212 protein-coding genes and 2 pseudogenes (2 of these 214 only partly in view) are annotated in these 230686 nt (G+C 59.1%); 123 read left to right on the forward strand and 91 right to left on the reverse strand.

The annotated features are described in order from the left end of the window. The 5 genes in view from MWU53_RS01905 to MWU53_RS01925 are tightly spaced (at most 11 nt apart) and all read right to left on the reverse strand, a layout consistent with a single transcriptional unit that may run on beyond the window. Positions 1–699: the 5' portion of an ABC transporter permease gene (locus MWU53_RS01905; RefSeq protein WP_247089862.1), read on the reverse strand. The gene continues 87 nt to the left of window position 1, outside the view; the window shows 699 of its 786 coding nt (coding positions 1–699); the start codon lies at positions 697–699; its stop codon lies beyond the left edge, outside the window. Further along, complete coding sequence (locus tag MWU53_RS01910; protein ID WP_247089864.1) at positions 696–1406, reverse strand: ATP-binding cassette domain-containing protein; 711 nt, start codon at positions 1404–1406, stop codon at positions 696–698. Before MWU53_RS01910 ends, MWU53_RS01905 begins: the two co-directional genes overlap by 4 nt. Next, the gene (locus tag MWU53_RS01915; protein WP_247089866.1) at positions 1403–1840 is read right to left on the reverse strand and encodes a hypothetical protein; all 438 of its coding nucleotides are present in this window, start codon (positions 1838–1840) and stop codon (positions 1403–1405) included. Before MWU53_RS01915 ends, MWU53_RS01910 begins: the two co-directional genes overlap by 4 nt. Positions 1841–1851: 11 nt before the next feature. After that, positions 1852–2820, reverse strand: a complete 969-nt coding sequence (locus MWU53_RS01920; RefSeq protein ID WP_247089868.1) for a YVTN family beta-propeller repeat protein — start codon at positions 2818–2820, stop codon at positions 1852–1854. Positions 2821–2824: 4 nt separating this feature from the next. Beyond that, positions 2825–4000 (reverse strand): ABC transporter substrate-binding protein, encoded by a 1176-nt coding sequence (locus MWU53_RS01925; RefSeq protein ID WP_247089870.1) that lies wholly within the window; start codon positions 3998–4000, stop codon positions 2825–2827. A gap of 118 nt (positions 4001–4118) precedes the next feature. Between MWU53_RS01925 and pedF the strand changes: the two genes are divergently transcribed. Both pedF and MWU53_RS01935 read left to right on the forward strand, forming a co-directional pair. After that, positions 4119–4826 (forward strand): cytochrome c-550 PedF, encoded by a 708-nt coding sequence (gene pedF, locus MWU53_RS01930; protein WP_247089872.1) that lies wholly within the window; start codon positions 4119–4121, stop codon positions 4824–4826. After that, complete coding sequence (locus MWU53_RS01935; RefSeq protein WP_247089874.1) at positions 4823–5743, forward strand: transporter substrate-binding domain-containing protein; 921 nt, start codon at positions 4823–4825, stop codon at positions 5741–5743. The genes pedF and MWU53_RS01935 overlap by 4 nt, the downstream gene beginning before the upstream one ends. Here MWU53_RS01935 and MWU53_RS01940 read toward each other — a convergent pair. Beyond that, positions 5740–6621 carry an FAD:protein FMN transferase gene (locus MWU53_RS01940; RefSeq protein ID WP_247089883.1) on the reverse strand — a complete coding sequence of 294 codons (882 nt, stop codon included), beginning with the start codon at positions 6619–6621 and terminating at the stop codon, positions 5740–5742. The genes MWU53_RS01935 and MWU53_RS01940 overlap by 4 nt on opposite strands. A 59-nt stretch (positions 6622–6680) precedes the next feature. Between MWU53_RS01940 and MWU53_RS01945 the strand changes: the two are divergent. Both MWU53_RS01945 and MWU53_RS01950 read left to right on the forward strand, forming a co-directional pair. Next, a pseudogene (locus MWU53_RS01945) lies at positions 6681–8450 on the forward strand (transketolase); the annotation flags it as partial. A 179-nt stretch (positions 8451–8629) separates the two neighbouring features. Then, positions 8630–8809 (forward strand): annotated as a pseudogene (locus tag MWU53_RS01950) (DDE-type integrase/transposase/recombinase); the annotation flags it as partial. Between the two features lie 73 nt (positions 8810–8882). Here MWU53_RS01950 and MWU53_RS01955 read toward each other — a convergent pair. Genes MWU53_RS01955 through MWU53_RS01965 form a run of 3 tightly spaced genes read right to left on the reverse strand, consistent with a single transcriptional unit; the run spans position 8883 to position 11088 of the window. Beyond that, positions 8883–9677, reverse strand: a complete 795-nt coding sequence (locus MWU53_RS01955) for a substrate-binding domain-containing protein (RefSeq protein ID WP_247089885.1) — start codon at positions 9675–9677, stop codon at positions 8883–8885. Next, positions 9674–10387 carry an ATP-binding cassette domain-containing protein gene (locus MWU53_RS01960; RefSeq protein ID WP_247089894.1) on the reverse strand — a complete coding sequence of 238 codons (714 nt, stop codon included), beginning with the start codon at positions 10385–10387 and terminating at the stop codon, positions 9674–9676. Before MWU53_RS01960 ends, MWU53_RS01955 begins: the two co-directional genes overlap by 4 nt. Continuing rightward, on the reverse strand, positions 10384–11088 hold the full coding sequence (locus tag MWU53_RS01965) for an ABC transporter permease (protein ID WP_247090511.1): 705 nt from the start codon (positions 11086–11088) through the stop codon (positions 10384–10386). The genes MWU53_RS01960 and MWU53_RS01965 overlap by 4 nt, the downstream gene beginning before the upstream one ends. 37 nt (positions 11089–11125) lie before the next feature. Here MWU53_RS01965 and MWU53_RS01970 point away from each other — a divergent pair, with 37 nt between their 5' ends. Beyond that, a complete protein-coding gene (locus tag MWU53_RS01970; RefSeq protein WP_247089896.1) occupies positions 11126–11440 on the forward strand; it encodes a hypothetical protein in 315 nt (104 codons plus the stop codon). 211 nt (positions 11441–11651) lie between these two features. Here the strand turns inward: MWU53_RS01970 and MWU53_RS01975 are convergent, their stop codons facing one another. The 5 genes from MWU53_RS01975 to eutB form a co-directional block, all read right to left on the reverse strand. Then, entirely contained in the window at positions 11652–13025 is a 1374-nt protein-coding gene (locus MWU53_RS01975) for an aspartate aminotransferase family protein (RefSeq protein ID WP_247089905.1), read from the reverse strand. Between the two features lie 27 nt (positions 13026–13052). Further along, on the reverse strand, positions 13053–14528 hold the full coding sequence (locus MWU53_RS01980; RefSeq protein WP_247089907.1) for an NAD-dependent succinate-semialdehyde dehydrogenase: 1476 nt from the start codon (positions 14526–14528) through the stop codon (positions 13053–13055). An 82-nt stretch (positions 14529–14610) separates the two neighbouring features. Beyond that, positions 14611–15099 (reverse strand): Lrp/AsnC family transcriptional regulator, encoded by a 489-nt coding sequence (locus tag MWU53_RS01985; RefSeq protein ID WP_247089909.1) that lies wholly within the window; start codon positions 15097–15099, stop codon positions 14611–14613. A 4-nt stretch (positions 15100–15103) separates the two neighbouring features. After that, positions 15104–16090, reverse strand: a complete 987-nt coding sequence (locus tag MWU53_RS01990; protein ID WP_247089911.1) for a cyclodeaminase — start codon at positions 16088–16090, stop codon at positions 15104–15106. Continuing rightward, positions 16080–17087, reverse strand: coding sequence for a hydroxyectoine utilization dehydratase EutB (eutB, locus tag MWU53_RS01995; protein ID WP_247089913.1), 1008 nt, complete (start codon positions 17085–17087; stop codon positions 16080–16082). Before eutB ends, MWU53_RS01990 begins: the two co-directional genes overlap by 11 nt. A 275-nt stretch (positions 17088–17362) precedes the next feature. Here eutB and MWU53_RS02000 point away from each other — a divergent pair, with 275 nt between their 5' ends. From MWU53_RS02000 to MWU53_RS02015, 4 genes are all read left to right on the forward strand, one after another. Next, positions 17363–18547 carry a M24 family metallopeptidase gene (locus MWU53_RS02000; RefSeq protein ID WP_247089915.1) on the forward strand — a complete coding sequence of 395 codons (1185 nt, stop codon included), beginning with the start codon at positions 17363–17365 and terminating at the stop codon, positions 18545–18547. Then, a complete protein-coding gene (argE, locus tag MWU53_RS02005) occupies positions 18547–19707 on the forward strand; it encodes an acetylornithine deacetylase (RefSeq protein WP_247090512.1) in 1161 nt (386 codons plus the stop codon). The genes MWU53_RS02000 and argE overlap by 1 nt, the downstream gene beginning before the upstream one ends. 105 nt (positions 19708–19812) lie before the next feature. Then, entirely contained in the window at positions 19813–20487 is a 675-nt protein-coding gene (locus MWU53_RS02010; protein WP_247089917.1) for a GntR family transcriptional regulator, read from the forward strand. 324 nt (positions 20488–20811) lie between these two features. After that, positions 20812–23322, forward strand: a complete 2511-nt coding sequence (locus MWU53_RS02015) for a sulfatase-like hydrolase/transferase (protein WP_247089919.1) — start codon at positions 20812–20814, stop codon at positions 23320–23322. A 49-nt stretch (positions 23323–23371) separates the two neighbouring features. Here the strand turns inward: MWU53_RS02015 and MWU53_RS02020 are convergent, their stop codons facing one another. Then, positions 23372–24820: a HAMP domain-containing sensor histidine kinase gene (locus MWU53_RS02020; RefSeq protein ID WP_247089921.1), complete on the reverse strand. Its 1449-nt coding sequence runs from the start codon at positions 24818–24820 to the stop codon at positions 23372–23374. Continuing rightward, positions 24817–25560: a response regulator transcription factor gene (locus MWU53_RS02025; protein ID WP_247089923.1), complete on the reverse strand. Its 744-nt coding sequence runs from the start codon at positions 25558–25560 to the stop codon at positions 24817–24819. The genes MWU53_RS02020 and MWU53_RS02025 overlap by 4 nt, the downstream gene beginning before the upstream one ends. 220 nt (positions 25561–25780) lie before the next feature. Between MWU53_RS02025 and MWU53_RS02030 the strand changes: the two genes are divergently transcribed. The 5 genes from MWU53_RS02030 to MWU53_RS02050 all read left to right on the forward strand — a co-directional run bounded on the left by MWU53_RS02030 (position 25781) and on the right by MWU53_RS02050 (position 30869). Next, positions 25781–27025 (forward strand): ABC transporter substrate-binding protein, encoded by a 1245-nt coding sequence (locus tag MWU53_RS02030; protein WP_247089925.1) that lies wholly within the window; start codon positions 25781–25783, stop codon positions 27023–27025. Between the two features lie 63 nt (positions 27026–27088). Beyond that, a complete protein-coding gene (locus tag MWU53_RS02035; protein WP_247089927.1) occupies positions 27089–27961 on the forward strand; it encodes a sugar ABC transporter permease in 873 nt (290 codons plus the stop codon). Then, positions 27954–28850 carry a carbohydrate ABC transporter permease gene (locus MWU53_RS02040; RefSeq protein ID WP_247089929.1) on the forward strand — a complete coding sequence of 299 codons (897 nt, stop codon included), beginning with the start codon at positions 27954–27956 and terminating at the stop codon, positions 28848–28850. The genes MWU53_RS02035 and MWU53_RS02040 overlap by 8 nt, the downstream gene beginning before the upstream one ends. Positions 28851–28854: 4 nt before the next feature. Beyond that, positions 28855–29952: a sn-glycerol-3-phosphate ABC transporter ATP-binding protein UgpC gene (ugpC, locus tag MWU53_RS02045; RefSeq protein WP_247089931.1), complete on the forward strand. Its 1098-nt coding sequence runs from the start codon at positions 28855–28857 to the stop codon at positions 29950–29952. Beyond that, positions 29949–30869, forward strand: coding sequence for a glucokinase (locus tag MWU53_RS02050; protein WP_247089932.1), 921 nt, complete (start codon positions 29949–29951; stop codon positions 30867–30869). Before ugpC ends, MWU53_RS02050 begins: the two co-directional genes overlap by 4 nt. A gap of 20 nt (positions 30870–30889) precedes the next feature. Here the strand turns inward: MWU53_RS02050 and MWU53_RS02055 are convergent, their stop codons facing one another. After that, on the reverse strand, positions 30890–31588 hold the full coding sequence (locus MWU53_RS02055) for a helix-turn-helix domain-containing protein (protein WP_247089934.1): 699 nt from the start codon (positions 31586–31588) through the stop codon (positions 30890–30892). Between the two features lie 275 nt (positions 31589–31863). Between MWU53_RS02055 and MWU53_RS02060 the strand changes: the two genes are divergently transcribed. The 8 genes from MWU53_RS02060 (at position 31864) to MWU53_RS02095 (ending at position 43063) form a co-directional block, all read left to right on the forward strand. Beyond that, positions 31864–33276: an MFS transporter gene (locus MWU53_RS02060; RefSeq protein WP_247089936.1), complete on the forward strand. Its 1413-nt coding sequence runs from the start codon at positions 31864–31866 to the stop codon at positions 33274–33276. A 66-nt stretch (positions 33277–33342) separates the two neighbouring features. After that, a complete protein-coding gene (locus MWU53_RS02065; protein WP_247089938.1) occupies positions 33343–34959 on the forward strand; it encodes an antiporter in 1617 nt (538 codons plus the stop codon). Positions 34960–35020: 61 nt separating this feature from the next. Further along, positions 35021–38758: a nitrate reductase subunit alpha gene (locus tag MWU53_RS02070; protein WP_247089940.1), complete on the forward strand. Its 3738-nt coding sequence runs from the start codon at positions 35021–35023 to the stop codon at positions 38756–38758. Next, the gene (gene narH / locus MWU53_RS02075) at positions 38755–40278 is read left to right on the forward strand and encodes a nitrate reductase subunit beta (RefSeq protein ID WP_108857110.1); all 1524 of its coding nucleotides are present in this window, start codon (positions 38755–38757) and stop codon (positions 40276–40278) included. Before MWU53_RS02070 ends, narH begins: the two co-directional genes overlap by 4 nt. Continuing rightward, positions 40278–40994: a nitrate reductase molybdenum cofactor assembly chaperone gene (gene narJ, locus MWU53_RS02080; protein ID WP_247089942.1), complete on the forward strand. Its 717-nt coding sequence runs from the start codon at positions 40278–40280 to the stop codon at positions 40992–40994. Before narH ends, narJ begins: the two co-directional genes overlap by 1 nt. An 11-nt stretch (positions 40995–41005) precedes the next feature. After that, the gene (gene narI, locus MWU53_RS02085) at positions 41006–41704 is read left to right on the forward strand and encodes a respiratory nitrate reductase subunit gamma (RefSeq protein WP_247089944.1); all 699 of its coding nucleotides are present in this window, start codon (positions 41006–41008) and stop codon (positions 41702–41704) included. A gap of 5 nt (positions 41705–41709) precedes the next feature. Then, the gene (locus MWU53_RS02090; protein ID WP_247089946.1) at positions 41710–42510 is read left to right on the forward strand and encodes a peptidylprolyl isomerase; all 801 of its coding nucleotides are present in this window, start codon (positions 41710–41712) and stop codon (positions 42508–42510) included. Between the two features lie 34 nt (positions 42511–42544). Next, positions 42545–43063, forward strand: coding sequence for a DUF2478 domain-containing protein (locus tag MWU53_RS02095; protein ID WP_247089948.1), 519 nt, complete (start codon positions 42545–42547; stop codon positions 43061–43063). A gap of 12 nt (positions 43064–43075) precedes the next feature. Here the strand turns inward: MWU53_RS02095 and MWU53_RS02100 are convergent, their stop codons facing one another. Then, a complete protein-coding gene (locus MWU53_RS02100) occupies positions 43076–44062 on the reverse strand; it encodes an AraC family transcriptional regulator (protein ID WP_247089950.1) in 987 nt (328 codons plus the stop codon). Positions 44063–44228: 166 nt separating this feature from the next. On the opposite strand from MWU53_RS02100, the gene MWU53_RS02105 reads away from it, so the two are divergent. Together MWU53_RS02105 and MWU53_RS02110 are read left to right on the forward strand one after the other, a co-directional pair. Next, the gene (locus MWU53_RS02105; RefSeq protein ID WP_247089952.1) at positions 44229–45374 is read left to right on the forward strand and encodes an acyl-CoA dehydrogenase family protein; all 1146 of its coding nucleotides are present in this window, start codon (positions 44229–44231) and stop codon (positions 45372–45374) included. A gap of 272 nt (positions 45375–45646) precedes the next feature. Next, positions 45647–46480 (forward strand): bifunctional allantoicase/(S)-ureidoglycine aminohydrolase, encoded by an 834-nt coding sequence (locus tag MWU53_RS02110; protein ID WP_247089954.1) that lies wholly within the window; start codon positions 45647–45649, stop codon positions 46478–46480. Here the strand turns inward: MWU53_RS02110 and bhcR are convergent. Beyond that, positions 46477–47322 (reverse strand): HTH-type transcriptional regulator BhcR, encoded by an 846-nt coding sequence (bhcR, locus tag MWU53_RS02115; RefSeq protein ID WP_247089956.1) that lies wholly within the window; start codon positions 47320–47322, stop codon positions 46477–46479. The two genes, MWU53_RS02110 and bhcR, sit on opposite strands and share 4 nt — an antisense overlap. 166 nt (positions 47323–47488) lie before the next feature. On the opposite strand from bhcR, the gene bhcA reads away from it, so the two are divergent. From bhcA to bhcD, 4 genes are all read left to right on the forward strand, one after another. Then, positions 47489–48682 (forward strand): L-aspartate--glyoxylate aminotransferase BhcA, encoded by a 1194-nt coding sequence (gene bhcA / locus MWU53_RS02120; protein ID WP_247089958.1) that lies wholly within the window; start codon positions 47489–47491, stop codon positions 48680–48682. Further along, positions 48679–49644 carry a beta-hydroxyaspartate dehydratase BhcB gene (gene bhcB / locus MWU53_RS02125; protein ID WP_247089960.1) on the forward strand — a complete coding sequence of 322 codons (966 nt, stop codon included), beginning with the start codon at positions 48679–48681 and terminating at the stop codon, positions 49642–49644. The genes bhcA and bhcB overlap by 4 nt, the downstream gene beginning before the upstream one ends. Before the next feature lie 12 nt (positions 49645–49656). After that, entirely contained in the window at positions 49657–50820 is a 1164-nt protein-coding gene (bhcC, locus tag MWU53_RS02130) for a 3-hydroxy-D-aspartate aldolase BhcC (RefSeq protein ID WP_247089962.1), read from the forward strand. 90 nt (positions 50821–50910) lie between these two features. Continuing rightward, positions 50911–51876: an iminosuccinate reductase BhcD gene (gene bhcD, locus MWU53_RS02135; protein ID WP_247089964.1), complete on the forward strand. Its 966-nt coding sequence runs from the start codon at positions 50911–50913 to the stop codon at positions 51874–51876. A gap of 51 nt (positions 51877–51927) precedes the next feature. On the opposite strand, the gene MWU53_RS02140 is transcribed toward bhcD, so the two are convergent. Next, positions 51928–52848 (reverse strand): LysR family transcriptional regulator, encoded by a 921-nt coding sequence (locus tag MWU53_RS02140; RefSeq protein ID WP_247089966.1) that lies wholly within the window; start codon positions 52846–52848, stop codon positions 51928–51930. Between the two features lie 167 nt (positions 52849–53015). Here MWU53_RS02140 and xdhA point away from each other — a divergent pair, with 167 nt between their 5' ends. From xdhA to guaD, 5 genes are all read left to right on the forward strand, one after another. Further along, the gene (gene xdhA / locus MWU53_RS02145) at positions 53016–54479 is read left to right on the forward strand and encodes a xanthine dehydrogenase small subunit (RefSeq protein WP_247089968.1); all 1464 of its coding nucleotides are present in this window, start codon (positions 53016–53018) and stop codon (positions 54477–54479) included. A gap of 12 nt (positions 54480–54491) precedes the next feature. Next, complete coding sequence (gene xdhB / locus MWU53_RS02150; RefSeq protein ID WP_247089970.1) at positions 54492–56816, forward strand: xanthine dehydrogenase molybdopterin binding subunit; 2325 nt, start codon at positions 54492–54494, stop codon at positions 56814–56816. A gap of 4 nt (positions 56817–56820) precedes the next feature. Then, the gene (gene xdhC, locus MWU53_RS02155; protein ID WP_247089973.1) at positions 56821–57672 is read left to right on the forward strand and encodes a xanthine dehydrogenase accessory protein XdhC; all 852 of its coding nucleotides are present in this window, start codon (positions 56821–56823) and stop codon (positions 57670–57672) included. Between the two features lie 68 nt (positions 57673–57740). After that, positions 57741–59324 (forward strand): xanthine/uracil/vitamin C permease, encoded by a 1584-nt coding sequence (locus MWU53_RS02160; protein WP_247089975.1) that lies wholly within the window; start codon positions 57741–57743, stop codon positions 59322–59324. 87 nt (positions 59325–59411) lie between these two features. Next, entirely contained in the window at positions 59412–60764 is a 1353-nt protein-coding gene (gene guaD, locus MWU53_RS02165) for a guanine deaminase (protein ID WP_247089977.1), read from the forward strand. Between the two features lie 78 nt (positions 60765–60842). On the opposite strand, the gene MWU53_RS02170 is transcribed toward guaD, so the two are convergent. The 3 genes from MWU53_RS02170 to puuE are packed head-to-tail and all read right to left on the reverse strand — an operon-like array spanning position 60843 to position 64207. Continuing rightward, positions 60843–62261, reverse strand: coding sequence for a nucleobase:cation symporter-2 family protein (locus tag MWU53_RS02170; RefSeq protein WP_247089979.1), 1419 nt, complete (start codon positions 62259–62261; stop codon positions 60843–60845). Between the two features lie 48 nt (positions 62262–62309). Next, positions 62310–62798 carry an ureidoglycolate lyase gene (locus tag MWU53_RS02175; RefSeq protein ID WP_247089982.1) on the reverse strand — a complete coding sequence of 163 codons (489 nt, stop codon included), beginning with the start codon at positions 62796–62798 and terminating at the stop codon, positions 62310–62312. Continuing rightward, positions 62795–64207: an allantoinase PuuE gene (gene puuE / locus MWU53_RS02180; RefSeq protein WP_247089984.1), complete on the reverse strand. Its 1413-nt coding sequence runs from the start codon at positions 64205–64207 to the stop codon at positions 62795–62797. Before puuE ends, MWU53_RS02175 begins: the two co-directional genes overlap by 4 nt. 163 nt (positions 64208–64370) lie before the next feature. On the opposite strand from puuE, the gene uraH reads away from it, so the two are divergent. After that, positions 64371–64724 carry a hydroxyisourate hydrolase gene (uraH, locus tag MWU53_RS02185; RefSeq protein WP_247089986.1) on the forward strand — a complete coding sequence of 118 codons (354 nt, stop codon included), beginning with the start codon at positions 64371–64373 and terminating at the stop codon, positions 64722–64724. Between the two features lie 2 nt (positions 64725–64726). Here uraH and MWU53_RS02190 read toward each other — a convergent pair whose 3' ends face one another. Further along, on the reverse strand, positions 64727–65644 hold the full coding sequence (locus MWU53_RS02190) for a LysR family transcriptional regulator (RefSeq protein WP_247089988.1): 918 nt from the start codon (positions 65642–65644) through the stop codon (positions 64727–64729). A 98-nt stretch (positions 65645–65742) separates the two neighbouring features. On the opposite strand from MWU53_RS02190, the gene MWU53_RS02195 reads away from it, so the two are divergent. Then, the gene (locus MWU53_RS02195) at positions 65743–66975 is read left to right on the forward strand and encodes a urate hydroxylase PuuD (protein WP_247089997.1); all 1233 of its coding nucleotides are present in this window, start codon (positions 65743–65745) and stop codon (positions 66973–66975) included. A gap of 29 nt (positions 66976–67004) precedes the next feature. Here MWU53_RS02195 and MWU53_RS02200 read toward each other — a convergent pair whose 3' ends face one another. Next, positions 67005–68339: an 8-oxoguanine deaminase gene (locus tag MWU53_RS02200; RefSeq protein ID WP_247089999.1), complete on the reverse strand. Its 1335-nt coding sequence runs from the start codon at positions 68337–68339 to the stop codon at positions 67005–67007. Positions 68340–68668: 329 nt separating this feature from the next. Between MWU53_RS02200 and MWU53_RS02205 the strand changes: the two genes are divergently transcribed. Beyond that, positions 68669–69826 carry a cation:proton antiporter gene (locus MWU53_RS02205; RefSeq protein WP_247090001.1) on the forward strand — a complete coding sequence of 386 codons (1158 nt, stop codon included), beginning with the start codon at positions 68669–68671 and terminating at the stop codon, positions 69824–69826. A gap of 54 nt (positions 69827–69880) precedes the next feature. Here the strand turns inward: MWU53_RS02205 and MWU53_RS02210 are convergent, their stop codons facing one another. Together MWU53_RS02210 and MWU53_RS02215 are read right to left on the reverse strand one after the other, a co-directional pair. Beyond that, complete coding sequence (locus MWU53_RS02210) at positions 69881–70243, reverse strand: DUF5368 domain-containing protein (protein WP_247090004.1); 363 nt, start codon at positions 70241–70243, stop codon at positions 69881–69883. 14 nt (positions 70244–70257) lie between these two features. Then, a complete protein-coding gene (locus tag MWU53_RS02215; RefSeq protein WP_247090006.1) occupies positions 70258–71571 on the reverse strand; it encodes an FAD/NAD(P)-binding oxidoreductase in 1314 nt (437 codons plus the stop codon). A gap of 299 nt (positions 71572–71870) precedes the next feature. Between MWU53_RS02215 and MWU53_RS02220 the strand changes: the two genes are divergently transcribed. Next, on the forward strand, positions 71871–74660 hold the full coding sequence (locus MWU53_RS02220) for a bifunctional aconitate hydratase 2/2-methylisocitrate dehydratase (protein WP_247090008.1): 2790 nt from the start codon (positions 71871–71873) through the stop codon (positions 74658–74660). Positions 74661–74793: 133 nt separating this feature from the next. Further along, on the forward strand, positions 74794–75156 hold the full coding sequence (locus MWU53_RS02225) for a YrdB family protein (protein WP_247090010.1): 363 nt from the start codon (positions 74794–74796) through the stop codon (positions 75154–75156). A 105-nt stretch (positions 75157–75261) separates the two neighbouring features. Here the strand turns inward: MWU53_RS02225 and MWU53_RS02230 are convergent, their stop codons facing one another. Beyond that, positions 75262–76638: a glutamine synthetase family protein gene (locus tag MWU53_RS02230; RefSeq protein WP_247090012.1), complete on the reverse strand. Its 1377-nt coding sequence runs from the start codon at positions 76636–76638 to the stop codon at positions 75262–75264. Positions 76639–76820: 182 nt separating this feature from the next. On the opposite strand from MWU53_RS02230, the gene MWU53_RS02235 reads away from it, so the two are divergent. From MWU53_RS02235 to MWU53_RS02245, 3 genes are read left to right on the forward strand one after another with little or no spacing between them, the layout of a single operon-like run. After that, positions 76821–77636 carry an ABC transporter substrate-binding protein gene (locus MWU53_RS02235; RefSeq protein ID WP_247090014.1) on the forward strand — a complete coding sequence of 272 codons (816 nt, stop codon included), beginning with the start codon at positions 76821–76823 and terminating at the stop codon, positions 77634–77636. A gap of 17 nt (positions 77637–77653) precedes the next feature. Continuing rightward, a complete protein-coding gene (locus tag MWU53_RS02240) occupies positions 77654–78493 on the forward strand; it encodes an amino acid ABC transporter permease (RefSeq protein ID WP_247090016.1) in 840 nt (279 codons plus the stop codon). Between the two features lie 4 nt (positions 78494–78497). Further along, on the forward strand, positions 78498–79220 hold the full coding sequence (locus MWU53_RS02245) for an amino acid ABC transporter ATP-binding protein (RefSeq protein ID WP_247090018.1): 723 nt from the start codon (positions 78498–78500) through the stop codon (positions 79218–79220). A 12-nt stretch (positions 79221–79232) separates the two neighbouring features. On the opposite strand, the gene MWU53_RS02250 is transcribed toward MWU53_RS02245, so the two are convergent. The 3 genes from MWU53_RS02250 to gap form a co-directional block, all read right to left on the reverse strand. Next, the gene (locus MWU53_RS02250) at positions 79233–79376 is read right to left on the reverse strand and encodes a hypothetical protein (RefSeq protein WP_247090020.1); all 144 of its coding nucleotides are present in this window, start codon (positions 79374–79376) and stop codon (positions 79233–79235) included. A 113-nt stretch (positions 79377–79489) separates the two neighbouring features. After that, positions 79490–79942: a DUF6389 family protein gene (locus MWU53_RS02255; RefSeq protein WP_247090029.1), complete on the reverse strand. Its 453-nt coding sequence runs from the start codon at positions 79940–79942 to the stop codon at positions 79490–79492. A 138-nt stretch (positions 79943–80080) separates the two neighbouring features. Further along, positions 80081–81079 (reverse strand): type I glyceraldehyde-3-phosphate dehydrogenase, encoded by a 999-nt coding sequence (gene gap, locus MWU53_RS02260; protein ID WP_247090032.1) that lies wholly within the window; start codon positions 81077–81079, stop codon positions 80081–80083. 280 nt (positions 81080–81359) lie between these two features. On the opposite strand from gap, the gene MWU53_RS02265 reads away from it, so the two are divergent. Then, positions 81360–82322 (forward strand): DUF808 domain-containing protein, encoded by a 963-nt coding sequence (locus tag MWU53_RS02265; protein ID WP_247090034.1) that lies wholly within the window; start codon positions 81360–81362, stop codon positions 82320–82322. On the opposite strand, the gene MWU53_RS02270 is transcribed toward MWU53_RS02265, so the two are convergent. Then, positions 82319–83191, reverse strand: coding sequence for a DMT family transporter (locus MWU53_RS02270; RefSeq protein WP_348647018.1), 873 nt, complete (start codon positions 83189–83191; stop codon positions 82319–82321). The genes MWU53_RS02265 and MWU53_RS02270 overlap by 4 nt on opposite strands. A gap of 155 nt (positions 83192–83346) precedes the next feature. After that, a complete protein-coding gene (gene tkt / locus MWU53_RS02275; protein WP_247090036.1) occupies positions 83347–85371 on the reverse strand; it encodes a transketolase in 2025 nt (674 codons plus the stop codon). Between the two features lie 262 nt (positions 85372–85633). Between tkt and MWU53_RS02280 the strand changes: the two genes are divergently transcribed. Both MWU53_RS02280 and MWU53_RS02285 read left to right on the forward strand, forming a co-directional pair. Next, complete coding sequence (locus MWU53_RS02280) at positions 85634–86137, forward strand: hypothetical protein (RefSeq protein ID WP_247090038.1); 504 nt, start codon at positions 85634–85636, stop codon at positions 86135–86137. Next, positions 86130–86519, forward strand: a complete 390-nt coding sequence (locus tag MWU53_RS02285) for a cell division protein ZapA (RefSeq protein ID WP_247090040.1) — start codon at positions 86130–86132, stop codon at positions 86517–86519. Before MWU53_RS02280 ends, MWU53_RS02285 begins: the two co-directional genes overlap by 8 nt. Before the next feature lie 120 nt (positions 86520–86639). Here the strand turns inward: MWU53_RS02285 and grxD are convergent, their stop codons facing one another. From grxD to MWU53_RS02315, 6 genes are all read right to left on the reverse strand, one after another. Then, a complete protein-coding gene (gene grxD / locus MWU53_RS02290) occupies positions 86640–87002 on the reverse strand; it encodes a Grx4 family monothiol glutaredoxin (RefSeq protein WP_247090042.1) in 363 nt (120 codons plus the stop codon). Positions 87003–87040: 38 nt separating this feature from the next. Continuing rightward, positions 87041–87280: a hypothetical protein gene (locus tag MWU53_RS02295; RefSeq protein ID WP_247090044.1), complete on the reverse strand. Its 240-nt coding sequence runs from the start codon at positions 87278–87280 to the stop codon at positions 87041–87043. Then, complete coding sequence (locus MWU53_RS02300) at positions 87277–87513, reverse strand: BolA/IbaG family iron-sulfur metabolism protein (protein ID WP_247090046.1); 237 nt, start codon at positions 87511–87513, stop codon at positions 87277–87279. Before MWU53_RS02300 ends, MWU53_RS02295 begins: the two co-directional genes overlap by 4 nt. 59 nt (positions 87514–87572) lie before the next feature. After that, positions 87573–88112 carry a hypothetical protein gene (locus MWU53_RS02305; RefSeq protein ID WP_247090048.1) on the reverse strand — a complete coding sequence of 180 codons (540 nt, stop codon included), beginning with the start codon at positions 88110–88112 and terminating at the stop codon, positions 87573–87575. Continuing rightward, a complete protein-coding gene (gene purL, locus MWU53_RS02310; RefSeq protein WP_247090050.1) occupies positions 88113–90272 on the reverse strand; it encodes a phosphoribosylformylglycinamidine synthase subunit PurL in 2160 nt (719 codons plus the stop codon). A gap of 465 nt (positions 90273–90737) precedes the next feature. Next, complete coding sequence (locus MWU53_RS02315) at positions 90738–91631, reverse strand: LysR family transcriptional regulator (RefSeq protein ID WP_247090052.1); 894 nt, start codon at positions 91629–91631, stop codon at positions 90738–90740. 166 nt (positions 91632–91797) lie between these two features. Here MWU53_RS02315 and MWU53_RS02320 point away from each other — a divergent pair, with 166 nt between their 5' ends. From MWU53_RS02320 to MWU53_RS02375, 12 genes are all read left to right on the forward strand, one after another. Beyond that, the gene (locus tag MWU53_RS02320) at positions 91798–95214 is read left to right on the forward strand and encodes an indolepyruvate ferredoxin oxidoreductase family protein (protein WP_247090054.1); all 3417 of its coding nucleotides are present in this window, start codon (positions 91798–91800) and stop codon (positions 95212–95214) included. Between the two features lie 69 nt (positions 95215–95283). Beyond that, on the forward strand, positions 95284–96156 hold the full coding sequence (locus MWU53_RS02325; protein ID WP_247090056.1) for a lysophospholipid acyltransferase family protein: 873 nt from the start codon (positions 95284–95286) through the stop codon (positions 96154–96156). A 4-nt stretch (positions 96157–96160) separates the two neighbouring features. Then, on the forward strand, positions 96161–96973 hold the full coding sequence (murI, locus tag MWU53_RS02330; RefSeq protein WP_247090058.1) for a glutamate racemase: 813 nt from the start codon (positions 96161–96163) through the stop codon (positions 96971–96973). A 54-nt stretch (positions 96974–97027) separates the two neighbouring features. After that, a complete protein-coding gene (argC, locus tag MWU53_RS02335) occupies positions 97028–98056 on the forward strand; it encodes an N-acetyl-gamma-glutamyl-phosphate reductase (RefSeq protein ID WP_247090060.1) in 1029 nt (342 codons plus the stop codon). 27 nt (positions 98057–98083) lie between these two features. Continuing rightward, positions 98084–98536 carry a cytochrome c maturation protein CcmE gene (gene ccmE, locus MWU53_RS02340; RefSeq protein WP_247090062.1) on the forward strand — a complete coding sequence of 151 codons (453 nt, stop codon included), beginning with the start codon at positions 98084–98086 and terminating at the stop codon, positions 98534–98536. A gap of 65 nt (positions 98537–98601) precedes the next feature. Next, entirely contained in the window at positions 98602–99213 is a 612-nt protein-coding gene (locus MWU53_RS02345) for a holin-associated N-acetylmuramidase (RefSeq protein ID WP_247090064.1), read from the forward strand. Further along, positions 99204–99788: a holin family protein gene (locus tag MWU53_RS02350; RefSeq protein ID WP_247090066.1), complete on the forward strand. Its 585-nt coding sequence runs from the start codon at positions 99204–99206 to the stop codon at positions 99786–99788. Before MWU53_RS02345 ends, MWU53_RS02350 begins: the two co-directional genes overlap by 10 nt. Next, a complete protein-coding gene (locus MWU53_RS02355) occupies positions 99778–99966 on the forward strand; it encodes a hypothetical protein (protein WP_133487870.1) in 189 nt (62 codons plus the stop codon). The genes MWU53_RS02350 and MWU53_RS02355 overlap by 11 nt, the downstream gene beginning before the upstream one ends. Before the next feature lie 136 nt (positions 99967–100102). Then, positions 100103–100528, forward strand: a complete 426-nt coding sequence (locus MWU53_RS02360) for a hypothetical protein (RefSeq protein WP_247090068.1) — start codon at positions 100103–100105, stop codon at positions 100526–100528. A gap of 88 nt (positions 100529–100616) precedes the next feature. Continuing rightward, positions 100617–102587 carry a heme lyase CcmF/NrfE family subunit gene (locus MWU53_RS02365; protein WP_247090070.1) on the forward strand — a complete coding sequence of 657 codons (1971 nt, stop codon included), beginning with the start codon at positions 100617–100619 and terminating at the stop codon, positions 102585–102587. Continuing rightward, entirely contained in the window at positions 102584–103042 is a 459-nt protein-coding gene (locus MWU53_RS02370) for a cytochrome c-type biogenesis protein (RefSeq protein ID WP_247090072.1), read from the forward strand. Before MWU53_RS02365 ends, MWU53_RS02370 begins: the two co-directional genes overlap by 4 nt. Before the next feature lie 94 nt (positions 103043–103136). Next, the gene (locus MWU53_RS02375; protein WP_247090074.1) at positions 103137–103913 is read left to right on the forward strand and encodes an enoyl-CoA hydratase-related protein; all 777 of its coding nucleotides are present in this window, start codon (positions 103137–103139) and stop codon (positions 103911–103913) included. Between the two features lie 132 nt (positions 103914–104045). Here MWU53_RS02375 and gltA read toward each other — a convergent pair whose 3' ends face one another. Together gltA and gltX are read right to left on the reverse strand one after the other, a co-directional pair. Further along, positions 104046–105341, reverse strand: coding sequence for a citrate synthase (gltA, locus tag MWU53_RS02380; RefSeq protein WP_247090077.1), 1296 nt, complete (start codon positions 105339–105341; stop codon positions 104046–104048). A gap of 55 nt (positions 105342–105396) precedes the next feature. Further along, positions 105397–106803 (reverse strand): glutamate--tRNA ligase, encoded by a 1407-nt coding sequence (gltX, locus tag MWU53_RS02385; protein WP_247090079.1) that lies wholly within the window; start codon positions 106801–106803, stop codon positions 105397–105399. A gap of 126 nt (positions 106804–106929) precedes the next feature. Between gltX and MWU53_RS02390 the strand changes: the two genes are divergently transcribed. Together MWU53_RS02390 and MWU53_RS02395 are read left to right on the forward strand one after the other, a co-directional pair. After that, positions 106930–108972: a ComEC/Rec2 family competence protein gene (locus tag MWU53_RS02390; protein ID WP_247090080.1), complete on the forward strand. Its 2043-nt coding sequence runs from the start codon at positions 106930–106932 to the stop codon at positions 108970–108972. A 61-nt stretch (positions 108973–109033) separates the two neighbouring features. Next, on the forward strand, positions 109034–109996 hold the full coding sequence (locus tag MWU53_RS02395) for a LysR family transcriptional regulator (protein WP_247090082.1): 963 nt from the start codon (positions 109034–109036) through the stop codon (positions 109994–109996). A 76-nt stretch (positions 109997–110072) separates the two neighbouring features. On the opposite strand, the gene MWU53_RS02400 is transcribed toward MWU53_RS02395, so the two are convergent. The 11 genes from MWU53_RS02400 to secG all read right to left on the reverse strand — a co-directional run bounded on the left by MWU53_RS02400 (position 110073) and on the right by secG (position 119730). Further along, complete coding sequence (locus tag MWU53_RS02400; RefSeq protein ID WP_247090084.1) at positions 110073–111311, reverse strand: aminotransferase class I/II-fold pyridoxal phosphate-dependent enzyme; 1239 nt, start codon at positions 111309–111311, stop codon at positions 110073–110075. Positions 111312–111534: 223 nt separating this feature from the next. Further along, positions 111535–112206 (reverse strand): type 1 glutamine amidotransferase, encoded by a 672-nt coding sequence (locus MWU53_RS02405; RefSeq protein WP_247090086.1) that lies wholly within the window; start codon positions 112204–112206, stop codon positions 111535–111537. Between the two features lie 90 nt (positions 112207–112296). Then, complete coding sequence (locus MWU53_RS02410; protein ID WP_247090088.1) at positions 112297–113103, reverse strand: ABC transporter permease subunit; 807 nt, start codon at positions 113101–113103, stop codon at positions 112297–112299. After that, complete coding sequence (locus MWU53_RS02415) at positions 113100–113984, reverse strand: ABC transporter permease subunit (RefSeq protein WP_247090514.1); 885 nt, start codon at positions 113982–113984, stop codon at positions 113100–113102. The genes MWU53_RS02410 and MWU53_RS02415 overlap by 4 nt, the downstream gene beginning before the upstream one ends. 70 nt (positions 113985–114054) lie before the next feature. Further along, entirely contained in the window at positions 114055–114768 is a 714-nt protein-coding gene (locus tag MWU53_RS02420; RefSeq protein WP_247090090.1) for a transporter substrate-binding domain-containing protein, read from the reverse strand. A gap of 40 nt (positions 114769–114808) precedes the next feature. Beyond that, positions 114809–115612 carry an amino acid ABC transporter ATP-binding protein gene (locus MWU53_RS02425; protein ID WP_281501265.1) on the reverse strand — a complete coding sequence of 268 codons (804 nt, stop codon included), beginning with the start codon at positions 115610–115612 and terminating at the stop codon, positions 114809–114811. Between the two features lie 228 nt (positions 115613–115840). After that, entirely contained in the window at positions 115841–116281 is a 441-nt protein-coding gene (locus MWU53_RS02430) for a TerB family tellurite resistance protein (protein WP_247090093.1), read from the reverse strand. 50 nt (positions 116282–116331) lie between these two features. After that, positions 116332–116625 (reverse strand): DUF1330 domain-containing protein, encoded by a 294-nt coding sequence (locus tag MWU53_RS02435; protein WP_247090095.1) that lies wholly within the window; start codon positions 116623–116625, stop codon positions 116332–116334. 16 nt (positions 116626–116641) lie between these two features. After that, positions 116642–117352: a hypothetical protein gene (locus MWU53_RS02440; RefSeq protein ID WP_247090098.1), complete on the reverse strand. Its 711-nt coding sequence runs from the start codon at positions 117350–117352 to the stop codon at positions 116642–116644. A gap of 95 nt (positions 117353–117447) precedes the next feature. After that, the gene (locus MWU53_RS02445; RefSeq protein WP_247090100.1) at positions 117448–119091 is read right to left on the reverse strand and encodes a CTP synthase; all 1644 of its coding nucleotides are present in this window, start codon (positions 119089–119091) and stop codon (positions 117448–117450) included. Positions 119092–119361: 270 nt separating this feature from the next. Next, a complete protein-coding gene (secG, locus tag MWU53_RS02450; protein ID WP_247090102.1) occupies positions 119362–119730 on the reverse strand; it encodes a preprotein translocase subunit SecG in 369 nt (122 codons plus the stop codon). A 183-nt stretch (positions 119731–119913) separates the two neighbouring features. On the opposite strand from secG, the gene MWU53_RS02455 reads away from it, so the two are divergent. After that, positions 119914–121209, forward strand: coding sequence for an adenylosuccinate synthase (locus MWU53_RS02455; protein ID WP_247090104.1), 1296 nt, complete (start codon positions 119914–119916; stop codon positions 121207–121209). A gap of 4 nt (positions 121210–121213) precedes the next feature. Further along, positions 121214–121495, forward strand: coding sequence for a DUF2842 domain-containing protein (locus tag MWU53_RS02460; RefSeq protein ID WP_247090106.1), 282 nt, complete (start codon positions 121214–121216; stop codon positions 121493–121495). 48 nt (positions 121496–121543) lie between these two features. Here MWU53_RS02460 and MWU53_RS02465 read toward each other — a convergent pair whose 3' ends face one another. Next, a complete protein-coding gene (locus MWU53_RS02465; protein WP_247090108.1) occupies positions 121544–123577 on the reverse strand; it encodes a hypothetical protein in 2034 nt (677 codons plus the stop codon). A gap of 144 nt (positions 123578–123721) precedes the next feature. On the opposite strand from MWU53_RS02465, the gene MWU53_RS02470 reads away from it, so the two are divergent. After that, positions 123722–124405, forward strand: a complete 684-nt coding sequence (locus tag MWU53_RS02470; RefSeq protein WP_247090110.1) for a thiamine diphosphokinase — start codon at positions 123722–123724, stop codon at positions 124403–124405. An 18-nt stretch (positions 124406–124423) separates the two neighbouring features. Here MWU53_RS02470 and MWU53_RS02475 read toward each other — a convergent pair whose 3' ends face one another. The 3 genes from MWU53_RS02475 to MWU53_RS02485 form a co-directional block, all read right to left on the reverse strand. Further along, complete coding sequence (locus MWU53_RS02475) at positions 124424–125803, reverse strand: L-serine ammonia-lyase (RefSeq protein ID WP_247090119.1); 1380 nt, start codon at positions 125801–125803, stop codon at positions 124424–124426. A gap of 94 nt (positions 125804–125897) precedes the next feature. After that, positions 125898–126251 carry a YbaN family protein gene (locus MWU53_RS02480; RefSeq protein WP_247090121.1) on the reverse strand — a complete coding sequence of 118 codons (354 nt, stop codon included), beginning with the start codon at positions 126249–126251 and terminating at the stop codon, positions 125898–125900. A gap of 64 nt (positions 126252–126315) precedes the next feature. Beyond that, on the reverse strand, positions 126316–126999 hold the full coding sequence (locus MWU53_RS02485) for a glutathione S-transferase family protein (RefSeq protein ID WP_247090123.1): 684 nt from the start codon (positions 126997–126999) through the stop codon (positions 126316–126318). 129 nt (positions 127000–127128) lie between these two features. Between MWU53_RS02485 and rpiA the strand changes: the two genes are divergently transcribed. The 6 genes from rpiA to MWU53_RS02515 all read left to right on the forward strand — a co-directional run bounded on the left by rpiA (position 127129) and on the right by MWU53_RS02515 (position 133405). Beyond that, a complete protein-coding gene (gene rpiA / locus MWU53_RS02490) occupies positions 127129–127911 on the forward strand; it encodes a ribose-5-phosphate isomerase RpiA (RefSeq protein ID WP_247090125.1) in 783 nt (260 codons plus the stop codon). Between the two features lie 137 nt (positions 127912–128048). Further along, complete coding sequence (gene gor, locus MWU53_RS02495; RefSeq protein ID WP_247090127.1) at positions 128049–129416, forward strand: glutathione-disulfide reductase; 1368 nt, start codon at positions 128049–128051, stop codon at positions 129414–129416. 129 nt (positions 129417–129545) lie between these two features. Beyond that, positions 129546–130703: an FtsH protease activity modulator HflK gene (gene hflK / locus MWU53_RS02500; RefSeq protein ID WP_247090130.1), complete on the forward strand. Its 1158-nt coding sequence runs from the start codon at positions 129546–129548 to the stop codon at positions 130701–130703. After that, complete coding sequence (locus MWU53_RS02505; RefSeq protein ID WP_247090132.1) at positions 130703–131575, forward strand: protease modulator HflC; 873 nt, start codon at positions 130703–130705, stop codon at positions 131573–131575. The genes hflK and MWU53_RS02505 overlap by 1 nt, the downstream gene beginning before the upstream one ends. Further along, on the forward strand, positions 131572–131763 hold the full coding sequence (locus MWU53_RS02510) for a DUF2065 family protein (RefSeq protein ID WP_247090134.1): 192 nt from the start codon (positions 131572–131574) through the stop codon (positions 131761–131763). The genes MWU53_RS02505 and MWU53_RS02510 overlap by 4 nt, the downstream gene beginning before the upstream one ends. Before the next feature lie 112 nt (positions 131764–131875). Next, positions 131876–133405 (forward strand): Do family serine endopeptidase, encoded by a 1530-nt coding sequence (locus MWU53_RS02515; protein WP_247090136.1) that lies wholly within the window; start codon positions 131876–131878, stop codon positions 133403–133405. Between the two features lie 137 nt (positions 133406–133542). Here the strand turns inward: MWU53_RS02515 and MWU53_RS02520 are convergent, their stop codons facing one another. Continuing rightward, positions 133543–133737 carry a DUF1127 domain-containing protein gene (locus MWU53_RS02520; RefSeq protein WP_247090138.1) on the reverse strand — a complete coding sequence of 65 codons (195 nt, stop codon included), beginning with the start codon at positions 133735–133737 and terminating at the stop codon, positions 133543–133545. Between the two features lie 356 nt (positions 133738–134093). Here MWU53_RS02520 and ruvC point away from each other — a divergent pair, with 356 nt between their 5' ends. The 20 genes from ruvC to MWU53_RS02620 all read left to right on the forward strand — a co-directional run bounded on the left by ruvC (position 134094) and on the right by MWU53_RS02620 (position 152758). Continuing rightward, positions 134094–134600 carry a crossover junction endodeoxyribonuclease RuvC gene (gene ruvC, locus MWU53_RS02525; protein WP_247090140.1) on the forward strand — a complete coding sequence of 169 codons (507 nt, stop codon included), beginning with the start codon at positions 134094–134096 and terminating at the stop codon, positions 134598–134600. Further along, the gene (ruvA, locus tag MWU53_RS02530; protein ID WP_247090141.1) at positions 134597–135283 is read left to right on the forward strand and encodes a Holliday junction branch migration protein RuvA; all 687 of its coding nucleotides are present in this window, start codon (positions 134597–134599) and stop codon (positions 135281–135283) included. The genes ruvC and ruvA overlap by 4 nt, the downstream gene beginning before the upstream one ends. An 18-nt stretch (positions 135284–135301) precedes the next feature. Beyond that, a complete protein-coding gene (ruvB, locus tag MWU53_RS02535; RefSeq protein WP_247090144.1) occupies positions 135302–136363 on the forward strand; it encodes a Holliday junction branch migration DNA helicase RuvB in 1062 nt (353 codons plus the stop codon). A 56-nt stretch (positions 136364–136419) separates the two neighbouring features. Next, complete coding sequence (locus tag MWU53_RS02540) at positions 136420–137094, forward strand: hypothetical protein (protein WP_247090146.1); 675 nt, start codon at positions 136420–136422, stop codon at positions 137092–137094. Continuing rightward, positions 137094–137630 (forward strand): RNA 2',3'-cyclic phosphodiesterase, encoded by a 537-nt coding sequence (gene thpR / locus MWU53_RS02545; protein WP_247090148.1) that lies wholly within the window; start codon positions 137094–137096, stop codon positions 137628–137630. The genes MWU53_RS02540 and thpR overlap by 1 nt, the downstream gene beginning before the upstream one ends. Positions 137631–137655: 25 nt before the next feature. Then, positions 137656–138039 carry a tol-pal system-associated acyl-CoA thioesterase gene (gene ybgC / locus MWU53_RS02550; RefSeq protein ID WP_247090150.1) on the forward strand — a complete coding sequence of 128 codons (384 nt, stop codon included), beginning with the start codon at positions 137656–137658 and terminating at the stop codon, positions 138037–138039. A 111-nt stretch (positions 138040–138150) separates the two neighbouring features. Continuing rightward, a complete protein-coding gene (gene tolQ / locus MWU53_RS02555; RefSeq protein ID WP_247090152.1) occupies positions 138151–138846 on the forward strand; it encodes a protein TolQ in 696 nt (231 codons plus the stop codon). Between the two features lies 1 nt (position 138847). Continuing rightward, entirely contained in the window at positions 138848–139330 is a 483-nt protein-coding gene (locus MWU53_RS02560) for an ExbD/TolR family protein (RefSeq protein ID WP_247090154.1), read from the forward strand. Between the two features lie 7 nt (positions 139331–139337). Further along, a complete protein-coding gene (locus tag MWU53_RS02565; RefSeq protein ID WP_247090156.1) occupies positions 139338–140381 on the forward strand; it encodes a hypothetical protein in 1044 nt (347 codons plus the stop codon). A 28-nt stretch (positions 140382–140409) separates the two neighbouring features. Next, on the forward strand, positions 140410–141138 hold the full coding sequence (locus tag MWU53_RS02570) for a copper homeostasis protein CutC (RefSeq protein WP_247090158.1): 729 nt from the start codon (positions 140410–140412) through the stop codon (positions 141136–141138). Positions 141139–141155: 17 nt separating this feature from the next. Next, positions 141156–142499 (forward strand): Tol-Pal system beta propeller repeat protein TolB, encoded by a 1344-nt coding sequence (tolB, locus tag MWU53_RS02575; protein WP_247090516.1) that lies wholly within the window; start codon positions 141156–141158, stop codon positions 142497–142499. 112 nt (positions 142500–142611) lie between these two features. Then, positions 142612–143115, forward strand: a complete 504-nt coding sequence (pal, locus tag MWU53_RS02580; RefSeq protein ID WP_247090160.1) for a peptidoglycan-associated lipoprotein Pal — start codon at positions 142612–142614, stop codon at positions 143113–143115. Between the two features lie 27 nt (positions 143116–143142). After that, on the forward strand, positions 143143–143976 hold the full coding sequence (gene ybgF / locus MWU53_RS02585; RefSeq protein WP_247090162.1) for a tol-pal system protein YbgF: 834 nt from the start codon (positions 143143–143145) through the stop codon (positions 143974–143976). Next, positions 143973–145211 (forward strand): tRNA lysidine(34) synthetase TilS, encoded by a 1239-nt coding sequence (tilS, locus tag MWU53_RS02590; RefSeq protein WP_247090164.1) that lies wholly within the window; start codon positions 143973–143975, stop codon positions 145209–145211. Before ybgF ends, tilS begins: the two co-directional genes overlap by 4 nt. Positions 145212–145299: 88 nt before the next feature. Next, on the forward strand, positions 145300–147216 hold the full coding sequence (gene ftsH, locus MWU53_RS02595) for an ATP-dependent zinc metalloprotease FtsH (RefSeq protein ID WP_247090166.1): 1917 nt from the start codon (positions 145300–145302) through the stop codon (positions 147214–147216). Positions 147217–147330: 114 nt separating this feature from the next. Beyond that, entirely contained in the window at positions 147331–147918 is a 588-nt protein-coding gene (locus MWU53_RS02600; protein WP_247090168.1) for an MOSC domain-containing protein, read from the forward strand. A 213-nt stretch (positions 147919–148131) separates the two neighbouring features. Further along, on the forward strand, positions 148132–149808 hold the full coding sequence (locus MWU53_RS02605) for a formate--tetrahydrofolate ligase (RefSeq protein WP_247090170.1): 1677 nt from the start codon (positions 148132–148134) through the stop codon (positions 149806–149808). 77 nt (positions 149809–149885) lie between these two features. Next, positions 149886–150779: a bifunctional 5,10-methylenetetrahydrofolate dehydrogenase/5,10-methenyltetrahydrofolate cyclohydrolase gene (locus MWU53_RS02610; protein WP_281501266.1), complete on the forward strand. Its 894-nt coding sequence runs from the start codon at positions 149886–149888 to the stop codon at positions 150777–150779. 17 nt (positions 150780–150796) lie between these two features. Beyond that, entirely contained in the window at positions 150797–151687 is an 891-nt protein-coding gene (gene folD / locus MWU53_RS02615) for a bifunctional methylenetetrahydrofolate dehydrogenase/methenyltetrahydrofolate cyclohydrolase FolD (RefSeq protein ID WP_247090172.1), read from the forward strand. A gap of 381 nt (positions 151688–152068) precedes the next feature. Beyond that, positions 152069–152758 (forward strand): c-type cytochrome, encoded by a 690-nt coding sequence (locus MWU53_RS02620; protein ID WP_247090173.1) that lies wholly within the window; start codon positions 152069–152071, stop codon positions 152756–152758. A 159-nt stretch (positions 152759–152917) separates the two neighbouring features. On the opposite strand, the gene MWU53_RS02625 is transcribed toward MWU53_RS02620, so the two are convergent. The 5 genes from MWU53_RS02625 to MWU53_RS02645 form a co-directional block, all read right to left on the reverse strand. Next, the gene (locus tag MWU53_RS02625; protein ID WP_247090174.1) at positions 152918–153325 is read right to left on the reverse strand and encodes a hypothetical protein; all 408 of its coding nucleotides are present in this window, start codon (positions 153323–153325) and stop codon (positions 152918–152920) included. 29 nt (positions 153326–153354) lie between these two features. After that, positions 153355–154149 (reverse strand): crotonase/enoyl-CoA hydratase family protein, encoded by a 795-nt coding sequence (locus MWU53_RS02630; RefSeq protein WP_247090176.1) that lies wholly within the window; start codon positions 154147–154149, stop codon positions 153355–153357. Positions 154150–154206: 57 nt separating this feature from the next. Then, complete coding sequence (locus MWU53_RS02635; RefSeq protein WP_247090178.1) at positions 154207–154650, reverse strand: PaaI family thioesterase; 444 nt, start codon at positions 154648–154650, stop codon at positions 154207–154209. A 67-nt stretch (positions 154651–154717) separates the two neighbouring features. After that, entirely contained in the window at positions 154718–155383 is a 666-nt protein-coding gene (gene pdeM / locus MWU53_RS02640) for a ligase-associated DNA damage response endonuclease PdeM (protein ID WP_281501267.1), read from the reverse strand. Beyond that, positions 155380–157845 carry a ligase-associated DNA damage response DEXH box helicase gene (locus MWU53_RS02645; protein ID WP_247090180.1) on the reverse strand — a complete coding sequence of 822 codons (2466 nt, stop codon included), beginning with the start codon at positions 157843–157845 and terminating at the stop codon, positions 155380–155382. The genes pdeM and MWU53_RS02645 overlap by 4 nt, the downstream gene beginning before the upstream one ends. Positions 157846–157950: 105 nt before the next feature. On the opposite strand from MWU53_RS02645, the gene MWU53_RS02650 reads away from it, so the two are divergent. Next, positions 157951–158445: a DUF4405 domain-containing protein gene (locus MWU53_RS02650; protein ID WP_247090181.1), complete on the forward strand. Its 495-nt coding sequence runs from the start codon at positions 157951–157953 to the stop codon at positions 158443–158445. Between the two features lie 88 nt (positions 158446–158533). Here MWU53_RS02650 and MWU53_RS02655 read toward each other — a convergent pair whose 3' ends face one another. Then, complete coding sequence (locus MWU53_RS02655) at positions 158534–159847, reverse strand: ATPase (RefSeq protein ID WP_247090183.1); 1314 nt, start codon at positions 159845–159847, stop codon at positions 158534–158536. 126 nt (positions 159848–159973) lie between these two features. Here MWU53_RS02655 and MWU53_RS02660 point away from each other — a divergent pair, with 126 nt between their 5' ends. After that, positions 159974–161662 (forward strand): hypothetical protein, encoded by a 1689-nt coding sequence (locus MWU53_RS02660; RefSeq protein ID WP_247090185.1) that lies wholly within the window; start codon positions 159974–159976, stop codon positions 161660–161662. Positions 161663–161740: 78 nt separating this feature from the next. Here the strand turns inward: MWU53_RS02660 and MWU53_RS02665 are convergent, their stop codons facing one another. The 11 genes from MWU53_RS02665 to MWU53_RS02715 form a co-directional block, all read right to left on the reverse strand. Beyond that, positions 161741–162241 carry a prepilin peptidase gene (locus tag MWU53_RS02665; protein WP_247090187.1) on the reverse strand — a complete coding sequence of 167 codons (501 nt, stop codon included), beginning with the start codon at positions 162239–162241 and terminating at the stop codon, positions 161741–161743. Positions 162242–162246: 5 nt separating this feature from the next. Next, complete coding sequence (locus tag MWU53_RS02670; RefSeq protein ID WP_247090189.1) at positions 162247–163113, reverse strand: tetratricopeptide repeat protein; 867 nt, start codon at positions 163111–163113, stop codon at positions 162247–162249. A 30-nt stretch (positions 163114–163143) separates the two neighbouring features. Continuing rightward, the gene (locus MWU53_RS02675; RefSeq protein WP_247090191.1) at positions 163144–163752 is read right to left on the reverse strand and encodes a tetratricopeptide repeat protein; all 609 of its coding nucleotides are present in this window, start codon (positions 163750–163752) and stop codon (positions 163144–163146) included. A 30-nt stretch (positions 163753–163782) separates the two neighbouring features. Then, the gene (locus MWU53_RS02680; protein ID WP_247090193.1) at positions 163783–164757 is read right to left on the reverse strand and encodes a type II secretion system F family protein; all 975 of its coding nucleotides are present in this window, start codon (positions 164755–164757) and stop codon (positions 163783–163785) included. A 12-nt stretch (positions 164758–164769) separates the two neighbouring features. After that, positions 164770–165738 carry a type II secretion system F family protein gene (locus MWU53_RS02685; protein WP_247090195.1) on the reverse strand — a complete coding sequence of 323 codons (969 nt, stop codon included), beginning with the start codon at positions 165736–165738 and terminating at the stop codon, positions 164770–164772. Between the two features lie 2 nt (positions 165739–165740). Beyond that, entirely contained in the window at positions 165741–167210 is a 1470-nt protein-coding gene (locus MWU53_RS02690) for a CpaF family protein (RefSeq protein WP_247090197.1), read from the reverse strand. 15 nt (positions 167211–167225) lie between these two features. Then, a complete protein-coding gene (locus MWU53_RS02695; RefSeq protein WP_247090200.1) occupies positions 167226–168473 on the reverse strand; it encodes an AAA family ATPase in 1248 nt (415 codons plus the stop codon). A gap of 411 nt (positions 168474–168884) precedes the next feature. Beyond that, positions 168885–169547 carry an OmpA family protein gene (locus tag MWU53_RS02700; protein ID WP_247090202.1) on the reverse strand — a complete coding sequence of 221 codons (663 nt, stop codon included), beginning with the start codon at positions 169545–169547 and terminating at the stop codon, positions 168885–168887. Positions 169548–169557: 10 nt separating this feature from the next. Then, entirely contained in the window at positions 169558–170973 is a 1416-nt protein-coding gene (locus tag MWU53_RS02705; protein ID WP_247090204.1) for a type II and III secretion system protein family protein, read from the reverse strand. A gap of 234 nt (positions 170974–171207) precedes the next feature. Then, positions 171208–172044: a Flp pilus assembly protein CpaB gene (cpaB, locus tag MWU53_RS02710; RefSeq protein WP_247090206.1), complete on the reverse strand. Its 837-nt coding sequence runs from the start codon at positions 172042–172044 to the stop codon at positions 171208–171210. A gap of 532 nt (positions 172045–172576) precedes the next feature. Continuing rightward, on the reverse strand, positions 172577–172768 hold the full coding sequence (locus MWU53_RS02715; protein WP_247090208.1) for a hypothetical protein: 192 nt from the start codon (positions 172766–172768) through the stop codon (positions 172577–172579). 328 nt (positions 172769–173096) lie between these two features. Between MWU53_RS02715 and MWU53_RS02720 the strand changes: the two genes are divergently transcribed. The 3 genes from MWU53_RS02720 to MWU53_RS02730 all read left to right on the forward strand — a co-directional run bounded on the left by MWU53_RS02720 (position 173097) and on the right by MWU53_RS02730 (position 175769). Beyond that, the gene (locus MWU53_RS02720) at positions 173097–173936 is read left to right on the forward strand and encodes a lytic transglycosylase domain-containing protein (protein ID WP_247090210.1); all 840 of its coding nucleotides are present in this window, start codon (positions 173097–173099) and stop codon (positions 173934–173936) included. Then, positions 173929–175377 (forward strand): UbiA family prenyltransferase, encoded by a 1449-nt coding sequence (locus tag MWU53_RS02725; protein WP_247090212.1) that lies wholly within the window; start codon positions 173929–173931, stop codon positions 175375–175377. Before MWU53_RS02720 ends, MWU53_RS02725 begins: the two co-directional genes overlap by 8 nt. A 122-nt stretch (positions 175378–175499) precedes the next feature. Further along, positions 175500–175769, forward strand: coding sequence for a hypothetical protein (locus tag MWU53_RS02730; RefSeq protein ID WP_247090214.1), 270 nt, complete (start codon positions 175500–175502; stop codon positions 175767–175769). A gap of 43 nt (positions 175770–175812) precedes the next feature. Here MWU53_RS02730 and MWU53_RS02735 read toward each other — a convergent pair whose 3' ends face one another. The 6 genes from MWU53_RS02735 to MWU53_RS02760 all read right to left on the reverse strand — a co-directional run bounded on the left by MWU53_RS02735 (position 175813) and on the right by MWU53_RS02760 (position 181566). Then, entirely contained in the window at positions 175813–176550 is a 738-nt protein-coding gene (locus tag MWU53_RS02735; RefSeq protein WP_247090216.1) for an SDR family NAD(P)-dependent oxidoreductase, read from the reverse strand. Beyond that, positions 176547–177869, reverse strand: coding sequence for an FAD-binding oxidoreductase (locus MWU53_RS02740; RefSeq protein WP_247090218.1), 1323 nt, complete (start codon positions 177867–177869; stop codon positions 176547–176549). Before MWU53_RS02740 ends, MWU53_RS02735 begins: the two co-directional genes overlap by 4 nt. Then, a complete protein-coding gene (locus MWU53_RS02745; protein ID WP_348647019.1) occupies positions 177850–178875 on the reverse strand; it encodes a lysylphosphatidylglycerol synthase transmembrane domain-containing protein in 1026 nt (341 codons plus the stop codon). Before MWU53_RS02745 ends, MWU53_RS02740 begins: the two co-directional genes overlap by 20 nt. A gap of 96 nt (positions 178876–178971) precedes the next feature. After that, positions 178972–180108, reverse strand: coding sequence for a PQQ-dependent sugar dehydrogenase (locus MWU53_RS02750; RefSeq protein ID WP_247090220.1), 1137 nt, complete (start codon positions 180106–180108; stop codon positions 178972–178974). Positions 180109–180237: 129 nt separating this feature from the next. Continuing rightward, positions 180238–180867: a 3-oxoacid CoA-transferase subunit B gene (locus tag MWU53_RS02755; RefSeq protein ID WP_133489537.1), complete on the reverse strand. Its 630-nt coding sequence runs from the start codon at positions 180865–180867 to the stop codon at positions 180238–180240. Positions 180868–180870: 3 nt separating this feature from the next. Then, a complete protein-coding gene (locus MWU53_RS02760) occupies positions 180871–181566 on the reverse strand; it encodes a CoA transferase subunit A (protein ID WP_108855963.1) in 696 nt (231 codons plus the stop codon). Positions 181567–181750: 184 nt separating this feature from the next. On the opposite strand from MWU53_RS02760, the gene MWU53_RS02765 reads away from it, so the two are divergent. Continuing rightward, on the forward strand, positions 181751–183634 hold the full coding sequence (locus tag MWU53_RS02765) for an SLC13 family permease (RefSeq protein ID WP_247090221.1): 1884 nt from the start codon (positions 181751–181753) through the stop codon (positions 183632–183634). 83 nt (positions 183635–183717) lie between these two features. On the opposite strand, the gene MWU53_RS02770 is transcribed toward MWU53_RS02765, so the two are convergent. Together MWU53_RS02770 and topA are read right to left on the reverse strand one after the other, a co-directional pair. Then, positions 183718–184179, reverse strand: coding sequence for an MAPEG family protein (locus MWU53_RS02770; RefSeq protein WP_247090222.1), 462 nt, complete (start codon positions 184177–184179; stop codon positions 183718–183720). A 129-nt stretch (positions 184180–184308) separates the two neighbouring features. Further along, positions 184309–186870, reverse strand: coding sequence for a type I DNA topoisomerase (gene topA / locus MWU53_RS02775; protein ID WP_247090223.1), 2562 nt, complete (start codon positions 186868–186870; stop codon positions 184309–184311). A gap of 309 nt (positions 186871–187179) precedes the next feature. Here topA and MWU53_RS02780 point away from each other — a divergent pair, with 309 nt between their 5' ends. After that, positions 187180–189579 carry a UvrD-helicase domain-containing protein gene (locus tag MWU53_RS02780; protein ID WP_247090529.1) on the forward strand — a complete coding sequence of 800 codons (2400 nt, stop codon included), beginning with the start codon at positions 187180–187182 and terminating at the stop codon, positions 189577–189579. A 351-nt stretch (positions 189580–189930) separates the two neighbouring features. On the opposite strand, the gene MWU53_RS02785 is transcribed toward MWU53_RS02780, so the two are convergent. Beyond that, on the reverse strand, positions 189931–190146 hold the full coding sequence (locus MWU53_RS02785) for a DUF1127 domain-containing protein (RefSeq protein ID WP_247090224.1): 216 nt from the start codon (positions 190144–190146) through the stop codon (positions 189931–189933). Between the two features lie 450 nt (positions 190147–190596). Between MWU53_RS02785 and MWU53_RS02790 the strand changes: the two genes are divergently transcribed. The 10 genes from MWU53_RS02790 to MWU53_RS02835 all read left to right on the forward strand — a co-directional run bounded on the left by MWU53_RS02790 (position 190597) and on the right by MWU53_RS02835 (position 202910). Beyond that, entirely contained in the window at positions 190597–191670 is a 1074-nt protein-coding gene (locus MWU53_RS02790) for an Mrp/NBP35 family ATP-binding protein (protein WP_247090225.1), read from the forward strand. 657 nt (positions 191671–192327) lie between these two features. Beyond that, positions 192328–192831 (forward strand): division/cell wall cluster transcriptional repressor MraZ, encoded by a 504-nt coding sequence (gene mraZ / locus MWU53_RS02795; protein ID WP_247090226.1) that lies wholly within the window; start codon positions 192328–192330, stop codon positions 192829–192831. Between the two features lies 1 nt (position 192832). After that, positions 192833–193843, forward strand: a complete 1011-nt coding sequence (rsmH, locus tag MWU53_RS02800; protein WP_247090531.1) for a 16S rRNA (cytosine(1402)-N(4))-methyltransferase RsmH — start codon at positions 192833–192835, stop codon at positions 193841–193843. After that, a complete protein-coding gene (locus tag MWU53_RS02805; RefSeq protein WP_247090227.1) occupies positions 193843–194184 on the forward strand; it encodes a cell division protein FtsL in 342 nt (113 codons plus the stop codon). Before rsmH ends, MWU53_RS02805 begins: the two co-directional genes overlap by 1 nt. Beyond that, positions 194181–195986, forward strand: a complete 1806-nt coding sequence (locus MWU53_RS02810; RefSeq protein ID WP_247090229.1) for a penicillin-binding protein 2 — start codon at positions 194181–194183, stop codon at positions 195984–195986. Before MWU53_RS02805 ends, MWU53_RS02810 begins: the two co-directional genes overlap by 4 nt. A gap of 16 nt (positions 195987–196002) precedes the next feature. Next, positions 196003–197493 carry a UDP-N-acetylmuramoyl-L-alanyl-D-glutamate--2,6-diaminopimelate ligase gene (locus MWU53_RS02815; RefSeq protein WP_247090231.1) on the forward strand — a complete coding sequence of 497 codons (1491 nt, stop codon included), beginning with the start codon at positions 196003–196005 and terminating at the stop codon, positions 197491–197493. After that, the gene (murF, locus tag MWU53_RS02820) at positions 197490–198905 is read left to right on the forward strand and encodes a UDP-N-acetylmuramoyl-tripeptide--D-alanyl-D-alanine ligase (RefSeq protein WP_247090233.1); all 1416 of its coding nucleotides are present in this window, start codon (positions 197490–197492) and stop codon (positions 198903–198905) included. Before MWU53_RS02815 ends, murF begins: the two co-directional genes overlap by 4 nt. Positions 198906–198925: 20 nt before the next feature. After that, a complete protein-coding gene (gene mraY, locus MWU53_RS02825) occupies positions 198926–200008 on the forward strand; it encodes a phospho-N-acetylmuramoyl-pentapeptide-transferase (protein WP_247090235.1) in 1083 nt (360 codons plus the stop codon). 100 nt (positions 200009–200108) lie between these two features. Further along, positions 200109–201515 (forward strand): UDP-N-acetylmuramoyl-L-alanine--D-glutamate ligase, encoded by a 1407-nt coding sequence (gene murD / locus MWU53_RS02830; protein WP_247090237.1) that lies wholly within the window; start codon positions 200109–200111, stop codon positions 201513–201515. Positions 201516–201623: 108 nt separating this feature from the next. After that, positions 201624–202910 (forward strand): DUF3422 domain-containing protein, encoded by a 1287-nt coding sequence (locus MWU53_RS02835; protein ID WP_247090240.1) that lies wholly within the window; start codon positions 201624–201626, stop codon positions 202908–202910. Here the strand turns inward: MWU53_RS02835 and MWU53_RS02840 are convergent. From MWU53_RS02840 to MWU53_RS02855, 4 genes are all read right to left on the reverse strand, one after another. After that, the gene (locus MWU53_RS02840; RefSeq protein ID WP_247090242.1) at positions 202843–203907 is read right to left on the reverse strand and encodes a YeeE/YedE family protein; all 1065 of its coding nucleotides are present in this window, start codon (positions 203905–203907) and stop codon (positions 202843–202845) included. The two genes, MWU53_RS02835 and MWU53_RS02840, sit on opposite strands and share 68 nt — an antisense overlap. A gap of 195 nt (positions 203908–204102) precedes the next feature. After that, on the reverse strand, positions 204103–205002 hold the full coding sequence (locus MWU53_RS02845; RefSeq protein ID WP_247090243.1) for an ABC transporter permease: 900 nt from the start codon (positions 205000–205002) through the stop codon (positions 204103–204105). Then, positions 204995–206005, reverse strand: a complete 1011-nt coding sequence (locus MWU53_RS02850) for an ABC transporter permease (protein WP_247090251.1) — start codon at positions 206003–206005, stop codon at positions 204995–204997. The genes MWU53_RS02845 and MWU53_RS02850 overlap by 8 nt, the downstream gene beginning before the upstream one ends. Positions 206006–206072: 67 nt before the next feature. After that, a complete protein-coding gene (locus MWU53_RS02855) occupies positions 206073–207782 on the reverse strand; it encodes a peptide ABC transporter substrate-binding protein (RefSeq protein WP_247090253.1) in 1710 nt (569 codons plus the stop codon). Positions 207783–208157: 375 nt separating this feature from the next. Between MWU53_RS02855 and MWU53_RS02860 the strand changes: the two genes are divergently transcribed. Beyond that, a complete protein-coding gene (locus tag MWU53_RS02860) occupies positions 208158–209321 on the forward strand; it encodes a M20 aminoacylase family protein (RefSeq protein WP_247090255.1) in 1164 nt (387 codons plus the stop codon). Between the two features lie 80 nt (positions 209322–209401). Here the strand turns inward: MWU53_RS02860 and moaA are convergent, their stop codons facing one another. Next, positions 209402–210409 carry a GTP 3',8-cyclase MoaA gene (gene moaA / locus MWU53_RS02865; RefSeq protein ID WP_247090257.1) on the reverse strand — a complete coding sequence of 336 codons (1008 nt, stop codon included), beginning with the start codon at positions 210407–210409 and terminating at the stop codon, positions 209402–209404. Between the two features lie 94 nt (positions 210410–210503). Here moaA and MWU53_RS02870 point away from each other — a divergent pair, with 94 nt between their 5' ends. Both MWU53_RS02870 and MWU53_RS02875 read left to right on the forward strand, forming a co-directional pair. After that, complete coding sequence (locus tag MWU53_RS02870) at positions 210504–210968, forward strand: D-galactarate dehydratase (RefSeq protein ID WP_247090258.1); 465 nt, start codon at positions 210504–210506, stop codon at positions 210966–210968. After that, on the forward strand, positions 210965–212626 hold the full coding sequence (locus MWU53_RS02875) for an AMP-binding protein (RefSeq protein ID WP_247090260.1): 1662 nt from the start codon (positions 210965–210967) through the stop codon (positions 212624–212626). The genes MWU53_RS02870 and MWU53_RS02875 overlap by 4 nt, the downstream gene beginning before the upstream one ends. A 96-nt stretch (positions 212627–212722) precedes the next feature. On the opposite strand, the gene MWU53_RS02880 is transcribed toward MWU53_RS02875, so the two are convergent. The 3 genes from MWU53_RS02880 to glmU are packed head-to-tail and all read right to left on the reverse strand — an operon-like array spanning position 212723 to position 216686. Continuing rightward, a complete protein-coding gene (locus tag MWU53_RS02880; protein ID WP_247090263.1) occupies positions 212723–213511 on the reverse strand; it encodes a DNA alkylation repair protein in 789 nt (262 codons plus the stop codon). Next, complete coding sequence (glmS, locus tag MWU53_RS02885) at positions 213508–215328, reverse strand: glutamine--fructose-6-phosphate transaminase (isomerizing) (RefSeq protein WP_247090265.1); 1821 nt, start codon at positions 215326–215328, stop codon at positions 213508–213510. The genes MWU53_RS02880 and glmS overlap by 4 nt, the downstream gene beginning before the upstream one ends. A 2-nt stretch (positions 215329–215330) precedes the next feature. After that, positions 215331–216686, reverse strand: a complete 1356-nt coding sequence (gene glmU / locus MWU53_RS02890) for a bifunctional UDP-N-acetylglucosamine diphosphorylase/glucosamine-1-phosphate N-acetyltransferase GlmU (protein ID WP_247090267.1) — start codon at positions 216684–216686, stop codon at positions 215331–215333. A 131-nt stretch (positions 216687–216817) separates the two neighbouring features. Here glmU and MWU53_RS02895 point away from each other — a divergent pair, with 131 nt between their 5' ends. The 16 genes from MWU53_RS02895 to MWU53_RS02970 form a co-directional block, all read left to right on the forward strand. Next, positions 216818–217501, forward strand: a complete 684-nt coding sequence (locus MWU53_RS02895; RefSeq protein WP_247090269.1) for an HAD-IA family hydrolase — start codon at positions 216818–216820, stop codon at positions 217499–217501. Positions 217502–217545: 44 nt separating this feature from the next. Then, complete coding sequence (locus tag MWU53_RS02900; RefSeq protein WP_247090271.1) at positions 217546–218748, forward strand: aminotransferase class I/II-fold pyridoxal phosphate-dependent enzyme; 1203 nt, start codon at positions 217546–217548, stop codon at positions 218746–218748. Between the two features lie 152 nt (positions 218749–218900). Then, positions 218901–220061, forward strand: coding sequence for an isovaleryl-CoA dehydrogenase (locus MWU53_RS02905; RefSeq protein WP_247090273.1), 1161 nt, complete (start codon positions 218901–218903; stop codon positions 220059–220061). Continuing rightward, the gene (locus tag MWU53_RS02910; RefSeq protein WP_247090275.1) at positions 220061–220597 is read left to right on the forward strand and encodes a lysozyme inhibitor LprI family protein; all 537 of its coding nucleotides are present in this window, start codon (positions 220061–220063) and stop codon (positions 220595–220597) included. Before MWU53_RS02905 ends, MWU53_RS02910 begins: the two co-directional genes overlap by 1 nt. 1 nt (position 220598) lies before the next feature. Further along, positions 220599–222203: a carboxyl transferase domain-containing protein gene (locus tag MWU53_RS02915; protein ID WP_247090284.1), complete on the forward strand. Its 1605-nt coding sequence runs from the start codon at positions 220599–220601 to the stop codon at positions 222201–222203. Positions 222204–222206: 3 nt separating this feature from the next. Next, the gene (locus MWU53_RS02920) at positions 222207–222647 is read left to right on the forward strand and encodes a thermonuclease family protein (RefSeq protein ID WP_247090286.1); all 441 of its coding nucleotides are present in this window, start codon (positions 222207–222209) and stop codon (positions 222645–222647) included. A gap of 70 nt (positions 222648–222717) precedes the next feature. Further along, positions 222718–224658, forward strand: a complete 1941-nt coding sequence (locus MWU53_RS02925; RefSeq protein ID WP_247090288.1) for an acetyl/propionyl/methylcrotonyl-CoA carboxylase subunit alpha — start codon at positions 222718–222720, stop codon at positions 224656–224658. Continuing rightward, positions 224655–225332 (forward strand): glutathione S-transferase family protein, encoded by a 678-nt coding sequence (locus MWU53_RS02930; protein WP_247090290.1) that lies wholly within the window; start codon positions 224655–224657, stop codon positions 225330–225332. The genes MWU53_RS02925 and MWU53_RS02930 overlap by 4 nt, the downstream gene beginning before the upstream one ends. 4 nt (positions 225333–225336) lie before the next feature. Beyond that, positions 225337–226191, forward strand: a complete 855-nt coding sequence (locus MWU53_RS02935) for a hydroxymethylglutaryl-CoA lyase (RefSeq protein ID WP_247090292.1) — start codon at positions 225337–225339, stop codon at positions 226189–226191. A gap of 46 nt (positions 226192–226237) precedes the next feature. Beyond that, positions 226238–227017: a crotonase/enoyl-CoA hydratase family protein gene (locus MWU53_RS02940; RefSeq protein ID WP_247090294.1), complete on the forward strand. Its 780-nt coding sequence runs from the start codon at positions 226238–226240 to the stop codon at positions 227015–227017. Between the two features lie 17 nt (positions 227018–227034). Further along, on the forward strand, positions 227035–227355 hold the full coding sequence (locus MWU53_RS02945) for a hypothetical protein (RefSeq protein WP_247090296.1): 321 nt from the start codon (positions 227035–227037) through the stop codon (positions 227353–227355). A 355-nt stretch (positions 227356–227710) separates the two neighbouring features. Next, the gene (locus tag MWU53_RS02950; protein WP_133489503.1) at positions 227711–228076 is read left to right on the forward strand and encodes an NADH-quinone oxidoreductase subunit A; all 366 of its coding nucleotides are present in this window, start codon (positions 227711–227713) and stop codon (positions 228074–228076) included. Further along, positions 228067–228600 carry an NADH-quinone oxidoreductase subunit B gene (locus MWU53_RS02955; RefSeq protein WP_108855999.1) on the forward strand — a complete coding sequence of 178 codons (534 nt, stop codon included), beginning with the start codon at positions 228067–228069 and terminating at the stop codon, positions 228598–228600. Before MWU53_RS02950 ends, MWU53_RS02955 begins: the two co-directional genes overlap by 10 nt. A gap of 3 nt (positions 228601–228603) precedes the next feature. After that, positions 228604–229215 carry an NADH-quinone oxidoreductase subunit C gene (locus MWU53_RS02960; protein WP_247090298.1) on the forward strand — a complete coding sequence of 204 codons (612 nt, stop codon included), beginning with the start codon at positions 228604–228606 and terminating at the stop codon, positions 229213–229215. Positions 229216–229220: 5 nt separating this feature from the next. Further along, positions 229221–230078 carry a sulfotransferase gene (locus MWU53_RS02965; RefSeq protein WP_247090301.1) on the forward strand — a complete coding sequence of 286 codons (858 nt, stop codon included), beginning with the start codon at positions 229221–229223 and terminating at the stop codon, positions 230076–230078. Beyond that, on the forward strand, positions 230078–230686 hold the start of the coding sequence (locus MWU53_RS02970; RefSeq protein ID WP_247090533.1) for an NADH-quinone oxidoreductase subunit D. It continues 612 nt past the right edge of the window; the window shows 609 of its 1221 coding nt (coding positions 1–609); its start codon is at positions 230078–230080; the stop codon falls past the right edge of the window. Before MWU53_RS02965 ends, MWU53_RS02970 begins: the two co-directional genes overlap by 1 nt.

The following is a 230686-nucleotide window of genomic DNA, read 5'->3' on the forward strand; positions in this document are numbered from 1 at the left end:
CCACAACAGCGCCACGGGTTCGAGTCGTTGATAAAGCGCGAAGCGGATAAGTTCGACCGCGTATGTAAACGGGTTCCAGACCACCACCGCCGCAATATGCGGAGCGTTTTCCTGCATGCGCCACAGCGGATAAAGCGCGGTGGAGAGGAAAAACATCGGGAAGATGACGAAATTCATGACGCCTGCGAAGTTTTGAAGCCTGCTGATCATGGCGGACAGAAAAAGTCCCATGGCTCCTAACATCAGCCCTACTAAAAACAAGGCTGGTAGCAATGCAAGGTAACCGCCCCACTGCATACGAATGTCAAACACCCAGGCGATTGCGAGAAACACCACACATTGCAGAGCTGACACGAGCGCACTTGCCAGAAGTTTTGCCAATAGAATCCACCAACGCGGAACTGGCGCGGTAAGCAAAAGCCGCATAGATCCCATTTCCCGGTCATAGACCATAGAAAGTGAGGACTGCATCGCATTGAAAAGTACAATCATCGCGCAAAGACCGGGCACGATATAGGTTTCATACCGAATATAGGTCTCGTAGGGCGGAATGATCGACAAGCCGAGTGCCGCACGAAACCCTGCCCCGAAAATGAAAAGCCAGACAAGCGGGCGAACAAGTGCGGCGAGAAACCGTTCACGCTGGTGCAGGAAACGCAAGAGCTCGCGAATGATGATGGCCTTAAGACATGTCATCATAGCTGCGGTCTTTCGTGGCCTGCATAGTGCTGTGAAAGCTTTTCTGCGCCTCCAAGCTCTGCAAATCCACCGCGACTTGCGATCTGTCCGGCTTGCAGAACGATCACCTCGTCTTCGGGCCAAAGCTCATCCAAAAGGTGGGTAATCCAAAGGACGGTCACACCCCGAGCGCTCATCGCATGCACCGAGTCAACGATAGCTTGCTTGGAGGCGGGATCGAGCCCCGTGGTGGGCTCATCAAGCAGCAGGATCTTGGGGTCGGGTAACAGCGCACGCGCGATTTCCAACCTGCGGCGATGACCGCCATTCAAGTCGCGCACCGAGCTTCTTTCGCGCCCTTCCAGACCAAGTTGCGCAAGAAGCTTTTGGATCCGGTCGCCGGGCTTTTTCATCCCGTGCAGCCCCGCAAAATAGCGCAGATTCTGAACAACCGAGAGCTCTAGGTCCAGAGCCGATTGCTGAAACACCATACCCACGTCGCGCAAGCCTGCTCGTGTTCGTGTCGTAGATTGCCCCATCACGCGGACGTCGCCGCGATCCGGCAGCAATAGGCCGGCAATCAGATTGAAAATCGTCGACTTGCCGGCCCCGTTGGGCCCCAAAAGAGCGGTAAACGACCCCTCGGCCAGTCGCAGCGAAAACTGCGACAGCACGGTGCGGGACCCATAGCTTAGATCCACATTTTCAAGGACCACGGCGTCTGTCATTCAATTTCGATCTTTATCGCTTGGCTTTCGCCGGTGCTGCCCGGAATGCGCAGCTCGTACCTACCGGGTCTGATCGCGACGAAGCCGATCTCCATCGTGCCAGCGTCATCGAACTCGACCGAATGGAGCGCATAGGGGCGGATTTCCAACCCTTCGATGACAACCTCGTCAACCCAGATTGCGCGGAAGAAGTCGTTGCCCGCAAGCCCGATTTCTCCTGATCCATCTGCTGTAAACTCGACCTCGTAGTATTTACCAGATTTCAGCTTCCACGGCGCATCAGCAAGCGGTTCACCCACGGACAGGATGACTTCGGGCAAATCAACCTTGTTCGAACCCGAAAGCAGCCCCGCCATACCAAGGCCATCAGCATCGTCGTCTGCGAATGCGGTGCTTGCGGCAAGCATACTGGCGAGAACTATGGCTTTTCTCATGTGATAACTCCTCAGTTGGTCGGACGTGCAACCGCGCCCCAGGGGAAACGGCCCACCTTGATGGATTTAATGGCTTTGTTGGTGGCAAGATCAATGACGCTCACGTCGCCAGAGACACCATTGGTGGTGAACAGTTTCGTACCGTCTGGCGAAAACGCCATGTGCCAGACCCGGCGCCCCACCAGAACATAATCAAGTACTTCGTAAGTCGCCGTATCGACGACAGCGACGTGGTTAGAGGGGCCAAGCGCCACATAGGCAAGGCTATTGTCCGCGTTCAGTTCGACCCCGACTGGCTGAACCTTGTCAGGATGCACGCCGGTGATTTCAAACGCGATCTTGGCGATCTGGCTTTGGTCAGAAGTGTTGAAAATGGCGACCGTACCGCCGATTTCCGAGCTGACCCATAGTTTCGAGCCGTCGGTTGTGAACTCGGCATGGCGTGGGCGCGCATCCACCAGTGTGTTGGCGTAGATGGTGTTGGTCTCGGTGTCGATCCAATGCGCCATGTTGGTGGTTTCCGATGTGGTAATCGTGGTCTTGCCATCCGGACTGACCGCCATGCCTTCGGGTTCTACCCCCACGTTGATCTGCGCGATCACGTGATGGGTTTCGGTGTCCACCACGGTTGTCACGGCATCATCTTCATTGGCGATGTAAAGCAGCTTGCCATTGGGGTGTAGCGCGAATTGTTCGGGATCTTCACCGGACGGCAGATCGTGGATGATTTTTCCGGCCTCGACATCCAACACCTGCACTGCATCGGAATCCGAGGCGCAGATGTAGAGATATCTGAAGTCGCTCGAGAATAGGATGCCGCGCGGACGCTCGCCCACCTCGTATTCTTTCACGACTTCCAGCGTATCAACGTCGATCACGGAAATTGTATCGCTTTTTTCGTTCGAGACCCAGATCTCATCACTTAAGGCTGCGGCGGGCATAAGTGCGATCAAAGCCGCCAGACAGGTGTTCAATTTCATTGGCTCATTCTCCAAAGGCTTTGCATTGGCTTTCGGGTGCATCAGCTCCAAGGCTGTCCAGCTCGTTTCTGGCGTGCAGGAACCCTTCAAGCGGGGCCATTGCGACAAGAGCCGAGGCGTGTGTCAGCCCAACAGGCTGGCGCATTTGTCCGTTCCAGCTGCGAAACGAAAGAGGGCGACCCTTGAACCCAGCCAGTTCAATCCCGTCCAGAAGGTAGGATCGGATGGCATCAAGGTTTGCGAAATTCGTGCGAAGATAGGCTTCGTCCACGGCGCGCAGGGCTGCCCAGGCGGCATAGTCGATGTCCTGCATGTTGCGTCCGGCCAGATCATAAAAACGGCTTTGCAGCTGTGCAGCCCCCCATTGTTCATTCACGTGCGACCAGCCAGTGGCACGAAGGCCATCGCCCCCCAGAATGGGCCTTGGCAGCCACGTGTTATAAGCGAGGTATCGGGCGAAATCATTTTGCTCGTCGGCTACGAACAGCACGTCGTAGTCACCAAGCTTCTGCGTCAGCAACGGAACTTCCGCAGCAGCCTGCCTGCGCAGGTCGCCGTCCAGCACCCAAGGCTCTTCTTTTCCGAAGCTCAGGCCGAACTTGCGCGACGCATTGTGCAGCGCGTCGGCAAACTTGCCGTCCTCAACAGTATTTCCCGAGACAAGCGCAAGCTTATCCCAGCGCTTCTTCAGCACGAACTGCATCAGCGCGTCCGCACGCATCGCGTAGCTTGGCAGAGTATGAAGCAAGCTCGCTCGGCAATCCGCGCCCCTTAGGCGGTCATCATAGGACCGCACGTTGAAGAAAAGGCGCGCCTCGCTCTCATCGACAAGTGTGAGCATTTGCTCGGCGCTCATGTCTAACAACACGAATGGGGCGTCGCTGGCATGAAGCGCGTCGCGCGCGCCTGCAAGGTTGCCCTCGTCCAGATCGATGAGCTCCATTGCAAACTGATAGCCCATGAAGCCACCGGTGGTGTTGTTATCGGCAACCGCAAGCTCTGCCCCGGCACGCCCAAGGTTGTCCGGGGTGGGGTCGAGATTCGAGAGGACAGGGCGTTCAGGCGCCGCAATTCTCAGATAAAGAACCGAGATTTTGCGCATGTTTTCACCGGCTTCGACCAGTGTTGACGACAGGACAATCGCCAGAAGGCAAAACCACAGTTTCATTATGTTTTTCATCTCGTCCTCCCGCAACACAGTCTGTCCGACGTAGTCGGGTTCGAAAAGTTGGACCAAGGTCGAATAGAGCCGTCGCCGCAAGCCTTCTACAAATCATTAAAAGTTTGGAGGAGACGTGATGAAATTCTCGAAAATATTGCTTGTGCCGCCGTTTGTATTGGCCGCTGCCGCAGCCTTTGCCCATGGTGACGTTGCCCCGCAGGCGGTGGACACGGCTGGCCTTCCCGATCTTGGGGAAGAATGGCTTGAAGAAAACCCGTGGCGCGACCCAGCAAGCGAGAACTGGCAAGCCGCCATTGATATCGGCGCATCGGGCTATAACCAGAACTGCGCACGTTGTCATGGGTTGGAAGTCGTTTCCGGCGGCTTGGCCCCTGATCTGCGCTATCTCAGCGCGGATTGGGATGGTGACGAATGGTATCTCGAGCGTTTCCGCTATGGCATGACCCAGAACGGGATCACCAAGATGCCCGCCTTCGGAGATCTTCTGGGTCAGGAGGCCGCATGGGCCATCCGCACCTACGTTGAAACCCGCCCTGATGACGGTGCTTTTGACGACTATCAGACACGCCTGTCTGCAATTCGCGATCTTTTGAAAGACCGCGCAAGCGAGGTCGAGGGTGGTGTTGATGTAGCGTCCCTTGGCGATGAAGTGGCCGCACTTCGGACTGAACTGTCCGACATCAACGCCTCTGCGGAAACCGGCTCCGACGCGCCGGTCGCTGAATCTGCTGTATCGCGCGCAGCAATTGCGCTCGATGGCAGCGCCGCCAGCTTCGCAAAAGCTGCCGAGCTTCTGACCATCGGCCTGTCAGCGGCACATTGATCGTTTTGCGTTTTGGCATCCATATAGCATTGGTGCTTGGCCTTCTGGCCGGCACCGCTCAGCACGCCTTGGCAAGATGCGAAGATTTGGCCAAAGGGTATGGGGATGTGATCCCGAAACGGTCGGACACACGGATCGACGTCGGACAGGATTATGACACGATCCTTGAGCGCGGCTATCTGACCTTCGCTGTCTACGAAGATTTTGCGCCGTTTTCCTGGGAGGAAGCCGGCAAACCCAAGGGCATCGACATTGAAATCGCGCACATCATCGCCGAGGACATCGGCGTCGAGGCGCGTTTCAACTTTGTCGCCGCAGATGAGAACGTGGATGCAGATCTGCGCAATCAGATCTGGAAGGGGCCTTTGATTGGCGGGCAGGTGTCAAACATCATGATGCACGTTCCGTACAGCAAGGATTTGCAGTGTCGCAACGAGCTGGTGGTGCTGAACGGTCAATATTTCAACGAAACCCTCGCAACCGCCTATCGAGTCGATGTGTTCCCCGATGATCCGCCCACCACGCCTTACTATCGGTTCCATAAAGTGGGCGTTGAAAATCACACGATCTCGGATTTCTATCTGTCGAACTTCAATGGCGGAATGTTGCTTTCGAACATTCGCCACTATCCCGATCACAAAGATGCTTTTGCCGCGATGGGAACCGGAGAAGTGGACGCGGTGATGGGCGTGAAGAGCATTCTGGAATATCTCGATCAGAGCGACGAAGTCGATGTGGCCACGCCACCTCTTGTGAACTTCGCGCTCGACACTTGGACGCTTGGGATTGCCGTGCGTCACAATTTCCGCGAGCTTTCCTATGCGGCGGATTATGCGATCGCGGATGCGCTTGCTGATGGGCGGATTGCAGCAATCTTTGCAAAATATGGGGTGAGCCACGCGGCCCCGGACTATTAACCCAGCCGGATCATGGTGCCGCCTTGGCTTTCCAGCCAGACTTTCGCAATGCCCATCTCTTCGAAATCCATCGCTTGGATCTTTTCCTGCGGTATAAGCGAGAGCGCCGTGGAATACGCATCGGCAAGCGCCGAGGTCCGTGCCTGAACCGTGACGGTTTTCCAAACGGGCTCCCCTCCAAACGGTTGCACGATATGGGCCTGACCATTGGCGCGCGTCATCGCGCCTGGCGCACTGGTTGCAAGCCCCAGATTGTTTAGGTCGGTATGCGTCAAGCGTTTTGCTTCACCGTTTTCAACCCCCAAGCGCCAATCGCCATCTCCGGCTGCGTATTCGCCAAGATTGACCAGATGCGCCGAGTGACCTTGGCGGCGCAGAAGACGAGACAGCTGATCACTTGCATATCCTTGCGCGATGCCATTGAGCGTCAGCGCCGTATCCGGGTTTTCATATCGGATAATGTCCCTTCGAACTTCGACAGTCTCAAACCCAGAGGGGCGCGTAGGAAGCCTATGCTCTGCGCGCCATACCGTCTGGATGGTGGGGTCAAAGACCCCGTCTGTGAGGTTCCAAACCTCTTTGGAAATTTCTAAAAGTTCAACCAGATCCTCGGGCGGATCTTGAAGCTTTCCATCCCGGTTCAACCGTGAAATTGCCGAGTGGTGTCGGAACAGGCTGAACACCTGTTCAAGCCGGTCAACTTCTTTTTCGATTGCTGCGAAAATACCTTCGTACTCATCGCTGCTGTCGTGAAAGATCACTGACAGATCGGCACCAAAGCCGCGCCCGCGCCACTCGCGTTGGCTTGGATTGTACCGCGTCAGGGCCAATGTCCCCAGCGCTGCTGCCCCAAGCTTGATAACATGTCTTCGCTGCATCATGACGCCCGCGCCCTTCTTTTGTCGGTCACGATCAGCGGCACGCACTTGTTGCGGTCTTCGGGTGGGACGTGGTGCGGGTGAAGCACGGTGTGTTGCAGCGCGCAGCCTTTGAAGAGCCGGGCGGCGACAAACTGCGCGAATGGATCGATGCCTGTCCGAACCAGGAATACTCGGCGCTCACCTTCATGGGCGGAGCCGTCTGGCGCAAGCGATTGATGGACGATCTAGGAGATCAGGGCGATGTCTCGGCCTTGATCGAGCAGCGCAGCGACGATGAACTGGCGGCCTTGATGGAGAACCTCGGCGGCAACTGCGTCCAGACCATGGCCCAGACCTTCGACACCATTGATCACGACCGCCCCACCTGCTTCCTGGCCTATACGGTGAAAGGCTGGGGGACGCCCATCGCAGGCCACAAGGACAACCATGGCGGGCTGATGAACAACACGCAGTTCGCCCAGTGGCAAAAGCACATGGGCGTGGCAACGGGCGACGAGTGGGAACCGCTGGCCACAGTCGAAAACCCCGCCGCGCTACGTGATTTCCTGTCCAAAGTTTCCTTCTTTGCCAAGGGCACCCGGCGGTATCACGATGACAAGCTCGCCGTGCCTGCCATCGACATTGATACCTCTCGCGAAATCTCGACCCAGATGGCCTTTGGCAAGATTCTGGATGATCTGTCGAAGGGCGACAGCGATCTGGCGGCACGGATCGTGACCACATCACCGGACGTGACGGGGACCACAAACCTTGGCCCGTGGGTGAACCGGCGCAAACTTTTCGCACGGTCCAGACAGGCAGACGCCTTTATCGAGCACCGCATCCCCTCGACCGCGAAATGGGAATTCACGCCGGAAGGTCAGCATATCGAGCTAGGAATCGCCGAGATGAACCTGATGCTGCTTCTGGGCGCCGCAGGCCTGTCGCATTCGATCTTTGGCAAGCGGCTGATCCCCATCGGTACGGTCTATGATCCATTCGTAGCCCGCGGTCTCGATGCGCTGAACTATGCCTGCTATCAGGACGCCCGGTTCATCCTTGTGGGCACCCCATCTGGTGTGACGCTGGCCCCGGAAGGCGGGGCGCACCAATCAGTCGGATCGCCCCTGATCGGGATGAGCCAGGACGGGCTTGCCTCGTTCGAGCCCGCCTTTGCAGATGAGCTTGCGGTGATCATGGAATGGGCCTTCGATTATCTTCAGCGTGATGGTGAAGGCGACCCGGACGAGCGCACCTGGCTGCGTGATGAAACCGGTGGATCTGTCTATTTGCGCCTGACCACGAACCCGATCGAACAACCCGGCAAACGCCACGACGACGCGTTCCGACAGGGGGCCATCGACGGCGCCTACTGGCTGCGCAAACCCGGACCGAATTGCGAGGTCGTCATCGCCTATCAGGGCGCGGTTGCCCCCGAGGCGATCAAGGCGGCTGGGATGATCGGTGAAGGGCGCCGGGATATCGGCGTGCTGGCCGTGACCTCGGCTGACCGGCTCAATGCGGGCTGGACAGCGGCCCAACGGGCCCGTTCACGCGGCAATAAGGCGGCACAGGCACACATCGAGAGCCTGATGGCCGATCTTCCGCCCCATTGCAAAGTCATCACCGTCATTGATGGCCACCCGGCGACGCTGTCCTGGCTTGGATCTGTTGCCGGTCATCAGACCATCCCAATGGGTGTCGAGCATTTCGGCCAAACCGGCACGATCGGCGATCTATATCGCCATCACGGCATCGATGCCGACGCCATTGTCGAAAAGGTAAACGGCTTGACGGACGGGAAGCATGTGCACCGCGGTAACTTAGCGGGCTCAGCCCACAAATAAACTCACACCAAAGCCGCCATTCGACCTGCAAAGGCGATTGGCGGCTGCCCGCCCTTTTGAGAGATGCCGCGGATTTGGCCGAAGGTTAGAATGCGCTCATCGTGCCTGAAAGTGCCCCGTTTGGTACCCCCGTGTCCCCCAAAGCCTGAGCTCGGAGGGGGGGAGGGTGTCGGGGTCGTCTTCGGTCCTGCGTGGCCGCGATGCGAGAAATCGGAAACGCAGGCAGACACGCTTTGGGCCATTACTTGAGCAACCGGATCGAGTATTCGCACCTCCCGTTTCGACGACGAACACGATCCATGCGCCGCTTTCGCCGAATGCGAAGTTTGCAAGAGTTCGTGGCCTCAGCGCAGAATTAAGGGCAGTCATACTGGTCTAGCCGGGTTTCGTTCGAAGCGGTCTGACACCACATGTCTGACTACACTTAATTGATTACTTGGCGTTGAAAACAAACAGGGTTTCACCGTTGATTTTGTAGTCATTGATCAACGCTTTCGCTGTGTCAGATACAAGCCACGCCTCCAGTTTAGCCGCAAGCTCGGTCTCTACGTGCTCGTGCTTATCCGGGTTCACGGGCAAATAGGCGTATTGGTTGAACAGGATCGGATCGCCCGCATAAAGCAGCGCCAGATTGCCTTTATTTCCAAAGTTCAGCCAACTTGCCCGATCTGCCATGATATAGGCGTCCAAACCAGCGGCTGTATTCAATGCTGCACCCATGCCGGCCCCGACCGCTTTGTACCACGCGCCTTCGGGTGCGATCTCGGCCGCCGCCCACAGGCTAAGTTCTTTCTTGTGGGTTCCGCTGTCATCCCCGCGGCTGACAAAGGGGGCTTGTGCGGTCATGATGCGTGCCAACGCGTTAGCTGCGCTTTCTGCTTCTGCCACATGCGCGGCGTCGGTCGATGGGCCGATAAAGACAAAATCATTATACATGATTTCGCGGCGATGGGTGCCGAAGCCACCGGCCAGGAAGCCATCTTCGGCTTTGCGAGAATGCACGAGTATGGCGTCCACGTCCCCGGCCTCGCCCAGTTTAATCGCTTGTCCTGTACCAACGACTAGAAGCTGAACCTCGATCCCAGTGTCTTCCTTGATCCGAGGCAGCAAAATGTCGGACAGACCCGAGTTATGGAACGACGTGGTGACCGCAAGCTTCATCTCGTCCGCGATCGCTCCGGTTGCCAGAAGGGCTGCTGAAAGGGCGGCGAAAATGGTCCGTTTCATTCTACGATGTCTCCTTTGAGAAATGCTTGTGCTTGTGGGCTGGCCGAGCCCCCGAAAAACATTTCGGCTGAGCTGTGCTCGTGAATGTTCCCGTTCATAAGAAACAAGACCTCGGTTGCCAGCCGCCGGGCCTGCCCCATGTCGTGTGTCGACATGATCAGCCGGGTGCCTGCCGCTGCCGCACGGGTCAGAATCTCTTCGATTTCACGGGTGGCGCGACCATCAAGCGAGGCGCAGGGTTCATCTAGGAACAGAAGTTCAGGTCGAGTAATAAGCGCGCGCGCAAGCGCCAGTTTTTGCCGTTCACCGCCAGACAGGTACGGTGCGGGACGGTCTAGCATATCGGCCAGCCCCACCTCTGTTGCTGCTTGGGTGGCACGGTCACGGGCCTCGGACCAGGAAGTGCCAGTCAGCCGCAGCGGATAGGTCAGATTGCCCAGAACGGACCGGCGCATCATGATCGGCTGTTGAAAAACGAATGCCTGATGGGCACGGGCCTCTTCCGGCGGGCAAGCCCAGCGAATGCTGCCCCCCCCAAGTCGCGCAATGCCATGCATCATACGTAGAAGCGATGTTTTACCGGCCCCATTCGGTCCGATGACGACGGTGACGCCTTTGGCCCGCAGTTCCAGATTCACGGGGCCGACAAGGACTTTGCCAGAGCGGCGTAGCGTGGCGCCTTCAAGCGTAACGGGGAAAAGATTGCTCACCAGCGCCCCCCCCGTTCGGTGCGGCCGATCACATGGATGGCAAGATTTACTGCAATAGCCATGGCAATCAGAACAAAGCCTAGGCCAAGAGCCAGCGCGAACTCACCCTTCCCGGTTTCAAGCGCAATGGCGGTGGTCAGGACACGTGTGTGATGGTCAATATTGCCGCCCACGACCATGATCGCGCCCACCTCGCCTATGGCGCGACCAAACCCGGCCAATGACGCCGTCAAAAGTGCCCGACGTCCGTCCCATAACAGGGCCTGCACCCGTTGCGCCTGTGTTGTGTTCATCGAAATCAGAAGATCGTGATAGTCCGACCAAAGCTCGCGCAGGGCCTGGTGGGCAATGGAGGCAATCAGCGGCACGATGATAATGACTTGTGCAATGATCATCGCCGTGGGTGTGAACAAAAGGCCCAAGACCCCAAATGGTCCCGACCGACTGAGCAGCACATAGACAATCAGGCCCACGACGACTGGGGGAAGCCCCATTAACGCGTTCAGAACAGCAATTGTGATCCGTCGCGCGCGAAATCTGCGCACCGCCAGAAGCGCGCCAAGCGGCAGCGCAATGGCCGAGGCGATAACAAGCGCCGTCAGCGTGACATATAAAGACCTTAGCGTGATTTCCACCAGGTCCGCGTCAAGCGTGACAAGTAGCCAAAAAGCCTCGGTTATCCCGGACCATATTTCCAAGATGTCATCCTTCAACGCGTTTCATCGGAACGGAGTCATAATGTCCGACCTGCTGTGGCTCGATCAACCATATCTTGGGCAACAGCAAAACCGATTTCTGGCTAAGAAACGGCGTATTGGACATTTTGACCGTCCCAAATCGGGCCAGAGCTTCGCGGCCTGCCAGATCGACCAATCCGTACATCGCCGTGTGGTGACGGCACCGACGCGCGCGGGCGAGTCTGCTAATCTTGTTTGGAGCGTTGGCAGAAGCAGGAAAGGAATCAATTTGAACTCTGTCCGCCTGAAGCTTTTGGGGCTGCTTTTTGCCGTTGCTGATGTTGCTGGCGATGGCGTGCTGGACCACGAAGAATAACGAGCTTCTGATTTAGAAAGTCGATAGCGATCTTCGCATTGCCGAACAATGTCTGGGTCGCATTCTGACGGGAACCGGGGCAGGGGACGAGATCCTCTCATACCGATATCCCCTTGGCCGAAGACTTGGCGGCCTTTCCCCAGCTCGCAAGCCGCGCGCATAGGCGAACAGGACCGAAAGTTATCAGACCTGTCCGGGATTCTCATGCGGTTTAGCCCAGAACTGCCTTCACTGCGGCAACCGCTCCTGCCACTACCTGGTCGGCCTCTTCGTGGGTCAGGCAGAAGGGGGGCGCAAATCCAAGGATGTCGCCTTGTGGCATGGCGCGGGCGATAATTTTGGATTGCTCCAAGAGCTTGGCCGAAATCTGCGGCCCGATCTTGTCGGCAGCGTCAAAGAAAATACGGCTGTCCTTATCCCTAACAAATTCAACCGCGCAGAGCATCCCTTCGCCGCGTACGTCGCCGACATGGGCGTGGCCGGCCAGCGCTGAACGCATGGTTTCGTTCAAGTAGGTACCGACCTCGCCCGCCTTCTGCACGAGGTTCAAGTCATCGATCAGCTTCAGGTTGGCGACGCCTGCCGCCGCGCCGATCGGGTGCGCCGAATATGTCCAGCCATGGCCGATCGGACCGTTTTCATCGGTGCCTTGCTCAAGCACCTTCCAGACCCTGTCCGACACGATCGAGCCGGACAGCGGCGCATAGGCCGAGGTCAGTCCCTTGGCGATGGTGATGATATCGGGTTCCATACCGTAATGGTCCGATCCAAACATGGTGCCGAGGCGGCCAAAGCCGGTGACCACCTCGTCGGCGACCAGAAGAATGTCGTGCTTCTTCAGCACTGCCTGAATGGCTTCCCAATAGCCTGCGGGCGGGGGCACGATGCCGCCGGTGCCCAAAACTGGCTCGCCAATGAAGGCCGCGATGGTGTCTGCGCCCTCCCTCTCGATCAGTGCCTCAAGCTCGGCCACGCAATGGGCGACGAACTGCTCTTCCGTCTGATCCAGATTGGCGCGGCGATAGTAATATGGCGCTTCGGTGTGGATCACCTGTTCGACCGGCAGATCGAATTTCTTGTGGAACAGCTCAAGCCCCGTTAGCGATCCCGTCACCAACCCCGACCCGTGATAGCCGCGCCAGCGCGAGATGATCTTCTTCTTCTCAGGGCGGTCCAGAATGTTGTTGTAGTACCAGATCAGTTTGACGTTGGTCTCGTTTGCATCCGAGCCACCAAGACCAAAATAGACCTTGGACATGTTCTTTGGCGCACGATCCAAGATCATTTTCGACAAGGTGATTGATGCCTCGGTGCCATGTCCGACATAGGCGTGGTAATAAGCCAGTTCCTTGGCCTGTTCACCAATCGCCTCGGCGATCTCTTGTCGGCCATAGCCGACGTTCACACAGTAAAGCCCAGCAAAGGCATCCAGCAGCTTGTTGCCGTCACGATCCTCGATAAAGACGCCAGAGGCAGTCTTGATCACTCGGTTCGGGCTTTCACCGCGGGCGTGTTGGGCCAGGTGGGTCGAGGGGTGGAAAAAATTCTCGCGATCCCACTGGTCGAGTTGGTCGTTTTTCAGCATTTGCGTTCCTTTCTTGTCCGTGTGGGATCACGCCCAATCACGGCAGATGTATTTGATTTCGGTGAATTCTTCCATGCCCAGGCGCGCCCCTTCGCGGCCCAGACCAGATTGTTTCGTGCCGCCGAAGGGGATCGGCGCCCCGGTGACCTTGGTGCGGTTCACCGCGACCATGCCATATTGCAATGCGCGGCTCAGTCGGTAGATGCGGCGCGGATCGTGGCTGTGCAGATAGGCGACCAGACCGTACTCGCTGTCATTGGCACGCGCGACGACCTCGTCCTCGGTGTCGAACGGGGTGATGGGGGCAACCGGTCCGAAGGTTTCTTCTGACATGATGCGGGCATCGGCCGGAACATCGACCAGAACCGTGGGTTCATAGAACAGCGACCCCAGCGCGCGGCGCTTGCCGCCGCACGCCAGCTTGGCTCCTTTTTCCAAGGCATCGACCACGTGCTCTTCCTGTTTTTGCACTGCCTTTTCGTTCATCAGTGGTCCGATATCCGGGTCATCCATGCCGTTCCCTACGGTCAGGGCTTTGGTGGCGTCGATGAATTTGGTGCAGAAGTCGTCATAGATGGCGCGTTCCACATAGATACGGTTGGCCCCCAGACAGTCCTGCCCGGACGTGGCGAATTTTGCCTTGATGGTTTCCTCGACCGCCACATCCAAATTGGCGCCCTTGAAGACGATGACCGGAGCATGGCCGCCCAGCTCCATCACCAGCCGCTTCACTGTCTCGGCGGACTGGCGGTACAGCAGCTTGCCCACATCGGTAGATCCGGTGAAAGACAGCGCACGTACGCGCGGGTCGTGTGTCCAAGGTTCTACTACGGTCGGAGCGACGCCGGTGACGACATTGAAGACGCCCGCCGGAACGCCCGCGCGTTCGGCCAGTTCGGCTAGTGCCAACGCGCTATAGGGGGTTTCACCCGACGGATGCGCCACCACGGTGCAGCCCGCTGCCAACGCTGCGGCCGCCTTGCGTGTCAGCATGGCCGAGGGGAAGTTCCAAGGCGTGATCAGGGCCGCCACGCCCACGGGTTCGCGCCACAGCTCAACTTCGGCATCGGGCAGATGGCTGGTAACGCCTTCGATATTGGGGCGCTTGGCCTCTTCGGAATAGAACTCGACAAAGGCCGCGCCATAGTCGATCTCGCCGCGCGCCTCTGAGATGGGTTTGCCCTGTTCCAGCACGATGATACGAGCCAGGTCTTCCTTGTGCTTCAGTTGAAGCTTGAACCAACGGCGCAGAATGGTGGCGCGCTCTTGCGGCAAAAGCGCGGCCCATGCCGGAAAGGCCGCCTGAGCAGCGTCGACAGCGGCAGAGGATTCCTCTGCCGACATCGCCGCCACGTCGCCAAGGTGATCGCCATTGGCGGGGTCCGTTACGGCAAAGCATTTACCCGACTGTGCCGCAACCCACCTGCCATTTATGTAAGAAAAAGAACGTACAAGCGCCTTGTTCTCGATATCTGTACGTGCAGAAAGAGCCGTGTCTGACATCGCCTATCCTCCTCTTGTTGCAGAGGATTTTGCTGGATCTGATAAGAAGAAATCACCAAATTTGGAGGGCGCGCCAGACGATTCAACTGTCATGCATATCGCCAAGCAGTATATCGAAGGGTGCTCCTGCTGGCCCCTTCACTGGCTTGGTCACGATATAGGTGAAATAGCGGGATAGGCCGATGCGTGCGTCCAGCATCTCGTCTATCAGGCGTTGATAGGCATCAATGTCGCGGGTGACGATCTGCAACAGATAGTCGAACCCGCCGCCAAGCGCCCAGCAGGCCACGACCTCGTCATAGCGGTTCATCGCGGCTTCAAACGCCCGGAAGCTGGCGGCGGTGTGATCGGCGATCTCGGCTGCTACGAAAACAGTCACATGTGGAGCGAGCTTCTTGAGGTTGATGCGGGCGCCGTACCCTTCGATCAAGCCCGCTTTTTCCAGTTTTTTTAAGCGCTCCCAACAGGGGGTGGGGGACAGGCCGATCCTGTCGGCCAGCGCAGCCTTGGTGATCCGTCCCTCTTGGGTGAGAACAGACAGGATCTGAATATCGCGCTTGTCTAGCATCATCTGGTCACGCCTGAATGACAGTTCCGGCAGAGCCGAAATGTTTGCGGACATGGGTGGCGATGGCAGTATCCTGCGCACCGGTACCGGTGAGGTCGCAGATGGTGATTGCTTCAAAAGACGTACGGCCGGGTTTGGCCCCGGTGATCACCTCGCCCAGCTCGGCTGGCGTGCCTTTGTCCCAAAGGCCGGCCGTCTTGGCTGCTTCAAGCTCGCCCGAGACCGCGCATTGGCTGACGCTGTCGCAGATATACGCGTCCGCCACGATCAACGCGGCGGGATCGATCTCGTTTTTCCCGGTCTGGTCCGAGCCCATGGCCGTGATGTGCAGGCCCGGATGCAGCCACTCGGCCCGCAGTACCGGTTCGCGCGCGGGGGTGGTGGTGACCACAAGCTGCGACCGGGCGACCAGCTCTGCCGGATCCGTCACCACCTTGGCCTCGATCCCCAGCGCCTTGGCCAGATCGGCGGCGCAGGCGGCAGCCTTGTCCGGAGCGCGGCCATGCACCAGAACCCGCTTGAACGGGCGCACCAGATGCGCGGCGATCATTTGCAAGCGTGCTTGTACACCGGTGCCAATCACGCCAGCGGTGTCCACTGCCTGTGGCGCCAAATGGCGCGCCGCCACGGCGCCTGCTGCGGCAGTGCGCACATCGGTCAGGTACCCATTGTCCAGAAAGAGAGATTCCACCAACCCGGTTTTGGCCGAGAACAAGATCATCAGCCCATTCAGGCTGGGCAGTCCCAGTTTCGGGTTGTCAAAAAAGCCGGGAGATACCTTGATCGCGAACCCGTCAAAGCCGGGAATGTAAGCGGTTTTAACGTCCACCTCGCCATTCGCGTCGTGTAGGTCCATCGACAGGATCGGCGGCATCACCACCTTGCCCGAGGCCAACGCTGTGAAGGCCTGTTCCACCACGTCAACGGCGGTCAGGTCGAGCCCTACAGCCCGCCTTAGTTCCGCTTCGGTGACGATCTGAATGTCATGCGCCATAGGTTTTTCCTTTCACTTCAAGGTCCCCGATCATCACGTCTTGTCCTGTCATGAGTTTCGCGAATGTTGGCATGTCCAGATTGCGCCCCGTAATCACCGTGCCGACAGGGCCGTTTGGTGTGGGCAGTTTGCCCGCCAGCATCGCGGCCTGTCCGACGACCGACGCCCCTTCGGCCACGATGCGATCCTCGTAGAACATCACCTGCATGGCGTGCAGGATTTCGCTTTCGGTCACCAGAATGGTGTCATCCAGAAGATCGCGGCAGATGGGATAGGACAGTTGGTTTTGCAACCCGATACCCCCGCCCAGGCTGTCCGCAAGCGAGGCGAATTCCGGCACCTCGACCGGTTCGCCGGCGCGGATCGATGCATGCATGGCCGCGCCGCGATCCATGGTGATACCGATCACCGTGATTTGCGGATTGATTGCCTTGGCTGCCGTTGCAATGCCGGCTGCAAGGCCGCCGCCCGACAGCGGCACAAGCAGCATATCCAGATCTGGCCGTGCCTCGAGCATTTCAAGCCCAATCGTGCCCTGACCACTGATCACATGAAGATCGTCGAAGGGCGAGATCTCGACCAGCCCCTCAGCATCGCACAGGCGCAGGCTTTCCTGCATCGCTTCGTCCTGCGTGTTGCCGATGATGCGTACATCCGCACCAAGCGCTTTGATCCCGTCGATTTTGGCCTGTGGTACAAGTTCCGACATGCAGATCACCGCCCGCATCCCGCGTCGGTTGGCGGCAAAGCTAACGCCCCGCCCGTGATTGCCGGTTGAGCAGCAGGTCACGCCGCGCACACTGTCCGGCAGCGCCATCACCGCCGACATTGCGCCACGCAGCTTGAATGCCCCAACTGGCTGCATGGTCTCCATCTTCATCAGAAAGTCGTGACCCGCGACCTTTGACATGAAAGGGGACGGGATCAGGGGCGTGTTGTCTGCCACACCGCGAATGCGATGCCGCGCATCAAAAATGTGGTGAAGTTCGAGAGCCATTCCAGTCATCCGAGGTTACCACTTTCCTTGTCTGTCGCGGGTATCCGCAGCTCCAGACAGCGGCCCAAGTAAATGCGACGCGCACCGGTCATCGCCATTTGTGCACAACACCACAGCAAGTTTGTTTTGGTCAATCTTGAAAAACGACATCCGATTGCCGTTAATGTACAATAAATGCACTGTTACTCGCATTTAGCTTGGGTGAGAAGGCACGGGCCTGTCAATGGAATGACTTAGGTTGTGCACAACTGTCCATATCTATTCATGAGGTTGCGATGCCCATCGAACATGCTCCGTTCAGTCAGGCTGAATATGATCGCCGAATTACAAAGACCCGAAAGGCGATGGAAAAAGCAGGCCTGGACCTGCTGTTTGTCACCGACCCATCAAACCAGGCTTGGTTGACCGGCTATGACGGCTGGTCCTTCTATGTCCATCAAGGGGTGCTTCTGGGGCTGGAAGGAGAGCCCATCTGGTGGGGCCGCTCGATGGATGCTCTGGGCGGGCGGCGGACGTGCTGGATGTCTGACGACAACATCCACGGATACGCTGACAATTTTGTGCAATCCACCGTGCGGCATCCGATGCAGGACCTCGCTGGGCATATCCGCGCGCTGGGGAAAGAGGCCGCCCGCATCGGTGTCGAGATGGAGAACTACTATTACTCGGCCAAAGCCCACGCCGTGCTGGTCGAGGAATTGCCAAACGCCACCCTGCAGGACGCGACGGCTTTGGTGAACTGGCAGCGGCTGATCAAGTCCAACGAAGAGATCGGGTTCATCCGCAAGGCCGCGCGCATTTCTGAAAAGGTCATCCAGACAGCGATCGACCGCGCCGCGCCCGGTGTGCGCAAGAACGATCTGGTGGCGGATATTTTCCATGCCGGGATTACCGGTGTTGATGACGATTGGGGCGACTATCCCGCCATCGTCCCTCTAACACCCTCAGGTCTGGACGCGACTGCCGCCCATCTGACATGGGATGGAGCCCCGATGCGCGCGGGCGAAGCGACTTTTTTTGAGCTGTCGGGGTGTTACAGGCGCTACCACGCGCCACTGTGCCGGACGGTCTATCTTGGTACGCCACCGTCCGAGATGCTGGCGGCCGAACAGGCCCAGATCGAAGGGATCTCCGCCGGGCTCGAGGCCGCCCGCGCGGGCAACCGGACGTGCGACATCGCCAATGCGTTCATGGATGTTCTGGCCAAACATGGCATCAAGCGGGAAGGGCGCATGGGCTATCCCATCGGGCTGAGCTATCCGCCGGACTGGGGCGAGCGAACGGCCTCGATCCGGACCGAGGATGATACCGTACTGGAACCCGGCATGGTGTTTCACTTCATGCCTGCGCTCTGGATGGACAGCTGGGGGCTTGAGACGACCGAGACCATCCTGATCACCGAAAACGGACCGGCCGAAGCCCTGTGCAACATGGACCGAAAACTCTTCGTAAAGGACTGATCGTGAGCGCACTTGCAGACACCAAGGCCCTTTTAGAGAAGCTGATCGGGTTCCCAACAGTATCCTCGGACAGCAACTTGGACATGATCCTGCATCTGGCCAAGCAGTTGTCCGCGTGCGGGGCCGAGGTTGAAATCTGGCATGACGAAACCGGAACAAAGGCAAACCTGTTTGCTACGCTGGGGCCGAAACGTGATGGGGGCATCGTGTTGTCAGGCCATTCCGATGTGGTGCCGGTGACCGATCAGGACTGGGCCTCGGATCCTTTTGTGATGGATACGCGCGAGGGCAAATGGTTTGGGCGCGGCACCTGTGACATGAAAGGGTTCATTGCCGCAGCAGTTGCCATGGCCCCGCGCTATGCGGCGCTGGACTTGCAGCGCCCGGTGCATTTTGCCTTCACCTATGACGAGGAAGTCGGCTGTTTTGGCGCGCGTGCGCTGGCGGACACCCTGCGCGAAAAAGGCATCAAACCCGCTGTGGCCATTATCGGAGAGCCGACTTCGATGCGGATCATAGAGGGCCACAAGGGCTGCTATGAATACACCACCCACTTCACCGGGCTGGAAGGGCATGGATCCGGCCCAGACCGCGGCGTGAACGCGGTGGAATACGCGGTGCGCTATGTCTCGAAACTGTTGGAGTTGAAGGCGGAGTTGCAAACCCGAACGCCGGAGGGCAGCCGGTTCGAGCCGCCCTGGACCACCATCAACACCGGCGCACTGGTCGGGGGCGTGGCCCATAACGTGATCCCCGGTAAAGCCCGGATTGAATGGGAGATGCGCCCGGTTCAGCAGTCAGACGCCGATTATGTGAAGGACGAGTTGCATCAATTCTGCGCCCACACACTTATCCCCGCGATGCAGGCTGTACATCCCAAGGCTGGGATCGAGACGGAAGTAATCGGCGAGGTCGATGGGCTTGAGCCGATGGCCAAGAATGAAGCGCGGGATCTGGTGATGGAACTGACAGGTGCCAACGGAGCGGACGTCGTGCCCTTCGGGACCGAGGCTGGCATTTTTCAGGGACTGGGTATGTCGGTTGTCGTCTGCGGGCCGGGCTCGATCGATCAGGCGCACAAGCCGGATGAATATGTCTCGATTGATCAGATGGAGCAATGTCTGGACATGCTTGCGCGCCTCTCGGCCAAGCTGGTTTGACATGCTTAAGGTGTTGGGTGCTTCCGTGGGTCTGGACCTCTGCGCGCCGGGGTGTATTGCATCCCAGCACAATAGATACTGGTCATCAATCGAAGGATCACGCTTGTGAGCTCTGCCATTTTTGAAAACAGTGACATCAAAGCACGTGATCGTTTTGAAATCCTGCATCACGAACTTCGCAATCGGATCTGCCTGCTGGATTACGCCCCCGGCATGCGGCTTTCAGAGACCGAGTTGGCGGAAGAGTTTGGCGTGTCTCGCACCCCGCTCAGACGAGTTCTGGCGCGGCTAGAAGATGGGGGGCTGGTGCATTCGGTCCACGGTGTCGGGACCTTCGTGACCGATGTGAATATCGAGGAACTTGCGCAGACCTATCAACTGCGCATGGAGCTGGCGGAACTGGTGGGAAAACTGTCCCCTAAGCGTCCGGATGCAGCGCTTTCTGTGCGTCTTTCTGATCTGTCACAGCGCGCGAAGGCGCTTGTGCAAAATCCCGAGCCACGCGCCTTTGCCCAGATCAATATGGACTTCTTCCTTGCGCGGCTAGAGCTGTCCGACAACGCGCCACTGCGCGAGATTTCCGAGAGGCTTTACATTCAAACCACCCGGATCTGGCTGAAATCGTTCTTTGCGTCGATCATCGATCTCAACGAAGAAATTCGCGTGTTTGCGCGGGAAGTCGACGAAGTCATTGCCGCGATTGAGCTGGGCGACCTTCAGGCCGCCGCACTAATACAGCGGGCCCATATTTCAATGAGCTATAGCCGTATGAAGCGCTGATGCCCGGTATGGGCGCGCCAAGCAAGCGGTTCTGGAATTCTTGGACTGGCTGAAGGCAAGCCGGTTGGCCCTACTTGACCAAGATCATAGAGCTCGGCCCGGCGCAGTGAGTAGCGTCAACAGAAGAGCGATCTGTTGTTTCCATAAAGCGCGTGGTGTCGCAACGCATCTGGTCGCGGCTAAGGGGACGGCGAATGTAAGATCCGTTTGGGCAGAAAGGACGGGCATTCATTTGCCGGCACAGCCCACGCCTCGGATGCGGCAAAGGTGTGCCGACACGGCTGCGACGCAGACTTGTGGATCTGATCAAGGGAAGGGACTGACATGACAACGGCCATAAGCACTGCACTGATACTGCTGGCCCTTGCGCTACTGCGAAAGGCGGTCGCATCGCGGCGCGCGGCCATTGGGTTTGCCCTTGCCATTCTGGTACTGCTGCTTTTCTTTGTCACACACTATGGCGTGAACGCTCTGACCGGATCGGGCATCGACGAATCCGTCCTCTTCCACGTCGTTGCCGGAATGAAGGGCGCGACCGTTCAAGATTTCAACGCTATCATTGCCGTCGTTGCGCTTTTGGTGGTCGCGGCGCTGATCGTTTCCTATTTTGCATTTCATTTTATTCGCGCCCGCAAGAACGACGCGCCACACCGTTTAGGGGTCTTGGCCGGGACGGCTGCGTTGCTTGCTGCATTTGCCGTGAACCCGACGGTGCTGGACGTCAGTGATCTGGCCTGGAAATACGGGATTGGCGCGCTTGGCGATGGGAACCGGATTGCTGCGCCACCGGAATATGTTGCGATCGACAAGCGTGATGTCAGGGGAACCGACAAGAATGTCGTCCTGCTGTATCTCGAGTCGATCGAGCGCACCTATATGGACGAAGACCTATTCCCCGGTTTGACGCCTAACCTGCTCGCGTTGGAGAAGCAGGCGCTAAGCTTTACCGACATGACGCAAGCAACGTGGGCCAGTTGGACCATCGGGGCAATGGTCGCAAGCCAGTGCGGCATCCCGCTTGCGGGGTCTGGTGCTGGTTCGGATGAGTTCCTGCCCGCCGCGACCTGTATGGGGGACCTGTTGAACGACGCCGGTTATGACATGACCTATATGCACGGCTCGTCGCTTGAGTTTGCGGGCTGGGGGACGTTTTACGAAACCCACGGATTTGACACGGTCGAGGGCGCGGACGATTTGTATAGCGCGCTTGATGACCCGTATTACAAATCTATCTGGGGGATCTACGATGACGCCCTTCTGGATATAGGGGCGCAACGGTTCGATGACCTCGCTGCCCGTGACACGCCGTTCGGACTGGTGCTTCTGACCGTCGACACGCACCACCCGCAGGGCGGTACGGTCTCCAATACCTGTGAAGGCATCACCTATGGGGACGGCGAAAACCCCTTTCTGAATGCGGTCCATTGCGCCGACCACATGGCGGGCGAGTTTATCCGCCACGTCCTTGCAAGCCCCGCGATGGAGGACACGGTCCTGTTGGTAATGTCGGATCACCTGGCCAGGCCGAACTCGGTTTGGGACACGCTTGAGGCCGCAGAGCGCAGAAACCTTGTCATGGCGTTTGGTGCGGGCATCGAACCCGGCAAGGTCGATAAGCCCGGCACGACCTTTGATCTTGCGCCGACCTTCCTTGGTCTGCTTGGCGCTGATGTCGACGCCATGGGTTATGGCCGTGACCTTCAGGGGCCGACCCCGTCCTTGCGGAGCACGACGGCGGACTTGAACCTGCTTCTGGAAGACCATTGGACCTTCCTGTCGTCCCTCGCGGTCTTCCCGCAGCTGAACGCCGGAATCCGGGTCGATGAGGCGGCAGAGAAGGCCTATATGGGCACGCGCTATGTCAGGCTGCCCGCAATCTTCCAGCTAAACGACGATCTCCGTGTTCGGGACATTCTGTATGATCTGGACGACGGCAACAAACTGCCGCGGAAATTATTGGACACGTGGTATGGCGACCGGTTTGTCTGGGTTGATAGCTGCGCCCGGGTCAGCGTCTTCGAAGGGCGCAAGACGACGTTGCCAGCGAAGTATTGCGCCTTGGCCGGCAGCCTCGGAAGCCCGGGCTTGACGTCGTTTCCTTTGGCTGAAGGCGTAACCTTGCCCTTCGGCAGCCTGAAGAATGTGTTTGCGCAGCTGCGGCCGGACCAAGCCTATTTCGACAGCGTTGTGGGCGGGTTCTACAACAACACGTTGCTGATTGATGCGGACGAGGTGCGCACGGTTTCGCCGTCCGGTCTTGTCGGAGACTTCGTCATCCGATCGACCGGCGGTGCCGAGGCGTGGGAAAGCTATGTGTCCAACCGCGCGCAGGGCGATATTGTGTACGTTTATCGCGGGATGACGCTGCTTGGCCTCAATCCGGATGCGGCCCCGGTCAAGATCGCCCACGAAGACACCTGCGCGTGGGGGGGCGCGCTGCCGGACCCGGAGGTGTTGCTCGACACCGGCTTTGGAACGGCCATGGACCGCATGTCCGAAGACTACGGTGCCTTCGTGGTCGTCGTGCATTCGTCGGCTGTGTGCAGTGATCCCGACATTGATTTCGATAGGATCTTCGCGGGTACGGGGTTCAGCCAATGGCGCGACCTTCAGGGGGAACAACCCTATGTCGCGATCCGTGCTGGCAATGGCAATGTCACCGAGTATCTCGGCCAGCCGAGAACCGCGATGGTGCTGGAACTACGCGATTTCGTGCGGCAAGACACCGACGACACCCGACCTTTGGTCCTGCGTGAGGTCGCTGAACCACAGGACGCACCCGTTGTCGCTAAACTGCCTCTGCCACCCCTTATGCAAGCCGACCGCTACCGTTAAGGGCAATCTGCGGAGGGCTGACTGGGCGCCAGATCATGGCTGCAAGTTTCTAGTTCCTGCAGATCTCCAGACACGCGCGCAAACCATGTGTGCCGGTTTCGAAGTAAAGTCGCCCGCCGTGCTGTTCGGCCACCGTTGCAACGATTGTAAGGCCCAATCCGAACCCATCGACAGCTTGGGTGTTCTCTCCGCGTTTGAACGGCGCCACCACGGCTTCGATGTCTTCGGCTGACATGCCCGATCCTTCGTCCTCGACCACGATGGTTGCGTGATCCGCATTCGCAGTCAGCTCGACCGTGGCGCGGCGACCATATTTCAGAGCATTTTCGATCAGGTTCGATATGGCGCGTTTCAGGGACACCGGGCGGGCTGTTATCAGAATGCGTTGGATTTCGGGAAGCACCACATGCCCTGAGGTGGCAGCAAACACGGATCGGCCACCCTCGACCGAGGGACGTTCAAGCGTGCGGATCGCAACGGGCCGGCCAAGGTCTTCGTAATCCGCAACGAGCGCCTCGATCATCGAGGTCAAAGACACCTGGCGCGGATTTTCTTCGTTTAGCTCGGCGCGGGTATAGGTCAGTACGCTTTCGATCATTTCTGTCATGCTGTCGATATCGGCTTCGAACTTATCCCGCAGATCGACGTCCTTGATCAGCGCCGTGCGCAGGCGAAGCCGAGTAGCGGGTGTGCCAAGGTCATGGCTGACCCCGGACAGAACGGTTGCACGTTTGGACAGTTGGGCGCGTTCGTCTTCAAGATAGCTGTTCACCGCCAAAACAATGTCGCGCAGTTCATCTGGTCCTTGTACCGCATAGCTTTCCGGCCCACCAAGACGGCGGCGATTGTGTAGTGCGCGCGCAAAGCGGTCGAAATAGGCAGAGGTGTCGCGTACGAGCGTGGCAAGGATGGCTAGGGCCACAAGACACATGAGAACGGCCAGTAGGCGCAGGTCCTTAGGTGCCGCGCCGCAGCCCCAGACCGACCGCCCGTCGATGCGCAGCCACGGTTGGGTCCCCATGCGGGCAAAGAGGATCGGTTCGCTGCAATAGGTTGCCAGAAGGCGCGTGACATTGCCGAACTTCTGGGCGGCTGGCTGGCCTTCGTTCGAGACAAGCTCGGACACCGAATACTGTAGATCGCCGGACACGATGCCGAGGATCAGGGTTTCCCCGGACACCGGGTCGCGACCGGGGCCCTTGATCGACACGTTTGTGACGAAGGCGGGGGTGGGGATGTTGGGCAGTCGCGAGAACTCGCCCCGGCTGGCCAGAATCTCGTCCATCGCGTTCAGAGAGGTGATGCTGATGTTCGCGGGGGGCTCGGCACCGGTACGCAGGCTTTCGTACAGGGATATGCCTGCCACATAGCTTCCCGTCTGATGTTCCTGCCACGCGCGGGTCGACGCAAACCACATCCATGCCGAGATAAAGGCCATCAGGAAAGACACCACGACCAGCGTGACCCCAAGGGTTTGCAGGCGGAGCCCTTTGCTCATGCGCTGTCCTCGGTTGTGACATCGGCGGCAAATACATAGCCGATGCCGCGCTCGGTGCGCAGAAACTCTGGGGATTTCGGGTCGGCCTCGATCTTGCCGCGCAGACGCCCGACCAGAACATCAATGGCACGGCCTGACCCTTCGGGCGGGGTTCCCTGTCCCTCGCCTGTGACATCAAGGGCATTTGCGATCTCATCGCGGGTTAGCGGGATGTGCGGGTTGGCCAGAAGCACCTTCAGCAACGCGGTTTCCTTGCGCGACAGGGCGACCTGATATCCCTGCGGCGAGGTGACCTCGTCGCGCTTGGCATCATATTGCCAGCCTGCAAAGCGAAAGACCGACACGCTGCGCCGGTACACCAAAGACGCGCTGCGATTGGCGCGATGCAGGACAGCGCGGACCCGGGCCAGCAAAAGCTGGGGGTTGAAAGGCTTTGCGATATAATCGTCAGCACCGACCTCGTAGCCCTTCATGCGGTGATGGTCAGCTGACAAGGCCGAAACCAGAATGACGGGCACATCCTGTTCTTTGCGCAGGCGAGCACAGATCTCGACGCCGTTTTCATCGGCCAGCATCACATCCAGCAGGATCAGGTCCACACGGCCACCTTTCAGATGGTGGCGGATTGCATCCTCTGTTTCGCACGGGAAGGCCATGAACCCGTTCTGTTGCAGAAACTGGGTCATCATGCTGCGCGTTTCCGCGTCATCATCGACGACAAGCAGTTTTGGAATCGCCATGCGATGTGCCTCCCTTCGGCAAATATGCCGTCCTCACCATCTGTTTGTTTGTAACAGCGTGCAACAAAATCAAGGCTTGCGTAACATCATGTAACAAAAGGCACGAAAAACTAACCTTGGCGGCGCAGAGGCCCTGTTTCTAGCGTTGCGTAAAGATCGCGTTGGTCGGCAAGCTTAGGTCAGCGCCACCCGATCGGTTGGCCAAAGGGAGGAAAATCTAATGAAGACATCCGTATTCGCGGCCGTTTCGGCCGTTGCTATTACCTGCGCCATGCCCGCAGTCGCCGAGCCTCAGGCCGAGGTTCTGCACTGGTGGACATCGGGCGGTGAAGCCAAATCCGTCGCCGTTCTGCAGCAAGAGTTTGCAGACAATGGCGGCACATGGACCGACATGCCGGTTGCTGGTGGGGGTGGCGATGCTGCCATGACCGCTCTGCGTGCACGTGTTCTGTCGGGCAACGCACCGACCGCCGTTCAGCTGAAAGGCCCAGCCATTCAGGAATGGTATGAGGAAGGCGTTCTGGCCGACATCTCGGCGGTTGCAGAAGCCGAAGGTTGGGCTGACGTTCTGCCCGCCTCGATCGCTGGTCACATGATGTGTGAAGGCACGTGGTGTGCCGCCCCCGTCAACGTACACCGCGTCGACTGGATCTGGGCCAACGCTGACGTTCTGGAAGCAAATGGCATCGCAATGCCCACCACATGGGACGAGTTTAACGCCGCCGCTGACAAACTGGCAGCCGCAGGCATCACCCCGCTGGCCCATGGTGGTCAGGCGTGGCAGGACGCCACCGTGTTTGAAGCAGTCGCGCTGGGCATTCTGGGCGCAGACGGTTTCAAGAAAGCCTTTGTTGATCTGGACATGGACACTCTGAAATCCGACGGCATGGTCGCTGTCTTTGACCAGATGCGCAAAATGCGCGGCTATGTCGACGACAACTTCTCGGGTCGTGACTGGAACCTGGCCACGGCTATGGTCATGAACGGCGAAGCCGCCTTCCAGATCATGGGTGACTGGGCCAAAGGCGAGTTCCTTGCTGCTGGCAAAGCGCCGGGCGAAGACTTCCTGTGTGCCTCGGTGCCGGGTGACGGCTTCCTGTACAACGTGGACAGCTTTGCCATGTTCAACGTGGATGGCGACGACAAGAAAGCCGGTCAGGACCTTCTATCTAAGCTGATCGTTGGTCAGAACTTCCAGAAAGTGTTCAACCTGAACAAAGGGTCGATTCCGGCGCGTGTTGACGTCGCTCTGGACGAGTTCGACAGTTGTGCACACCTGTCCGCCAAGGACATGAACGAAAGCTCGGACAACGGCTCGCTGCTGCCCAGCTATGCCCATGGCATGGCGCTGCGTGGCGCACAGTCGGGTGCGATCACCGATGTGGTGACCGCGCACTTTAACTCGGACATGTCCTCGGCTGATGCTGTGAACATGCTGGCCGACGCTGTCGCCAACTCCATGTAAATCTCCCTGGCCTCGCGTCTGACCTTCAGGTGCGGGGCCTCCTTTAATTCAGGGGTCGTTACAATGACCGAATGGCTTGAACGTCATATCCCCAAGATGGTGCTTGCGCCCTCTTTCATCGCCATCCTCGTTTTCGTTTACGGCTTCATCGCCTGGACTGCTTGGGTATCGCTGACCCGCTCGCGGCTTTTGCCAAAATACGAAGTTGAAGGGCTTATCCAGTATGAGCGCCTGTTCGCGTCGCCCCGGTTCGATACCGCGATGACGAACCTGTTCATCTTTGGCACTTTGTTCATCGTGATCTCGATGGTTCTTGGGCTGCTGATCGCGATCTTGCTGGATCAGAAGATCCGCACAGAAGGTGTTTTGCGCACGATCTATCTTTACCCAATGGCGCTGTCGATGATCGTCACCGGCACGGCATGGAAATGGATCATGAACCCCGGACTGGGCATCGAAAAGATGGTCCGCGACTGGGGGTTTGAGAACTTCAGTTTCGACTGGGTGATTGACCCGGACATGGCGATCTACGCCGTGGTCATCGCGGGTGTCTGGCAGGCCTCGGGCTTTGTCATGGCGCTGTTCCTTGCGGGTCTGCGCAGCGTGGACGGAGAGATCATCAAGGCCGCTCAGGTCGATGGTATCCCCAACTGGCGCATCTATTCCGCCATCATCATCCCATCGATGGCCCCGATCTTTCTGTCAGCCTTCATCGTGCTGGCCCACCTTGCAATCAAAAGCTTTGACCTTGTCATCGCGCTGACTGGCGGCGGACCCGGCTATGCTACCGACCTGCCTGCAACCTACATGTACGCGATGGCGTTCTCGCGCGGCGATATCGGGCAAGCGGCAAGCTCTGCCATGGTCATGATGGCCGTCGTCTTTGCGATCATCGTTCCCTACCTCTACTCTGAACTGAGGACGAAACATGACTGATATTGCGCTTACCACCACTCACAACCCGTCGCGCAATTGGGGTCGGATCGCCCTGCGCTGGCTTCTGTTCACCTTGCTTGGCCTCTTTGCGCTGTTCTATCTGATGCCACTTTTCGTGATGGTCACGACCTCGTTGAAAAGCTTGGAAGAGATCCGCACCGGCAGCCTTGTGGCCTTCCCTCGTGAAGTCACGTTCGAGGCCTGGCGGACCGCATGGTCCGGTGCCTGTACCGGCATCCAGTGTGAGGGCCTGCGCCCTTATTTCTGGAACTCGGTGATCCTTGCGATCCCGGCGGTCCTGATCTCGACCATGCTCGGGGCGCTTAATGGCTACGTCATCGCCCAGTGGAAGTTCAAAGGTGCAAACCTGATCTTCTCGCTGATGCTGTTTGGCTGCTTTATCCCCTTCCAGGTGGTGCTGCTTCCGATGGCACGTATGCTGGGCATGATGGGCATCGCGGGAACCATCCCCGGTCTGATCTTCGTCCATGTCATCTATGGCATCGGGTTCACCACGCTGTTCTTCCGCAACTATTATGTGTCGATCCCGCAAGAGCTGGTGAAAGCCGCAAAAGTGGATGGCGCGGGCTTCTTCCGGATCTTCTGGTCGATCTTCCTGCCTCTGTCGCTGCCGATCATTGTTGTGACCGTCATCTGGCAATTCACCCAGATCTGGAACGACTTCCTGTTTGGCGTCAGCTTCAGTCAGGCCGGAACCCAACCCGTCACTGTGGCACTGAACAACATCGTAAACTCGACCACCGGCGTGAAGGAATACAACGTGGATATGGCTGCTGCGATCATTGCCGCCCTTCCCACGCTCCTCGTCTATGTCGTCGCCGGCAAATACTTCATCCGCGGACTGACCGCGGGCTCCGTGAAAGGCTAAACCCATGGCTCCTATTCTGGACATCAAGAACCTCTACAAGAACTATGGGTCCGTCGAGATCCTGAAAGACATCAACGTCGCGATCGAGCCGGGAGATTTCTTGGTCCTCGTTGGCCCTTCTGGCTGCGGTAAGTCCACGCTTCTGAACTGCATCGCAGGGCTTGAGCCGATCACCGCGGGAACGATCGACATCGGTGGGCGCGACATGACCCATGTCAGCCCAAAGGACCGCGACATCGCGATGGTGTTCCAATCCTATGCGCTCTACCCGACCATGTCGGTGGCCAAGAACATCACCTTCGGCATGAAAGTGCGTGGTGTGGACGCGGCAACGCAAGAGAAGAAGCTTCAGGAAGTGGCCCAACAGCTTCAGATCGAACCGCTTCTGCAGCGTCGTCCCGGCCAACTGTCCGGTGGCCAACGGCAGCGCGTCGCCATGGGCCGGGCACTAGTGCGTGACCCCAAGCTCTTCCTGTTCGATGAACCGCTGTCCAACCTTGACGCCAAGCTGCGTGTGGAAATGCGGTCCGAGATCAAGAAACTGCATCATAACCTGAATGCCACGATGGTCTATGTGACCCATGACCAGATCGAGGCGATGACCTTGGCCACCAAGATCGTCGTCCTGAAAGGCGGGATCGTGCAGCAGATCGGCAGCCCCGCCGAGATCTATAACACCCCCGCCAACCTGTTCGTGGCGGACTTCATGGGTAGCCCGGCGATGAACCTGATCCCGGCACGCGCCAAGGCCAATGGCAAAGGCACGAAGATCGAGATCGAACGCGCAGGCGCCGCCCCGTTGGTTCTGACCGACACGCATGCGAAAGACCTGCCCGAGGACGTCATTCTGGGCCTTCGTCCGGAAGACATCGCCGAAGCGGGCTTCCGCGCTGGCGAGGACGTGCAAGAGGCCGATTGCCTGATCGACATGGTCGAACCGGCAGGGGCCGACACCTATGTCGTCTCGCAACTGGGTGGCAAACAGGTCACTGCGCGTCTTCACGCCGAAACCAACGCGCGCCCGGGCGAGAACCTGTCGCTGGCCTTTGATCTAAGCAAGGTGTCCTACTTTGCGCCTGAAAGCGGGGAACGCTTGAATTGACAGGTGACAGGCTTGTTGCTGATATCGGCGGGACCAACTCTCGTTTAGGGTTGGCCCGCGCAGGGCAGCTGAACACTGCATCGGTCGAAAACTTTCGTAACGATGACTTCGCAAGTTTCGACGACGTGCTGGTGCGCTATCTTTCTGACAGGGAAGACGCTCAAATTGCGGATGCGGTCATCGCGGTTGCCGGTCCCGTCCATAGCAGGCGGGCTTGCCTGACCAACCGAGACTGGCATTTCGACGAAACGCAACTGTCACGCAGCCTTGGTGGACGCCCTGTTTCGTTGCTGAATGATCTGGCTGCGCTTGGACAAGCCAGCGTATTCCTCGGCCTCGACAGTCTTGATCCTGTGGTGTCGCTTGATGAGAGCCCGATGGACGAAGCACAGGCTTTGGTGGTCGGGATCGGGACCGGGTTCAATGTGTCTCCGGTGGTGATATCGAAGGGCAGGGTGGCGCAGTTGGATGTGGAATACGGGCATATCTGCCTGCCCGCAGACATCGCGACTGAACTCTCCGCGCGATTTGGGGCGCATGCCTCAGGGTTCACAACCATCGAAGAGGTGTTTTCTGGCCGAGGCTACGCTGCCCTTTATGCGTTAGAACAGGCGAGGACCGCGCCCGAGCCAGACAGAGACACGGCTTTGCAGACCCGTGTGAAACAGGAGTTTCAGTTTTTCTACGCGGGGCTACTTGCAGTTCTTACACGGAACCTGATGCTGGCGTTTCTTCCCAGACGGGGGATCTTCTTTGCCGGGGGTGTTGCGCGAAATTTGCTTTCGACCCCAGCCAAAGCCGCCTTCGTCGACATCGTGCAGGGTCCTTTTGCCCTGAATGCCGTGGGCGCTGTTCCGGTCCACAACATTCTGGACGACGCGGCAGCGTTGAAAGGCTGCGCGGTTTACGCACGTTAAATATGGGCAGGTCCGGCGACTTATACCTTCTTGTCGTCGATCAGCGGGCTTGGGCGCGCGAACTTCTCTAGGTCGGACTGGTTCGAGATCGTGATTTTACTGCCGTCAACCTCAACGCCATAAGGCTTCAATGACTTGAACGCACGGCTCAGGTTCTCGGGTGTCATGTTCAAATAGGACGCAAGCCGCTTTTTCTCGGTCTGCAGCTGGAACTCGGGTCCGCCGCCTTCACGTATCTGCTGGCGCAGCAGGTAGTTTGCCAGACGCTCGAGCGATGTGCGCAGTTTCAGGTCTTTGGTCTTCTTGATCGACGCCCGATAGCCCGAGGCCAGTTCGCACACGATGGCCCGCGCGAAGTTGTTGTCTTCATCAAAGATGCGGCGCACATCCTCGCTTGGGATCAGAACGATGCGGCTTTTCTCTAACGTACGCGCGGACATCAGGTTCGGCGCGTCGCGCAACGTGGCGGCCAGAATAAAGGTCGAGATCGGACGGACGATCGCCACACTGGTTTCGCGGTTGTTCCAGCGGGCGAACAGCTCAACCGAGCCATCGACGACCACATGCAGAAAGTCGCTGGAGTCGCCTTCCGTGATCAGTTCGATCTGCGGCGGAAACGTCTGAAGATAGGACGCATGCATCAACGACTGGAAGTTCTCATCGGACATCTCCGAAAACAAGTCGAGCTTGCGAATGTCTGGTCGATGCGATTCGGGCATGGCGGATTTACTGGCTTTCTGATTTTGAAAAATTCTTAACTGCAGTGATTGATAAATGTCAAACTCTCGTTTGTTTTCTTTCTGCCTTCAACTTGCAGTTCAGTAGTGTCTGACTTGAGGGATTTCGGTAAGTAGTTTATTTTAAAAGACAAATTTTGTTTTTTGACTTGGATCAAAACATGTTGCGCAGTCCTCGCAGACTTTGGCCCCATCGAAAACGACCACACCGCTACCTTGGAAGGGTCGGTGCTTAAGGTCGAAAAGGGGACTGAGATATGGAAATTCAGAATAAGGCCACAAGCCTTTGGAGTAACTTCTTCAACGTCCGAATGGTGCAAATCAGAACCTTCCACATGACGTGGTTTGCGTTCTTCTCCTGCTTTTTTGCATGGTTCGGTATCGCGCCCTTGATGATCGTCGTGCGCGATGAGCTTGGGTTAACGAAATCGCAGGTTGGTTGGTCGATCATCGCCTCGGTGGCAATGACGATCGTCGGACGCTTCTTTATTGGCTGGCTATGTGACCGCATCGGTCCAAGGCTCGCCTATACATGGCTTCTGATCCTCGGCGCCTTCCCGGTGGCGGGTATTGGTCTTGCCGATAGCTTCGAAAGCTTCATGTTCTTCCGCCTTCTGATCGGTATGATCGGTGCGGCCTTCGTGATCACGCAGTATCACACCACTGTCATGTTTGCGCCGAACGTCGTTGGTACGGCTAACGCAACCAGCGCTGGATGGGGTAACCTGGGTGGCGGTGTCACGCAGTTTGCCATGCCTCTGGTCTTCTCGGTCTTCATTACGCTTGGCTTCACGGATGCGTCCAGCTGGCGCCTGTCGATGGTCGTTGTCGGCTGTGTGATCTTCGTGGTCGGGATTGCCTACTTCTTCCTGACAAAAGACGCCCCAGACGGGAACTTCAAAGAGCTGCGCGAAAAAGGCCAGCTTGAAGACAAGAAGAAAGTCACGGGTGCCTACTTCAAGGCCATGGCGGACTATCGCGTCTGGGTTCTGTTCTTCATCTATGCTGCTTGCTTCGGCATCGAGCTGACCGTCAACAACGTCGCCGCGCTGTACTTCTATGACTACTTTGATGGTCTGACACTGGTAACTGCCGGTCTGATCGCGGCCTCGTTCGGTCTGATGAACATCTTCGCCCGTACGCTGGGCGGCATCTTCGGAGACAACTTCGCATCGCTCTGGGGCCTGCGCGGCCGGACCTTCTGGCTGTTCATTGTGCTTCTGGGCGAGGGCCTTGCCCTGATGCTGTTCAGCCGTATGGACGTGCTGTTCCTGGCGATCCCGATGCTGATCATCTTCTCGCTGTTCACACAGATGTCGGAAGGCGCAACCTATTCGGTCGTTCCCTTCGTCAACAAAAAAGCGCTGGGCGCGGTGGCGGGCATCGTAGGTGCTGGTGGCAACGCGGGTGCTGTGGCTGCAGGCTTCCTGTTCAAAGGTGAAATGGCCTGGAACAACGCCTTCTTCGTGATCGGCATCATGGTCTGCTGTGCGTCGGTTCTGGCCCTGTTTGTCCGCTTCTCACCCGAGAAAGAGGCCGAAGAAAAGGCGCTCTTTGAGAAGGCTCAGCTTGACGGATTGGAGCTTCGTGCAGCCCGCGCTGTGAACGCGCTGAACGACTCGCGTGCAATCGTTGACGAGTACAACCGCAAGCACGGTGCACATCTCTGAACAAAGACAAATGGTGGGCCGCCCGTCCCGGTGGCCCACCCAATCAAACCCTGAGGAGGGACTGTCGTGGGACAAGATCTAAGAAACTGGACACCGGATGACGAGGCCTTCTGGGCTTCCACCGGTAAGTCCATTGCCAACCGAAATCTCTGGATTTCAATTCCCAGCCTGCTGTGCGGCTTTGCCGTCTGGCTTTACTGGGGCATCATCACAGTTCAGATGATCAACTTGGGCTTCGGATTTGCCAAATCTGACCTGTTTACGCTGGGTGCAATCGCTGGTCTGACTGGTGCAACATTGCGTATTCCGTCGACCTTCTTCATCCGTATCGCGGGGGGACGAAACACCATCGTGTTTACCACCGCGCTGCTGATGATCCCGGCCGCTGGTGCCGGTCTGGCACTGCAGAACCCGGATACGCCGCTGTGGTACTTCCAGATCCTGGCCTTCCTGTCGGGTATCGGTGGCGGTAACTTCTCGTCCTCGATGTCCAACATCAGCTTCTTCTATCCGAAGAAAATTCAGGGCTATGCGCTGGGTATGAACGCAGGTCTGGGCAACTTTGGTGTGACCACCATGCAGATCCTGATCCCGCTGGCGATGACCATGGGCATCTTCGGTGGCGAAAGCCGTACGCTGGTGAACACCTCGGGTACGCTGATCGGTAAAATCCCTGCCGGGACCGAGACTTACATCCAGAACGCTGGCCTGATCTGGCTGGTCTTCCTGATCCCGCTGGCGATCATTGGCTGGATGGGGATGAACAACATCCGTGATGAGCACGTGTCCCCGAACATCCCCGGACCTCTTGGCGCATTTGCCACGATCACCGGCATGTTGCTGATCGGTTTCCTGACCGCGGCCTTCGGCCTGTGGCTGCTGCTGCCGGGCACCGAAGCCGGTCTGCCGACCTCGGGTCTGGGCGTGTCCAAATGGATCGTGCTGCCGATCGTAATCGCCTTGACGGTTCTGGGTCTGAAAATGATCCCCGGTGCTGTCGGTCAAAACCTGAGCCGCCAATACAAGATCTTCGGCAACAAGCACACTTGGGCCATGACCGTGATCTACACCATGACCTTTGGGTCGTTCATCGGCTACTCGGCTGCTCTGGCGCTGACCATCAAAGTTGTGTTTGGCTTCAGCCACGTTGAAGTCGACGGTGTGATGACCCACGACATGGTAAACCCCAACGGCCCGTCGGCCCTGATGTTTGCCTGGATGGGCCCGTTCATCGGCGCTCTGATCCGTCCGCTGGGTGGTATGTGGGCTGACAAAGCCGGTGGCGCGAAAGTGACCCAGATCATCTCGGTCGTCATGGTCGCCTCGGCACTGGGTGTCGCCTACTTCATTCAGCAGGCCTATTCGTCGGCAACTCCGGAACAATACTTCTACCCGTTCCTGGGTCTGTTCCTGATCCTGTTTGCCGCCACTGGTATCGGCAACGGTTCGACCTTCCGCACCATCGCGATGGTGTTCAACAAAGAACAGGCTGGTCCTGCACTGGGTTGGACTGCTGCGGTTGCTGCTTACGGCGCCTTCATCATCCCCAAAGTGTTTGGTGAACAGCTGAAGGCCGGAACGCCTGAGTATGCCTTGTACGGCTTCGCGATCTTCTATGCGGTCTGCATCGCCATCAACTGGTGGTTCTATCTGCGCCCCGGCGCTTACGTCAAGAACCCCTGATACGTCTGCCCGCCTATCCCGGCACATGCCGGGGTAGGCCAGCCAACCTAGGAGAAATCAGATGAGCCACCTGCTCGACAGACTGAACTTCTTCCAGTCCAAAGAACTGGAACAGTTTTCTAACGGTCACGGCCAAGTGACCAACGAAAACCGCGACTGGGAGGACACCTATCGGAATCGCTGGCGCCACGACAAAGTTGTGCGCTCGACCCATGGGGTGAACTGTACCGGATCGTGTTCGTGGAAGATCTATGTGAAATCCGGGATCGTGACCTGGGAAACCCAGCAGACCGATTATCCGCGTACGCGCCCCGATCTGCCCAACCATGAACCGCGAGGCTGTGCCCGTGGTGCGTCCTACAGCTGGTATCTGTATTCCGCGAACCGCGTGAAGAACCCGCTGGTCCGTGGCCGTCTGATGAAAGTATGGCGCCGGATGCGCCAGACCATGTCGCCGATCGAAGCCTGGACCGCGATCCAGAGCGACCCGATCCTGCGCGATTCATATGTGAAGACCCGCGGTAAGGGTGGGTTCGTCCGCGCAAGCTGGAATGAGGCGACCGAGATTACTGCCGCCGCCAACGCCTACACCGCCAAGAAATACGGCCCCGACCGCGTGATCGGCTTCTCGCCCATCCCGGCCATGTCGATGATTTCCTATGCCGCAGGTGCCCGTTACCTGAGCCTGATTGGCGGGGTCTGCGGATCCTTCTATGACTGGTATTGTGACCTTCCGCCGGCCTCGCCCATGACATGGGGTGAACAGACCGACGTGCCGGAATCGGCTGACTGGTACAACGCTGGCTACCTGCTACTCTGGGGTTCGAACGTGCCGCAGACGCGGACGCCGGACGCGCACTTCTATACCGAAGCCCGTTACCGCGGCACCAAGTCCGCCGTCATCTGCCCCGACTATTCGGAAGCCGCCAAGTTTGGCGATGTTTGGCTGAACGTCAAACAGGGTACCGACGCCGCACTGGCGATGGCCTTTGGTCACGTGATCTTGCGTGAATTCCACTTGGACAACCAAGTCGAGTATTTCGAGGACTACTGCCGCAAGTATTCCGACTTCCCGATGCTGGTGAAGCTGGAAGACAAAAACGGCAAACTGGTTCCCGGCCGCTTCCTGCGCGCCGACGATCTGGACGGTAAGCTGGGTGAAGACAATAACCCGGAATGGAAGACCGTTGCTCTGGACGAGAAGTCCGGTGGTTTGGTCGCGCCCAATGGCTCGATCGGGTATCGCTGGGGCGAAGACGGGGAATGGAACCTCGAAGAGCGCGCACAAGAGGCCGACACCGATCTGAAAATGACGCTGATCGGCGATGGCGACCATGATCGTGTTGCAGGCGTGGACTTCCCATACTTCGGTGGCGACGCGACCGAACAGTTCTCGACCGGCGATGATCGTCCTGACGTTCTGACCCGCAACATCCCTGTACGCGAGATTCAGACCAAAGAAGGTGTGATCCGTGTAACCACCGTCTTCGACCTGTTCTGTGCCAACTATGGTCTGGATCGTGGTCTGGGTGGTGACTGGGTTGCCAAGGATTATAACGAAGACGTTCCGGGCACCCCTGCTTGGGCCGAGAAGATCACCGGCGTGTCCGCCGACAAGATCGTCCACGTCGCCCGCGAGTTCGCGCAAAACGCCGAGAAGACCAACGGTAAGTCGATGATCATCATCGGCGCTGCGATGAACCACTGGTACCACATGGACATGAACTATCGCGGCGTGATCAACATGCTGATCATGTGCGGTTGTGTCGGTCAGTCCGGCGGTGGTTGGGCGCACTATGTGGGTCAGGAAAAACTGCGCCCGCAGACTGGCTGGTTACCGCTGGCCTTTGCGCTGGATTGGAACCGTCCGCCGCGTCACATGAACTCGACCTCGATGTGGTATGCGCACTCGGATCAGTGGCGCTACGAGACCCTGACCGCCAACGAGATCATTTCGCCGACCGCACCGGAAGGTGATTGGGACGCGTCGATGATCGACTACAACATCCGTGCTGAACGGATGGGCTGGTTGCCGTCGGCACCGCAGCTGAAAACCAACCCGTTGGAAGTGGCCAAGCAAGCCAAAGACGCCGGGATGGAAATCCCTGCCTATGTGGCGCAGCAGCTGAAGTCTGGCGATCTGGAAATGTCCTGCGAGGACCCGGATGCACCCGAAAACTGGCCGCGCAACCTGTTTGTCTGGCGCTCGAACCTGCTGGGTTCGTCGGGCAAGGGGCACGAGTACTTCCTGAAGCACCTGCTTGGCACCGATCACGGTGTTCTGGGCAAGGATCTTGGGGAAGAAGGCGCACAGCTTCCGAAAGAGGCCAAGTGGCACGAGGACGCGCCCGAAGGCAAGCTGGACCTGCTGGTCACGCTGGACTTCCGCATGTCGACCACTGCGGTTTATTCGGACATCGTTCTGCCCACGGCTTCGTGGTACGAAAAGAACGACCTGAATACCTCGGACATGCACCCGTTCATCCACCCGCTTCAGGCGGCTGTGGACCCGGCGTATGAAAGCAAGTCGGACTGGGAGATCTTCAAGTCGATCGCCCACAAGTTCCAGGAAGTTGCCCCGGAAATTCTGGGTGTGGAAACGGACATCGTTCAGGTGCCGCTTCTGCATGACACCCCGGGTGAGCTGGCACAGGATCAGGTGCGTGACTGGAAGAAAGGCGAATGCGACCTTATTCCGGGCAAGACCGCGCCGAACTATGTGGCTGTGGAACGCGACTATACTGCGGTTTACGACCACTTCGTGGCCCTTGGTCCGCTTCTGGACAAGCTGGGCAACGGCGGTAAAGGCATCATGGTCGACGCCAAGCACGAGGTACAACACCTGCGTGAATTGAATGGCGTGCACGAGGAAGGCCCCGCCAAGGGTCAGCCGAAGATCGTGACTGACATTGATGCGACCGAGGTCGTGTTGATGCTGGCGCCGGAAACCAACGGCGAAGTTGCGGTGAAAGCATGGGAGTCTCTGTCCAAAGCAACGGGCCGCGACCACACCCACCTGGCCAAACCCAAGGAAGACGAAAAGATCCGGTTCCGTGACATTGCTGCGCAACCTCGCAAGATCATCTCGTCGCCGACATGGTCGGGTCTGGAAAGCGAAGATGTCTGCTATAACGCGGGCTACACCAACGTGCACGAGCTGATCCCGTGGCGAACCCTGACTGGTCGTCAACAGACCTATCAGGATCACCAGTGGATGCTGGCCTTTGGTGAGGGCTTCCTGTCCTATCGCCCCCCCGTCGATCTGAAAACGATCACCGACGAGGTGCACAGCGAAAAAGACTGGCCGCATGTGGTGTTGAACTTCATCACGCCGCACCAGAAATGGGGCATCCACTCGACCTATTCCGATAACCTTCACATGCTGACGCTGAACCGCGGTGGCCCGGTGATCTGGATCTCGGAGAACGATGCGAAATCGGCAGGCATTGTCGATAACGATTGGGTCGAGCTTTACAACTCGAACGGGGCGCTTACGGCCCGCGCGGTTGTCAGTCAGCGGATGAAGGACGGAACGACCTTCATGTATCACGCGCAAGAGAAAATCGTGAACACGCCCGGGTCCGAGAAGACCGGTAAACGCGGCGGCATTCACAACTCGGTCACGCGCGCGACGCTGAAGCCCACCCATATGATCGGCGGCTATGCCCAGCAATCTTACGGTTTCAACTACTACGGCACCGTTGGTGCGAACCGCGATGAATTCGTCGTGGTGCGCAAGATGAAGAAGGTTGACTGGCTCGACCGTGAAGCGACCCCGAATAAGGAGGCAGCAGAATGAAGGTACGTGCTCAAATCGGCATGGTGTTGAACCTTGATAAATGTATCGGGTGCCACACCTGCTCTGTGACGTGTAAGAACGTCTGGACGTCCCGTGATGGTGTTGAATACGCATGGTTCAACAACGTGGAAAGCAAGCCGGGCACCGGCTATCCGACCGACTGGGAAAACCAGGCGCGTTGGAACGGTGGCTGGGAACGCACCAAATCGGGCAAGTTGCAGCCCAAACAGGGGTCGAAATGGCGGATCTTGGCGAATATCTTCGCCAACCCCGACCTGCCCGAGATCGACGACTACTATGAACCGTTCGATTTCGACTATGACCACCTGAAGTCCGCGCCTGAAATGGAGGCCTTCCCGACCGCGCGCCCGCGCTCCAAGATCACTGGCGAGCGGATGGAGAAGATCGAGAAGGGGCCGAACTGGGAAGAGATCCTGGGCGGCGAATTCTCGAAACGTGGTGAAGACTACAACTTCGAAGGCATCCAAAAGCAGATCTACGGGGAATACGAGAACACCTTCATGATGTATCTCCCTCGTCTGTGCGAACACTGCCTGAACCCGGCGTGTGCCGCGTCCTGCCCCTCGGGCGCGATCTATAAGCGTGAGGAAGACGGCATCGTTCTGATCGACCAAGAGAAGTGTCGCGGTTGGCGGATGTGTGTCTCGGGCTGTCCTTACAAAAAGGTCTACTACAACTGGTCGACCGGTAAGTCCGAGAAATGCACCCTGTGCTATCCGCGCATCGAAAGCGGCAACCCGACAGTCTGTTCGGAAACCTGCGTAGGCCGGATCCGCTATCTGGGTGTGATGCTCTATGATGCCGATAAGATCGAGGAAGCCGCGAATGCGGAAGCCACTACCGATCTGTATGACGCGCAGCTGGGTGTTTTCCTTGACCCGAGCGATCCCGAGGTGATTGCCGCCGCAGCACGCGATGGTGTCCCGCAGGATTGGATCAAGGCAGCTCAGGAAAGCCCGATCTGGAAGATGGCGATGGAATGGAAAGTGGCGTTCCCGCTGCACCCCGAATATCGCACCCTTCCGATGGTCTGGTACATCCCACCGCTTAGCCCGATCCAGAACGCGGCCGAAGCAGGCGCAATCGGCACAGACGGCGCAATGCCCGACGTGAAGAACCTGCGTATCCCGGTCAAATATCTGGCCAACATGCTGACCGCTGGGGACGAAGCCCCCGTTGTCACCGCGTTGGAACGGATGCTTGGCATGCGGGCCTATATGCGCTCGAAAACCATCGAGGGCGTTACGGATGAAGGTCTGGCTGAACGCGTTGGTCTGACCGGTCGAATGATCGAGGACATGTATAAAATCATGGCCTTGGCTGACTACGAAGACCGTTTCGTGATCCCAACCACGCACCGTGAGCAAGTTGAAGATGCTTACGATCTACGCGGCGGCTGCGGGTTCACGGACACCAATGGCTGTTCCGGTGGAACGTCCAAGGCCTCGCTCTTTGGCGGTGCCAAGAAAGCCCTGAAAATGCCGTCGGAGGTGATGTAATGGACCGTTCGTTAAAAGCTATCTCGCTGGTTCTAAGCTACCCCACGCGCGAACTGCAGCAGGCCATGCCGGAAATCGGCGCGGTGCTGGCATCGGACAGCCGTCTTACAGCGGCTGCCCGGCGCGACCTGCGCCCCTTGGTTGACGCCTTGGGCACGCAGGACATCTATGACCTGGAAGAGCAGTACGTGCTGCTCTTCGACCGCTCGCGCACTTTGTCGCTGAACTTGTTTGAACATGTTCACGGCGAAAGCCGCGACCGGGGCGGCGCGATGGTGTCGCTGGTCGAAATGTATCGCGAGGCCGGGTTTGATCCGGTGTCGAGCGAACTGCCGGACCACCTGCCTGTTCTATTGGAATTCCTGTCCACGCGTCCCTATGCCGAGGTACAGGATACCTTGGCGGACGCGGCGCATATTCTGGAAGCGTTGAGCGAACGACTGGCTCGACGTGAAAGCCCATATGCTGCCGTGTTCGCCGCTTTGTTACTGCTGTCAGGCGTTGAAGCCGACAAAGAGGCCGTGGCCGAGCTGCTGGAACAGCCCGAGGTCGATCCCAACGATCTGGAGGCACTGGACGAGATCTGGGAGGAAAGCGAAGTGCGCTTCGGCCCCGATCCTAACGCCGGTTGCCCACAAGTGCGCGACATGCTGGCGCGCATGGATGAACCCAAATCAGACACAGCAGCCCGCGCCCCCGGCGTGGCTGCGGAATGATGGAGGCAGAGATGCATAATTTTCTGTTCGGAATCCTCCCCTATATCGCCCTTGGCGTGGGGATCATGGGAAGCATCGCGCGCTATGACCGCGATCCCTTCACCTGGAAAACCTCGTCTTCGCAGCTGTTGCGTCGCAAGCAGTTGGTCATCGGCTCGTCGCTGTTCCACGTCGGCGTTCTGATCATCTTCTTCGGCCACCTTGTTGGTCTTCTGACCCCGATCTGGATCTTTGACGCCATCGGCATCAGCCACGGCGCCAAACAGCTTCTGGCCGTTGTGGCCGGTGGTATCGCGGGTGTCATGGCGCTGGTGGGCGGCGGGATGCTGTTCCATCGTCGCTGGACTGATCCGCGTATCCGTCAGACCTCGAGCTTCTGGGATATCGCCATCCTTGCCATGCTCTTGGCACAACTGGTGCTGGGTCTTGGTACGATCTTCGTGTCGCTGGGGCATCTGGACGGACACGAGATGGTTAAGTTCATGTCGTGGGCACAGGGGATCTTCACCTTTGACGGCGCCGCCGCAAGCTATATCGCGGATGTATCGCTGGTCTTCAAACTGCACCTGTTCCTTGGGCTGACAATCATCCTTGTCTTCCCGTTCACGCGTCTTGTGCACATGCTGTCGGCCCCTGTGCGCTATATCTGGCGTCCCGGTTATCAGGTGGTGCGTTCGCGCCGTCAGAAACCTGCAAACCCTGCGGAGTAAAAACCATGAATGCGGCCCTGTTCCCCGATCTCGTCGTCAATGGTGAAACCGTTCCTCATGCGGTCGTCGCCGCCGAGGCGCAGAACCATGACGCCCCCACCGGCAAGCCCGGCATTGCCTGGCGCAAGGCAGCGAATGCTGTTGCCGTGCGGACCCTTCTTTTACAAGAAGCCCGCAAGCGCCAGATTATGGCCGATCCGGCCGAGGTCGCACCGGGCCGCTTTGAAACAGAAGAGGAGGCCCTGATCCGGGGCCTTCTCGAAACCGAAGTCGAGGTCGCCGCGCCCAGCGAGGACGCCGTTCACGCAGAATGGTCCCGCGATCCTTCGCGTTTCCGCGCGCCGCCGCTGTGGGAGGTCTCGCACATCCTGATCGCTTGCGACCCGCGCGACAAAGATGAAACAACGGCAGCAAAGGCCCGCGCCGATCACGTGCTGGATGCTGTCACTGCGAACCCGCGCAAGTTCGGCCACATCGCCGAAGAGCACAGCGATTGCGGCTCGAAATCCTCAAGCGGGGCGCTGGGCCAGCTTGGGCCGGGCGACACAGTCCCCGAGTTCGAAAAGGTACTGCGTGGATTGGCCAGCGGTGCCGTTACGACTGAACCTGTTCTGACCCGTCACGGCTGGCACATCATCCGTATGGACGCCGCCGAAGTAGGGGCCGAACTGCCGTATGACAGTGTGAAGCCCCGCATCGCCGACGCAATGGAAAAAGCCGCATGGGCGAAAGGCGCACGTGCCTTCGTCGCCGAGCTTGCCGCCAAGGCCGAGATCAAAGGCGCAGATCTGAAACCGGTGGAATGATCCGGTACGATCACGCCCACGGAAAGGAAAAGACATGAAGATTGCCTACACGATGTCCACGGGCCGCGGTGATACTGATGAGCTGCTGTTGGAGTTGGCGAACCGGCTGACCTCTTACGGCTGGCGTCTGGGCGGCATTGTCCAGATCAACACCGAACGGGATTATGACGGGCCGTGTGACATGGACGTCAAAGTCCTTCCCGATGGCCCGGTTCTGCGGATCTCGCAGAACCTTGGCCAGAACTCGCGCGGGTGCCGGTTGGATGCAGGCGCGCTTGAGGCATCGGTCGGGTTGGCCGAGGCCGAACTGGCCAAGGGTATCGATTGCCTGATCATCAACAAATTCGGCAAGCAAGAGGCCGACGGGCGCGGATTTCGCAACGTGATTGCCAATGCGCTTGCCGATGACATCCCGGTTCTGGTCGGGCTTAATCAGCTGAACAAAGAGGCCTTTCAGACCTACACAGACGGTCTGGCCACGCAGCTTGATGGCAATATCACCGCGCTGGAACGTTGGTTCCTGGAGCAGACCAGCGACCTGAAATGCGCATAAGGCAGGTCCCTGTCATCCCCGACCACGGATTGCGCTTGGCGTGGTGCCGAACCAGCGATTGAAGGCGCGGAAAAACGCGCTTGGTTCGGCATAGCCCACCTGGCGGGCGATCTCGGACACGGGTAGGTCGGTCTTCTTCAAGAGCGATATCGCCAGATTGCGCCGGCGCTCTTCCTTGATCTCACCAAAGCTCTGACCTTCCTCCTTAAGGCGCCGATGAAGCGTCGAGGTCGACATGCCAAGCTTCTCGGCCATTGCGTCAACGCTGTCCCACGCATCTGTTGTGCCTGCCGACAGCTCTTTGATGATTTGCGCCTTGATGCCATCCCCGTGGCGATAGCCGGTCAGAAACGCGGTTGGCGCCGATTTCAGAAACCGCTTCAACGCGCGGTCGGATCGGTTGATCGGCTTTCGTAGGTATTTTCGTTCAATCAACATCTGGGCGCAGTCGGCGTTGAACCGGACGGGCACCCCGAAAAAATCCCCGTAGTCATTGGTCGATGTGGGTTCGGCACAGGGAAACTGGATGTGCCGAATGGGGATGCGCGTGCCGATCAGCCAGCAATTCAACGCGTGCAGAATGGTGAAGTACAGACGGTACGAGAACGCCGACTTGACCGGACCCTGCTCGGACAGCTCGACCATAGCATGCCGGCCATCAATGCTCAGTCTGCCTGCCGGATCCTCCAACACAATCGTTAGAAACCGCAGCGCGCGTGCCATCGCGACCTCAAGGTTGGGGGCGTGGCGGGTGGCATGGCCCAGTATGGTAAAGCTGCCGGGCCGCATGGGGCGGGCGGCGAGGCCGAAGAACTCGTCCTGCATGCGAAAGGATAGTTCCAACCAGATCTGGCCAAATTGCTCTGCCGTCAACCGGTCCAGATCATCGGGCGGGATGCCAAGTGTATGGAGCAGGGCGTCCATATCCACCCCAGCGCTGCGACCACAGTCGATTGCTTCGTTCACAAAGGCGCGGGGAATGGTGCTGGTCTTGAGCATGGCATTTCCTGTCAGTTATGTGAAATATACTGGCATCGCCTGCAACTTACTTCAATTGTATAGTTCCAAGTTGACCCAACCGGATTCGTAGCGTGTCACGACCAGACGACATAGAGCGAAAGTGGGAAAGAAATCATCGCCGCTTTAGGCAGACAGGAGACATGACATGCTTGATGAAACCCAAACCGCCATTCGCGACATGGCTGCGCAGTTCGCCCAGGATCGTCTGTGGCCCGGTGCAGAGGAACGTGACCGCACGGGCAATTTCCCCCGCGAACAGCTGACTGAAATGGGCGAGCTGGGCTTTTTGGGCATGCTTGTTCCGGAAGAGTACGGCGGGATCGAGCTGGACGCTGTGACCTATGCCAGCGTGGTCGAGGAAGTCGCCGCTGGGGACGGTGCCTGTTCCACCATCCTGTCCGTCCACAGCTCGGTCGGTTGCGGCCCCATCGTGAAATACGGCACCGAAGAGCAGAAGCAGAAATACCTGCCGAAGTTGGCCAGCGGTGAGTGGATCGGTGGGTTCGCTCTGACAGAACCGCAGGCCGGGTCGGACGCTTCGAAACTGCGCACGACGGCGGTTCTGGACGGAGATCACTATGTTCTGAACGGCGCGAAGCAGTTCATTTCCTCAGGCAAGAACGGCACGGTGATCATCGTGTTCGCTGTGACCGACAAGGAAGCAGGATCCAAGGGCATCAGCGCCTTTATCGTGGAAACCGACACCCCCGGATACGAGGTTGTTCGGGTTGAAGAGAAGCTGGGGCTGCATTCGTCGGATACCTGCCAGCTGTCGTTCGAGGATATGCGCATTCCGAAGGAAAACCTGCTGGGGGCAGAAGGCGAAGGCTATAAGATCGCTTTGGCGAACCTTGAAGGCGGGCGCATCGGGATTGCCTCGCAAGCAGTTGGGATGGCGCGAAAATCGCTGGAGCTTGCTATTGAGTATGCGCAGGAGCGCAAGGCGTTTGGCAAGGAAATCGCCCAGCACCAAGCGGTCGGATTCCGTCTGGCCGACATGGCCACCAAGGTCGAAGCCGCGCGTCAGCTGGTTCAGCATGCGGCCCGTCGCCGTGATGCTGGTCTGCCCGCGCTGCGGGAAGCCTCGATGGCGAAACTGTTCGCCACGGAGATGGCGGAAGAGGTGTGCTCGGCGGCCATTCAGACATTCGGCGGATATGGCTATCTAAGCGACTATCCGGTCGAGCGGATCTATCGCGATGTCCGCGTGGCACAGATCTATGAAGGCACCAGCGACATCCAGCGCCTTGTGATTGCACGCGATCTGATCGCCAATCCCGGCCCGCGCTGAGGCCTAACTTGCAGATTTGAGGGGGCGATCGTTCCCTCAAAAGGTAAACAGGGGCGGGGGCGCAAACAGCGCCCGCCCAACTACAAAGCGCCCATGGTTGCCAGCAACTCAAGCAAGCACATCGAATGTGGTTGGTTGGGTTCAATCGAATTTCTTGAAGCGCTCTCGCCTTTTTCAAATGTTTCCCTAAAGTGTTGTTGCCGGATTGAGGGTGGTGGGACGATGAAATCACACGCATATTTCGGGTATCTGCACTCTGATTTGGAGCATTCATGAGCACACAATATTATGCACCGCAGGGGGGACTTCCCGCCCAGACTCAGCTTCTGACCGACCGGGCCGTATTCACGGATGCGTATGCGGTGATCCCGAAGGGGGTAATGCAGGATATTGTGACCAGCTTTTTGCCCTTTTGGACGGGCACGCGGCTTTGGGTCCTGTCCCGCCCGCTGAGTGGCTTCGCCGAGACATTCTCGCAATACATCATGGAAGTGCAGCCGGGTGGAGGGTCTGACCGGCCCGAGGATGATCCAGACGCGCAGGCCGTGTTGTTTGTGGTCGAGGGCACCGCGACGTTGGAAGTGGCCGGGGGCGTTCATGAACTGACGCCGGGGGGCTATGCCTATCTGCCGCCTTCAGAACAATGGAAGTTGCACAACAAAGGCGACGAGGTGCTTCGATTCCATTGGATCCGCAAAGCCTATCAGCGGGTCGAGGGGTTGGACGCACCCGATGTTCTGATCCTGAACGAAAACGACATCGCGCCCACGCCGATGCCGGATACGGATGGCAAATGGGCGACGACGCGGTTTGTGGACCCGAACGACCTGCGCCATGACATGCATGTGACGATCGTGACGTTCGAGCCGGGCGGGGTCATCCCATTTCTGGAAACCCATGTCATGGAACACGGTCTATACGTGCTGGAAGGCAAGGCGGCCTATCGCTTGAACCAAGATTGGGTCGAGGTCGAGGCCGGTGACTTCATGTGGCTGCGCGCGTTCTGCCCACAGGCCTGTTACGCGGGCGGGCCGGGGCGCTTCCGGTATCTGCTGTATAAGGATGTGAACCGCCATATGCCGTTGCGGCTGGGTGGCGGTCGCTAGGACAGGTCTGGCGCGATCCCGCCGATGGCTTGGGTAAGCTCACGCGATGCGTCAATGACCGCGCGGCTTAACCGGTCGGTTTCGTTCTGGCCGACGCGGCTGGTGGGGCCCGAGACCGAAATCCCGGCGACCACTTCGTTGTTCATGTCAAAAACGGGCGCCGCTATGCACCGCATCCCGGCGTTTTTCTCTTCATTGTCGATGGAAAAGCCCCGTGCACGGGTCTGCTCCAGATCCGCCCGAAGGTCTTCTGCTGTCGTGATCGTGTACTCGGTAAAGGTCTCGAACGCTGCTGTATCGAGCACCCGCTTCAACCGGTCGTCGTCCATATAGGCCAATATCGCTTTGCCTATGCCCGATGAGTGCATGGGCGATAGTGAGCCGGGGGGGAAGAATGCGCGGATGTTGGCGTGGGTCTCGACCTGGCTCAGAAACAGAACAGACCCCTCCTTTTCAATGCCCAGGTTTGCTGTCTCTCCGGTGGTTTCCATCAGCTTGCGCAGAATGGGGCGGGCCCGGTCGACAAGGCTGGTGCGCCGCAGGAAGCGTGCGCCGATGACAAAAGCGCGTGCGCCGATGAACCAGACTTGCTCGACGGTGTCGAACTCGACCAGTCCGCGCGTTTCGAGCGTCACCAGAACCCGGTAAACCGTCGCGGGTGATTGCCCCATTTCTTCGGCAATCACCGACAAGGGTTTGCCCTGCGCCTCGCTCAGATGCTCGAAAACCTCCATCGCGCGATCAAGCGATTTGATCGTGTTCTGAGCGGTTTTGTCATGCCAGTCGCGGGGGCGTCCGCGGGCCTTGCGGGTGGGTGATGTGCTGTCTTTCTGAGATTCCATAAAAACCCTCGCATTTTAAGTGAAAAATAAATTCACAATATGAAAAAGTCAATGGCTTGATAAATAACGTAAAAATCAACATCGTCAAAAATGAAAAAGTATTTCAAAAAAATATCCCTCGAAAATCGGGCCGGATAAAGTGGCCCCAATGACGAAGGAGAACCCCATGAGTTTTCAGAACCCCGTTTTCATTCCGGGCCCGACCAACATCCCCGAAAGCCTGCGCAAGGCGTCCGACATGCCGACGATTGACCATCGTTCGCCGCTGTTCGGTCAGATCCTGCACCCGGCGCGCGCGGGCGTGAAGAAGATCCTGAAAAGCCAAACGGCCGAGGTCTTCATCTTCCCCTCCAGCGGCACGGGCGGCTGGGAAACGGCCCTGACCAACACGCTGTCCGCAGGTGACAAGATCCTTGCTGCGCGCAACGGCATGTTTTCGCATCGTTGGATCGACATGTGTCAGCGCCACGGCCTGGATGTCACCATTGTTGAGACCCCGTGGGGTGAAGGTATTCCCGCAGATCGCTATGAAGAGATCCTGACCGCAGACAAAGGCCACCAGATCAAGGCGGTCTTGGCCACGCATAACGAAACCGCCACCGGCGTTAAGTCCGACATCGCAGCGGTGCGTCGCGCGCTGGACGCGGCTGGGCACCCGGCACTGCTGTTTGTCGATGGCGTAAGCTCGATCGCGTCGATGGATTTCCGCTTTGACGAGTGGGGCGTTGATGTTGCGGTAACGGGTTCCCAGAAAGGGTTCATGCTGCCCGCCGGTCTGGCCATCGTGGGCTTCAGCACCAAAGCGATGGAGGCGACCAAGACAGGCACATTACCGCGCACGTTCTTTGACGTGCATGACATGGCGAAGGGCTATGCCAACAATGCCTATCCCTACACGCCTGCTGTGGGGCTGATGAATGGCCTGAACGAATCCTGCAAAATGCTGCTGGATGAGGGGCTAGAGAACGTCTTTGCCCGCCACAACCGCATTGCGGAAGGTGTACGCGCCGCCGTGGGGGCGTGGGGGCTAGAGCTCTGTGCCGCATCCCCGAACGTCTATTCCGACACGGTCAGCGCCATCCGCACGCCTGCGCATTTCAACGCGACCGACATCGTAACATTGGCCGCCGAAAAATACGGCGTCGCCTTTGGTGTCGGGTTGGGAGAGGTCGCCGGAAAAGTGTTTCGCATTGGTCACTTGGGCAGCATGACCGACGTCATGGCCCTGTCAGGCATCGCGACGGCTGAGATGTGCATGGTTGATCTTGGTCTGGACATCACGCTGGGCCTCGGGGTTGCCACGGCGCAGGAATACTATCGTGGAAGCGCCGCCATGACCCAGCAAGAGGCTGCGGAATGAAGGATACGCCGATGTATATCCCCACCTTTGATGACATGCTGGAGGCGCACGCGCGCATCCGGCCCTACATCCGCCGCACACCGGTTCGGACCTCGGATTACCTGAACGAGCTGACCGGGGCCGAGCTGTTCTTCAAGTGTGAGAACTTTCAAGAACCGGGCGCGTTCAAGGTCCGCGGTGCCTCGAACGCGGTGTTCGGGTTGGATGATGAACAAGCCGCCAAGGGCGTTGCGACCCATTCGTCGGGCAACCATGCCTCTTGCCTGTCTTATGCCGCGATGAAGCGGGGTATTCCGTGCAACGTGGTCATGCCGCGCACCGCGCCGCAGGCCAAGAAAGACACGGTGCGGCGATATGGGGGCAAGATCACAGAATGCGCGCCGTCGACCTCGTCGCGGGAAGAAACCTTTGCCCGTGTGCAAGCTGAAACCGGCGGTGATTTCGTGCACCCCTACAACGATCATCGCGTGATCGCCGGGCAGGGAACCTGTGCGCGCGAGTTCATCGAGCAGACCGACGGTCTGGACGCCGTTGTTGCGCCCATCGGGGGGGGCGGCATGATCTCGGGCACCTGCCTGACGCTGTCGACCTTGGCGCCGGAAACGCAAGTGATCGCAGCCGAGCCCGAGCAGGCCGACGACGCCTATCGCAGCTTCAAGGCGGGGTACATCATCGCCGACGATGCGCCCAAAACCATCGCGGATGGGCTGCTGGTGCCGCTGAAGGACCTGACCTGGCACTTCGTGTCGAACCACGTGAGCGAGATCTACACCGCCTCGGATCCCGAAATCATCGACGCGATGAAGCTGATCTGGAAGCACCTGCGCGTGGTCATGGAGCCGTCCAGTGCCGTACCGCTCGCCACCATCTTGAAAAACCCCGACGCGTTCAAAGGCAAGCGCGTAGGCCTGATTATCACCGGCGGCAATGTCGATCTCGACCGCCTGCCGTGGACTCTGTGAAGGAGAATGACAATGAACGCAGTGACCAATTTCGATAACCTTATCGTTGGCTTTGACGTTCCGGCCCTGCCGGGTATGGACGAGGCTGACATCCAGACCCCCGCGCTTGTACTGGATCTGGACGCGCTAGAGCGCAATATCAAGAAGATGGGCGACTATGCCAAGGCGCATGGGATGCGCCACCGGGTGCACGGGAAAATGCACAAGTCGGTGGATGTGGCCAAGCTGCAGGAAGAACTGGGCGGCGCGGTGGGTGTCTGCTGCCAGAAAGTGTCCGAAGCCGAGGTGTTCGTGCGCGGCGGCATCAAGGACGTTCTGGTGTCGAACCAAGTGCGTGACCCGCTGAAAATCGACCGTCTGGCGCAGCTGCCGAAATTGGGCAGCCGGATCATCGTTTGTGTCGATGATCTGGACAATGTGGCCGATCTGTCGGCTGCCGCGCAGAAACACGGCACCCAGCTGGAAACCTTCATCGAGATCGACTGCGGCGCAGGTCGCTGCGGTGTGAACTCGACCGCGGATGTGATCGAGATTGCCAAGGCGATTAACGCCGCCGACAACCTGAAATTTACCGGTATTCAGGCCTATCAGGGCGCGATGCAGCACCTTGACACCTACGAGGCGCGCAAAGAGAAGCTGGACGTCGCCATCGGCATGGTGAAAGCTGCCGTTGATGGTCTGAAGTCAGAGGGCATCGCGTGCGAATTGGTCTCGGGCGGGGGCACAGGCTCCTACTATTTCGAGTCCAATTCGGGCGTGTATAACGAGCTGCAGTGCGGGTCTTACGCGTTCATGGATGCGGATTACGGCCGTATCCTCGACAAGGATGGCAACCGGATCGACCAGGGCGAATGGGAGAACGCATTTTTCATCCTGACCTCGGTGATGAGCCATACCAAGGCCGACAAGGCCATCGTCGACGCGGGACTGAAGGCGCAGTCGATTGACAGTGGTCTGCCCGTTGTCTTTGGACGAGATGATGTCGAATACATCAAATGCTCGGACGAACATGGCGTGGTGTCTGATCCGGACGGCGCCCTGAAGGTCAACGACAAGCTGCGCCTTGTGCCGGGCCACTGTGATCCGACCGCCAACGTCCATGATTGGTATGTGGGCGTGCGTGGCGGCAAGGTCGAAACCCTCTGGCCGGTCTCGGCACGCGGCAAGGCGTTTTAAGGAACCTCTGAGGTTGGCCCGGTGACGGGCCTAACCCTCCTGAACTGGGTGGAGCGTCACGCTCCACCCGCTTTTTCAAAGGACACAGACATGTATATCGTTCCAGAACGCGAGATTGCGGGCCTCATGACCCGCGAGGCCGCCTTTAGCGCGGTGGAACAAGTTTTCGCGGCGATGGCGTCGGGGGATGCCTATAATTTCTCGGTGATCCGCGAGGCGATTGGCCACGAAGATGCGCTTTATGGCTTCAAAGGTGGGTTCGATCAGGCCGGGCTGACTTTGGGGCTGAAGGCTGGTGGCTATTGGCCCAACAATCTGGAAAAGCGCGGGATCATCAATCACCAGTCAACCGTATTCCTGTTTGACCCAGACACCGGCAAGGCCAAGGCGATGGTGGGGGGGAACCTGTTGACTGCTCTGCGTACCGCCGCGGCGTCGTCCGTTTCGATCAAGCACCTTGCACGCGAAGATGCGAAGGTGATCGGTATGATCGGTGCGGGCCATCAGGCCACGTTCCAGCTTCGCGCCGCACTTGAGCAGCGGTCATTTGAAAAGGTGATCGGCTGGAACCTGCATCCCGAGATGCTGCCCAACCTTGCGAAGGTTGCCGCCGAAGCTGGACTGCCCTTTGAGGCAGTCGAACTGGATGGCATGACCGAGGCAGACGTGATCATCTCGATCACCTCGTCCTTCGATGCCATTCTTGGTGCAGGCCAAGTCAACCCCGGCACGCACATCGCCTGCATGGGCACCGACACCAAAGGCAAGCAAGAGGTCGATCCGCAGCTTCTGGTCAAGGCGGATGTTTTCACGGATGAAGTGGCGCAGTCCATCACAATCGGCGAAGCGCAGCACGCCGTGGGGCAGGGACTGATTCAAGAAAGTGACGTGGCGCAGATCGGCGCGGTGATTAACGGGACCAATCCGGGGCGGAGCTCGGACGATCAGATCACGCTGTTTGATGGCACCGGTGTTGGGCTGCAGGACCTTGCCGTGGCGTCGTCGGTCGTAGAGCTTGCGATCGAGAAAGGCATCGCCATCGAAGTCGATTTCTGATCGGGCACACAAATCCAGACAGCGCCCGCCCGGTTCTCCGTGGCGGGCGTTTTACGTTGTCAGGGGGCTGTTTGCCTTCAGCATTACCAACCCGCGGCGTGCAACGAAGTCCACCAATCGTCGGACCTTAGGGTCCTGCAGTTTCTTGTGGGGGTATAGGCATCCGAACATCGACGGCATGGGGCGGGCATTGGGCAGGATTTCCACCAACCGTCCCGATTGCAGATGCTCGGCGACTTCAAACAGCGGTTTGTTCACAATCCCGCGCCCGTCCAGCGCCCAGTTCAAGAGCACATCGCTGTCATCCGCGTCGTATTTTCCAGACACCTCGAACTTGCGATACCCGGCCTCGGTGTTAAGCGTCCAGAAATACTCGGGCGAGCGGGGATAGCGGAGCAACAGGCAGTTGTGACCCTGTAGCAGGTCATCGGGATGCTGCGGTGTGCCCGCTTGTTCCAAATATCCGGCGGTCGCGCAGAGCACGCGCGTGCAGTCTGCGATCTTGCGCAGTTTCAGGCTGCTGTCATGCGGTGTGCCAACGAAGAAGGCCACGTCCAGACCGTCTGCAAGGATATCGACCTTGCGATCCGACATCCGCATCCGCACGTCGATATTCGGATTTTGATCCACAAACTCGGGCACCAACGGGGCAATGATCCGCCGACCGGCGGCCATCGGCGCAGTCACCCGAACCGTGCCGCGCGGTGCGTCCGAGAAGCGGGCCACGACGCTTTCGGCTTCGTCCACCGTCTCCAGAATGCGCAGGGCTTCGGAATAGAACTGCTGGCCGACCTCAGTCGGGGTCAGCGACCGTGTCGTCCGATTGAACAGCCGCACCCCCAGATGTTTCTCTAATTCCTTGATCCGCTTGCTTGCCACGGCAGGCGTAAGGCGCAGGTCGCGCCCGCCAGATGTGATGCTGCCCAGCTCGACCACGCGGCAGAAGACTCGCAAGCTTTCCATATAGGCCATTGGGGTTCCTTACTTTTCTCAAGTCAGTTTGGTGCCGCTTGCGCCCATTATAGCCATTATCAACGATTTGTTGAAAGTATTTTCCAAAAGACATCATTTTTCCGTGCAGTCATCCGCCGTAAGCTCACCTTCATACCCGCCCACGCGGGATAGGTTTGGGAGGCCTCATGACGTATCAAAGCACCATTCGCTTTCTTCTGAACGGTCAGGAAAAGACCGTCTCCAGCGTGAAAGCCACGCTGACGCTTCTGGACTATCTGCGGCTTGAAGAGCGTCTGACTGGCACCAAAGAAGGGTGTGCAGAAGGCGATTGCGGGGCCTGTACGGTGATGGTCGGGCGGCTTCAAAACGGCGCGCTGCACTATGAGACTGTGAATGCCTGCATTCGCTTTCTGGCGTCGCTGAATGGTTGCCACATCGTCACGATTGAGCATCTGGCCGGTCCCAAGGGGCGGTTGCATCCCGTGCAGCAAGCGATGGTCGATTTCCATGGCAGTCAGTGTGGCTTCTGCACCCCGGGCTTCGTCATGTCGCTCTATGCCCTGTGGATGGAGAACCCGCAGCCGAGCGCCCATGAGGTCGAAACTGCCATCCAGGGGAACCTCTGTCGCTGCACAGGTTATGAGCCTATCGTGAAGGCCGCAATGGCTGTCAACCAATATGGCACCCCGGCACATGACTATCTGAATACCGAGCGTGCGACAGTGACGGCACAGCTGACCGCTCTGGCCCAAACCACGCGTATCGAGACTGGCCCGGAAGATGATCGCGCGATCCTGCCGATCGACGTTGCCGACTTTGCCACTGTCCTGGCCGAGAACCCCAAGGCGACCATCGTTGCGGGATCGACCGATGTAGGCCTGTGGGTGACAAAGTTCATGCGACCCATCTCTCCGGTCGTGTTCATCACCCATCTGGATGAACTGAAATTCATCAAGATGACCGACGATGCGCTGACCATCGGCGCGGGTGTGACCTATAGCGAAAGCCAATCTGCGATCCGTCAGGCCTTCCCCCATTTGGGCGAATACTGGGACCGGATTGCTGGCTGGCAGGTGCGGAACATGGGGACGATTGGGGGCAACATTGCAAATGGCTCTCCGATTGGGGACACGCCGCCCGTCCTGATCGCGCTGGGCGCTGAAGTGACGTTGCACAGCACCAAAGGTTACCGCGCGTTACCGCTTGAGGATTTCTTCGTCGAATATGGCAAACAGGACCGCAACGAGGGCGAATTTGTTGCCAGCATTCGCATCCCCCGCGCCTCTGCGTCGCAGATTGATGCGGCCTATAAGATTTCGAAACGCCGGGACGAGGATATCTCATCCGTTGCTGCCGGGTTAAGCGTATCGGTCGAAGATGGGATCATCACCGACGCCCGTATTGCGTTTGGCGGTATGGCTGCCACGCCGAAACGAGCAACTGCCGCAGAGGCCGTGCTGGTCGGCCAGCCATGGAGCGCCGAAGTTTTCGATGCCGCCGCCAAGTCGCTTGCGGAGGACTTCTCACCACTCACCGATTGGCGTGCGTCGGCAGAATACCGGCTGCTTGTGGCCGGAAACCTGCTGCGCCGTTTCCACCTTGAACATGACACTGCCAGTGACGTGCCCGCACGTTTGGCGATTGCGTAAGGGGGCGATGAGATGAAAGACCTTCAAGCCGTTAAAGGTGCCGCGCATCAGAACCTGAAACATGACAGTGCGGTCAAACAGGTGCAGGGACGTGCGGATTATACTGATGACATCGCCGAACCCATTGGAACGCTGCATGCGTATCTTGGGGTCTCGACCGTGACCCACGGCAAAATTCTGTCGATGGATCTGTCGCGTGTGCGTCAGGCCCCCGGTGTGGTCACCGTGTTGACCGCCGAAGACGTGCCGGGGGTGAATGATGTCAGCCCCACGGGGCGCCATGACGAACCGGTATTCCCGACCGAGAAGGTGGAGTACCACGGCCAACCTATGTTTGCGGTGATCGCCGAAACTCGAGACGCAGCACGCCGCGCGGCAGAGCTTGCAGATGTGGAGTATGAGGTTTTGCCGCACGCACTGGATCCGGTGGCCGCTGAAAAGGCAGGTATGCCCCTTGTCACCGACCCTCTGAAGCTGGAGCGCGGCGATGTCGAGGCCGGGTTTGATGCGGCGACGCACCGGATCTCGGGGCAGATGATCGTCGGCGGTCAGGATCACATGTATCTGGAGGGCCACATCGCCTTTGCCATTCCCGGTGAGGATGATGACGTGATCGTCCATTGCTCGACCCAGCACCCAAGCGAGGCGCAGCATATGGTGGCTCATGTTTTGGGCGTTCCGAACAACGCGGTCGTGGTCAATGTACGCCGTATGGGCGGTGGGTTTGGCGGCAAGGAAAGCCAGATGAACCTGTTCTGCGCCGTTGCCGCGCTGGGTGCCAAGAAGCTGAACCGCCCCGTCAAGATCCGCCCGGATCGCGATCAGGATATGACGGCAACCGGAAAACGGCATGATTTCGTGATCGACTATGATCTGGGGTTTGACGATGAGGGCCGCATTCAGGTTGTGGACAGCCAGTTCGCCGCCCGCTGCGGCTATTCCTCGGACCTGTCCGGTCCCGTTACGGACCGCGCGTTGTTTCACGCGGACAACGCCTATTACTATCCCAATGTGCGCCTGACCTCGCGCCCGCAAAAGACCAACACGGTCTCGAACACTGCGTTTCGTGGGTTTGGCGGGCCGCAGGGCGCGGTGGCCGCCGAGCGGATGATCGAAGAGATCGCCTTTGCGCTGGGCAAAGACCCGTTGGAGATCCGCAAGGCCAACTTCTATGGCGATGAAACGGACGGGCGCAATGTGACGCCCTATCATCAGACGGTCGAAGACAACGTCATCGGTCGGATCGTTGACGAGCTGGAAGACAGCGCGGACTATCAGGAACGTCGCAAAGCGATCCTTGAGCACAATGCCAAAGGCGGCGTGATCCGCCGTGGCATCGCGCTGACCCCGGTGAAGTTTGGCATCTCGTTCACCGCCACTTGGTTCAATCAGGCGGGCGCTCTGGTCCATGTCTACAATGACGGCTCGATCCACCTGAACCATGGCGGGACCGAGATGGGGCAGGGGTTGAACACCAAGATTGCGCAGGTTGTGGCCGAAGCCTTTCAGGTCGATTTCGATCGGATCAAGATCACCAAGACCACGACCGAGAAAGTGCCGAACACCTCGGCGACCGCTGCCTCTTCCGGGGCGGACTTGAATGGTTTGGCAGCGCTGGATGCGGTCGAGCAGATCAAGGCGCGGCTGGTGGCCTTTGCGGTGGAAAGCCGTGGCGTGTCGGAAGATGCGGTGGAGTTCCGCCCCAACCACTTACGGATCGGGGATGAAACCATCGCCTTCGATACCTTCATCAAAGAAGCCTATATGGCGCGTGTGCAGCTGTCGGCGGCCGGGTTCTATAAGACGCCGAAAATCCACTGGGACCGTGCCTCGGGCACCGGGCGGCCGTTTTATTACTACGCCTATGGGGCCTCATGTTCCGAGGTTGCCATCGACACGCTGACCGGAGAATACCGGATCGAGCGGACGGACATTTTGCATGATGTGGGCCGGTCGCTGAACCCGATCTTGGACAAGGGGCAGGTGGAAGGTGCCTTTGTGCAGGGCATGGGCTGGCTGACCACGGAAGAGCTGTGGTGGGACGACGCCGGTCGCCTGCGCACCCACGCGCCGTCGACCTACAAAATCCCGCTCGCCAGCGACCGCCCGCGCGTATTCAACGTGGACCTTGCGGACTGGTCCGAGAACCGCGAAATGACGATCAAGCGGTCGAAAGCGGTGGGGGAACCCCCGTTCGTGCTGGGTGTGTCGGTGTTGGAAGCGCTGTCGATGGCGGTGGCCTCGGTGGGTGACTATCGTACCTGCCCGCGCCTTGAAGCGCCTGCGACACCCGAACGTGTCCTGATGGCGGTTGAACGCCTGCGCGCACAGGGGTGATCCGATGTATTCCGCCCAATCCCTTCTTCAGTTCCTCAACGGTCCCGGCCCGGTCGCAAGCGTGCGGCTGACCAAAGTGCGTGGTTCCTCCCCCCGCATGGCCGGGACCGAAATGTTTGTGAAAGCTGATGGATTGTGGGGCACAATTGGTGGTGGCCAGCTGGAGCATCTGGCGATTGATGCCGCGCGAAACCTGCTGGCGAACGGTGATCTGTCGCAGCATCTGGATGTCCCGCTTGGGCCCGAGATTGGCCAGTGCTGCGGGGGACGGGTCGAGATCATTGTCTCGCGTATGAGCGCGACAGACAAAGACATCGCCATGGAAACCGTCCAGTTGGAAGAGGCCGAGCAGCCTGCGGTTTATGTTCTGGGCGCTGGGCATGTTGGGCGTGCACTGGCGGATTTGCTGCAGCACCTTCCGGTCCACTGCGTTCTGGTAGATCAACGCGAAGACGAGCTTGCCCTGTCGCACGCCGCTGTCGAAAAACGGTTAAGTGTCGTGCCCGAGTTCGATGTGATGAACGCGCCGCAAGGCAGCGCTTTTGTCGTGCTGACCCACGACCACGGATTAGATTTTCTGCTGACCTCGGCCGCGCTGGAACGTGGCGATGCAGCCTATGTAGGAATGATTGGGTCCGCCACAAAGCGGGCGAAATTCGCAAGCTGGACCCGCAAGAATTGCGACGACTTATCCGTCGCACCCTTGATCTGCCCCATCGGGGCAGGCGGTAGCCGCGACAAGCGGCCAGCCGTGATTGCCACCCTCGTGGTGGCCGAAGTGATCACGGCATTGACCTCTGAAACTACCGCAAAATCCCCTGACTGGGGCGCTGTCTCGCATATCGCGGCGCAGTGAAACAACACGGGTTGGCTATGGATCGAGGAGGATCCGGCGTGAACTCGGTTTGATTGAAGGAGGTCCCCATGAGGGATGGGAGTTACACATATAAGCTGTTTCATCGCAGCGATTTCAGCGCGTTCTGGGCGCTGTTCACCGACAACCTGATCAACTTGATGGTTCTGGCGGGCATCTGTCAGTTCGTCTTCCAAATGCCAGCCGAGATCGTCTATGGGCGCATCGTACCAGGTGCTGCCATCGCGATCCTTGCGGGGATCGCGGTTTATGTGGGCCTCGCGAAACGCGCAGCGGCGCAACATGGGCGGGACGTGACGGCAATGCCTTACGGCATCTCGACGCCGGTAATGTTCGTCTATCTGTTTGGCGTGATCGGGCCGATTTACTGGTCGACAAATGATCCGGTTCTGGCCTGGCAGGTTGGCATCGGCGCGGGTTTCATGGGCGGGATCGTCGCCGCTATGGGCGCGATCATCGGTCCTTGGCTGAAACGCGTTACGCCGCGGGCAGGTATGCTGGGCACGCTCTGCGGGATCGCCCTTGTGTTCATTGGCACCGTGCCGCTGGCCACCGTGTTCGAGAACCCGTTCATCGGCTTTGCCTCGATGATCATCATCCTGTGGGGGCTGGTGGGCCGCTTTCGCCTGCCGTTCAACATTCCGGCCGGTCTGCTTGCGCTGATCGTCGGGACGATCGTGGCCTTTGCCATTGGCGAAGCCAAAATCAGAACGGATGGCGTCGGTTTCTATCCGCCCATGCCCTATATCGGTGACCTGATCGCAGGTATTCAACACCTGTTTGCCAACCCGGAACTGTTCCTGGTTCTGGTGCCGGTGCAGATCTACAACTTCATCGAAACGATGAATAACGTAGAAAGCGCTGAGGCTGCAGGAGACCATTACCCGGTTGCAACCTGCCAGATCACCGATGGTGTGGGCACGATGGTTGGCGCGGTCTTCGGTTCACCTTTCCCGACCACGGCCTATATCGGCCACCCGGCCTATAAGCGGATGGGGGCACATTCCGGATATATCATCGGCGTGGGGGTCGTGATCCCTGTTGCCGCGTTCCTTGGCCTGTTGGCGTTCCTGAATAACCTGATCCCTGTGGCGGCTGCCGCGCCGGTTCTGGTCTTCGTGGCGCTCAGCCTGATCACCAACACCGCCCATTCGGTCAAGACCGACCATATGGCAGCTGTGACCTTCGCGATGATGCCGCATGTGTCGGCGTTCCTGATGGTCAAGTGGGGGTCGCTCATCGGTGCACTTGGAGCTGTTGGCGTAGCTGGATTGCCGCAGCTTGGTGATGAGGCACTGACCGCTGCCCTGTTGCAGCAAGGTGCCCATTTCGAGGGTCATCTGGCGCTATCCCAAGGTGCAATCCTGACGGGTTTGATCTGGGGTGCCATTGTGGCCAGCGTCATCGACGGCAACTTCAAAAATGCCGGCGGCTTCGCCTTGGCAGCGGCGATTATGTCTGCTTTCGGGATCATCCACGGTGCTAGCCTGCATTGGCCCGAGCTAAGTGGCGTGTCCGCGGGTTACCTGATCTCAGCCGCGTTCCTCTACATCTATCCGCTTTTCCACAAGGAAGACGAGTTGGTGAACGAGAACGTCGTGGTCGAGGAAGCGCCCACCACTCCGGCGGAATAACGCCCTTACCTCTGGTGTGGGCCGCGGCGCGGTCTGTCGGCCCACTCCATCATCCGCTTACTCACAGCAAAAGAACCGGATTTACAGATGACAAACTCACAGCCGCGGACGCTCCTGCGGGGGCGGACGCTCGACTTCAACAGGAAGCCTTTGGATGAGAACGACACTGAGGCCTATAACTATCTGGAAGATGGCGCGATCTTGGTCGCAAACGGCAAGATCGAAGCGACCGGACCCTATTCACAGCTTTCAGCCAGTGCGCCAGATGCGACGGTGATCGACCACCGCCCGCATCTGTTGATGCCTGGCTTCATTGATATGCACGTCCATTTCCCTCAGGTGCAGGTGATTGCCTCGTGGGGCGCGCAGCTTTTGGACTGGCTGAACACCTATACATTCCCTGAAGAGACACGCTTTGCAGACGACGCGCATGCCGCTGCGATGGCCGCGCATTTCTGTGACCTTCTGACCGGTCACGGTACCACAACGGCGGTAGCTTTTGGGTCCGTCCACGCGGGATCGGTCGACGCACTTTTCACCGAAGCCGCGAAACGCAACATGTGCATGATCAGCGGCAAGGTCATGATGGATCGTAACGCGCCGGACGGGCTGCGGGATACGCCGCAGACGGGGTATGATGACACGAAGGCGCTGATCGAGAAGTGGCACGGCGTGGGTCGCGCGCAGTATGCGATCACGCCGCGATTTGCGATCACCTCGACGCCTGAACAGATGGAAATGGCAGGCGCGTTGGTGGCAGAGCATCCCGATTGCTTTGTCCAAACGCACCTGAGCGAGAACCATGACGAAATCGCTTTCACGGCTGAGCTGTATCCGGACGCACCCGACTATCTGGGCGTTTATGAACGCTATGGTTTGCTGGGGAAAAAGACCTTGCTGGGCCATGCTATTCACCTGACCCCGCGCGAGATTGATGTGCTGGCGGACACGCGTTCCAAGCCTGTGTTCTGTCCGACCTCTAACTTGTTTCTCGGGAGCGGTCTGTTTGACGATGCGGGCCTAACCGCGCGCGGCATTCAGAACGGGATCGCCACCGATGTCGGGGCGGGGACCAGCTATTCGATGCTGCAGACCCTGAATGAGGGTTACAAGATCCTGCAGCTTCAGAACCAGAAACTGCACCCGCTTGCAGCGTTTGACTGGATCACGCGGGGCAATGCCGAGGTGTTGGGACTGTCTGACAAGATCGGGTCCTTGGCCGCGGGTTCGGATGCCGATATCGTGGTTCTGAACGCCCGGGCCACACACGCGATGGAGCTTCGGATGCAACGGGCCGAGACGCTGTCGGAAGAGCTCTTCATCCTGCAAATGCTGGGGGACGACCGCGCAGTTGAGCAGGTCTATGTGGCAGGCGAGGCCGCCAAAACGGGACGCACCAGCACAGGTCTTGAGAATGTCGAAGAACCGGTTGCTGCCTAAATCCAGCATAGCCCCACAAGAAAAGCGGCGTGAGTGTCACGCCGCTTTTCATCTTGTTCGACTTTGTCGATCCCAGCTTTAATCGCCTTTTGGCAGCGATCCCTGACCGCGACCGGCCAACCCACCCGAGACTTCCTCGGTCGACTCGTCCGACAGTTCTTCCGGAAGGATCAAGTTCAGCACAATCGCAATCGCAGCAGCAGGCAGAATGCCCGATGTTGCCAGAACCTTGATCGTGGACGGCAGATGCTGCAGCGCACCCGGCTCCAGCTGAAGGCCAAGCCCCAGCGACAGCGAGATGGCAAAGATCACCATGTTACGACGGTTCCAGTCGACATCCGACAGCATCGAGATACCAGCCGAGGCCACCATGCCGAACATCACGATCACACCGCCGCCCAGGACTTCGATCGGAATCGACGAGATGATTGCCCCAATCTTGGGGACAAGCCCGGCAAGGATCAGGAAGATCGCACCGATGGTCACCACGTGACGGCTCATCACGCCGGTCATGGCGATCAGGCCCACGTTCTGGCTGAAGGATGTGTTGGGCAGAGCACCGAACAGACCAGAGATAGCGGTGCCAAGACCGTCGGCATAGGTTGCACCTTGGATCTCGGTGTCGGTGGCTTCACGTCCGGCACCACCTTTGGTGATCCCCGACACGTCGCCTACGGTTTCCACCGCGGATACGAAGGACATCAGGCAGAACCCGATTATCGCAGCGACCGAGAACTCGACGCCGAAGTGGAAGGGGTTCGGAAGCGCGAAGGGCGCTGCGCGTCCGACGTTGCCAAGGTTCACCTCGCCCGCGGCGAAGGCAAATACATAGCCCACGAGCAGACCGATCAGAACCGCGGATACTGACAGCATACCGCGGGTATAGAACTTCAGGCCGAGCGTGACGAAGATCACGACCAGCGCCATCGACCAATTCATCAGAGATCCATATTCAGGCTTGCCGATCGCTGGAACGCCACCCGCTGCATACTGAATGCCGACCTTGACCAGAGCCAGACCGATCATTGTCACTACAAGGCCCGTGACCAGAGGTGGTAAGGCAAAACGGATCCTGCCGATGAACAGGCCTAGGAACGCATGGAACAAGCCCCCCACGATGATCCCGCCCATCAAGACTGCGATCGCATCGACCCCTTTGCCCGCAACCAACGGGATCATGATCGGGATGAACGCGAAAGATGTACCCTGTACAATCGGCAAGCGGGCGCCAACCGGGCCAAGGCCGATGGTCTGGATCAGGGTTGCGACACCTGCAAAGAACATCGACATCTGGATCATATAGATCATCTGCGGAAAATCCGGGCTGTTCGAGCCGAACCCAAACCCGGCGGCCCCGCAGACGATGATCGCCGGGGTGACGTTAGATACGAACATTGCCAGCACGTGCTGGATGCCCAAGGGCACTGCCTTGGCAAGTGGTGGTGTGTAGTTGGGATCGCGCAGCTGCTCTGGCGTCCCGATGGATGTGTTAGCCATTATTATTCCTCCCTATGGTGCCGGATCGCTTCCTCCTTCGATCCGGCTTTATGGCGTCTCGATTCTGATTTCCTCCTTGAACCAGTGTTCCTGTAGGTTCGGCCCCGTGCCGATCCTGTCGATCACCGCAAACTGTCCCTGTTCTGTCAGGGGTGCGCAGACCCCATGCCAGGTGTTGCGATGGTAGTTCACGCCCTGTCCGGGGGCGGCGATGAAGGCCACGGGCGTTCCCGGCTGGCCGCCCGCGTCCGGGGCAACGACGACTAGGTACGGTGCGCGGCTGATCGGAATGAACGCTTGGCTGCCGTCCGGGTGGCGCTCCACCATGTCCAGCACCATCGGCAAGCTACGTGCTTCGGCGTCAAAGATGCTGATCCCAGCTTGCCCGTCAGAGAAATCAAGCGTCGCACGGTCATGATACCGCCCGCAAAGCCCCTGATTGATCATCTTGTCAGGCGCGCCCGCGGTGTCGAGCACGTCACCAAACGGTGCGAAGGCCTCGGGCGTCAGGGGAAGGGGGGTGATTGACAGGGTCATGCGGCGAACTTCTCGTCCAGACGAATTTCAGCGATCCGCTCGACCTGTCGGCAGGCCTCGGCGAATTCGGTGTCGCGGTCATTGCCGATCCGGCGATGGAACGCCTCCAGAATGCTGGGCTTGGTGTTGTCCTTCACCGCGATGATGAAGGGGAAGCCGTGCTTGGTGGTGTACGCCTCGTTGAGTTTCGTGAAGGTCGCGCGTTCGTCGTCGGTCAACATGTCCAGACCGGCACCGGCCTGTTCGGATGTGCTTTCTGCGGTCAACCGTCCAGCGGCGGCCAGTTTTCCGGCCAAGTCAGGGTGCGCCACCAGCACGCCCAAGCGCGCCTCTTCGCTGGCGCTGCGGAATACGCGGGCCAAGGCGTTGTGCACGCCTGCGGCCGTGTCATGGGTTGGTCCCAGCTCCAGACCAAATGCGCCCTCGGCAATCCAGGGGCTGTGTTCAAACACGCCGCCGAACTCGCCCACGAATGTCTCTTGGTCCATTTCGGACGGTTTCAATCCCTGCATTGGGGGGTGCTCCTTGGCCCAGTGATCGGCGATCTGTTCGCGGGTGGCGAACCAGACGCCGTCATGTGATCTGAAGTGGTCGATGATACGTTTCAGCGCCACGGCCCGGCCCGGACGTCCGATCAGGCGGCAATGCAGGCCGATGGACAGGATCTTGGGCGCGCCTGCTTCCCCTTCCGCATAGAGCATGTCGAAACTGTCTTTCAGGTAGCTCTCGAACTGATCGCCATTGGTGTATCCTGCCTGGATCGCAAAGCGCATGTCGTTGCAGTCCATCGTGTAGGGAACTACCAGTTGATCCTTGCCGCCGGCATGGATCCAATAGGGCAGGTCATCTGCGTAACTGTCTGCGATATAGGCGAAATCACCTTCTTCGGCGGCCAAGTCCATCGTGTTCATTGAACAGCGACCGGTGTACCAGCCACGCGGGGCCGTGCCAGTGACTTCGGTGTGCAGGCGGATCGCTTCGCGGATCTGTGCCCGTTCTTCGTCTGCCGACATATCCTTATGTTCGACCCATTTCAGACCGTGGCTCGCGATCTCCCAGTTTGAGGCCTTCATCGCCTTAAGCTGCTCCGGCGCGCGGGCCAAAGCCGTGGCCACGCCATAGACCGTGACAGGCAGGTCCTGAAGAAGACGATGCACGCGCCAGAACCCGGCACGCGATCCGTATTCATAGATGGATTCCATGTTCCAATGGCGCTGCCCCAGCCATGGCTGTGCCCCGGTGATCTCAGACAGGAAAGCTTCGGAAGCTGCGTCGCCATGCAGGACACAGTTCTCGCCGCCCTCTTCATAGTTCAGGACGATCTGAACGGCGATCTTTGCGTCGCCGGGCCATCTGACGACCGGAGGGGTGGCTCCGTATCCGGTCATGTCTCGTGGGTATCGTGTCACGTGGTTTCCCTTTGTTTGTCTTGGGTGTCATTCTAAGGCGAAAATCCGCGCGCACTTTCAAATTAATCAAGAAGGATTGTTCGGCAGTCTGGCTCTGTGTGCGTCTGCGCTTACAGACTAATAAGAGGGTGCCAAGCAAAAGCCCAAATAGGAGACACCGAAGATGACAGGCTACCTGACCACGCATGTGCTTGATACCGCCCGCGGGTGTCCCGCAGAGGGGTTGAAGATCGAGCTGTTTCGGCTTGATGGCACTGCGCGCAGCTTGCTGAAGACGCTGGTGACAAATGATGATGGGCGGACCGATGAACAGATCCTACCCGCCGAGAAGTTTGAGACCGGCGAATACGAGCTTGTCTTCTATGCAGGGGACTATCTGGACAGCATCGGCATTCCGCCTGAAGCGCCCCGGTTCCTAAATGTGATCCCGCTGCGTTTCGGCATGTCCGAGGCGTCGCATTATCACGTGCCACTGCTTCTATCGCCCTTCGGCTATTCCACCTACCGCGGCAGCTGAGCCTAGCCCCGCTCCGTGCTGCGGATGCTGGTCGCGATCCGGTCGATCACGAACTCCATAAACAGTCGTGACTTGGGGTCCTGACCGCGACGGTGGGTGAACAAACAGGCCATCTGGATCGGCTCGGGCGGGGTTTCGGTGGCGACGGGCACCAGTCGCCCCGATTTCAGGTGTTCCGAAATCTCGAATACCGGCTTCATCGCGATGCCGTTTCCACCCAGCGCCCAATCGGTCAGCACGTCCCCGTCGTCCGATTCATATCGCCCGGTCACGCGAAAGCGCTTCGGGCCGTCTTTCGTGGTCAGAAGCCACTGGAACTCGGTCGCGCCGGGGAAGCGCAGGTTCAGGCATTCATGCCCATTGTTGATCAGGTCGTCGCCGTTTTGCGGCATGCCGCGTTGCTTAATATACTCAGGGGTCGCGCAGAGAACCCGTTCTACGTCAGCAATCTTGCGGATCTTAAGGTTGCTATCTTCCGGTTGTCCTAAGAAGAACGCCAGATCGAGCCCCTCGGTCGTCAGGTCCACTTTGCGGTCGGTCATACGAAGACGCACGCTGACTTCCGGATACTTTTTCAAAAAGTCTGGGACCAAGGGGGCGATCAGACGGCGCCCGACGCCCAAAGGGGCGGCGACATAGAGCGGTCCCTTGGGGTTATCCGTAATATCAACGATTTGCGCCTCGGCGTTTTCGACGGCTTCCAAGATCTCAGTCGCACCGCGATAGAACCTTTCGCCCTGTTCGGTCGGGGCCAAGCTACGCGTGGTGCGCTGGAACAGCCGAACGCCCAGATAATCTTCCAACTGAGAGATGCGCGAGGAGGTCACCGCAGGGGACACCCGAAGGTCGCGCCCCGCAGCCGACATGCTGCCAAGCTCATAGACACGGACAAAGGTTCGGATGTTGGCGAGATAGGACATTGTTCTGTTTTTCTTGATGCTGCTTGGTATTTAGCAGCAATACCAGAATAAATATGCTTAGCATAGAGTGTCGCTAAGACGAATAGTGGAGGTATGCCATGTACGACTTGGCAATTTTGTGGGACTGGATCGCGTTTTCTGTGCGGTGGCTGCACGTCATCACTGCAATGGCGTGGATTGGTGCGTCGTTCTATTTCATCGCGCTTGATCTGATGCTGAAACCCAATCCCAATCTGCCCGAAGGCGCCTATGGCGAGGAGTGGGAAGTGCACGGAGGTGGGTTCTATCACACGGTCAAATACCTTGTGGCTCCATCAGAAATGCCCGAGCATCTGACATGGCATAAATGGCAAAGCTACACGACTTGGCTGTCGGGCGCGGCGTTGCTGATGATCATCTATTGGGTCGGGGGCGAGCTGTTCCTTCTGGACCCCACCAAGGCAGACTTGGCCTTGTGGCAGGGCATCCTGATCTCGGGCGGATCGCTGACCATCGGGTGGCTGCTCTATGACCAGATGTGCAAATCGAAGCTGAGCGAGAACCCAACGCTTCTGATGCTGCTGTTGTTTGTGATCCTTGTGGCGATGTCCTGGGGCTATAGCCAGATTTTCACTGGGCGTGCGGCGCTACTGCATCTGGGAGCGTTTACGGCGACCATCATGACGGCAAACGTGTTCTTCCAGATCATGCCCAACCAGCGCATCGTTGTGGCGGACCTGAAGGCCGGGCGGACGCCGGATTCGAAATACGGCAAGATCGCCAAGGTACGCTCGACCCATAACAACTATCTGACCTTGCCGGTCGTGTTCCTGATGCTGGCGAACCACTATCCACTGGCGTTTGGGACCCAGTATTCCTGGATTATCGCCAGCCTGATTTTCCTGACCGGCGTCACCATCCGTCACTACTTCAACACCATGCATAAGACCGGCAAAGGGCCGAATTGGACGTGGTTGGTGACCGTACTGCTAATGATTTTGATCGCATGGCTATCGACGATGCGCGCCGGGGAAACATACGAAGAATCCGAGGCACGCGCATTGACACCCTATGAGCAGACATTTGCCTCGGCCGATGGGTTCGAAGACGCATATTTTGCTGTGGTCGGGAACTGCTCGATGTGCCACGCCCGAGAGCCGTCATGGGATGGCATGTACTGGGCGCCGAAAGGGGTGGTTCTGGAAACGGAAGCAGACGTCGCGCGTCACGCCAAGCAGGTCTATCTGCACGCAGGTGCGTCCCACGCCATGCCCCCGCCCAATGCGATCGAGATGGATCAGGAAGGTCGCGACTATATCGTGGCGTGGTATCAAGGCGCCACGTCCAACTAAGGGCGCGGCGCGCTTTTCCTACTTGTACCTCAGGATCGGAGCGCCAGGGCCAGTTGGTTCTGGCGCTCGATCACTTTCGGAAGGTCGACGGTCGCCATCTGACCATCCCGTACGACCTGCCGCCCTTCAACGAACAGATGTTTGACCCGTGTCGGACCGGCAAGCAGCAAGGCTGCGGGAACCCAGCTTCCGGCACTTTCGATGCCGGATACATCCCAAACCGCGATATCTGCCCGTTTGCCGACCGCCAACCGTCCACAATCATCGCGGCCAAGAACATCCGCACCCCCACGGGTGGCGATCTCTAACGCTTCGCGGGCGGACATGGCATCAGCCCCGTTGGCCACGCGCTGCAGCAGCATGGATTGGCGCGCTTCCAAGATCAGGTTCCCCGCGTCATTGCTGGCGGACCCGTCGACACCCAGACCCACCGGCACACCCGCATCACGCATCTGGCGCACAGGGGCGATCCCGCTGCCCAAACGGCAGTTCGAGCACGGGCAATGCGCAACACCGGTCTTGCTGCGTGCAAAGAGGTCGATCTCTTGCCCATCAAGCTTCACACAATGGGCATGCCAGACGTCATCCCCGGTCCAGCCAAGGTCCTCGGCATATTGACCGGGGCGGCAGCCGAATTTCTCTAAAGAATAGGCAATGTCTTCATCGTTCTCGGCCAGATGGGTGTGAAGCATGACGCCCTTGTCACGCGCCAGTAGGGCGGCGTCGCGCATCAAGTCTCGGCTGACCGAGAAGGGAGAGCACGGGGCAAGCCCGACACGGACCATCGCCCCGTCGCGATCGTCGTGGAACGCATCGACCACGCGGATGGAATCCTCCAGGATAGCGCTTTCCTTCTCGACCAGACTGTCCGGGGGCAGCCCCCCGTCGCTTTCCCCGATGCTCATCGCGCCGCGCGTCGGGTGGAACCGCAGCCCGACCTCTTGCGCGGCGGCGATCGTGTCGTCCAGCCGCGCGCCGTTGGGATAGAGATACAGGTGGTCCGAGCTGAGCGTGCAGCCAGACAGCGCGAGTTCCGCCAACCCCACTTGGGCCGAGATAAACATCTCTTCCGGGCCAAAGCGGGACCAGATCGGATAGAGCGTCTGAAGCCAGCCAAACAGCAAGGCGTCTTGTCCACCCGGCACTGCGCGAGTCAGGGTCTGATAAAGGTGATGATGTGTGTTCACCAATCCGGGTGTCACGACGCAGCCACGTACGTCATGGATGTCGCCGTCGCTTCTCAGCCCCGTGCCAATTTCGGCAATTACACCGTTGCGCACCCGGATATCAGCGCCCGACAGCTCGGTCCTTGTGTCATCCATCGTCAGGATGGTGTCTGCATTTCGAATAAGAATTTCGGTCATCTTTGCCCCTTTTGATTGGCCCGTCTCAGAAGGGATGTGCAAAGGCGATGGAAAACGGGGCAAGAACCACCTTAGCCATGTCAGTAAGCTGGAAAACCTGAAGGGTGTCAATTTCTTTGCCATGGCGACAGGAAGGATGTGCATTCGTGCTTGCAGCGACCGTTAGTAGTTATTCAAAAGACAGCGAGCCCCCAAATGTCGGTATGTAACCTAGAGCCGGGCTCGCGCTATGCCGATGCGGCTTACGCCGATGGTGATCTCGTGCAACGTGGGCGGCTCACCTGATACGGATCAAAGTCAGCGATGTCTGAGAGTGATGGAATGAACGTATGGAACTTGCTGGAATTCTTGTAACATTGGGCGCGCTCTTTCTGGTGGGCCTTGCGGCAGACGAACTCGGGCGTGTTACGCGGCTGCCTCGGGTCACTCTGCTTTTGCTGCTTGGGGTCGCGATCGGGAACGAAGGGTTCGATTTGGTGCCCGGTGACGTTGTGCAGTGGTTTGACGAGCTTTCTATTGTCGCCCTGACGATGGTGGCGTTCCTTTTGGGTGGGTCACTGACACGCAAGAACTTCACCCGCCACGGGATTGCAATTTTTACGATCTCTTTGGCTGTAGTGTTTGCAACGCTTGTCGTGGTTACGTTTGGGTTGTGGGGGGTGGGCCTTGCGCCGGAGCTGGCCTTGCTACTTGCCGCCATCGCGACCGCGACCGCACCTGCCGCAATGGCGGATGTCATCCATCAATCTGGGGTCAAGAACGGGTTCACTGAAACGCTGAAGGGGATCGTCGCTGTTGACGATGCCTGGGGGCTGATCGTGTTTAGTGTCGTGCTGGTTCTGGTTGGCCAAGCAAGCGGCTGGACCAGTGTGGTAAAAGGGGCTGGGTGGGATCTGGGCGGTGCGATTGTGCTTGGGTGTGTGCTGGGTACCCCCGCGGCGTTCCTGACCGGGCGGTTGAAGCCAGGTGAACCCCAACAGGCCGAGGCCATCGGGATCGTGTTTCTTGCGGCGGGATTTGCCCTGTGGCTAGAGGTCTCGTTCCTGATCACCGGCATGACCGTCGGCGCCATCATCGCGAATTTCGCAAAGCACCATTATCGTGCCTTTCACGAGATTGAGCATATCCAGTGGCCGTTCATGATCCTGTTCTTCCTGCTGGCTGGCGCTTTGCTTGAGGTGGACGCGCTGTTGCTTTTAGGGTGGACGGGGATCGGATTTCTATTGCTGCGGATTGTTGGGCGGCTCGTCGGAGGGGCCATTGGTGCGCTGCTTGGGCGGGTGCCGGGCAACGAAGTGCGCTGGTACGGCCCGGCGCTTTTGCCGCAAGCGGGTGTTGCGGTCGGTATGGCGCTGGTTGCAGGTGAGCGATTTCCGGAATGGTCTTCCATCATCATGGCCTTCACAATCGCCAGTACGGTCGTGTTCGAAATCATCGGCCCGCCGCTGACGTTTTTGGCAATTCGCAGGGTGTCGAAAGAAAGCTGATCAAAGAAAAAAGGGCCGCAACACGCGGCCCTTTCTAGTGTGTCTGGCAGGGCGTTAGTCGACCCGCTTGCCAGGTTTTTGCAAGAACAGCGCGTCGAAGGTATAGACCAGAATGGCTGCACCCACCGCGCCCATCGCGGCAATGCCCAACAGGATGATCAGGTCAATTGGCCCGCCAAGATCCGAGAGGCTGGAATGGGTCATTTTCTGTACGAAGATCACGGCGAACACCGCCCCGAATGGCATCGACAACTGGGCGCGCAGGAATTTACGCCAGCTGACGGCACGATCGCGGATCAGCACATAGAAATAGGCCAGCGTGATCACCGCCGCCACAATGACCATGACCCAGAACAGGGTGGGGCCGAAGATTTCTTCAAAGACGGCGATCAGGGTGCCAAAAGTAAGTTCTTTCATCGGTCAAATCCTCCTTATGCGTCGCCACGGATCATGGCGTTATAGGTGGCTTTCAGGGCGACTTCTTTCATCAACCAGCTGATCCACAGTTCTTCCAATGGCGCGATCACACCCGGGAAGCTGGGGGTCAGGTCGTTGTTGTAATCGAACTCGATCAGCATCGCGCGGCCCACGCGGGTGATCAGCGGGCAGGAGGTGTAGCCGTTATAGCTCGCGTCGCTCCTGGTGCCTGCGATCTGCGCGACTAGGTGCTCTTCGACCACCGGAACCTGCCACTTGGCACTGGCCGCGGTTTTGCCTTTCGGCACGCCGGCGATGTCGCCCACGGCGAAGACGTTATCGAAGAAGTTGTGACGCAGCGTGTGTTTATCGACGGTGGCCCAGCCGCGACCATCCCAGCTGCCGGGATCGGTCAGGGCCGAGTTGCGGACCACGTCGGGCGCTTGCTGAGGCGGCACAATGTGCAGATAGTCATAAGGCATCTCCGCGTCGCCGTTTTCAGTGGCGAAGGTGGCCATCTTCTTGCCCGCGTCCACCGATTTCAGCACATGGCTGTAATGTGGCGTGATCTCGCGCTGGCCAAACAGCATCCGCAACTTTTCCGAGATGATCGGAACACCGAACAGGGCCTTGTTGTGGGCCATATAGTTGATGTCGAGCTTCGTGGTGCCAGCCTTGCGGGCGATGTCGTCAATCAGGAAGGTGTGCTTGATCGGTGCGCCTGCGCATTTCATTTCCGTCGCAGGGCGGGTGAAGATGCCAACGCCGCCATCTTCGGTATAGCGGCCTGCGGCCTCCCACGTCTTTGCGGCGTAATCCGGCCCGGCGTAAAGCGACCCGATGCCGTTCTTGCCGATCATGTCCATTTCGAAACCTTCGATGGCGCTGTAGTTCAGGACAAGACCCGTTGCCAGCACGAGAAAATCATAGGGCACGGTCTTGCCGCTTTCGGTCATGACCTTGTTGCCGTCCGGGTCGATCTCGGCGGCACGTTCGGAAATCCAGGTGATGTTCTTGGGCAACCAGTCGCCGGTTTGAGAAACCGAGTACTTGGCCGGTTTCAGACCCGCCGCGATCAACGAGAAACCGGGCTGGTACCAGTGTTCTTTGCGCGGGTCGATGATGGTGATCGTAGCACCATTCAGGCGGCGCGACAGGCGGTTGGCCAGCGCGGTGCCAGCGGCGCCTGCGCCAAGGATGACGATCCGGGCCTTGGTGTCGATGGGGGCAGGGGCAGCGGTCGCGCCAGCGCCCGCGGCCATAAGGGCACCCGCGCCTGCGGCAAATCCCAGAAATCCGCGGCGTGTTGCGTTGAAGTTGTGTGACATGAGCGACCTCCAATCAGGCAATGCTTCGTTCTGAGAGTCTCTCTACGCTTGTTAAGTATTCAAGTCTATGAATGTGTTAAGGGGATGGGGGTGGCCTAATGACGCAGTGAAATTGCGGTGGGATCAGATCGCAAATCTGTGTATGAAGCGGCAGGGCGGAGTTTCTACCGCCTTTGTAGATATTGCAGCGCGCGCGAGTATTTGGTATACAGCGGCATACCGCAGACAAATCCGGCCCCAGAAGATTCTGTTTTGCCGGGTGAACGGGCTGCATCAAACTCGAAATCGTAGGGATCGTCATGAGCTTGTACACCGACTACCTAAATGAGATTGAAGCGCGTAAAGGCGAGGGTCTGAACCCCAAGCCGATCGACGACGGCGCGCTGGTGGCTGAACTGATCGAACAGATCAAGGACACCGGAAATGCCGAACGCGAAGCATCGCTGAACTTCTTTATTTACAACACTCTGCCCGGCACCACGAGTGCTGCTGGCGTCAAGGCGGCCTTCCTGAAAGAGATCATTCTGGGTCAGGCTGACGTTGCCGAAATCACCCCGGAATTCGCTTTCGAGCTGCTGTCGCACATGAAGGGCGGCCCCTCGGTCGAGGTTCTGCTGGATCTGGCGCTAGGTGACGACGCAGCAATCGCTGCGCAGGCTGCCGAAGTGCTGAAGACTCAGGTGTTCCTCTATGAGGCTGACACCGACCGTCTGGAAGCAGCTTATAAGGCCGGCAACGCCGTCGCCACCGACATTCTGGAAAGCTATGCCAAGGCCGAGTTCTTCACCAAGCTTCCGGAAGTAGAAGAAGAAATCAAAGTCGTAACCTATATCGCCGGTGTGGGCGACATCTCGACCGACCTTCTGTCGCCGGGTGCCGAAGCACACTCGCGCGCTGACCGCGAACTGCATGGCAAATGCATGATCACGCCGGAAGCTCAGGTCGAAATCCAAGAGCTGCAGAAACAGCATCCGGACGCTCGCGTCATGCTGATCGCTGAAAAAGGCACCATGGGTGTGGGCTCGTCGCGTATGTCGGGTGTGAACAACGTGGCCCTGTGGACCGGCAAACAAGCCAGCCCCTATGTGCCCTTCATCAACATCGCCCCCGTTGTGGCAGGCACCAACGGCATCTCGCCGATTTTCCTGACCACCGTAGGCGTGACCGGCGGCATCGGCATTGATCTGGATAACTGGGTCAAGAAACTGGACGCTGACGGAAACGTGGTTGTCGACGAAGATGGCGAAGCCATTCTGGAAGAGGCCTACTCGGTCGCAACCGGCACCGTTCTGACCATCAACTCGAAGACCAAAACGCTGCATGACGCAGATGGCAAAGAGCTGAAAAGCGTTGCCGCTGCTTTCACCCCGCAGAAGGTGGAATTCATGAAGGCTGGCGGGTCTTACGCCGTGGTCTTCGGGAAGAAGCTGCAGACATTTGCGGCCGCTGCGCTGGGGCAGGAACTGAAATCCGCGTACGCTCCCTCGAAAGAGATCACAGTCGACGGGCAGGGCCTGACTGCTGTTGAAAAAATCTTCAACCGCAACGCTCTGGGCACCACCCCCGGCGCGATCCTGCACGCAGGTTCGGACGTCCGTGTTCAAGTGAACGTTGTTGGTTCGCAGGATACCACCGGTCCGATGACCGCGCAGGAACTGGAAGCCATGGCTGCAACCGTGATTTCCCCGTCGGTTGACGTGGGCTATCAGTCGGGCTGTCACACCGCGTCTGTTTGGGACAAGAAGGCGCAAGCCAACATTCCCAAGCTGATGAAGTTCATGAACGATTTCGGCCTGATCACCGCGCGTGACCCGAAGGGTGAATACCACGCGATGACCGACGTTATTCACAAGGTGCTGAACGACATCACCGTGGATGACTGGGACGTCATCATCGGCGGCGACAGCCACACCCGTATGTCCAAAGGCGTGGCCTTCGGCGCAGACTCGGGCACGGTGGCACTGGCACTGGCAACCGGTGAGGCATCCATGCCGATCCCGGAATCGGTGAAAGTGACCTTCAAAGGTCAGATGGCCGAACATCTGGACTTCCGCGATGTCGTTCACGCCACGCAGGCACAGATGCTGGACCAGCATGGCGACAACGTTTTCCAAGGTCGTGTGATCGAAGTGCACATTGGTACGCTGCTGGCTGACCAAGCTTTCACCTTCACCGACTGGACCGCCGAGATGAAAGCCAAGGCGTCGATCTGTATCTCGAATGACGATACGCTGATCGGGTCGCTAGAGCTGGCCAAGTCGCGTATTCAGGTCATGATCGACAAGGGTATGGACAACGAAGCCCAACTGCTGGCCGGTCTGATCGCCAAGGCTGACAAACGTATCGCCGACATCAAGTCGGGTGCAAACCCTGCTCTGACCCCAGACGATACCGCCAACTACTTCGCTGAAGTTGTTGTTGATCTGGACGCCATCGACGAGCCGATGATCGCCGACCCAGACGTGAACAACGAAGACGTGTCCAAGCGTTATACCCACGACACTATCCGCCCCGTGTCCTATTACGGCGGCGACAAGAAGGTGGATCTGGGCTTTGTTGGCTCGTGCATGGTGCACAAGGGCGACATGAAGATCGTGGCCCAGATGCTGAAGAACCTTGAGAAGACGATGGGCAAGGTCGAGTTCAACGCACCGCTGGTGGTGGCTGCTCCGACCTACAACATCGTGGACGAGCTGAAGGAAGAAGGCGACTGGGAGATCCTCGAGAAATACTCGGGCTTCGAATTCGACGACCTGTTCCCGAAAACTCAAGCGCGTACCGAGTACGAGAACATCATGTACCTCGAACGTCCCGGTTGTAACCTTTGCATGGGCAACCAAGAAAAGGCTGCCAAGGGTGACACTGTTCTGGCCACCTCGACCCGCCTGTTCCAAGGCCGTGTCGTAGGCGATCTGCCCGAGAAAAAAGGTGAAAGCCTGCTGGCCTCGACGCCGGTTGTCGTTCTGGCTGCTGTCCTTGGCCGCACGCCCACGCTGGAAGAATACAAAGCTGCTGTGGAAGGCATCGACCTGACCAAATTTGCTCCGCCGCTGGCTGTTCCGTCGACCACCAAGTCGGCGCACTTCTAAAGCCGGCAACGGTGAGACACAGAAAGGGCGGGGATATTCCCCGCCCTTTTTCGCATTTAGGGTGCACTGGCGTTCCTACGAGACGATCTGAATAAGGTTGTGTCGCTTGAAATGTCATGTGAGACTTTAGATCATGCACACTGCAAACTTAGCCCTTCGGTTCTTCCTTGAGCTCGCGGCGCTGGCCGGGTTCAGTGTTTTTGCCTGGAGTTTGAGCGAAGGTTTTTGGCGCTTCATCGCGGTCGGCGGAACCGTATTACTGCTCGGCGTAATTTGGGCGACATTTGCAGTGCCGGATGATCCCAGTCGATCGGGGAATGCGCCGCTGCCTGTTCCTGGAACTGTACGCTTGATTTTGGAATGGGCGGTGTTATTCGGTGGAGCTTGGGCGTTCTATGCCACGGGGTACACGTGGCCGGGGTTCTGGCTCGCCGCGCTTACAGCGGTTCATTACCTGTTATGGCCAAGTCGCATTGCGTGGCTTTTGCAGAACTAGGTTTGTCCTGGAAATCTGAGGGCTGCCGCAGCCATCCTTCCCCCAAAACACAACAGGGCGGGGATTTCCCCGCCCTGAGTCATCTCAAGATTTTGCGCCAGTGGATCACGCATTCAGCAGCAAGTGCTGACGCTCCCACGGCGAGATTTCGCGTTGGTACTCCTCGTTCTCGGCCCATTTGATGTCGGAATAGAGTTTGCAGAACTCTTCGCCCAGAACGGCACGCATCTCGTTGGCCTCGTCGAATAGCTCCAACGCAGCACGCAGCGAGGCAGGCAGGGGTTCTGCCACGTCCCAGACCTCCTTCTCGGCTTCGGCGCGGGGTTCGACCTTGTTGATCATACCCAGATAGCCACATGCCAGCGAGGCTGCGAGGGCGATATAGGGGTTGGAATCCATCCCAATCACGCGGTTCTCCAATCGGCGTGCCGCCGGGCTGGAATGGGGTACGCGCAGACCTGTGGTCCGATTGTCGCTTGCCCATTCAAGGTTCGCAGGGGCCGAATGTCCGTCGACGGTGATCCGGCGGAACGAATTCACGTAGGGCGCCAGAAGCGGCACCACATCCATCATGTATTTTTGCGACCCGCCAATAAACCAACGGAACAGGTCGGTGGCAGAACCATCTTCGTTCGAGAAGATGTTCTGGCCCGTTTCCGTGTCTACAATCGACTGGTGCACATGCATCGCGCTGCCCGGTTCGTCGCGGATGGGCTTGGCCATGAAGGTTGCAAACACGCCGTTCTTCAGGGCCGCTTCGCGGATCGTGCGTTTGAACAGGAACACCTGATCGGCCAGTTTGATCGGATCGCCGTGGTTCAGGTTGATCTCGATCTGACCTGCGCCGCCTTCCTGAATAACGGTGTCGATCTCAAGCCCTTGCGCTTCGGCAAAATCATAAATCGAGTCGATGACGGGCCCGTATTCATCCACTGCCGACATCGAATAGACCTGACGGCTGGCGCCTTTGCGTCCCGTACGCCCGATGGGCGGCTCGATGGGTTCATTCGGGTCGTGGTTGGGCTTGGTCAAATAAAATTCAAGCTCGGGCGCGATGACGGGTTTCCATCCTTTCGCAGCGTAAAGATCTACAACGCGCTTCAGAAGCCCACGCGGTGCGATCGCCAGCGCCGAACCGTCGCGGTTATACATGTCGCAGATCACCTGCAGCGTGACATCTTCGGACCACGGCACGGCACAGGCCGTGGACATGTCGGCGCGCAGCACGACATCCCGTTCAACCCACTGGTTCTCGATCTCCATATCGACATATTCGCCAGAAATCGTCTGATAGAAGAGCGAAATGGGCAGGGCCAGATCAGTCGAAGGATCAAACTTCGCGGCAGGCATCGCCTTCCCGCGCGAGGTTCCGACAATGTCGGGGATGATGCACTCCACTTCTTCAATGCGACGCCCATCTGCATAGGCGACAAAATCAGCGGACAAGTTCTGGGCCCAATCCAAGGGGCGCTTTCGTGACATCAAAACCTCCTTCGGCGTCGGGTGTCATACGACGCCGGTTTTCATAAAAAGAGTTGGTGCTGAATATTTGATCAAATTATGCAGAAGGTCAATGGCTCGTTTCTGACGGCGCTTTTCTCTCGTACAGTGACAAGCTTCGCGCTAGGCTCTGATGAAATATCCATTCTGGGGAGATTTGAGACATGAAAACATTGATGACGATCCTCTGTGCGTCGCTGGCAGGTAGCGCGGCTTTTGCAGCTGACCACTGTGCCGCTGGTAAGACGCTGACCGATGGTGTGCTGACCATCGCCACTGGCAACCCCGCCTATTACCCGTGGGTCATGGACGACGCCCCCGAAAGCAAACAGGGGTTTGAGGCCGCCGTGGCCTATGCCGTCGCGAACGAAATGGGCTTTGCTGACGATGCCGTCACTTGGGTGCGCACCTCGTTTGACGAGGCGATTCAGCCCGGCGCGAAGAATTTTGACTTCAACCTACAGCAATACTCGATCACGCCCGAACGGGAAGAGACGGTTGATTTCTCACTGCCCTATTACAGCTCGGCCATGGCCATCCTGACCACACAATCGGTGGTCGAGAAGATGGGTGAGCCGACCATGGAGGCCCTGAAAGGGCTGCTCTGGGGCGCAGGGGCCTCGCACACTGGCGCGACCATGGTGGGTCAGGTGATCGCCCCGGATCAGGACGTGCTGCTGTATAACGACAACACCGACGTGACCGCGGCCCTGCAGGCCAACCAGATTGACGCGGCGCTGTTTGACTTGCCGACCGCGCTGTACCTGTCGGCTGTTGTGGTCGAAAACGGCGCGCTTCTGGGCCAATTCCCGGCAGAGCGTTCTGAGAACCCGGATCAATTCGGTATGTTGATGGCCGATGGAAGCGCTCTGAAACCTTGCGTGGACGAAGCGATCCAAGCCCTGACAGACAGCGGTAAACTGGCCGAGATTGAAGCCGAGTGGCTGCAAGGCGCCACTGGCGTTCCGGTTATTCAATAAGGCGGACGTCGCACGGAATGACGAAGGCAGACGAAAACCCGGCCATGCCGGGGCGGCGCGCGCAGTATGAAGCTGCGTTGCGCCGCCGCTCTTTGTGGGTCGCGGGTGTCTCGACCAGTTTGGTGTTTCTGGCCATTCTGGTGCTGGTCCCGCTGGCGCCCGGCTGGGAGGCCGTGAAGAAAAGCTTCTTCAACTGGGGTGTCTTTTCCAAGACCTTTCCGGGCCTACTGGACGCCTTCCTGCTGGACATCGCCATCTTTGCATGGTGCGCGCCGTTGATCGCGCTTCTGGGTCTGTTCGTGGCGATCTGCCGCGACATCCAGAAGCCCGCGCTTTACCCACTGCGCCTGTTTGCGACGGTCTATACGGACGTGTTTCGCGGGCTGCCAGTCATTCTGGTGATCTATCTTGTGGGCTTCGGCATCCCCGGTCTGGGCCTGCCGCGCCCGTGGAATTCGCCCTATATCTGGGGCTCACTGGCGCTGATCCTCGTCTATGCGGCCTACGTGGCCGAGGTGATCCGATCCGGCATCGGGTCGATCCATAAAAGCCAAAGCTCAGCCGCGCTGTCACTGGGGCTGTCGAACGCCGACACCATGCGTTACGTGATTCTTCCGCAAGCCCTGCGCAACGTTTTGCCCGCCAATATGAACCTTGTGGTCGCCCTGCAAAAAGACGTGGCGCTTTTGTCCTTCGTCGGGCCCGTCGAGATCTTCCGGCAGGCGGGCGTTTACAAGTCGCTCTATGCCAGCTTCACGCCCTATGTGGGGGCGGCGCTCATCTTCTTGGCAATTACCATTCCGATGACGCGGTTTGCCGATCACCTGATGAACAAACGCCGCAAGCAGGAACAATAAGCCCATGCTGTCGCTACGAAATATCCAAAAGAGCTTTGGCAATCATCATGTGCTGTGTGGCATCGACCTTGAGGTCGCGAAGGGCGAGATGGTGTGCCTGATCGGCGCATCGGGTTCAGGGAAATCGACGTTGCTGCGTGCGGTGAACCTGCTGGATCCCGTCGACGATGGCGAGATCTGGTTTGACGGAGTGGACATCGCCGAACCGGGACTGGACCCGCAGCCCATCCGCCAGCGCATCGGGCTGGTCTTCCAGTCCTTCAACCTGTTCCCGCATATGTCGGCGGCAGAAAACGTTATGCTGGCCCCACGTCGTGTGAAGGGGCTGTCCCGCGCGGCGCAGCGGGGCCGTGTGGAAGAGCTGTTCGAGCGCTTTGGTCTGGCGCACCGGATCGATCATTATCCCGATCAGCTGTCAGGTGGTCAGCAACAGCGCGTGGCGATCATCCGTGCGTTGGCAATGCAGCCCGACATCCTGCTCTTTGACGAGATCACCTCGGCACTCGACCCTGAACTGGTGGCCGAGGTTCTGGACGTGCTGCGTAGCTTACGTGCAGAAGGCATGACCATGATCCTTGCGACGCACGAAATGGGCTTCGCGCGCGAATTGGCGGACAAAGTGTGCTTTTTGGAAAGTGGGCGCATTTTGGAAGAGGGCACACCGGCACAAATCTTTGATGCCCCACGTGAAGAGCGGACGCGGCAGTTTTTGTCTCAGGTGCTCTAGGGGCAGCCGGGCTTAGCGCCAGAAGGCCACCCACTCGGTCAGTTCAAGGAATTTCTTGGCCAGAAACAGAAGGTTCTCGGCGTCCCAGACAACTACATCCAGCCCGACCAGCAGCAGGATCACTGCGCCCAGAATGATGGCCAACTGATTAGTCACAAAGAAGCTCCTGCCTGTTTTCAGCGATTATGCAAGCCGCACCGGTGGGGGCAAGGTAAAACACGGAAAGATTAATGGGGGTATTAGCGCAATACGATTTTGGCGGGATTGTATTAAGATAGATGCCTCGGCATGCCTGTTCCCCATCCATCCTCGCCGAATATCAATGCAGGCGGACAATCGGCTTTTTTATCGAGTGTGCCCCAAATCTTCTCAAGCCAATCGGCAGCAACTTCTACGATTACATCATTCACAGAGAATGGCTGGTCGAATGGATCAAACATAGGGAGGTCATTCGCGGCCGTTTCACCGCGAGTGTATGCATCAAACAGTACCCGATGCCCCTCTATTGCTTTGTTCAAGCTGAACAGGTCGGGACCATCAAGATGCAAGACGACAGAGAACATTCCATCTGGATCTTGGTTCGGGTGAACCCCGAATTGTATTTCACGTGCGTTATTTGGAAGCTTGGTCAAGGCCGCCACTAATGTCGTCCTCGCTTCCTCAGTGTGGGAAACAAGGATGGATATGAGTGTTGAGCGGTACTTCGTCCGTTCGTCTTGCAAAACTTACACCTCCGGCTCTCCTAAAGGGAGAAATACAAAATCAAGCTATAAAAGCCGATATGAATTGTGGTCAACGCAAAAGAAAACCCCCAAGGGCAGGGCCATTGGGGGTTCTCAGAAACTTTTTTCAGGGGTGGCTTACAGCGAGCCCATCTTCACGGCCAGATCGCCCATGCGGGTCGAGAAGCCCCATTCGTTGTCATACCACGCCAGAACGCGGACCAGACGGCCGCCGATCACTTTGGTCTGGTCTGCGGCAAAGATCGAGCTTTCTTCAGTGTGGTTGAAGTCGGTCGAGACCAGTTTCTCTTCCGTGTAGCCCAGAACACCTTTCATGGCGCCTAGCGACTGCTCTTTCATCACGGCGTTCACGTCTGCGACGGTCACGTCCTTTTCGACCACAACGGTCAGGTCCACCGCCGAGACATTCGGGGTCGGAACGCGGACGGCCGAGCCATCCAGCTTGCCTTTCAGTGCGGGCAGAACCTCGCCCAGAGCTTTTGCAGCACCGGTCGAGGTCGGGATCATCGACATGGCGGCGGCGCGGGCGCGGTACAGGTCCTTGTGGCGACGGTCCAGCGTCGGCTGGTCGCCGGTGTAAGCGTGGATCGTGGTCATGATGCCGCTTTCGATGCCGAAAGCGTTCAGCAGAACCTTGGCCACCGGGGCCAGACAGTTGGTGGTGCACGAACCATTCGACACCATCACGTCACCGGCGGTCAACATCTCTTCGTTCACGCCGCAGACGATGGTTTTGTCCACGTTGGTGCCGGGGGCCGACAGCAGAACTTTCTTGGCACCACGCTCGAGATGCGGTTTGGCCTTGATGCCGTCGTTGAAGTTGCCGGTGCATTCCAGAACAACGTCACAGCCGTCCCAGTCCAGCTCGTTCATGTCATAGGTCGACATCATCTGCATCGGGCCTTGGCCTACATCCATGGTGCCGTCGCCCAGAACGACGTCGTTCGGGAAGCGGCCATGCACGCTGTCATATTTCAGAAGATGCGCTGCGGTTTCCAAGGGGCCGGTCGCGTTGACCTTCACCACCTGAATATCTTCGCGTCCAGACGCAGCGATCTGCGCCAGGGTGCAGCGGCCGATGCGACCAAATCCGTTGATACCGACTTTGACGGTCATGGGTGTTTCCTCTTTCTCATGGCGGCATACGTGTGCCGCGAGGGGTGTTCAGACTTGCACGCGGTATACCGTTGACTGCAGGGCCACCCAACCCAGAAAACACCTTCCGTAGCAGCATGATAGCGAAAACATCAGCGATCTTTTGATTTGGGCCTACAGGTTAGCGCAAACCTTCATGGGGCTGAATTAATGGCAGGGTCTGGTCGTCATGCCCTTGCCCTTCAGGGCGGTTTCGCTAGATTCGCCCCACAATGAGTACAATGAAAGTAGAGGCGGTACGATGAGCGGTTTGATTGCACTTCTGGACGACGTGGCGGGGATCGCCAAAGTCGCTGCGGCCTCGATCGACGATGTGGCGGGGCAGGCAGCCAAGGCCAGTGCGAAAGCGGCAGGCGCTGTGATCGACGATGCGGCTGTGACGCCGAAATACGTTCAGGGGTTCGAAGCCAAGCGCGAGCTGCCGATTATTGGGCGCATCGCCTGGGGCTCGATCAAGAACAAGCTGATCATCCTGCTGCCCATCGCGCTGCTTTTGTCGGCCTTTGCGTCTTGGGCAATCGCGCCCCTTCTGATGCTGGGCGGGGCGTATCTGTGTTTTGAAGGGGCAGAGAAGGTTTGGCATGTGCTGTTTCCACACGAACATACGTGGGACCACGCAGAGCACCCTGAAGGCGACCCGGCCCATTTGGAGGAAAGCAAGGTTGCGGGCGCGATCAAGACCGACTTCATTCTGTCGGCCGAGATCATGACCATCATTCTGTCAGGCATCCCCAACAGCAATTTCTGGATGGAGGCGGCCACGCTTGCTGTCGCTGCTGTGGGCATCACCGTCGCGGTCTATGGCTCGGTCGCGCTGATCGTGAAAGCGGATGATTTCGGCCTTTATCTGGCCAACAACGCGCGGCTGGGAGTGACGCAGGCGCTTGGCCGAGGGATCGTGAAAGCGATGCCCTATGTCATGAAAACACTAACCATCGTTGGCACCGCCGCGATGATTTGGGTCGGCGGGTCGATCATCGTGCACGGGTTGCACGAACTGGGCTGGCATCTGCCTTATGACACCATTCACCACCTGGCTGTGGCTGCTGCACATGCGGTGCCGCAATTCGCGGGTGCCGTGGAATGGGCCGTAACGGCTGCGCTGGACGGCGTACTTGGTCTTGCGCTGGGTGTTCTGATCATCCCCTTGGCGACGCGCGTGATTGGCCCGATCTGGGGTGCGATCTTCAAAGAGAAAGCTTAAGCTTTCGGCCTTGATCGACTGAGCAGGAACAGACCGCTTAGGACAATGACGGCGCTGCCCGCCAGCGTCATCATGTCTGGGCGTTCGTGGAAGACCACAACGCCCAGAATGAGCGCGAAGAGAAGCCGCGAATAGCGAAACGGCGTGACGACCGAGACCTCTCCGGTCCGCATGGCCAGCGTCAAAGCGCCATAGGCAAGAATACCGCAAACAATGGTCAGCATGATGTATCCGCTGGCCGCCGTTGTCATAGGGCTAATCTCGCCAGCCGCAGCCATCAAGACGAGCCCAGACACCGTCAGAACTACAAACCCGGCTACACCCAACTGCGCCGCGTTTAATGTCGCCGGGCTTGCGCGGGTGGCCAGATCACGTCCGGCGAAACCAAGCATTCCCAGCACGGCAAAGATCGACAGCGGGTCGAAGGCGTCCAGGCCAGGGCGCAGGATCATCAGAACCCCGATGAAACCCACAAGAATGGCCAGCCAGCGGCGTATGCCAACCTGTTCCTTGAAGAAGACGACGGCGCCTAGCGCGACGACCAGTGGCGTGGCCTGCAAAATGGCCGAGGCACTGGAAAGCGGGGTCAGGGCGATGGCCAGCGCATAGAACATGCGGCCGGCGATCTCAGAGAGCGACCGCCATATCAGCACGGGCGAGCGTAGATCCGGGTGGAAAACCCGCGTACCCTGCGCGCGGGCGAGCGCTGCAAAGATGATCAATCCACCCAAGCCGAATAGCACAACAGCCTGTCCAATCGGGATGTCGCGGGCTGCGGCCTTTAGCGCCATGTCTTCCAGCGCAAAGGCTGCCATGGCGAAGACCATGAACAGCGCACCACGGTGATTTTCGCTAAGAGCTGACAGCACGTTGGCATCCTTTGATAAAACAGGCGCAGACTGTCCGATCTAGGACGGGTTTGAAAGGTAAAAGAAAACGCCCCACCAATTGGCGGGGCGTTCATTTCAGATAGGCCGAAAAATCTTCGAAGATTTTTGACCGGAATTTTGCAAAATTCCGTTGCTTATCCCAGCAGCTCGTTGGCTTTGGTCACCACGTTGTCGGTGGTGATGCCGAACTTCTCGAACAGGACACCAGCCGGGGCCGAGGCACCAAAGCCGGTCATGCCGACAAAGGCTTGCTTGGCTTCGCGGCCGCGTTCACCCAGCAGTAAACGATCCCAGCCGCCATCACGTACGGCGGCTTCGATGCCGACGCGCACGGGCCCCGCGGGCAGAACCTTGCGGCGATAGGCTTCGTCCTGCTCGGCGAACAGCTCCATACAGGGCATCGAGACAACGCGGGTGCCGATGCCTTGGGCTTCCAGCTGTGCGCGTGCTTCCATCGCCAAAGATACTTCAGAACCGGTGGCAACCAGAATGACCTGACGCTTACCAGCTTCTGCGTCTGCCAGAACGTAGCCGCCCTGAGCGGTCAGGTTTTTCTGTTTGTACTCGGTGCGCAGGGTAGGCAGGTTTTGACGGGTCAGAACCAAGGTCGATGGCGTCTCTTTCGAGGTCAGCGCGATCTCCCATGCCTCAGCCGTTTCCACCGTGTCGGCAGGACGGAACGTATAGCTGTTCGGGGTCGCCCGGCAGATTGCCAGATGCTCGACCGGCTGGTGGGTCGGACCGTCTTCGCCAACACCAATCGAGTCGTGGGTCATCACGAATACGGTCGGGATCCGCATCAGCGACGCCAGACGCATCGAGGGACGCGCGTAGTCGGTGAAGCAGAAGAAGGTACCGCCATAGGGGCGCATGCCGCCATGCAGGGTCATGCCGTTCATCGCAGCGGCCATACCGTGCTCGCGGATGCCCCAATAGATGTAGCGGCCACCACGGTTGTCGGTGTCAAAGACGCCCAGATCACCAGTCTTGGTGTTGTTCGATCCGGTCAGGTCGGCCGAGCCGCCCACGGTTTCCGGCATCACCGGGTTGATCACCGACAGCGCCATTTCCGACGACTTTCGGGTCGCAACGGAAGGTTTGTTCTCGGCAACCTCTTTCTTCAACTTGCGCACTACCGAGGCCAGCTTCTTCGGGGCGTCCAGCGCATAGGCGCGTTTGAATTCGCCCTGTTTACGCTCGGAAATGCTAGCGAAGCGTGCGTCCCAATCAGCGCGTGCTTCAGCGCCGCGAGACCCCATGGCTTCCCACTGCGCTTTGACGTCGGCGGGCACTTCGAACGCACCCTGCGGCGCGCCGTAAACCTCTTTCGCGGCAGCAAGCTGTTCTGCGTCGGTCAGGGCGCCATGACCTTTCGACGTGTCCTGAGCGGCGTGGCCCAAGGCGATATGAGTTTTGCAGGCGATCATCGACGGTTTGTTGGTCGATTTGGCTTTGGCGATGGCTGCGTCGATCTGCTCGGGATCATGGCCGTCGACTTCCTGAACGTGCCAGCCCGAAGCCTTGAAGCGCTGAACCTGGTCGGTGCGATCCGACAGCGATACTTTGCCGTCGATGGTGATGTCGTTGTTGTCCCACAGGACGATCAGCTTCGACAGCTCGTGACGCCCAGCAAGCCCGATGGCTTCCTGGCTGATGCCCTCCATCAGGCAGCCATCGCCCGCGATGACATAGGTGTAGTGATCTACGATTTTCTTGCCGAAATGGGCGCGTTGGATTTCTTCTGCCATCGCGAAGCCAACAGCGTTGGCGATGCCCTGACCCAGCGGGCCGGTGGTGGTCTCAACGCCGGACACGTGACCATATTCCGGGTGACCAGCGGTGATTGCGCCCCATTGACGGAAGTTCTTGATCTGGTCCAGGGTGACGTCATTGTAGCCGGTCAGATAGAGCAGCGAATAGATCAGCATCGAGCCGTGACCAGCAGACAGGATGAACCGGTCGCGGTCTTCCCAGCGCGGGGCGGTGGGGTCAAACTTCAGGTGCTTTTCAAACAGAACGGTTGCCACATCGGCCATGCCCATCGGCATGCCAGAGTGGCCTGAATTTGCGGCGGCAACAGCATCCAGCGTCAACGAGCGGATGGCGGCGGCTTTTTTCCAGTGATCAGGGTGGGCTTTGGCAAGTGCAGCGATATCCAAGGTCCGAGTCCTTTGGCTAAGTAAAGATTGGCCCCTGATAGCAGTCCTGCCGGTTGGGTCAAGCAAAGCAAGGCTCTCGGGCGTTTTGGTGGGGTTAAGTGTCTGTAATCGCCCTTATGATCGATTCGCTGCGGCATATTTCACGGCATTTAGAGAAGATATCGCGACGAATCGCGTTTGAATGCGCATAGGTCTCTCTGGGCGTTGAGTGTTTGGCAGGCTTGTGACAAGATTGAAGCGAGAGAATTATACAGGGCATATTATGAGTGATATCTCCGAACTCGAGACGCGCATTACAACGGCGCTAGAGCGGATCAATGCGGGGCTTGATAAGTGGGCGGACCAACCATCGGCGAACGCCGATGAGGTCGACACACTTACCCGCCAGCTGGACGATGAACGCACCGCAAACGCGCAACTGAACGAACGGCTGTCTGCACTGAAAGATCAGATGAGCGAAAAGCTGGTTGTTGTTGAAAACGCGTTGTCTCAGTTGCAGGCACAGCTTGCACAGGCCGAAGCGGCTGCAGATGCACTGCGTCATAGTAACCAAGAGCTGCGCAGCTCGAATGACGCGTTGCGTGTGGCGGCGTCAACCGGTGTGGTTGAGCCGGCGTTGATCAATGACGCGATGGGGGCTGAATTGTCCGCCTTACGTGCGACGCAGCAGGCTGATCGGGCCGAGCTGGACGCTGTTCTTGGCGAGCTGACGATCATGGCCGCCACCGAATCCACCCCCGCAAGCGAGGAGGAGCCTCATGCCTGACGTCATGATAACGATCGGAAGTCGCAGCTTTGAAGTGGCCTGCCAGGAGGGTGAAGAACATTTCCTAAAATCTGCTGCCGCCATGTTGGACACCGAAGCGTCGGTTCTGGTCAGTCAGATCTCAAACCTGACTGAAAGCCGGATGTTGTTGATGTCGGGGCTGATGCTGGCCGACAAGACCGCCGGGATGGAAGATAAGGTCAAATTGACCGAGCGCCGCGTGGCCGAGCTGGAGCGCGAGCTTGAGGCGCTAAAGAACGCTGAACCTCAGAAAGTTGAGGTGCCGGTGGTGCCCGCGTCGGTCACTGACACGCTGGCCGAGATTGCGGCCCGGACCGAAGCGATGGCGGCCTCGGTGGAAGAGCGCTTCAAGGCGGACTGACTCCAGACAACCAAACAAAAACAAAGGCGCGCCGAAAACTCGACGCGCCTTTTTCTTGTCTCAAATATCCCGGGGTGAGCCCGGTACGGGCGAGGGGCAGCGCCCCTTGCCGCACTCCGTTCAAGCGTTAGCTTCGCGGATCTTGTCAGCCGCGTCTTTGTTGAACGCCACGCCATTGTCAGCAAACAGCGTGTCCAGCTCGCCCGACAGGGTCATCTCGGTCACGATGTCACAGCCGCCCACAAACTCGCCTTTGACGTAAAGCTGCGGGATGGTCGGCCAGTCGGAATATTCCTTGATGCCTGTGCGGATTTCTTCATCCGCCAGCACATTCACATCGGCATAATCCACGCCCATGTAGTTCAGCACGCCAGCCACGCGGGACGAGAACCCGCATTGCGGCATCTCTTTCGTGCCCTTCATATAAAGCACCACGTCATTGGCTTTGACGGTTTCGTCGATGCGGGTTTTTGCGTCGGTCATTTTCTAGTCCTTGTCTGTGGTCTAATCAGCGCTTGCTGCTACAAGCGCTTGGACAATCGGTCGTTAAATTGGTCGATTTTTTTGTTGCGTCGGTGCGCTTCGTCGACCGATTTTGTGTCGGTGGCTTCCAAGCCGAGTTCGGGTTTGACATCATCCGCAGTTCTCTCAGCAAGGCGGGAGGAAAGCGAGCGATGCTTGTTGCGCTTCAAATAGGCTTCACCAAGCGCTGCGACTATGATTACTGCGACGATACCTCCGAGTATCTTTGCAGCAATCACTCAGGTACCTTCGTGGTCAGCGCCAGCGCGTGCAGCTCGCCCGAGTCGATCTGTTCACGCACGGTGGCGTTCACGGCACGTTGCTGCTGCACGCGGTTCATGTCGCGGAAGCTTTCATCCACGACCTCGGCAGCCCAGTGATTTCCGTCACCGGCCAGATCGGTGATGGTGATCTGGGCGTCGGGGAAACCTGCGCGGATCAGGTCTTCGATTTTGGATGCTTCCATGGACATTGGCCAAACCTTTTATCTGTTTTGTTTAACTTATGTGCCGTGCAGAGGGGCTGCAAGGGCTAGCGGCGCGTTGCGGCATCACGAAAACTGGTCAGGACCGCACGGGCGTCAGATAGGATACCGGCTTCTTCCGCTTGGGCCAGCGAGGTTTCTGTCCAAGCGGGGTCGGGAAGAAGGCGGTCGAGCATCGCTTGGCGAGCGGCCTCTTGCGAGACTGACAGGGGCAGGCGCGCGGCCAGATGCAGAAGCTCGGCCATGTCGCAGATCGCCCGCATCCGGCGATAGGCTTCGGACACGGCTTCTAGCGTTTCGCGGTCTTTGCGCCAGCGTTTGCGCGGGAAGATCTGCTGGGTCACATACTGTCCTGCGCCTTTGCAATCGAACTTGGCGCAACCCGGAAAGCCCTGATCGCTCAGGGTTTCGTGGATGCGACACAGGTTGTCCGTGCCCAGATGGCGACACGGCGCAAGGGCACGTTTGTCGAAGGCGAAATCATCGCCCGCGTCAAAGCCCGGAGACACACAGCACAGCCCCATACAGCCCGCGCAATCAGCGGTCAGCGTTGAGGGATCCTGCGCCAGCGGCACCGGGCCTGTCATTTACGTGTGCGCCTGATCGAAACCGGTGCGGAAGATCTGGGCCAGTTCTGCCAGAGGGGCTTCCGAGCCGCCCATTTTCACACTGTCGCCGGTGAAACGGCCAACGGTGGAGATCGGAACGCCAGCGCGGCCCGCCTCGATCATCAGCGCTTCGGCCTGATCGAAGTTACAGGCCACCAGATAGCGCGCCTGATCTTCGCCAAACAGCGTCGGGGTGTCCGAGGCGTCCAACTGTACGCCCACGCTACCGGCCTCGGCCATCTCGAACGCAGCCAGTGCCAGACCACCATCTGACAGGTCCGAGCAGGCCTTGATCAGCGCGCGGTTGGCGTGGATGAAATCGCCGTGGCGCTTTTCAGCGTCCAGATCCACATGCGGGGCGTCGCCGTCTTCGCGGTTGAAGACCTCGGCCAGCAGAGCGGATTGGCCCAGATGACCTTTGGTTTCGCCGACGACCATGGCGACATGACCGTCACGGGCTACGCCACCGATCATGTCGTCCAAGCTATCCAGCAGGCCCACGGCGCCGATGGTCGGGGTGGGCAGGATCGCTTGGCCGTCGGTCTCGTTATAAAGCGAGACGTTGCCCGACACGATCGGCACGTCCAGCGCGGCCACAGCCTCGCCGATGCCTTTGATGGCGCCGACGAACTGGCCCATGATCTCGGGCTTTTCGGGGTTGCCGAAGTTCAGGTTGTCGGTGGTGGCGAGCGGCTTGGCGCCGACAGCGGTCAGGTTGCGGTACGCTTCAGCCACCGCTTGACGGCCACCTTCCAGCGGGTTCGCTTTCACATAGCGGGGCGTCACGTCCGAGGTGAAGGCCACGGCCTTGTCGGTGCCATGCACGCGCACGATGCCTGCACCCAGACCGGGGGCACGCACGGTGTCGGCCATAACCATGTGATCATATTGTTCATAGACCCACTGCTTGGCCGCGTGGTTGGGCGAGCCGATCAGCGCTTTCAGACCGTCAATCGGATCGATCTCGGGTACGTCAGCCAGATCCTCGGCTGCCGGGGTTTCGACCCACGGGCGGTCATATTCCGGAGCGCGGCCCGACAGGGGCGATAGCGGAAGGTCGGCTTTGACCTCGCCGTGATGCATGATCAAGAAGCGGTCTTCGGCTAGCGTTTCGCCAACGATAGCGAAATCGAGGTCCCACTTTTCGAACACGGCGCGGGCCTCGGCCTCTTTTTCTGGCTTCAGAACCATCAACATCCGCTCTTGGCTTTCCGACAGCATCATTTCGTAGGCGGTCATGTTGTCTTCGCGCTGCGGAACGTCTTCCAGGTTCAGCTTTACGCCCAGACCACCTTTGTCGCCCATTTCAACAGCCGAACAGGTCAGGCCAGCAGCGCCCATATCCTGGATCGAGATCACGGCGCCGGTCTGCATCAGCTCCAGCGTGGCTTCCATCAGGCGTTTTTCGGTGAAGGGGTCGCCAACCTGAACGGTGGGACGCTTGTCTTCAATGGTGTCGTCGAACTCGGCCGAGGCCATGGTCGCACCGCCCACGCCGTCGCGGCCAGTTTTTGCGCCAAGATACACAACGGGCATGCCGACGCCCGAGGCTGCCGAGTAGAAGATCTTGTCTGCATCCGCCAGACCGGCAGCAAAGGCGTTCACAAGGCAGTTGCCGTTATAAGCCGGGTGGAAGCGCACTTCGCCGCCCACGTTCGGAACACCAAAGCAGTTGCCGTAGCCGCCGATGCCTTCGACAACGCCGTTGACAAGCCGTTTAGTCTTGGGGTGATCAACCTCGCCGAAGCTTAGCGCGTTCATCGCGGCAATCGGGCGGGCACCCATGGTGAAGACGTCACGCAGAATGCCGCCCACGCCGGTGGCCGCACCTTGGTAGGGCTCGATGTAGGACGGGTGGTTGTGGCTTTCCATCTTGAAGACGATGGCCTGACCGTCGCCGATATCCACGATACCTGCGTTCTCGCCCGGACCACAGATGACCTGCGGGCCTTCGGTCGGCAGGGTACGTAGCCATTTCTTCGACGACTTGTAGGAACAGTGTTCGTTCCACATGGCCGAGAAGATGCCCAGTTCCGTGAAGGTCGGCTCGCGTCCGATGATTTCGAGGATCAGCTCGTACTCATCAGGTTTCAAGCCATGTGCTTCAATCAGATCAGTGGTGATTTTCGGCTCGCTCATGCGGGGTCCCCTTCGGCGTTGCATCGACATCGACTCGCATTTGGAGCGAATGCACATGTCAGTTGCGGGCCTTTTAGGGGAAGGGCGGGCTTTGGGGAAGTGTTTGATGCCTTGTTTTGCGGGAACATGCGGCGTTCAGGCAAAAAAAAGGCCGGGCAAAGCCCGGCCAAGTCCAACAGGGAGGTAAAAACCGACTAGAGCGATGCTCAACCATCGGCTTTGAACCTGATTTAGGGGGGGGGATGAGTCGCTTCAAGGTAAAATGCTGCATTGCAGCTATGCATTTTGCGCATGCCTGAGGCGTATTATGTCAGCGCGCAGGTGCCCTTAGGTCAACTCTCTTTCAGATAGCTCAATGATTATATTAACTTAACGTGGTTAATTGCTCGCGCAAAGGGACGATTCTCAGGAAAATGCAGGGATTCGAGTGTTGCGTGATCGCATCACTATTAACGAATGTATTTCTTAGCTTGCCATGCTGCGGCGCTGCGCTGCCAGCTCGGATGTGACAAAATCCCGGAAGGCTTCGATCCGTTTCGAGGCGCGCAACTCTTCGGGATATGCCAAGTAAACAGGGATATCCTTGCTTTCAATATCAGGCAGAACGCGGGTCAGCTGGGGGAAGTCTTGCGTGATATAATCCGGCAGCACCCCGATCCCCAGATCGTTCAGCACCGATTGCAACACGCCGAAATAGTTGTTCACAGTCAGAAGCGATCCGACGTCATAGGTCAGAAGCTCGCGCACCAGTGCAGCCCCAGCACTGACCTGTGCTGCGGAAGTGTTCTGGCAGATCAGGCGAAATTTCGACAGATCGTCAAGCGTTTCGGGTATGCCGTTGGCCTCGAGATAGCTGGGGGTCGCATAAAGGCGCATATGCACGTCCATCAGCCGCTTGCGGATCAGGTCCGCCTGGCTGGGTTCTTTCATGCGAATGGCCACATCTGCCTCGCGCATGGGAAGATCCAGCACGCGTTCTTCCAGCATCAGGTCGATGCGCAGATCGGGATAGGCTTCATAAAGCTTGGGCAGTCGTGGGGCCAGCCACATCGAGCCAAAGGCGGTTGTGGTCGTAACGCGGAGTTCACCGAACACCTCTTCCTTGCTGTCCCGAATGCGCGCGACGGCGGCTTCAAGGCGGTGGTTCATTGCCTTGGTGGCATCAAACAGAAGTTCACCCTGTTCCGTAAGAATCAGTCCCCGAGCGTGGCGGTGAAATAGGGTGGCATTCAGCCCTTCCTCAAGCGCTCTGATTTGGCGGGAAACAGCGGATTGCGACAAGTGAAGCGCGTCACCCGCATGGGTCAACGACCCAGCATCTGCCACGGCGTGAAATATTCTGAGTTTATCCCAGTCCATGGCGTACGAACCAATCCCTGTTAGCGTGTAATCTTTCATACTGTTACCATCAGAATCGTGATGAAAGCCAGAACGGATTGTGATTGGATTTGTTTTGATGGGTCATATATTATGACCTAAAATGGAGCGCGATCTCCAGCACGCTATTCGTATTGGGAGGTACGGCATGGGCAAGCCAGAAATCACTCTGAACGACCGGTTTGATCTGTCGAAAGATCAAGTTTTGTTGAACGGCACGCAAGCTTTGGTGCGTTTGATGCTGACGCAAAGAGAACGTGACCGGCGGGCGGGGTTGGACACGTCCGGCTATGTGACCGGGTACCGCGGATCCCCTTTGGGCGCGGTAGATCTATGGATGTCGCGCGCGCAAGGTGTGCTGGGCGAAAATGACATTCTGTTCCAGCCGGGCCTGAACGAAGATCTGGCAGCCACGGCATTGTGGGGCAGCCAGCAGGCGGAAGTGCGCGGCGAAGGCGCGCGCGATGGCGTTTTTGGGCTGTGGTACGGCAAGGGGCCGGGCGTGGACCGCACCGGTGATGTCATGCGCCATGCCAATATGGCGGGATCTTCGTCCAAAGGCGGCGTTCTGATGGCGATGGGGGATGACCACACGGGCGAAAGCTCGACCGTTCTGCACCAATCTGACTGGGCGATGGTGGATGCCTATATCCCGGTCCTCAGCCCCGCGGGCGTTCAGGAAATCATCGACTTTGGTGTATATGGCTATGGTCTTAGCCGGTTTTCGGGTCTTTGGGCTGGGCTAAAGGTCATGAAAGACACGGTCGAGGCGACCTCGGTCGTGGATGGCCGCCCGGACCGAATGCAACTGGTCACGCCCGAGTTCGACATGCCCGAGGGCGGGCTGAGTATTCGCCTGATCGACGATCGCATCCCGCAAGAGGCGCGGATGATCGACTATAAACGCTTTGCAGCCGAGGCCTACGCCCGTGCCAACCGCATCGACAAGCGTGTCTGGGGCAAGCCGGGGGCGAAGATTGGTTTCGTTGCGGCGGGGAAGAACTGGCTGGATTTGGTCCATGCGATGAGCCTTCTGGGCATCGATGAGGGCGAGGCCGAGCGACTGGGCATCACCACTTATAAGGTTGGCCAGACATGGCCCTTGGACATGACCAGCTTCCACGAATGGGCCGAAGGGCTGGACCTGATTGTTGTCGTCGAAGAAAAGCGCAAGTTGATCGAAGTGCAGATCAAGGAAGCCATTTTTGATGATCGCCGGGGCCGTCGTGTCTATGGCTGGCACAAGGGTGACACCTGGGAGAACGGGCGCCAATTGGAGCTGTTCCCGACCCGATACGCGCTTGATCCGATCATGATCGCCGAAAAGCTGGGTGATATTTTGGTAGAGGAGGGGCGCGGCACGGAAGCCGTCAAAGCCGGTCTGGACGCACTGGCGCAGGCACGCGGGGCGGACAATGCGCCCAATATCGCGGCGCGTCTGCCCTATTTCTGCTCGGGCTGCCCACACAATACCTCGACCAAGCTGCCAGATGGCAGCCGTGGTTATGCGGGGATCGGCTGTCACTATATGGTGCAGTGGATGGACCGCTCGACGCTTGGTTCGACCCAAATGGGCGGCGAGGGTGTGAACTGGATTGGCGAGGCGCCGTTCTCGAAAACCGACCATGTGTTCCAGAACCTTGGCGACGGGACCTATAACCATTCGGGCATTTTGGCGATCCGCGCGGCTTTGGCTGCGGATGTAAATATCACCTACAAGATCCTCTACAACGATGCCGTCGCAATGACCGGCGGGCAGACCAACGAAGGGGATCTGGATGCACCCCGGATTGCCCGCGAGGTGCTTGCGATGGGGGCCAAGAACATCTTCGTTGTCTATGATGACAAAGAGGATGTGGATCCTGCCGCCTTCCCGAAAGAGGTGAGCCTCCATTCACGCGACGAGCTGTTACCGATCGAAGAAAAATGCAGGGATTTGAAGGGGGTGTCGATCATCCTCTATATCCAGACCTGCGCGGCCGAAAAGCGCCGCCGCCGTAAGCGCGGGCTGTTCCCGGACCCGGATAAGCGGGTCTTCATAAACACGGATATTTGCGAGGGCTGCGGCGATTGCGGAGTGCAGTCGAACTGTGTCTCCATCGTTCCGGTCGAGACCGAGCTGGGTCGTAAGCGTGCGATTGACCAGTCCAGCTGCAACAAGGATTTCAGCTGTGTGAACGGCTTCTGCCCGAGCTTCGTGACCGTGGAAGGTGCGAAGTTGAAGAAGGCGGCTACGGCCGAGATCGACTTGCCGGACCTGCCTATGCCCGAGCTGCCGAAGATCGACGGCACGTTCAACACGGTAATCACCGGCGTCGGCGGCACCGGCGTTGTGACCATCGGCGCCGTGATGGCGCAGGCTGCCCATATCGACGGCAAAGGCGCCGGCATGATGGAGATGGCGGGCCTTGCCCAAAAGGGTGGCGCGGTCACGGTCCATCTGCGACTGGCAGAGAAGCCCGAAGATATTTCGGCCATTCGTGTGGCAACCGGGGAATGCGATGCGCTGATCGGGTGCGAGCTGGTGGTCTCTGCGGCGTCTACGACGTTGGGCCTGACCAAAACCGGGCGCACGGGTGCCGTGGTGGACAGCCACGAAACCGTGACGGGCGAGTTCACGCGCAACACGGATTTCACCATTCCGGGTGATCAGTTGCAGCTGTCATTGCAGGCCCGATTGCGCGACCGGTTGTCGATGTTCGACGCAAGTGAATTGTCGCGGGTTCTGATGGGCGACAGCATCTTTTCGAACATGATGGTGCTGGGCGCATCTTGGCAGGCGGGCTATGTGCCGCTGACCTTTGACGCCTTGATGCATGCAATTGACCTGAATGGCCAAGCACCCGAGCGCAACAAACGCGCGTTTGAACTGGGGCGCTGGGCGGTTGCCTTCCCCGAGGACGCAGCGAAGTTCACACAGGAAGACGTGGCCGAGCTGCCGAAAACTCTGGCGGACGTCATCGCTTTCCGTGCGGATCATCTGGTGAAATATCAGAACGAAACGCTGGCGCGGAAGTATCGCGATTTCGTAGCTGCAATGCCCGAGGGGCTGCAAGAGTCCGTGGCAAAAGGCTATCACAAGCTGTTGGCTTATAAGGATGAATACGAGGTCGCGCGCCTGTTGTGCGAGACCCGTGCCAAAGCCGAGGCCGAGTTCGATGGCGATCTAAAGCTGACCTATCACCTTGCACCGCCTCTGTTGGGGGGCACGGATCCCGTTGGTCGTCCGAAAAAGCGCGCCTTTGGCGCGTGGTTCGAACGTGCGGCCCCGCTTCTGGCCAAGATGAAAGGGTTGCGCGGCACCGCGCTGGATCCCTTCGGCCGGTCCGATGAACGCGTGACCGAGCGCAAGCTGATTGCCGATTACGAGGCCGACATGCTGCGTCTGGCGGCAGGCTTGACCGACGCCAATACCGAGGTCGCGCTGGAAATCGCCGCGCTGCCCCTGTCGATCCGCGGCTTCGGCCCGGTGAAAGAGGCAAGCGTCGTTGCGGCAGACACCAAGCGCCGTGCGCTTTGGGCTAAGTTCGAAGGAACTGGTCCGGTTCAAGAGGCGGCAGAATAAGTGTTCAGCGGGTGACATAAAGCTGTTACATCACGCGGCCAAATAAGGCGTCCATCAAGGATCACGCAGATGAGCAGACACGTCGCCCGCGACATCACTTACGCACATAGTGCCGAAACGCGCCCCGGCCGTGCGGTCATCCGGGTCATGGAAAACGCGACCGGGCGGTTGCGCCTGATCAAGCGCGCCCATGGCTATGATGCCGATGTCGCGCAGGGGCGGGATTTCTGGCAGGTGATGGTCGAGCGTTACGGGCTGTCGCTTGATTTCATTGAAGGGTCTCTGGATCAGATCCCGAGGGATGGCCCTTTGATCGTGGTGGCCAACCACCCCTACGGCATTCTGGATGGGCTGGTGCTGGGCCATATCCTCAGCCGCCACCGTGGCGATTTCCGAATTCTGGCCCATCAGGTATTCCGCAAGGCCGAGGATCTGAACCGCGTAATCCTGCCCGTTGACTTCGCCGAAACGCGCGAGGCGATGAAGGTAAATCTTGAAACGCGCAATGCCGCGCGCAGCTTTCTGGCGGATGGTGGCGCGATCGGGATTTTCCCCGGCGGCACCGTCTCGACCGCGCAAAAACCGTTCGGCACGCCGCTGGATCCCGGTTGGCGTCGGTTCACGGCGCGTTTGATCGCGAAATCTAATGCCACAGTCGTTCCGATCTGTTTCCACGGCCACAACTCGCGCAGTTTTCAGGTGGCCAGTCACTTGCACACGACGCTGCGCATGGCGCTCTTGATCCGCGAATTCGGAAAGCGGACCGACAAACCCGTAAGCCTGTCGGTCGGCCAGCCGATTTTGCCCAGTGAATGGGGCGAATATGCAAAAGACGCCAAATCCATGATGGATTTCCTGCGCGATCGGACCTATGCCTTGTCCAAGACCCCTGGTGCTCAAGGCGCCTACGGGTTCGAGTTTGAGGACAAGCACAAGGCATAAGGCGATGGCAGTAGGAATTTTCGATAGCGGTCTGGGCGGATTAACGGTTCTGGATGCGGTCTCGAAACGCCTGCCAGATGTGGATTTCGTCTATTACGGCGACAACGCACATGCGCCTTACGGGGTGCGGGATGCAGATGATGTCTATGACCTGACGACCAAGGCCGTGTCGGCATTGTGGGATCAGGGCTGCGATCTGGTCATTCTGGCCTGTAACACCGCCTCGGCGGCCGCTTTGCGCCGGATGCAGGAAAGCTGGATCCCGACCGACAAGCGGGTGCTGGGCGTGTTCGTACCCCTGATTGAAGCGCTGACCGAACGCCAATGGGGCGATAACTCGCCCCCGCGCGAGGTCGAGGTGAAGCACGTTGCGTTGTTTGCCACGCCCGCCACCGTCTCCAGCCGCGCGTTCCAGCGTGAACTGGCCTTCCGTGCCATCGGCGTGGATGTCGAGGCGCAGGCCTGTGGTGGTGTCGTGGATGCCATCGAAGACGGCGACTTGATCCTGGCCGAAGCGCTGGTGCGCAGCCACGTTGACGCGCTGAAACGCAAGATGCCCAAGCCCGAGGCCGCCATTCTGGGCTGTACCCACTATCCGCTGATGGAAAAGGAATTCCAGGAGGCGTTGGGGGCAGATGTGAAGGTCTATAGCCAAGCTAATTTGGTGGCGGAAAGCCTTGCGGACTACCTGGAGCGGCATCCGAAAATGCGCGGAACGGGGACAGAATCGAAGTTCCTGACCACGGGCAATCCCGCCCAAGTGTCCAACCGCGCGACCCAGTTTCTGCGACGAAAGATCGCTTTCGAAGCCGCCTGATTGCAAGGCGCACGCAAAACACCTATCTATCCTTCGAATTCGCAGGAGGTCTGAATGACCCACAAAATCGCCATTCTTGGTGCGTCCGGCTACACGGGTGCCGAGCTTGTTCGCCTGATCGCCACCCATCCGTCGATGGAAATCGTTGCTTTGTCTGCCGACCGCAAGGCCGGGCAAGAGATGTCGGATGTTTATCCCCATCTGCGTCATCTGGATCTGCCGAAGCTGGTCAAAATGGACGAGATTGATTTCTCGAACGTTGATCTGGCCTTTGCCGCTCTACCGCATGGCCTGAGCCAAGCGCTGGTGCGCGACTTGCCCGAAAGCGTGAAAGTCGTCGATCTGGGCGCGGATTTCCGTCTGCGCGATCCGGCCGAGTACGAAAAATGGTACGGCGCGCCGCATGTGGCGGTCGAGCTGCAGAAGACGGCTGTTTACGGTCTGACCGAGTTCTATCGCGACGACATCAAGAACGCGCGTCTGGTGGCGGGGACCGGCTGTAATGCTGCGACCGTGCAATACGCGCTACGCCCGCTGATCTCGGGTGGGTTGGTCGATCTGGACCGGATCATCTGTGATCTGAAAAACGGCATCTCGGGGGCTGGCCGGTCGCTGAAGGAGAACATGCTGTTTGCCGAACGCTCGACCGATGTGTTGGGCTATGCGCAGGGTGGTACGCACCGGCATCTGGGTGAGTTCGATCAGGAGTTCTCGATGCTCGCAGGCCGTGACGTGCGTATCCAGTTCACCCCGCATCTGGTGCCGGTGAACCGGGGCATTCTGGCGGATTGCTATGTAGACGGCGATCCGCAGGCGATCCACGCGGCGCTTGTGGCGCAATATTCGGACGAGCCCTTCGTCACCGTGCTGCCCTTCGGCAAGCTGCCCAGTATGGGGCAGGTGATGGGATCGAACCAATGTCATCTGGGCGTGGCAGGCGACCGTATTCCGGGCCGCGCGCTGGTCGTGTCGGCCTTGGACAACCTGTGCAAGGGGTCGTCTGGGCAAGCGCTGCAGAACGCCAACCTAATGCTGGGCGAAGATGAAACCACCGGGCTGATGTCGCCCCCCGTCTTCCCGTAACCGAAACGCCTTAAGAAGGAGCCCCCGATGGCCGGTCTTAAAAGCCTGAAGAAAACCCGTCGTGTTCAGATCATCGTGCTGGCCTTCGTGGCGCTTGCCTTGTCGACGGGGCTGATTGGCTACGCGCTGAAGGACGGGATCAACTATTACCGGTCGCCCACCGAAGTGATCGCTGAACCGCCCCGCGCGGACGAGGTGTTCCGCATGGGCGGGCTGGTTTCCGATGGCTCGATCGTGCGCGGGCAGGGGGAAACGGTCAGCTTCTCGGTGACCGACGGCGCCGAGACGGTGCCCGTGCGCTATACCGGCGTGCTGCCCGACCTGTTTTCTGAAAATCAAGGTATGATTGGCACGGGGACTTATGTCGATGGGGTCTTTGAAGCCACTGAAATCCTTGCAAAACATGACGAAGAGTACATGCCGAAAGAGGTCGTGGATAGCCTGAAGGAAACGGGCGTCTACGTCGAACCGGACTATTGATTTCGACATTGTTAACCTGACTTCCGCAGCCTTGTTCCCGTGTTCTAAACGCGGGGAAGGCCCGGATGCAAAGTGTCACAGACATCGCAGATCAGATTGTCGCCCGTGAAGGCGGCTATGTGAATGACCCCGATGATCCCGGCGGGGCAACGAATTTCGGGGTCACGATCCACACCATGCGCCGCTTGGGGCTGGACCTGGACGGGGATGGCAAAATCACGCCCTCAGACGTTAAGCGCCTGACCCGCGCGCAGGCGCGCGATATTTTCCTGAAGCACTACTTCTACAAGCCACGGATCAGTGAGCTGCCCCAGCCGCTGCAGGCCACGGTGTTTGATATGTATGTGAATGCGGGTGGGAATGCAGTGCGGATCCTGCAACGACTGCTTTCAAAGATGGGCTATGAGCTCTCGCAGGACGGGGCGCTTGGACCACAGACGTTGGGCATTGCGCGCACGGCAATGGAGGCCGCCCCGGATCATCTGGTAGATGCTTACGGGATCGAGCGGCGCAATTACTATTACCGCCTTGCCGATCGTCGCCCGGCCTCGCGCAAGTATGCGCGGCGCAAGGATGGCGGCAAGGGCGGTTGGATCACACGCGCCGAGGAATTCATCGCGCCCCGCTATCACTTCACCAATGCAGATCACAAGGAAAGGGTGCGGGCATGGGGCTGATCGGAGACGTGATCCGCGTGCTGTTTGGCGGGCGCGGCAATGTGGTGCGCGAAACCGCGGAAGTGTTTCGTGAGAACGCCGAGGCAGCCTCGGCGCGTGATGCCGATTTGCAGATGACGGTGATCGAGGCTTTCGCAGCGGAATTCGCCCACGCGCGTCGCGGTCGGTTTGATCGGTTCATGGATGCCCTGAACCGCGTGCCGCGCCCGGCCTTGGCCCTGTCGACACTGGGCCTGTTCGCAGCGGCAATGGTGGACCCGGTTTGGTTCGCGGATCGGATGCTCGGTATCACTCTGGTGCCCGAGCCTTTGTGGTGGCTGATGGGCGCCATTGTCAGCTTTTATTTCGGGGCCCGCCAGCAAGTTAAGGGACAAGAGTTCCAGCGTTCGATCGCCGAGGTATTAGTGCGCGCAAATGACTTGCGGGCCACTGCAGATCCAAAAGAGGCCGCGTCTTTAACCGTCGACTTTGCTCCTTTGGGCATAGGCCAGCTCTCGGCAACTGTCCCAGCAAATGTGGATGTCAGCGACAATGCTTCCCTGAAGGACTGGAAGGCGCAGCAAGATGGCAAGTGACATGATCCTGAAACTGGTGGCAGAACATGGCCCTTGGGTCTTGCTGGTCTTCTATCTGCTCTATCGCGATTTGCAGAAGGATCAGGCTACGCGGGCGGTGCTGGACAAGAACTCGTCCATCCTGATCGAGATCACGACGATTATTCGGGAACGGTTGCCCTCGGGCGGGGGGCGATGATGATCTGGCGTCTGTACCACTGTGTCAAAGAGCGGCTCAAGGACGTCCTTCTGGCGGATCGCTTTCAGAAAGCACTTACACGAAACGAACAAGCAGCTGCTGAACTTGATGCAGTTGTCCGAGGTATCTTGCACAAATGAAACAAGCAGCTCTCTTAGTCGCGATACTGGCCGTTTTGCTTCAAGCCGGGTACTGGGCGGTGGGCTATCAGGCCATCTTCCAGATCGGATTTGGTGCCATCACGCTGATGGGCCTGATGATCGCCCTAACCTTCCTGTGGCTCTACCTGCAACGTGCCACCCCATTGGCGCTGGGTATGGCCTATAGCTGGTGCGGGGCGAGTTTGGTGCTGGGCTGGTGGTGGATCTACGCGCTTCTGGGTGCGCCTGAGGCGATGACCGCAAGCGCGCTGCATTTCGCGCCGCTTGCCGTGTATTTGTCTGGGGCAGTTCTTCATTTTAGCGTGATTCACCGATCATTCGGACTGCACGGTGCGGCGTTCCTTGCGCCGGTTCTTGGGGCCGTGATGTGCTCGTCCGCTGTTTACCTGCTGGTTCACTAAGGCCGATCAAAACAAAAGCCCGTGACCGGGTGCCGCATCTCGCGGCAAGGGCTAGTGACCGGGGCCGACTCTCTGTACAGTCCGCCGCATGATTACAGAGCTTGGACATTTTGCGCTGATCTTGGCGCTGGGCGTGGCGGTGGTGCAAACCATCGTGCCACTGATCGGGGCACATAAGGGCTGGAACAGCTGGATGGAGATGGCCGTACCAGCGGCCACGATCCAGTTCCTGTTGATCCTCACGTCTTTTCTGGCGTTGACATATGCGTTTGTGACCTCGGATTTCTCGGTCCGACTGGTCACACTGAACTCGCATTCTGCCAAGCCGATGCTCTATAAAATCTCGGGTGTGTGGGGGAACCACGAAGGGTCGATCCTGCTGTGGGTTCTGATTGTTGCGGGCTTTGGTGCGACAGCCGCCTGGTTTGGGCAAAACCTGCCAAAAACGTTGAAGGCACGGGTGCTTGCGGTGCAAAGCTCGATTGCGGTGGCATTCTTGGCCTTTGTCATTTTCACCTCGAATCCGTTCCTGCGTCTGGCGCAACCGCCCTTTGACGGGCAGGATCTGAATCCGCTGCTACAAGACCCCGGTTTGGCCTTCCATCCACCGTTCCTGTATCTGGGCTATGTGGGCCTTTCGATGGCGTTTTCCTTCGCTGTCGCCGCCTTGATCGAAGGCCGTATTGACGCCGCGTGGGGCCGCTGGGTTCGCCCGTGGACGCTGGCCGCGTGGGTCTTTCTTACCATCGGCATCGCGCTTGGTAGCTGGTGGGCCTATTACGAGCTTGGCTGGGGCGGGTTCTGGTTCTGGGACCCTGTTGAGAATGCATCCTTCATGCCATGGCTGTTCGCAGCAGCCCTGTTGCATTCGGCCATCGTGGTCGAGAAGCGTGAGAGCCTGAAAAGCTGGACCATCCTGCTGGCAATTCTTGCGTTCGGGTTCTCGCTGATCGGGACGTTTATCGTACGCTCGGGCGTGATCACTTCGGTTCACGCATTCGCATCCGACCCCGAGCGCGGCGTGTTCATTCTGTTCATCCTGCTGTTCTTTACCGGCGGCGCGCTGACGCTGTTTGCGGCCCGCGCCGGCGCGATGGAGGCCAAGGGCGTCTTTGGCTTTGTCAGCCGTGAAAGTGCGTTGGTGGTGAACAATATCCTGTTGGCCGTGTCGTCCTTTGTGGTGTTCGTCGGCACGATCTGGCCCCTCGTGGGTGAGGCGTTCGATCGCAAGATCTCGGTCGGCGCACCGTTCTTCGAAGCTGCCTTTACACCCTTTATGGTTGTCTTGGCCTTGGTGCTGCCGATCGGCGCTATGCTGCCGTGGAAACGGGCCAAAATTGGGCGCGCTGTGAAGCAACTGATCCCGGCTTTCGTCTTGTCCATTGCGGTTTTGGCGCTGGTCTGGGCGATGCAGACGGATAAGTCTGCACTGGGGCCGATTGGCATGTTCTTGGGCACCTGGCTGGTCGCCGGGTCCATGACGGATATTTTCAGCCGCACGGGACGTGGTGCCATCGCAGGCCGCCTGTCGCGCCTGACCCGTCTGCCGGGGGCCGACTGGGGCAAGTTTGCCGCTCATGCTGGGCTTGGGATCACCATGATGGGGATTTCCGGCCTGATGGCGTGGGAGGTCGAGGACATCCGCGTTGCCCAGATCGGTGAGACCTTCCAAGTGGCCGAGTATGATATCACGCTAGAAGCTGTCGGGCGCGAGCAGGGGCCGAACTATATCTCGACAAAGGCCACCGTCATTGTGTCGCAGCACGATGACGGGATTGCGACCCTCTATCCCGAGAAGCGCGTCTATCCCGTGCAGGCCATGCCCACGACCGAAGCCGCGATCTCGAACGGGTTCTGGACCGATATCTATGTGGTGATTGGCGACCCGCAAGAAGGCGGCGGCTGGGCCGTGCGCACCTTCATCAAGCCCTTCGCCAACTGGATCTGGGCGGGCTCGATCATCATGGCACTGGGAGGTGTTCTCAGCCTGTTTGACCGCCGGTTCCGCGTGGCTGCTGGTGCGGCCAAGACCCGTATGGAAGGGGTGCCTGCTGAATGAGACGTCTGATTGCATCACTGGCCGTGATGGGCTGCCTTGCGGCGCCTGCCTACGCTGTGAATCCCGATGAAGTGCTGGCGGATCCAGTGCTGGAAGAGCGCGCGCGCGATATCTCGTCCGACCTGAAATGCGTGGTCTGCCGCGGCGAGAATATCGACGAAAGCAACGCGTCCATTGCCCGAGACCTACGCCTTCTGGTGCGCGAACGGCTGGTCGAAGGCGACAGCAATGAAGAGGTTGTAGACTTCATCGTCGAACGCTATGGCGAATACGTTCTGATGAAGCCGAACCGGTCGGGCGCGAACCTGATTCTCTGGGCGACGGCGCCGGTACTGTTTCTGATCGCCGCCTTGTCGGGTGTGCTCTATCTGCGTCGGCGCGCACAGTCGAAGGACGGGGCGGTTGCTCTGACACAGGATGAAGAGGCCCGGCTGAAAGAATTGCTGGACGAGTAAGGCCTGACCACAGGAAACTTCCACAAATGACGGGGCGTTCATATTTACCTGACCGCTTGGTCGGTTATATTGCGTGAAACTCCGGGAGGACGACATGATTTACGAAACGATCACATTGGACATTACGGATGGCTTGGCGGTTCTAACCTTTGACCGTGCCGACGTGATGAACGCCCTGAACACCCAGATGCGGGCCGAGATTGCACATGCCGTGCAAGAGGCGGGCAAGACCGCCCGTGCGCTGGTGATCACCGGCTCGGGCCGCGCGTTCTGCTCGGGTCAGGATCTGGGCGACCGCGCTAATGCCGCCGAGGTTGATCTGGAACGCACCCTGCGCGACGAATACGAACCGCTGCTGCGCGCCATCTATGACAGCCCGATCCCGACGATCTCGGCCGTGAATGGGGCTGCTGCCGGGGCAGGGGCCAACATTGCGCTGGCCGCGGATGTGGTGATCGCATCGGAAAGCGCCTTCTTCATGCAGGCGTTCTCGCGCATTGGTCTAATCCCGGATGCCGGTGGCACCTATTGGATGCCGCGCCAGATGGGCTTTGCCAAGGCGATGGGTGCTGCCCTGTTTGCCGAAAAGATGCCCGCGAAAGAAGCGGCTGATCTGGGCCTGATCTGGGAATGCGTTGCAGATGATGAGTTTGCAGCCACATGGCGCAAGCGGGGCGAGCAGCTGGCGAAAGGCCCGACCCTGTCCTATCGCAACATCAAGAAAGCCATGCGTGCTTCGCTGAGCAACACGCTGGACGAACAGCTTGCGCTTGAAGCGAGCCTGCAAGGTGAGTGCGGCAAGTCGCGTGACTTCAAGGAAGGCGTCATGGCGTTCCTCGAGAAACGCGCGCCGCAATACGAAGGGCGCTAATCCAACACGGATCGCGACCATGAAGGAGCCTTCGGGCTCCTTTTTTTGTTGGCTGACTAGCGCTTGAACGCACAGCCCCCCAAACGAAAAAAGCCGCCCAAATTGGGCGGCTTTTCTTTAATTTGGTGTAGCTTAGCGCTTTTCGACGTCGATATAGTCGCGCTCGGTGTCGCCTAGGTACAGCTGGCGCGGACGGCCGATTTTCTGACCCGGATCGCCCAGCATCTCTTTCCACTGCGAGATCCAGCCGACGGTGCGCGACAGCGCAAAGATCGGGGTGAACATCGAGGTCGGGAAGCCCATGGCCTCGAGGATGATGCCCGAGTAGAAGTCGACGTTCGGGTACAGCTTTTTGTCAACGAAATACGGATCTTCCAGCGCGATGCGCTCCAGTTCCTTGGCGACTTTCAGCGTTTCGTTGTCTTCGATGCCCAGAAGGCCCAGAACCTCGTCAGCGCTTTCCTTCATGACCTTCGCACGCGGGTCGAAGTTCTTGTAGACGCGGTGACCGAAGCCCATCAGGCGGAAGGGATCGTCCTTGTCCTTGGCGCGGGCCACGTATTCCGGAATGTTGTCGACCGAACCGATTTCACGCAGCATCTCCAAGCAAGCCTGGTTGGCGCCACCGTGAGCAGGGCCCCACAGGCAGGCGATGCCAGCAGCGATACAGGCGAACGGGTTGGCGCCCGACGAACCGGCCAGACGCACGGTCGAGGTCGACGCGTTCTGCTCGTGGTCGGCGTGCAGGGTGAAAATCCGGTCCATCGCCTTCGCAAGGATCGGGTTCACTTCATACTCTTCAGCCGGAACGGCAAAACACATGCGCAGGAAGTTCGAGGCATAGTCCAAGTCGTTCTTCGGATAGACGAACGGCTGACCAACCGAATATTTGAACGCCATCGCGCAAATGGTGGGCAGCTTGGCGATCATGCGGATCGCAGCCACTTCGCGCTGCCAAGGGTCGTTCACGTCGGTCGAGTCGTGATAGAAGGCCGACATTGCGCCGACAACACCAGTGATGATCGCCATCGGGTGTGCGTCACGGCGGAAGCCCGAGAAGAACTTGATCATCTGCTCGTGCACCATCGTGTGACGGGTCACGCGGCTTTCGAAATCCACCAGTTCGGCTTCGCTGGGCAGTTCACCGTAGAGCAGCAGATAGCATACTTCGAGGTAATGCGATTTCTCGGCCAGTTGGTCGATCGGATAACCGCGGTAAAGCAGTTCGCCCTTGTCGCCATCGATATAGGTGATGGTCGAATCGCAGCTAGCGGTCGACGTGAAGCCCGGGTCGTAGGTAAACACATCGCCCTGAGCATAGAGCTTGCGGATGTCGATCACGTCCGGACCAGCGGTCGGGGAGTACATGGGAAGCTCGAGTTCTTTGTCTCCGAACGAGAGCTTTGCGGTTCCGGTTTGTTCAGCCATGTATTTTCCCTTCGTGTTAGAAAGCGACCGCCCCGGTTGGCCGATCGCTTGTGCTTCAGGCGCTTGCGTCGTCCAGTCGTGCGATGGTTTCGTCACGCCCGAGAACAAGCATCATATCAAATACGCTAGGGGTTACGGCGCGTCCGGCAAGGGCTGCGCGCAGGGGCGCGGCCAGTTTGCCAAATTTCGTGCCATGGGCCTCGGCCAATCCGTTCAGGATTCCCTCAAGCGTCTCGCGATCCCAGCTAGCATTTTGCAGCTGCGGCGTCAATTCTTTCAGTATACCACGGGATACTTCGTCGAGAGCCTTCTCGGCTTTCTCGTCCCGGTCAATAGGGCGCGAAACCGTTGCAAACCTAGCCTTTTCAAGCAGTTGCGGCAAAGTTTTGGCGCTGGTTTTCAGCACATACATGGCCGACGATACCAAATCAAATTGCTGCGACTGCAAAGAAATTTCGCCTGCGGCCTCCATATAGCCCTGCAGAGCGGCCAGAACGTCCGCATCATCCATCGCGGCCAGGTGCTGCCCAGACAGGTTATCCAGCTTTTTGAAGTCGAAGCGGGCGGGGCTTTTGCCGATGCCAGACAGGTCAAACCACTCCAGTGCCTGCGCGTCCGAGAAGAACTCGTCATCTCCGTGGCTCCAGCCCAGACGGGCCAGATAGTTGCGCATCGCCTGCGCGGGATAGCCCATCGCCTGATATTCCTCGACCCCCAGCGCGCCGTGGCGTTTGGACAGCTTCTTGCCATCAGGGCCGTGGATCAGCGGGATGTGAGCCCAAACGGGCAGATCCCAGCCCATCGCCTGATAGACAATCGTCTGGCGCGCGGCATTGTTCAGGTGGTCGTCCCCCCGGATCACATGGGTTACGCCCATATCGTGATCATCAACAACAACGGCCAGCATGTAGGTGGGTGTGCCATCCGAACGTAAACAAATCATGTCGTCCAGCTGGTCGTTGCGGATCGTGACGTTGCCCTGCACCTCGTCATGGATCACCGTCACGCCTTCGCGCGGGGCTTTCAGGCGGATCACATAAGGCGCATCCGGGTGAGTCGCCGGGTCAGCATCGCGCCACGGGCTTTGATAGAGGGTCGAGCGTCCCTCGGCCCGCGCTTCGTCACGGAAGGTCTGAATTTCGTCCTGCGTGGCAAAGCACTTATAGGCATGGCCATTTGCCAGCATCTCGCGGGCAACTTCGGCGTGGCGGTCTGCACGGTCAAACTGGCTGACGACGTCTCCGTCATGGTCCAGACCCAGCCACGCCATGCCCTTCAGGATTGCCTCGGTTGCCTCGGGGGTCGAGCGCGCGCGGTCCGTATCTTCGATCCGCAAGAGGAATTTACCGCCGCGGCCACGAGCGTATAGCCAGTTGAACAGCGCCGTGCGGGCGCCGCCAATATGCAGATAGCCGGTGGGCGAGGGGGCGAAACGGGTGACAATCTGGGGCGTCTGAGACATCGGTCATTAACCTTTTGGAAACCATGCGCGCGGTACGCAGAGGGGATAGCATTTCAGGGGAAGCCCGAAATCAAGTTCTGTTGAGATGCTTTTAACAAAAGCAAGGTTTTGAACAAGGGTGCGGTCGTGAATCTCTTGTCTCGTATCGAAGAAGAACGCGGGCGGTTCCTGATCTGGGCGCCGCTTTTCTTCGGTACGGGTATCGGGTTGTACTTCGTGCCGCTGCGCGAACCGGATATCGCAACCTATACGGCGCTGGCTGTTCTGACCTTGATCTGCGCCGGCATTGCGTGGCGCTGGCCGTGGGGGATCGGGCCGCTGGCGCGTGCGTTGATCTGTGTTGCACTTGGCTTCGGCGTTGCCGGGGCGCGTGCCCACTGGGTGGCCGGGCCGGTGCTGGATTTTCGATATTACGGCCCGATCGAGGGGCGGATCGTCGCGATGGACCGCTCGCAATCGGACGCGGTGCGCCTGACCTTGGATCAGGTGCGACTGTCGGATGTAAATCCCGCGAAAGTGCCGAACCGAGTTCGCGTGTCTTTGCATGGGAATCAGAGCTTTCTATCCCCCGCCATTGGCCAGCGCATCGCCCTGACCGGGCACCTGTCCGGCCCCAATGGCCCGGTCGAGCCCGGCGGCTTTGATTTCCAACGTATGGCGTGGTTTCGTGGGATCGGCGCGGTAGGCTATACGCGCAGCCCTGCGCTGCTGCTATCTTTGCCCACGGGCGAGCTGTCGCTGGCGGTCGGCCAGCTTCGTCAGACGATTGCAAACCGCGTGCGCGAGGTGTTGCCCGGTGAAAGCGGAGCCTTTGCCGCGACGATCACAACGGGCGACCGATCCTCGATGGAGCGTGCCACGATCGACGCACTGCGCGGGTCGAACCTTGCGCACCTTCTGGCGATCTCGGGCCTGCATATGGGGCTGCTGACTGGCTTTGTCTTTCAGGCCATGCGCGTGTTGATGGGCCTGTGGCCCAGACTGACCCTGAATGTTCCGGTCAAAAAACTGGCCGCCGTGACGGCCATCGGGGCGGGGGTGTTTTATCTGGCGTTGTCCGGCGGTGCGGTGGCCACCACGCGGGCCTTCATCATGGTAACCACCATGTTCGTGGCGATCCTGTTCGATCGGCGTGCCCTGACCCTGCGGGCGGTTGCCATGGCGGCGATGATCGTTCTGATCCTGACGCCCGAAGCCCTGGTCGAGCCAGGGTTCCAGATGTCCTTTGCCGCGACCACGGCGCTTGTGGCGGTGTTTGCGTGGATTCGCGACCTGTCACGCGACGGATCCACCCGGCGTTTGCCCGGTTGGCTGAGGCCCGTGGTGACGGTGGTCATTTCCTCGGCCGTGGCGGGGCTGGCGACAGCGCCCATCGGGGCGGCGCATTTTAATCAGGTTAGCCATTACGGGCTGGCGGCGAATCTGCTGAGTGTTCCCATAATGGGTGCTGTGATCATGCCGCTTGCGGTGTTGGCCGCGTTGCTGGCAGTCGTGCGCCTTGAGGCCGTTGCTCTTTTGCTGATGGATTGGCCCATCCGCTGGATCCTGTGGGTGGCGGACACGGTGTCATCGCTGGATGGAGCCATCGGGAAAGTGCCGACGCCCCCCGGATATATCCTGCCGCTTCTCGCTGTGACGGGGATTGTCTTCGTATTGCTGCGCGGGCGGGAAAAATGGGTGGCGATAGTTCTGACAGTGGTGGCTTGCGCAGGCTGGGCAACGGTCGAGCGCCCGGCAGTTCTGATCAGCTCTTCAGGCGGATTGATCGGTGTGATGACGGATCAAGGGCGCGCCTTGTCGAAAGCGCGAGGGGAAGGGTTCTCTGCCCTTTCATGGCTGGAGAACGATGGCGATGCAGCGACGCAAAAGACTGCGTTCGAACGGGCCGGTTTCTTTGGTGAGAAAGGTCAGCAAGAGGTCGATCTGTCCAGCATGTCCATTGCGCTTCTAACCGGGCGTGGGGCCGAAGAGCACTTGGCCGATGCCTGCGAAAACGCGGATCTTGTTGTTTTGGCTGCGTGGCGCGAGGGACCGGCGCCAGACGGGTGTACTCTGTTGGATCGCAAGGCACTTGCCGAAACTGGTGCCGTCGCGGTGCATCTTGCGCCAGACGGCTGGTATATCGAACCGTCCCGACAAGAGGATCAGATACGCCTTTGGACCCGCTAAATGGGATTGGATGTTGCCCGGCCTCTGCTTTGCCCCTAGCTTTTGCACAAAGGAGAGCGACATGGTCGAAACTGTTGGTCGGATCACGCTTTGGGGGGTCGAGGTCTTTGTCGCCATTGCAGATGAACGCTCGATATCCATGGCTGCACGACGCTTGGGTGTCAGTCCGTCATCCGTCAGCCAGCAGCTTACCAACCTCGAAGCGGCAATGGGCGCCAGCCTCTTGGATCGTTCGGCCCGGCCTGTGTCCTTGACCGCCGCAGGGTATCTGTTTCTGAAACGCGCGCAGACCATTCTGAACGAGGCCGAACAGGCGAAGGCGGAACTGACACTGGGCGCGCTGTCCCAGTTGTCCCGCTTACGCCTTGGGATGATCGAGGATTTCGACGCAGACGTCACCCCGCGCCTGTTGTCCGAGGTTGCCGGGCAGTTGACATCCACGCGGTTCCTGCTGGAAACCGGCGCCTCGCACCGGTTGCACGACCAACTGGATGCGCGGGCTTTGGACGTGATCGTGGCTGCCGACACTGGAACCTCTGCGCCGTGGATGGAGGTGCATCCCCTGATGGAGGAACCCTTTGTCGCTGCTGTGCCCAAAGGACTGATCGGAGATCGTGATCCGCTTGAGGTGTTGAAAGACCTTCCGCTGGTGCAATACACGGCGCGTCACCATATGGGGCGTGTGATTTCGGACAATTTGGCGCGGCAGAACCTGAAGCTGGACAATCGGTTCGAGCTGGACAGCTATCACGCGATCATGGCGATGGTAGCGGGTGGGGCCGGGTGGACGATTATCACGCCCTTGGGGTTCCTGCGCGCCCACCGCTTCCGAGACGCCGCCGACCTAATCGAGCTGCCCTTTGCCCCGTTCACCCGCCGCATCAATCTTGTTGCGCGCGCGGATATGCTGGGGGATTTGCCGCATGATCTGGCGGCGCAGTGCCGCACGCTTTTGGGTTCGCTGATTGTTGAGCCAGCTGTGCGGGACTATCCGTGGCTGAACGGCGCGCTGCGCGTGTTGTGAGGGGGAGGGGCGTTGCCCCTCTGCGCTGCGCGCATTCACCCCAGGATATTTGCAGCAAGAAAATGCGCAGAGCAGTCTAAGCTGCGGTTTCCGCTTTCTGGGCTTTGACTTCAGCGATGGCATCCACAATGGCATCGGCGATGAAGTCCAGCTCGGGCTGGGTTAGGCGCACGGGCAGGCGGGTGTCGCAGGCGCGGGACAGCATGGCACGGGTTTGCGGCAGCGGGCCTTGGTCGTCGATGAACTGCCAGTTCCAGAAGGCACGGGCGTTGTCTTCGCTTTTCCCGAAGACCTGAACGCCGACGCCGCGCGCCTTGGCGGCGGACTGGAAAGCGTTGGTGTCCTCGTCGCTGACGTCAACCAGATTGAACTGGATCGAATCCGGTGCGCGGGTTTCCGGGGCCAGCGGTGAAGGAACGGTAATCCATGGGCTTTGTTCCAGCTTTGCCGCCACATAATCGTGGTTACGCAGCCCGTCCGTCACGCGGCGCTCGAGCTCTGGAATTTGAGGGCGGATGACGGCGGCGGACAGGTTGGACAGGCGCGTGTTGTAGAGCGGAAGCTGGTTTTGCCAGCGGGCAAAGGCGTCGGCCAGATCGGTCGAGTTCTCGCCATGCGGGGTTTTGTGTTTTTTCCAGTTGTGCTCGTAGGCGCCGGACATGATGACGGCGCGCGCCGCCAGATCAGCGTCATCAGTGATCAGGATGCCACCTTCGCCAGCGTTCAGCATTTTATAGGACTGGAACGAGAAACAGCCGATCTTGCCGATCGTGCCGATCTTGCGCCCGTGCCACAGCGTGCCCAGCGAGTGGGCGGCGTCTTCGATCACGGGGATCTCGGCGGCATCACAGAGCTGCATGATCGCATCCATGTCCGAGGTATGCCCGCGCATGTGGCTGATGATCACTGCGCCCACATCCGGGGTCAGCTTGGCGGCAAAATCGTCCATGTCGATGCGATAGTTGTCCTGTACGTCCACCAGCACCGGTTTGCAGTCGGCATGTACGACCGAACTGGGCACGGCGGCGAAGGTAAAGGCAGGGATCAGGACCTTGGTGTCACGCGGCAGGTCCAGCGCTTTCAGGGACAGAAACAGCGCGGCCGAGCAGCTGGCCACGGCCAGTGCGTATTTGGCGCCCATCATCTCGGCGAATTCGGCTTCCAGAAGGGCAACGGGCGCGTCTTCCGGGGCGGTGTAGCGGAAAAGGTCGCCTGATTGCAGCAGGCGGTCGATCTCGGCGCGGGCGGCTTCAGGGATGGGCTCGGCGTCATGGACGTTCGGGGCGGCGAGTGCTGCGGTCTGGTCCAGGGTCATGCTGTCTCCTCTTTCGAGCATAGCCTTTTCGGCTTTTTCGAAAAGTCATTTCGGAAAATATAAAAGAGTAGGGCGAGTCTGGCCAGAAGTTTTACTGCCTTCGACGCGGCGAAATTTTTTGGAGTTGTCGTTCTCGTGTTACGAATCTGCGGGGTGAAGACGCGCGAAACGAGAGAAGCCGCGCAGTGGCAACGCGGCTTTCAATGTGTTTCGGGGCGTGGGGTTAGCGTTTCAGAACGGCGGCCATCTGATCGGCAAACTTGGCGTTGTCCGTCTGCGTGCCCAGCGCGTCCTCTGCGGCATCCAGCAGTGCGTCCGGGACATTGCCACGCCCGCGATGTTCGATCAGACCCGCGACAAGCGGGGCCGTAAACTCGGGATGAGGCTGGATGGTCAGGATTTTGTCGCCGATCATCATGGCCGCATTGGCGCAGAAATCGGTTGAGGCGACAATCTCGGCCCCTTCCGGGGCTTCGACCACCTGGTCCTGATGCCATGCATTCAGGGCCAGTTTCTGATTTCCGAAATTATATTCGGTACGGCCGATCGACCAGCCACCGTCGAATTTCTCGACGCGGCCACCCAGCGCTTGGGCGATGATCTGGTGGCCAAAGCAGACGCCCACCAGAGGTTGGCCTGCGTCGCGAATATCGCGGATCAGTTCTTCCAGCGGCGAGATCCAGTCGTGATCCTCGTACACACCATGCTTTGAGCCAGTGATCAGCCAGCCATCGGCGTCTTGCGTGCCGGCAGGAAATTCGCCATCCACCACCGAGAAGATCTGGAAGTCGAACCCATGCCCGTCCAAGAGGCGGGTGAACATTTCGCCATAGTCTCCGACGCTGTCGCGCAGTTCGTCGGGGGAATGGCCTGCTTGCAGAATGCCGATTTTCATGTCGTACCCAAATTTGATCAAATTATTGCGCAGTCATACATGACCTACCCGAGCCTTGACGCCGGAGCAAGGGCAATTTTGCGTGATTGATCAGCGAAACAAGGTGCGCATGAAGCTCGGGCGACGCAGGACGGCCTGCGGAAGATGCCGGTTCAGGTGCTTTCCGATGCGGCCAAAGATCGTGATGACAGCGAGCGTCAGCAGGATGAAATAGAAAGCCAGGATCGGGTAGGGGACGAACGGGTTGAACGTCTTGTCCGCGAAATAGCTTGCGTAATACAGCGCGTCTCCGCGTTGCTGCCAGACCGGAAAGCCCGAGAAATAGACCAGTGCCGTGGCGTGGAACAGGAAGATCGCTTCGTTCGTATAGGCAGGCCACGCCAGACGCATCATCGATGGCCAGACAATCCGTTTGAACCGGGTCCAGCCGGTGATGCCATAGGCGTCGGCGGCTTCAAGATCGCCTTTCGGGATCGATTGCAGCGCGCCATAGAAAATTTCGGCCGAATAGGCGGTGGTGTTCAGGAACAGGACAATCGCTGCGCCCAGCCACGCCGATGTCAGCAGCGAAAAGCCCGGAACGCTCTGCTTGATCGACAGAAACACCGCATAGGCAAAGAACATCTGGATGAACAGCGGCGAGCCGCGGAAGATATAGATGAAGAATTCGGCCGGTTTGCGCAGCTTGGCCGAACCACTGTTTTTGGCGATGGCCAGCCCGGTGGCAGCGAAGAAGCCAAACAGGATCGCCACAAGTCCGAAATAAATGTTCCAGATCATGCCCGAGCCGATCAATGTGAATTGCTCGCACAGCGTATAGTCTTCGCGCGGCAATAGACGTTCACCAAGGCCGATCGAACGGAAAGCATAGTCCTGGATGGTCTGAACGCAGCTCATGTCGCAGCCTTCCGTTGCGCTTCGCCGGCGGCGGTGGCTTGCCCATGGGACAGGCGGAGGGACAGCCGTTTATACACGCGTTCGCTGATCGAGGTAAGCAGCAGGTAGAAGACCAGGAGGCCCCCGAAGTAATAGGCGTTCCAGTTTCCATGCGGAAAGTCTGTAAACTTGGCAGATTTTGTCGCCCCAAGTTCACGCGCCCAATAGACGATGTCTTCAACACCCAAAAGGAACAACAGCGGTGTGGCCTTGATCAGGATCATCCAAAGGTTCGACAGGCCGGGCAGGGCGTAGACCCACATTTGCGGAACCATGATGCGCCAGAAGGTTTGGCGGGTCGACATGCCATAGGCCTCGGCGGTTTCAAGCTGAGCGCGGGGAACGGCCTTCATCGCGCCGAACAGAACGTTGGCCGCGAAGGCTCCAAACACGATGGCGAAGGTCAAGACGGCCAGCGCAAAGCCATATGTCTCGTGCACCCATTGCGGGCTGGTCGAAAGCGGCAGTTTGGCCTGCGCACAGACCACGAAGTCATTGCCCTGACGCACCGGTTCAGACCAGTCCGAGCATTTCACCTTGTGGCGCAGATATTCGAACCCCTGATCCAGCGCGATCACGAAGAACATGAAGAACGCAATATCCGGTACGCCCCGCACAATAGCGGTATAGGACTTGCCCAAAAGGCTGATCGGCCAGATGCGCGAGCGGGCAGCCGTTGCGCCCGCAAAGCCAAACATCAACGCCACCGGCGCGGTGATTGCCAACAGCACCAGAACAATCCCGAAGGATTGATAGAACGCCATGTGCTTACCTGTGGTCAGGTAGCAGCTGAGCCAGCTTAGGCCCTCTAGCGTGGAAGGATCGGTGCAGTAGGAAAACATCGCGCGTGCAGTTTGTCCGTTGGAAAAAAGCGGGGCCCGCATGCGTCAGCACACGGGCCCGGCTATTACATTACCACTGGGAAGAAACTTCCCATTTGGCGATAAGAGTGTTCAGCGTGCCGTCGTCTTTCATCGACTGGATGGCCGCGTCGAACTTGGCGCGCAGGTCGCCGTCGCTTTCACGGATACCCATGCCAACGCCGCCGCCGATCTGCTCCATACGCTCAAGCATCACCAGACCGTCTGTACCAACCATGGTGTCGAGGAACGACTTGTCGGCCAGAACCGCGTCAGCTTCGCCGTTTTTCACAGCAGCAACGGTTTCTTCCGGGGTTGCGAATTCGACCAGCGTCCAGCCCTGTTCAGCCACGAAAGCGGCCTGAATGGTGGTCGCCTGAGCAGCCACAACACCACCAGCGGGGTCTACGTCTGCCGACATGGCAGCATAAGCCGAGGGATCTGGCGGGGTGTAGGCTTGAGTGAAGTCGATGACTTCGTCACGCTCGTCGGTGATCGACATGCCTGCGATGATGGCGTCATAGTTGCCCGACACGAGGTTCGGAATGATGGTGTCCCATTCGTTCTTCACCCACTCGCAGGTCAGCTCGGCGCGCTTGCACAGCTCGTCGCCCAGCTCGCGCTCGAAGCCGTCGATTTCGCCAGCGTCGTTCACAAAGTTCCACGGTGCATAGGCGCCTTCGGTGCCAAGGCGCACGGTGTCCGCGGCCATGGCGAAGCTAGCCGTCAGGGCCAGTGCCGCCGTCGAGACGATCAGTTTTTTCATGATTTACTCCCAGGTTACTTTTATTGGTTAGAAATTGGTCTCACACAGGGTGCGAGTGAGACAGGAATTGCTTCAGACGCTCGCTTTTCGGGTTGCCGAACAGCTCGGCCGGGGCGCCTTCTTCTTCGATCAGACCTTGATGCAGGAACACCACGTGGTCCGAAACATCATGGGCCATACGCATGTCATGGGTCACGATGATCATGGTGCGGCCTTCAGCGGCCAGATCTTTGATGACCTTGACCACCTCTTGCTCCAGCTCTGGATCCAGCGCTGAAGTGGGTTCGTCAAACAACAGCGCCTTGGGCTCCATGCACAGGGCACGGGCAATCGCAGCACGCTGTTGTTGGCCACCCGACAGCTGGGCAGGCCAGACGTCGCATTTGTCGCCAATGCCGACCTTCGCCAGATATTCGCGCGCCTTTTCCTCGACCTCGGCCTTGTCGCGGCCAAGGACGGTGACGGGGGCCTCCATCACGTTTTGCAGGATGGTCATGTGGGACCACAGATTGAACTGCTGGAACACCATCGACAGGTTGGTACGGATCCGTGTCACCTGTGCGCGATCGGCAGGATGACGGTTCAGTCCCTGACCCTTCCAGCTGATCGGCTCGCCTTCGAAACGAATGTCGCCCTGCTGGCTTTCTTCCAACAGGTTGGCGCAGCGCAGAAGGGTGGATTTGCCCGATCCGGAGGACCCGATCAGCGACACAACATGCCCGCGTGGAGCCACCAAATCGACGCCTTTCAGCACCTCCAACGCACCATAGCATTTGTGCAGGTCGCGGATTTCGATCACCGGCGTTGTGTCGGTAGGGTTCTGGTCAGAGTTATCGCGAGGCAAGAGTGGATCCGGCTAAAACAGGGTTTTGTGGTGCACGAGTAGGACGCAATTCTATTTGGATTGCAACGGCGAAATGACGGGGAAGTTACGTAAATATGGGTGGATGGTCGGTTCGCGCTGCAAAATGTCGGTTTGTGCGTCAGGGATCAACATCGGGTAGAGCGCGCATCTTTTGGCGCAGAGCCGCGCGCTCTGCGAAGAATCATGATCGGAAAGAGGTATGAGTGGCTACAGTGCCTTTGCGGCACGTTGTCGGGCCAAATTGTTGTCCAGATCGCTGATGCCCAGAAAACGTGGAATCATCCGCATCAGCGCATCTTCTTCCGAGGCACGTTCTCCGTCCGTAAGGACAACCGTCCACGCAGCTTCTAGAATGGCGATGCGGTCGTCCAAGGGGACGGCGTCTTTCACGGCATTGGTGAAACGGACGGTGTCTGGTGCGGTGGCTTCCAAGGCTTCGGCGTCGGCACGCAGGGACGCCGCATCCGTTTCTGACAGGCTGTGCCGCGTGGCCAGCACGCGGTCGATTGCGCGTTTTTCGGCGGCGTCATAGTCGTTATCCGCCCGTGCAAGCCGGACAAGAATGGCGGCCACGGCAAGGCGTGCATCCCCGTCCTGAAGCGGTTGGGGGGCGGGTTGGGTCAGTTTGTCCAGAAGCGATCGCAGCATTTGTCTAAAGTGGGCGCGGCACAACAAAAGCCAAGCCCCAGTCCTTTCACTTATCCGTCATAGCCTTCGATGATGATGAGATCCGCCACCGAAACCGGGTCGCGGAGGGACTTGGCAGCTTGATAGACGTCGCTGTTATAGCAGTCGACAGCGGCCTGATAGTCGGGGAATTCGATGACGACATTGCGCGCACGCGACTGGCCTTCGACGGTTTTGAACTGACCGCCCCGGATCAAAAAGCGCGCATCATACGCCTTGAACGCTGCCCCATTGGCTTGGACATAGTCCTGATAACGCTCAAGGTCGTCCACATCGACACGACCGATCCAATATCCTTTGGCCATCTTTGCCCCCTGTCATTCAGTTTGTCAGACTGTCCAGCGAATAGCGGATGTCGTCAATCGCAATTCCGCCGGGATCCTGATGGGTGAGGGTAATTGCCGTGATCGGCACCGAGCTGAGGAACCCGAAACTTTGTACACCATGCGTTGGTGTCAGCGTTTCAATCTGAATCAATGCGGCGTCTACATCGTAGAAGTGCAGCCACACCGGACCGGGGGCGGGGCGGCTGCCCAGCGGGTCCGCATAGTCCAGATGCAGGCGCAGGGCGAAGGACTGGATTGGGGCGTGAAAACTGATCGCCACGCTGCCTTCACCCCGGCCAGAACGTTGCGCGAACCCATCTGGCCCCAAGGGGAAAGCCGCATTCGAGCCAAAGCCCGCGTGAAAGGCGATGGCCATCGTAGGCCGCTCTGGAGGCTGTGCCACGCGCGGTGGGGAAGATGGCGCGCCGCCGAGAGCGGTGAACGTGTGGTTCTCTTCAACGCTCTGCCCAGTCAACATGGCCCCTAAAACGGCTCCTGAGGCATGGATCGCGTTTGGAACGGCCTGGCCCGGCTCGGGCAGCACAGGGAAGTCTTCGAAATCAATCACCCCGGCTGCTGTTTGGGCGACCAGATCATAGGGCACGGGGGCGATAGCGTCTGCTAGCGCCGGGCCGATGCTCAGGCAGATCGCACATAGCGCCAAAAGAGAACTTCGGGGGCCGCAGGGGGCTTTGAATTGCTGCACAGCGGGGTCCTTCACGATCACAACGACCCTAAAACTCTGACTGTGCAAAGAAAAGGGCGAGGAAAACCCCGCCCGTTTCCGAATTCCGGTGTGTATTAGACCAGCCGTTCGATGTCTTTCGCAGCGCGTACGAAATCGGCAAACAACGGCGCGGGATCGAAGGGTTTCGACTTCAGTTCCGGGTGGAACTGCACGCCGATGAACCACGGGTGATCTTCCCATTCGACGATCTCTGGCAGACGCCCATCCGGCGACATGCCCGAGAACTTCAGCCCGCAGGCTTCAAGTTGCTCGCGGTATTTTGCATCGACTTCGTACCGGTGACGGTGACGCTCTTCCAATTCGGTGCTGCCGTAAATACGCGCCACGTTCGACCCTTCGGCAAGCGTCGCGGAATAGGCGCCCAGACGCATCGTGCCGCCTTTGTCGTCACCCACCTTGCGCTTGACCTTGTAGTTGCCCTGCACCCATTCTTTCAGGTGATAGATAACGGGTGTGAAACGGGTTTGGCCGGCTTCGTGGTCGAATTCTTCTGACCCAGCATCTTTAATCCCAGCAACATTGCGCGCGGCTTCGACCACCGCCATTTGCATGCCCAGGCAGATGCCCAGATAGGGGATCTTGTGTTCGCGGGCATATTGCGCGGCTTTGATCTTGCCTTCTGTCCCGCGTTCGCCAAAGCCGCCGGGGACCAGAATGGCGTGGAAGCCTTCCAGATACGGGGCGGGATCTTCCTTGTCGAAAGGCTCGGCATCGACCCATTCCAGCTTCACGCGGGTGCGGTTGGCCATGCCGCCGTGGGTCAACGCTTCTTTGATGGACTTATAGGCGTCCTCAAGCTGCGTGTATTTCCCGACCACAGCGATTTTCACTTCGCCCTCGGCGTTGTGAATGCGATCTTCGACGTCTTCCCAGCGGCGCAGGTCGGGTTTCGGGGCGGGCGCGATCTGGAACGCATCCAGTACTGCCTGATCCAAACCTACATTGTGATACGCCATTGGTGCTTCATAGATCGACTTCAGATCATAAGCCGGGATGACGGCTTCTTGGCGCACATTGCAGAACAGGCCGATCTTGGCGCGTTCCTTGTCGGGAATCGGATGTTCCGAGCGGCAGACCAGCACGTCGGGCGCGATGCCGATCGAACGGAGCTCTTTTACGCTGTGCTGGGTCGGCTTCGTCTTCAATTCGCCGGAGGCTGCCAGATAAGGCAGAAGGGTCAGGTGCATGAAGATACACTGGCCGCGCGGACGTTCCTGGCTGAACTGGCGGATGGCTTCGAAAAAGGGCAGGGCTTCGATGTCGCCCACGGTGCCGCCGATTTCGCAGAGCATGAAATCGACTTCGTCGTCACCGATCTCGATGAAGTCTTTGATTTCATTGGTGACGTGCGGGATTACCTGAATGGTTTTGCCCAGATAGTCGCCGCGGCGCTCTTTTTCCAACACGGTGGTATAGATACGGCCCGAGCTGACCGAATCCGTGTTGCGCGCCGCCACGCCGGTGAACCGCTCATAGTGCCCAAGGTCCAGATCGGTCTCGGCGCCATCGTCGGTTACGAACACTTCGCCATGCTCGAACGGGCTCATCGTGCCTGGGTCAACGTTTAAATAGGGGTCGAGCTTGCGCAGACGCACCGTATAGCCGCGTGCCTGCAACAGTGCACCCAATGCGGCCGAGGTGAGACCCTTGCCCAAGGATGAAACAACGCCGCCGGTGATGAAGATGTAACGTGCCATGTGGTTGGCTGCCCCCGTGATACTGGCGTCGTTGCGCCGCAATAGCTTGTAAGTGGATGCGCAAACAGCAAGCAGAGAACACCGCTGCGAATCCAATCCTCACGGGATTAAAGATATAACCGATTCCGGCGTCCCGCGCAACCGGATCGTCTAGATAATGGGGCGGTGCAGCGCTCCGCCTCTAGGTGTTGTGTGGGTTGTCTATCGTCCGGTTTTTCAAGTGAAAACCGGTTCGATTGAAGATACGGGGCAGGCGAACCTGCCCGATGATCAATCCGCGCGCGGCGGGGTCAGGCTGTCGTCGGTGTTGACCGGCGGCAGCAGGTTGCTGACATCCGGAACCGCAGGCGCGGTTTCACCTTCAGCGGCAGGCGCCTCAAGACCCAGCGCATCCACGACCGAGCTGTCAGCCGAGTTCTTTGCCGAAATGATCGTCAGCGAGATCGAGGTCACCAGGAACGCAATCGCAAAACCCCAGGTCAGTTTGCCCAGGGCCGTGGCTGCACCACGTGCGGACATGACGCCGCCTCCACCGCCGCCACCAATGCCAAGGCCACCGCCCTCAGAGCGCTGCAAAAGCACGATCCCGATCAGACCAAGGGCCAGGATCAGGTGAATGACGAGGATGACGTTTTCCATATGGGGCGCTTCCCGTGGTTTGGGTTCGTTCGATCTGCCGGGGTATGTAGGCGAAAAGAACGCAGGGTGCAAGCGGCCCGAACCATGATCGCGACCTTTCTGCATTCGCAGCAAATACTCCTTTCGCTGGGGAAGATGTGCCGCTATACCGGGCCGGGTTTTCTTTGAGATAGGAAAAAGACCATGGCCAATGTCGTTGTCGTAGGCGCCCAATGGGGCGATGAAGGAAAAGGTAAGATCGTTGACTGGCTCAGCGAACGTGCCGATGTGATCTGCCGATTCCAAGGGGGGCACAATGCGGGCCATACTCTTGTTATTGACGGAGCGGTTTACAAGCTGCACGCGCTGCCCTCGGGTGTTGTGCGTGGCGGCAAGCTGAGTGTGATCGGCAACGGTGTCGTGTTGGACCCGTGGAACCTGCTGAAGGAAATCGAAACAGTTACCGCGCAAGGCGTTGATATTTCGCCGGAAACGCTGATGATCGCGGAAAACACTCCGTTGATCCTGCCCTTCCACGGCGAACTGGATCGTGCGCGGGAAGAGGCCGCATCGAAAGGCACCAAGATCGGCACCACCGGTCGCGGTATCGGTCCGTGCTATGAAGATAAAGTGGGCCGTCGCGCCATCCGCGTAGCCGATCTGGCAGACCATGCCACGCTTGAGGCCCGCGTCGACCGCGCGCTGCAGCACCACGATCCGCTGCGCAAAGGTCTGGGCATCGAGCCCATCGACCGTGACGCGCTGATCGCATTGTTGAAAGAGGTCGCGCCGGCTATCCTGAAATTTGCTGCTCCGGTCTGGAAAGTGCTGAACGAAAAGCGCAAATCTGGCAATCGGATCCTGTTTGAAGGTGCGCAAGGCGCGCTTCTGGACATTGATTTCGGCACCTATCCTTTTGTGACGTCCTCGAACGTGATCGCAGGACAGGCCGCCACCGGCGTGGGTATCGGGCCGGGCTCGATCGACTATGTTCTGGGCATCGTGAAAGCCTACACCACCCGCGTGGGCGAAGGCCCGTTCCCAACCGAACTGGACGATGATGATGGTCAGCGTCTGGGCGAACGTGGGCACGAGTTTGGCACCACCACCGGACGTAAGCGCCGCTGTGGCTGGTTTGACGCCGCTTTGGTGCGCCAGACCTGCGCCACGTCGGGCGTGACGGGGATCTCACTGACGAAACTGGACGTTCTAGACGGGTTCGAGACGCTGAAGATCTGCGTGGGCTATGAACTGGACGGCGAGCGCATGGATTACCTTCCCACCGCAGCCGATCAGCAAGCCCGTTGCACGCCGATCTATGAAGAGATGCCCGGTTGGTCAGAATCGACCGAAGGCGCACGCAGCTGGAATGATTTGCCCGCCAACGCGATCAAATACGTCAAGCGCGTGGAAGAACTGATCGAGTGCCCCGTGGCGCTTCTATCCACCAGCCCGGAACGGGATGACACCATTCTGGTGACTGACCCGTTCGCGGATTGATCTGATGGCGCTGGGATACAAGGCGCGGAAGCGACTGGCACTTCTAGTGCTGGTCGTTGGGCTGCCACTTTACATCGTCGCGGCGGTGTTCGTGGTCAGTCTGTTCAACCGTCCGCCGATTTGGCTTGAGTTCATCATCTACGCAGCGCTTGGCTTTTTGTGGATGGTGCCGCTGAAGCAGGTGTTCCTGGGGGTCGGCAAGGCGGATCCGGATGCGGATGAGGCCAGCTATCCCCATGATCCTGCAGGGAAATATGCCCTAAAGGACAAGGAAAACAACGAATAGAAAAGGCCCCGATATCGGGGCCTTTTTTGTGTCTAGAACTGTGTTCGATCAGGCGGTTTGCAACCCGCCCTTACCTAGGGTGGTATCCGCAGCGGTCAGCGAATAGCATCCCTGCGCCACCTTAATGATCTCACCTTCCCGCAGAAGACGGCCAAACGAGCGCAGCGCATCTTCGCGTGAGATCCCGCCGGGAACATCCAATTTTGTCACCAGTTTCACCACCTGAGGGCGGTTGAAATGGGTCAGTCCTGATTTCTGCGTGACGAACGATGCAGCCGCACGCAGATAGCCTTCGGTGTCATCATGGTCGATATGAGCAGCGAATGTCGTAAAGGCAGCCAGATCTGTATTGGCGGCGAAGACCGGCTCTGCATCCGAATCTGTCTCGGTCGCATCCGAGCGCTTGCGGGTCGTGCTGACATTGACGCGGCGGGGGCGAACAAGGCGGTCCCGCGGTGCCGTAACAGCTGCGTCCTGCTCGGCTTCCGTTTCTTTAACCCGTTGCTCGGAAATCAGGACCAGAGGCGAGGCGCGCTGAGGTTCCGGCGTCTTCTGTGCGGTCGCATCAGGGCTGGGGGGCTTGACGGCCTTTGCCAGATCGTTGCGATAGACTGATTTTTGCTGTTCTTCAGTGCCATCAACGGGGCCAGTTCCCTTATCGGCGCGAGTAGCCTGAACGGCGGCCTTAAGGTGGCTGATCGAGTTGCGACGACGCGAGGCATGCTGATCGTCCATATGTGTGTTGGTTTCGGCCAAAATACGGTCCAGCGCGGTATCATCACGCGCAGACTCCTGATCATCGAAGACTTGGGCGCGGCGCTCACGGCGCGCGTCCATGCGGCTTTCGGCCTCCATCGTCGACAAAAGCGCTTCGATCTCGCTGTGAAGCTCGCTGCGGGGGGCGCTGGCCGAAATATCACCTGTGATGCTGTCTCCCACCTTGGTCGAGACTTCCTGAACGGCGACGCGCAGGGAATCGTCCAGCGGTAGGGGAGGCAGCGGAGCGATAGAGGCAAATGCGGATTTGACCGCCGGTGCGGGGTCGCCCTTTGCGACATGTCCGGCGCGGGTTTCCGCCTCGACCTGAGCCAACTCAGCGGCCAGTTCGGCCTCTTGCTCGGCGGTCAATGCAGGCTCTTGTACTGCTGCCGTTTCTACGGATGCATCAACGTCAATTTCGGTCACGTCTTCGATGCTGTCAGTTGTAGGCGTGTTTGTTTGCGAGATGACGACGTTTTCCTCACCGTCGCTGCGGCGCTTACGTTTAACACGCAGGACGCGCGAAACGTTGCCAGCCTCGCCCGCTGTGCTTTCGCGACGATCGGTGTCTTCAGCTTGCAGCGCGACCAGTGCGGTATCGACGACCGCTTCTTCGCCAAGATCGAGCACCGGAGCCTGCTCATTTGCTTCAGGCGCCGCATCATCGTTCATTGCGATCTGATCTTTTACGCGCTGGCGCTTGGCTTCGCGCCCTGCAGTTTCCGATACGGTATCTTCTTCAGCTACTACATCCGCTGCACGCGCATGATTGCTGATCAGCTCTTCGAAATCGTCCAGATCATCCAGATCCGTCAGCGCCGATTTCTCCGAGCCAGCGGCGTGCTCGTCTTCCAGAAACTCGTCCGAGGTCGGCACATCGCTCATCGCGGCTGCGCGCAGTCGGGACAGTTTCGACAGCGCATCGTCTTCGCTCAGATCATGTTCCGCACCCGCGTCGTCTTCACGTTCCTCAGACAGTGTGCCCATTGCGACAACTTTGGCTGTCTGTGTGGCGGGCTTATCGTCGTCACTTTCTGACTGGACAGTCGCGTGCGTCTTCAGGTCTTCGGCGCTTTGGCGCAGGATGATGCCCTTATCCTCGATCTCGGCATCCACCTGTTTCAGGGATTCACGCTCGGCAATCTGGTGCAGAACAGATGCATCGGGTGCAACGGGTTCTGCGCCGAACGAGCGGTCTTGCTCGGCCAACCCACGGAAGTATTCGGCAATCGATTTCATGGCGCCAAACGGATCATCAAATCCTTCCAGCGTGCAGGAAAACGTGCCATAGGAAACCGTGAGGATCTTGTTGTTGTTAACCATTAAAAATTTACCTTCTCAACCAGAACGACGACAACGATACATCTAACTACAATGCTGCTTAAATTGCGCAAAAGCGCGATGCGGAAAGTACATTTCTGTGTCGGAAATGTGGCGATTGTGCGGAGAGAGGTCAAAATACTAACCATGGGTTGTCGAGTTCTACGTCTGGATGAAGGGGTTACGCTGCTAGGTGGTGGTCAATCATCCGCGAAAGACATCGCTGAATCGTTAAGAGTGGCTCCAAATCTGTTTGGCGTTGATGGCGGGGCAAACCGCGCAGTGTCTCTGGGCCTTGATATCTTGGGGGTTTCGGGGGATTTCGATTCCATATCCGATGCGACGCGTGCGGAGCTCGACCCCTCGATTCTAATCGAAACCCCAGACCAAAACAGGACGGATTTCGACAAGGCTTTGGATCTGGTAGACGCCCCGGTGATCCTGTGCGCGGGCTTTACTGGCAAGCGCATGGATCACCAGCTGGCCTGTTATTCGGTTTTGGTGCGTCGGGCGCGGAAGCCAGCGATTCTTTTGGGCGAGGAAGATGTCTGTTTTCACCTGTCCCACGAGGTCACTCTGGACCTACCCGCAGGCACGCGGCTGTCGCTGTTCCCGATGGCCCGCGTGGTGGCGAATTGCACCGGTTTACGCTGGCCGGTCGAGGGGCTGGAACTCGCGCCATGGGGGCAGATCGGCACCTCGAACGAGGTGACGGAAAGCCCAGTAACCCTATCTGCCGAGGGCGAGGGGCTTTTGGTGATCCTGCCCCGCGCGTTCCTGACACAGGTCGTACGGGCCCTGTGGCAGGGCGACCCGGCGCGCTGCCCCTAGGCCCGGAAACTCAGGGGGTCAGCAGTTTGGAACGTTGACCGCCAGACCGCCCAGAGAGGTCTCTTTGTACTTCTCCATCATGTCCTGACCGGTCTCGAACATCGTCTTGATACAGGCGTCCAGCGGGACCAGATGGGTGCCGTCTCCGCGCAGCGCCAGAGAGGCCGCCGAGACCGCTTTGATCGCACCCAGACCGTTGCGTTCGATGCAGGGCACCTGCACCAGACCGCGCACGGGGTCGCAGGTCAGACCAAGGTGGTGTTCCAGTGCAATTTCGGCTGCATTCTCTACCTGCATGGCAGTGCCACCCATTACGGCGCACAGACCTGCGGCGGCCATGGCGCTGGCCGATCCGACCTCGGCCTGACACCCGGCTTCGGCACCCGAGATCGACGCGTTGTGCTTCACGATGGCCCCGATGGCCGAGGCTGTCAGCAGGAAGTCGTGGATGCGCGCAGACGATGCACCCGGCACGTGATTGAGCCAATAATAGATCGTGGCAGGCAACACGCCCGCCGCGCCATTGGTCGGGCTGGTCACAACCTGCCCACCTGCGGCGTTTTCTTCGTTCACCGCCATGGCATAGACGCTCATCCAGTCGTTGATCGTATGCGGGGCGGTCAGGTTCAGGCCCTGTTCGGCAACCAAGCTGTCATAAATGGCCTTGGCGCGGCGCTTGACCATCAAGCCGCCGGGCAGGATGCCATCTCTCGCCAGTCCGCGCTCGATGCAGTCCTGCATGACCTCCCAAACCCGGTCGAGCTTTTCGGCCAGTGTGGCGGGGCCCATATGGACCAGTTCGTTGGCGCGCTTCATGTCCGCGATGCTTTTGCCCGACGCTTTCGCCATCTCAAGCATTTGCACCGCGTTTTCGAACGGGAAAGGGTGGGTTTTGGCGTCTTCAGCGTCCAGCTTGGCTTCCTGCGCCTGCTCGGCCTCGGTCACAACGAAACCGCCACCGATCGAGTAGTAGGTCTCGCGCACAACCACGTCGCCTTGCGCGTCGGTTGCCATCAGCTGCATGCCGTTGGCGTGGCCGGGCAGGGAATGTTCGTAGTCGAAGATCAGGTCGGTTTTGGGCGCGAATTTCAGCGTGCCCAATCCTTCAGGGGACACGGTGCCGGTCGCCTCGATGTCCGCCAGCGTAGCTTCGGCTTTGGCGTGGTCATAGCTGTCGGGCAGGAAGCCTGCGAGGCCCAGAATGGTGGCGCGGTCGGTCGCGTGGCCGACGCCAGTAAAGGCAAGCGAGCCATGCAGCGAGGCCTTCAGCCCATGCACCTGGAAAGGCTGCTCACGCAGCAGCTCCAAAAAGCGCGCACCCGCAACCATCGGCCCCATCGTGTGGGACGAGCTGGGACCGACCCCGACCTTGAACATGTCAAATACAGACAGGAACATTTTGACCTCGCTTGATTTCGTCAGACCATTGTGCGGATTTTCCGCCATTAGGTGCGTGAAAAAGCGACAGTTTTTACGCCAATCGCGTTGAAGATCAGTCTGGGCGGGTCAGAATGAACGCCGCGCCTGCCCCCATCAGCAGAACTTGTGCCGAAACGACCCACCATGGGGCGCCCAGGATCAGCGAGACGACAAGCACAAGCGTCATCATGCTGGTCGCCAATGTCTTGGCCCGTCGCGAGATCGCGCCGCGTTCTTCCCAGTCTTGAATGGCCGGGCCGAAATGGGCGTGGTCAATCAACCAAGCGCGGGCGCGTGGACTGCTGTTGCCAAAAGCAAAGGCAGCGACCAACAGAAAAGGCGTGGTGGGCAGAACGGGCAGAATGACCCCGAGCAGGCCAAGCGCGACTGCGCACCAACCAAGAGTAAGATAGAAATACTTGCCCATATCCTGCGCCTGTGTTGCTGGCCGGCAGTCTCAGATGCCGGAGGGGGATTGTCCAGATGGTGCTTTACAGCGCCACACCTTCTGGCGGATTGGCGGGCGAGGGGTTGCTGAGGGGTCTCTCGCCCAAGCCCTCGGCGGCGATTGCGGCCTGCATCGCCGGGCGGGTCTCGATCCGTTTGGCAAGGGTGTGCAGGCGTGGCCAGTGACCCAGATCAAACCATGTCTCGCCCTGCAGATACAGCGCGAACCAGCGCAGGGGGGTGGCAACATAAAAGTCCAGAGCGGTTGGATTCTCAGCCCCAAACCATGCATGCCCTTCGCCCAGCAACGCTTCATAGCGATCCAGATGCCCACGCAGGCGTTCCGCGACGATGCGGCGGTATTCCGCAACGGACCCGGTCGTAAAGCGTTCTGCATAGAAATGCTGGCGCAGATCCGTCTGCAACCCGTTGGACGCCACCATCATCCACGACAGAAAAGCGCCGCGATCCGGGCTGTCCACAGCCGGGGCCAGTCGCCCCGCGCGATCCACAAGCCACAACAGGATGGCGGCAGTTTCAAAGACCACACCATGCGGGGTCTCAAGCGCGGGGATCGTCCCCATTGGATTGACCCTCAGATACGCGGGACTTTGCTGCGCATTGCTGCCGCGATCAACCAAAACGGTTTCATAGGGGGCGCCAAGTTCCTCTAGTACAAGCCGGATGATCAAGGATGCGTTGTCGGGGGCATAGTGAAGTTTTAACATGAGGCGAGACAATCAAATCAATCGCAAACTGACCAGAAAAAAGATGTCGGCGGGGCTCGGTACTCGCCAATGAAGAGGCAGAGCCCTATAAATTGTGGAAAAGTTGCTTGGTTTGAGGGATTCGTTGTTATGACCGCAGAACTTTCACCTATCGACACGGCAAAAAGCATTGCGGCGAAATACGCGGTACAGTTTGTCGAAGATGGGATGAGCATCGGGCTGGGGACCGGGTCGACATCGGCGTGGATGGTTAAATATCTTGGCGAACGTGTGCGGCAAGAGGGGCTGAGAATTGTCGGCGTACCGACCAGCCATCGCACGGCCATCCTTGCGCAAGAGGCCGGTCTGCGGATCGCGACGTTGGATGACGTCAAGTGGCTGGATATTACCATTGACGGAACCGACGAATACGACGCTGAACTGACCTTGATCAAGGGTGGCGGCGGGGCGTTGCTGCACGAAAAGATCGTCGCATCAGCATCGGACCGAATGATTGTGATTGCCGATCACTCGAAATCTGTGGCGCATCTTGGCGCCTTTCCCCTGCCGATCGAGGTCGTACCTTTCGGGTTGCAAACGACCCGCGCAACGGTCGAAGCGATGTTGGACGGAATGGACGTGCTGGGTTGGGAAACCGTGGTGCGGATGATTGACGATGAACCGTTCATGACGGATCAGGGCAACCATATCATTGATCTGCACCTGAAACGGATCGGCGATCCGCGTCATCTGGCGCTTGCTTTGAACCAGGTCCCGGGTGTCGTTGAAAACGGCTTGTTCATCGACATTTGCGATATGGTGATTTCGGGCCACGGTGATGGCCGGATCGAAGTGACCGATCTGACTGACGGCACCTTGACCGAGGTGCAGGTGGAAACCAGTCAGGATGCTAATATTTTCGCGGATATCTGATTGGGATCAGACGCGAAAACGTGATCAATGTGACAATTGCGGGGGTGGAAAGCCCAGCCGCAAGCACCTAGTTCTCAGCGGATGCAAACCCTGATGTGATGCACACCCGACCGGGTGGGACGTGAAAGGCAATGGATATGAGCGGATTTGACTATGACCTCTTTGTAATCGGTGGCGGCTCGGGCGGCGTGCGCGCTGGCCGTGTGGCAGCCGAAGGCGGTGCGAAAGTGGCGCTGGCCGAAGAGTTCCGCATGGGCGGCACCTGTGTCATCCGTGGCTGCGTGCCGAAAAAGCTTATGGTCTTTGCCTCGCAGCATGGTCCGGCGGCTGCTGACGCTGCCGCATATGGCTGGCAGGGCAATGCGCGTGGCGAATTTGACTGGAAGGGCACCTTCCGTCCCGCGCTTCATGCCGAGCTTGATCGGCTGGAAGGCATCTATACCCGCAACCTCGGCAACTCGGGGGCTGACATTTATAACGCCCGTGCGGTTGTCAAAGACGCCCACACGGTCGAGCTGTCAACGGGTGAAAGCTTTACTGCCAAGCACATCCTTGTGGCCACCGGTGGACGTCCCTTCATCCCGGATACGCCGGGCGCGGCCGAGCTGGGTATTACCTCGAACGAAGTGTTCAATCTGGAAGACTTCCCGAAGCGCATTCTGATCGTGGGCGGCGGCTATATCGCAACCGAATTTGCCTGTATCTTCAACGGTCTGGGTAGCCATGTCGCCCAATGGTATCGCGGCGCACAGATTCTGCGCGGCTTTGACGACGAAGTGCGCGGCTTCTTGGCCGAACACATCCGCGAGCGCGGTGTGGACCTGCATGTCGGTCTTGAGGTTGAGCGGATGGAGGAACGTGACGGCGCAATTTGGGTGAAAGGTACGGATGGCCGTGAAGAGGTCTTTGATCAGGTGCTCTTTGCCACCGGGCGCGTGCCAAACACCGACGGGTTGGGCCTTGAAGAAATCGGGGTGAAGCTGGGCCGTGGCGGGGAAGTGGTCGTGGATGACTACAGCCAGACCTCGGTCCCCTCGATCTATGCGGTGGGCGATGTGACCAACCGGATCACGCTGACCCCGGTCGCCATTCGCGAAGGCATGGCGTTCGTCGAAACTGTCTTTAACGGCAATCCCACGAAGCCCGACCACGATAACGTCGCCTCAGCCGTGTTCACGCAACCGGAATACGGCACCGTTGGCATGTCCGAGGAAGATGCGCGTGCCCAAGAAAAGATCGACGTCTATTGCGCAGCCTTCCGCCCGATGCAGAAAAGTTTCATTGGATCGAACGAACGTGTTCTGTTCAAGCTGATCGTCAGCCAAGAGAGCCAGAAAGTATTGGGCGTGCATATCGTCGGCGACGGCGCGGGTGAGATGATCCAGCTGGCCGCCGTGGCCGTGAAAATGGGCGCGACCAAAGCAGATTTCGACCGCACGGTGGCCGTTCACCCGACCATGTCGGAAGAGATTGTGCTGATGAAGTCACCCACGCGCAGCGACTGATCTAGCAATAAGTGCATCTAAACATGTGAAAAGGGGGCGCATTGCGGTCCCTTTGCCTTGAAATTCTGTGCCCGAAGGGCCAGTTATGACCGCGAAACCCTGTTTTTAACACGGAAGGAATTGGACCAGATGGCCAGCGATAATGGCGGTCCCTGGGGCGGCGGTGGAAACCGTGGCGGCTCTGACGGACGTCCCCCCTCGAACAATGATGGCAACCGCGGCGGCAACAATCGCCCCGGTGGAGATACCCCCCAGATCCCGGAAATCGACGAGCTGATGAAAAAAGGCCAAGAGCAACTGCGTGTGCTCATGGGTGGCCGTAGTGACGGTCGCAAAGGCGGCGGTCACGGCGGGCAAAGCTCGGGCGGTCCCAGCATTGGGCGCGGTTCGATCCTTCTGGTCGCACTGGTGGCGGCTGCGGTTTGGGTCTTTGCCAGCTTCTATCGCGTGGACACATCCGAGCAATCGGTCGAACTTCTGTTCGGCGAGCGTTATGGCGTTGGGCAAGAGGGTCTAAACTTCGCCCCGTGGCCCGTCGTGACCAAGGAAATCTATGCGACTACGCGTGAAAACGTCATCAACATTGGTGATGGTACCTCGGAAGGCCTGATGCTGACGGGGGACGAAAACATCGTCGACATCGACTTCCAGGTTGTGTGGAACATTTCGGACATCGAAAAGTTCGTGTTCAATCTGGCCGCTCCGGAAAACACAATTCAAGCCGTGTCCGAATCCGCCATGCGCGAGATTATCGCGCGTTCGCTTCTGGCGCCGATCCTGACCTCGGATCGTGGCGTCATTGCACAAGAACTGGAAGAACTGATTCAGGCAACTCTGGATGGCTATCAATCGGGTGTGAACATTGTGCGTGTGAACTTTGACCGCGCCGACCCTCCTGCTGAAGTTATCGACAGCTTCCGTGAAGTGCAGGCTGCTGAACAGACCCGCGATACGCTGCAGAAACAGGCCGACGCCTACGCCAACCGCGTCGTCGCGGCTGCCCGTGGTGAAGCCGCTCAGTTGGTGGAGCAGGCCGAAGGCTATCGTGCGCAGGTCGTGAACGAAGCCGAAGGTGAAGCCGCACGCTTCCTTGCCGTGTTCGAAGAATACCAGAAGGCGCAGGATATCACGCGCAAACGCCTGTATCTGGAAACGCTGGAAAAAGTCATGTCCAGCGTCGACAAGGTCATTCTGGATGAAGCTATCAGTGGCGGAAGCGGCGTCGTGCCCTATCTGCCCCTGAACGAGCTGAACAAATCGCAATCCAACAGCGGAGGGTCGAACTGATGAAACGTACTCAAATCGGTCTTTTTGTCCTGTTCGCTCTGGTCGTTGGTGCGTTGCAGGCGGTCTATATTATTGATGAACGGCAGACCGCTCTGCGTCTGTGGTTTGGTGAGGTGACCGCCGAGATCCGCGAGCCGGGCCTGAACTTTAAAGTTCCTTTCCTACACGAGATCGTAAAGTACGACGACCGTATCCTGCCGCTGGACACGCGAAAGCTTGAGGTTACCCCGGCCGATGGTCGGCGTCTTGAGGTCGATGCATTTGCCCGTTGGCGCATTGCGGATGCCAAGCAATTCCGCCGTGCAGTTGGCGCAAGCTCGATCGAAGGTGCTCGTCCGCGTCTTGAGCGGATCCTGAACGCTGAATTGCGTGAGGTTCTGGGTAAGGTGAACTCTGGCGCTGTTCTGTCTGCTGACCGTGTCGTGTTGATGAACCAGATCCGTGATCAGGCGCGTGCGCAGGCGTTGTCGCTTGGCGTTGATATCGTTGACGTGCGGATCAAGCGCGCCGACCTGCCCAAGCAAAACCTTGAAGCCACCTTTGAGCGGATGCGCGCCGAGCGTCAGCGTCTGGCAGCAGACGAGATCGCCCGTGGTAACGAAGCTGCTCAGCGTCTGCGTGCGACCGCAGATCGTACCGTGGTGGAAACCGTGTCGGAAGCCCGCAAGAACGCTCAGATCGTGCGTGGTGAGGCGGACGCCCGCCGTACCGCTATTCTGGCCGAAGCGCTGGGCCGTGACGCCGAGTTCTTTACCTTCCTGCGCTCGCTGGAAGCCTATGAGAAATCTCTGACCACTGGAAATTCGTCGTTGGTGATTTCACCGGATAGCGAATTCTTCGACTATCTGGAATCGGAGAAAGGCCGGCAATGAGCCTTGTTTTACTAGGTATCGGGCTTGTGCTCGTGATCGAGGGGCTGGTGTTCGCACTGGCCCCTTCGCGTCTGGATGATTTGGTACAGATGATGGCGGCCATGTCACGGGATCAGCGGCGCATGATCGGATTGGTCGCATTGGCGCTTGGTGTGCTCTTGGTCTGGCTGTCTGGGGCCGGGACATAATTCCGGCCTGACCGCTCACGCCGTGTTACGCATGTTCACATAGCGGTGAGGTCGCCGCCCAAACTTTGCGTTGCGCTTTTCGGCTCCTATCTAGAGACTATCATTTAAACGGATGGTTTATCCGGTAGATATCGAAAAGGAGAGTAGTGTGAGAGCGCAGGCATACGCCTTAAGGCAGGTGCAGACAGAGTATTATCGGGGCTTTGTGGCCCTGATCCTTGCGGTCGCCACATTGTTGGCAACATCCCTTCGTGCAGATGCGCGCGGCGCACCAGAAAGCTTTGCTGATCTGGCGGAACAGGTCAGTCCCGCCGTGGTGAACATCACGACCTCGACGATTGTAGCAGGGCGCGAAGGCGGGCCGCAGCCGATGATTCCGGAAGGCAGCCCCTTTGAAGAATTTTTCCGCGATTTCCTTGACCGCAACCAACAAGGCCCTAACGGCGGCGAACCTCAGCAGCGTCAACGCCGCAGTCAGGCGCTGGGCTCGGGTTTTGTGATCTCCGAAGACGGGTTCATCGTCACCAACAACCACGTGATTGAAGGGGCAGATGAGATCCTGATCGAATTCTTCGACCGCGAAGACCAACTGGAAGCCAAGGTTGTTGGCACCGATCCAAACACCGACATCGCGCTTCTGAAAGTCGAAAGCGACGCGCCGCTGGCTTATGTCAGCTTTGGTGACAGCGACATTATGCGCGTTGGCGATTGGGTCATGGCCGTTGGCAACCCGCTGGGGCAGGGTTTCTCGGTTTCGGCCGGGATCGTGTCGCAGCGCAACCGCGAGCTGTCGGGCAGCTATGACGACTACATTCAGACCGATGCCGCGATTAACCGTGGCAACTCGGGCGGTCCGCTGTTCAACATGGATGGACAGGTGATTGGCGTGAACACTGCGATTCTCAGCCCCAATGGTGGCTCGATCGGGATCGGCTTTGCCATGTCTTCGGCCGTGGTGGATCGTGTGGTTGGTCAGCTGAAAGAATTCGGCGAAACCCGTCGCGGTTGGCTGGGCGTGCGCATTCAGGACATCACCGATGACATTGCCGAAGCACTGGGTCTGGAAAGCACCGATGGTGCGCTGGTGACGGATGTGCCGGATGGCCCTGCGAAAGAGGCAGGTATTCAGGTCAATGACGTGATCCTGAGTTTCGACGGTGTTGATGTCACGGATTCAGGCGAACTGGTCCGCACCGTAGGCAACGCACCGGTTGGCAAGGCCGTGCGCGTGATGATCCTGCGGGACGGCAAGACGGAAACTATCAAGGTGACCCTTGGTCGTCGTGAAGATGCCGTGGCCGCATCGAACACTACCGATGAAGAGCCCTCAGCCCCTGCTGAACCCAGCAAGTTGCTGGGCATGTCGCTGGCACCGCTGGATGACAGCACCCGCGAAGCACTGGGCCTGAACCCCGGTGAAGACGGTCTAGCCGTTTTGGACATCGACGAAGACACCGAAGCGTTCGAAAAAGGCATCCGTGCGGGTGACCTGATCTCGGAAGCAGGGCAGCAGCCTGTTGCCACGATTGAGGATCTCGAGGCCAGCCTGCAAGTCGCCCGCGACGGTGGTCGCAAATCGGTCCTGCTTTTGGTCCGTCGGGATGGCAATCCGCGCTTTGTCGCGCTGTCGCTGGAGGAGTAAACCCGGGCAAGAAATTTCCCGCCGGATCTGATCTGGCGGGCAAAACAAAACCCGCGCTGGGTAAGCGCGGGTTTTACTTTGCGTCTGCGTCTGATCGTAGGACGTTCAGTGCAAACGTATTCGCGAGTGGCGAAGTCTTAGATTGCGTCGATGTCGCCGCGGCACAGCCCGATATCATCAAGCTCGCGATCCGTCAGTTTCGACAGTGCGTTGCGGGTCTCGCGAGCGTCATTCCAGGCGACCACTGCGGCAACAATACCGCGCATGGCGTCGGACAGACGGCCCCCGAAGACGCCGTGGGTTACGGGAGTCATGGTTTCGAAAGCAGCCATTTTCGTGTCCTTCACAAAAAAGAGGTTGGGCGAGCTGAATTGCTCTGAAGCGCCATCTAGGACCGAAAAACCCATGCGACAAGCGCGGTTTTTGCATGTCCCATATGCGTTTTGTGCAATGGGTCGCTTTCGGAAATTGCGATGTCGAATTTGGTCGGAATCTGGTAAGAAATCTCTCCTGTCAGTGAGGCGGGCCAACAGGTTTTTTGTTCGTGTTTTATTGGTTCTGGTTTTTGAAACGGCTCGCAAGACTGACATGCGCAAATCTCGCTGGCCTATGTTCTTGTTTCGTGCTAATTCTGAAGGCGCAACGAACAAGCGCCGAAAAGGCGCGAAACAGCAGAGCAGGGCAGGATATGCGCATCATTGGCATCGACCCGGGACTTCGAAACATGGGTTGGGGTGTTGTGGACACCGCGGGGACGCGTCTGTCGCATGTCGCCAATGGCGTTTGCCTGTCCCGAACGGGGGATCTGGCGTCGCGGCTTCTGTCTTTGCATGAACAGCTGACCGAGGTGGTGGTGCGGTTTCAGCCGGATACCGCAGCGGTCGAGCAGACCTTCGTGAACAAGGATGCGGTTGGCACGCTGAAGCTGGGACAGGCACGCGGTATCGCGCTGTTGGTGCCGGCGCAGGCGGGACTGAGCATTGGCGAATACGCCCCCAACGCGGTGAAGAAAGCCGTGGTTGGCGTGGGCCACGCCGACAAAAAACAAGTGGATCACATGGTGCGGATGCAATTGCCGGGCGTGCAGATCACCGGGCCGGACGCGGCGGATGCTTTGGCGATTGCCATCTGCCATTCCTTCCACGCACAAAACGCAGGACGGCTTGAGGCCGCAGTGAAAAGGGCGACAGCATGATTGGACGGATCGCAGGACGCATTGACTATCGGGCTGAGGATCACGTGCTGATTGACGTGAAGGGCGTGGGCTATCTGGTCTATGTCTCGGACCGGACCATGTCGGCGCTGCCGGGAAATGGCGAGGCCGTGGCGCTTTATACCGACCTGTTGGTACGGGAAGACAACTTGCAGCTGTTCGGCTTTACCTCGCTGGTCGAGAAAGAATGGCATCGCCTTTTGATGAGCGTGCAGGGCGTGGGGGCGAAAGCCTCGATGGCCATTCTAGGCACGCTGGGGGCAGATGGCGTCAGCCGCGCGATTGCTTTGGGGGATTGGAACGCGGTGAAAGCGGCCAAGGGGATTGGCCCCAAAACCGGGCAGCGCGTGGTGAACGAACTGAAAGACAAAGCGGCAAGTGTTATGGCACTGGCAGGGGCAGGGGGTAGCACCGGTGCTGCACCGGTTGTTGATGCAGACGACGCCGTAATCGAAGTCGCAACGCCCGCGCCTGCACCCACCGTTCCTAATACACCCAATGCTGATCCCGCCGCGCAGGCCGAAGCTCTGTCGGCCCTGACCAATCTGGGCTACGCCCCGGGCGAGGCTGCCTCGGCCGTGGCGCAGGCCTTGGGTGACGATCCGAGGCTGAACACCGCCGGGTTGATCCGTGCGGCGCTGAAACTGCTTGCGCCCAAAGGCTAAGGGTTGAAGGATTAACTTATGTCGAATTCGGACCCCGCTTTCAGCCCTGATCCTACGCTGCGTCCTGCGCCCACGCCGCAAGAGCGTGCAGAAGTGGATCGTGCCCTGCGCCCGCAGGCGCTTGGCGATTTCATCGGTCAGGCCGAGGCCCGCGCCAACCTGCGCGTCTTCATCGAAAGTGCCCGCCGCCGAAACGAGGCGATGGACCATGTGCTGTTCCACGGCCCGCCCGGTCTGGGCAAAACCACTCTGGCGCAGATCATGGCGCGCGAGCTTGGGGTGAACTTCCGCATGACCTCGGGGCCGGTGTTGGCCAAGGCGGGCGATCTGGCGGCGATCCTGACCAATCTGGAAGCAAATGACGTCTTGTTCATTGACGAGATTCACCGCTTGAACCCCGTCGTTGAAGAAGTGCTCTATCCCGCGCTTGAGGATTTTGAGCTGGATCTGGTGATTGGCGAAGGCCCTGCCGCGCGCACCGTGCGGATTGAGCTTCAGCCGTTTACGCTGGTCGGCGCGACCACCCGTTTGGGCCTGTTGACAACGCCCCTGCGTGACCGTTTTGGCATTCCGACGCGGCTTCAGTTCTATACCGTGGATGAACTGCACGAGATCGTCTCGCGCAATGCTGTGAAGTTGGGTGCACCTGCAGACGTAGATGGCGCGCACGAAATTGCCAAACGCGCCCGCGGTACACCTCGGATCGCGGGTCGTCTGTTGCGCCGCGTGGTGGATTTCGCCGTGGTCGAAGGCGACGGGCGTATCACGCGCGATATAGCGGATAACGCTCTGACCCGGTTGGGTGTGGACAATCTGGGCCTTGATGGTGCGGACCGGCGCTATATGGGCCTGATGGCTGAACACTATGGCGGCGGCCCAGTGGGGATCGAAACGCTGTCTGCTGCCCTGTCGGAAAGCCGTGATGCGCTGGAAGAGGTGATCGAACCCTATCTGTTGCAGCAAGGCCTGATCCAACGCACCCCGCGTGGTCGGATGCTGGGGCAGCGCGCGTGGCGGCATCTTGGGCTTGAGGCGCCGAAGGTCGAGCAGAAGGTTCAAGGGCAATTGTTCGAGGGATAAGTCTTGCAACGGGACGCTGCCTGCGCGACACACAGCGCCGAGTAAGGAGATCGCCCATGACCGACGCCCCACAGATGACGCTTATGACCCCCGAAGATGTCACCGCGCATTTCACGCGACCCGATGGCAGTTTCACCTTTGCCCGCTGGGGCCGTCCAATTGTGCCGGTGGTCTTCGGCGTCGAGGAAGAAACACTCGAGATCGTTAAGGGTGCAATCGAGGCGGTTGTGGTTCTGGCCGGTCACAAGATGGCCGAGACCGATCCCGAACTGGGCGCCAACCTGATGGTGTTCTTCTTCCGGGACTGGGACGAGCTTTTGGACGTTCCGAAACTGGGCGAGATGATCCCGGATCTTGAGCCTCTTGTCCCGCGACTGAAAGCCGCCGGAGCCAGCCAATACCGTGCATTCCGGTTCGACAATGACGGGGCCATTCAGGCCTGTTTCACTTTTGTATGCATGTCGGGCGAGATGGCCGAGCAACCCGCCGAAAGCATCGCTTTGGCGCAGGCGGTGCAGGCCGTGATTTTGTGGGGCGAGGGCGCGTTTGGCGCGAAAAGTCCCTTGGCCTTGCTACCCGATGGCCAGACCATCCTACGCCCGGAAATCGCAGCCCTGATCAAAGCGGCCTATGATCCGATCCTGCCGCCTTGTGCGGGAGATGCATCTCATGCCTTGCGCATGTTTGCGCGGATGCAGGTGGTGGTGCCCGAGGGTGAAACGCAGCATTGATGCGCAGTTTTCTCGCTCTTCCACTACCTGATGATCACGCGGATCAGGTGGAGCGCTTCGCCGCGCGGCTGAAAATCGGGCGTCCGCAGCCCTTTGAAAACCTGCACATCACGCTGGCGTTCCTGGACGATCAGCCCCACGAGGCACTGCAGGATCTGCACGAGGTCCTCGAGGCCACCTCGCTTCCCGCCGTCACCGCCGAATTCTCTGGACTAGAACCTTTGGGCGGTAAGGTTCCGTCTGTGTTGGGCTTGATGGTGTCGGGTGTGGATGGGCTGCAGAAACACGTGTTGTCCTGCCTGCGTCGGGCCGGGATCACCCTGCCGCATCGTCGGTTTCGTGCTCATGTGACGGTGGCGCGGCTGCCCCGTAAACCCCTGCCTGCGGACATGACCGCACTGGGGCACGTGTTGGAGACCCATGGCGCGGTCCGCTTTCCAGATGCGCAGCTGGACACCCTGTCTCTGTACCGCTCGGAACTGCGCCCCGAGGGCGCACGATACGAAGTCTTGGCGGACTATCCTTTGACGTCCTAGAGTGGGCAAAAATCACGAGGCACCGATGCATCATTTCCCCGTTCGCGTTTACTATGAAGACACCGATATGGCCGGGATTGTCTATTACGCCAACTATCTGCGCTATATCGAACGGGCGCGGTCTGATTGGGTGCGCGAGATCGGGATTGATCAGAATGCCATGCGGGACGAGGGGCTGGTTTTTGCCGTGCGCCGGGTCGAAGCAGATTATATCGCGCCCGCCAAATTTGACGATGAGTTACAGGTTGAAACATCAGTTGAGCAAGTGACAGCTGCGCGTCTGGTGCTGGCGCAGGTGGTTAAACGCAACGAACAGGTTTTGTTTCAGGCGGTTGTGACCATCGTGTGCATCGCGGACACGGGGGCGCCCGCCCGTCTTCCGGCAAATATTCGCCGGTTGGTGCACTGATATTACAGCAAATCCTGCTGATGACGCGGTTTTGATAGCCATTGGCTTTTGCATGGGCTAATCTTCGTGCAGAAAAGCGGCCCAAAGAGGCGGCGGTACAGAGGCAGAGTTATGGAAACGGAAGCGCTTTCGGCAGCGGCGGAGATTGATTTCTCCTTCTTGGCCCTATTTCTACGTGCGACATTCACAGTGAAGCTGGTGATGCTTCTGCTGATCGTTGCGTCGGTCTGGTCTTGGGCCATCATCATCACAAAATTCATGGCATTTCGGCAGTCCCGTGCTGAGGCAGATGTGTTCGACCGCAAGTTCTGGTCGGGCGAGCCGCTGGACGAGCTGTTCGACCAGATCGGTCCCAGCCCCTCGGGCTCGGCGGAAAAGGTTTTCGCGGCGGGGATGCTGGAATGGCGTCGCTCGCATCGGGCGGATGGCGGGCTGATCGCCAATGCGCAGTCGCGTATTGATCGCTCGATGGATGTGGCGATTGCCAAGGAAGGCGAGAGCCTGAACAAGGGGCTGAGCTTTTTGGCTACGGTCGCCTCGACCGCGCCGTTTGTTGGTCTGTTTGGCACCGTCTGGGGCATCATGAACGCCTTTATCGAGATCGCCCAGCAACAGAACACCAACCTGGCCGTTGTTGCCCCCGGCATCGCCGAGGCGCTGCTGGCGACGGGTCTTGGGCTTCTGGCGGCGATCCCAGCCGCGGTGTTCTACAACAAGCTGAGCGTGGACAGCGACAACATCCTCTCTGGCTACGAGGCCTTCGCGGACGAGTTCGCCACCATCCTCAGCCGACAGTTGGACAGTTAAGATGGGCGCGAATGTGCAAGCCAGCGGGGGTGCCGATCGGCGCGCCCGTCGTGGGCGTCGTCGTGGTAAGCATCGCCGGGTAATGGCCGAAATCAACGTGACGCCCTTCGTGGACGTCATGCTGGTGCTTCTGATCATCTTCATGGTGGCCGCCCCCTTGTCGGTGGTCGGCGTCCCGGTCGAGCTGTCACAGACGGCGGCGAAATCTTTAGAAGCACCCGAAGAAGAGCCTTTGGCCATCACCATCAATGCAGAAGGTCAAGTCTTTCTGCAAACGACTGAGATTGCGCGCGACGATTTGATCCCGCGCCTGCGCGCCGTTGCCGCCGAGCGTGTGGACGACAAGATTTTCCTTCGGATCGACGGTCAGGTCGAATGGGACACGACCGCCCAGATCATGGGCGCTTTGAACGCAGCAGGCTTTTCCAAGATCGGTTTCGTAACCGAAGGCGGTGGGCCGACGCTGACCGGGCAGGGGAACTGAGGCAGAGATGCGCAAGGGGCTGTATATCTCGACAGCCGCTCATGGGGTTCTGATCCTGTGGGTGCTTTTCGGCGGGGTCTTCAAGTGGGACCGCGACGATGAGCTTGTGTCAGTGTCCGATGTCTCGTTCATCTCAGAGGATGAATTTGCCGCGCTGAGTGCCCCGAAAGGCGAGGCCAATGCGCCTGAGGAAAGCCCGGCGCCCGCGCCGCGTCCCGAGCCGGAGCCGACACCTGAGCCAGAACCTCAGCCCGAGCCAGAACCAGAACCCACCCCGGAACCCGAACCCGAGCCTGAACCCGAGCCGGTGCCAGTGGAAGAACCCGCTGACGTCACAGAAGCTGCGCCGCCTGAAGCCGCCCCTCGTGTGGCCCCCGAGGCTGCACCCGAACCTGAAACCCCGGTCGAAGAAGCGCCGGAGCCGGTTGAAGCTGTGACGCCCGAGCCGACCCCTGAAGCGGCCCCCGCGCCCGAAGAGGTCACCCCCGCCGCGCCCGCTGAAGCCACGACCGAGATCGTGACCGAGGCCGAAAAACCAGCAGATGAACCCTCTGCTGCACCGGCGACCTCGCAACGACCAAAATCGCGCCCGAACCGCCCGCGTCCGCAGGTGGCACAACCGGAAACGCCCGCCGAAACGCCCCCCGCTGACGCCAACGCCGTTGCGAATGCTGTTGCCAACGAGGTGGCAGGCGGCGCTCAAGACGCGCCTGCACAGGACATCCCGCTTGGCCCGCCGCTGACGCGTGGCGAAAAAGATGGGCTGCGCGTGGCCGTGAGCCGGTGCTGGAACCTCGGGTCGTCGTCGACAGATGCGCTGTCCACAACCGTGGTCGTGCTGGTCACGATGAGCCGCGAAGGCAAACCCGAAGGGATCACGCTGGACAGTTGGGACGGCCCGAACCAGGCCGCCGCGAACACCGCGTTCCAAGCCGCCCGCCGCGCCATCATCCGCTGCGGCGCGCGTGGCTTTGACCTGCCTGCCGAGAAATACGGCCAGTGGCGCGAGATCGAGATGACCTTCAACCCCGACAAGATGAGGATCAAGTGATGGGTCCGAAACACAGAGGGGAGAGGTCATGACCCGATCAACTCACATGATCCCGCTTGAAGTCTGCGTGGACACGTTCGACGGCGCGCGTGCTGCACAAGACGGCGGCGCAGATCGGGTCGAACTGTGCTCGGCTCTGTCCGAAGGCGGGCTAACCCCCTCTGTTGGACTGATGCGGCAGGCCGCGACGCTGTCTATCCCCGTTTTTGCCATGATCCGCCCCCGCGCGGGGCTGTTCCACTTCTCGGATGCAGATGAAGCGATCATGGTGGCGGACATTCAGGCCGCAAAAGAGGCTGGGCTGGAGGGCGTCGTTCTGGGCGCGCAGAAACGCGATCACCGGTTGGATGAAGCGCGGCTGAAGCGTCTATTAGCAGCCGCCGACGGGATGGGCAGCACCTTGCATCGCGTGATCGATGTGGTGCCAGACCCGCTTAAGGCGTTGGACACGGCCATCCAGCTTGGGTTCGACCGGGTGTTGACCTCGGGCGCGGCACCTGACGCGCCAGACGGGGCTGCGATGTTGCGCGATATGGTTGCGCGGGCTGACGGTCGGATATCGGTGATGGCGGGGTGTGGGCTGACCCACCAGAACGTTGCGGCGTTCATGCGCGATACAGGGGTCGCCGAAATTCATGCCTCTTGTGCTGAAAAGATCGCAAACGAGCGGATTTTCTCTGATTTTTCCCCTGCCAGTGGCAGGGCCACAACCTCTAAGCATATGGTGCAACTGATGAAGGGAGCGTTGGAACAATGACACGCAGATCGAAACGCATGGGTTTCCAGCTCAGAAAAGTGACTTGCCTTCTGGCAGCATGTGCCACGTTTATGGCGGGGCACGTGACGACAGCGTCTGCTCAATCCGATGGTCCTCTGCGGATCGAGATCACCGACGGCGTCATCGAACCTTTGCCCTTTGCCATTCCCGATTTTGTGCCGGAAGACGGCGGCGCTTCGGACTTTGCCCGCTCAATCGCGCGCGTGATCGCTGCGGATCTGGCCAGCACCGGGCTGTTTCGCGAAATCCCGCAAGATGCGTTCATCTCGGGCGTGACCAACTTTTCAAGCCCTGTGGCCTATGCCGATTGGAAGGCGATCAACGCACAGGCGCTGATCACCGGGGCGGTCAGCAGCTCGGGCGACAGCATCAACGTGAAGTTCCGCGTGTTCGACGTGTTCTCGGGCCAACCGCTGGGCGAGGGCCTGCAGTTCTCGGGCGGGGCGGCGGGGTGGCGTCGCATGGCGCACAAGGTCGCGGATATCGTCTATAGCCGGATCACCGGCGAAAGCGGCTATTTCGACAGCCGCGTGGTATTTGTGGCCGAAAGCGGTCCGAAGAACGCCCGTCGCAAGCGTCTGGCGATCATGGATTATGACGGCGCAAATGTGCAGTACCTGACCGATAGCTCGGCGCTGGTACTGGCGCCGCGCTTCTCGCCTCAAGGGGATCGCGTGCTGTACACCAGCTATGAAACCGGTTTCCCGCAGGTCTACGTGCTGGATGTGGCCACGGTCGGACGCCGCGTGTTGTCCAGCCAAGAGGGAACCATGACCTTCGCGCCGCGCTTCTCGCCGGATGGCCGCACCGTTGTGTATTCGCTGTCTGCGGGCGGCAACACGGACCTTTACACAATGGACATTGCCAGCGGACAGGCCCGCCGTTTGACTCAGGCCCCCTCGATCGAGACCGCGCCCAGCTTTTCGCCTGACGGATCGAGCATTGTGTTTGAAAGCGATCGCTCGGGCAGCCAGCAACTGTATGTTATGCCCGCTACAGGTGGCGAGGCGACGCGGATCAGCTTCGGACAAGGCCGCTATGGCACCCCGGTCTGGTCGCCGCGTGGCGATCTAATCGCCTTTACCAAACAGAATGCGGGCCGCTTCCATATCGGCGTGATGCGCACCGATGGATCAGAAGAACGCCTTCTGACAGCCTCGTTCTTGGACGAAGGCCCGACCTGGTCGCCCAACGGCCGCGTGATCATGTTCACCCGTGAAAGCCAGGGTGAAACGGGCGAAGCGTCGCTCTATTCGGTGGACATCACTGGCCGCAATCTGCGCCGCGTCCTGACCGAAGGGGCGGCATCTGACCCTGCGTGGTCGCCCTTGCTGAACTAAACCCAAACGGGCGCGAATGCGCTTTGTTTTCAAATCGCCGGTGAAATGTTAGACTTCCGGCAAGAATATGAAAGAGCATGCCCAAAAAGGGCAAAATGATACAGGAAAGACCATGAAACATATTGCGATGACTGCGCTGTTCGTGGGCGCATTGGCCGTGTCGGCCTGTTCGAACGACCGCTTTGGAAATGGCCGCTTTGGCGGTGGTTCCGGCGATTTCGTGGCAGGCAGCCCGTCTGACCCGCGCTCGCCAGCTTATTTCAACCAGACCATCGGGGACCGCGTGCTGTTCGCCGTGGACCAGTCGACGCTAAGCCAGGAAGGCGTTCAGGTGCTGACCCAGCAGGCCACGTGGCTGATGGAAAACACCAGCTATACCGCCGTGATCGAAGGTCACGCCGACGAACAGGGTACCCGCGAATACAACCTTGCGCTGGGTGCACGCCGTGCCTCGGCCGTGCAGAACTTCCTGATTGATCGCGGCGTTGCGCCGAACCGTCTGCAGACCGTCAGCTATGGTAAAGAACGCCCGCTCGAGATCTGCTCGGACGAGCTGTGCTATTCCAAGAACCGCCGCGCCGTGACCGTGCTGGCTGCGGGTGCGATTACCAGCTGATCCAACTGGACGAAGAGGGCCTGAAATATGGTGGCAAAATCCTTGAAAGCTTTGTTACTGGGTGCCGTTCTGGTGGGCGCGCCTGCCTTGGCGTTAGCGCAGGACCGGACGCAATCTCTGGCGGATATCCGGCAGGAACTGACTGTGCTCTATGTCGAGATCCAGAAGCTGAAGACCGAGCTGTCGACCACCGGGGGCGCCAATGTGACCACCGGCGTGGGCAGCCTGTCTCAGCGGATGGCGGCCATTGAAGGAGAGCTGTCGCGTCTAACCTCGAAGACCGAGCAGTTGGAGTTCCGCATCAACTCGATCGTGAAAGACGGCACCAACCGCATTGGCGATCTGGAATTCCGTCTGGTCGAGCTGGAAGGCGGCGATATTTCCAAGCTGGGGGAAACCTCGACCCTTGGGGGTGGCGTGGTTCCGGAAGGGCCGGTTGCGGCCCCGACGTCGCCCACGTCCCCAGCGACCGAGCTTGCCGTGGGTGAGCAGCAGGATTTTGATGCTGCCGGCGCGGCGCTGGAAGCAGGTGACTTTGCCCAGGCCGCAACCCTGTATACGCAGTTCATCGAGAACTATCCGGGCAGCCCCTTGACCTCGGAAGCGCATTTCCAGCGGGGCGAGGCCCACACAGGCGAGGGCGACGTGAAGAATGCCGCGCGTGCTTATCTGAACGCGTTCTCGGGTGCGCCCAACAGTGACCGCGCGCCGGACGCGCTGTTTCGTCTGGGCTTTTCGCTGGGCGAGCTTGGGCAGGTGAACGAAGCCTGTGCGACGCTTGCTGAAGTGGGCAAGCGTTTCCCCGGTGCACCTGCCGTGGCGGATGCGCAAACCGCGCGTCAGACGCTGAACTGCCCGTGAGGCCCGAGCAGACATTCGAAATCGCCTTAGACCGGGCCCGCCAGCGCGGGCCCGTTTCGCGTCTTGGGCTGGCCGTCTCTGGTGGCAGCGACAGCATGGCGATGCTGGTCTTGGCGGTTGAATGGGCAAAACGGGTGGGGGCTGATCTGAGGGCAGCAACCGTAGACCACGGGCTGCGCCCCGAGGCTGCGGACGAGGCCAACTGGGTCAAGGCCCGCTGTGCAGAGCTTGGCCTGCCCCATGACACGCTGACATGGGCCGACGCGCCAAGCGGTAATGTCCAAAGCGCGGCCCGCGCTGCGCGGTATGAGCTTCTGGCCAATTGGGCGCAGGGTTTGGGACTGGATGCCGTGGCCGTAGGCCATACCGCCGATGATCAGGCCGAAACCTTCGTAATGCGTTTGGCACGCGGGTCGGGCGTGGACGGCCTGTCTGCAATGCAAGATGACTGGCAGGCGCAGAAAATGCGCTGGCTGCGCCCGGTCTTGGCGACTGGTCGAGATGACCTGCGGCGGTGTCTGACCGAACGTGGACTGGGGTGGATTGATGATCCCTCGAACACGGACGCAAGGTTTGAACGCGTCCGGGTGCGCAAGGCGATGAAGGATCTGGCCCTTTTGGGATTAGATCGTGACCGGCTGGTTGGCACAGCACTTCGCATGACCGAGGCACGCACTGCGTTAGAACAGGCTGCTCTTGATGCGGCCGAGACACATGCAGAGGTGATACTTGGTGACGTCGTATTCGACAATTCAGCGTATTCGGTCCTTCCGACCGAAACCCGTCACCGTCTGCTGACCGCTGCAATTCGCTTTGTCTCTGGCGCTGCCTACCGCCCGCGCTATGACGCGTTAAAAGAAATCGAGGCGCAAGTTCTCGAAGGTCAACGCCGGACCTTGTCGGGGTGTGCACTGCACCAAAAGTCCGGGCAGCTTGTCGTGGGGCGCGAGCTGAATGCCCTTCGATCCGAAGCAGCGCGGTCTGGCGAATCTTGGGATGGACGCTGGGTTCTGACCGGGCCTTCTCATGCGCATGTGCGGGTCTTGGCGAACGCCATTTCCGACTGCCCTAATTGGCGCGCAACCGGCCAACCCCGTGATCGCCTGATGACCACACCTGCACTGTTTGTAGGTGATCAGATATTGGCTGCTCCAGCTGCTGGTTTTCTGTGCGAAGGTGCTACGCTGGCTGGGCCAAGCAAAGCCGATTTCCTAAAGGCGATTTTATCGCATTGAACCTCGGCCAATCATCCCTATTTTAAGAACACGGTGTTAAGCGTTCCGCTTGGCGTCCCGTCGCTATGGCATCTAAAGGAGATCCCCCTTGGGCAACGCGAGAAATTTCGCCTTCTGGATTGTGCTTTTTGTGCTCATCCTGGCCTTGTTCAATCTGTTTTCGAACGGTCAGTCTGGGCTTGCATCGTCTCAGACAACTTATTCGGAGTTTATCGCCGCCGTTGAGGGCGACAATGTAAAATCCGTCACGCTTGATGGCGAAAAGCTGGTCTATCAGGCTGCAGACGGTAAAATCTATCAAACCATCGTGCCGCGTGATGCTGAAGTGACGCAGCTGTTGATTGCGGAAGGCGTCGAGGTGACTGCCGAAGCGCAGCAGCAATCAGGGATCATGAACCTTGTGACACTGCTTCTTCCGGTGGCTTTGCTGATCGGCTTCTGGTTCTTCATGATGAACCGGATGCAAGGTCGCGGGGGCGGCGGTGCCATGGGCTTTGGAAAATCGAAAGCCAAGATGCTGACCGAACGCGAAGGCCGTGTGACCTTTGACGATGTGGCCGGTATCGACGAAGCCAAAGAAGAGCTGGAAGAGATCGTGGAATTCCTGCGCAACCCGCAGAAATTCAGCCGCCTTGGCGGACAGATCCCCAAAGGCGCGCTTCTTGTTGGCCCTCCGGGTACCGGTAAAACGCTTCTGGCCCGCGCGATTGCAGGCGAAGCAGGCGTGCCCTTCTTCACTATTTCGGGCTCGGATTTCGTCGAGATGTTCGTCGGTGTAGGTGCAAGCCGCGTCCGTGACATGTTCGAACAGGCCAAGAAAAACGCACCCTGTATCGTTTTCATCGACGAGATCGACGCCGTGGGCCGGTCGCGTGGCGCTGGCTATGGTGGTGGTAATGACGAACGCGAACAGACGCTCAACCAGCTCTTGGTCGAGATGGACGGCTTTGAAGCCAATGAAGGCGTGATCATTCTGGCCGCGACCAACCGTCGTGACGTTCTGGACCCCGCGCTGCTGCGCCCCGGCCGTTTCGACCGTCAGGTCACCGTGCCGAACCCCGACATCAAAGGCCGCGAGAAGATTCTGGGCGTCCATGCCCGCAAAGTGCCGCTGGGCCCTGACGCTGACATGCGCATCATTGCGCGCGGTACGCCGGGTTTCTCGGGTGCGGATCTGGCGAACCTTGTGAACGAGGCTGCGCTGATGGCTGCCCGAGTGGGCCGCCGTTTCGTGACCATGGAAGATTTCGAGAACGCGAAAGACAAGGTCATGATGGGGGCAGAGCGCCGCTCGATGGTGCTGACCGATGACCAAAAGGAAAAGACCGCCTATCACGAAGCAGGTCACGCCGTGGTCGGCATGAAGCTGCCGCAATGTGATCCGGTCTATAAGGCGACCATCATTCCGCGCGGTGGTGCGCTGGGGATGGTTGTATCCTTGCCGGAAATCGACCGCCTGAACTGGCACAAGTCGGAATGCGAAGAAAAGCTGGCCATGACCATGGCGGGCAAGGCTGCCGAAATCATCAAGTATGGCGAAGAAAATGTGTCGAACGGTCCGGCTGGGGATATCCAGCAGGCATCCGGTCTGGCGCGTGCCATGGTGATGCGCTGGGGCATGTCAGACAAAGTCGGTAACATCGACTATGCCGAAGCGCATGAAGGCTATCAGGGCAATACTGCTGGCTTCTCGGTCTCGGCGCATACGAAAGAGCTGATCGAGGGAGAGGTGAAAGGCTTCATCCAGAACGGCTATGAGACTGCGTTCAAGATCCTGAAAGAACATGAACAGGAATGGGAAAATCTGGCGCAGGGCCTGTTGGAATACGAAACCCTGACCGGCCCGGAAATCGAGCGTGTGATGAAGGGCGAACCGCCCCACGCATCCGACGACGATGACACGCCGGACGAGGGCAACGCCCCGTCGGTCGCTGCGATCCCGAAAACCAAACCGCGCAAGAAATCGTCTGACGATGGCGGGATGGAACCGGAACCCACCGTATAAAGCACAAAAACCCCAGAGTGATGCTCTGGGGTTTTTCTTTCAGGGCGACACAAGCTGTGAATTGCTGTTCATCGCACAACCGGGCAGGGTGCTGCAAAACGAAAAGGAGCACCCATGCCCGCCTTGATCCCATCGGACTATATAGCAACGATCACATGGCTTGGGGTCACGTCCGATCGTAGCAGCACCATGCGTAGCGAAGCACGTGACATGGTCGACGTGTCGTATGATGGATTTGTCGGAGAAGCCCGCTCGGGTCTGATGCGGGCGTCCTGTCCCCGCGTGACGAACCAATACCCACAGGGAACGGAAATCCGCAACACGCGCCAGATCTCGATCCTGTCGGCCGAGGAGATGGCGGAGGCGGCGGCAACGCTGAAGCTGGACGCGCTGGATCCGGCATGGCTGGGCGCGTCGCTGATTGTCGAAGGCATTCCCGACTTTACTCGTATCCCGCCATCCTCGCGCCTCCTGTCTGAAAACGGTACATGTTTTGTGATCGACATGGAAAACCGCCCTTGCAACATTACCGGACGCGAGGTCGAGCGCGCCATGCCGGGACACGGCATCAGGTACAAACAAGCAGCAACGGGCAAACGGGGCGTTACGGCTTGGGTCGAACATGCCGGAACCCTGAAAATCGGGGACGAGCTACGACTGTTCGTTCCGGATCAGCCCGCTTGGAACCCGACGCCCGGCTGACGGGCACCGACACCGGAAATCTTGGTGCCTTTCAAGGACCTTCGGGGCGGATCAGAAACGTTGCGTAACTGATCCGACGAAATCGGCGGCAAACATGTCGGATTTCACCCTGTGAGTCGGGATTTGGGTCGTTATGCAGAGGAAGATATTTGGCTGCAGCGCTAACAGGGATGCAGCCGCCTTGAACATGCTCTCGTTTCTGAAGGATCTGCCATGAGCTATAAATCTGACATCGAAATTGCCCGCGAAGCCAAAAAACGCCCGATTCAGGAAATCGGCGACAAGCTGGGCATTCCGAGCGAGCACCTGCTGCCCTATGGCCACGACAAAGCCAAAGTCAGCCAGGACTTCATCAACTCGGTCCAGTCCAAAGAGGACGGCAAGCTGATCCTGGTGACCGCGATCAACCCAACCCCGGCAGGTGAAGGTAAAACCACCACCACCGTAGGTCTGGGCGACGGCCTGAACCGCATCGGCAAGAACGCCATGGTCTGTATCCGCGAAGCATCGCTGGGCCCGAACTTCGGTATGAAGGGTGGTGCTGCTGGTGGCGGCTACGCGCAGATCGTTCCGATGGAGGAAATGAACCTTCACTTCACCGGTGACTTCCACGCCATCACCTCAGCCCACTCGCTCTTGTCGGCCATGATCGACAACCACATCTACTGGGGCAACGAGCTGGAAATCGACGAGCGTCGCGTCGCTTGGCGTCGTGTGGTCGACATGAACGACCGCGCTCTGCGTGACATCGTATGTTCGCTGGGTGGTGTGGCCAACGGCTTCCCGCGCCAGACCGGCTATGACATCACCGTCGCGTCGGAAGTTATGGCGATCCTGTGCTTGGCCAACGATCTGCAAGATCTGCAGAAGCGTCTGGGCGACATCATCGTGGCCTATACTCGTGAACGTAAAGCCATCTACTGCCGTGACATCGGTGCAGACGGTGCAATGACCGTACTTCTGAAAGATGCCATGCAGCCGAACTTGGTGCAGACGCTGGAAAACAACCCGGCCTTCGTGCACGGCGGCCCGTTCGCCAACATCGCACACGGCTGTAACTCGGTCATCGCAACCAAAACCGCGCTGAAACTGGCCGACTATGTTGTGACCGAAGCTGGCTTTGGTGCCGACCTTGGCGCCGAGAAGTTCATGAACATCAAGTGCCGCAAGGCAGGGATTGCCCCGTCGGTTGTGGTTCTGGTTGCCACCGTGCGGGCGATGAAAATGAACGGCGGCGTGGCCAAGGCTGATCTGGGTGCCGAGAACGTGGACGCTGTCAACAATGGCTGCGCCAACCTGGGTCGCCACATCGAGAACCTGAAATCCTTCGGCGTGCCGGTTGTGGTTGCCATCAACCATTTCGTCACCGACACCGATGCCGAAGTGCAGGCTGTGAAGGATTATGTTGAGGGCCACGGCTCCGAGGCAATCCTGTCGCGTCACTGGGAACTGGGTTCCGAGGGCTCGGAAGCGCTGGCCAAGCGCGTGGCAGAGATCGCAGACGCAGACGTCGCATCCTTCGCCCCCATCTACCCGGACGACATGCCGCTGTTTGAGAAGATCGAGACCATCGCCAAGCGCATCTACCGCGCGGACGAAGTTCTGGCTGACAAAAAAATCCGCAGCCAGCTGAAAGACTGGGAAGAGGCCGGATATGGCAATCTGCCGGTTTGTATGGCGAAAACGCAGTACAGCTTCTCGACCGACCCGAACCTGCGCGGTGCACCCACCGGCCACTCGGTTCCGGTACGCGAGGTTCGCCTGTCGGCGGGCGCTGGTTTCATCGTCGTTGTCTGCGGCGAGATCATGACTATGCCGGGCCTGCCGCGTAACCCTGCAGCGCTGTCAATCGGCCTGAACGCCGAAGGCGAAATCGAAGGTCTGTTCTAAGAACTATCAAGAAGGGCGGGGATTACCCGCCCTTCACTTTTACGACCCCCAACAATTCCCGCGAAGAAGGAGAGGCCATGATTGGCAATACTGCCACTCTGATCGACGGCAAGGCCATTGCCGCTGACATGCGCAAGGATGTGGCCGCCCGCGCAGCCGAGCTTTCTGATAAAGGCTGGTCGCCCAAGCTGGTGTCGCTGTCCGTCGGTGACGTCGCCGCAGCCGAGCTTTACGTGCGTAACCAACAGAAATCGGCGGAAAGCGCCGGGGTCGAGTTTGAAGCGCGCAACTATCCCTCTGAGACCTCGCTGGAGCAACTGACGGGCATCATCCAAGGCCTGAACGCCGACCCGCGCGTGAACGGGATCATCATTCAGCGCCCGCTGCCCGACCATATCCCGGTAAAGACCCTGCAAAAGCTGGTCCATCCGTTGAAGGATGTCGAAGGGATGCACCCCGCATCCATCGGCAACATCGTCTATAACGATCTGGCGCTGGGTCCCTGTACCGCTGTGGCGGCTGTCGAAATCCTGAAGACGTTGCCCTTGGACATGGAAGGGCTGAACGTCACTGTGATCGGCCACTCGGAAATCGTCGGCAAACCCATCGCCTTCCTTTTGATGGGGCTGGGCGCGACGGTCACCGTATGTCACCACATGACCCGCTCGGTCGCGATGCATAGCCGCGCAGCGGATGCGGTGTTCGTCGCCGTGGGCAAGCCCGGTCTGGTGACCGGCGAGATGCTGAAACCCGGCTGCGCGGTGATCGACATTGGTATCAACCGCGTCGACGGCAAGACCGTGGGCGACGCGGATTTCGAAAGCTGCAGCCAAGTTGCGGGCTGGATCACCCCGGTTCCCGGCGGTGTTGGCCCTGTGACGGTTGCGACCCTGATGTCGAACGCGGTATTGGCAACTGAAATGCAGATGAATCACTATCGTGACGCCTATGCGCGTTCCGAATTTGACTGACTGGTAAGGAGAGCGTGATGACGGCTCAGATCATTGATGGCAAGGCATTTGCCGCAACTGTCCGCGAGAAAGTCGCGGGTCACGTGACCCGCTTGAAAGAAGAAAACGGCATCACCCCGGGTCTGGCCGTGGTGCTGGTCGGTGAAGATCCCGCCTCGCAGGTCTATGTCCGCTCGAAGGGCAAGCAGACCGTTGAAGTGGGCATGAACAGCTACGAGCACAAGCTGGACGCTGACACCTCGGAAGAGGATCTTCTGGCGCTGATCGACAAGCTGAACAACGACCCCGCTGTACACGGCATTCTGGTCCAGCTGCCGCTGCCCGGTCACCTGAACGAAGATCTGGTGATCAACTCGATCGACCCGGCCAAGGACGTGGACGGCTTCCACATCTCGAACGTGGGCCTTCTGGGCACCGGTCAGAAGTCGATGGTGCCCTGCACGCCGCTGGGCTGCCTGATGATGCTGCGTGACCACCATGGCTCGCTGTCGGGGCTGAACGCCGTCGTGATCGGCCGCTCGAACATCGTGGGCAAGCCGATGGCGCAACTGCTGCTGGGCGACAGCTGCACCGTGACCATCGCGCATAGCCGCACCAAAGACTTGCCCGAGGTCGTGCGCCGCGCAGACATCGTTGTCGCCGCCGTGGGTCGCCCTGAAATGGTGCCCGGAGACTGGATCCGCGAAGGCGCCACCGTGATCGACGTGGGCATCAACCGGATCGAGCGTGACGGCAAGAACAAGCTGGTCGGCGATGTGGACTTCGAGAGTGCCTCGAAAGTGGCAGGGGCGATCACGCCAGTGCCCGGCGGCGTCGGCCCGATGACCATCGCCTGCCTTCTGGCCAACACCCTGACCGCCTGCTGCCGCGCCAACGGCCTGGCAGAGCCGGATGGGCTTACGGCGTAAGGCTTGCGCTTAAAAGAATTGAGGCGGCGTCAAGGGATCTTGGCGCCGTTTTTGTTTTGAACGGCAAGACGCGTGACAGGGCGGACAATGCTTTTTCGCAAACGTGGGCCGTTCGCACCCAGTTTTGAGAATTCAGCGAAATATAGTAGAGTATCAAATCAGCTCTTCAGAAACGTACTGATAGGGTCGTTATTAAAAAAAGGAATACAAGCACTTAGAATTGGGGGGATAATTATGAATAGATTTCTATTCGCGTTTTCAGTTGCGACATTTCCATTTTGCGCCATAGCCGAACCAAGTTTGGAGCGCGGTGAATACCTCGTTCGCGGACCAGCCGCGTGTGGCAATTGCCATACTCCACAAGGACCAAACGGACCTGACATGTCGAACGAGCTTGGCGGAATGATGGTCGAAAAAAACGACATGATGGAAGCTTGGGCCGTGAACATCACACCCGGCGGTCGTGTCGCGGATTGGAGTGATGAAGAGCTCGCCCGTGCGATCCGTGAAGGCATTCGCCCGGACGGCTCCGTGATCGGCCCACCCATGCCAATTGGCCTCTATCGAGGGCTAGGTGATGACGATCTAATGTCGATTGTTGCATTCCTTCGAACCCTACCCGCCAGCGACAATCAAACGCCTTCTTCCACGTACAATTTCCCGCTTCCGCCAGCCTATGGCCCACCGGTTGAAACTGTTTCCGCGCCACCCCGTGGTGCGACTGTAGAATACGGTGCCTATCTTGCTGGGCCGGTTGCGCATTGCACCGAGTGCCACACAACTTTCGGACCACAAGGCCCCATGTTTGACACCCATCTTGGCGCCGGGGGATTCGAATTTCATGGACCATGGGGGGTATCCGTCGCACCGAACATAACCAGCCACGAAGACGGTCTGGCCGGCTATTCCGACGACGAGCTGAAAACCATGATCACTTCAGGTAAACGCCCCAACGGAAGTCAAATGTCGCCCCCGATGGGATATGGGTACTACGCGATGTTTTCACCCGAGGATATTGAGGCTGTCGTAATGTATCTGCGGACCATCCCTCCGCTGCCTGATCCTAAGTAGACTTCCGGCCATCACCCTGACAGCCTGCTGCCGCGCCAATGGGTTGGCAGAGCCGGACGGGCTGACGGCGTAAGCTGAGGGTTTATGAGGATTGAGACGGCGTCAGGGGAACTTGGCGCCGTTTTCCATTTAGTTGGTGAGATGCTGGCGATATTGCCGCTATGTATTGTCCGTCCGGCGCGGCGAAATGGACATTGAAACACCCTTTCCTACGATCCTGCCCTCTGCTCCCACAGAACTCGTCCAACTGACTTCCGTTGTCTCTAATGAGCCAGTGAATTCAAGCGAAAACACGATGCTCGTATGCCCTATATCGAAGTTTGACAGTTCGATCAGGTCTATGCTCTGGAACTCAATTTCGACAAAGGCGTGCTTGTCCGTCAGAAAGTATCCCTTGGAATCAACAGCATTCGTAGTGTTCCATGCATGCAAAATGATCCTACTTGGCTCACCCTGAGCCAATTGAATGTCTGATATTTCTGCGTCATGGAACTTTGGTTCTTGACCGAACCATTCAATAACCGAACTACCGCCGGGCAACCTGGAGAGCAGGCTCATTTTAGTCATTTACAATACCCAAGCGGTTAGCTGTTCCCTCAATCCTTAAACTCCGCCTTCCGCTTCTGCATCCCGGCCATCACGGCCTCCATCTGATTGGGCGTGCCCATCAGCTTTTCTTGCGCTTTGCTTTCGGCAATCAGCGTCTCGCGGACGTCCATCAGTTCGGTGTCGCGGATCAAGGCTTTGGCGGCGCGGATGGCGTCGGGGGATTTCGAGGCGATCTCGGCGGCGATGGCGTGGGCGCGGTCCAGCGGCGTGTCAGAGATCTCGGTCACGAAGCCCCAGTCCAGCGCGGCGGGGGCTTCGAATTGCTCGGCGGAATAGGTCAGTTTGCGGATCACGTCGCCCCGCGCCAAGCGGCGCATCAGGACCATGCCGCCCATGTCGGGGATGATGCCCCAGCGGCCCTCCATGATGGAAAACCGCGTGTCGGGGGCTGCGATGCGCATGTCTGCGCCCAGCATGATTTGGAACGCTCCGCCGAACGCATATCCATGCACGGCGGCGATCACGGGCTGAGGCATCTCGGCCCAGACCATGCTGGCGGCTTGGAAGAGGTTCGCGTTGTTGTGCGTGCGTTCCAGAAACACGCCGCCCTGCATCGCGAACTGCGCGATCTGCGGCATGGCGTTCAGGTCCAGCCCGGCGGAAAAGGCGGGCCCGTCACCGGTCAGCACCACGGCGCGAATGTCCTTGCGTGCGGCCAGTGTTTCGCCAGCGTCGACGATGGCGCGGATCATGCCCAGATCCAGTGCATTTCGTTTGTCCGCGCGGGTCAGGGTGACGGTTGCAACTTGGTTTTCTTCGGTGATGGACACGCGGTCTGACATTATTTTATCCTTTGTGTTCAACGCACTTTGCGCCGTCCGGTCATAGGCGCGCAAGTCTCACGTCGCGGCAACCGGGATATCGACAGGGACCATGGTGCCGATCAGCCGTGCGATGTGGGTGGTCTTGTCGCCATCGTCGGCCCAGACGTCAGCCTCGACCGGGATCAGGCGGCGCCCGGCTTTGATGATGCGGCCTTCGGCGATCAGGCGCTGACCCTTGGCGGGCGCAAGCAGCTGGATCTTCATCTCGGCCGTCAGTACCTCTTGATCCGGGCGCATGACCGACATCGCCGCATAGCCCGCCGCCGTGTCGCCCAAGGCGAAGGTCAGCGCGGCGTGACCGAAATCATGCTGCTGGCGCATGTCGTCATGGATGGGGCTTACGATGCGAAACCGCCCAAAAGCGCAGCTTTCCACTTGGGCACCTGCGAAGGTCATCAGGGACTGCGCGGCGAAGCTATCGCGCAAGCGGGTTTCAGTATCGGCGGGCAAGACGGTCATAGCGGTTCCTTTCACGATCAACATAGCCCCAGAGGGCGACCGCGACATCAAAACGCCACGTCAAAGATTAGCGGGGCATCGGAATGGGACGGGGCGGGGAGCCGGTGAGGACCGCGATCGCATCCTCACGCATCAGGTCCGACAGGGCGGCGTCATCCGAGCGCAGCCCGCCGGTATATGTCCCATAGGCGGGCAGGATCACGCGGTTGGCGTCAACCAGCATACAGGGGCGGCTAACCCTGCCGCCACGCAGCTGAAGCCGCGCTTTGGGGTGATAGTGGCCCGAAATCTCGTTGGTGGCGCCGTCCTGCGCGATGTGGCGGAAGGTTAGCGGGGTCTCGTGCAACTCCGCCAGATGCGTGCCGCCGAACTCGACCGGGCCGGGGTCGTGGTTGCCCTCGATCCAGATCCAGCGGCGCCCGGCCATCAAGCGGGTGATCCACAGTATTTCAGCCTCTGGCAGGTTTTGCGCGGCAAGCAGGTCGTCGAAACTGTCACCAAGGCAGACGACAGTGGAGGCATTCGTGTGGCGCAGATCCTCTTCCAACCGCCCCAGCGTGTCGCGGGATTCATACGGTGGCAGCATGTCGCCCGAGCGGCGCACGATCCGCTCGGATTTGCCCAGATGCAGGTCCGACACGCACAACAGTGTTCGATCCGGCCACCACAGCGCGCCCGAGGGCAGCAGCATCAGTTGCGTAGCTGCAAAGGTGAAGTGAAAGCCCTGCGTCATCGGATCCCGTCTGCGTTTCCATCAGCGTTCTGGCCGGTTGCGATCAGGGTGGCAAGGCCGGATTGCTCCATCAGGCGGTCGGCTTCGGCCTGAAGAAGCGCCTCGCGGCCAGCGCCGTTGACGGGCACTTTGCCAACCTCAAGGAACAGGGGGGCGGCGAAGGGGGTGACCTGATCGGTGACGACATGGTCGATCCGGCCTTGAGTGCGGGTCAACATTTCGTCGATGCGACCAAAGCCAATCAAGCCGCGCATCGCCTCGGTTCGGGTGATCTGTAGCAGCAGGTGGTCCGGATCGTATTTGCGCAACGTGTCATAGAGGATGTCCGAGGAAAACGTCGCCTGTCGCCCCGAGGAGCGTTTGCCCGGCAGGTTACGAGTGATTAGCCCGGCGATGGTGGCAGCGCCCTTGAAGCTGCGCTTCATCAGCGCATTATCGGCCAGCCAGCCCTCAAGCCCGTCTTGCAACTGATCTGCATTCAGCACCTGCATCGGGTCTGTCACATGCGCGACGGACCAGATGAGCGTGGCGTAATCGGTGGCAACAAAGCCCAGCGGCCCTAGGCCCAACTCCTCCATCTGGCGGGTGACCATCAGGCCCAGCGTTTGCTGCGCGTTCTTGCCAGCAAAGCCATAGATGCAGGTATGGGCGCGTTCGTCATGGTCGAAGCTTTCCACAAGGATGCGGCCCGTACGGGGCAGGTGGCTGACCTGCGCCTGCAGGCGGATCCAGTCCAGCGTGTGCCTTGGCAGATTGGGCAGGGCGGGGCGGTGGAGCAGATCGAGAATGCGAACGGACAGCTGTGTCGATGTGGCGAATTTCGTGCCCGAGAATACCGCGAGCTTCGGCTTGCGGCCCCGGTCGCGGCTGACTTGCACCTCCATCTCGCGCAGGCTTTCGAACCGGACGATCTGCCCGCCCATCAGGAAGGTATCACCTGGAACCAGAGAGGCGGCGAAGCTTTCCTCGACCTCGCCCAGCGGTTTTCCGGCGGACGCACCGGATCGCCCCTTCATCCGCACCTTCAGCGTATCTGTGTCGATGATCGTACCGATATTCATCCGCACCTGCTGTGCAAGCCGCGGATCGCGCAGCCGCCATAGCCCGTCGTCCCGCTGCATCAGGCGTTGCCAGCGGTCATAGGCGCGCAGGGCGTAGCCGCCGGTCGCGACGAAGTCCAGACAGTCGTCAAACTGCGCGCGGGTCAGGGTGCGATAAGGGCCTGCTCCAGTCACTTCTTTGAACAAGGCGTCTGCGTCGAAGGGGGCCGCGCAGGCGGTGATCAGGATATGCTGGCAGAGCACATCGAGCGGGCCGGGGCCGCGCGGGTCTCCGTCAAGATCATGGGCCAGAACGGCTTCGATCGCGGCGTGGCATTCGATCACCTCCCAGCGGTTTGCGGGTAGGATCAGTGCTTTCGACGGCGCGTTATAGCGGTGATTGGCGCGGCCGATACGCTGGACGAGGCGCTTTACGTTCTTGGGGGCGCCGACCTGAATGACCAGATCCACGTCGCCCCAGTCGAGCCCCAGATCCAGCGACCCGGTACACACTACGGCGCGCAGCTGTCCCGCGACCATTGCGGCCTCGACCTTCTTGCGCTGTTCCAGCGCGAGGGATCCGTGGTGAATTCCGATGGGCAAGCCGTCAGCATTCGCCAGCCACAGCTCATGGAAGAAGATCTCGGCCTGCGCGCGGGTGTTGTGGAAGATGAGCGTCGTTTTGTGTTGGGCGACCTGCTGCAGCACTTCGGGAATGGCGTATCGCCCGCCACCGCCCGACCATGGGGGCGGGGTATCGGTGGTCAGCATGCCAATGTCCGGGTCCGGGCCGGGATCGGCCTGCACGATGTGACAGGGCGCGGGGTGGGGCGCGACGAAGCGGGCAAGCGCCGGGGGATCCTCGACGGTCGCCGACAATCCGATGCGCCGCAGACCGGGACACATTGCTTGAAGGCGCGACAGGCACAGCATCAGCTGATCACCCCGCTTGCTTTCGGCAAGCGCGTGCAGCTCATCCACCACAACCCGCTTGAGCCCTGCGAAGATGCGTGGCGCGTCTTCATAGCTGAGCAACAGGGCCAGACTTTCCGGCGTGGTCAGTAGGATGTGCGGGGGATCGGCGCGTTGTGCTTTTTTGCGGGTCTGCGAGGTGTCGCCCGAGCGGTCCTCGACCCGGATGGGCAGGCCCAGGTCGTTGATGGGCGTTGTCAGGTTGCGCCGCATATCCGCCGCCAGTGCCTTCAGGGGCGAGATGTAGAGCGTATGCAGGCCCGGTTCAGGATCGGCTCCAAGCTCGACCAGGCTGGGCAGGAAACCGGCGAGCGTCTTACCGCCGCCCGTCGGCGCGATCAGCATAAGCGAGGGATCCAGCGCACGCGCGAGCATCTCAACCTGATGCGGATGCGGTGACCAGTTGCGGTCGGAAAACCAGCTTTGGAACTTGGCAGGAAGGGACGTCATGGGGGCAGGATAGGGAATTCCGGCGCGGGGTGAAATTGCTTCTTTAGGTGCGACGGAAAATCGCTGGGCTTTCGTATCACGCAGGACGACCAAAGGAGTAGATCGATGTCGACACTGCGCAAATGGGCCACGCCGCTGACGGTGGGATCATTTCTTGTAATGGGCGTGACGGGCACGCTGATGTTCTTTCACCTGAACACCATGGTGGGGAAGGTGATCCATGAATGGGCGGGTTGGCTGATGCTGATCGGTGTTGGCGCGCATATCGTGCTGAACTGGCGCGCGCTGACCACCTATTTCAAACGTCCGCTGGCGATATGGATCATGGGCGTTGGGGCCGCTTTGACCATCGCGACGGTGCTTCCGATTGGCAGCGCAGGCGAACCGCCCGTGCGCAGTATGGTGATGGCCGTGGCACATGCGGATGAGGCGACGTTGATGGCCTTGTCCGGACATGATCTGCAAGAGGGCCGCGCGCTTCTGTCCGCAGCTGGCGTCGCGTTGCAGCCGGGGCAAAGCCTTGCGGACGCAACCGATGGCGATTTCGGCCTGCAATCGGCGGCCATGTCGGCGCTCTTCGCATCAGGTGAGGATCACTGACCCCAGAGTTTGCCGGTATTGTCCCTGACTGGCAAAAAAATCGGGCGGGATCTGACATGCAGAGCCCGCCCGGTTAATCGTCATTCGCTTAGTGAATGATTTCTTCTTCTTTCACGAACATGTTTTCCCACGCCCGGTCGATCAGCTCGGGCGACATCTGATAGGGAATCCCTTCAAATTCGCAAATCGAGATCATCTGGTCGATCAGGAAGATCGGCTGATAGTTCGCATAGACGTTGTCGATCAGCGGGTACTTGTTCTTCAGAAGGTGGATCAGGGCCTCTTGCGACAGGGGCATCTTCCGCTTCTTGGCCACCATGGCGAAGATTTTCAGGAAGTCTTCCTGATCGGGGCCGTCGATCTTGATTTTATAGAAGATCCGGCGCAACGCCGCCCTATCGAAGATCTTGTTCGGGTGGAAGTTGGTCGAGAAGATGACCAGCGTATCGAAAGGCACCTCGAATTTCTCACCCGATTGCAGTGCCAGAATATCTTTGTTCTCTTCCAGTGGAACAATCCAGCGGTTGACCAGCGCCTGCGGAGGCTCGGATTGACGACCAAGGTCATCCACGATGAAGACGCCACCGGTCGATTTCAGCTGAAGCGAAGCGGTATAGGTCCGTGCGGTTGGGTTATAGACCAAGTCTAGCATGTCCAGCGACAGTTCACCCCCGGTGATTACGGTCGGGCGATCGCACAGCACATAGCGGCGGTCGTATTTCCGGGCCGTTCGGCGAAGTGAATCCGGGTTGTCGAAATCCTCTTCCGCCGAGGAATGCACGATCGGGTCATAAACCGTAATGATCTGGCCGGAATACTCGATCGCTTTCGGAACATAGATCTTGTCCCCCAGCGCGTCGCGGATCCCGTTCGAGATCGACGACTTCCCGTTGCCCGGCGGGCCATACATCAAGATCGAGCGGCCAGACCCAACGGCCGGCCCAAGCTGGTCCAGCAGGTTGTCTGGCAGAATCAGGTGCCCCATTGCACCGGTCAGCTGGTCGCGTGTCATTGTGATGTTGCGGATCGACTGGCGCTTTACCTGCTCGGCGTAGATCTCCATCGGGACGGGCATGGCGCCGAAATATTCGGACTGTGACAGCGCATCCAGCGCGCGCGCCTTGCCGGTATCGGACAGGCGGTATCCCATTTCCGAGCTCTGCGCGCCGGCATGCATGGTTCCCATTGCCTCGACCAGACTGAGGTCGCGACCCATGTCGATCAGCTCTTGTACAACGCGGGCGGGCACGCACAGGACGCGTTCCAGATCGGTGATCCGCTCTAGATTTGTGCGGAACATGGTTTTCAGCAGGATGTCCCGCATCATGACCGTGGTCAGCCCAAGGTCGCTTGCGGTCTTCAGGCCCGGAGGCGCAATCATATCAGACTGTTGCACATTCATTTTCTTTGCCCGATCATTCGTTCAGATTATTCCATTAATCCGTGTATATATGCACTTGTATAGCCTACAAAGCCTTGCCAGAGAATACATTGACGCTAATCTGGCTACAAAAAAATGAGGGCAGGGATGAGCGCAAATAGTGGTAAGATTTTGGCGGTCTTCATGGCCGTGTTTCTGGCGGCCTATGCATTCCTCACCTTTTCGAAGGGCGGATTCTTCATCGGCAAGCATGAAGGGGACACGCTTCACCTGCTGCAAATGCTGTTTCGGATGCAAGACGGGGACTGGCCGCATTTCGATTTTGTCACTCCGATTGGCATCTTGGCTTTCGCCCCGATTGTGGTTTTCCTGAAGCTCGGATTTGGCGCTGGGCAAGCCATGCTGGCGGGTCAATACCTTGTAGCTGTGGTGCTGTTTCCGTTTATCTGGTGGGTGGCAAGAAGCCGGTTTTCGGGGGGCTGGACCTATCTTTTCGCGGGCACCATCCTGATCTTCTGCGTGGCGCTGGTGTATGGAGAGGTGATCGACGCGGTATCGATCTCGATGCACTACAACCGCTGGGCCTGGGCTGCGGCCTTCTTGGCCATCACCGTTGCCATGCTTCCGTCAAGCGCAAGCCGCAGCGCGTCCATCGCAGACGGGGTTGTGGTCGGCGCGATGATGGTCGTTATGGCACTGATCAAGGTGACCTATTTCGCGGCGTTTTTCCTTCCCGTCCTGATCGGCCTCTTGGCACGCGGGGCTGGGCGCACGGTGCTTTGGGCCGTAATCAGCGGAGTGGTGGCTGCAGGCTTGGCAACGCTGGCCGTTGGGACGCCCATCTTCTGGTTGGCCTATCTTCAGGATCTTCTGAACGTCGCCGGTTCCGAGGTACGTCCCCAACCCGGACGTGACTTTGGCTATGTGGTCAGTGCGCCCGCCTATATCGGGGGGTCCCTGATCATTATGGCATCGGTGGTGCTAATGCGGCAGGCAGATCGCAAGCCCGAGGGGCTCATGCTTTTGTTGCTGGCGCCGGCGTTTTTTTATGTGACCTATCAGAATTTCGGAAATGATCCCCAATGGTTATGGCTTCTGGGCCTGTTGCTTTTTGCACGTCTTCCAGACGCGGGACTGAAGAACGGGTTCGGTTGGGATCTGCGGCAATCGGTAATGGTCTGCGCCGTTGCGGCACTGGCGCTCGCATCTCCGAGCTTTATGAATTTGACGGCAAGCCCTCTGCGCCATCTGGCCACGGATGTCGAGAAATACGAACCCGTGATGCCCGGTTCCGGCCCGCATGAGGACCTTCAAACCTTTGCCCCACGCGCTTTCCAGCTGGACTTTCGCGCGGCCATGGATGGCGAGGGCACACCTTTCGCGCACTATGCCGAGTATACCGACCGCGATAAGCTGGAAGTCACTTTTCAAGGCGAAGATATGTCTTATTGCACGCTAGAGCTTGGTCTGGTTGGCTGGTTTGAAACTGTCGCCAATGACATCGCCACTTGGGAAGGTGGTGAAGGGGCCGCGTTGTTCACCGCGGATCTTCTGTCCAGCTATTGGCTCTATGCCGATCTGGCACCTCTGAAACGCGGCGCGCCATGGTATTATGGCGAACTGTCGGGGATCGAAAACGCCGACTATCTGCTGGTGCCGAAATGCCCGTTATCGGCGCCGACGCGCAAGGCGATCCTGGACGAGATCTCGGCGCAGAGCTGGGCCGACAAGGTGACAGAGGTGCGCCGGACCGAGCTTTATACGCTTTTTGCGTTGCCCGGGGAAAAGGCCGAGCCGGTTGAACGCAAAGCTGACCTCGAGGACGAAACCTCGTAGGGAAGAACGTCACACCATGCCGCAACGAAAAAACCCGCAGTCGAAAACTGCGGGCTTCTTGATGTATTGGTTTTGATATCAGGCGCCGTAGATCAGACCGCAGATCAGATAGGTCAGGAAGGTCAGACAGATGCTTAATCCCATCGGATAGTCGCGTCGTGACCAGCTTTCCCAATCCGGTACCAACTCGCGCAAGGGCTTGATGCGGCGAAGGATTCTGTGGGCCGTGAAGCCAACGACGATCATCGCGGCAAAGATGGTCAACACCAGAAACGTATCCTGTACTGCCACGAAGGGCGCGATGGCTGCGGCGAATTTGGCATCACCTGCCCCAAGCATCCGCGCCGCATTCATCAGAAATCCAAGGACCAGGATGAGAGCGAAATGGGACCAGCGCCACAGATAAGTTGACAGATCCAAGGCAAAGAAGCCCAGGACCGCGAAGCCAATCAGCAAGACCATAACGGCCTTGTTCGGAATCTTCATCCGGGCCATGTCCGACCACATCACCCAGGCGGACACCAGAAGGGCGAGGGGCAGGAATAGCATCGCTGCCCATTGTGTCAGGAAAATCTGCATGCGCCTTACCCGTTGGAGACGTTGTTTTCCAAAGCCTCAAGCGCGCGCGCGGCGGCTTCAAAATGCTGTGGATGGGTGTCGATCGCTTCCTGAAGCAGGCCCTTCCCGACTGTCACGTCGCCTTGCTTGATCGCTGATAGGGCAAGCGTGTGCAGAAGCTGTGCGCGCTCGATCTGGGTCATCGAGATGACGGGCAGGTCGTATTTCCGCTGTGCCCCGCGTGCAAGAACCAGGTTATTTTTCGTGGTGAACCGCTTGGCGTCATAGCTCAGGGATTGGGTAAACAGATCCTCTGCGCCCTTATAGTCGGCGCGCGTCAGTTTCGAATATCCCCAGTTGTTCAGAACGGTCGCCGGGTTCGTGGTCAGGCCCACAGCGGTCTCATAGAAGCTGTCTGCCTTCTTCCACTCTTCTTTGCTGTCAGCAATCATTGCCTCTAGCCTGTAACGACGGAAGGTTTCGTGTGTGGGGGGGATCTTGTTTAGTTCCGCCTCGGCCTGTTCCCAGTCGCCCGATCGGATCAGCGCGTCGGCCAGAGAAACACGGTCTTCGTTGGTGGCGCCGGGAAGTGATACAACTTTCTTCCATACTCCGACAGCTTCAGATGGGCGCTTGGCGCGCACAAGAGATTGCCCAAGGCCGCGTTGAAGATCAATGCGATCAGGATTGTTTTTTACAGCACCGCGGAAATAGGCCGCGGCTTCGTCTGCGTCTCCGACCGTCAGCATGATGTCGTTCAGGTTGCTTTCGTCGATGACATTCAAATCTGCCATGGCGCGTTCGACGTCTTCACCCTGGCCTTTGGGGTTTTGACATGCCGAAAGGGCCAAGGCACTGCTTACGCAAAGCACAAGTAGAGTTGGGTGGCGCATGTTCGCGTCCTTTACTGCTCGTCTCTCCGTCTAGATTTCGGACAGTAGCAGGTAGTCACCCGAGCCTCTCCGAACCAGCGAAAATGTATCATTATTGGCTGGATCATAATCCGGATCGCCTTGATTGGCGAGCGCCAGGCGCAAATTCTCCCGAATTTCGGCAGATTGGCCACGATCCAGACCAAATGCGATCCGGAAGACGTGGGCTGCTTCGCTGACCTGGCCGGTTTCCATCAGCACGACGCCCAAATTATTCCAAGCCGGTGCAAAGTTCACGTCCACCTGAGTGGCCCTGCGCAGCAATTTCTCGGCTTGTCTTAACCGACCAAGCTGCAGATTTGCCGACCCTAGGGCAGAAAGAACATCCACTGTGAAACCGTGTTCAATCGCCGCACGCTTATAAGCCTTCAGCGCAAGCTCGTGTTCACCAGCAGCGGTCAACCTGTGGCCAACGATCAGCCCGTCGACCGAGTCGTCCAGCGTGCCGTAGGTCCCGGGGGCGTATGGGCTGTCATCTGCGCGTCCAAACCCGGTCGTGTTGGTCTGGCATCCGGTCAGAAACATCACAGATGCTACCACGGTCAGCATGCTGACGGATCTCAGGCCGGTGTGCTTCGGAAGGGTGGGCCGCTGGATCACGTGATGTTCCTTTCCATGACGGATGCGCGGTCAGAAGCTGACGCTCTTCAGGGTCAGGTAGATCTCGTAAACAGAAGGGCCAATCAGGATGATCAACAACGGGGGCACCGTCAGCATCATCGTGGCCAGCGTCATCTTGGTCGGAAGCTTGTTGGCTTTCTCCTCGGCGCGCATGACACGTTTGTCCCGCATCTCGCTTGCGTAGACGCGCAAGGCTTCTGCAATGGATGTACCGAAGGTCGAGGATTGGATCATCACGGTGACAAAGCTGGCCACATCCGGTACGCCCGAGCGTTCGGACATGTCGCGCAGAACTTGCACGCGGTCCTTGCCGGCCTTCATCTCGTTCGAGACGATCGAGAACTCGTCAGCCAGCGCGGGGTAGGACGGGCGGATTTCCTTGGAAACGCGCAAGATCGCCTGATCGAGGGATTGACCGGCCTCGACACAGACCAGCATCATGTCCAGCGCGTCGGGGAAACCGTTGATGATCTCTTCTTTGCGTTCTTCAACGCGGCGCGTCACCCAATATTTTGGCAACATATATCCGCAGACGCCCGGCAACAGGATCCACAGAATACGAGCCTGCGTAGTCATTTCCTGCTCATTGGCTGTTTTCAGAATGGTCAGAAATACACCAAACGCCAGCAAGCCTATGCCCAGGGCAAACTGCGCGAAGTGATAGGTCTGAACCGCGTTTTTGCCCGGATAGCCCGCCTGCAACAGCTTTAGCTGGACAGCCGAATACTCTTCCGCGTCCTGAGGTTCCAGAAACGCCGAGTATTTTTCAAGTTTCGTTGACCCTTGAGCCACGCGAAGGTCGGCTTTCTGGGTGCCTCGTGCGGTGCCTTCACGCTGTTTCTTCAGCTTGTCCAGCGGATCCACCTGCTTGCGCAGCGCGAAAGGCAACGTGACGACGACCAGAAGGATGCCGACGCCTCCAAGCGCAAGAATTGGCCCCGCGGGTCCAAGCTGTTCAGTCAGAAAGTCGATGATGGATTGCATGGTTTTGCCAGCCTAGACTTTGATGTTCACAAGCATACGCATCACGAAGATGTTGGCGATCAGAAAGCCACCCACGACCAGACATGCTGGAATGAAATAGGCGGTTTCGCGTACGTCGTCGTAATAGTTTGGTTGGATCAGGTTGATCATGACCAGCGCAAGTAGTGGGAAACCGGACAGGAAGTTTCCTGACCATTTGGCTTCGGATGTAATGGCGCGGACCCGGCGAAACAGGCGAAAGCGCGAGCGGATCACTTTGGCCAAACCATCAAGAATCTCGGCGAGGTTACCCCCCGAGGTTTGCTGGATTGTCACCGCAACCGCCAGAAAGCGCATGTCTTGGTTGTCCATGCGCTCGGCCATGTTGGACAGCGCTTCTCCGACGTCACGCCCATAGGCGCTTTCGTCAGCGATGAGGCCCATCTCTGTTCCCAGCGGATCCGGGACCTCTTTGGCCACGATTTGTACGGCCGACGAGAACGGGTGTCCGACGCGCAGCGAACGCACCATCAACTCCACTGCGTCCGGCAGCTGTTCTTCGATCATCGACATTCGCTTCTTGGCTTTGTTGCTAACCCAGAAGAACACACCGCCGACGCCCATGACGATGGATACACCGACACGTACCGGCAGGCTGGCTGCTGTTGCGACGCTGAGGCCGAAATATGCAAAAACCGTGAGGGCAGCCATGATGACGATCAACTGTGTTGGCGTGAACGCCAAGGCCGCCTTTTGCGCCTTGGTGGCCAGAAGGGAATAGAACGGTATGCCCTGCGCCTTAACGTGCTGGCTCATTTCTTTGCGCAGCTTTTCCAACACCTCTTCGCGGGCGGCACCCTTTTCCAGCATGTCGAGGCGCCGGTTGACGCGACTGTTCAGGCTAATGGATTTTCCGAAGATTGTCAGATAGATACCTTCGACCAGCAGCAAGACTGCCAGGAAGATCAAACCATAGATAATCGGTTCAGCAGAGATCGTCATGATCAGTCGCTCCAAGGCTCATAGATCGATGCGGGCAGGTCATAACCCCACTGGCGGAAGCGCTCGGCATAGTGCGAACGGACCCCGGTGGCATTGAAGCGACCAATGATCTTTCCATCCGGCGTCAAGCCAAGGCGCTCATAGCGGAACACTTCCTGCATCGAGATAACCTCGCCCTCCATCCCGGTGATCTCGGTGATCGAGACCATGCGGCGCGACCCGTCCTGAAGACGGCTGGCTTGTACCATCAGGTTCACAGCCGACGCGATCTGGCTGCGGATCGCTTTGATCGGCATCTCGATCCCAGCCATTGCCACCATGTTTTCCAGACGCGATACGGCATCGCGGGCCGAGTTCGCGTGGATCGTCGTCATCGACCCGTCGTGACCGGTGTTCATGGCCTGCAGCATGTCGATAACCTCTTCGCCGCGGGTCTCGCCCACGATGATGCGGTCCGGGCGCATGCGCAGAGCGTTCTTTAGACAGTCGCGCTGACTGACCGCACCTTTGCCTTCGACGTTGGCCGGGCGGCTTTCCATCCGGCCCACATGGGTCTGCTGCAACTGAAGTTCCGCGGTATCTTCGATTGTCAGGATGCGTTCACTGTCGTCGATGAAAGACGACAGGGCGTTCAGTGTGGTCGTTTTACCAGAACCGGTACCACCAGACACGATCACGTTCAGGCGGGTGGCAACGGCAGCTTGAAGATAGGCGGCCATCTCTTCCGAGAAAGCGCCGAAATTCACCAGCTCGTTAATGCCCAGCTTGTCTTTCTTGAACTTACGAATGGACACCAGTGAGCCGTCCACCGCAATCGGCGGGACCATCGCGTTGAAGCGCGAGCCATCGGCGAGACGCGCGTCCACATGCGGGTTGCTTTCATCGACACGACGTCCCACGGCAGATACGATCTTGTCGATGATACGCAGAAGATGACGTTCATCCTTGAAGGTCACGTCCGTCAGTTGAAGCTTCCCTTCGCGTTCGACAAAGACCTGTTGGGGGCCGTTCACCAGGATATCGTTGACTGTTTCATCCTTCAAAAGGGGCTCTAGCGGACCGAGCCCTTTAACTTCGTCATACAGTTCCTGATTTAGGATCAGACGTTCGTCGCGGGTCAGAACCACGTCACGAGTTGTCAGAAATTCCGATGAAATATCAGTGATTTCCGCGCGAAGGTCTTTTTCCGAGGCACCATCAAGGGCGCTCAGGTTCAGGTTGTCCAGAAGCTCTTTGTGTAGCTCTGTCTTGATCTCGGACAGCCGTTCCTTGCGTTTGCGTTCTTTGTCGGATGGCGCAACAGCTACCGGGTTTTTAGGTTTGACAGGCTCAGGGGATTTCGCCATTGGCGCGGTCGTAGGTTTTGGCGGCGCCGTGATGATGCCTTCCTCGATTGGCGCACCATCCAAGGCGGCAACAGGGCTGCCCCCCTTTGGCTGAGGCTTTGCAGGTTTCTTGTAGCGCGAGAACATGGTGCCTCCGGAGAATTACTGGGCCGCGATGTCAGCCTGGTTCAGATCATGTACGGATTTTGCAAGCTTCTGCAGTTCCTTACGCAAAACGTTCTTCGGAGCCGAATTCGCCAGAGGCGCACCGTGATCTCCTGATTCTGGAACTTGCTTGCCGCCATCGGGCAGCATCAGTTCGATCGAGATGTCGAGGCTCTCGGCCAACCGTTTTACGCGCGACTTGCCCGAAAGATCCGTGAATTTCGGTGACCGGTTCAGAACATAGCGCAGTTTTTCGACCGGCAGCTCTTCCGCTTTCAGCGCCTTGATCATCCGTAATGTGTTCTGGGCCGAGCGCAGGTCAAGTTCCAGCGTCACGAAATAAACATGCGCCGCTTGCAGCACCGTTTCGGTCCATTGGACCAACGTGTTGGGCATATCGATGATCACATAGTCGAAATTGGTCCGCGCCATTTCGACGATCCGCCCAACGTCCTCGACGGTGATCATGTCCAAGGGAAGAATATCGGGCGGAGCGGTCAGGACGTGCAGGCGGTCTTCGTAGGTCAGAAGGGCCTGCATGAAGATTTCCTGATCCATCATTTCCGTGTCGGACAGCAGCTCATAGACGACGTCACGGCGCGGCAGATCAAGATAGGTGGCTGTCGATCCGAACTGAAGGCCGAAATCCAGCAGACACACACGCGGTGGTGCCGTTTTTTCCACTTGGGTCAGTTCCCAGGCCAAGTTGACCGCGAATGTGGTCGCGCCGGTGCCGCCTGCCATGGGTTGAACGGCCAGAATGACGGCCTCGCGATTTCCCGTCGATTTTCGGGGCGCGTGTTCCTGGGGCGCGGCATGGGCGACGGGCGCTACCTCTTTTTCACGCATACGCTTGATCGCGTCATGAAGCGCGCCATCTGGAAGCGGGTAGGGGACGAATTCCTCGGCTCCCAGTTTAAGCAGTTGGTGCAGCGCAATCGGGCTGACTTCTTCGGCGATAACGATGATTTTGATGTTTCGCTGGACAGCGGCCTTGATGACCGCGGCCACGGTGCTGAGGTCCGCCTCGTCCTGATCGTCAAGCGCCATGGCGATGAACTCGAGGTCCTTGGCATCTGGCTGTTCAAAGAACGCGACAGCGTCGTCAAGCGGAAGATCGCCCCAGGCTTCGCCCAGTTCGGCCTCCATATCTTCGATCAAAAGGTCGAAATTCTGCACATCTCTCGAGACTGTGCAGGCGGTGATCGGTTCGGGATCAGATTGTAGCTCGGCGCTGCCACTCATTTCCTTGTTCCTTTCATATCCGGCATTGCGGCCCTTTCGGATCTGACGACCGGGTTCTCTCGTTAATTGCGAATCGCACACACACATACACATAGCGCCCTGGCGGAATGAACCGTTGCAGGGAATCTGGGCAAGAATGCGGCTCTAAGCCTTTATTATCTGAATTTTATGGACAGTGTGCCCAATAGGAAAGGATCTGTTTCGCACTTGCGAACGAATTTGCTGTCTTTTCCAGAGTCGTTCTTGCCTCAATCATTTCTACTATAGCATTGATAACGAAAGAAATAAACTAAATGCTCGACTGAGCGTTGCAGAGTAACCTGCTTTTGAAAAGGTAAGCTGAAGCCCCTTCGCAAAGGAAAAGGGACGCAATCTTTCGTGCGTCCCTTTTTGTCATATTCTGATGCGTGGTTACTGGACTGTACTCGTACCACCCTGCGCAATTTGGGGGGGCGGCACCGCGCTTGCAATATACTGACGGTTGATAATTTCAGCATACTTACCGTCAAGCAAAGTTGCTTTGCGGTTGTTGGCAAAGCCACTGACCTCGGTCACGGTGCGGCGGTTGCGTAGCTCGCGCTGATCGGTTTGGATCAACGGCCGGGTTTCACCATAGCTGACCACGGCCTCGAGGCGCGAACGGCTGATGCCGCGCGATACCAGATAGTTCACGACCGCGCGCGCACGGCGCATACCGAGGCGGTTGTTATATGCGGTCGAGCCGACAAGGTCGGTATGGCCATAGACGCGGAAACGCATTTCCGGGAACTGCTGGATCCAAGACGCCTGCGTGTCCAGAACGCGACGGGCCTCGGGTGTTAGATTGGCCTTGTTGAACTCGAAGTTCACTGTGTCGCCAACTTCGCGGCTGAAGCGTTCTGCCAGTGCCTGCACGACGTTGATCTCGCCGGTTTGGACGCCGATGTTGTGGGCGGTCGGTGCGCCGAAGCCACCCTCATCAAGGCTGCCGCCTGCTTCATTCAGCCAGAAATGCATTGCCTGAGGGTTGTCAGCGCATCCCGAGAGAACTGCGACGACCGACGTGGCGGCGAGAATGGGTTTGATCCGTTTCATGTCGCTATCCTTATTCCATCACGTAGCCGTAAGACCCCGAGAAGTCTTGCTTGGCGATTTCGGCCGCAACACCGGTCGTCGGAGCCGAGGATTTGGCGGTTTTCCCAAACAGGAACAGGTCTTTTTCGGACGGCGGGCGAATGCGGTCCGTCGGGACTGCCAGGAACTCGCCGCGTGTGGGCGTAACCAGATGGGCCGAGACAATGATGACAAGTTCGGACTGGCGACGCTCATATTCCGTCGAGCGGAAGAGGGCACCCAGAACCGGCAGATCACCAAGCCACGGAACTGATCCGATTGCATCCTGGAAATCATCTTCGATCAGGCCCGCGATGGCGAAGCTTTCACCGTCACGCAGCTCGACCGTTGTCGACGTTTCGCGGCGGCGGAACGAGTTCAAGATCAAACCGCCATTCTGATAACTGACCGAGCTGTCCAATCCGGACACGGCAGCCTTGAGCTGAAGGTTGATCACGTCATCCGTCAGCACGGTCGGCGTGAAGTTCAGTTCAACACCAAAGGGCTTGTAGTCGACGGCGATGGCGCCGTCTTCCTGCGCAACCGGGATCGGGAATTCACCACCTGCCAGGAACGATGCTTCCTGTCCCGACAGGGCCGTCAGGTTCGGTTCCGCCAAAGTGCGAATTACACCTTTAGATTCAAGGGCTTCTAGAAGAATTCCAACTTGGAAGCTGCCAGCGTTGAAGCCGAGGGTCGTAACCCCCTCCTGGTCGCCACTAACAATAATGTCCGTTGCGCCCGACAGGGCGTTTCCGTTTTGCAGCCAGGTACCTGTGGTGCCACCAATGGCGAGGCCGCCAGCGGAACCGCCCAATTGCACCGAACTCGAAAGCGCTTTGCGGACCGAGCGGGCCATTTCGGCAAAGCGTACTTTCAGCATCACCTGTTGGGTGCCGCCGACGCTCATCATGTTCGACACGCGCTCTGGCGCGTAGCGGTTCGCAAGGTCAAGAGCCAGCATCATTTGTTGCGGAGAACTGACCACGCCAGACAGCACAATGCCGTCATTGGCGGTGCGCACTTCAATTCCTTCACCGGGAAGGATCTGACGCAGACGCTCTTTGAATTCGCTAATGTCGGGCGTGACATGCACTTCGACGTTGCTCAGAAGCTTACCATCTGGCCCCAGAAGGGTCAGTGTGGTGCGTCCGGGTGTCTTGCCCAGCACATAGATGGTGCGGTCAGACAGGGTCGAAATGTCTGCGATACCTGGGTTTGCGATGGAAAGTTCCGCAAACGGATTGTCGCTTTCAACGACTACGGCGCGGTTCATCGGAACCTTCAATGCGCGCGATGGGCCGGTGTCGGTAACACGAAGAGTTTCCGCGAGACCTGCTACAGGTGCGGTTCCAACTCCTAACGACAGACCCAATAGGGCCGCCTTGATAAAACGATCGATCTTCATGTGATCCTGCCTCTCTGATCACCTATATGTTTGGGGTATCCGCTTAAGGCGCGATTTCCCCTTTGCTCGTTGACAATGTAGCCCTCTTGTTGGGGCAATCACCGCTTATTAGTCGCAACACTGCGACGGATTGACTGAAAAATCAACAATCAATGACGTTAAGACCGGGGCTTATGTGTGCCTAACGCAACACTTATTCCGACTGCGCCCCGGTTGGGTCTTCTCGCGCTTGCCTTAGTTGGGGCAAGGGATGGTAGTTTCGATGATCTCGGCGCCGCGACGTGTGCGGATCGTACAGCTTTGTGCCTTCGGTGTGTTGATCTCGCCGATAATCTCGCCCTGACCAACTTCAACAGCAGTTGAGGCCGTTTCGTCTTGAGCACCAACCAGTGCAAGCGATAGGCGTCCGCTGGCTTGAGCCTGTGCCAATGCTGCAACTTGTCGGGGTGTAACCTCAACGGTGACCGTTCGTGCGATGGTAGGGGCGGCGCGATCGCTATCAGCGATCTGGTCGACGGCGATCAGATCAACATTGGCCAAAATCAGTTTGGTAATAGCCTCGGATACCCCGGCTTCGTTCACGCCAGAGCCGGACCAGTACACATCAACCCGATCACCCGGGCGCAGAAATCCTGACACGCCTGAACTGACGTCCACACGAATGGCGAATGCGCGCATACCTTGGGTCAGGCGTGATGAAACCCCGGCATCGGCACCCGGCCTTGATACCTTGACGGCCATCAGGGCTTCGTCCTTCTCCATGGCGCGGATCACGGTACGGAAATTACGTTCGCCTTCGGGGAAGATTTCTTCCATGGTTTTGAACGTTCCTTCCGGGATTGCGTTTTCGGGCCATCTTACGGCACGAATGTCCTCGGCCGTGATCTGCTGGCCGTAACGCAGAGTGCGGTTGACGACAAAGACATCAACTGTCGGAACGATTGCGCTACGCGCCGCGCGCTCGGCATCCAGCTGTGCTTGATATCCCCCAATGAAATCGCGCGCCATATATACGGCGAAGCCAGCCAGGCCGACACCGACCACCAAGACCAGTCCGAAAATCAAGCGCATCCGAATTCCTTTCGTGCATATCAAACTACCGTCTGCGTGCCTGAACCTGATTGTGTCCGAAGACTTTGTCCAAATCAGAGACAATACGCAGAGTCAGGGCGAAAATCACAGGAAACGGCAATAATTTCCAGCCCATAACGCATGAACGACTGAATTAATGAGAAAATGTGATCAGAGTGTCAACTCTGCACTTATAGGTTGGAGGGAGTTGTCGATGCCAGTCGTCGGCCGCGGCGCCCCCGTAAAAAACAAAAGCCCCACCTGAAGGTGCGGCTTTCATATTCTTTTATCAGCAACGTTAGTGCGACATTACACTCATTGCCGATAGGCTTGACGAAATTTTGTCAGCTAGTGACGTCGTTCCGCCTGAAACCGAGGTCAACACTGCCATACCGAGACCTACAACAGCTGCCGTCAGGACAACCCAGTCTACAGTTACAGCGCCGTCTTCGTCGGCCTTAAAGGTTTCGATCATCTTAAATAGTTTCAGAACACTATCCTTTACTAGTTAGATTACGCCAAGCCGAAAATCTTAGTGGGACATAACGCTCATTGCGTTCAGTTCCGACGAGATCTTGTCGGCCAGCGAGGTGGTACCGCCGGACACGGAGGTCAGAACGGCAATGCCAAGGCCAACGATGGCTGCGGTCAGTACAACCCAGTCTACAGTTACAGCACCGTCTTCGTCAACTTTGAAGGTCTTGATCATCTCGAACAGTTTCATGGTATCTTCCTCAGGTTGGGCGTTCAGGATTTGTAAACGTTATGCGGGAGAACTCCTGCATTCGGTTCAACATGGCAACAATAAGCCTTTGGAATAAGGCAAGAATTGGGCAGGTTTCGTACGTTTTCTTGCTTTGAATGTATTTTTTTTCCCGCATTCCGTAATGCATTGTTAATACTTGTTAAATTAGAAAGTTCCTTAAGGGGAACTGCCAATGATTTTAACAGCATACTGTGCTGAACCAGTTGGACTCTAGGAAAAACTAGCGCTTCTTCCCTCAATCTGCGAGAAGTGAATCAGTCAATGAGATAGAGCAGAGAACCGCAAAATGCGGCGAGTAATGTATATCGGCACGGTCTGGGTGCTTGGCTTGGCAGGGGTTGCTTTTGGGCAAGATACCCCGCCGCCATATCCTGACTTCACATTCAAACGCGTCACTGTCCCGCAGGCTGGCGCCGGGAAACGTTTGACAGTTCAGATCGATCCCGAAGAACAGGCCGCGGCACTTACAGTGCCAGAGAAGGCCAGCGCTGAACCGGCAGCGCAAACCGAGTTTTCTTTGCCCGCTCCAACCGAATGGGATTGGTTCTGGCAGGATGTATCTCCAAAGCTTTCAGACATCGGTCCTATGAACATTCGCAAGGCCATCACCGCGATTGCCGAACGCGACGGGATCAACCAGCCCAGGTTGCAGCATCTTCAAGAGATTGCACGTGCCCACGGAGCAGAGATCCTGCGCGTGACCGTTGGTACACAGGTGTCTCCGGCGCTTGTGCTGGCTCTGATCTCGGTCGAAAGTTCGGGGCGCGAAGGCGCGGTGAGCGGAGCGGGGGCAGAGGGTCTGATGCAGTTGATCCCGGCCACGGCCGAGCGGTTCGGCGTAACCGACAGCGCTGACCCTGCGCAGAACATCAAAGGGGGCGTGGCCTATTTGGAATGGCTGATCACGCATTTCCAAGGCGATCCGATCTTTGCGTTGGCCGGGTATAACGCGGGCGAAAACGCGGTGGCCGAGCATGGTGGGGTCCCGCCCTATCCTGAAACACGTGCCTATGTGCCCAAAGTATTGGCTGCGTGGCAAGTCGCGCGCGGATTATGCATTACACCGCCCGAGCTTTTGACAGATGGTTGTGTGTTTACGGTGATGGGAGCCCCCTCGAATGGGTGACGACGTACAAATGAAACCCTTGGTTCTGGACATTGATGGGACCTTCCTGCGCACAGATATCCTCTTCGAAAGTTTTTGGTCGGCCTTGGGCAAGGATCCCATTCGCGCGCTCAAGGTGAGCTTTCTGACTCTAAAACAGCCCGCGCGCTTGAAAGCTGAGCTTGCCGAGATCGCAGATCTGCGAACCGATCTTCTTCCCGTCGAGCCTGAGGTCGTCGAGCTGGCAGATCAGGCCAAATCCAAAGGGCGCGAAGTCATTTTGGCCTCGGCCTCGCACAAGCCCTTGGTTGAACAGTTGGCGCGTGACCACGATCTGTCGCCGCGTGTGTTTGCCTCGCACGGACAGACCAACTTGAAAGGTGACCGCAAAGCCGCCGCGTTGGTCGAGGCCTTCGGCGCACAAGGGTTTGATTATGCCGGAAACGCGCCCGTCGATCGGGCGATCTGGTCCAAGTCGGATCACGCCATCGTCGTCGGGGATGCCGCATCCGCGCGCCAGATCGAGGCGCGGGGCCAGTCCGTCACGCGGATCAAAGGCGGCTGGCGGCTGGCCGATGTGCTGCGGAGCTTCCGTCCGCATCAATGGGTTAAGAACGTCCTGCTGCTGCTGCCAATGATCGCGGGCCATGCGTTTGACATGCCGACATTGATCGCCGCGTTCCTTGGGATTGTTTCCTTCTCGGCCGCGGCTTCGTCCATCTATCTGGTGAATGACCTGCTGGATCTGGAAGCAGATCGTCTGCATGTCAAAAAGAAGAACCGGCCCTTTGCGTCGGGTGCGGTGCCGATCCAGATTGGCATGCTCTGCTTCATGCTATTGTCCGCCATCGCTTTGGGCGTGGCTGCCGCGCTGTCTTGGACATTCCTTGGGGTGGTCGCGTTCTATATGGCGATGTCGCTGGCCTATTCGCTCAAACTTAAACGGATGCGGTGGATCGACATCGCGGTTTTGGCCTCGCTCTACACGCTGCGTGTCGTCGCAGGTGCGGCCGCGACCGGGATCTATATCTCGGGCTATCTGCTGGTCTTCATCTTCCCGGTTTTCCTTGCACTTGGCTGCGTGAAACGCCTGACCGAGCTGACCTTGGCAACGTCGGATGAACGCCTTCCGGGGCGCGGATATGGCCGCCCAGATCGCCCCGACCTTCTGAACGTCGCAGCCCTTGGTGTGGTCGCCGCGCTGGTGGCCTTTTTCCTCTATTCTTTCACCCAGCAAGCCATTGGATTGTACAAAACCCGCTGGCTGATTTGGGTGGCCGAAATCCCCTTGGCGTGGTGGCTCATTCGCATGGTGTCTCTGGGCTGGCATGGCAAGCAGGATTACGACCCGATCGTCTTTGCCATGAAGGACAAACGCGGGATCGGATTGATCCTGATGACTCTGGCCATCATGTTCTACGCGGCCGGTCTTTGGCAGCAGTGGTTCGGGGTCGGGGGCTGACGGCCCCAGTCAAAATGGTGCAGTCAAAGCAAGTTGGGGTCCCTATGGGACCCCGTTTGTTTTTTGATCCAACGGGATCTTGGGCCCGTAATCCAGATACCAACAGAAACTGGAGTGAACCCATGAAAAACCTGACGATTTACGTATCGACCCTGCTGTTGCTGGCAGCCTCGCCCGCACTTGCTGGAAAGAACAATCCCGAAGAAGCCAAGGCCATGGCATCGGCTTTGAAGGGCGGAGGAGGCGGCAACAACTCGCCCCTGAAAGACGCCCTTGGCCTAGAAGGCAATGGCGGCGTGGCCAAGTTCGTGTCCGGCGGCGGCAATGGCGGCTGGGGCAATGTCGGCTCGACGCTGACCGGAGCCCCGGGCGTGTCCGTATCGGGCCGCTAATCCCAAGAAACAAAGCCCCCACGTTACGGTGGGGGCTTTGTGGTCAGATCGACATTTTCTTGAAGATAAACTCGGGGATGTGCCGGATAATCAGCATGATGTAGCGCCAGAAAAACGGCGTATAGATCACGTTCTTCTGCTTCTCGACCGCTTTCAGAATGTCCTTGGCCACAGCCTCGGGTGCTGCGACAAGAAACATTCCCTCGACAGTCCACGTCATGGCAGTATCCACGAAGCCCGGCTTTACCGTCACCACATGCCCGCCTGAACGGGTCAGGCGATTGCGCAGGCCGGACAGATAGGTTGCAAAGCCCGCCTTGGCCGAGCCGTAGACATAGTTCCCGATCCGCCCACGATCCCCCGCGACCGAGCCCACGCCGACCACAGTGCCGGCGCCGCGCGATTCAATAATGGGGGCCAACTGGGTCAGGAAGGTCGCAGGGCCGGTGTGGCTGTCTTTGATCACCCCGTCGATCAGGCGGGGATCGGCGTCGATCGCCTCTTGCGGTGGCATCGACCCCACGAAGACAGCAGCGTTGATCACGCCCTCCATCTGTTCGGCGCGCGCGATGATCGGGCCGAAAGTGGCGCTGTCACGGGCATCGAATTTCATCGCAACCGCCTCGACCCCGCGCACGGACAGGTCCGTGGCCGAGCGATTCAGGTCTTCCATATCGCGCCCCGCCAAAATGACGCTTGCGCCTTGATCCGCCACCGCATTGGCGAAGGCGCGCGCCATCGAGGACGTCGCCCCCAGAATGATCCAGCAATTCTGTGTCATGACGCACCTCCTGCCGTGCGCAGATCAAGCCGCCGCACCATGTCGGTTTCAAAGGCATGGTCGGGGTCGGCCTTGTTTACCGCCTTCACCCAATCGCCATGCTCCGGATACATCGCCTTGATCGCGGGGCCGGTGGCCAGCGCATCCTTGGCCAGATAAAGCCGCCCGCCCGCATCCACGGTCATGTCTTCCAGCATCCCGATCAGCTCGGGTGCGGCATCGCGCGCCGGGAAATCCACGGCCAGCGTATAGCCTTCCATCGGGAAGCTCATATGCCCCGCGCGCCCCGGTCCCATGCGTTTGAGGACGGCAAGGGGCGAGGCAAGGCCAGCCCCGGCAATCTCGGACAGCATCTTTTTCAGCGCGTCCGCCTGATCCAGCGGGACGACGTTTTGGAACTGATAGAACCCGCGTTTGCCATAAAGGCGATTCCAGTCGTGGATCTTGTCCAGTGGGAAGAAGAACTCGTCGATCCGCTTGACCGACGACCGGCCCGAGGTCGGCACGCGTTTGTAATACGCGTTGTTAAACGTGCGCACGATGGGACCAGACAAGGCAAAACCCGGAGCGTCCATAGGCACTTTCTTCGACGGTTTTGCCTTGGGCAGCAGACCGGCGGCCAGTTCGGCCTCTTCGACGATGCCGCGTCCAAGGTTTGCGCCCGTCGCGGTGGCGTCGATCCAGCCCACGCAATAGCAGGCTTGGCTCGCGTCCAGCAGGGCCAGGTGCGCGTCCCAGTTTTCGGCCCGTTGCTCGGTCACCATCATCACGTCGCCGGGGCAGGGTTTCAGCTGCAGCTTCGCCTCGGAAATCACGCCGGTCTGCCCGATCCCGCCCATCGTGGCGCGGAACAGGCCTGCGTTTCGGTCGGGTGTCGCGACCGTGCGTTTTTCGCCGTTCAACAGAGTAACCGACAGCACATGCTGGCCAAAGCTGCCTTCCTTGTGGTGGTTTTTGCCATGTACGTCCTGCGCGATGCAGCCGCCCACGGTGGCAAAGCCTGTGCCGGGCATGACCGCGGGCAACCAGCCTTGCGGAGCGAAGACCTTGGCCAGCGTGGTGATGGTCACGCCCGCCTCGACCGTCACGACACCAGTCTCGGCGTCGAAATCCAGAATGCGGTTCATGCGCGTCATGTCGATGGCGCGGCCCCCATCATTCAGGGGCGCGTCGCCATAAGAGCGGCAATTGCCAATCGCAGGGCAGGCAGTGTCCGCCAAGGTGCTTTTCAGCGTGCTGGCGCGTTCAGGTCGCGCCAGTTCTGCCGTGGCTGTGCGCACGCGGCCCCAGCCCGAATACTCAGTTGTTTTCCAAACCATGATGATGTCTCAGTGAAATTCTCTCGGCGAGGGGGAAGACCAAAAGGCCGATCCCGATCGCGAACCAAAGGGTTGTGACGCGGATGATGGCGGTGGCGGGCAGGCTGGTTTCAAGCGGCACGCCCTCAAGTGCTAGAAGGGCAATCATAGCGGCTTCGGCCCCACCGACACCGCCGGGGGCACCGGTCAGGCCGCCTGCCAAAGTCGAAAAGACGAAGATGGCGACCGCCTTCGCAAAGCCAATGTCAGCCCCCATCCACATCAGAAGTAGGTGGAAGGCATAGCCCTCGGCAATCCAGCCGATGACGCCGATCAGCGAGGCGATGGCGATCAGAGTGGGCGAGGTGAAGGCCGTAAGCGATTGGGCGGCACGGCGCAGTTTGGCCCAAAGGCGCGGAAGACGGCCCGTCAGGCGGTGGCCCAGCGTGGCGAAGCCCGCCAGAAGGCGGGGGCGGGTGGCAGCGAAGGCGGCAATCAGGGCCAGTATCGTTACAGGCAGGCCGCCCGCAATGCCGGTGGTCGAAAAGGCCAGTGCCAAACCGAGGATCAGCGCCATCGCGGTCAAATCCGACGCCCGGTCGATCAGCATCAAAGGGGCAGTGCGCTCAAAGCTCCAGCCGGTTTCGCGTCGCAGCCAGCGCATCCGCACCAGCTCGCCCACGCGGCCCGGGGTGACGGACATGGCAAAGCCGCCAAGGAAATGGCGCATGTCCTGAACCAGCCCCGTGGGCAGGCCCAGTTTGCGGGCGAAAACGTGCCAGCGGAGGCCTCGAAACAGGTAGTTTACAAGGCTCAGCGCCAGAAGAATGGCGAACTGCCCCCAAGACAGTTTCATCAGCTGCGCGCGGGTTTCTTCCCAGCCAGTCGCCGCTGCCAAGCCTATCAGTCCCGCCAGCACCAGCCCAAATAGCCCCAGCAAAACAAGCGTATCCCGCAACCGTTTGTTCGCGGCCGGGCGGGTTGATTGTTTCCCTGTGGTGGACGATGCCATGTTTGCGCTGCTCATTGTCATTGCCCGACTTATCGCCGGGGATTGAGGCGAGATTATGAAAGCTGACCAGCAATTACGAGGGGAAAAGTTGGGTTATTTCCGCATGCGGGCCTAGTTCGGGGTCAGACGCAGCAGACGCCCGCGGCGTCCGTCCTCAAGCACCCACAAAGCGCCGTCCGGCCCCTGTTCGACCTCGCGCACCCGTTCGCCCCAGCTGTAGCGCTCCAGCTCTTGCGCGCCTTTCCTGTTCAAACTCACGCGGATCAGGGCGCGGCTGACCAAGCCCCCGATCAGCGCCTGCCCCTGCCAATCAGGGAATAGTCCGTCAGACCAGATCACCAGCCCCGAGGGCGCGATGCTGGGCACCCATGCGGCTTTGGGCGCGATCATGTCCGGGCGCGTGTCGTGGTTGGGGATTTTAACCCCGCTATAGTGGTTACCCTCGGACACCACAGGCCAACCATAGTTGCGGCCGGGTTCAATCAGGTTCAGCTCATCGCCATGGCGCGGTCCCATCTCATGCGCCCAGAGCTGCCCGTTGGTGTCAAAGGCGATACCAAGCGAATTGCGGTGTCCCAGCGTCCAGAAGGTCTTGGCCAAGTCGCCGTGGTTGTGAAACGGGTTGTCCGTCGGGACCGATCCATCGTCGTTCAGTCGAATGAGCTTGCCCAACGCCTGCGTCATATCCTGTGCCGGCTCCATTTCCTGCCGGTCGCCCGAGGTGATGAACAGCTTACCCTCATGCGGGCCGCCCGCTGGTCCAAACGCCAATCGGTGCGAGAAATGCCCGCGCCCGGAATATGCGGGAAACTGGCGCCAGATCTCTTCATAGTCGGTTAGTTTGGGCTCTGCGGACAGATCCAAACGCGCGCGGATCACCACGGCTTGACGTGTGCCGAATTGGTCTCCTTTGTCGACGAAAGACAGGTAGATCAAGTCGTTATCCGCGAAATCAGGATGTGGTACGACGTCCCCCAATCCACCTTGCCCCCCATCCAGAACGCGCGGTACACCAGCGACCTGAAAGCGCGCCCCATCTTGACCGACCAGCCATAACCGGCCCGGCTTGGTGGTCACCAAAAGCCGTCCGTCGGACAGGAACGTCATGGCCCACGGGTGGTTGAACTGGGTGATGCTGCGGGCTTGCAAACGTCCGCCCTGATCGCCATCGATCTGAAATGCAGTCGCGGTGAGGGGCAGCAGAAAGAGGCCTAGACAAGAGGCGCAAAGGGCAAGAAGACGTTTCATATCACACCAAGGGTTCGCGAAAACTGATGGGTGAATGATGACCCCTGATGTGCTGTGCGCCCAAGTCAAAAAGACGCGAGCGCACAAAAAAGCCCCCATGGAGGGGGCTTTTTAAAGCTTCGTATGCGCTTAGTTGACGATGGTCGCCTCGGTCGCGGCGCGCAGTTCGTCTTCGGTCACACCCTCGGCGGTTTCAACGATCTTCAAGCCACCTTCGACCACATCCAGCACACCCAGGTTGGTGATGATGCGGTCCACGACCGACTTGCCGGTCAGCGGCAGGGTGCACTCTTTCAGCACTTTGGAATCACCATGCTTGTTGGTGTGATCCATCACGACCACCACGCGGCCAACACCGGCCACAAGGTCCATCGCGCCGCCCATACCTTTAACCAGCTTGCCGGGGATCATCCAGTTGGCGAGGTCGCCATTTTCAGCCACTTCCATCGCGCCCAGGATCGCCATGGCGATCTTGCCGCCACGGATCATGCCGAAGCTCATCGAGCTGTCGAAATAAGCGGTCTGAGGCAGTTCGGTGATGGTCTGCTTGCCTGCGTTGATCAGGTCGGCGTCAATCTCATCCTCGGTCGGGAACGGACCCATGCCCAGCATGCCGTTTTCCGACTGCAGCGTCACGGTGACGCCCTCGGGGATGTAGTTGGACACCAGCGTCGGGATACCGATGCCGAGGTTCACATACCAACCGTCTTGCAGTTCCTGTGCCGCGCGGGCGGCCATTTGATTGCGGTCCCAAGCCATGTCTTAAGCCTCCCGGATGGTGCGTTGTTCGATGCGCTTCTCGTGCTCGCCTTGGATGATGCGATGCACGTAGATGCCCGGCAGATGGATCGAGTCAGGATCCAGCGAGCCGGTCGGCACGATTTCTTCCACCTCGACCACACAGGTCTTGCCACACATGGCGGCAGGCGGGTTGAAGTTGCGGGCAGTCTTGCGGAAGACCAGGTTGCCGGTTTCGTCGGCTTTCCAGGCTTTCACGATGGACAGATCGGCAAAGATGCCTTCTTCAAGGATGTAGTCTTCGCCGTTGAAGGTTTTCACTTCTTTGCCCTCGGCAATCACAGTGCCCACGCCAGTCTTTGTGTAAAAACCGGGAATGCCGTGACCCGCCGCGCGCATGCGTTCGGCCAAGGTGCCTTGTGGGTTGAACTCGAGCTCCAGCTCGCCCGAGAGGTACTGGCGCATGAACTCGGCGTTCTCGCCAACATAGGACGACATCATCTTTTTGATCTGCTTTGTGTCCAGCAATTTGCCAAGCCCGAAGCCATCAACGCCGCAGTTGTTTGAGGCGATGGTGATATCCTTAACACCGCTCTCGACCAGCGCGTCGATCAGCAGTTCCGGAATGCCGCACAGGCCAAAGCCGCCTGCGGCAATCAGCATGCCGTCAGTCAAAAGCCCGTCCAGAGCTTCGGCTGCGCTGCCATATACCTTGTTCATGAAAGTTCCCTCTCGTCTATTTCGCTGCTTTTCTGGCGTTCGCACGGCGCAGAGTCAACGAAACAGGGGGGGAATAGACGGTTTCGAGTATTTCTACCAAGTCGCTACTGCGACCCTCTGCGTAATTTTATTGCGTCATGCCGTATTCTGCTCACAATAAGATAACACGGGTAACGGAGAGGAAATGGGACAGCTGGTTTTTACATTCGAGATGGGTGTGGTCTGCGCCATGTTGGGCTTCACAGTATTCCTTTTTGTCTCTGAGGTCGTGCGAATAGACTTGGCGGCCATCCTTGTTCTGGTGATCTTGGGCATCCTCAGCTATCACCCCACGCTCACCAATCTTGCCGATGTCAATCAGCTGTTTAACGGGTTTGCGTCAAACGCGGTGATTTCAATCATTGCCGTGATGATCGTAGGGGCCGGGCTGGATAAGACCGGGATCATGAACAAGGTGGCGGCGACGATCATGCAGCGTGGTGGCGCATCGGAAAAGCGGATCCAGCCTATTGTCGCGGCCACTGTTGGGGTGATCTCAAGCTTCATGCAGAACGTGGGCGCGGCAGCTTTGTTTCTACCGGTGATCAGCCGGATCTCTACGCGGTCGGGCATTCCTATCAATCGTCTGGCGATGCCGATGGGATTTTGCGCGATCCTTGGCGGCACGATGACCATGGTGGGGTCGTCGCCACTTATTCTGCTAAATGACCTGCTGCAAACCGCCAATGACAGCCTGCCTGACGGGCAGAAGATGGAGCTTTTTAGTCTGTTCTCTGTGGCTCCGGTTGGCGTTGTTCTGGTTCTTAGTGGGATCCTCTATTTCTTGCTGCTGGGGCGTTGGGTGCTGCCGGAAAGTGGCTCGGTCAGCGATACGTCGGTGGGGCAGGGAACGTCGGATTACCTTAAGCGTGTCTATGGTCTGACCGCCTCGGTCTATGAGGTTGAAGTGCCCGCGGAAAGTCCACTGGTCGGGCAGATTTTGGCGGATGTGAATCTGGAAAACCACCTCTACATCATTTCAACCTTCTATCGTGGCAAGACCTCGATGGTGCAGGTGCTGACTGCTGAAATTGCGGCGCCTTGCCGTTTGGCGATCATCGGCAAGAAGGACGAGGTAGACAGATTTGCCAAGAAATACGGACTGATCGTGCGCCCGCAACTGGATGTGTTTACGGAAGAATTTGCCGCCACAAATGCAGGTATTGCTGAACTTGTAATCCCGCCGGAAAGCGACCTTATTGGCAAATCCCCGCGTGAGCTGCTGCTGCGTAAGACCTATGGCCTGTCTCTTTTAGCGATCCACCGCCGTGAAGAAACGCTAAGCCATGTGGAAACCGATGATCACGAACCCACTGCGATTGGTGTTGAGAAGTTCGAGCTGGGCGACATGCTGGTTGCACATACCCGCTGGGACAACCTGACCCGCCTTCAGGGCAATCAGAATTTCGTCATCATGACCTCGGATTTCCCGCAAGAGGAACTTCGCCCGCACAAGGTGGGCTGGGCCATGCTGTTTTTTGCGGTCTCGCTATCCCTTATCCTGTTCACCGATGTGCGCCTGTCGCTGTGCCTGCTGACAGGGGCTGTCGGGATGCTTTTGTCGCGAGTGCTATCGATTGACGAGGCCTATAACGCAGTGGGATGGAACACGGTGTTCCTGCTGGCCTGCCTGATCCCATTGGGGCAGGCGGTGCAGAACACGGGAACGGCCGAATGGATTGCGCAGCAGATTCTGACGGCGCTGGATGGTTGGCCAATCTGGTCGCTTCAAGCCGGGATTGCAGTGCTGGCCACTGGTTTTTCGTTGGTGATGTCCAATGTTGGCGCCACAGTTTTGCTGGTGCCCTTGGCGGTGTCCATCGCAGTGGCAGCAGGGGCCAGTCCCGCGCTATTTGCCCTGACCGTGGCAATTTCGACGTCGAACTCTTTCATCATCCCAACCCATCAGGTGAACGCGCTGATCATGGGGCCTGCTGGGTACAAGGTAAAAGATTTCGTCAAGGCGGGGGGGATAATGACAATCCTGTTCCTGGTGATTTCGCTGATCATGCTGAACCTCGTGTTCTGACCATAGGATGGAGGGTCAACGGAACAGGCCGCTATTGCCGGGGCGAGGGCAATTCACCCCGCCAGACTAGGTAGCGCGAATTGTTAGCTGGCAAGTGCTATGGCAAGCGCGTGCACGGCCATGTAGATCACGATCAGCGACCCGATGGTATAGAACGTCGCCCGGACCTCGTGTGTTTGCTTGGTGGCATAGGCGACGAAATGGGCCAGGCGCGCCGCAACAAAGCCATACATCAGCAGTTGCGCCAACAGCAGGCTGGGATCGGTCACCACGAACAGAAGGCCCGCGATCAGGAATGCGGGAATGTTCTCAAGATCATTACGGTGCATGCGGCGCGAGCGGTCGACATAGTCGTTCACGTCCAGCTGTTCCGGGTGCGGGTCTGTGTTCAGGATGCCTTGTTGCACGTCCTCCGGACTGGCAAGACCGCTGTTGCTTTTCATCATCCGATAGACCGTCATCCAGCCCTGTCCCATGATCTTGAGCACCATGAGCGCGGCGGCGATTACGTAGGTCTCAAAAACGGGGTTCGTCAAATCCAGCATGTCCAATCTATCCCTGAAATACGGCGTTGCACGGCGCAATTTCCAAGCGCTGGATCAACGATAGGGACAAATACTAAGTGAGGCAAATTGTGGTACGCGGAGCCGGGTTGGCAGCCCGGCTCTCGCTGGTTAGCTTGCCTTTTTCTTCGCAGCGGCCTTCTTCTTCGGCGCGGCTTTCTTGCGGGCGGGCTTTTTCTTCGCAGCCTTTTCCGCGATCCAGCCTACGGCCATTTCCATGGTGACGTCGGCGGGTTCGACCTCTTTCGGGATGGTGGCGTTTACCTTGCCCCATTTCACGTAAGGTCCATAGCGCCCTTCCAGCACGTTCACCGGTCCGCCCTCTTCCGGGTGTTCGCCCAGTTCTTTCAAAGGCTTGGCGGCAGCAGCGCCGCGGCGTCCCGGATTGGCGCGTTTGTCGGCCAGCATTTCGACCGCGTGGTTCATGCCCACATCGAACATCTCGGTCCATTGCTTGAGGCTGACATAAACCGGTTTTTCGTCATCCGGAAACTTGTGCATCAGATAGGGACCAAACCGGCCAAGGTTCGCGGTGATCCGCCCGCCTTCCGGGTGGTCACCCACGTGGCGCGGCAGCGACAGAAGTTGCAGCGCGCGTTCCAGATCGGTTTCTTCCTTCGGCCAGCCGCCATTGCGGGCCTGCGGCAGCGAGGTGCGCTTGGGGCGCTTGTTTTCCGGCGTGGCTTCTCCGCGCTGCACATAGGGGCCATAGCGGCCATCCTTCAGCCAGATCTCGTCATCGCCATCGGTGCCCAGAAGCTTCTCTTCGCCTTCAGCGCCTTCACCCGCGATCGGGCGGGTGTAGTTGCATTCCGGATAGTTGCCACAGCCGACGAACCCGCCAGTACGCGAAGTTTTCAGGTGCAATTGTCCGGTACCGCATTTCGGGCAGATGCGCGGATCTGTGCCGTCTTCGCGCGGCGGATAGAGTTGGGGCGCCAGCGCCGCGTCCAGCTTATCCAAAACCTCGGAAATCCGCAGCTCGGACGTTTCGGCAATCGCGGCCGAGAAATCCCGCCAGAAGCGTGCCAGCACTTCCTTGTAGTCCATGTCACCCGCCGAAATCTCGTCGAGTTCCTCTTCAAGGTTCGCGGTGAACTCATAGCCCACATACTGGCGGAAGAAATTCATCAGGAAGATGGTGACGATCCGGCCTTTGTCCTCGGGGAACAGGCGGTTCTTGTCCTTGCGAACGTACTCGCGGTCTTGGATCGTGGTGATTACCGACGCATAGGTCGAGGGGCGACCAATGCCCAGCTCTTCCATGCGTTTAACCAGCGTCGCCTCGGTGTAGCGGGGCGGGGGCTGGGTGAAGTGCTGTTCGGGCGAGATAGTCTTTTTCTCGGCCTTTTCGCCTTCCATGATCTGGGGCAGGCGCTTGTCGTCGTCATCCGTCACCTGATCGTCGCGGCCTTCTTCATAGACCTTCAGGAAGCCTTCGAACACAACCACTTGCCCCGTGGCGCGCAGCACCACTTGCCCGTCATTCGAACCAACATCCACGCTGGTTCGCTCGAACCGGGCGCTTTCCATTTGGCTGGCGAGGGTCCGCTTCCAAATCAGGTCATAAAGCTTGCGCTGATCGGGTTCCAGCTTGGCCAGTTGGCCTGCATCCACGGTCATATCCGTCGGGCGGATACATTCGTGCGCTTCCTGTGCGTTCTTGGCTTTGTTTTTGTAAATCCGCGGGCTGGCTGGGATAAATTCCTTGCCGTAACGGTCAGAAATGGCGTCACGCGCTGCGGCTACGGCCTCGGGCGCCATATCGATGCCGTCGGTCCGCATATAGGTGATATACCCCGCCTCATATAGGCGCTGGGCGGTCGACATGGTCTGACGTGCGCCAAAGCCGAACTTGCGGCTGGCTTCCTGCTGCAGGGTCGACGTCATGAAGGGCGGCGAGGGGTTGCGGGTCGCTGGCTTCGCTTCCACCGACTGCACCGACAAATCGCGCGAGGTGATGGCCTGCACGGCCAGCTCGGCTGCGGTTTCGTTTTCAAGGTCGTAACGGTCGAGCTTGTGGCCCCCCAACACCGTCAGGCGCGCCTCGAACTCCTGCCCGCGCGGCGTCTGCAGAAGCGCCTTTACCGACCAGTATTCACGGGCGTTGAACGCCTCGATTTCTTCCTCACGCTCAACGATCAGGCGCAGGCACACCGACTGCACACGGCCTGCAGACCGCGCACCGGGCAGTTTGCGCCACAGAACGGGCGACAGGTTGAACCCCACCAAATAGTCCAGCGCACGGCGGGCCAGATAGGCTTCGACCAGATCGCTGTCCACGTCGCGCGGGTTCTGCATCGCTTCGGTTACGGCGGATTTGGTGATCGCGTTGAAAACCACGCGGCTGACGGGCGTGTCTTTCTTGACCGCACGGCGCTTGCGCAGCGCTTCTTCCAAGTGCCACGAAATCGCTTCTCCTTCGCGATCAGGGTCGGTGGCGAGGATCAGGTTGTTGTCGTCTTTCAGGGCGTCGGCAATGGCGCGCACATGCTTGGCGCTGTCACGGCCGATCTCCCACGTCATGGCAAAATCGTTGTCCGTATCGACCGACCCATCTTTGGGCGGCAGGTCGCGGACGTGACCGTAGGACGCCAGCACCGTATAGTCCGAGCCAAGATATTTGTTGATGGTCTTGGCTTTGGCCGGGCTTTCAACGACGACTACGGGCATGAACTTCCTCTCGACTCATTCAGGCTGCGCAATACCAGCCCTGCTCTTGAGGGCGTTAGATGGGTTGGGAAAGGGCGGCTTGTCAATGGGCACTCTTCTTATATAGGGGCACATTTCGCCGCGCCCCCGTAGGGGGCGGAAAGTTACGGGCGTTTTTAGGGGGCGGTTGGAACAGATGTGGAACATGCTCTTCCCCTGTGGCGATGGCGTTGCTAAGAAGAGCCTATGAGCAGCATTGATAATGACGATCTGATTGATGATTCCGATGATGGGGTAGGCGCACCGAAAGTGCCGCTGTCGCAGCGCGCGATGGGGGCAGCTTTGGGGGCACGTTCCGCGCCCTATATGGATGGTTTGAACCCTGCCCAACGTGAAGCGGTCGAGACGCTAAACGGCCCCGTCCTGATGCTGGCGGGCGCGGGCACGGGCAAGACCAAAGCCTTGACCACACGGATCGCACATCTGCTGACTACCGGCTCTGCGCGAACCAACGAAATTCTTGCCGTGACCTTTACCAACAAGGCTGCGCGCGAAATGAAGGAGCGTGTCGCGGGGCTGTTGGGCCAGACGGTTGAAGGGATGCCATGGATGGGCACCTTCCACTCGATCTGCGTGAAGCTTTTGCGTCGTCACGCCGAGCTTGTGGGGCTGAAAACCAACTTCACCATTCTGGACACGGACGACCAGATCAGGCTGCTGAAACAGCTGATTGTTGCCAATAATATCGACGAAAAACGCTGGCCGGCACGGCTGTTGTCGGGCGTGATTGACAACTGGAAAAACCGCGCGTGGACACCGGAAACGCTACCGTCTTCCGAGGCGCAGGCCTTCAATGGCCGCGGGCCGGAGCTTTATGCCCAATATCAGGAGCGGCTTAAGACCCTGAACGCGTGCGATTTCGGTGACTTGCTTCTTCACATGGTCACGATTTTCCAGCAGCACGACGACATTCTGACCAAGTATCAAAGCTGGTTTCGCTATATCCTCGTGGACGAATATCAGGATACGAACGTCGCCCAATATCTCTGGCTGCGCTTGCTCGCTGCGGGGCACAAGAACATCTGCTGCGTGGGCGATGATGATCAGTCCATCTATGGATGGCGCGGGGCCGAGGTTGGCAATATCCTACGGTTTGAAAAGGATTTTCCCGGCGCGAAGGTGGTCCGGCTAGAGCAGAACTATCGCTCGACCGCACACATTCTGGCGGCCGCGTCTGGCGTGATCGCAGGGAACGAAGGGCGTCTGGGCAAAGAACTGTGGACCGAGGCCGAGGGCGGCGAAAAGGTGCGCCTGATCGGCCATTGGGACGGCGACGAGGAAGCCCGTTGGGTCGGGGAAGAGATTGAGGCGATGCAGTCCGGTACGCGGGGCATGGCGCCGAAATCGCTGGATGATATGGCCATCCTCGTGCGCGCGTCCCACCAGATGCGCGCGTTTGAAGACCGCTTCCTGACCATCGGCTTGCCGTATCGCGTCATCGGTGGCCCGCGTTTCTATGAGCGCTTGGAAATCCGCGACGCCATGGCCTATTTCCGGCTGGCCGTGTCGCAGGACGATGATCTGGCGTTTGAGCGCATCGTCAACACGCCCCGTCGCGGACTGGGCGACAAAGCGGTGCAGACGATCCAGATGCTCGCCCGCACCAATGGCGTCTCGCTGGTCGAAGGGGCCCGGATCGCTGTGGACAGCGGTGCGATCAAGGGCAAGGGCGGCAAGGGGTTGGACGAGCTTGTCGGTAACTTGGACCGTTGGGCTAAACTGATGCTCGGGCCAGTTCTAGGCCACTTCGATGAAGGCGAAATTGTTACTGAAGAAGGCGATATTGGCCGGGAATTCCGGACCGAATATGGCGAGCCTGAACACACTCACATCGAACTGGCCGAGATGATCCTTGAGGAATCTCGTTACACCGAGATGTGGTTGAACGATAAGAACCCAGATTCTCCGGGGCGGCTTGAGAACCTCAAGGAACTGGTGAAGGCGCTGGAAAGCTTTGAAAACCTTCAGGGTTTTCTGGAGCATGTCAGCCTGATCATGGACAATGACACCGACGACGCGGAAGAAAAAGTCACGATCATGACCCTGCACGGCGCCAAAGGGTTGGAGTTTCCCGCCGTGTTCCTACCGGGCTGGGAAGATGGGCTGTTCCCGTCTCAGCGCTCGATGGATGAAAGCGGGTTGAAGGGCTTGGAAGAAGAACGTCGGCTGGCCTATGTGGGCATCACGCGGGCGGAAGAGGTCTGCACGATCTCTTTCGCTGCCAATCGCCGTGTTTATGGCCAATGGCAGTCGCAGTTGCCCTCGCGTTTCGTCGATGAGCTGCCCGAGGACCACGTTGAAGTGCTGACCGCGCCCGGGCTTTATGGCGGTGGCTATGGCGGCATGTCGGGCGACTACGGTGGCTCGCGTCTGGAAGAGAAAGCCAGCCGTGCGGATGCATATAATTCGCCGGGTTGGAAGCGGATGCAAGCGCAGGGCAATCTGCGCGCGAAACCCGCCCCGAACGAGGCAAAAGGCCTAGTGATCGACGCCACCGCTGTGTCGTCCTTTACACAAGGCGACCGCGTGTTCCACACCAAGTTTGGCTATGGCACCGTGATGGGCATCGAAGGCGACAAGCTGGATATCGAGTTCGACAAGGCAGGTGCCAAGAAAGTCGTCTCGAAGTTCATTGTGCCAGCCGCACAAGCGGGCGACGTTCCCTTCTAACCGCTGACTTCAGACCAACCGGAATAAAAAAAACGGCGCCGCTCGGGAGGAGGAGAGCGACGCCGTTTCCTATTTGGTCGGACCTCTGGGAGGAGGAGTGAGGCCCGGCGCTGTGACCCGGGTCGGGAGGAGGTGACCCGCGTCAGATCGGTTCGTTCCTGGGAGGAGGGTGGAACGCCCCGAAATTTGGGGGTGCGGTGATGTCAGGGAGGAGGAAGACATCACCGCGACCCGAGGACCGTCAGGGAGGAGGAGACAGTCCGAAGATTTTGGGCAGCGAGACCCGGGAGGAGGAGGACCTCGCCGCCATTCATGTTCACCGCCGGGAGGAGGAGAGCGGGGAACAGAAACTCAGTTGCCGTAAACGGCCATGCGGGCGATCAGGCGGATCGAACCGCGACCGATACCCAGATCGTTCAGCTCACGATCGCTCAGGTTGCTCAGTTCCTTGACGGTCTGGCGATATGCCTGGCGCGTGGCGAAGTTGTCTTTCCAACCAGCAATCAGGGAGACGAACCGGTCAGCCAGGCTTGCGTGGGCCAGAATGATTTCAGATGCGTGTGCCATTGCACTTACTCACTTTCGAATGCAGATATCTGCCGGATGGGTGCCCGAAACTCTGGGCAAAACTCTTCTTGTTAGCGACAACGTTATCGCTGTGAGACAAACATGGGGGTTATGCTGCGAATGCACAATACCCCGCAAAAACAAACCCGACATGCGTCTGGCGCATAGGTAAAATAGCCATAATAATAGGCGTTTAGGAGCGATCTGGCTGCGCATTGCCTTCAAATGCTGCAGAGCAGAAAGAATGGCCTTCTGCGTGCCGTAGGGTAAGTTTTCGTCTTAAAGTTCCTGCCTTAAAACTGGGCACTACTTAATGTGGGGTGTGATGGGATGACTGGGCCTTCAAAAGGGGATGAGTGATTCCCTTTGCTGAGATTTGACTGATTGATTAGCCCCTTGCGCGTCCGTAGAAAGTCGCCAAGTAAAGAGGTCAGGATCAAGGAGACTTCAATGGCGGATGTAAAAGACGGGATAATGGGCGCGCTGTCGGCAGTGGCGTTGCCGGATGGTGGCGATCTTGTGTCGCGCGACATGGTGCGTGCGCTGACGGTCGACGGGGCTGCGGTGCGTTTCGTGATCGAGGCGCAATCGCCCGAGCAGGCCGCGGGGTTGGAACCACAGCGCCGTGCGGCCGAAGCCGCCGTCGCCGATTTGCCGGGGATTGAAACCGTATCTGTCATTCTGACTGCGCATGGTGCCGCGCCTGCAAAGCCTGCGCCTAACCTTAAGATCGGCGGGCACCCCAAGCCGCAAGCTGGCCCGATGCCGGTCCCGGGTGTGAAGTCGATTGTTGCGATTGCCTCGGGCAAAGGGGGCGTTGGGAAATCCACGCTCAGTTCAAACCTTGCCGTGGCGCTGGCAAAGCAGGGGCGGAAAGTCGGGCTTTTGGATGCGGATATTCTCGGGCCCTCTCAGCCGCGCATGATGGGGACCAATGAGCGCCCCGGTTCCCCTGATGGTGACATGCTGACCCCGGTCATGGCGCATGGGGTCAAGATGATGTCCATCGGCTTGATGTTGAAATCGGATCGCGAGGCCGTGGTCTGGCGCGGGCCGATGCTGATGGGAGCGTTGCAGCAGATGCTGTTTCAAGTCTCGTGGGGGCCGCTTGATGTGCTGCTGATCGACCTGCCGCCTGGAACCGGCGATGTGCAGCTGACCTTGGCGCAGAAATCGCAGATCACCGGGGCGGTCGTGGTTTCGACCCCGCAAGACGTTGCGCTTTTGGATGCCCGCAAGGCGATCGACATGTTTGAGAAGGTGAAAGTGCCGATCTTGGGGCTTGTCGAGAACATGTCCGCCTATGTCTGTCCGAATTGCGGTCACGAGGCGCATCTGTTCGGGCATGGCGGGGTGAAGGACGAAGCAGTGGCTATCGGTGCGCCCTTCCTTGGGGAAATCCCGCTGTCTCTGGATGTGCGGCTTGCAGGCGACGGTGGAACGCCCATCGCGGCGGGTGAAGGGCCGGTGGCTGATGCCTATGCCAAGCTAGCGCAAGATATGGTGGCACGCGGGATCGCCTGACATCACGTTCAAAGGTTCACCGGGACGCCCGGCGCAGTGATTGCGCTGGGCGTTTTGTTTGGGGTAGGACGCCCTTTGGGAAATCATGGGCGAACCGGTGGGATTTGGTGAGTTTCGCGCTGGGTGTCTCTGGGGTTGCGTGTAAAACACGGCCTGAATTGCGCAATCAGCGCATTACCCCGTCGCAAGAGTGAAAAAAATTGGAATTTATGGGAAAGTTTTATGCTGCGCTAGCAGCACTATATCTTGTGGATTGGTAATTTGCTTAGCCTACATTGCGTGAAAAATTCCTGTTGATTCTGCATTTGCACTTGAATCCACTCGATTTTCCCTGCGCCGCATTGTCTACAGTCCCGCAAAAAACTATTGCTTCCCATGAATTCCCAAGTTATCCATGTATTCAAGATGAGGACGGGACATAAAGAGGCGTAAGACCTCATGACACTCCCAAGTCAGGTTTCATACAGGCACCCGCTTCATCCATCGAAAGAGATCCGGCGCGTACGCGAGCAGACATCCCCCCAGGTGGCGCGCGCAGCTGGGCACCCCGGAAACGGGACAGGCGGCGGATTGGTCAGTGGCAGCAGATCAATTCGCCGTTTTTATTCCAGCCCCATTCAGGGTTGGTGGGACAGTTGATTAAAGGGGGCCGCGCAAGTGGCACGCAGGTTCAGAGGTGAAAGCCACCATAAGGTGGACACGAAGGGCAGGGTCTCGATCCCGGCCCTGTTTCGCCGCGTGCTGGAAGCGGGCGACCCCGATTGGACCGATGGTCTGAACCCCAATCTTGTCATTGTATATGGCGACCACCGCCGCAACTATCTGGAAGCCTACACGATCGAGGCCATCGATGAAGTGGACGACCAGATCGCGCAGATGCCGCGCGGCTCGATGGAGCGCCGCATGCTGGAGCGTCTGTTCAACGGGCAATCCTTCCCCACGACCGTGGACGAAACTGGCCGTTTGGTGCTGCCCGCCAAGCTGCGCCAGAAGATCGGGCTGGACAAAGAAGCGTTCTTTATCGCCACCGGTGACACGTTCCAAATCTGGAAGCCCGAGACCTATGAAGAGGTCGAGGTCGCAAAGACTGAAGAATGGCTGGACGAACAGCCGGATGATTTCGATGTGCTGTCCCTGTTGGGCGGGCAGGGGGATGGCTAAGATGTCTGACCCGGCTGCTCCTGACAACACACCAAGCAAACGACCGCATATCCCTGTCTTGCTACGGCCGCTTCTGGAAGCGGTCGCGCCTGTTTCTGGTGATTGGGCGGACGGGACGTTCGGCGCGGGCGGCTACACGCGTGGATTACTGGACGCTGGGGCCGATTGGGTCTGCGGGATCGACCGCGATCCGATGGTGTTTGACATGGCCGCAGGCTGGGCAAGCGACTATGGCGACCGACTGGCGCTGCGCGAAGGCACGTTTTCCGAGATGGATACGCTTGCGGGCAAGCCCCTGGACGGGGTTGTGCTGGATCTGGGTGTCAGCTCGATGCAGTTGGACCTTGCCGAACGTGGCTTTTCCTTCATGAAAGACGGTCCGCTAGACATGCGGATGAGTCAGTCCGGCCCCTCGGCCGCTGATCTGGTGAATGAAGCAGATGCTGATACGCTGGCGGACATTTTGTATCACTACGGCGAAGAACGGGCCTCGCGCCGGATTGCGCGCGCGATTGTGAAAGCACGCGCCGAGGCACCGTTCGAGACCACGTTGCAATTGGCCGACGTAATCGAAAAGAACCTGCCGCGCTCTAAACCCGGGCAAAGCCACCCCGCGACGCGTAGCTTTCAGGCGATCCGCATCGCGGTGAATGACGAATTTGGTCAATTGATTGAAGGGCTTGAGGCCGCAGAACGCGCGTTGAAACCCGGCGGAAAACTGGCCGTGGTGACCTTCCATTCCATGGAAGACCGCGTGGTGAAACGCTTTTTGCAGGCGCGTGCGTCCTCGGGCGGGGGCGGGTCGCGCTATGCGCCGGAAGCCGCAGAAGAAACCCCGCGCTTCAAACTGACTCCGCGCAAGGCCATCGGCCCGGACAAGGAAGAATTGCAAGAAAACCCGCGTGCCCGGTCGGCCCGTTTGCGCGTGGCCACCCGCACAGATGCCCCCGCTGGCCCGTCGGATCGCAAGAAGCTTGGTTTGCCGCCCTTGGTGTTTAAGGACAGAACGTAATGCGTAGTTTGCTGTATATCCTATCCGCGCTTTCTGTGATGGGGCTGGCCTATTGGGCATACTCGGAAAACTACAAAACACAGGCTTCTCTGGATAATGCGCATGAGCTGCAAAGCGAGATTGGGCGCATGCAGGAAGAACTGGCCGTTCTGCGTGCGGAATGGGCCTATCTGAACCGCCCGGATCGTCTGCGTGATTTGGCGCAGCTAAACTATGACAAGCTGGAACTGAACGTGCTGGAGCCGGGCCAATTCGGCCGCGTCGATCAGATCGCCTTCGCGGAAGACGGCCTGCCCGAATTCACAGGCGCCGTCGAGGTTATGGGAGAGTTCGAGCAATGACCCGCGTCCCCCTCCGCCCGCTTGCCCGTATTCTTGAAGCCCGCGCCAAGGGTGAAAATCCCGACGCGATCGAGCGTGAAAATCTGCGTCAGCGGCATGACCAAATTCGGAATGAATCGCGCCTGCGCTCGGAAGGGCGTCTGTTGGTGCTGGCAGGCTTTTTCCTGTGTGCCTTTTTGACCGTTGGTGTGCGTATGGCGACCCTATCGGCGTCAGAGGCACAAGAACCCCGCGCACAGGCGTCCGGCGCGTCTATCGTGACGGCGCGTGCCGACATTCTGGACCGTCAGGGCCGTATTCTGGCGACCAATCTTGTGACCCACGCGCTGTATGCGCAACCGCATCAGATGGTGGACCCGAAACGCGCTGCGGATGAACTCGTGCGCATCTTCCCGGATCTGGATCACGAGCGTCTGGTCAAGGATTTCACCGGGTCGCGTAAGTTCCTATGGATCAAGAAGAAAATTAGCCCCGAGCAGAAACAGGCCGTGTTTGATATTGGCGAGCCAGGCCTGCTGTTTGGCCCGCGCGAGATGCGGCTGTATCCGAACGGTAAGCTGGCAGCCCACGTGCTGGGCGGGGCAAGTTTTGGCCGCGAAGGCGTGTCGGCGGCCGAGGTGATCGGCGTTGCCGGTGTTGAAAAGCAATTCGACGACTTCCTGCGCGATCCTGCCAATGGCGGTGCGCCGTTGGAGCTGTCCATCGACCTGACCATTCAGGATGCGGTCGAACGTGTTCTCTATGGCGGCATGAAGATGATGAATGCCAAGGGCGCTGCGGCGATCCTGATGGATGTGCACACGGGCGAGGTGATTTCGGTCGCGTCTTTGCCGGATTTCGATCCGAACAACCGCCCGCGTCCTCTGACCGTGGCGGATAAGGGGATGGACCAATCCGACAGCCCGCTCTTTAACCGTGCAGTGCAGGGCGTGTACGAGCTCGGCTCGACCTTCAAGATTTTCACCGCCATTCAGGCAATGGATCTGGGTTTGGTGAACCCGAACACCGTGATCGACACCGGGCAGCCCATGAAAATCTCGGGCTTCAGCATTGGCGAATTTCGCAACAAGAACTATGGCGAGCTGTCGGTCTCGGACATCATTGTGAAAAGCTCGAACCGCGGCACGGGCCGTATGGCGCTGCAGATCGGCCCCGAACGTCAGCAGGAGTTCCTGAAGACACTTGGCTTGCTGGATCGGACCCCTTTCGAGATCGTCGAGGCCTCTGGCTCGACCCCGCTTTTGCCGCCGAAATGGGGCAAGCTTAGCGCGGTTACGATTTCCTATGGGCACGGCATTTCGAACACGCCGATGCATTTGGCGGCGTCCTATGCAGCGATCGCCAATGGCGGCTATGCAGTGACGCCGACCGTGTTAAAGCAACAACATGTAGAGCGTGGTCCCCGTGTGATGAGCGCCGAGTCGGCTGCGGCAGCGCGCGAAATGCTGCGCAAGGTGGTCACCGAAGGCACGGCCAGCTTTGGCGAGGTCGAGGGCTATCTGGTTGGTGGCAAGACCGGTACGGCCGACAAACCCAAGCCGCGTGGCGGCTACTATGATGACAAGGTGATCAACACCTTCGCCAGCATGTTCCCGACCGACAACCCCAAATACGTGCTAATCGTCACGCTGGATGAACCGGTCGAGACCTCGGGCACCAAACCGCGCCGCACCGCCGGCTGGACGGCCGTTCCAGTCGCCGCCACGATCATCGAGCGCGTGGCGCCCCTTTTGGGCATGAAACCGCGCGAAACCCACGTTGAACCTTTGGATGCATCTGGGGTAACACTCACGTCGAACTAAAGCGGATGGCAAACAGATGGGTGCTGAGATGGTAACGAAATCCCTGGGTGAACTGGGGCTCAGCGCCCGGGCAGGGCGTGATGCGCAGGTGACGGGGCTTTCGGTGGACAGCCGTCTGGTCAAACCGGACCATTTGTTTGCAGCCCTTCCGGGGGCCAAGATGCACGGTGGCGAGTTCATCCAATACGCATTGCGCATGGGCGCAGCCGCCATCCTGACCGACCCCGAAGGTGCAAAGATTGCCGAGGCAGAACTGGCCGCGTCCGACGCCGCCCTTGTCGTCACAGAAGACCCTCGTATGGCGTTGGCCTATGCCGCCGCGCTGTGGTTTGGCACGCAGCCCGAATTTATGGTTGCGGCGACCGGTACCAACGGAAAGACCTCGGTCGCCAGTTTTACCCGTCAGATATGGACTCTTCTGGGGATCAAGGCCGCCAATCTGGGAACGACGGGTGTGGAAGGCGCCTACTCTGCGCCCCTGTCGCACACGACGCCAGAGCCGATCACTTTGCACAAAACACTGGCCGACATGGCAGGTGCAGGCGTGACCCATGCCGCGATGGAGGCGTCCAGCCACGGGCTTGCACAACGCCGCTTGGATGGTGTGCGCTTGTCTGCTGCCGCGTTCACCAACTTCACGCAAGACCATCTGGATTATCACGAGACGTTCGAGGAATACTTCGCCGCCAAGGCTGGACTCTTCGCGCGTGTGCTGCCCGAAGACGGGACAGCCGTGATCAATATGGACGACCCGAAGGGCACCGAGATGGCCACCATCGCCGAGGCGCGCGGTCAGAAGCTGATCCGCGTCGGGCAGGATGAGGGCTGCGAGCTGCAACTCAAGGCCCGCCGCTATGACGCGACAGGTCAAGAGCTGATGTTCACGTGGTTGGGAAAGGCTTTCACCGCGCGTCTAAACCTGATCGGCGGCTTCCAGGCGGAAAACGTCTTGGCCGCGGCTGGGCTGGCGATTGGCTGCGGAGCCGAGCCGGAGCATGTCTTCGAGACCTTCAAAGATCTGGAAACTGTGCGCGGTCGGATGCAACATGCCGCGACCCGCGACAACGGGGCGGCAGTGTTTGTGGACTATGCCCACACGCCTGATGCGCTGAAAACCGCGCTGCGCGCCATGCGGCCGCATGTGCTTGGCCGCCTAGTGGTGGTGTTCGGCGCAGGCGGTGACCGCGATACCTCGAAACGTATTTTGATGGGGCAGGCGGCCGCTGAAAATGCGGATGTAGTTTTTGTCACCGACGACAACCCACGGACAGAAGACCCCGCACTGATCCGCGCCATGGTGATGGAGGGCTGCCCGGAAGCTGCGAATATCGGCGACCGGGCCGAAGCCATCCTGCGCGGCGTAGATGCGTTGGGACCGGGCGACACGTTGTTGATCGCCGGCAAGGGGCACGAGACTGGTCAGACCGTCGGCAATGACGTGCTGCCCTTTGATGATGTGGAGCAAGCCTCGGTCGCGGTGGCAGCTTTGGAAGGACGGTTGGCATGAGCCTTTGGACAGCGAAAGAGGCCGCCGAGGCCACAGGCGGAGAGGCATGTGGCGAGTGGGCAGTGACGGGCGTGTCCATCGATACCCGGACAATCGAAGCGGGCGACCTGTTCGTGGCGCTGAAAGCCGCCCGCGACGGGCATGACTTCGTGGCGCAGGCGCTGGAACAGGGCGCGGGTGCTGCCTTGGTCAGCCATATTCCGGACGGCGTGGCCGAGGACGCGCCGCTTTTGATCGTCGAAGACGTTCTCTCTGCGCTGGAAGATCTGGGCCGCGCCGCCCGCGCCCGGACTAAGGCACGTGTTGTGGCGGTGACCGGATCGGTCGGCAAGACCTCGACCAAGGAAATGCTGCGCACTGTCTTGCAGCGGCAAGGCAAGACCCATGCGGCCGAGGCGAGCTATAACAACCATTGGGGTGTTCCCTTGACCTTGGCGCGGATGCCTGCAGATACCGAATTTGCCGTGATCGAGATCGGCATGAGCAACCCCGGCGAGATCGAACCCCTGGCCCGGATGGCTCGCCCGCATGTGGCATTGGTCACCACCGTGGCACCTGCGCATCTGGAAGCCTTCGACAACCTGAACGGTATTGCGCGTGAAAAAGGGGCGATCTTCAAGGGATTGGAGCCCGGCGGAGTTGCCATCGTCAACGCCGATCTGGACAATACTCAGATCCTGCGTGACGCGGCCAAAGGGTTCGAAACACAAAGCTTCAGCGCCAAGCCCAGCGACGATCACCATCTGGTGCATGTCGTTCTCAGCCCCGATGCCACGATCTGCAAAGCTAACGTGGCTGGGCAGGAGCAGTTGTTGAAAATTGCAAGCGTTGGGCGGCATTTTGCAATGAATGCGCTGGCGGTGCTGGTCGCCACCCGCGCTTTGGGCGGGGACGAAACCTTAGCGGCTCGCGACATCAGCCATTGGCTGCCCCCGTCCGGCCGCGGCACCCATGAAGACATCCTGCTGGATGCGCCCGAGGGGTTGACCCTGACGCTGATTGATGACGCGTTCAACGCCAACCCGACCTCGATGGCCGCGTCGCTTGAGGTTCTTGCAGCGGCCCAACCCGTTGACGGCGTGGGCACGATCCACAAGGGACGCCGGATGGCCATTCTTGGCGATATGCTTGAGCTGGGTCCGGACGAGGCCGCACTGCACGCCCAAATTGCCGATCTGCCGTTCGTAGCGAAGGTCGACATTATCCATTGCTCTGGCCCACTAATGAAATCCCTGTGGGAGCGTCTGCCGGGCGACAAGCAGGGGATCTACACCGAAACCGCCGATCAGATGGCCGCGCAGATCCATAACCTGATCGACGCCGGCGATGTCGTGCTGGTCAAAGGATCGAAAGGGTCGCTCGTCTCCAAAGCTGTTGACGCGATCCGCAAAATGAGCCAATCGCAAGGCTAACAAGCAAAAGGGCCCACAATATGCTTTATTGGTTGACCGAGTTTTCGGATGGTGGCGATGTCTTCAACCTGTTTCGCTACATCACTTTCCGCTCGGGTGGGGCGTTCTTTACCGCGCTGATTTTCGGCTTCATGTTCGGCAAGCCCCTGATCAATATCCTGCGCCGCAAGCAGGGTAAGGGTCAGCCAATCCGCGAAGACGGCCCGGAAAGCCACAAGGAAAAGCAGGGGACGCCGACCATGGGTGGGCTGTTGATCCTGTCGGCCTTGCTGGTGGCCACGCTGATGTGGGCGCGGCTTGATAATCCCTATGTCTGGATCACACTGTTCGTGACCTATGGCTTTGGTTTGATTGGCTTTGCCGATGACTATGCCAAGGTTTCAAAGAACAACACCGCCGGGGTGTCGGGTAAGGTAAGGCTGGCGATTGGGTTGGCCATTGCAGGGATTGCCGGGGTCTGGGCGTCGAGTGTGCATCCGGAGGGACTTCAGTATCAACTGGCGTTCCCGGTGTTCAAAGACACGCTATTGAACATGAGTTATCTGTTCATTCCATTCGTGATGATCGTAATTGTCGGATCAGCCAATGCGGTGAACCTGACAGACGGTCTGGACGGGCTGGCCATCATGCCGGTGATGATCGCCGCCGGGTCGCTGGGCGTGATTGCCTATGCGGTGGGCCGCGTCGACTTTACCGAATATCTGGACGTGCATTATGTGCCGGGCACAGGCGAGCTGTTCGTCTTCACTTCGGCCTTGATCGGCGGCGGTTTGGGCTTTTTGTGGTACAACGCGCCGCCTGCCGCCGTGTTCATGGGAGATACCGGGTCACTGGCGCTTGGCGGGGCCTTGGGCGCCATCGCTGTCGCCACCAAGCACGAGATTGTGCTGGCCATCGTGGGCGGGCTGTTCGTGGTCGAAGCGCTCTCGGTCATTATCCAAGTGCTGTACTATAAGAAGACCGGAAAGCGTGTCTTCCTGATGGCCCCGATCCATCACCACTTTGAACACAAAGGCTGGCAAGAGCCTCAGATCGTCATCCGCTTCTGGATCATCTCGCTGATCCTTGCGCTGATTGGTCTGGCCACGCTGAAGGTACGCTAAGCGTCACCAAAGGTTTTTCAGACGCCCCGCCCATTCGGCGGGGCTTTTGTTTTTTCGTCAAACCCTTTAGCGATAAAACGGACGAATGCAGGAGGCACGCATGATCCCGGTGAAAGGTTACGAAGGGCGCAAGGTTGCGGTTCTGGGGCTTGGGCGCTCGGGCCTTGCGACGGCTCATGCGCTGGAAGCTGGCGGAGCCGAGGCGCTGTGCTGGGATGACGGGCAGGAGGCCCGCGAGCGTGCGGAAGGGCAGGGCCTGATCCTGCATGACCTGAACAAGGGCAACGCGTGGGAGGACGTCGCGGCGCTGATCGTCAGCCCGGGCATTCCGCATCTTTATCCCGAGCCCAACAAGCTGATCGCCCGCGCGATGGAGGCAGGTGTGCCGGTGGACAACGATATTGGCCTCTTTTTCCGCAGCTTTGCCGATCAGGAATGGGACAATTTCGACACTCTACCGCGCATCGTAGCGGTGACGGGATCAAACGGAAAGTCGACCACCTCGGCGCTGATCCACCACGTGCTGGAACATGCGGGCAAGCCGACACAGTTGGCGGGCAATATCGGGCGTGGCGTGTTGGACATCGACCCCGCTCATGATGGCGAGGTCGTGGTGCTGGAGCTGTCGAGCTATCAGACAGATCTGGCGCGTTCCCTGACGCCGGACATTGCCGTATTCACCAACCTGTCGCCTGATCATCTGGATCGTCACGGCGGCATGGGCGGCTATTTCGCGGCCAAGCGTCGTTTGTTCGCCGAAGGTGGCCCAGACCGCGCTGTGATCGGCGTGGATGAGGCCGAGGGCATCTATCTGGCGGGCCAATTGTCCGAGGGCGCTGCGGATGACCGCGTGATCCGGATCTCGGTCGATCGTAAACTGACCGGGCCGGGCTGGCAGGTCTTCGCCCGCAAGGGGTACCTGTCTGAGTATCGTAAGGGGCGTCAGATCGCCTCGGTCGATTTACGGTCCGTGAAGGGGTTGCCCGGCAGTCACAATCACCAGAACGCCTGTGCCGCCTATGCGGTGTGCCGATCCATCGGGTTGGCTCCAAAGGTGATCGAAGCCGCGTTTCATGCCTTCAAGGGCCTCCCCCATCGCTCGCAGCTGGTCGGCGAGAAGGACGGTGTGGCTTTTGTCAATGACAGCAAAGCCACCAACGTGGACAGCGCCCGCGCCGCACTGGGAGCATTCGATAACATCCGCTGGATCGCGGGGGGGCTGGGCAAGGATGGTGGGATCGAAAGCCTGTCAGATGCGCTTGGACACGTGACCAAAGCCTATCTGATCGGCCATTCGGCGCGCGACTTTGCGCTACAGCTGGGCGACGTCCCCTATGAGATCTGCGAAACGATGGAAAACGCCGTCGCAGCCGCCGCCGAAGACGCCCGTTCCGGAGACACGGTGCTGCTGGCCCCTGCCGCGGCCAGCTTTGATCAGTACCCCGATTTCGAAAAGCGGGGCGAGGATTTCACCCGTCTGGTTCAGGACCGTCTTCAGGATATGTGAGCGGTACCGGTATTCCGCGGTATGCGAAAACTCTCAAAAACCCCTTGTTTTTAAGGGGTTGCAATGTGTCACGTCTCTGTTACGACTTTACGCCAAGGAGACACGCGCATGATGAATTTGACCGACCATCCGGGCCGCTATGACCTTGCGAACGAGCTGCACGCCCGCCCGTCCCCCGCACTTTGCGTGCCGGGGACAGCGGTCTATCTGGCCATCAAACGACCAGAGAATGCAGCCAGTCGGGATCGCGAAGCGGATCGCCAGCATCTGATCGCGCTGCTGGATCGATTTGGCGCGCCGCACCCCAGCCCCGGATCGAACCACTATTTCGGCGAAATCGGTCGCCACCATCTGAAATGGGAGCAGCATAACGAATTCGTCAGCTACACGGTGTTCTCTGACGGAATTTCGTCGCGTCCATTTGATCCGGCGGCCTTTGATGTCTTCCCAGATGACTGGCTGGCCGATGCTCCGGGCGCCCGTATCACCTCGGCCCATATCCGGGTCCAGCAGATGCCTGAAACGGAAACCGAGATGGACGAGCTGGTGCGCGAATGGTTCGTGTCGGAAAGCATTGCTTCGACCTGGGTGCTGGATCGTGCCGCGATGATCGCGGGGGATTTTCGTATTGATCCTGCGGGCCATATGCGCTTCGTGGCCTTTATCGCCGAAGGCACAGGCAAGCGGCGCATCGGGCGGATCGTCCAGCGCCTGTGCGAGATTGAGACCTATAAATCCATGTCCATGCTGGGTTTCCCGGTGGCGCGTGACATCCATCGTCAGCTGCGCAATGTGGACGGAGAGTTGACTCATCTTGTCGGCACGATGAAGCGCGGGGACGAGCCCGCCGAGGCCACGTTAAGCGAGCTTTTGTCCATCTCGGCCGAGCTGGAAGAGCTGATGGCATCGACGTCGTTCCGAATGGGGGCAACGCGCGCTTATGAAGCCATTTTGAACCAGCGCATCGGTGCGCTACGGGAAGAACGTTTTCGCGGTCGTCAGACGCTGAGCGAGTTCATGATGCGCCGCTATGATCCCGCGATGCGCACCACGAAAAGTGCAGCGACGCAGCTTGATACCATGGCGGCCCGCGCTGCCCGCGCGGGCGAGCTATTGCGCACGCGCGTAGATGTGGAACGTGCCGAGCAGAATCAGGCGCTGCTGGAAAGCATGGATGCCCGCGCCAAGATGCAGCTACGTCTGCAGGAAACGGTTGAAGGCCTGTCCGTCGTAGCGATCAGCTATTACGCCGTATCTCTGGCGGGTTACCTGTTTTATCCGTTGGCGGGCGCGCTGAATATGTCCAAGGGTATGCTGACGGCGCTGCTTACGCTGCCTGTGGTGCTTCTGGTGTGGCTGTCTGTACGTCGAATTCGGAAGTCGCTCGGCCATTGATGCGCGCGTCTACGCGGGCAGCCAACCAAGCGCCCGCGATGATGGCCAGCAGGGCAATCACAGCTGACGTCGACAGCGTTGCGACGCCCGACAGGCCCGCACCCACGGTGCAGCCGCCAGCCAGCACACCGCCCATGCCCATCAATACACCGCCGGATAGATAGCGGCCCATCTGGCCTGCGCCGTCAAAGCCCTGCCATGCGAAGCGCCCGGCGATCAGGGCGGACAGGGTAGCGCCTGCAATGACGCCTCCGATCAGGCCGGTGCCGAAATTTCCGCCAACCGCGCTGGCTGCCGCGGTCCAAAAGAGCGTGTCGGCCAGAGGTGCGGTGAAAGACAGGCTTTCCACCGCGATGGGGTCGAACTCATCCATCAGGATCAATCCGGTTCCCAGCCAGCCCAGAGGCACCAATGCCCCCAGCAAAGCCGCTGGTACCAGAACGCGCAGCTTGGGACGAGCCTGTGCGACAAAGACAGCGGCCAGAGCGAGGGGCAGTAAGGCGCCCAGGGCTGGCAGGGAAGGGGCGGCGATTTCAACCGCCGCCAGGGAGTTTCGAAGCGGGGTGAAGACGCCTTTCATGGTGGCAAGGGCTGCCAGCGCGGCCACGCCAAGCACGACGATAGCGCGCAGGTTACCCGAGGAACCCAAAACGACCAGTCGCGACAGGCAGCCGCGGGTCAGCACCATGCCGGCACCGAACATCAGGCCTCCAACGACAAGCGAGAGGATCGGTAGTGTCGGCGCGTGAAAACGGTGATCTGCGAAGCTAATCCAGCCCGCCCAGACCGCACCTTGCGTGCCGATCACAGCGACAGCCAAGGCGGTCAGCCAGACGGCTAGGGCCTGACGCCCTTCGATGCCTGCTCCAATCACGCCGCGACGCAGACAGAAGCGCGTGACCTCGGCCAGAATGCCGAAAGCCGCGCCAAGGCCCAGCCCGAACAGGATCGAGGCTGTGCGTGGTGTCAGGGTCTCAAAGCCGAAGGTCTCAAACATCTTCACGTCTCCGCATTTGGGAATATGTTCCATCTGGCGCGGGAGATTGCTTTGTGCAAGCGTTGTAATGGCCTGGTATTGGCGCAGTGGTGGAATGATTTTCTGGTTCAGGGGTGTCAGTGGGATGATAGACTTGTCGTGAGGTGTTCGACGGTAAGACGGACCAACAATGAAGTGCGGTTTCCAGATCTGTCCTTATTTGCGCCCGTTGAAGCTGCGCGGGTCCAACGCATCGCGCAGCCCGTCTCCAAGGTAATTGGCGCACAGAACGGTCAGCGTGATCATCAACCCCGGCCAAATCGCGCGGGCCGGTGTCAGCGTCAGATATTCCGTCCCATCAAACAGCAGCCGGCCCCATGTGGGGTGGTCCGGCGGGAAGCCCAGCCCCAGAAAGCTGAGCGCGCTTTCGGTGATGATGGCATTGGCCAAGCCAAGCGTGGCCGAGACGATGATCACCCCCATCACATTAGGCAGGATGTGTCGCCGGATCAGGCCCCATGGGCGCAGTCCAAGGGCGGTCGCGGCTATGACGAACTCGCGTTTCTTCAGTGCCAGAACTTCGGCGCGGAGAATGCGGGCTGTTTGCATCCAACTGGTCAGGCCAATCATCGCAACGATCAGCAGGAAGATCCCGGCCTCGGCCCCAAAGAGCGCGCGGAGGCTATCGCGCCACAGCATGATCGTTACCAGAAGCAGGGGTAAAACGGGCAGGGCCAGAAACAGGTCGGTTAGGCGCATCAGGGGGGCATCTAGCCAACGGACCATTCCTGCAAGAATGCCAACCGCTGCCCCGATCAGGACCGACAGGGCCATTGCCACCACGCCTACCAGAAGCGTCACACGCCCGCCTTGCAGGATGGCGGCGAACAGATCGCGGCCAAGGTGGTCGGTGCCAATTGGGTGCGACAGGCTGGGTCCAAGGTTGCGGGCCGTGAGGTTGATCTGACCCGCTGCATGCGGCCATAGAAACGGGCCGATCAGGACAGCAAGCAGGACCAGCACCAGCAGACTGCCCCCGATCACGGCGCCTTTGTGCCGCTGAAATCGCCGCCAGAAGCCGGAGGACGGGGCGCTGAGGAAAGTCAGATCAGTCATAGCTGATCCTCGGGTCAAGCAGGCCATAGGCGACATCTGCCAGAAGGTTGAACAGCACGATCAGCACGGCGAACAGGAAGGTCAGCGTCTGCACCACGGGCAAATCGCCGCTTTGGATCGACGAGATCAGAAGCTCTCCGATCCCGTTGATCTTGAAAATCTGCTCGGTGATGATTGCGCCTGCCAGCACTTGCGGGATGCCCAAGGCGATCACCGTTACAACCGGCAAAAGCGAATTGCGCGCCACATGGGTCATAACCACACGGGGTTCGGACGCGCCTTTCGCGCGGGCAGTGCGGACATAGTCATGGTGCAAATTTTCCAGCATCGACGCGCGCATGTAGCGGCTGATTTGGGCCGCGTTGTACAGTGCTAGGATCGTGACAGGCATCACCATTTGGCGCAGTTGGGCAACAAAGCTCTCCCACCCGGTGACGGTCAGCGTCGTGTCATAAATCGATGGGAACCAGTTCAGTTTCACCGCGAAAATCACGATCATCACGACGCCCAGAAAGAAGGACGGCACCGAATAGCCGATCATCGAGATGAAGCTGCCAAGATGGTCGAACCAGCCGTGCTGACGATAGGCAGAGTAAATGCCTACGGGCAGGGCGATGGCGATGCCCAGAATATAGGACAGTCCCACGATCCAAAGCGTCTGGGGCAGGCGGTCCGCGATCAGCTCGACCACTGGTGCGCGCGAGGCCCAGCTTAAGACGCGCAACCGGTCGGGGTCTCCGAAGCTTAGGCCCGTGAGGTCCGTTAGCCAGTTCAGCGGTTCATGGACGAAAAACTGTTTGCACCACAGAAGATAGCGGGTCAGCAGCGGGTCCCCGATCCCCAATGCCTCGCGCAGTTGGGCGCGGGTTTCGGCGGGGATCGACATGGGCAGATTGGCGGTGGGGTCATTCGGGGCCATATCCATCAAAAGGAAGATGGCGAAGCTGATGAAAATCAGCACCGGAACCGAGAAAGCAAGCCTGCGCAAACAATAGGTTAACATGGGCGGTAGACGGCCTTTTGGTTCCGTGACGCGGCCTGAAACCAGCCGCGCCCCCAGTCTAGCGGTCTTACTTGGCGCGGGTCCAGTCCGCGATGTTCCAAAGTTCGCTGTCCCAGACGTTCATGCGCACGCCCTCAAGCGAATTGGCATGGGCCGAGACCTCGCCGCGGTGCACCAGCGGGATCAACGCTCCGGCCTGCATCAGCATGTCATTGAGCTGTTTCGAGATCGCGATCCGTTCGTCGATCTCTACCGTGTTGCCCAACTTGGCCAGCAGCGCGTCATAATCCGGATCGCAATAGCGCGGCACGTTCATGCCGGACCAGCCGTTTTCGGGCGTTGGGATCGCCGCGCAGGCCCAGTTGTTCAGATAAGGTTCGGGGTCGTTTCCGGGGAAGAAATTGGTGAACATTTCCAGATCGGCATAGAACTTTTGGTAGGTGTCCGGGCTGGATTGGTCGCCACCGAAAAAGACCGAAGGTGCGATGGCGCGCAGCTCGGTCGCGACACCGATCTCGGCCCACCAGGCTTTCAGCAGATCCTGTGTGGTCTGGCGTACCGGATTGACCGAGGTCTGGTAGAGCAGCGTCATCGACACGCCATCTTTATCGCGGATGCCGTTGCCATCGCTGTCGGTCCAACCGGCCTCGTCCAGCAGGGCGCGGGCGGCGTCCAGATCTTGTGTCAGGCAGGCGTCATTCGCGCCCGAGGCATAGATGGCTGGCGCGGCGAGCACGTCGCAGGTGGGGTGCCCGGCGTCTCCGTATGCGATGTCGATCAAGGTGCTGCGGTCGATCGCCAAGGATAGGGCCTCGGTGACGCGCGGATCGGCGAGGAAGGGGTGCGCACCGCCGTCACGGGTCGAGCGTGCATCGCCAAGGTCAGCGGCTGAATTGGTCAAGTTGACCTGCAGGCGTTCCACAGCGGTCCCGAACGAGGACACGACCTGACCTTTGCCTGCCGATTTCATCTGGGCCAGTACTTGCGGGTCCAGTTGCAGGTTCCACGCATAGTCAAATTCGCCGGTTTCCAACACAGCGCGCGCCGCGCCTGAGGCGTCTCCGCCGCCTTTCACTGTCACCTTAGCAAAGCCGGGCTTATCCGCGTCGCGGTAAAAGGGGTTGATGTCATAGGTGACCACATCGCCCGGCTTGAAATCCGTGATCTGATAGGGGCCAGTGCCAATCGGGGCAAGGTTCTGGGCCGAGCAGTTCAGCGCGTTCGCCCCCATGCAATCTGCGAACTGCGCGGCTTGCAGGACAGGGACCTCCAGCCCAACGAAGGGCGCATAGGGATAGGGTTTGGGCTTCGAGAAGCTGATTTTCACCGTCTGGGCGTCCAGTGCCACGACCTGTTCTACATCGGTGAACTTGGCGGTCATCTGGCAGCCACTGTCGGCGTCCATGCAATAATTTGCCGTAAAGACCACGTCATTTGCGGTGAAGTCAGTGCCATCAGACCATTTGATCCCCGACTTTAGGGTCCAAGTAATCGACTGCAAATCCGGGGAAATGCCGCCATTATCCAAGGTTGGAATCGCCTGCGCCAACCACGGAACCATCTTGCCTGTCTCGTCGTGGCGCGCCAAAGGCTCCAACACCAGAGAGGCAGGTTCGGAATCCTTTGGGCCAGAGGCGAGGTAGGGGTTCAGAAGTGTCGGGGCCTGCCAATAAAACAGATTCAGATCCCCCTGCGACCCACGCTCGGCATGGGCGGCGGTCGCAAGGGCGACAAAGCTAAGAGTAGTCAGGTTTATGTGTTTGAAAACAGAAGGCATTTCTCGGCCGCTTCCCTAGATAGATCCGCAAGCCACCCTTGCCGAAAACAGAGGGATGGCAGTGCAAGTTCGATTGTTTGTGGCAGAAAACAAACTCAAACACCCGTGTCGCGCGCTGCCAAACTTATGGGGGATATGACACTGTATTACCGGACTGTTGCAAGGGGCTGCTGGCGGGACCGGTTGAATTCCCCATGTTGTTGCATTTCTAATTTTGGCAGAATTCAAAGGTGTGCAGGGCGATGTTCATGCCAGTCTCACGATGTCAATGGCGTGACATATCGCCGGTGGTGACTTGAGCCGCCGGGGCTTTCTGGGCATTGTCGACCCAAAGGCCAGCGTGCCGTGATACCCCACACAGAAAAGGATGATCCCTTGCCGATCCGAAACCGTTTTTCCGAGCTTCACAAGGACATCACTGCGTGGCGTCAGGATTTCCACGAACATCCAGAGCTTCTGTTCGATACCCACCGCACGTCAGGCATCGTGGCCGAGAAGCTGCGGGAATTTGGCTGCGACGAGGTGGTTGAAGGCATCGGGCGCACGGGCGTGGTTGGTGTGATCCGCGGGCGCAAGACGGAATCTGGCAAGGTGGTTGGGTTGCGCGCAGATATGGACGCGCTGCCGATCCATGAAGAAACCGGGTTGGACTATGCGTCCAAAACGCCCGGCAAAATGCATGCCTGTGGCCATGATGGACACACCGCGATGCTGTTGGGGGCCGCGCAGTATCTGGCTGAGACCCGGAATTTCGATGGCACCTGTGTCGTGATCTTCCAGCCCGCCGAGGAAGGCGGGGGCGGGGGCCGCGTTATGTGCGAAGACGGTTTGATGGATCGTTTCGGCGTGCAAGAGGTCTATGGTATGCACAACTGGCCCGGCCAGCCGCTTGGCGCGTTTGCTATCCGGCCCGGTCCTTTCTTTGCCGCTGCCGACCTTCTGGATATTCAGTTCATCGGGCGTGGCGGGCATGCGGCGAAACCCCATGATACAATCGACCCCGTTGTGATGGCCGCGCAGGCCGTGACCGCGCTTCAGACCATTGCGTCGCGCAATGCAGATCCAACGCTACAGGTGGTTGTCTCGATCACCTCGGTCGAGACGTCGTCGACCACGTTCAACGTGATCCCGCAATCGGTGCAGTTGAAGGGCACAGTGCGGACCCTGTCGCCCGAGATCCGCGATCTGGCCGAGACGCGCATTTCCGAGATCTGCAACGGGGTTGCGGCGACGTTTGGTGGCGAAGCAAAGGTCCGCTATGAGCGGAATTATCCGGTCATGGTGAACCATGACGCTGAAACAGATTTCGCTGCCGAAGCCGCCCGTAATGTGTCAGGCGATTGCTCTGAGGCCCCGTTTGTCATGGGCGGCGAGGATTTCGCCTTCATGCTGGAAGAGCGTCCCGGTGCCTATATCCTTATGGGAAATGGGGACACTGCGATGGTTCACCACCCGGAATACAACTTCAATGACGAAGCGATCCCTCAGGGTTGTTCGTGGTGGGCAGAGATGGCGGAAAGCAGGATGCCAATCGGGTGAGGTAAGACTGGGAGAGGGGCTTTGCCCCTCGGCCCTATTGGGCCTCACCCCAGGATATTTAAGGCAAGAAAAAGAGGGTATTACCCGCCCGTGTGGTTCATGTGCCGGATCGTCTGGCCGCGGATTTCTTGACGGCTATAGTCGAAATCATGCCCTTTGGGTTTGCGACCGATGGCGGCGTGGATGGCGTCGATCAGCACCGTGTCGCTTTCCGACGCGCGCAGAGGTGCGCGCAGATCTGACATGCCGTCATGTCCAAGGCAGGTATAAAGTTGGCCGGTGCAGCTCATCCGCACGCGGTTGCAGCTTTCGCAGAAGTTATGGGTCATCGGCGTGATGAACCCAATTTTCTGGCCCGTTTCTTCAACGCGCACATAGCGGGCTGGTCCACCAGAATTGTCGTCCAGATCGGTCAGGGTCAGTTGGCTTTCAAGGTGCTGGCGCAGCTCGGTCAGGGGCCAGTATTGGTCCAGCCGGTTTTCCTCTCCCATATCGCCCATCGGCATGACTTCGATAAAGGTCAGGTCCATGTCTTTCTGAGCGCACCAGTCGGCAAGCGCGAAGACCTCGTCGTCATTGAAACCTTTCAGCGCGACGGCATTGATCTTGACGCGCAGCCCAGCGTTCTGAGCAGCTTCGATCCCGCGCAAAACCTGCGGCAGACGACCCCAACGGGTGATTTCAGCGAACTTGTGGTCGTTAAGCGTATCGAGCGAGATGTTCACCCGGCGCACGCCCGCCTTGTACAGATCATCGGCGAAGCGATGAAGCTGTGACCCATTGGTGGTCAAGGTCAATTCGTCCAGCGCGCCGCTGTCCAGATGGCGCCCCATCGCGTCGAAAAAGCCCATGATGCCTTTACGGACCAGAGGCTCGCCGCCGGTGATGCGCAGCTTGCGCACGCCCAGTCCGATGAAGGCCGAACACAGGCGGTCCAGTTCCTCGAGCGTCAACAGATCTTTCTTGGGAAGAAAGGTCATGTTTTCGGACATGCAATAGGTGCAACGGAAATCGCACCGGTCTGTGACAGACAGGCGCAGATAGGTCACCGGGCGGTGAAATGGGTCAACAAGTTTGGGCGTTTCCATGGGACGAACCTAATCGTGGGCGAAGGTGTGCGCAAGTCACGGCCGCGTCATTTCAACCGTTGAATGCCTGCGCGAATTGCGCCACTTTGCCTGTATGAAACAGGTTCTTCTTATCTCTGCCGCCTGTCTGGCCGTCACGGGTTGTGCCGGTGTGGACGTGAACACTCTTTGGCCGACGCCGCCACATCTGCGTCCGGCTGCGGCTGGGCCGGTCGTGAATCCGGACGCGCCGCCGGCGGATGCGACCACGGCGGATGAATTCGACACCGCCAGCGAGGGCGACAAGATGGCAGCCTTGTCATCAACCCCGACGCCCGCAGGTGCATTGGGGACGACGGTTGCCAATCTGGGCGATCCGACTGTTCCTGGCTTCTGGCTCGAAACCCCGCTTGTTACCACCGAGACCGAAGGCCGCGTACAGTCCAAAGCGACCGGGCGCACGGTAAAAGTGACGCTGAAGCCGACTTCGACCGGAGGCAGCCGAATTTCGATCTCGGCCCTGCAACTTCTGGATCTGGACCTGTCCGGCCTGCATGAACTGGTGGTCTTCGGGTCGTGACGTCTGTGACAGACGCGGCGTGGCTGGCCCATGGCCGCGCCCGCAAGCTTGTTTCGCCCTGGGGACCATGGCGGGACATGCAGGACGGGTTTTCATGGGAGATCCCCGCGCAATTCAACATCGGTGAGCGCTGCTGTGACAGCTGGGCCGCGCTGGATCCCGACCGGATCGCGCTGACCCATGTCCGACAGGATGGTACCTTTGAAGACTGGAGCTTTGGTCGCCTGAAAGAGGCCTCGGACCGGTTTGCGTCGGTGTTGCGCGATGCGGGTCTTGAGAAAGGCGACCGGATTGCTGTGCTGCTTGGGCAGGGCCCCGAGGTGCTGATCACTCATTTTGCTGCCTACAAGCTGGGCGCGGTTGTGTTGCCGCTGTTCACGCTGTTTGGTGCGGATGCTTTGGCGTATCGTCTGTCAGATAGCGGTGCCAAGCTGGTGGTCACGGACCCCGACAACTTGTCGAAGCTTTCCGAGATACGCGCCGAACTGCCCACGCTTCAGGCGGTGTTCACCGTGAAGCCCAGTGAGGGGGCAGAGGACATGTGGCGGGCGCTGGAGAATGCGGATCCGCTGGCCGACCCAGTCGACACGCTGGCCGAGGATCCGGCGGTGATGATCTATACCTCGGGCACTACGGGGCCGCCCAAAGGGGTGCTGCATGCCCATCGCTTCCTGTTGGGCCATTTGCCCTGCGTTGAAACCTTTAACGAGGACTTTCCGCAGGCAGGTGACAAGGGTTGGACCCCAGCCGACTGGGCGTGGATTGGTGGATTGATGGATTTGGCGCTGCCATTCCTTTATTTCGGCGTGCCAATCGTCAGCCATCGTATGCGCAAATTTGATGCCGAGGTCGCCTATCGCCTGATGGCCGACCACAAGCTGCGCAACCTGTTCATGCCACCGACCGCGCTGAAGCTGCTCCGGCAATCGGATGCAACACCTGACGGGGTGCATATCCGTTCCATCGGGTCGGGTGGGGAAAGCCTTGGGGCAGGGCTGCTCGACTGGGCGGGTCAAGCTCTGGGTGTGAAGATCAACGAGTTTTACGGCCAGACCGAATGCAATCTTGTCCTGTCCTCGGTCGCTGGTGCGATGGAGGTGAAGCCGGGCAGTATGGGGCAGGCCATTCCGGGCCATGAGGTAACACTGCTGTCGGACGATGGTTCACCCGTTGCCAACGGCGAGATGGGCGAGATCTGCGTGAAAGCGCCCGATCCGGTGATGTTCCTGCGCTATTGGAACCTGCCCGAGAAGACACGCGACAAGTTCCACGACGTGGACGGGGTCAAATGGCTGCGCACCGGGGATCTGGCGACCCGCGACGCGGCAGGCTATTTCACCTTTGCCAGCCGGGATGACGACGTGATCACCTCGGCCGGGTATCGCATTGGTCCGACCGAGATCGAGAACTGTTTGATGACCCATCCCGACGTCACAATGGCGGCGGTGATTGGGGTGCCGGACCCGCTTCGGACCGAAGCCGTCAAGGCGGTGGTGGTTCTAAAGGACGGGTGCGCGCATGAGGGGATGGAAAAGGCGCTGATCCAACTGGTCCGCGACCGGATCAGCCCTCATGTGGCACCTCGGTCTGTCGACTTTGTGGATCAGCTGCCCATGACAGCTACTGGCAAGATTATGCGGCGTGAGCTCAGGGGGTAGAAGGGGGCACTGCCCCCGTCTGGCCTGCGGGTGAAACGGCTTTACACTGTCGGGATTTCTAAGGTCTGAAAAAGCTGGGACACAAGCTGTGCCGGGTCAGCTGTCGTCGTTGGTGGTGTCCTGACGCCTGCGGCCCCAGCTCTCTTCGCGCAATTTCCGCTTTTCTGCCCGCCACTTGTCCTTGGCTTCCTTTTGAAGCTGGGCAGGGGGCGGAAGATGCTTGCGCGCTTCTTTCAGGGCGAAAGGCTGCAGGGTTTTGGCATGCGGTTTCAGGAAGGCGCGGGCGCGATCCGGATCGTGTTTGGATAGATCGCGTACCCACCAGGCCACGGCCTTCTGGATGAACCATTCCGGGTCACTGACATAGCCATCGGCCCAGCCCAAGATGCGATCCCGAATGGCGATATCTTCGGGTTTCGGATTGTTTTGCTTGGTCCAAGGCAGGGTGATCACAAGGGCGGCGCGACGGGTCCACATGTGATCCGACGTGGTCCACATTTCTACGGCGTCAATCCGGGACGGATCGGCCACCAGACGTTTTTGCCCCGCCATGCAGACGTGATCGGCAATCGCCCAGCTGTCGAAATCCGGCACCCAGCTTTGGATCAGATCCCACACAGCATCGTCGGGTCGGATACGGGCCTGAGTCAGCAGCTTTGCAGCCGCAATCCGCGCCTCAAACACATCGGTTTTCCAAAGCTGATCGGCCAGCGCAACGCGTTCGTCTACGGACAGCGACTGACGCCAATCCTTGGTCAGGTCGTTCAGCGCCGGGTTCGGGATGCCCCACACCTCGCGCGTTTGCTTGTGATAGGCCTTCTGCCCTTCGGCGCGGCCCGGTTCGATCTGGGCCTTCAGCGCGGCCAGCGCGTCGTCAAGTGTCATTCTACGGTCACCGATTTGGCAAGATTGCGGGGTTGGTCCACATCTGTACCCTTTGCGATGGCGGTATGATAGGCCAAAAGCTGCGCAGGAATTGCGTAGAGGATCGGTTGGATCATTTCGGGGGCTTCGGGCAGGGCGAGTGTCTGCCACACGCCGTCACCGGCTTCCTTGGCCGCGCGGGCATCAGACACCAGAACCACGCGGCCACCACGGGCCATGACCTCTTGCATGTTCGAGACGGTCTTGTCGAACAGCGCATCGTGAGGCGCCATGACGACAGTCGGTGTGGCCTTGTCGACCAGCGCAATGGGGCCATGTTTCAGCTCGCCCGAGGCATAGCCTTCTGCGTGGATATAGCTGATTTCCTTCAATTTCAGCGCGCCTTCCAAGGCCAGGGGGAACATCTGTCCGCGTCCAAGGAACAGCACGTCGCGTGCCTCGGCCAGTTTGCTGGCGATCTTTTTGGTGGCTGCGTCGATTGTCAGCGCATGGCTCATCAGCCCCGGCAATTGGCGCAGCTCGGACAGACGATGGGCCAGTTCCGCGTCATCCAGCTGCCCGCGGTCATGGGCGGCTTTCAGTGCCATGATGGCAAAGCTGGTCAGCTGGCAGGTGAAAGCTTTGGTCGAGGCGACCGAGACTTCGATGCCGGCTTGGATTTCCACCGCCACATCGCTTTCGCGTGCGATCGAGCTTTCCGGCACGTTGATCAGCGACACGATCTTGTCGACCTTGCCTGTCGAATAGCGCAGCGCAGCCAGCGTATCGGCGGTTTCACCCGACTGGCTGACAAAAAGGCCGATGGTCTTGGGCGAGAACGGCGCCTCGCGATACCGGAACTCGGACGCGACGTCGATGTCGACGGGCAGGCGGGCATAGTGTTCGAACCAATACTTGGCGACGAGCCCGGCGTAATAGGCCGTGCCACAGGCCACGATGGACAGGCGATCCACGTCGGCGAAGTTGATTCCGCCAAGGTCCATAGTGATCTTGTCGCCCGAGGCATAAGCCTTCAGCACATTGCCGACCACAGTCGGCTGTTCGGCGATTTCTTTTGCCATGTAATGCTTATAGCCGCCTTTTTCGATCCGGGCGGCGTCCAGCTTGACCTGTTTCACGGGACGGTTGGCGCGGCGGCCTTCGGCGTCATAGATCTCGGCCCCGTCGCGGGTGATGACGGCCCAGTCGCCTTCCTCCAGATAGGTGATCTTGTCGGTCATCGGCGCCAGTGCGATGGCGTCCGAGCCGACGAACATCTCGCCGTCTCCGTGGCCAATGGCCAAGGGGCTGCCTTTTCGGGCGGCAATCATCAGATCGTGTTCGCCGTCAAACAGGAAACACAGCGCAAACGCGCCGTCCAGCTGTGCCAGCGTGGCCTCGACTGCCTCTTTCGGGGTCTTTCCCTGCGCGACAAAGCTTTGTGCCAGAAGGGCGACGGTTTCGGTGTCCGTCTCGGTCGAGAACTCCAGCCCTTCGGCGGCAAGTTGTTCACGAAGCTCGCGGAAGTTCTCGATAATGCCGTTATGCACCACGGCAACGTTGCCTGCGCGGTGCGGGTGGGCGTTATCGGTGGTTGGCGCACCGTGGGTGGCCCAGCGGGTGTGACCAATGCCGGATTTGCCCGACAGCGGATTGTGCACCAGTGTGTCCGATAGGTTCACCAGTTTGCCGACAGCCCGGCGGCGACCCAGCTTGCCGCTTGCATCGATGGTCGCAATGCCCGCGCTGTCATAGCCGCGATATTCCAGCCGCTTCAACGCTTCGACAAGGATTGGTGCTGCTTCGTGATCGCCCAGAACCCCTACAATACCACACATGCTCAGGATCCTTTCTGACGGCGGGCTTTGGCCGCGCGCAGTTTCGTAAACAGTTTCACGGCAAGACCGGGTTTGATTTCCATCTTCGCACGCCCTACTGCCATCGCCCCCGCGGGCACGTTTTTCGTGACCACGGTGCCGGTGGCGGTCATTGCTTCGTCCCCGACCGAGACCGGAGCCACTAGACATGTATTCGACCCGATGAAAGTCCGTGCGCCGATGTCGGTATGGTGTTTCGAGACACCGTCATAGTTGCAGGTGATGGTGCCCGCGCCGATATTCGCGCCTTCGCCCACGCGCGCGTCGCCCACGTAAGAAAGGTGGTTCACCTTCGCGCCTTCTTCGATCTGGGCGTTCTTGATCTCGACAAAGTTGCCGATCTTGGCGTGTTCGGCCAGTTCTGCGCCGGGACGCAGGCGGGCGTAGGGGCCAACCACCCCACCGCGCGAGACGTGGCAGCCTTCCAGATGCGAGAACGCACGAATGCGGGCGCCACTTTCCACGGTGACGCCGGGGCCGAAGACCACATTGGGTTCTACGATCGTGTCGCGGCCAATAACTGTGTCATGCGCGAAATAGACCGTGTCGGCGGCGATCAGCGTGACGCCATTTTCCAGCGCCTCGTCGCGGGCGCCCGCTTGGAAAATCTCTTCCGCAGCGGCCAGTTCAGCGCGCGAGTTGATGCCGAGCGTTTCGGCCTCGTCACAGGTAACGACGCGGGCGGTCAGGCCTTTGGCGCGGGCCACTTCCACGATGTCGGTCAGGTAATACTCACCCGAGGCGTTGTCGTTGCCGACCCAGTCAATCAGCTCGAACAGGGTCTGGGCGTTCGCCGCCACAACGCCGCTGTTGCACAGGGTGACGGCGCGTTCCTCATCCGATGCATCCTTGAATTCAACAATACGCTCCAACGCGCCATCCTTGACGATCAAGCGGCCATAGCGACCCGGATCGGCGGCCTCGAACCCCAGAACAACCACATCCGCACCGGCTGCGCGCTCGGCGGCCATGGCTTCCAGCGTTTCGGAACGAATAAAAGGCGTGTCTCCATACAGAACAATCGCGTCCCCATCGAACCCCACCAGCGCGGGGCGGGCTTGGGCGACGGCGTGACCGGTGCCCAGCTGTTCTTCCTGTACGGCAATGGTGATGTCAGGATCCAGATCTGCGGCAGCCTTGCCCACCAGCTCGGCCCCGTGGCCGACGACAAGCACGGCGCGTTCGGGCTCTAGCGCTGCGCCAGAAGCCAGCGCATGCGCAAACAGCGGCGCGCCTGCGACCTCGTGCATCACCTTGGGAAGGTCCGAATTCATCCGTGTTCCCTTGCCCGCGGCAAGGATAATCAAGGCTGTTGCCATGTCGATCTGCTCTTTCAATTCCTTTTGGCCCGTTTTACCCCTTGAGGCGCGGCTCGCAAGGGAAACCGGTTCAATTAACCTTACGCGAGGTTACAGGGTCGGCGGGGATTTGCCAAAGAAGGATCTAGGGAATGGCGCAAGGCAACGGAAAACGCACGGTGATCTTTGATCTGGATGGCACGCTGGCGGACACGTCAGGTGACCTGATCGCTGCGGCAAATGCGTGTTTTGAAGGGCTGGGGCATGGGGCTCTGCTGGACCCAGTAGCCGATGCGCTGACAGCGTTCCACGGCGGGCGAGCCATGTTGCGCCTTGGGTTCAAAAGGTTGAACGGCACGGCGGACGAGGCTGACGTGGATCGCGAGTTTCCCAACCTTCTGACCGCGTATGAGGCCGAAATCGACCGGTACACCGTGATTTACCCCGGTACGATGGAGGCGGTCGAGCGGCTGCATGTGGCCGGCTATGCGGTCGGGATCTGTACCAACAAGCCCGAGGGGTTGGCGCGGCTTTTGCTTACCCGTCTGGGCATTCTGGACCAGTTTACCTCGCTGATCGGGGCAGACACGCTACCCACCCGCAAGCCCGATCCGGCGCCCTTTGTGGCGGCGGCACTGCAGGCCGGGGGCGATCCGACCTGTGCGCTTTTGGTAGGCGATACCGTGACCGACCGCGAAACCGCTCGGGCCGCAAACGCGCCCTGTATCCTTGTGGGCTTCGGGCCCGAGGGGCCGGGCGTTGCGCGGTTGGAACCCGAGGCGATGTTGACCCACTATGACGATCTGGACGACACGGTCGCGCGGCTGATTGGCTAAACGCGTCCATTGACCTTCCCGGCAGGGCTGCGCACTCTGCCGCCATGACTGAACGATTCACCGGTAACTTCACCCAGCAAAAACCTATCCCGGACGAGGGGATTGATGCGGCCTTGGAGGTTCTGCGCCATGGACGCCTGCACCGCTACAACGTGGCAAAGGGCGAGACCGCGCATACGGCTCTGCTGGAGCAGGAATTTGCCGCCCAGATGGGGTCGGAATACGCGCTTGCCGTGTCCTCGGGCGGCTATGCGATTGCGACGGCCTTGCGCGCGGTTGGGGTTCAGGCCGGGGATCGCGTTCTGACCAATGTCTTCACGCTGGCCCCGGTGCCGGGTGCGATTGCGTCCCTTGGTGCGAAGCCGGTTTTTGTCGAAGTGACGGAGGCGCTGACCATTGATCTGGACCATCTGGCGCGGCTGGTGGCCGAGAAGGATGCGCCGCGTGTGCTGCTGCTGTCCCATATGCGCGGACATATCTGTGACATGGACCGTATGATGCAGATCTGCGACGGGGCAGGGGTCACGGTGATCGAGGATTGTGCCCACACGATGGGTGCGCGCTGGAATGGCACCTTGTCCGGGCGGCACGGCGCGATGGCGGCCTATTCGACCCAGACCTATAAACACGTGAATTCGGGCGAGGGTGGGCTCTTGATCTCGGACGATCCCGATCTGATGGCCCGTGCGATCATCCTGTCGGGCAGCTATATGCTGTATGAACGCCACGTGGCCGGACCGCCGCCTGAGGCGTTCGAGAAGGTGAAGTATATCACGCCCAATATCTCGGGACGGATGGACAATCTGCGCGCAGCGATCTTGCGGCCCCAGTTGGCGAAGCTGGACGCGCAATGCGCCGCGTGGAATGCGCGCTATCGTGTCGTCGAGGAAGGGCTGCGCAACACGCCCGGCCTGACCGTGATCGAGCGGCCTGCGGCGGAAGAGTACGTCATGTCCTCGTTCCAGTTCCTGTTGCTGGATTGGTCTGAAGACACCGTGAGACAGGTGGTCAATCAATGCGCTGAGCGCGGTGTCGAGCTGAAATGGTTTGGCGGCGCAGAGCCTGCAGGCTTTACCAGCCGCTATGACAGCTGGCGTTATGCTGACACGCCCGAACTACCCAAGACCGACCGGATCCTGAAAGGCATTCTGGATCTGCGCCTACCGCTGACCTTCTCGCTGGACGATTGCGCCCTGATTGCGCGTATCATCCGCGATGTTGTGGGGCGGGTGCATCAGGCAGGCTGATCCCCCGAAAATCTGACCGAAATCGAGGCCCGCGCGCATTGTGACGCTGCGTGAATTTGCGCGTGTATTGACGCGAATCGTGCTTTCGGCGCATTAACTGAACAAGCGTTCAATAATGCGATCCCGAATATCTGATCCGGAAGGAAGCCGCCATGTTCAACAACTCTATGAATTTCGACCTGGGCGAAGACGTCAACGCCATCCGCGAGATGGTGCACCGCTTTGCACAAGATCGCATCAAGCCCATCGCAGCTGAGGTGGATCAGAAGAACGCGTTCCCGAATGAACTGTGGAAAGAGTTCGGCGATCTTGGCCTTCTGGGTGTGACCACGCCCGAGGAATACGGCGGGTCGGACATGTCTTATCTGGCGCATGTTGTCGCGGTGGAAGAGATCGCCCGTGCCTCGGCCTCGGTCTCGCTATCTTATGGCGCACACTCGAACCTCTGCGTGAACCAGATCCGTCGCAACGCCACGGACGAGCAGAAAGCGAAATACCTGCCGAAGCTGTGCTCGGGCGAGCATATCGGCGCTCTGGCCATGTCGGAAGCGGGCGCTGGTTCGGATGTTGTGGGCATGAAGCTGCGTGCCGAGAAGCGCAACGGATATTACGTTCTGAACGGCACCAAGTTCTGGATCACCAACGGCCCGGACGCGGACACGCTTGTCGTCTATGCCAAGACCGATCCGGAAGCTGGCCCCAAAGGCATCACCACCTTCATCATTGAAAAGGGCATGAAGGGTTTCTCGACCTCGGAACATTTCGACAAGCTGGGCATGCGCGGTTCGAACACCGCCGAGCTGATTTTTGAAGACGTGGAAGTGCCGTTCGAAAACGTGCTGGGCGAGGAAGGTAAGGGCGTGAAGGTCCTTATGTCGGGTCTGGATTACGAACGTGTGGTTCTGTCGGGCATCGGCACCGGCATCATGGCCGCCTGTTTGGACGAGATCATGCCCTATATGAAAGAGCGCAAGCAGTTCGGTCGCCCGATTGGGGACTTCCAGCTGATGCAGGCCAAGATTGCGGACATGTACACCGCGATGAACTCGGCCCGGGCTTATGTTTACGAAGTCGCCAAAGCCTGTGACCGCGGCGAGGTGACCCGTCAGGACGCCGCCGCCTGTGTGCTCTACGCCTCGGAAGAAGCGATGAAACAAGCCCACCAAGCTGTTCAAGCGATGGGTGGTGCGGGCTTTATGAACGAAACCCCGGTCAGCCGCCTGTTCCGTGACGCCAAGCTGATGGAGATCGGTGCGGGCACCTCGGAAATCCGCCGCATGCTGATCGGTCGCGAGCTGATGGGCGCCCAGTGATGAAGGCTCTGGTTGGCGCAGTGATCCTGTTCGGTGCTGTGGCGCAACCCGCCACGGCGCAGGACATGGTCTATTCCTTTGCGCCGACCACCGATTGCCTTGCTGAAAAAGGTCCCGAAGGCGAAGCGCACCAGTGTTTTGGCACCGCTGCCAATGCCTGCATGGAAAACACCCAAGGGGGCTGGAGCACTGTTGGAATGTCTCGTTGCCTTGGGCTGGAGCTGGAAGACTGGGATCGCCGGCTGAACCGCGCCTACGGCCTTTTGATGACGAAGCTGAAAGCCGAAGATGAAGAGATGGCGGCGCTGGGTTCCTCTGCGCCAAAGCAAGCCCCTGCGCTGCGCGAGATGCAAAGGGCATGGATCACGTTCCGCGACACCGCTTGCGACTACGAACGCTCGAAATGGGGTGGGGGCACGGGCGGCGGTCCGGCTGCCACGTCTTGCCACATGTTTATGACTGCCCGCCAAGCCTGGTCACTGGAAGCTGACCTGAACGGATATGGCGCGCAAATCTGCAACCACGAAGGATGCTGAGATGAAACTTCAATCCCAAGCCACGCCCGGGTCCGAGGCGTATAAAGCAAACCGCGAGGGGCACCTTGAAGCCCTGAAAGTGGTGGCAGATGCTGCCGAAGCCGCTGTTGGCGGCGGAGGGCAGAAATCCCGCGATCGTCACCTAAGCCGTGGCAAGATGCTACCGCGTGACCGCGTGTCGAACCTGCTCGATCCGGGGTCTCCGTTCCTCGAGGTTGGGGCGACCGCCGCCCATAACATGTATGACAATGCGGCCCCTGCGGCTGGCGTTGTGGCCGGCATCGGTCAAGTCCACGGTCAGGAATGTATGATCGTTTGTAACGATGCCACAGTGAAGGGCGGCACTTACTATCCGATGACCGTGAAGAAGCACCTGCGCGCGCAAGAGATCGCGGAAGAGTGCAATCTGCCCTGCATCTATCTGGTGGACTCGGGTGGTGCGAACCTACCGCAGCAGGACGAGGTGTTCCCGGATCGCGACCACTTTGGCCGCATCTTCTATAACCAAGCCCGCATGTCCGCGAAGGGTATCCCGCAGATCGCGGTAGTGATGGGGTCCTGTACCGCAGGTGGCGCATATGTGCCGGCCATGTCGGATGTGACCATCATCGTGAAGGAGCAAGGCACCATCTTCCTTGCCGGTCCGCCCTTGGTGAAGGCCGCAACCGGCGAGGTTGTGTCCGCCGAAGACCTCGGCGGTGGCGACGTGCACACCCGTCTGTCTGGCGTGGCAGACTATCTGGCCGAAGATGATGCGCACGCATTGGCGCTGGCCCGTCGCGCAGTCGAAAGCCTGAACCGCACCAAACCCGCCACCGTGAAATGGCAGGAACCGGAAGAGCCCGCTTATGACCCAGAAGAACTGCTGGGCGTAGTCCCCGCGGATCTGAAGACGCCCTACGATATCCGCGAAGTGATCATGCGCATCGTCGACGGCTCGCGCTTTGACGAATTCAAGCCGCGCTTTGGCGAAACGCTGGTCACCGGCTTTGCCCACCTGAAAGGCTGCCCCATCGGGATCGTCGCCAACAATGGCGTGATTTTCTCGGAAGCTGCCCAAAAGGGTGCGCATTTCGTTGAACTGTGCAGCCAGCGGAATATCCCACTGGTCTTCCTGCAGAACATCACCGGCTTCATGGTGGGCCGCAAGTATGAGAACGAAGGCATTGCTCGCCACGGCGCTAAGATGGTGACCGCAGTGGCCACCACCAACGTCCCGAAAGTGACGATGGTTGTTGGCGGCTCGTATGGCGCTGGTAACTACGGCATGGCCGGGCGCGCCTATCAGCCGCGCTTTATGTGGACATGGCCGAACTCGCGGATTTCCGTGATGGGCGGCGAACAGGCGGCGGGCGTGCTGGCCACCGTGAAACGCGACGCGATTGAACGTCAAGGCGGCGAATGGTCGGCGGATGAAGAAGCCGCCTTCAAGCAGCCCACAATCGACATGTTCGAGGAGCAAAGCCACCCGCTCTATGCCTCGGCGCGCCTGTGGGATGACGGCATCATCGACCCGCGCAAATCGCGTGAGGTTCTGTACCTGTCGCTTCTGGCCGCCCTGAACGCTCCGATCGAAGACACCAAGTTCGGCGTCTTCCGGATGTAAACTATGGACACCAACCTCGTCATATACTGCGGCGTGACGCTTCTGATCCTCTACACGCTGGCCGAGCAGATTGCGCCGGGGCCACGTGTCAGCGTGATCGATGGATGTCGTCTGGGCTATGTCTATGATGGGGATACGGTCGAGCTGATGTGCCCGGACCGCAAGCGAACGGCGCGGTTGGTCGGTTTTGATACACCGGAAACCAAAAATCCCGGCTGCGCCGCTGAAAAGGCGCTGGGCGACCGGGCGACGGCGCGCCTGCGTCAGATCGTGGGTGGGGCCAGCATCAGTTTTCAGCATAAAGGTCACGACAAATATGGTCGCGAATTGGTCCGCATGTTCGCCAATGGACGCGATGTAGGGCAGGTGCTGATCGGTGAAGGTCTGGCCGTGCGCTATTACGGCGGAAGCCGGATCAATTGGTGCAAGCGTCTGAACAGATAGAAGAATTTTCGCCCCGTTGCGGGGCGAGCCACATAAGCGGGGCCTTGCCCCACCCGAAGGAGGAACAGAGATGTTCACAAAGATCCTGATTGCAAACCGCGGCGAGATTGCCTGCCGCGTCATCGACACCGCCCGCAAGCTGGGCGTGGCCACTGTGGCTGTGTATTCGGACGCAGACGCGAACGCGCGCCATGTAAGAATGGCCGACGAAGCCGTCCACATTGGCCCGCCGCAACCCGCGCAGTCCTACCTGCTGGGTGACCGGATTATTCAGGTGGCGCTGGACACTGGCGCGCAGGGCATTCACCCCGGATATGGCTTTCTGTCGGAAAACCCCGACTTCGTGGATGCGGTCGAAAAGGCTGGCCTGACCTTTATCGGTCCGTCGGCGGATGCGATCCGCAAGATGGGTCTGAAAGATGCCGCCAAGAAGCTGATGGTGGACGCAGGTGTGCCTGTCGTGCCGGGCTATCACGGCGAAAACCAGGACCCCGATTTCCTTGCCGCGGAGGCCGAGAAGATGGGCTATCCGGTTCTGATCAAGGCCGTCGCAGGTGGCGGCGGTAAGGGGATGCGTCGCGTGGACAACCCCGCGGATTTCGCCGACGCGCTGAAATCTGCGCAGGGTGAAGCCCAGACCGCTTTTGGGAATGCCGATGTACTGGTTGAAAAATACATCCTCTCGCCGCGCCATATCGAGGTGCAGGTCTTCGGCGACGGCACCCATGCTGTGCATCTGTTCGAACGCGATTGCTCGCTGCAGCGTCGTCACCAGAAGGTGATCGAGGAAGCTCCGGCCCCCGGCATGACCGAAGAGGTCCGCGAGGCAATGGGCATGGCCGGCGTCCGCGCCGCCGAGGCAATTGGCTATAAGGGTGCAGGCACGGTTGAATTCATCGTGGATGGCGCCAATGGGCTGCGCAACGACGGGTTCTGGTTCATGGAAATGAACACCCGCTTGCAGGTGGAGCACCCCGTTACCGAAGCGATCACCGGCGTTGATCTGGTCGAATGGCAGCTGCGTGTTGCCAGCGGCGAAGGCCTGCCCAAACAGCAGGACGAGCTGACCATCAGCGGCCATTCGTTCGAGGCCCGTCTTTATGCAGAAGACGTGCCGAAGGGCTTCCTGCCTGCGACCGGCACGCTGTCCCATCTGAAATTCCCCGAAGGTGCGCGTGCTGATACGGGCGTGCGGGCAGGGGACACGATCAGCCCCTTCTATGACCCGATGATCGCCAAACTGACCGTGCACGCAGGGTCGCGGGCGGCTGCCCTTCGGATGCTTTCGTCAGCTCTGTCGCATACGGAAGTGGCTGGATCTGTCACCAACCTGGCTTTCCTTGGCGCCCTGACGCGTCACGAAGGCTTTGCGGCAGGGGACGTGGACACCGGCCTGATCGAACGTGACCTTGAGGCGCTGACTGCCGAACCCGGCCCTGGCCTTAGCGACATTGGTGCAGCCGCTCTCTGCGCGCTGGACCTTCTGAAACGCGAGGGCACCGGCTTTACCCTGTGGGGTGGTCAGAACCATTTCGTGACCCTGACCCATGCTGAAGAGCAATTCGACGTGGTCGTAACCTCGTACGGCGCTGATCGTCATATGATCACCGTGGGTGAAGACCAGATCGAAGCCCTGTGCCTGAACGGCCAGTGGAAAATGGGCGGTGATCGTGGTCCGCGCGTGGCCAAGGCAGGCAACGTGGTAACGGTCTTCGCCCAATCGGGTCTGGAATTCCACGTGGCCGATCCCCTGGATCAGATGGCTGACAGCGGTGCGGGTGCGGGCGTGATCGAAGCGCCGATGCCGGGTCTTGTGAAAGCCGTCTTCGCCAAAGCAGGCCAAGAGGTGAAGGAAGGCGACCGCCTTGCCATCCTTGAAGCTATGAAGATGGAACACTCGCTGGAAGCCGCGCGCGATGGTGTGGTGGCCGAGGTGCTGTGCGCCGACGGTGATCAGGTGGAAGCCGGTGCGCCGCTGATCCGTCTGGAAGACGAAGAGGAAGAGGCATGAGTTTTCGTCTGCACCATGTGCAATACGGGCGCTCGGTCCGTGTGCTGTGGCTGATCGAAGAGATCGGGTTGGAAGACAAGCTGGGCGAGAAGCTCGAGGTGGTCGAATACAAGATCGGCTCGAAAGAGATGTTCGAAAGCGATCTGCGCAAGGTCTCGCCTGCCACCCGCATTCCGGCGCTCGAAATCGGTGACATCACCATGTCGGAAAGCGGTGCCATTGTTGAGTACCTGACCGAGACCTATGCGCCCGAACTGGGCGTCGCACCCGGTCAGCCAGAACGCACGGATTTCCTGCAGTGGATTCACTACACCGAAACCATGGCTAGCCTGATCGAGCAGCTGAACATGCAGATGGTGTTCCTGCGACCGCCCGCGAAAGCCAGTCCGATTGTTTTGAAGATCAACGTCGCACGGCTGCGTCACACGCTAGCAGGGCTTGAGAAGCATCTGGAAGGCCGCGACTGGCTGCTGGATCGCGGGTTCTCGGCCGCTGACATCATGATGGGGTTCAACATCTTCGCCGCGCCTTACTATGTGAAGTTGGACGAGTTCCCGAATGTCACCGCCTATAAGGCGCGGATCGAGGCCCTGCCGTCCTATCAACGTGTCGTCGCCCGCGAGGGCGAGCAGAGATTTTACGCGCAGGATTTCTATCCCGTGCCCGAGGAGTAACCCTATGGAATACGTTGAGATTTTCGAAGTTGGCCCGCGTGATGGGTTGCAAAACGAAAAGCGCCAGATCCCGACCGCAGAGAAAATCGAGCTGGTCGATCTGTTGTCAGGTGCCGGTTTTAAACGGATTGAAATCGCCAGTTTTGTCAGCCCCAAATGGGTGCCGCAAATGGCCGACAGCGCCGACGTTCTGGCAGGCATAACCCGCGCGCCGGGCGTGTCCTATGCGGCGCTGACCCCGAACATGCGCGGCTTTGAAGGCGCCTTGGCGGCCAAAGCTGATGAGATCGCGATTTTTGGCTCGGCCTCGGAAGGGTTCTCGAAGGCTAATATCAACTGCACGATTGCAGAAAGCCTTGAGCGTTTTCAACCCGTGGCCGAGGCTGCCAAGGCAGCGGGTCTTCCAATGCGTGGCTATATCTCTTGCGTGACGGATTGCCCCTATGACGGGCCGACCGATCCCGCGCAGGTGGCGTGGGTCGCGAAAGAACTTCTGGCGATGGGCTGCTACGAAATCTCGCTGGGCGACACGATTGGGCAGGCCACGCCTGAGAGCATCTCGGCCATGCTGGACGCCGTGTTGGGCGAAGGCGAGGCGGCGAAATTCGCGGGCCACTATCACGACACCAGCGGTCGGGCCTGCGACAATGTCGAGGCCTCGCTGGCCAAGGGCATTCGCGTGTTTGACGCAGCCGTCGGCGGGTTGGGCGGCTGCCCCTATGCGCCGGGCGCGCAGGGCAATGTGGCGACCGAAGCCGTACATGACCGCGTGACCGCGCTGGGCTACACCACCGGGTTGGACCGGGACATTCTTGAAAAAGCTGCCCAAATGGCGCGACAGATGCGCGTGGACAGCTGAGCCCACGAATTTTTGCAAAAGATCGGGTCCCCCGAAAGGAAACGCTATGTACGAAACCATTTCTATTTCCACCGACGAACGCGGTGTGGCCACGCTGCTTCTGGATCGTGCTGACAAGCACAACGCCATGTCGGCCCAGATGATTGAAGAGCTGACAGATGCGGCCTACAAGTTGGGCGCTGATGACGCGGTGCGCGTTGTGATCCTGACCGGCGACGGCAAAAGCTTCTGCGCGGGCGGTGATCTGCGTTGGATGCAAGACCAGATGGCGGCCGATCCCGTGACCCGTGGGGTCGAAGCCAAGAAGCTGGCTATGATGTTGAATGCATTGAATGAAATGCCCAAACCCCTGATCGCAAAAGTGCAGGGGCAAGCGTTTGGTGGCGGGGTCGGCATGGCCTCGGTCTCGGATGTGTCGATCGGCGTGCAGGGGGCAAAGTTTGGCCTGACCGAGACCCGTCTGGGTCTGATCCCGGCCACCATCGGCCCGTACGTGTTGGCCCGTCTGGGCGAAGCGATGGCCCGTCGTGTCTTCATGTCGGCGCGTATTTTCGATGCGGACGAGGCGGTAACACTGGGCCTGTTGGCCAAGGCCGTGGCGCCCGAGGATCTGGACGCAGCTGTTGAGGCCGAGGTGAAACCCTACCTGTCTGTGGCCCCCGGCGCTGTGGCCGAAGCCAAAGCCTTGGCCCGCCGCCTTGGCCCGCCCATCACGGAAGAGATCATCGACGAAACCATCGCCGGTCTGGTCGCCCGTTGGGAAAGCGCTGAAGCGCAGGAAGGCATCGCGGCTTTTTTTGCAAAAGAAAAGCCAAGCTGGGCATGATCCGTTAGGCTTTGCCCATGCTCTGGGCTGGCTGGATATACGTTGCACTGATCATGGTGCTTGTGGGGTTCCAGGCCTGCATGGCGTTGGGGGCACCTTGGGGGCATCTGGCGAACGGCGGTCGCTGGCGCGGTCGCTTGCCCCCAGCCATGCGGGTAGCGGCCATCGGGCAGGGGGCAATTCTTGTCTTCATGGGAACAGCGATGGCGGCGCGGGCCGGCATTGCACCAGACTGGCCCAATTGGACTTTTTGGGCCGCATTTTCCGTCACAATCGCAACCACAGTTGCCAATCTGGCCACCCCGTCACGCGCCGAGCGTTTGCTATGGGGCCAGTGACCGTCGCACTGACGGTCTGCGCCCTGCGTCTTGCGTTTTGTTAGCCGCGCTCACGCGTCCAAGTGAGTCTCTTTTCCCGCCCATTACAGATGCGGAAATGCTGCAGATGCTCGGGTAGGCGAAAAGACGATGAGGAAAATTGATTAACACGTGATGGATATTTCGGGTGATCTTGCATCGAGGGTAGCGCTCACGCCCCTTACTTTCAAAGCGATTGCGACCACTTTTCGACGTTACGCGCCCTCGAATTCAAATGATTGAATGCGATGGCCTGTCGGTTGACCCTGCACCGGTGCGGCGGTAAACCGCACATAGCTAGTGAAAGGCGGGAAATCCGCTTTAAAAGGAGCCACACGTGGAAGATCTTCTCCGGGAATACCTCCCCATCATCATTTTCCTCGGACTCGCCATTGTTATCGGACTTGTTCTGATCCTCGCCGCCGTCGTGCTGGCAGTCCGCAATCCCGACCCCGAAAAACTTAGTGCTTACGAATGCGGTTTCAACGCTTTCGATGACGCTCGGATGAAATTTGACAGCCGGTTTTATCTGGTCGCGATCCTGTTCATCATTTTCGATCTCGAAATCGCTTTCTTGTTCCCTTGGGCCGTGGCCTTCAAGGATGTCGGGTTGGTCGGTTTCTGGTCGATGATGGTGTTCCTGGCCGTTCTGACGATCGGCTTTGCATATGAATGGAAGAAAGGTGCGCTGGAATGGGAGTGATGACCGGAGCCAACACGGCAGGCGGTGACCGCGAACACGCGACCCGTCTTCTGAATGATCAGCTGGCCGACAAGGGCTTTCTGCTGACCACCACGGATGACATTATCAACTGGGCCCGTACCGGGTCGTTGCACTGGATGACCTTTGGTTTGGCCTGCTGCGCGGTTGAAATGATGCACTCGGCGATGGCCCACTATGACCTTGAGCGTTTCGGGACTGCTCCGCGCGCCTCTCCGCGTCAGTCGGACCTGATGATCGTGGCTGGCACGCTGACCAACAAGATGGCCCCGGCGCTGCGCAAGGTTTACGACCAGATGCCCGACCCGCGCTATGTGATCTCGATGGGATCCTGCGCGAATGGCGGTGGTTATTATCACTATTCCTACTCGGTGGTGCGCGGCTGTGACCGCATCGTACCCGTGGACGTTTATGTTCCCGGCTGTCCCCCGACCGCAGAAGCGCTGCTTTACGGCATTCTGCAGCTGCAACGCAAAATCCGCCGCACCGGCACGATTGTGAGGTAAGCGATGAGCGAAGCCCTGAACGAACTTGGCGCAACCATTGAGGCAAAGCGCCCTGACTGTGTCCTGAGCTGGGAAGTCGCCTATGGCGACCTGACCGTGAATGTGCCGCTGTCGGGCATTCCGGCCTTCATCGAGTTTCTGAAGACGGACAACGCCTGCAAGTTTTCGACCCTGGTGGACATCACCGCCGTCGACCATCCCGAGCGTGAAGCCCGTTTCGACGTGGTATTCCACTTCCTGTCCATGTACACGAACCAGCGCATCCGCGTGAAAGTGGCCGTGCGCGAGGACGAGATGGTGCCCTCGATCACCGAGGTCCACAAATCGGCCAACTGGTTCGAGCGTGAAGTCTTCGACATGTTCGGCATCCTGTTCACAGGCCACCCGGATTTGCGCCGCATCCTGACGGATTATGGCTTCCGTGGCTTCCCGCTGCGCAAGGATTTCCCGACCACCGGCTATACCGAAGTGCGCTATGACGAGGTCGAGAAGCGCGTGGTGTATGAACCCGTGACCCTGACGCAGGATTACCGCCAGTTCGACTTCATGTCCCCGTGGGAAGGTGCCACCTACATCTTGCCCGGCGACGAGAAAACGGAAGAGGCCAAAGGCTGAACCTGATGAGTGGGCAAACCTTCATATTCTGCGTTGGGGCGACGAAGGCTGGCACAAGCTGGCTGTACGACTACCTCAATTCGCACCGGGAGTGTCAGCTTCCGGCCGTGAAGGAGCTTCACTATTTCGACGCGCTCGAGCATGGCAGCGGCGCATGGCACCGCAAGCAGTTGGAAGAGCGTCTGGACGGCGTGCGTGCCCGACTGGCGGCAGAGGACACTCCGAAGCCGCATCAGAAGCGTTTGCTGAAGGATGGCGAAGACTGGCTGAACACGTTTGACGGGGAAACCCGCGACGACGCCGCCTATCTGAGCTTTGTCCAGAAAGCCGCCGGCGATGCCAAGCTGATCGGGGACTTCACCCCGGCCTATGGCATGCTGAAGGAAGCCACCTTCCGTGCGATGGCCGGGCTGACCGACACCGTGCGCTTTGTCTATCTGATGCGTGACCCGGTGGAACGCATCTGGTCGAACATCCGCATGGTCGCCGGGCAGGGCGGTCGCGCTGCTTTGGACGCCAAGATCAAGGGCGTTCTGGACGGGACGGCCACGAACATCCTTGAGCGGTCGAACTATCGCCGCACTCTGAACCGTCTGAACGCGGCGCTCCCGCGCGAGATGTTTCACATTGAGTTTTACGAACGGCTGTTCACGCCTGACGCTATCGCGCGGCTCTGTGCGTTTCTGGGGATCACCCATGAACCGGCACAGTTTGACCGCGTGGTGCATCGCAGCGTGTCTGCCGACCTGCCAGCAGCCCAACGGGCCCAGCTGCAAGCAGCACTTAAACCGCAATACAATTTCGTCGAGAAGTTCATGGGTGAGCTTCCGTCGGAATGGACCCAGAAGATGGTGAGCGTATGATGGACGGATCCAAAAGCTTCGAAGACGCCCAAACCGGCGAACAGAAGATCCGAAACTTTAACATCAACTTCGGGCCTCAGCACCCGGCGGCACACGGCGTGCTGCGCATGGTGCTTGAGCTGGATGGCGAGATCGTCGAGCGGGCCGACCCGCATATCGGCCTTCTGCACCGTGGCACCGAAAAGCTGATGGAAAGCCGCACGTATCTGCAGAACCTGCCGTATTTCGATCGTCTGGACTACGTGGCTCCGATGAACCAGGAACACGCTTGGTGTCTGGCGATCGAGAAACTGGCCGGCGTAGAAGTCCCGCGCCGTGGTCAGCTGATCCGCGTGCTGTATTCGGAAATCGGCCGCATTCTGAACCACCTGCTGAACGTGACCACGCAGGCAATGGACGTTGGTGCCTTGACGCCTCCGCTGTGGGGCTTTGTCGAGCGTGAGGCCCTGATGGGCTTTTATGAACGCGCTTGCGGTGCCCGTCTGCACGCAGCCTATTTCCGTCCCGGCGGTGTGCATCAGGACCTGCCGCCCGAGCTGATCGACGATATCGAAACTTGGGCGCATCATTTCCCGACGCGCATCAAGGATCTGGACGAGCTTCTGACC

The sequence above is a fragment of the Aliiroseovarius sp. S1123 genome, assembly GCF_023015885.1.
Taxonomy (GTDB): Bacteria; Pseudomonadota; Alphaproteobacteria; order Rhodobacterales; family Rhodobacteraceae; genus Aliiroseovarius.

Excerpts from the sequence above, each read along its gene's own strand:
- MWU53_RS01910 (WP_247089864.1), bottom strand. The coding sequence starts at position 1,406 with ATGACAGACGCCGTGGTCCTTGAAAATGTGGATCTAAGCTATGGGTCC.
- MWU53_RS01915 (WP_247089866.1), bottom strand. The coding sequence starts at position 1,840 with ATGAGAAAAGCCATAGTTCTCGCCAGTATGCTTGCCGCAAGCACCGCA.
- MWU53_RS01920 (WP_247089868.1), bottom strand. The coding sequence starts at position 2,820 with ATGAAATTGAACACCTGTCTGGCGGCTTTGATCGCACTTATGCCCGCC.
- MWU53_RS01925 (WP_247089870.1), bottom strand. The coding sequence starts at position 4,000 with ATGAAAAACATAATGAAACTGTGGTTTTGCCTTCTGGCGATTGTCCTG.
- pedF (WP_247089872.1), top strand. The coding sequence starts at position 4,119 with ATGAAATTCTCGAAAATATTGCTTGTGCCGCCGTTTGTATTGGCCGCT.
- MWU53_RS01940 (WP_247089883.1), bottom strand. The coding sequence starts at position 6,621 with ATGCAGCGAAGACATGTTATCAAGCTTGGGGCAGCAGCGCTGGGGACA.
- MWU53_RS01955 (WP_247089885.1), bottom strand. The coding sequence starts at position 9,677 with ATGAAACGGACCATTTTCGCCGCCCTTTCAGCAGCCCTTCTGGCAACC.
- MWU53_RS01970 (WP_247089896.1), top strand. The coding sequence starts at position 11,126 with ATGTCCGACCTGCTGTGGCTCGATCAACCATATCTTGGGCAACAGCAA.
- MWU53_RS01975 (WP_247089905.1), bottom strand. The coding sequence starts at position 13,025 with ATGCTGAAAAACGACCAACTCGACCAGTGGGATCGCGAGAATTTTTTC.
- MWU53_RS01980 (WP_247089907.1), bottom strand. The coding sequence starts at position 14,528 with ATGTCAGACACGGCTCTTTCTGCACGTACAGATATCGAGAACAAGGCG.
- MWU53_RS01985 (WP_247089909.1), bottom strand. The coding sequence starts at position 15,099 with ATGATGCTAGACAAGCGCGATATTCAGATCCTGTCTGTTCTCACCCAA.
- MWU53_RS01990 (WP_247089911.1), bottom strand. The coding sequence starts at position 16,090 with ATGGCGCATGACATTCAGATCGTCACCGAAGCGGAACTAAGGCGGGCT.
- eutB (WP_247089913.1), bottom strand. The coding sequence starts at position 17,087 with ATGGCTCTCGAACTTCACCACATTTTTGATGCGCGGCATCGCATTCGC.
- MWU53_RS02000 (WP_247089915.1), top strand. The coding sequence starts at position 17,363 with ATGCCCATCGAACATGCTCCGTTCAGTCAGGCTGAATATGATCGCCGA.
- MWU53_RS02015 (WP_247089919.1), top strand. The coding sequence starts at position 20,812 with ATGACAACGGCCATAAGCACTGCACTGATACTGCTGGCCCTTGCGCTA.
- MWU53_RS02020 (WP_247089921.1), bottom strand. The coding sequence starts at position 24,820 with ATGAGCAAAGGGCTCCGCCTGCAAACCCTTGGGGTCACGCTGGTCGTG.
- MWU53_RS02025 (WP_247089923.1), bottom strand. The coding sequence starts at position 25,560 with ATGGCGATTCCAAAACTGCTTGTCGTCGATGATGACGCGGAAACGCGC.
- MWU53_RS02030 (WP_247089925.1), top strand. The coding sequence starts at position 25,781 with ATGAAGACATCCGTATTCGCGGCCGTTTCGGCCGTTGCTATTACCTGC.
- MWU53_RS02035 (WP_247089927.1), top strand. The coding sequence starts at position 27,089 with ATGACCGAATGGCTTGAACGTCATATCCCCAAGATGGTGCTTGCGCCC.
- MWU53_RS02040 (WP_247089929.1), top strand. The coding sequence starts at position 27,954 with ATGACTGATATTGCGCTTACCACCACTCACAACCCGTCGCGCAATTGG.
- ugpC (WP_247089931.1), top strand. The coding sequence starts at position 28,855 with ATGGCTCCTATTCTGGACATCAAGAACCTCTACAAGAACTATGGGTCC.
- MWU53_RS02055 (WP_247089934.1), bottom strand. The coding sequence starts at position 31,588 with ATGCCCGAATCGCATCGACCAGACATTCGCAAGCTCGACTTGTTTTCG.
- MWU53_RS02060 (WP_247089936.1), top strand. The coding sequence starts at position 31,864 with ATGGAAATTCAGAATAAGGCCACAAGCCTTTGGAGTAACTTCTTCAAC.
- MWU53_RS02070 (WP_247089940.1), top strand. The coding sequence starts at position 35,021 with ATGAGCCACCTGCTCGACAGACTGAACTTCTTCCAGTCCAAAGAACTG.
- narH (WP_108857110.1), top strand. The coding sequence starts at position 38,755 with ATGAAGGTACGTGCTCAAATCGGCATGGTGTTGAACCTTGATAAATGT.
- narJ (WP_247089942.1), top strand. The coding sequence starts at position 40,278 with ATGGACCGTTCGTTAAAAGCTATCTCGCTGGTTCTAAGCTACCCCACG.
- narI (WP_247089944.1), top strand. The coding sequence starts at position 41,006 with ATGCATAATTTTCTGTTCGGAATCCTCCCCTATATCGCCCTTGGCGTG.
- MWU53_RS02090 (WP_247089946.1), top strand. The coding sequence starts at position 41,710 with ATGAATGCGGCCCTGTTCCCCGATCTCGTCGTCAATGGTGAAACCGTT.
- MWU53_RS02095 (WP_247089948.1), top strand. The coding sequence starts at position 42,545 with ATGAAGATTGCCTACACGATGTCCACGGGCCGCGGTGATACTGATGAG.
- MWU53_RS02100 (WP_247089950.1), bottom strand. The coding sequence starts at position 44,062 with ATGCTCAAGACCAGCACCATTCCCCGCGCCTTTGTGAACGAAGCAATC.
- MWU53_RS02105 (WP_247089952.1), top strand. The coding sequence starts at position 44,229 with ATGCTTGATGAAACCCAAACCGCCATTCGCGACATGGCTGCGCAGTTC.
- MWU53_RS02110 (WP_247089954.1), top strand. The coding sequence starts at position 45,647 with ATGAGCACACAATATTATGCACCGCAGGGGGGACTTCCCGCCCAGACT.
- bhcR (WP_247089956.1), bottom strand. The coding sequence starts at position 47,322 with ATGGAATCTCAGAAAGACAGCACATCACCCACCCGCAAGGCCCGCGGA.
- bhcA (WP_247089958.1), top strand. The coding sequence starts at position 47,489 with ATGAGTTTTCAGAACCCCGTTTTCATTCCGGGCCCGACCAACATCCCC.
- bhcB (WP_247089960.1), top strand. The coding sequence starts at position 48,679 with ATGAAGGATACGCCGATGTATATCCCCACCTTTGATGACATGCTGGAG.
- bhcC (WP_247089962.1), top strand. The coding sequence starts at position 49,657 with ATGAACGCAGTGACCAATTTCGATAACCTTATCGTTGGCTTTGACGTT.
- bhcD (WP_247089964.1), top strand. The coding sequence starts at position 50,911 with ATGTATATCGTTCCAGAACGCGAGATTGCGGGCCTCATGACCCGCGAG.
- MWU53_RS02140 (WP_247089966.1), bottom strand. The coding sequence starts at position 52,848 with ATGGCCTATATGGAAAGCTTGCGAGTCTTCTGCCGCGTGGTCGAGCTG.
- xdhA (WP_247089968.1), top strand. The coding sequence starts at position 53,016 with ATGACGTATCAAAGCACCATTCGCTTTCTTCTGAACGGTCAGGAAAAG.
- xdhB (WP_247089970.1), top strand. The coding sequence starts at position 54,492 with ATGAAAGACCTTCAAGCCGTTAAAGGTGCCGCGCATCAGAACCTGAAA.
- xdhC (WP_247089973.1), top strand. The coding sequence starts at position 56,821 with ATGTATTCCGCCCAATCCCTTCTTCAGTTCCTCAACGGTCCCGGCCCG.
- MWU53_RS02160 (WP_247089975.1), top strand. The coding sequence starts at position 57,741 with ATGAGGGATGGGAGTTACACATATAAGCTGTTTCATCGCAGCGATTTC.
- guaD (WP_247089977.1), top strand. The coding sequence starts at position 59,412 with ATGACAAACTCACAGCCGCGGACGCTCCTGCGGGGGCGGACGCTCGAC.
- MWU53_RS02170 (WP_247089979.1), bottom strand. The coding sequence starts at position 62,261 with ATGGCTAACACATCCATCGGGACGCCAGAGCAGCTGCGCGATCCCAAC.
- MWU53_RS02175 (WP_247089982.1), bottom strand. The coding sequence starts at position 62,798 with ATGACCCTGTCAATCACCCCCCTTCCCCTGACGCCCGAGGCCTTCGCA.
- uraH (WP_247089986.1), top strand. The coding sequence starts at position 64,371 with ATGACAGGCTACCTGACCACGCATGTGCTTGATACCGCCCGCGGGTGT.
- MWU53_RS02190 (WP_247089988.1), bottom strand. The coding sequence starts at position 65,644 with ATGTCCTATCTCGCCAACATCCGAACCTTTGTCCGTGTCTATGAGCTT.
- MWU53_RS02195 (WP_247089997.1), top strand. The coding sequence starts at position 65,743 with ATGTACGACTTGGCAATTTTGTGGGACTGGATCGCGTTTTCTGTGCGG.
- MWU53_RS02200 (WP_247089999.1), bottom strand. The coding sequence starts at position 68,339 with ATGACCGAAATTCTTATTCGAAATGCAGACACCATCCTGACGATGGAT.
- MWU53_RS02205 (WP_247090001.1), top strand. The coding sequence starts at position 68,669 with ATGGAACTTGCTGGAATTCTTGTAACATTGGGCGCGCTCTTTCTGGTG.
- MWU53_RS02210 (WP_247090004.1), bottom strand. The coding sequence starts at position 70,243 with ATGAAAGAACTTACTTTTGGCACCCTGATCGCCGTCTTTGAAGAAATC.
- MWU53_RS02215 (WP_247090006.1), bottom strand. The coding sequence starts at position 71,571 with ATGTCACACAACTTCAACGCAACACGCCGCGGATTTCTGGGATTTGCC.
- MWU53_RS02220 (WP_247090008.1), top strand. The coding sequence starts at position 71,871 with ATGAGCTTGTACACCGACTACCTAAATGAGATTGAAGCGCGTAAAGGC.
- MWU53_RS02225 (WP_247090010.1), top strand. The coding sequence starts at position 74,794 with ATGCACACTGCAAACTTAGCCCTTCGGTTCTTCCTTGAGCTCGCGGCG.
- MWU53_RS02230 (WP_247090012.1), bottom strand. The coding sequence starts at position 76,638 with ATGTCACGAAAGCGCCCCTTGGATTGGGCCCAGAACTTGTCCGCTGAT.
- MWU53_RS02235 (WP_247090014.1), top strand. The coding sequence starts at position 76,821 with ATGAAAACATTGATGACGATCCTCTGTGCGTCGCTGGCAGGTAGCGCG.
- MWU53_RS02240 (WP_247090016.1), top strand. The coding sequence starts at position 77,654 with ATGACGAAGGCAGACGAAAACCCGGCCATGCCGGGGCGGCGCGCGCAG.
- MWU53_RS02245 (WP_247090018.1), top strand. The coding sequence starts at position 78,498 with ATGCTGTCGCTACGAAATATCCAAAAGAGCTTTGGCAATCATCATGTG.
- gap (WP_247090032.1), bottom strand. The coding sequence starts at position 81,079 with ATGACCGTCAAAGTCGGTATCAACGGATTTGGTCGCATCGGCCGCTGC.
- MWU53_RS02265 (WP_247090034.1), top strand. The coding sequence starts at position 81,360 with ATGAGCGGTTTGATTGCACTTCTGGACGACGTGGCGGGGATCGCCAAA.
- MWU53_RS02280 (WP_247090038.1), top strand. The coding sequence starts at position 85,634 with ATGAGTGATATCTCCGAACTCGAGACGCGCATTACAACGGCGCTAGAG.
- MWU53_RS02285 (WP_247090040.1), top strand. The coding sequence starts at position 86,130 with ATGCCTGACGTCATGATAACGATCGGAAGTCGCAGCTTTGAAGTGGCC.
- grxD (WP_247090042.1), bottom strand. The coding sequence starts at position 87,002 with ATGACCGACGCAAAAACCCGCATCGACGAAACCGTCAAAGCCAATGAC.
- MWU53_RS02300 (WP_247090046.1), bottom strand. The coding sequence starts at position 87,513 with ATGTCCATGGAAGCATCCAAAATCGAAGACCTGATCCGCGCAGGTTTC.
- MWU53_RS02305 (WP_247090048.1), bottom strand. The coding sequence starts at position 88,112 with ATGACAGGCCCGGTGCCGCTGGCGCAGGATCCCTCAACGCTGACCGCT.
- purL (WP_247090050.1), bottom strand. The coding sequence starts at position 90,272 with ATGAGCGAGCCGAAAATCACCACTGATCTGATTGAAGCACATGGCTTG.
- MWU53_RS02315 (WP_247090052.1), bottom strand. The coding sequence starts at position 91,631 with ATGGACTGGGATAAACTCAGAATATTTCACGCCGTGGCAGATGCTGGG.
- MWU53_RS02320 (WP_247090054.1), top strand. The coding sequence starts at position 91,798 with ATGGGCAAGCCAGAAATCACTCTGAACGACCGGTTTGATCTGTCGAAA.
- MWU53_RS02325 (WP_247090056.1), top strand. The coding sequence starts at position 95,284 with ATGAGCAGACACGTCGCCCGCGACATCACTTACGCACATAGTGCCGAA.
- murI (WP_247090058.1), top strand. The coding sequence starts at position 96,161 with ATGGCAGTAGGAATTTTCGATAGCGGTCTGGGCGGATTAACGGTTCTG.
- argC (WP_247090060.1), top strand. The coding sequence starts at position 97,028 with ATGACCCACAAAATCGCCATTCTTGGTGCGTCCGGCTACACGGGTGCC.
- ccmE (WP_247090062.1), top strand. The coding sequence starts at position 98,084 with ATGGCCGGTCTTAAAAGCCTGAAGAAAACCCGTCGTGTTCAGATCATC.
- MWU53_RS02345 (WP_247090064.1), top strand. The coding sequence starts at position 98,602 with ATGCAAAGTGTCACAGACATCGCAGATCAGATTGTCGCCCGTGAAGGC.
- MWU53_RS02350 (WP_247090066.1), top strand. The coding sequence starts at position 99,204 with ATGGGGCTGATCGGAGACGTGATCCGCGTGCTGTTTGGCGGGCGCGGC.
- MWU53_RS02355 (WP_133487870.1), top strand. The coding sequence starts at position 99,778 with ATGGCAAGTGACATGATCCTGAAACTGGTGGCAGAACATGGCCCTTGG.
- MWU53_RS02360 (WP_247090068.1), top strand. The coding sequence starts at position 100,103 with ATGAAACAAGCAGCTCTCTTAGTCGCGATACTGGCCGTTTTGCTTCAA.
- MWU53_RS02365 (WP_247090070.1), top strand. The coding sequence starts at position 100,617 with ATGATTACAGAGCTTGGACATTTTGCGCTGATCTTGGCGCTGGGCGTG.
- MWU53_RS02370 (WP_247090072.1), top strand. The coding sequence starts at position 102,584 with ATGAGACGTCTGATTGCATCACTGGCCGTGATGGGCTGCCTTGCGGCG.
- MWU53_RS02375 (WP_247090074.1), top strand. The coding sequence starts at position 103,137 with ATGATTTACGAAACGATCACATTGGACATTACGGATGGCTTGGCGGTT.
- gltA (WP_247090077.1), bottom strand. The coding sequence starts at position 105,341 with ATGGCTGAACAAACCGGAACCGCAAAGCTCTCGTTCGGAGACAAAGAA.
- gltX (WP_247090079.1), bottom strand. The coding sequence starts at position 106,803 with ATGTCTCAGACGCCCCAGATTGTCACCCGTTTCGCCCCCTCGCCCACC.
- MWU53_RS02395 (WP_247090082.1), top strand. The coding sequence starts at position 109,034 with ATGGTCGAAACTGTTGGTCGGATCACGCTTTGGGGGGTCGAGGTCTTT.
- MWU53_RS02400 (WP_247090084.1), bottom strand. The coding sequence starts at position 111,311 with ATGACCCTGGACCAGACCGCAGCACTCGCCGCCCCGAACGTCCATGAC.
- MWU53_RS02405 (WP_247090086.1), bottom strand. The coding sequence starts at position 112,206 with ATGAAAATCGGCATTCTGCAAGCAGGCCATTCCCCCGACGAACTGCGC.
- MWU53_RS02410 (WP_247090088.1), bottom strand. The coding sequence starts at position 113,103 with ATGAGCTGCGTTCAGACCATCCAGGACTATGCTTTCCGTTCGATCGGC.
- MWU53_RS02415 (WP_247090514.1), bottom strand. The coding sequence starts at position 113,984 with ATGTTTTCCTACTGCACCGATCCTTCCACGCTAGAGGGCCTAAGCTGG.
- MWU53_RS02420 (WP_247090090.1), bottom strand. The coding sequence starts at position 114,768 with ATGAAAAAACTGATCGTCTCGACGGCGGCACTGGCCCTGACGGCTAGC.
- MWU53_RS02430 (WP_247090093.1), bottom strand. The coding sequence starts at position 116,281 with ATGCTGCGATCGCTTCTGGACAAACTGACCCAACCCGCCCCCCAACCG.
- MWU53_RS02435 (WP_247090095.1), bottom strand. The coding sequence starts at position 116,625 with ATGGCCAAAGGATATTGGATCGGTCGTGTCGATGTGGACGACCTTGAG.
- MWU53_RS02445 (WP_247090100.1), bottom strand. The coding sequence starts at position 119,091 with ATGGCACGTTACATCTTCATCACCGGCGGCGTTGTTTCATCCTTGGGC.
- secG (WP_247090102.1), bottom strand. The coding sequence starts at position 119,730 with ATGGAAAACGTCATCCTCGTCATTCACCTGATCCTGGCCCTTGGTCTG.
- MWU53_RS02455 (WP_247090104.1), top strand. The coding sequence starts at position 119,914 with ATGGCCAATGTCGTTGTCGTAGGCGCCCAATGGGGCGATGAAGGAAAA.
- MWU53_RS02460 (WP_247090106.1), top strand. The coding sequence starts at position 121,214 with ATGGCGCTGGGATACAAGGCGCGGAAGCGACTGGCACTTCTAGTGCTG.
- MWU53_RS02465 (WP_247090108.1), bottom strand. The coding sequence starts at position 123,577 with ATGGTTAACAACAACAAGATCCTCACGGTTTCCTATGGCACGTTTTCC.
- MWU53_RS02470 (WP_247090110.1), top strand. The coding sequence starts at position 123,722 with ATGGGTTGTCGAGTTCTACGTCTGGATGAAGGGGTTACGCTGCTAGGT.
- MWU53_RS02475 (WP_247090119.1), bottom strand. The coding sequence starts at position 125,803 with ATGTTCCTGTCTGTATTTGACATGTTCAAGGTCGGGGTCGGTCCCAGC.
- MWU53_RS02480 (WP_247090121.1), bottom strand. The coding sequence starts at position 126,251 with ATGGGCAAGTATTTCTATCTTACTCTTGGTTGGTGCGCAGTCGCGCTT.
- MWU53_RS02485 (WP_247090123.1), bottom strand. The coding sequence starts at position 126,999 with ATGTTAAAACTTCACTATGCCCCCGACAACGCATCCTTGATCATCCGG.
- rpiA (WP_247090125.1), top strand. The coding sequence starts at position 127,129 with ATGACCGCAGAACTTTCACCTATCGACACGGCAAAAAGCATTGCGGCG.
- gor (WP_247090127.1), top strand. The coding sequence starts at position 128,049 with ATGAGCGGATTTGACTATGACCTCTTTGTAATCGGTGGCGGCTCGGGC.
- hflK (WP_247090130.1), top strand. The coding sequence starts at position 129,546 with ATGGCCAGCGATAATGGCGGTCCCTGGGGCGGCGGTGGAAACCGTGGC.
- MWU53_RS02505 (WP_247090132.1), top strand. The coding sequence starts at position 130,703 with ATGAAACGTACTCAAATCGGTCTTTTTGTCCTGTTCGCTCTGGTCGTT.
- MWU53_RS02510 (WP_247090134.1), top strand. The coding sequence starts at position 131,572 with ATGAGCCTTGTTTTACTAGGTATCGGGCTTGTGCTCGTGATCGAGGGG.
- MWU53_RS02515 (WP_247090136.1), top strand. The coding sequence starts at position 131,876 with ATGGTTTATCCGGTAGATATCGAAAAGGAGAGTAGTGTGAGAGCGCAG.
- MWU53_RS02520 (WP_247090138.1), bottom strand. The coding sequence starts at position 133,737 with ATGGCTGCTTTCGAAACCATGACTCCCGTAACCCACGGCGTCTTCGGG.
- ruvC (WP_247090140.1), top strand. The coding sequence starts at position 134,094 with ATGCGCATCATTGGCATCGACCCGGGACTTCGAAACATGGGTTGGGGT.
- ruvA (WP_247090141.1), top strand. The coding sequence starts at position 134,597 with ATGATTGGACGGATCGCAGGACGCATTGACTATCGGGCTGAGGATCAC.
- ruvB (WP_247090144.1), top strand. The coding sequence starts at position 135,302 with ATGTCGAATTCGGACCCCGCTTTCAGCCCTGATCCTACGCTGCGTCCT.
- MWU53_RS02540 (WP_247090146.1), top strand. The coding sequence starts at position 136,420 with ATGACCGACGCCCCACAGATGACGCTTATGACCCCCGAAGATGTCACC.
- thpR (WP_247090148.1), top strand. The coding sequence starts at position 137,094 with ATGCGCAGTTTTCTCGCTCTTCCACTACCTGATGATCACGCGGATCAG.
- ybgC (WP_247090150.1), top strand. The coding sequence starts at position 137,656 with ATGCATCATTTCCCCGTTCGCGTTTACTATGAAGACACCGATATGGCC.
- tolQ (WP_247090152.1), top strand. The coding sequence starts at position 138,151 with ATGGAAACGGAAGCGCTTTCGGCAGCGGCGGAGATTGATTTCTCCTTC.
- MWU53_RS02560 (WP_247090154.1), top strand. The coding sequence starts at position 138,848 with ATGGGCGCGAATGTGCAAGCCAGCGGGGGTGCCGATCGGCGCGCCCGT.
- MWU53_RS02565 (WP_247090156.1), top strand. The coding sequence starts at position 139,338 with ATGCGCAAGGGGCTGTATATCTCGACAGCCGCTCATGGGGTTCTGATC.
- MWU53_RS02570 (WP_247090158.1), top strand. The coding sequence starts at position 140,410 with ATGACCCGATCAACTCACATGATCCCGCTTGAAGTCTGCGTGGACACG.
- tolB (WP_247090516.1), top strand. The coding sequence starts at position 141,156 with ATGGGTTTCCAGCTCAGAAAAGTGACTTGCCTTCTGGCAGCATGTGCC.
- pal (WP_247090160.1), top strand. The coding sequence starts at position 142,612 with ATGAAACATATTGCGATGACTGCGCTGTTCGTGGGCGCATTGGCCGTG.
- ybgF (WP_247090162.1), top strand. The coding sequence starts at position 143,143 with ATGGTGGCAAAATCCTTGAAAGCTTTGTTACTGGGTGCCGTTCTGGTG.
- MWU53_RS02600 (WP_247090168.1), top strand. The coding sequence starts at position 147,331 with ATGCCCGCCTTGATCCCATCGGACTATATAGCAACGATCACATGGCTT.
- MWU53_RS02605 (WP_247090170.1), top strand. The coding sequence starts at position 148,132 with ATGAGCTATAAATCTGACATCGAAATTGCCCGCGAAGCCAAAAAACGC.
- MWU53_RS02610 (WP_281501266.1), top strand. The coding sequence starts at position 149,886 with ATGATTGGCAATACTGCCACTCTGATCGACGGCAAGGCCATTGCCGCT.
- folD (WP_247090172.1), top strand. The coding sequence starts at position 150,797 with ATGACGGCTCAGATCATTGATGGCAAGGCATTTGCCGCAACTGTCCGC.
- MWU53_RS02620 (WP_247090173.1), top strand. The coding sequence starts at position 152,069 with ATGTCGAACGAGCTTGGCGGAATGATGGTCGAAAAAAACGACATGATG.
- MWU53_RS02625 (WP_247090174.1), bottom strand. The coding sequence starts at position 153,325 with ATGACTAAAATGAGCCTGCTCTCCAGGTTGCCCGGCGGTAGTTCGGTT.
- MWU53_RS02630 (WP_247090176.1), bottom strand. The coding sequence starts at position 154,149 with ATGTCAGACCGCGTGTCCATCACCGAAGAAAACCAAGTTGCAACCGTC.
- MWU53_RS02635 (WP_247090178.1), bottom strand. The coding sequence starts at position 154,650 with ATGACCGTCTTGCCCGCCGATACTGAAACCCGCTTGCGCGATAGCTTC.
- pdeM (WP_281501267.1), bottom strand. The coding sequence starts at position 155,383 with ATGACGCAGGGCTTTCACTTCACCTTTGCAGCTACGCAACTGATGCTG.
- MWU53_RS02645 (WP_247090180.1), bottom strand. The coding sequence starts at position 157,845 with ATGACGTCCCTTCCTGCCAAGTTCCAAAGCTGGTTTTCCGACCGCAAC.
- MWU53_RS02650 (WP_247090181.1), top strand. The coding sequence starts at position 157,951 with ATGTCGACACTGCGCAAATGGGCCACGCCGCTGACGGTGGGATCATTT.
- MWU53_RS02655 (WP_247090183.1), bottom strand. The coding sequence starts at position 159,847 with ATGAATGTGCAACAGTCTGATATGATTGCGCCTCCGGGCCTGAAGACC.
- MWU53_RS02660 (WP_247090185.1), top strand. The coding sequence starts at position 159,974 with ATGAGCGCAAATAGTGGTAAGATTTTGGCGGTCTTCATGGCCGTGTTT.
- MWU53_RS02665 (WP_247090187.1), bottom strand. The coding sequence starts at position 162,241 with ATGCAGATTTTCCTGACACAATGGGCAGCGATGCTATTCCTGCCCCTC.
- MWU53_RS02670 (WP_247090189.1), bottom strand. The coding sequence starts at position 163,113 with ATGCGCCACCCAACTCTACTTGTGCTTTGCGTAAGCAGTGCCTTGGCC.
- MWU53_RS02680 (WP_247090193.1), bottom strand. The coding sequence starts at position 164,757 with ATGCAATCCATCATCGACTTTCTGACTGAACAGCTTGGACCCGCGGGG.
- MWU53_RS02685 (WP_247090195.1), bottom strand. The coding sequence starts at position 165,738 with ATGACGATCTCTGCTGAACCGATTATCTATGGTTTGATCTTCCTGGCA.
- MWU53_RS02690 (WP_247090197.1), bottom strand. The coding sequence starts at position 167,210 with ATGTTCTCGCGCTACAAGAAACCTGCAAAGCCTCAGCCAAAGGGGGGC.
- MWU53_RS02695 (WP_247090200.1), bottom strand. The coding sequence starts at position 168,473 with ATGAGTGGCAGCGCCGAGCTACAATCTGATCCCGAACCGATCACCGCC.
- MWU53_RS02700 (WP_247090202.1), bottom strand. The coding sequence starts at position 169,547 with ATGAAACGGATCAAACCCATTCTCGCCGCCACGTCGGTCGTCGCAGTT.
- MWU53_RS02705 (WP_247090204.1), bottom strand. The coding sequence starts at position 170,973 with ATGAAGATCGATCGTTTTATCAAGGCGGCCCTATTGGGTCTGTCGTTA.
- cpaB (WP_247090206.1), bottom strand. The coding sequence starts at position 172,044 with ATGCGCTTGATTTTCGGACTGGTCTTGGTGGTCGGTGTCGGCCTGGCT.
- MWU53_RS02715 (WP_247090208.1), bottom strand. The coding sequence starts at position 172,768 with ATGAAACTGTTCGAGATGATCAAGACCTTCAAAGTTGACGAAGACGGT.
- MWU53_RS02720 (WP_247090210.1), top strand. The coding sequence starts at position 173,097 with ATGCGGCGAGTAATGTATATCGGCACGGTCTGGGTGCTTGGCTTGGCA.
- MWU53_RS02725 (WP_247090212.1), top strand. The coding sequence starts at position 173,929 with ATGGGTGACGACGTACAAATGAAACCCTTGGTTCTGGACATTGATGGG.
- MWU53_RS02730 (WP_247090214.1), top strand. The coding sequence starts at position 175,500 with ATGAAAAACCTGACGATTTACGTATCGACCCTGCTGTTGCTGGCAGCC.
- MWU53_RS02735 (WP_247090216.1), bottom strand. The coding sequence starts at position 176,550 with ATGACACAGAATTGCTGGATCATTCTGGGGGCGACGTCCTCGATGGCG.
- MWU53_RS02740 (WP_247090218.1), bottom strand. The coding sequence starts at position 177,869 with ATGGTTTGGAAAACAACTGAGTATTCGGGCTGGGGCCGCGTGCGCACA.
- MWU53_RS02745 (WP_348647019.1), bottom strand. The coding sequence starts at position 178,875 with ATGAGCAGCGCAAACATGGCATCGTCCACCACAGGGAAACAATCAACC.
- MWU53_RS02750 (WP_247090220.1), bottom strand. The coding sequence starts at position 180,108 with ATGAAACGTCTTCTTGCCCTTTGCGCCTCTTGTCTAGGCCTCTTTCTG.
- MWU53_RS02755 (WP_133489537.1), bottom strand. The coding sequence starts at position 180,867 with ATGGCTTGGGACCGCAATCAAATGGCCGCCCGCGCGGCACAGGAACTG.
- MWU53_RS02760 (WP_108855963.1), bottom strand. The coding sequence starts at position 181,566 with ATGAACAAGGTATATGGCAGCGCAGCCGAAGCTCTGGACGGGCTTTTG.
- MWU53_RS02765 (WP_247090221.1), top strand. The coding sequence starts at position 181,751 with ATGGGACAGCTGGTTTTTACATTCGAGATGGGTGTGGTCTGCGCCATG.
- MWU53_RS02770 (WP_247090222.1), bottom strand. The coding sequence starts at position 184,179 with ATGCTGGATTTGACGAACCCCGTTTTTGAGACCTACGTAATCGCCGCC.
- topA (WP_247090223.1), bottom strand. The coding sequence starts at position 186,870 with ATGCCCGTAGTCGTCGTTGAAAGCCCGGCCAAAGCCAAGACCATCAAC.
- MWU53_RS02780 (WP_247090529.1), top strand. The coding sequence starts at position 187,180 with ATGGGGGCAGCTTTGGGGGCACGTTCCGCGCCCTATATGGATGGTTTG.
- MWU53_RS02785 (WP_247090224.1), bottom strand. The coding sequence starts at position 190,146 with ATGGCACACGCATCTGAAATCATTCTGGCCCACGCAAGCCTGGCTGAC.
- MWU53_RS02790 (WP_247090225.1), top strand. The coding sequence starts at position 190,597 with ATGGCGGATGTAAAAGACGGGATAATGGGCGCGCTGTCGGCAGTGGCG.
- rsmH (WP_247090531.1), top strand. The coding sequence starts at position 192,833 with ATGTCTGACCCGGCTGCTCCTGACAACACACCAAGCAAACGACCGCAT.
- MWU53_RS02805 (WP_247090227.1), top strand. The coding sequence starts at position 193,843 with ATGCGTAGTTTGCTGTATATCCTATCCGCGCTTTCTGTGATGGGGCTG.
- MWU53_RS02810 (WP_247090229.1), top strand. The coding sequence starts at position 194,181 with ATGACCCGCGTCCCCCTCCGCCCGCTTGCCCGTATTCTTGAAGCCCGC.
- MWU53_RS02815 (WP_247090231.1), top strand. The coding sequence starts at position 196,003 with ATGGGTGCTGAGATGGTAACGAAATCCCTGGGTGAACTGGGGCTCAGC.
- murF (WP_247090233.1), top strand. The coding sequence starts at position 197,490 with ATGAGCCTTTGGACAGCGAAAGAGGCCGCCGAGGCCACAGGCGGAGAG.
- mraY (WP_247090235.1), top strand. The coding sequence starts at position 198,926 with ATGCTTTATTGGTTGACCGAGTTTTCGGATGGTGGCGATGTCTTCAAC.
- murD (WP_247090237.1), top strand. The coding sequence starts at position 200,109 with ATGATCCCGGTGAAAGGTTACGAAGGGCGCAAGGTTGCGGTTCTGGGG.
- MWU53_RS02835 (WP_247090240.1), top strand. The coding sequence starts at position 201,624 with ATGATGAATTTGACCGACCATCCGGGCCGCTATGACCTTGCGAACGAG.
- MWU53_RS02840 (WP_247090242.1), bottom strand. The coding sequence starts at position 203,907 with ATGTTTGAGACCTTCGGCTTTGAGACCCTGACACCACGCACAGCCTCG.
- MWU53_RS02845 (WP_247090243.1), bottom strand. The coding sequence starts at position 205,002 with ATGACTGATCTGACTTTCCTCAGCGCCCCGTCCTCCGGCTTCTGGCGG.
- MWU53_RS02850 (WP_247090251.1), bottom strand. The coding sequence starts at position 206,005 with ATGTTAACCTATTGTTTGCGCAGGCTTGCTTTCTCGGTTCCGGTGCTG.
- MWU53_RS02855 (WP_247090253.1), bottom strand. The coding sequence starts at position 207,782 with ATGCCTTCTGTTTTCAAACACATAAACCTGACTACTCTTAGCTTTGTC.
- moaA (WP_247090257.1), bottom strand. The coding sequence starts at position 210,409 with ATGGAAACGCCCAAACTTGTTGACCCATTTCACCGCCCGGTGACCTAT.
- MWU53_RS02870 (WP_247090258.1), top strand. The coding sequence starts at position 210,504 with ATGAAACAGGTTCTTCTTATCTCTGCCGCCTGTCTGGCCGTCACGGGT.
- MWU53_RS02880 (WP_247090263.1), bottom strand. The coding sequence starts at position 213,511 with ATGACACTTGACGACGCGCTGGCCGCGCTGAAGGCCCAGATCGAACCG.
- glmS (WP_247090265.1), bottom strand. The coding sequence starts at position 215,328 with ATGTGTGGTATTGTAGGGGTTCTGGGCGATCACGAAGCAGCACCAATC.
- glmU (WP_247090267.1), bottom strand. The coding sequence starts at position 216,686 with ATGGCAACAGCCTTGATTATCCTTGCCGCGGGCAAGGGAACACGGATG.
- MWU53_RS02895 (WP_247090269.1), top strand. The coding sequence starts at position 216,818 with ATGGCGCAAGGCAACGGAAAACGCACGGTGATCTTTGATCTGGATGGC.
- MWU53_RS02900 (WP_247090271.1), top strand. The coding sequence starts at position 217,546 with ATGACTGAACGATTCACCGGTAACTTCACCCAGCAAAAACCTATCCCG.
- MWU53_RS02905 (WP_247090273.1), top strand. The coding sequence starts at position 218,901 with ATGTTCAACAACTCTATGAATTTCGACCTGGGCGAAGACGTCAACGCC.
- MWU53_RS02910 (WP_247090275.1), top strand. The coding sequence starts at position 220,061 with ATGAAGGCTCTGGTTGGCGCAGTGATCCTGTTCGGTGCTGTGGCGCAA.
- MWU53_RS02915 (WP_247090284.1), top strand. The coding sequence starts at position 220,599 with ATGAAACTTCAATCCCAAGCCACGCCCGGGTCCGAGGCGTATAAAGCA.
- MWU53_RS02920 (WP_247090286.1), top strand. The coding sequence starts at position 222,207 with ATGGACACCAACCTCGTCATATACTGCGGCGTGACGCTTCTGATCCTC.
- MWU53_RS02925 (WP_247090288.1), top strand. The coding sequence starts at position 222,718 with ATGTTCACAAAGATCCTGATTGCAAACCGCGGCGAGATTGCCTGCCGC.
- MWU53_RS02930 (WP_247090290.1), top strand. The coding sequence starts at position 224,655 with ATGAGTTTTCGTCTGCACCATGTGCAATACGGGCGCTCGGTCCGTGTG.
- MWU53_RS02935 (WP_247090292.1), top strand. The coding sequence starts at position 225,337 with ATGGAATACGTTGAGATTTTCGAAGTTGGCCCGCGTGATGGGTTGCAA.
- MWU53_RS02940 (WP_247090294.1), top strand. The coding sequence starts at position 226,238 with ATGTACGAAACCATTTCTATTTCCACCGACGAACGCGGTGTGGCCACG.
- MWU53_RS02945 (WP_247090296.1), top strand. The coding sequence starts at position 227,035 with ATGCTCTGGGCTGGCTGGATATACGTTGCACTGATCATGGTGCTTGTG.
- MWU53_RS02955 (WP_108855999.1), top strand. The coding sequence starts at position 228,067 with ATGGGAGTGATGACCGGAGCCAACACGGCAGGCGGTGACCGCGAACAC.
- MWU53_RS02960 (WP_247090298.1), top strand. The coding sequence starts at position 228,604 with ATGAGCGAAGCCCTGAACGAACTTGGCGCAACCATTGAGGCAAAGCGC.
- MWU53_RS02965 (WP_247090301.1), top strand. The coding sequence starts at position 229,221 with ATGAGTGGGCAAACCTTCATATTCTGCGTTGGGGCGACGAAGGCTGGC.